Source organism: Sinomonas susongensis, assembly GCF_005877005.1.
GTDB lineage: Bacteria > Actinomycetota > Actinomycetes > Actinomycetales > Micrococcaceae > Sinomonas > Sinomonas susongensis.
The window spans coordinates 56,955-287,640 of sequence record NZ_SSNH01000002.1; the positions used below are offsets into that span (position 1 = coordinate 56,955).

The window sequence follows — 230,686 nt, forward strand, 5'->3', positions numbered from 1 at the left end:
CTCGCCCGTCGATAGGGTCACGGTAGGGAGAGTCGGGACCTCGGGGGTCAATGAGACATGGAGAGCACAAGGAAACTTCGCGTGGGCGTCGGCGGCGCGGCGTGGCGCGGACAGTACTTCGTCCGACTCATCGCGCAGCTCCCCAGCCTGATGGAGTGCGTAGGGGTCGTCGCGCGCAGGGAGTCCGTGCGGCAGGAGCTGGCCGAAAAATGGAACGTTGCCGGCTTCGAGACGACCGAGCAGCTCCTCCGAGAAGGCCAGCCCGATTTCGTCGTCACGAGCGTCAGCTGGGGGGCCAACCCCGACATCGTGGAGGAACTCGTTGGACGCGGAGTGCCTGTGCTCTCCGAGACGCCCCCGGCACCGGACCTCGCGGGGCTTCGGGAGCTGTGGAGAAGAGTCGGCGGATCAGGACTTGTGCAGGTGGCCGAGCAGTATGCCCGCATGCCCACGCACGCCGCGAGACTCGCCGCGGTGCGGCAAGGCCTCCTCGGCGAGATCAGCTCGGTGCAGATCTCCTCGACGCATCTCTACCACAGCGCCAGCCTCATCAGGCAGTACCTCGATGTCGGCTTTGAAGCCGCTACGGTGAGCGCGCGTCGATTCACAGGGCCGCTCGTGAATCCGAGTGACCGCTCGGGCTGGACTCACGATCCGGTTCCCCGGATGGCCACCACGACGATCGCGACGCTCGAATTCGAGAGCGGACTCAGCGCGGTCTATGACTTCACGGACAACCAGTCACGGAACCATCTGAGGTCGCGGCGCCTCCTGGTCCGAGGCAGCACAGGCGAGATCAACGACGATCGCCTCGTGAGGCTCGTCGACTCGGAGACGATCCTCGAATCACGAATCTCCCGCCGCCAGACCGGCTACGAACTGGACCACGAGGGCTTCGACACCGCGCACCTGAGCCTCGACGGAAAGGTCCTTTGGCGCAACCCGTTCTTCGGCCAGAGATTCAACGACGAGGACATCGCGATGTCGTCGATGCTCGTCGCGATGGCCGAATGGGTTGGAGGCACGGGGCCCGCTCCGTACCCTCTCGCAGAGGCGGCCCAGGACCATCTGCTCGGACTTGCGATCGAGCAGTCGGCGGACGAGGAGCGCCTCGTGCGGACGTCAGTCGAGGCATGGACGCCACTCCCCCGCTGAGCAGCCCCTCGGGGGCTGCCCAGCGGCCCATGGCCCCGCTCTCCTAGCTGTTGACGACCGACGACGTCGCGAGGACCTTGCCCTGCGCGTCGAGCGCCTGCGCCGCCAAGTGCGGCGCCGCGGCGACAGCGACGGAGGTCTCGAAGCCCGTCTTCTTCACGACCGCGGCCTCCTTGAGCGATGACGCATCGCTCCCCGTCAGGAACCGCCAGCTTGCAATCTCGGTGGCGCCGTTCCAGCTCGCGTAGGCCTGCATCGTCGAGCCGTTGCCCTGGACGACGACGACGTCGGGCACGGTCGTGGGCGTCGCGGTCCACACCGAGCGGTACACGCGGTACGACCCCGAGCCGATGTTCGTGGCCTCGAACACTGGGGTCCCGTCCGCGGCGAACTCCGTGGCGGCCGGGTCCGAGCCCCAGCCGACCATGTAATGGCCATTGTCGAGGAACTGGACGTTGCCCATCGCATTGCCTCGGTGGCCGCCGCGGGCGAGTTCCAGCTTGACGGAGGCGGTGCGCTTCTGCTCATCCACGCTCAGGATCAGCCCGCGGGAGGTGCCCGTCGTGCCGTCCTTGTAGTGGTTGTCGAACATGCTGATGACGCCGCCCGCGCGCTGGCGGACGTCGTGCTGCCACGCGAAGACGGCGTTGGCAGGAAGCGTGAAGTCGCTCCTCTTCCCGCCCATGCGCCACTGAATCGATCCCGTGCGATCGACGAGGTAGATCGTGTGCGTGTGCCTGAATGAAACGAGGTACCCATCGGGGCGGAGGGAGACGGCGTTGACGTGATAGGGGTCGAAGGCCTTTGCGGCTGTCGTGCCGTCGGCCGTCGGGTCGTCCGAGGTCCTCAGGTAGGACTCGTCCAGCCCGACGTAGTCGGAGGCCTTCCAGTCGAACAGCAGATTGCCCGTGGCGATGTCCACTTCCTGCACGTGGCAGTCGAACATGTAGCCGTTGGTCTGGCCCCCGGCCGGCGTGAGATCGAACTGGATCGTCGGGTACGACGTCAGGAGAGCCGTGCCATTGGGCGTGATCGTGAACTCGTGGAGGTCGGCTTTGAGACCGTCTCCGGCGCTCACCTGGGCGATCGTCCGGTACGAGGTGTCCTTGATGATGCCGGATCCTTCGCCGTGGCCGCCCATACCCTGACCGCTCCAGTACGTCAGGACCGGCTTGCCCTGGTAGGTCTGGACACGCAGATCCGTGACGCCTGCACCCGTGGGCTCCATCCACACGGGGCGCCCCTGATTGTCCATGATGAGGCCGTTCGAGCCGTGGCCCATCGGTCCCGCAAAGACGAGTCCGGGCGCCGTGGTGCCAGAGGACCAGACGTTGATGTGGGGGGTCGTGAGCTTCGTGCTCACGAAGGTGCGGTCCGGGGGTGCTGTCGCCCCTGCCGTCCCTGACGCCGATGGAGCCGGAGTCGCCGCTGACGCGCTGGGCGGCAAGGGGAAGATGCTCGAGCGGGCGACGGTTGCTCCGGCGGCGGCGCCGAATACCGCCAGGCCCGCTCCCTGAATGAAATGACGACGACTAACCCTGACCATGGCGACCATCGTATGAACGGACCCTGTGGCAGCGGGAGCCCTAACCTGTAGTTTTACTGAGAGGGCGCCGGGAGCAGCCCTACGGCCTGCTCCCGGCGCCCTCTCTACAGTGAATGCAATCAGAAGCCGGAGACGGCTCCGGGTACAGATGGGCCGCTTCCAAGAGACACGCCGCCGACGTCCGTGGCACTCCCCTGATAGCTCGGGGCACCGGCTGTGGTAGAAGTCGTGGGAGGAGTCCCCTTGAACAGAGAGCCGAGTCGAATAGTCAAGGTGGTTTGGTCGCTGCTCAGCGAGACCGTTGACTGGTTGACTCCGCTTCCCTTGAACTGGAGCGATCCGTCGGCTCCCGCGGTGGTGTAGTTCGCCCCGAGGAACACCGTCCCAAAGTTGGCAGTGGTACAACCCGTAGACGAGAGCGTTAGCGTGTCATTGGAGCCGTTGTGAGTGATCTGAACGTTGAGACCGCTACTCCCGGTCCAAGTGCTCGACGCTCCAGTCCAGGTGCTGCAGAGGCTGGTCGGCGATATGGGCTCATTGAACACGATGGTGACCACATCACCCGGGGCCACCTTCCCGGTGGCACCAGTCGGGTTCGACAGTTTGACATAGGACACCTTGGGACCGATCCGGCCGGTGGCCGTCGCGACACCGCTCACGTTGCCGTAGGTGTCCGTGGCTTGGGCCGTGTAGGTGAACGATCCGGAGGCTAGGCTCGACAGGTTCAGCGTCGTCGCCCACACTCCCGTGGAGGTGTTAGCGGTCACCGTGGACGGGACGCTGCTGCCTCCCGCGTTGCTGGCCGACACGGCAACCGAAGCGCCAGGCTCCGCGGTGCCCGAGACCTGGACGGTGCCGACTGCATCGCTCGTGATCTTGGCAGGTGCGGCGGTGAATGTCGGCAGCACCGTACTTGTCTTCTTGGTGTCGGTCTGCGTGACCGAGGGTCCCGTGTTGCCGGCGGCGTCGGTTGCGGTTGCGGTATAGGTGAGCTGGCCGTCGGTGAGGCCTGTGAAATTCAGCCCGGTCAATGACCAGCTGCCGTCCGATTTGGCCGTCACACTCAAGGGAATGCTGTGCACTGCGCCCGCATCACTCACGGTGAGGGCGACGGAGGCCCCGGGCTCAGCTGTGCCTGACACCGTCTCGGATGCCACATCCTTCGACGAGACCGACGTGGGGACGACGAGCGAGGGCGCGCCGGGTGCCACGGTGTCCTTCGTCAGGGTCGCGGTCGTGGCGGGGCTTGTGTTCCCTGCAGCATCCGTCGCCGTTGCCGTCACGGTGATCGGACCGTCGACGAACCCCGAGAGGTTGAGCGTCGGAAGCGACCAGGACCCGTTCGAGCTCGCGGTTACGGTCGGGCTCGTGGTGTGGCCGGCGGCGTCGGCCACCACCACCTTGACCGTGCTCAAGGCCTCGGCACTTCCGCTGACCGGGACGGCGGAGACGTTGGACAGGTTGACGAAGGTGGGCACTACCAGCGCTGGTGCACCCGGCGCCTTGGTGTCGATCCGCACCGTCACCTGCTGGGCCGCCGAGACGTTGCCTGCCACGTCCGTGGCCGAATACGCGACGGTGTGCGTTCCATCGCCGGCCACGCTCACGTTTGCCGTGCCGCCCGGGACGGTGACCGACTGCCCGCCGTCGACCGTGTACGAGATGGACGCAACGCCGCTGCCGCCCGCCTGGTCCTGTGCGGCGAGGCTGACAGAGACGGGGCTGCTGTTGTTGTAGCCCGCGCTGTTCGGTGTCGGGGTGATGCCCGCGACCGAGACGCTGGGGGCAATTCCGTCGGCGATGGCGCCCGCACCCCGAGATCCCTCCGTGCCTGCCCAATTCCCGAGAACGGGCGTCACGGTGTAGTACCAAGTACCGTTCGGCACCGCGGATTCGATGCACGAGAGGTTGGTGACGACACCGGAACATGCGCCGGTCGCCGGCACAGCGGTGCCTCCCGAGGCTGTGCTGTAGCGCTGCACGGTGTAGCCCGAGACGGCCCGGCCTCCCGCCGTCGTGCTCGCGGCCCAGGAGACGGTGAGATCCTGCTTCGCTGCGCTCACCGTGGGGCGCGCTCCGGCCTGCACGGTGTCGGCGACGGCGATGCCGTCGGGGCTTGTCGACGTCGCCTGCCAGTAGGCGTAGGCGGCGGCACCTGTTCCTCCCACGAGGAGGACGGCCGCGAGAGCGGCAGTGCCGCGTCGGCCGGCTCGGACGGCGCGGCGCCTGCGGGGTTGGCGGATCTGGTCGTCGCTCACTTGCGCACCTCGAGGGTCAGGGGAACGTTGAAGAACGCGCCTTGGCATCCCGCGTCCGAGGCCATGGACATCGAGACGCTGCCCGGCAGCGTGACGGTCTGCGTGCCGTTCGCTGGAATGGTGACGGCGGGGGCCAGGGGCGCGGACGGATTCTGGAAGGTCACGCCGGTCGTCACGCACCTCGAGTGCGCCGCGTCGGGCACTGCACCGCCCGCCGAGCTGACGCTGTAGAGCTGCACTGGATACCCATTCGGGTTGGTGACCTTGAGTACGACGTCGGCCGTCCCGCCTGGCGAGAGGGGCGCCTGTCCGGGGGCGGCCTGGACGAGGGCTTGGGTCGTGAGGGTCTGGAGTTGGCCCGCGGCTGCGGAACCCGGGCCGCTGCCCGTCGTGCTCCAGTAGGCGATCGCCGCGCCCGCTCCCCCAAGGACGAGCGCCGCGCTTGCGGCGACTGCGATCGCCGAGCGGCGGGTCCTCCGGGGGAGGCTTCCCTTGATGGTGGCCATGTCAGTTCCCCTGTCCGGATCCGGAGTAGGACAGGGCGATGGTCGCGCCCTTGCACCCGTCCTGGTTTGCAGGCCTGTCCAGCATCGTCAGCTTGGGCCACTGGCTGCCTGGCACCGCGAGTGAACTCAGCGAGCTGTTCCCCGAGGGAATGGACACGGGATAGGGGCCCGAGTATTGGACCACCGCGAAATCAGCTGTTGTGCAGGGCAGGTTGCCCGCGATGGCCGCCGCTGACCTCGTGATCCCCATGACCGTAACCGAGAGATTGGTGATCGAGATCCCCTGGTTGTTCGGGTTCGAGAAGCTCAATCCCAGAGGCTGGGAGACGCCCGGAGCGAGGGGTGAGGCCGCGCTCCCCGAAATGGTGAAGGCCTTGCCATTGCTGAGCACTTGCAGCTGGACGTTCGCGTACCCGTACTGGGTCTTGCCGGAGGCGTCCTGGCCCGAGCCGACGATGCTGAGCGTGTTCGTGCCTGCCGCCGCACTCGGGGACGCCGTGACCTGGAGCGTGGACGTGTTGCCCGTCGCTGGGTTGGGAGAGAAGGTGGCCGTCACCCCGGTCGGCAGACCCACGACGCTCAGGGAAATCGGCCCGTCGAGGTTGGTGCGCGAGAGCGTGAGACTGTACACCCCGCTCGAGCCGGGGGCGATGCTGACCGTGCTCGGGCTGCTCGAGAGCGAGATGGACCCGGAGAGCGGATAGTTGACGGTAAGGCCCGCGGTGGTCGACGCCGCTGTCTTCCCCGACGTGCCTTGGATCTCCACAGTGGAAGCCCCCGCAGGAGTCGACGACGTTGTCGACAGCGTGAGGGCCGTCGTGGCAGAAGCCCCTGACGCAACGTTGACAGTCGCCGGGGAGAAGCTTGCGCTGGTGGCAGCTGGAAGCGATGACGCCGTCATGGCGACCGCTCCCGCAAACCCGTTCTGCGAGGTGATGGTGACGGTGTATGCCGCCGCGGAGCCGCGCGCGATGGACTGGCTTGCGGGCGAGATCTGGACGGTGAATCCCGGCTTCGCCGTCTGTGCCGCGGCGAACAGGGCGCCGGCCGGCAGCATCACCGCCAGGAAGCTGATCACCGCGATTCTGATGATTCTGCCGCTGGCCCGGGGGCCGTTCTTCAGGAGTTTCCCCAACACGCTCACGCTGTGTCCCCTCTGTGGTTGCTCATGGGGGTGCGGTCATGGATGCGCGTCGGGTGGGGCGGATCGCCCGCCCCACCCGACGGCGGACTAGTTGCTCGCGACGGTGATCGTGATGGTCGCGCCCTTGCAGGCGTCCTGGTTGTCAACCGTGTCGGCGAACGTGAGGGTCCCGGTGCCGACCTGGGTCCCGGAGGCGTTCGCAGCGACCCGGACGTTCGCCGTGTTCGCCGTGGCGGTGAACCAGGCCGGGAGGCACTGGGCGTTGCTCGTGGTCACGGTCGGCGTGAGGGTGCCCACGACCGTGCTCGATGCGTTCCCGTTGTCTGCCGTGTACGTGACGTCCTTGGACGTGCCGGGGGCGATGCCCTGGTCGAAGTTCGCGTGAATCGTGACGGTGCCGCCGCCTGCGGATGCGGCAGCATTGCCGCCACCAGTGCCAGTCGTGGTCCAGTAGGCGAAGGCGGCTGCGCCGCCGACGCTCAGCATGCCCGCGGTCGCAACGGCGAGTGTGGCCTTGGCCTTCTTGGTCATCTTCTGCATGGGAGTGCTCCTTCTAGGGTGTGGACGAGCGCGATACGAGCGGCGCCGAATGCCCCACTCTTGAGACGCCTGCGGACTACGGATCGGCTAATCCCTGGAGCCCGATGCGCAAAACTTTGGCAGCCCAGTCAGGCCCCCGCCTACACTTGCGCCTACTCGTTTACGCGGGCTTCGGAGGCTCTCACGAGTACTCGCTTTCACTCGGGCGGGTACGTGGAACTGCCCCCGCTGGGCGCCGGAGGGACGCCCACGGGGCCTTCGGCTCGCACCGGTCTGCGGCTCTGGGCTACCGGGTGTACTCGGTGCCAGGATTCACGCCCCCGCGAGGGCCGGCCTGGCCGGCGGGACCGCATGCGCTCAAATATTTCTCGCCCCAGCAGCAATGCGACGAGACGCGATCTAGGCACGTCGCTTTTCTACCCGCCAGCCCTCATATGCTGGAGATATGGCCGTCCGCGATTGGGAACTACGACATTTCCGTCTCATCGCGGCCCTCGCGGCGCAGGGAAGCATCGGCGCCGCGGCCCGCGAAACCGGGATGGCGCAGCCGAACGCCTCGCGGCTGCTGGAGCAGATGGAGCGGTCGGCGGGGTTCGCCCTCGCCCGACGCACGCCGCGCGGTACCGAACTGACCGACCGTGGACGCGTCGTCGCCGGGCTCGCTGCGGACGTCCTCGAGGCCGCTGACAGTGTGGTGCGCGCCGTCGACGCCCTCGAGCGCGCCCGGGGCGCCCTGCACGTGTGCGCGAGCATGACCGTCGCGGAGCACCTGATGCCCCAATGGCTCGCTGCCGCACAGCAGCGCCTCCCCGACGTGAGTGTCACCCTCGACGTGGGCAACTCGGACGAGGTATTCCAACGCCTTCGAGCTGGCGCCGCGGAGCTCGGATTCGTCGAGGGGCCCACCGTCCAGACGGGCTTCCGGTATCTCGACGTTGCCCCGGACGAACTCGTGGTCGTCGTCCGTCCGGATCATCCATGGGCGCGGACGGGTCCGGTCTCGCCGCACGATGTCGCGACTGCCGGGCTCGTCGTGCGGGAGCCGGGTTCGGGAACACGCCAGACCGCGGACAGGGCCCTCGCTCCCTACGGCACCGGGCCGCGTTTCGAAGTAGGGAGCAACGCCGCGCTTGCCGCGAGCGTCGCGGCGGGTCTTGGACCGGGCGTCGTGAGTCGCCTCGCCGTCCAGTTTCCGCTCCGGAGCGGGAGGCTCATAGAAGTTCCGACGCCGGCCCTCAAGCTGCGGCGCATGCTGAGGGCCGTATGGTCGGCGGCGGTGCCGCTGCCGCGCTCCGCCGAGGAATTCCTGGGGCTTGTCGGCGCCTAGGCTAGGCACCATGAGCCCCGCACCCGTGAGCCGGTGGACCGCTGCGCGCCTGGCCGAGAAGGCCGCCGAGATCGTGTCCGACCAAGAGCTTCCGCCGATCGTCCAAGCCGGCCACCCGGTGCTCCGAACGCAGGCCATCCCGTTCGACGGGCAACTCGACGATGCGCTCCTGACGGCGCTCATCGAGGTGATGCGGCGCACCATGCACGCCGCCCCGGGCGTCGGGCTCGCCGCTCCCCAGATCGGCCTCCCCCTCCGTCTCGCGGTCGTGGAGGACATGTGGGCCCCGGACGAGGACGTGGTCCGAATGCGCAACCGCACTCCCCTGCCGTTCTTCGCCGTCCTGAACCCCGCGTACGCGCCGCTGGGAAACGAGCGCGCGGCGTTCTACGAGGGATGCCTCTCAGTACGGGGCTACACCGCCGTCGTGCGGCGCCCGGCGCGCATCGAGGCGCGCTGGACGACGCCCGGCGGAGCCACCCGCCGAGCGGAATTCGCCGGGTGGCAGGCCCGGATCCTGCAGCACGAGACCGACCACCTCGCCGGGACGCTGTACCTCGACAAGGCCGAGGTCCGATCCCTCTGCACGAACGAGGAGTACTCGGCCCGCTGGGCCCACCCGACCCCGGAGGCAGCCGCGCGCGAGCTCGGCTTCTAGCGCGGTTCGGGCTTCTACGAGACGGGGGCCGACAGCGCCTTCGACTCCTCGGCATCCAGGCCCGGGTTGGCCGCCGTCGGAAGGTAGCGCGACCACCACCGGAGGATGTGCTCGAAACGCTGCTTGCGGTGGTGCGGCGTCCCGGACCGCGAGAGCTCATGGTTCTCCCCGGGGAAGAGGAGCAGCTCCGTCTCGACGCCGCGGAGCTTGAGCGCGGCGTAGTAGCGCTGCGCCTGCTCGATCGGGCAGCGCCAGTCCTCCTCCGAATGGATCACGAGGCACGGCGTCTCGACCTGCCCGACGCATGCCATGGGGCTCTGGGCGGCCATCTGCTGTGGGTCCCAGCCCGTGTATTCACCGGGGAAGAACCAGCCGATGTCGGACGAGCCGACGAAGCTGACGGGGTCCAGGAACCCCCGCTCGACGATGGCGGCGCGGAAGCGGTGGTCGTGGGCAATTGTCCACGCAGTGAGATACCCACCGTAGGATCCGCCGAGGATCCCGAGTCGGTCGGCGTCGAGGGCTGGGTACGCCTCGAGGGCAGAGTCGAGGAAACCGAGGACATCCTCGAAGTCGACGGTGCCCATGCGGCCCTTGATGGCCCGGCCGTGGGCCTCGCCGTATCCTGCCGAACCCCGAGGGTTGCACATGACGACGGCGTAGCCGGCCGAAGCGTAGACCTGGGCCTCGTCGAACCATGCGCCCGTGTACTGCGCGAATGGACCTCCGTGGATCATGAGCAGCACCGGGTGGGGACCGTCTCCCTCGGGCTCGACGACCCATCCGTGCACCGGGCTGCCGTCGGCGCTCTGGCCGCTGAACTCGCTGGGAAGGAGCGGCTGGGTCTCATCCCGGAGGCGGGATGCGAAGTCGGTGAGCCGCTCGAGGTGCCCGTCCCGGACGGCCGCCACTTCGCCAGGCGTCGTCGCATCCGCGAAGGTGACGACGACGGCGTCGCCCGCCGCGTCGACCCCCGTGATGACCGCGTCAACGTCCGCGAGGATGGCACGCTCGCCGTTCGCCTCGAACGCGACGAGGCGCACGGCGCCCCGGTGCCTTCCGAGCACCAGCGCCTGGCCGTCTGGGCGAACGCGGAGGGCACCCGGCGCCTCGCCGAAGTCGTCTTCGCTGGGATTGCTCAGGCGCACAGTTCCGCCGTCGTCGAAGGCGTGCCAGAACAGGTGGGTGCTCCGTCCTACGAAGTCCATGCCGGAATCGCCGAGGGAGGATGCCAGCACGAACAGCCCCGACCCGTCAGGGGCTTCGCGGAGTGCTTGCACGGACGCCGCCTCAGGGCTCCCGAGCTCCACGACCTTGCTCTCGCCGCCGCCCGCGGGGGTCCGCACTACGAGGGCACCCAGCGCGTCGACCGCTGCGGGGTCCCACTGCGACACGGTGTAGATGTATCCGCCGTCAGCACTGAACACGGGCAGGTCGTGATCGAGCCCCCCTGACGTGAGCTGACGCGCCTCTGGCAGGCCGCTACCGCCTTCCCCCTCGGATTCGGCGGCCTTCGCGCGGCCCCGCGCCGCGACGAAGGGCTCTTCCCCTGCAGGCGGGACATCCAGGATGAAGAGCTGCGTGCGCTGGTCTCCCGTATAGCCCCGGCCATTCAGCCGGTAGTTGAGGTCGGTGACGAGGCGCGGGTCCTCGGCGCCGGGTCCCACGCCATCCACGGTCCCATAGCGGCCCGCCTCGGGCTCCCTCGAGAGGAACGCAATGCGCTGGGAATCCGGCGACCAGGCAAAGTGCTCCACGCCGAGCAGCCGGTCCGTGAGGGCGCGGGGCTCGCCGCCCTGGGCTTCGACGACGAAGAGCTGCGGCGGTCCCGCCGGGACTGCCCGCAGGAACGCGAGGAATCGGCCGTCGGGCGAATACTGGGGCGCGGTGTCCCGAAATCCCCGGGTGAGGCGCCGGGCGGAGCCGCCGCCGTCGAGCGGGACCTCCCAGAGCTGGCCGACGGCCGCGTCGGCTCTGTAGTCGGCCCGGGTCGCACTGACGGCGCAGCGCGTGCCCGAGGGATGGACGGTGGGGGCTGAGAGGGTCAGGATGGCATCGAGCTGGCTGGGCTTCACGCCGTGAAGCCTAGTCCCGACCGCCGCGACTAGCATGGAACCCGTGCCTCTCGCCGCCCAGGAGCTCCTCCGCTGCCCGATCTGCACCGGTGGCTGGCAGGCGTCCGAGACGTCTGGGCGATCGCTCGTGTGCACTGCCGGGCACCGCTTCGACGCGGCGCGCCAGGGCTACGTCAATTTCCTCACGGGGCGTGGAACCCGCTTCCTCCCGGACACCGCCGAGATGGTCGCGGCCCGCGAGCGGTTTCTCGCGGCGGGCCACTACGCGCCGATCGCCGCAGCGGTCGCCGGCGCCGCTGCCCCGGCCCTTGCGCACGACGACGGCGCGACCGGGGCCGCGCTCGACGCCGGGGCGGGCACGGGGTACTACCTTGCCGCGCTGCTCTCCCGCGTCCGAGGTTCGCGCGCCGTCGCCCTCGATCTCTCCCGCCACGCGCTCGGACGGGCGGCGAAGCTGCCCGGGACCGCGGCGGTCGTGTGGGATCTCTGGCGGCCGCTGCCGCTGCCCGACGGCGCCGTCGACGCGGTCCTCGACGTTTTCGCGCCCAGAAACTTCCCTGAGTTCGCGAGGGTCCTGAGGGCGGGAGGCCTCGTGTGCGTCGTGACCCCGCAGGCCGACCACCTCGCCGCGCTGCGCGAGGTATTGCCGATGCTCGATGTTCCGTCCGGGAAGACGGACGACGTCGAGCGGGCGGCGGGCCCGGACTTCGAGCGGATCGACGTGCGGGGCCTGCGCTTTGGCCTCGAACTCGACCCGGAGACCGCGGCCGATCTCGCCCTCATGGGTCCGGCCGGTCATCACGCAACGCGCTCAGAGCTGCTTCCCCGCCTCCGGAACCGATCACTTCACGCCGAGGGTGCCGTCGACGTCACCGTCCTGCGCCGCCGCTGAGCGGCAGTTCTTCCGCGGCTGATCGGGCAACTGGGGGCGTCGCGAGGTCCACGGCGAGCAGCCGCAGGGCGAGCTGGATGAGCGGGCCGATGGTCAGCGCGAAGACCGCCGTGCCGATCCCCACGGTTCCTCCGAGGAGCCAGCCGCAGCCGGTGGCCGAGAGCTCGATCCCACTCCGCACGGCCCATACCGGCCAGCCGGTGCGCGCGACGAGGCCCGTCATGAGCCCATCGCGGGGGCCCGGGCCGAGGCCCGCCCCGATGTACAGGGCGGACGCGAGCGCGAGAAGGGCCAGCCCCACGGCCAGGAACAGCCCTTCCGCGAGTGGCCACCAGACGGGGAGGACGGTCGCGGCGGGGATCCACGCGAGTCCGAGGTCGGCGAAGACTCCGACGAGCGCGGCGTTGGAGACGGTCCCCCATCCGGGCCGCTGGCGGAGCGGGATCCAGAGGACGAGGACGGCGAGGCTGATGACGATCGTGGCCGTTCCGAAGGAGACGCCGAGGGCACGGGCCACGCCCTGTCCCAATACGTCCCACGGCGAGGCGCCCAGACCGGCACGGAGGATGAACGCGATCGCGATCCCGTAGGCGAAGAGGCCGCTGAAGAGGCGGACCAAGCGGACGGGCAGACGTTGTGAGCGGAGGAACCGGTGAAGCTGCATACCGATATTCCAACTTCAATTGGCCTTCGAAGACAGGGCCAATTCTGGGACACTGGCCTGATGAGCTCGATCACAGCGGCAAGATTGGCAGCATTGCTCGGTTCTTGGCGGGTCGAAGGGCCCGCCTACGCAGCCCTTGCGGATCGCATCCGGCTCGTCGCACTCGACGGGAGGCTGGCCGCCTCGACGCGGCTCCCCGCCGAGCGGGAGCTTGCGGTGGCCCTCGGGGTCAGCCGGACGACTGTGTCGGCGGCGTACTCACGGCTTCGCGAGCTCGGTGCCCTCGAGAGTCGCCGCGGAGCCGGCAGCTACATGTCCCGTGGCTCACGCCCGACTGCCGAGCGGGAGGGACCCGGAATCATCTGGGACTTCACCAAGGCGGCAATGCCCGCTGCGGGACCCGTCGAGGCGTGCATCAAGGCAGCCGCCGCGGCCATAGGCCCCGAGCTGTACCGCTCAGGCTACGAGATCGAGGGGCTCCCGCAGCTGCGTGAGGCTGTCGCCGATCACTTCGGCCGCCGCGGCTTGCCAACCGACCCAGAACAGGTCCTCGTGACGTCCGGCGCCCAGCATGCCATTGCCCTTCTGGCGCGCTCGCTGATCACGCCCGGCGACCGGGCTCTCGTCGAGCAGCCTACGTACCCGCACGCCATCGACGCTCTCTCGGCAGTCGGCGCGAGGCTCGTTCCGATAGCGGTCGACCCTCGAGAGGGCTGGGACCTGGATGAGGCGGCGGCAGCGTTCAGGGACTCCGCGCCGACCCTCGCGTATGTCATCCCCGACTTCCAGAACCCCACAGGCGCAAGCCTCTCAGAGGACGACCGCCGGCACCTCGCCAGGACCGCGGACCGGCACGGCACGGTGCTTGTCTCCGACGAGACCACGATGTGGCTCGACATCCGGCGCGGCCCGCTTCCACCCCTCGCCGCATCGTCGCCCTCGGTCGTCACGGTCGGCGGTCTCAGCAAGCTCGCGTGGGGCGGCCTCCGTGTCGGGTGGATCAGGGCGAACAGGTCGCTTGTCGCACGCCTCGCGCAGACCCGTGCCAACCTCGACCTCGGAACTCCGGTCCTCGAGCAGCTGGCAGCCGTCGAACTCCTCGCCTGCGAGGACGAACTCGTGGCCGAACGCCGCGCACGCCTGCGCACTGGACTCCACGCGATGCGTTCGGCCATCGCGGACCGATTCCCAGAATGGTCAGCACCGGATCCCGACGGCGGGATGGCCCTGTGGCTCGCCTGTTCCCCGTGGTCGTCCTCGGAGCTCGTGCTCCGCGCAAGGGAGGAAGGCCTCGCTCTGACGGCCGGCCCTCGCTTCGGCCTGCACGGCGCCTTCGAGGCACGTCTCCGGCTGCCCTTCACGGACGATCCGGAAACCATCGTGGACGCCGTCGCGGCCCTGCGCCGCTCCGCCGAAAGACAGGTCAGAGGCCGCCTGCACGAGCCGCTAGTCGCCGTGTGAAACTGCTTGGATTCCCGTGGCGAATATGTTATCTGCGCGGGCAGTCTCCGTGCCCTCCTGCTGGGCTAGGGTAGTGGAAGGAGCGGGGGGACGGAGGGTTCGGTGGACTGGATCGCGCACAACGCTTGGATGCTCTGGCTCGTCCTGGCCCTCGTTCTGGGCGGGATCGAGATGATCAGCCTCAGCCTCGTCTTCGCGATGCTCGGCGGGGGTGCACTCGCGGCCTTCGTGGCCGCCATCTTGGGCGGCCCCACCTGGCTTCAGGGGCTCGTCTTCGCTGCCGTTTCGGTCGGCATGATTGCCTTCGTCCGACCAGTGGCCATGCGCCACATGAGGCCTGGGATCGAAGACCTGCGTACCAACGTCGATCGGCTCGTCGGCTCCCGCGCGACCGTGATGGAAGCCGTGGGCAGCAGCAATGGCCTCGTCAAGATCGGCGGTGACGTGTGGACGGCCCGCGCCGAGCGGGGCGAGTTCCTGCCCGGCGACGTCGTGCAGGTCGTAGCGATTGAAGGGGCCACCGCAGTCGTCGCGCCGGGCGGCGAGACCTCACCGTACAGAAGCTGACGGCCTCGCCGAGCCGCGGCCGACCACTCAAAAGGGGAAACTATGGATGTCGGAGGAATTCTTCTTCTCGTCGTCGTCATCGCGCTCATCCTGTTCGTCGCAACCGTCATAGGCCGCTCGGTACGGATCATCCCGCAGGCGCGAGCCGGCGTCGTGGAGCGTCTCGGCAAGTACCAGCGCACGCTGAATCCCGGGCTGACGCTCCTCATTCCCTTCGTCGACCGGCTGCTGCCGCTCCTCGACCTCCGCGAGCAGGTCGTCTCGTTCCCGCCCCAGCCAGTGATCACGTCGGACAACCTCGTCGTCTCGATCGATACCGTGGTCTACTTCCAGGTCACGGATCCTCGTGCAGCGACCTATGAAATCGCCAACTACATCCAGGCTGTCGAGCAGCTCACCATCACGACGCTCCGCAACGTCGTCGGCGGCCTCAACCTCGAAGAAGCCCTGACCTCGCGCGACCAGATCAACGGCCAGCTCCGTGGGGTGCTGGACGAGGCGACCGGTCGCTGGGGCCTCCGGGTCTCGCGTGTCGAGCTCAAGGCAATCGAGCCCCCGCACTCCATCCAGGACTCGATGGAGAAGCAGATGCGTGCCGAGCGCGACCGGCGAGCCCTCATCCTGACCGCCGAGGGCACGAAGCAGTCGGCGATCCTCACGGCCGAGGGCGAGCGGCAGGCACAGATCCTCAAGGCCGAAGGCCAGGCGAAGGCGGCGGTCCTCAAGGCGGACGGCGAGTCCCAAGCCATCCAGAAGGTCTTCGAAGCCATTCACCTCGGTGACCCGGACCCCAAGCTCCTGGCCTACCAGTATCTCCAGACGCTGCCCAAGATCGCCGACGGCAACTCGAACAAGCTCTGGATCATCCCGAGCGAAGTCGGCGACGCGCTCAAGGGTATCGGCGGCGTCCTCGGCAACATGGGGCAGACGTCGCCCGACACTCAGGCGACGACGTCGGGTGAGCCGGACGGCAGCAGCGCCACGCCGCGGAAGACCCAGATCGCCAAGAGCCGCGGGCTCGAGGAGGATGCCCGGGCTTTCGAGGAAGAGGCAGCACGCCGCTCGGAGCTGGACGCCGAGGCAGAGCGCATCCTCCAGCACCATGCGGGAGTGGCCGGCCTGGACGTCCCGGACGCCGAGATCCCGGAACCCGAGATCCCCGAGGCGGGCGCGCCGAAGCCAGGGGTCCCCGACGGCGGCATCGCGGATCAGAAGGGCGCAGGCCGCGACCCTTACCGGCCCTGAAGAAAGCACCGCGCCGGCCTCGACCCTATAATGGAAAGTCTGCCCGGGAACACGTGAAGGTCTGCGGGCGTTGAGATGTGAGTCGGTTCGACGGTCCGAACCGAAGAACGCGAGGGAGAACATATGAGCGACCGCAGTCTGCGCGGCATGCGTCTGGGTGCACAATCCATGGAAAGCGAAGCTGGCGTCGAGCCCGCCCCTCGCCAGCGCGTCGAGTACCGCTGCGAGGATGGTGAGCAGGTGTTCGTCACCTTCTCCTCCGAGGCGGAGATTCCTCCCGTCTGGACGTCCAAGACGGGCAAGGAGGCCTATCTCGTCGACGGCGAGCGCCCCTCTGAGAACTCAGAGAAGGCTGTGCGCACGCACTGGGACATGCTCCTTGAGCGCCGCAGCATCCCCGAGCTCGAGCAGATCCTCGATGACCGCCTTGCACTCCTCCGCGAGAAGCGCGGCGAGCGGGTCTGACCCCGGACGTACGCAAAAAAGCACGAAGACAGGAAGGGCGGGAACCGCACGGTTCCCGCCCTTCCTGTCTTCGTGCTTCTGCGTCCTCTAGACGCTCGTCACCGGTTCTGCCGCTGACGGCCACGGCTGAGCTGCTTCCACCGGTCCGTGAGGCCCCACTTGGTGACGTTGAGCATGGCCTCGACCACGATGTTGCCACTCATCTTCGAGGAGCCGAGCTCGCGCTCGACGAACGTCACGGGCACCTCGGCGACCTTGAGGCCCATGCGGGCGACGCGCCATGCAAGGTCGACCTGGAATCCGTAGCCGACCGACTCGACCCGGTCGAGGTCGAGCTTCTCCAGAGTCGTGCGGCGGAAGGCGCGGTAGCCCGCCGTCATGTCCTTGATCTTGAGGCCGAGCATCAGCCGGGCGTAGGTGCTCCCGGTGCGGGAGATGAGCTGCCGGTAGACAGGCCAGTTGACGACAGTTCCGCCCTGCACCCAGCGCGAGCCGATCACGAGGTCCGCGCCCTGTTCGACTGCCTCGAGGAGGCGCGGGAGCTGCTCGGGCTGGTGTGACCCGTCCGCGTCCATCTCGACCACGACGTCATAGTCCCGCTCGAGCGCCCACTCGAATCCCGCAATGTAGGCCGCGCCGAGCCCCTCCTTGCCCTTGCGGTGCATGACGTGGACCTGCGGGTCTTCGGCCGCGATGCGGTCTGCGAGCTCACCGGTTCCGTCAGGGCTGTTGTCGTCTGCCACCAGGACGTCGGACGCCGGCACCGCCGAGCGGAGGCGGCCCAGTGTCTTGGGGAGGGACTCGAGCTCGTTGTACGTCGGGATGATCGTCAGAATGCGCACGCAGGAGTCCCTTTCGAGGCTGGTTCACGGGTCGCGCCCCCGCGCGAGGGCACAGTCGCCCATTATATCCAGCTCGTCGGGAGGCCCACGCGCCTTCGGGCCAGTCTCGGGGCTGGCAGCTGGTCAGTCCCCCGACTGTTTTCTGCTGACGCGTGGGCCTGCCCCGAGGGCAGTGCCGCCGCCCGTGGTGGGCAGCGACTGGGCCTTCCGCGAACGGCGGCCCGATGTCAACCGATCCTACGTGGCCCCTCCGGTGTGTCAACCGTCCGTCCACCTGCGGAGACGGGCGTTTCTGCTGCTCAGGAGCAGTTCCGGCAGGGGAAAAACAGCCGCGCATTTCAGGATCCGAGAAAGATGACGCGTGTCGACGACCGCAGCCGTCCGCAGGGCCCCCCTTGTCAGGCCTCGAAACCGTCGGAGTGGTAGAGTTCACGTCCGCGGTGCACGGTTGCGAGGCACCGGGGGGCATTCTCGGTGTCGAGGGCGGGCAGGAGGGGCGTCCTCGCACGGGGGTCGGTGCTCCAGGCCTGGACCCGCTCGTCGGCGACTTGGACCATAAGCTCGTCGACCTCCCAGACGGCGAAGCTGGCCGTCGCTCCGGGAACAAGCTGACCCATGAGGGGATCGTGATACCTGATGGCCCGCCACCCGGCTCGTGTGTGGCCGATGAAGGCCGCCCGTGCCGAGATGCGTTCCGACGGGGTCGAATGGCCAAGGCACGCAGCGATGCTCGCCCAGGGATCGAGCCCGCACACGGGGCTGTCACTTCCAAAGCACAGCGGGACACCGGCCGATGCGAAGCGTGCGAAGGGGTTCATTCCCACGCTCCGCTCGCCGAGCCGACGCTGATAGAGACGCCCCTCGCCGCCCCAGGAAGCATCGAAGAGCGGCTGGGCGCTCACGGTCACGGCATAGCCGGCAAGCGCCGAGATGGCCTCGGGAGAGGCCATCTCGACGTGCTCGAGCCGGTGTCCTGCCGCCCGGACCGCTGACGGTCCGGCGAGTTCGGTCGCGAGGGCCAGACCGTCGAGGGCTATCTGCAGCGCGGCGTCACCGATCACGTGGAAGCCGCCCTGGATGCCTACCTCGGAGCAGGCGGCGAGGTGCCGCCCCACCTGTTCGGGGCTGAGGTAGGCGGTTCCGCGGTGCCCGGCTGCGTCGTCGTAGTCAGCAGAGAGCAGCGCGGTGTGAGACCCGAGCGAACCGTCGATATTCAGGTCACCCGCGAGTCCGAGCACAGGCGCCCCAAGCGAGCCGAGGATCTCCCGCGCTTCCTCGGCCGACTGCGCGAGCTGGCCCCAATAGGCGAAGACCTCGGGGAGGTCTGGCTCCTCGGGCGAGCCGAGGAGCAGGCGGAGGTCATCGACACCGCTGATCTGCGGGGCCGCCTGCTCCACGAGGGCAACATAGCCGCGGCTCGCCGCGTGCTCGCGGGCTGCGCGGTGCAGCGACCGGATCTCGGCGTGGTCCGTTGGCCGCGCCACGGAACGCACGGCGCTCAGGGCGGCACGGGATGCGAGCGCGCCGTTCCACCCGTCCGCACGGCCTTCGTCGGCCCCATCGAGGCCTGCAGCCGCGGCCAGAGCTGGCGAGACGAGCGCGGAGTGGGCGTCCACACGGGTCAGGAGCGCCTTGCGACCGCGCGCCGCCCGCTCCAGTTCCCCAGCCGTGGGCAAAGTGGAATCCTCCCACGTCGACTCGTCCCAGCCGTGTCCCTGGAGCGTGCCGCTGCCCTCCGAGGCGCCCTGCTCGAGGGCCCGGAGCAGCTCGGCTGCAGAACGGACGCCGGAAAGATCGAGCGACCGCAGCGCCGAGCCCGTGTCCGAAAGGTGGACGTGCGAGTCGACAAATCCCGGCGTCACGACCGCCCCGTCGAGGTCGATGATCCGCAATCTGGAATCGGCGATCGAGGACGCGGCCTGCTCGGAGCCCACCCAGGCCACGGTGCCGTCGTCTACGAGCATCGCCGAGGCGAGGGGGTCTGCCGTCGAGTACACGGAGCCATTGCGGTAGAGGGTGAGCTCAGGCTCGGAGGACATGGAAATGCCTTTCAATCGGTCGGGCAGGGGTTGCGGCGGTGAGGATGAAGCTAGTCGGAGACGCCCGAGTAGGCGACCACGCCGCGCTTGATGCTGTCGATGGCCGCACGGGCGAGACGCCGGAGCCGGGGCTCGATGCCGGGAACCTCCGCGAGCTGGTCGAGGAGGTCGACGACCTGCTTGACCCAGCGCACGAAGTCGCCGGCGGCGAGCTCCGTCCCGGAGAGCACGTTCTGGAGGTCGCGTCCGCGGGCCCACTTGTAGAGCGGCCAGACGAGGCCGAAATCGGGTTCGGCGGTACGGGGAAGGCGGTGCTGTTCCTCGACGTCCTCGAGCCGCGACCACTCCCGGACCAGCATGTCCACGGCGACGTCGAGCGAAACGCTCGGCATCTTCGGCGGCAGACCTGGCTCGTCGCGCTTCGCGTGGTACACGAGGGTGCTCGCGAGAGCCGCCATCTCGGCCTCGTCGACATCGTCGAACGCGCCTGCTCGCAGTGCGAGCGCCGTGAGGAGGTCCTTGTCGCCGTAGATGCGCCGCAGCTTCTGGCCCTCGTCGGTGACCCGCACGTCACCGTCCGCCTGCTCGAGGCAGCCATAGGACTCGAGCACATCGCACACCCGGTCGAAGGTCTTCGCGATCGTGTTCGTCCGACCCCTGATCTGCTCGCCCAGGCGGTCAGTCTCCCGGCGGAGCTTCGTCCAGCGGTCCGCCCACCGGGCGTGGTCCTCGCGCTCCGCGCAGCCGTGACACGGATGGGCGCGGAGCTGCCGCCGGAGTTCGACGATCCGGCGCTCCGTGTCCTCGTAGCCCTCCGCGAAGGCGAAGTCGCGGCGTGAGCGGCGCTTCCTGCTGCTGTCCGGTCCTTCCAAGCGGGAGCGGTCGACGGCGTGGCGCATCGACGCTGCGAGGTCGCGCCGGTCCTTCGGGCGCTTGGGGTCGAAGTGCTTGGGGATCCGGACCCGGGCGATGGGCTCGACCGGCCCGGTCAGGTCCTGGAAGCCGATGCGTCGCAGGTTGTGGTCGAACGTCAGCACGTGCGGGCGCGGCTCGCGCGCATTCGTGTCGGAGGAGAGGACGACGGCGGACCCGCCCAGACGCCCGTCGGCGATCTCGACGACGTCGCCCGGCTGGAGGCGGGCGAGGGAATCCACGACCATGTTCCGCCGCGCCCGCCCTGCCTCGCGCGATGCGTACTTCTCCGCGGCGGCGAGCTCCTCGCGGATCCGCTGGTACTCCCTGAAATCGCCGAGGTGGCAGGTCATCGCCTTCTCATAGCCCGCGAGCGACTCCTCCCGCTCGCGCACCTGCCGGGCCAGCCCGACCACCGAGCGGTCCGCCTGGAACTGGGCGAATGAGCTCTCGAGGATCTCCCGTGTGCGCTTCCGACCGAACTGGGCCACAAGGTTGATGCTCATGTTGTACGTCGGGCGGAAGCTCGAATTGAGCGGGTAGGTGCGCCGTGAGGCGAGGCCCGCGAGAGCAGCGGGATCGAGTCCCGGGCGCCACTGCACGACAGCATGCCCCTCGACGTCGATCCCGCGGCGGCCCGCTCGTCCTGTGAGCTGGGTGTACTCCCCCGCAGTGATGTCGACGTGGGCTTCGCCGTTGAACTTCTCGAGCTTCTCGATGAGGACGCTCCGGGCCGGCATGTTGATGCCGAGGGCGAGGGTCTCGGTTGCGAAGACGGCTTTGACGAGGCCTGCCGCGAACAGCTTCTCGACGACCTCCTTGAACGTGGGAAGCAGTCCCGCGTGGTGCGCCGCGAGGCCCCTGAGGAGCCCTTCGCGCCACGACCAGAAGTTGAGGACTCCGAGGTCCGCGGGGGGCAGGTCCTTGGCTGCCTCCTCGATGACGGCGGAGATCTCCGCCCGCTCGTCCGGCGAGGTGAGATCGAGACCTGCGTCGACGCACTGCTGGACGGCGGCGTCGCAGCCGGCGCGGGAGAAGATGAAGTCGATGGCGGGGAGGAGCCCTTGGCGTTCGAGGGACTGGATCATCTGCGGTCGGCTCGCGCGGGTTCCCGCTGCCTGGGTGCCGCTGCCGCGGCCCGCCCCGGCCTTGACGCCGCGCTGCCGCTCGTCCCGCCGGTTGGCCCGCCCCCCGTGGGAGAATCGGGCGCGGTGCTGCGCGTGCACCTCGCGGCGCGCAATCTCGGCCAGCTCTGGATTGACGGCTGTGAGCTCGCGTGGATCCTCCGAGGAGGCAGTGCCCACAGCGGACTCTTCCGCCTCCGCCGCGTCGCCCACGTGGTCGTGGACGTCGGCGAGATCCTCGAAGGACTGCCGCGTCGCGAAGAGGTCGACGAGCCGACGGCCGACCATGACGTGCTGCCAGAGCGGGACGGGGCGATGCTCGGAGACGATGATGTCCGTCTCGCCGCGGACGGTGTCGAGCCACGCCCCGAATTCCTCGGCGTTGGAGACGGTTGCACTGAGCGACACGAGGCGCACGTCCCGAGGGAGGTGGATGATGACTTCCTCCCAGACCGCACCCCTGAACCGGTCCGCGAGGTAGTGCACCTCGTCCATCACCACGTAGCCGAGGCCGGCCAGCGTCGACGACCCCGCGTAGAGCATGTTGCGCAGGACCTCAGTCGTCATGACGACGACGGGAGCCTCGCCGTTGACGGTCACGTCGCCCGTCAGCAGTCCAACGCGGTCCTGCCCGTAGGCCTCGGCGAGCTCGCTGTACTTCTGGTTCGAGAGAGCCTTGATCGGGGTCGTATAGAAAGCCTTGAGGCCCTTCCGCAGCGCGAGGTGGACCGCGAACTCCCCCACGACCGTCTTGCCCGCGCCGGTCGGCGCAGCCACGAGCACGCCACGACCAGCCTCGAGGGCCCGGCACGCCTCGCGCTGAAAGGGGTCGAGCGGGAAGGGAAGTTCGGCAGAAAATGCCCCTAGCTCTGTCTTTGCGAAGGCCCGGCGTTCTGCATCGAGGGCGAAGCGCTCAGCCGGGGTCAGGTTCTCGGGGGCGGTGGACATAGGTCCAGCCTAGAACTTGTCGAGGTCCTCGCGTGACGTCGGGGTGTCGGCGATGGCCTCGGTCTCCTCCATTGCCCTGACCTGCCGACGGGCTTTCCTCTTGTCCTGAAGGAGGCAGAGGCCGATCGCTGCGAAGAACAGCACGAGCAGCGGGACTGCCAGCATGAACATCGAGACCGCGTCCGCGCCCGGGGCGGCGACTGCCGCCAGCACGAACACGAGCAGTACCGTGATGCGCCACGCTTTGAGGATCATCCGCCCCGGCAGGACGCCCGCCGCATTGAGGCCGACGAGAACAACCGGCACCAGGAATGCCAGGCCCAGGAAGAGGACCATATGGGTGACGAAGTCGATGTACTCGCGTCCGTCGATGAGGTTGGAGAACCCGGATGGGGTGAACTGGGTGAGCGCCCGCACCACATTCGGCGTCACGATCCAACCGATCCAGACGCCGGCGAGGAACAGCGGAACAGCCGCCGCCATGTAGGCGAGGGTGTAGCGCTTCTCCCTCTTGGTCAGCCCGGGCATGATGAACGCCCAGATCTGGTAGATCCAGACGGGACTCGAGACGACGAGCCCGATCTGTATCGCAAGCTGCAGCTTGAAGTCGAACGGCGAACCGACGGTGGAGAAGTTGACTCCGGAGATTCCGCCGGTCCGCTGGGCGATGTCGCGGACCGGCTTCTGGAGCGCCTCGAGGATCGGGTCGTACAGGAACCAGCCGACGACGGCCCCCACGAGCACACCGGCGGCTGACTTGATGAGGCGGTTCTTGAGCTCCCGAAGGTGCTCCATGAGGGGCATCCGGCCTTCGGGATTGGCCTTCCGCCCCTTGGGCGTGGCCACGGTCAGGCGCGCTGGGACGGCCCGGCTGTACCGCCGTCGCCCTCTTCAGCGCCCTTGGGCGGAATGACCTTGCCCTCGACCGGCGATTCGGCGGTCTCGGAGGCCGAAGACGAAGACGTCGACGACGAGGAGTCGGACTTGCCGTCGTTCCTCATCTCCTTGACCTCCGAGCGGAGGATCCGCATGGACTGGCCAAGGCTTCGCGCCATGCCCGGAAGCTTGGGCCCCGCGAACAGCAGCAGCGCCACAACGATGATGATGACGATAGGCCATGGGCTATCGAAGAGTCGTCCCACAAGAAGTCCTTTCCTTCTTTACCAGTCTAGATGAGTCCTAGGTCACGGGGGGACTGCGCTTGCCCGCGCTGCGCCCGCCGTGAGATTCGCCGTTCCCGCCGTGCCGCACGGCGCGCGGCCTTGCCTTGGTCGTAAGCGCGCCGCACCTCGTCCGGGCGGTCGAAGACCGCGCTGCCGGGCAGTGGCCGGGCAAGGTCGCCGACGCTCTCGGCCTCGTCGCTTCCGGCCTCCGCCACTGGGCGAGCAGCGAACAGTTCGCTGAACGAGGAACCGGCATCCCGAAGGAAGCGGAGGGCCTTGCGGACGAGCCACACCCCCGCACAGGCTGCTCCCGCAGCACTGCCGAGAAGCAGTGCCGCCCAGAGCAGGAACCAGAACCACCACGGCATGTGACGAGCCTATCTTCTGCGCGCCGTATGAAGCGCACGAGACAGCCAGGCCCGGCTGGCTGCAACCGCGCCCTCCGGCCCCTCGAGCGCGACAGAACCCCCGAACTGGGCTAGGAAACGGGGAAGCCAGTCGAGGCCGAAGACCCGCATCCGCACGCGTCGGCTGCCGTCCTCGAGGTCCACCCCGTCCTCTGCCGCGTATTCGTGCTCGACCCAGAGTGCCTCGGGAGCGAGGCGGAGCACGGCCACGATGTCGGTCTCCCTGGGCTCGACCGCACCTTGGGCCGGAAGCGGCGCGACGTCCGCTGGCACCGGAACGGGATCAGCGGGCTCGAGGTTGACAATGCGGTCCACCCGGAAGACTCTGAGCTGCTCGACGCGGTGGCAGTACGCATCGACGTACCACCGGTCCCCGTCCGAGCGGAGGCCCATCGGATTCACGAGGCGCTGTGTGCGCTCGTCTTTCGTCGGGTTCAAGTAGTCGAGCCGCAAGGTCCGGCCTTCGGCGACGGCCGTGCGGAGCACGGGAAGGAGTTCGGCGTTGCGCTGAGGCTCGGACCTGAGGTCGATTTCCGGGATCGAACCCACGCCCTTCAACGTGGCCGCGCTCACCTTGGCCGCGAGGGAGCTGATCGCCGGCTGCTCGTCCTCCGAGGCCATCGGCAGGAGCGCCTGGAGCCCGAGCTGGAGCGACAGGGCCTCCTCGATGCTGAGCCGGCGGGGCCGTGCCAGGTCGGGCGCGTTCGCAAGGCTCACGACGCCGTCGTTCACCTGGACCTCGATGAAGTCCTGCCATCCCCCGAGATCCGTCGGACCGGAGAATTCGAGCACGTTCAGCTCTTGGACGAGCTCGCGGGGGGTGAGGCTGTAGCGGGCCGCGGCATCCTCCACGCGGACCGGACCCTGAATGAGGAATGGCACGAGGTCGACGATCCGGCCGAGCCGTTCGTCGGATGCCGTAATGCGTCTCCCCGCCGGAGCCGCCACAACCGGTGCGGCTCCGGGAGTTCCGAGGACGCCGAGGGCGCCCTCGAGGCGCTGGACGACGGCGTCTGCAAGCTCCTCGGGCGCTTCGACGACCAGCGCGTCGCCGAAGCCCGCGAGGTAGTCTGCCGCGACGCTCACGTCCTGGTACGGGTACTGTCCGACGTCCCACCCTTCCGGAGCGTCTTCGTCCGGGAGCTGGGTCCACACCATCCTGAGTTCGAGCGCGCGGCCCTCGGCGATGCGGAGACGAGCGCTCTCGGCCGGGATCGCCACGAGCTCCTCGAGCTGCTCGTGGACGGCTCCGGCAGGGGCCGGGCCGAAGGAGTGCTCGGCGCCGACGGCGATGCGCCCACGGATCCTTGAGAGCCGGAAGACGCGGGGGTCGCCGCGCGCCACGTCGTGGCCCACGAGATACCACTGTCCGTAGCGCTGCCCGAGGCCCCAGGGCTGGACCCGCCGCTCTTCCTCCCGCCCAGTGCTCGTGGCGTAGTAGTGGAACCTGATCTCGGCGCGGCGCGCGGCGGCGTCGGCAAGCACTGCGTAGCGCGGATCGCCGATCCGGACGCGCGGCTGCACAAGCGACGGCGGCGAGTCGGGAAGCGCCCCGGCCGCCTCGAGCCGTCGCAGTGCCGCACGCGCTGGCGCGGCCGCAAGGGCCCCTTGGCACGCGAGGCCCGCGAGGGCGAGGAGGGACTGCTCCTGAGGCGTGAACTCGAGCTCGGGAAGGCGGAAGAGCCGCGGGTCGATCCGGTAGAGCGAAGTGGGGGCCGAACTGTCCTCGCGCTCATAGCCCTGGCGCTCGGAGACCTCAGCACCAAGAGCCCGCAGATCGGCCTTGTCGCGTTCGAATTGTCGCTCGACAGCCGCCCTGTCGCGCTCTGCGCCCTGAGCCCAGCCATAGACGTCCCGCAGCAGCCTCTCGCGGGAGATCCCCCTCTCCGTGTGGAGCAGGGCGATCAGGAGGTTCAGGAGACGTTCGGTCTTCTTCTGGGACACAGGTGCAGGCTACCCGCAAGAAGCAGCTGGCCGCGGACGGTTGCCGTCCGCGGCCAGCTGAGAGGAGAGCTTCAGCGGATCCCCACGAGGTCCACTACGAAGATGAGCGCTTCGTTCGGCCCGATCGCCCCGCCCGCGCCGCGCGAGCCGTATGCCAGCTCGGAAGGGATCTCGAGCCGACGGCGGCCGCCGAGCTTCATGCCGAGGAGGCCCTGGTCCCAGCCTTGGATGACCTGGCCGACACCCACCCGGAAGTCGAGCGGTGCCCCACGGTTCCAGCTGGCGTCGAACTCCTCGCCCGTCGACCAGGCAACCCCGACGTAGTGGGCGGAGACAGTGTCGCCCGGCTCGACCTCGCGTCCGTCGCCCTCGATCAGGTCGACGATATTGAGCTCGGCCGGAACCGGGCTGTCAGGAAAGTCGATCTCCGGCTTCTGCCGGTCGTAGCTGCGCTGTCCGAAGGACATGGCTGTTCCTCTCTCTGGGCGGATGGGGCTCGGTCCGGAATCCTACTGGACGCCGAGGATGTCGACGACGAAGACGAGGTCGCCCTTCGCCCCGCCCTGGCCTTGGTCGCCGTAGGCCTGCGCGGAGGGGATGACCAGGAGCACCCGGGATCCGACGGTCTTGCCCGTCAGTCCGTCCGTCCACCCCTGGATCACCTGGCTCAGCGCAAAGGTCGCCGGCGTGCCGCGGTCGTAGCTCGAGTCGAACTTGGTCCCGTCGGAGAGGTTGACGCCCACGTAGTTGGCCACGATCGTGTCACTCGACTGGACCACGGCCCCCTTGCCCTTGATGAGGTCCTGGGAGATGAGCTTGGTGGGCTTCGCGACGCCCTTGACGTCGATCTGCGGGACACCCTTGGAGTCGGTCGTTACCTTGGGGAGCCCGGGCGGGGGCGTAACCGTGTCGCCCTGCGGTCCCGAGAGCGGCGCCGGAATGTCCTTGGCGTCGGCGATCTTGAGGATCAGCAGCGTGGTCGTGCCGTCGCCGCCCTGCTCTGCGCTCACGGGCGGCGTCGCGTACGCGAGGTAGGAGCCGATCTTGGCGCCGACGAGGGCGTTGTAAAGGGTGGCGTTCTGCTGTTGGAGGCTGCTGTCCACCGGAACCTTCTCCGGCTGGCCGGACGAGAAGGTGTCACCGAGGACGCTGCCGTCCGTGCCCTTGAGGGCGACGACGTTGACGACCGCGGACTGGCCCGCCTTCACGGCTGCCCCGCTTCCCTCTTGGACCATCTTCACGGTGAGGGAGGAGACCGTCAGGGGCTTCTTGAAGTCCACGGTCGGAGCCTTGTCGGTGGTGGTCACCTTGAGGGAGCTCAGGGCGTTGAGGTCGCCCGCGTTCTGGCTCGACGGCGAGGGCTGGCTCGACGAGCTTCCGGAGCTACACCCGGCGAGGAGCAGGGCAAGGGGCAGCAAGAGCGCAAAGAGTCGGCGCACTGATCAACTTCCTGTGGGGGTGTCCGCCACGTCCGTGGCGGCGGTCGGGGCCCTCCGGCCCCCTCTAGGGTAGCGGTTCCGCCTGTGAGGGGCCTCTCCCACTACCCCGCGAAGGGACGGAGGGTGTCGAGGAGCTCGTCGACCCGCGGATCCTCGTTCGCGAACGGGTCCTTGCACAGGATGGTGTGGTGGGCCCGGTCGTTGAGCTTGAGGTGCACCCAGTCGACCGTGTAGTCGGCGCCCGCGGCCTGGGCCGCCTGCACGAACCTTCCGCGAAGCCTCGCCCGCGTCGTCTGGGGCGGCGTGTCCACGGCTTCCTTGATGGCGGCGTCGTCGACCAGGCGCGCTGCGCCCCCGTGCCGCTGGAGGAGGAAGAACAGCCCGCGCTCAGGGCTGATGTCATGGTAGGTCAGGTCGAGCTGGGCGACGCGCGCGGAATCGAGGTCGACGTCGTGGCGGGAGCAGTACGAGTCGATGAGCTTCTTCTTGATCGCCCAGTCGACCTCGGTGTCGATCGTCGACGTGTCGCCTGTCTCGATCGCCGTGAGCGTACGCTCCCACAGGTCGAGGATGCGGGGCACGTGCGGGGTGTGTGCGCCGTACTCCTGCACGAACTGCTTGGCCTTCTCGAGGTAGATGCGCTGCATGTCGACCGCGGTGAGTTCGGAGCCGTTGGCGAGGCGGACGATGGCGCGCCCCGAGAGGTCGTGCGAGATCTCGCGGATGCTCCGGATGGGGTTCTCCATCCGAAGGTCCCGCATGATGACCCCCGACTCGATCATGCGCAGCACGAGGTCGACGGTGCCGACCTTCATCATCGTCGTCGTCTCCGCCATGGTCGAATCGCCGACGATGACGTGGAGCCTGCGGTAATGCTCCGCGTCGGCGTGGGGCTCGTCCCGTGTATTGATGATGGGGCGCGAGCGGGTGGTGGCGGAGGAGAGCCCTTCCCAGATGTGGTCGGCACGCTGGGAGAAGGCATAGACCGGGCCGTGCGGAGTCCGCAGGACCTTTCCCGCGCCGCACAGGAGCTGGCGGGTGACGAGGAACGGGATGAGGATCTCGGCGAGGCGGGAGAACTCGGTCCGTCGCGGGATGAGGTAGTTCTCGTGGCTCCCGTACGAGTTGCCCGCCGTGTCCGTGTTGTTCTTGAACAGGTAGACGCTCCCGTCGAAGCCTTCCTCGCGGAGGCGCTTCTGGGCCTCGTCGATCAGGTCGACGAGGATCCGCTCCCCAGCCCGGTCGTGGGCCACGAGCTGGGCGATGTCGTCGCACTCCGCCGTCGCGTACTCCGGGTGGGAGCCCACGTCGAGATAGAGCCGCGATCCGTTCCCAAGGAACACGTTCGACGAGCGTCCCCAGCTGACGACCTTGCGGAACAGGTACCGTGCGACCTCTTCCGGCGCAAGCGGCCGCCCCTGAGGGCTCGAGTAGGCGATGCCGAACTCAGTCTCGACACCGAAGATGCGTCGGTCCACGCCGCTCCTTAGGACTAGTTGCTGACCCGGGGGACGAGCAGCCTCAGATGGGTACGGCCAGAAGTTCGTCGAGTTCCTCGCCGGCAATCCGCCTGAACGCCCTGCGGACGCCGCGCTCGGTCTCGGAGTGGCGGTCCAAGACGGCGACCTCGAGGCTCAGGGGTGTCTCGGTGCGATCCTCGCGCAGGGCCTTCGCTGCGAGCTGGATCGCCTCCGTGAACGAGGCCTCGGAGCTCCAGCCCGAGATGACCGACTCCGCAACGCGCTCCGCGGCGCCGCCCATGACGACGAACCGGCGCTCGTCCGCGATGGAGCCGTCGAAGGTGAGCCGGAAGAGATGGTCGGAGCCGACGTCGTGCCCCACCTCCGCGACGGTGAGCTCGACCTCGAGAGGCTTCTGCTCAGCGGTGAAGACAGCACCGAGGCTCTGGGCATACACGCTCGCGAGGCCGCGGCCCGTCACGTCGACCCGGTCGTACGAATAGCCCCGCACGTCCGCGTACCGGACGCCTGCCTGGCGGAGGCTCTCGAACTCGTTGTACTTGCCGACTGCAGCGAACGCGATCTTGTCGTAGATCTCGCCGATCTTGTGGAGGGACGGCGAGGGATTCTCCGCGACGAGGGCGATCCCCTCCCTGCAGCTGAGCACGACGACCGAACGACCGCGGGCAATTCCCTTTCGGGCGAAGTCCGCGCGGTCCTTCATCACCTGCTCGGGCGAGACATAGAACGGCTGGGTCATCTCAGGCCTCCCGTCCGGCGATGCTGCGCTGCTCGAAGATGTCCCCGGCGATCTGGCTGAGCTCGTGCTCCGCCGCCCGCCGGTACCCCGCGCGGGTGACCGTGTAGACGACAGGCCACAGCTGGCGGAGGGGGTCCGGGCCGCCCGTGGCGGAATCGTCGTCCGCCGCGTCGAAGAGCGACTCGACGGCGACGCGCACCGCGTCTGCCTCCGAGAGGCCGGGACGCCAGAGCTTCTTGAGGGCTCCGCGCGCGAAGACGGATCCCGAGCCCACCGAATGATGCTCTGGTTCTTCGTAGCGGCCGCCGGTGACGTCGTACGAGAAGAGCCGCCCGACGCCCTGGTCCAGGTCGAAGCCCGCGAACAGCGGGACGACGGCGAGCCCCTGAAGGGCAAGCCCGAGGTTCGCCCGGATCATCGCGCCGAGCCTCGTGGCCTTCCCCTCGAGGCTCAGGCGCGTCCCCTCGATCTTCTCGTAGTGCTCGAGCTCGACCTGGAAGAGCCGGACGATGTCGATCGCGAGCCCGGCAGTTCCGGCTATGCCGAGCACAGAGTACCGATCGGCCGGGAAGACCTTCTCGATATGGCGGCTCGCGATCATGCTGCCCATCGTTGCCCGGCGGTCCCCCGCCATGACGACACCGCCGGCGAAGGCGATGGCGACGACCGTGGTGCCATGCGGCGCGAGGTGGGACGCGTCGATGGGAATGACTCTATTGGAGGGAAGCAGGTCGGGACGGGCTGCGGCGAGGTGCTCGGTGAAGGACGACGTCGACTGGGCGGCGACGCGTTCTGCGAGGAAGTCGTTCATCCTGGGCCTACTGGCCGCCCTTCTGGACGAACCCGCGCACGAACTCCTCGGCGTTGCTCTCCAGCACGCCGTCGATCTCGTCGAGCAGGTCGTCGACTCCCTCAGTCGCCTCGGACGCCTGGGGGGCGGCGGGCGCGGGCGCTGGCGTGCCCGGGTCGACGTCCTCGTTCTCGTCCCGTGACTGGCTGCTCTTCTGCTCCTGACCGGCCATGGCCGCCTCCTTGCGTCGAGCCCGGCGCCCCTGCGGCGGGCTGTGGAACCTATACTGTCACTCTTTCACGGTCGCGACGCGGCCCGTGGAACCTCACGTGTGGCGCTCGCCGAGCAAGGCGTCGAGGAAGCCCTGGATGTCCTTGTGCCCCTCGAAGAGGGGCTCGGTGAGGGCGCGCGTTCCGCGGAGCGGCTCGCGCGTCGGAACGCGCTGCAGGCGGTAGCTCCCCGGGGGTGAGAACACCACGGAGTCCCAGCTTGCGCTCGCGACGTTCGCCGGGAACCGCTGGATGCTCTTGCCGCGGAACCAGGCCCTTGTGTCCGACGGCGGGTCGATCGCCGCACGGGCGATGTCGCGGTCCTCCACGAGGCGCTCGAGGCTCCCCTTCGCGATGAGCCGGGACGCGAGTCCCCGCTCCGGCCGGACGTCGGACCACTGGATGTCGATGAGCCCCAGCCGCGCATCGTTCCAGTCCAGGCCGTCCCGCGCGCGGTAGCCCTCGAGCACCCTCCGCTTCGCGGCCCACTCGACATATCCGGCGGCGGCGTCCAGGTCCGCGTCGAGGTCGGTGAGCGCACGCTCCCAGAGCCGCAGCACCATGGCCGTGTGCCCGTCGCCACCGTGCTCCGCGGCAACGCCGGCATCCGCTGCGAGCTTCGCGGCCGCCTCCAGGTACATCCACTGGACCTCGAGGCCGGTGAGGCGTCGTCCGTCGAGCAGACGGACCGTTTCGCGGAGATCCGTGTCGTGGCTCAGGCGGTGCATCGCGCCGACCGGTTCGTGGACCTCGATCTCAGGGGCTGCGCCCGCCTCGATCAGGCTCAGGACGAGGGCCGTCGTGCCGAACTTCAAGTAGTTTGCGACGTGGCTGCAGTTCGCGTCTCCCACGATCACGTGCAGGCGGCGGTACTTGTCCGCCAGCGCATGAGGCTCGTCCCGGGTGTTGATGATCGGGCGGCGCATCGTCGTCTCGAGCCCGACCTCGGCCTCGAAGAAGTCAGCCCGCTGGCTCACCTGGTATCCCGGCGTCCGCCCATCCTGACCGATCCCGACGCGCCCCGCGCCGCACACGAGCTGGCGTGTGACGAAGAACGGCGTGAGCCCGCGGACGAGGTCCGTGAACGGCACCGCGCGCGGCACGAGGTAGTTCTCGTGCGAGCCGTACGACGCGCCTTTGCCGTCGGTGTTGTTCTTGTAGAGGTTGATCGGCCCGCGTTCGGAGTCCGAGCTCAGGGCACGGACCGCGGTCAGGACGACCGCGTCCCCCGCCGAGTCCCACAGCACGGCGTCGAGCGGATTCGTCACCTCCGGACTCGAGTACTCCGGGTGGGCGTGGTCGACGTAGAGCCGCGCCCCATTGCCGAGCACGAGGTTCATGAGCGCAGGCTCCTGGTCTCCGTCGAGTTCGAGCTCGGAGGGGCCGTGGGCGAGGGCCACCCCCTCGGCGGTGAGGACGGGCTCAAGGTCGGTCAGAAGGTCCGGATGGGCCTGGTTGCGCCGTACCGACCAGCCTCTGGCATCCCGCAGAGGCGTCTCGTCGGTGTAGTCCCACCCCGCTCCTGGTGATGCGTGGAGCCGCTCGCGGGTGAGCTTGGCATACGCCGCGATGACCTGGGATGAGAGGTAGGTCGCGTTGGCCCCCGGCGTCGCCGGGGCGTGGATCCCGTATTCGGTCTCGGAGCCCATGACGCGCAGGGCACCGCCCACGGGAAGGCCCTCGGATCCGCGCTCGGAGCTCGGCATGTCGCTCCCCTTCCCAGCTGGGGTCACAGGTATTGGCCCGTGCTCTGGGTCGTCTCGATCGAGCGTCCGGGCTCACTTCCACCCTTGCCCTGGATGATCGTGCGGATGTATGTGATCCTCTCGCCCTTCTTGCCGGAGATCCGCGCCCAGTCGTCCGGATTGGTCGTGTTGGGCATGTCCTCGTGCTCGCGGAACTCGTCGGCGACTGCACGCAGGAGATGCTCAACCCGGATGCCCTTGGACCCGGTCGTGAGGAGGTCCTTGATAGCCGACTTCTTGGCCCGGTCTACGACGTTCTGGATCACCGCTCCCGAGTTGAAGTCCTTGAAGTAGAGGATCTCCGTCTCCCCGTTCGCGTAGGTGACCTCCAGGTACTCGTTGACCTTGTCGGTCGAGTACATCGCCTCCACCGTGCGCTGGATCATCATGTTCACGGTGGCCGTCCGGTCGCCGCCGTGCTCGGCAAGGTCCGCAGGATGGATCGGCAGGTCGCTCGTGAGGTACTTCGAGAAGATGTCTGCGGCGGCCTCAGCGTCGGGCCGCTGGATCTTGATCTTCACGTCGAGGCGTCCAGGGCGGAGGATCGCAGGATCGATCATGTCCTCGCGGTTCGATGCACCGATCACGATCACGTTGTCGAGCCGCTCGACCCCGTCGATCTCGCTCAGTAGCTGCGGGACGATCGTCGTCTCGACGTCCGAGGACACCCCGGTGCCGCGTGTCCGGAAGAGCGAGTCCATCTCGTCGAAGAAAACCACCACGGGGCTTCCGTCCGAGGCCTTCTCACGCGCCCGCGAGAAGATGAGGCGGATGTGGCGCTCGGTCTCGCCGACGTACTTGTCGAGGAGCTCGGGGCCCTTGATGTTCAGGAAGTAGCTCTTGATGTCCTGGCCGCCCGCGCGCTCCATTGCCCGGGCCGCGAGGGAGTTCGCGACGGCCTTCGCAATGAGCGTCTTGCCGCAGCCTGGAGGGCCGTACAGCAGGATGCCCTTCGGGGCCTTGAGCCCGTGCTCGCGGTAGAGGCCGGGGTGCAGGAACGGCAGTTCCACCGCATCCCGGATCTGCTCGATCTGCGACGCGAGCCCACCGATGTCGTCGTAGCTGATGTCCGGGACCTCTTCGAGCACGAGGTTCTCGACCTCGGACCGCGGCACCTTCTCGAGGGCGGTCTGCGTGCGGTTGTCGACCGAGATCGCGTCGCCGACGCGCAGCTGTTCGAGCTGGAGCGGCCCGGAGAGGCGGACGACGCGCTCTTCGTCGCCGCGTCCGACGACCAGGACGCGGTCCGCGCCGAGCAGCTCCTTGATCGTGACGAGCTCACCCGAGCGCTCGTAGCCGAGCCCCGCGACCACCTCGAACGCCTCATTGAGGAGGACTTCCTGCCCGACGCTCAGTTCCGAGATGGAGACGAGAGGGCTCAGGCCCACCCTGATCTTCCGCCCAGCCGTTACGACGTCGGCGCTTTCGTCGGTCACGGCGGCGGCGGAGCCCCCGGCTGGGCGACGGCGGTTGAGCTGGACGATCGTTCCATAGCTGTAGGGCGGCTGGCCCTCATGCTCGAGGGCGGACTTCAGGCGGAGGATCTCCCCCTTGGCCGTCTGCAGCATCTCCGCCATGCGGGTGTTGTTCGAAGTGGCCGCCGAGAGCTGCCGGTCCACCGTCCGGAGCTTGTCCCGGAGGACATTCACCTGACGCTCGAGGACGCTCTGCTGCTCCGCGTGTGCTCGTGCGGTGGCGTCTTCACGACCCGATCCGGTGCCGTTGCGCTCTTCCATCACTCTCACACCCTCCCTACCTCGGAAAATTCCGATGTATCGACACTAGCCCTCCTTGGCCCTGTGCAAACCGCTTTGAGCACCAGAGACGCTAAGCGTTACATTCACGCAATGCACGGGGCGAGGAAAAGGTTCCGTCGGAAGGAATTCAGGTGTGCAGGCCGGTCAGGATTCCTCGGCCCTTCCAGCCCGCGCGTCACGGGCCGCACGACGGAGCTTGCGATCAGACACCGGGCGCTCCCCCACTGATTCGGGAGTCCACGCGTTGAGGTCCTCCTGCGCGAATTCGCCCTTGGCACGCTTCCTCCGGACGAGGGGCGCGACGCCACCGGCGAGGCGACGGGCCACGAGCAGGAATCCCGTGTGGCCCACCATGCGGTGCTCCGGCCGCACCGCAAGGCCCTCGAGATGCCAGCCGCGCACCATCGACTCCCACGCGTCTGGCTCGGTGAAGCGCCCGTCCGCACGGATCGCCTCGGCTGTGCGGGAGAGCTGCGTCGCCGTGGCCACGTAGTTGATCCAGACGCCGCCGGGAGCGAGCACAGTGGCAACGGCGTCGAGGCACTCCCAGGGCGCGAGCATGTCGAGCACGACGCGGTCGACGCTGCCCGCCTCCTCGGCCTTGACCACCTCGTCCTGAAAGTCGCCGAGCGAAATGCGCCAGGCCGGGTGCGGGCCGCCGAAAATGGTCTCGACATTTCCGCGGGCGATATCCGCGAATTCCTGGCGACGCTCGAACGAGTGGAGGTAGCCGGCGTCCCCCACGGCCCGCAGGAGGGAAATGGACAGCGCGCCCGAGCCGACGCCGGCCTCGACGACCCGAGCGCCGGGGAAGATGTCGGCCATCGTGATGATCTGGCCGGCGTCCTTCGGATAGACCACCGCGGCGCCCCGCGGCATGGACAGCACGAAGTCCGAGAGGAGCGGACGGAGCGCCTGGTACTGGTGGCCCGCGGTATTGGTGACGACAGAGCCGTCCGGCTGGCCGATGATCACGTCGTGGTTGAGGAATCCCTTGTGGGTATGGAACGCCCCTCCGTCCTCGAGGGTGATCGTGTTCATGCGCCCCCGCTCGTCGGTGAGCTGGACGCGCTCCCCTACCCGGAACGGGCCGCGCCGGTTGGCGGCGCCCGTGGGCTCGGGCAGGAGCTCGGGCGGGGTGGGGGTGCTGCTCTCGGTCATGGATCCCTTCTTCGGTGTGGTGACGTGTGCCTGGACCTGCGCCGCGGCGTAGTTCCGAGCGCCGCCGGGGCTAGCGGGCCGAGCGGCCCGAGATGGCGGAGACCACCGCGCTCTGGCTGAGCAGGCCGACGACCCGGCCGGCAGCATCGATGACGGCGTACTCGGTGCCCTGGAGCTGCGCGAGGTACTGGACGAGCTCCTGGCCGGCCGCGCTTTCGGGCACGTAGGCACCGGCCGCGAGCGCGTATCCAACGGCAGTCACGGGTGTGTTCCCCCGGGCTTCGTCGGGCACCCTGGCGATGGCGGCGGGGTCGACGACGCCCTGTGGCTTGCCGTCGGGCGCGCAGAGGACGACGACGACGCCCTGGCCGGCGCCCGCCTGCAGTGCCTCGTCCACGGACGCGAAGTTCGGCACGCCGACTGCCGGGACGGCCAGACGGCCCGCGACGATGTTCGGAAGACGGCTCCGAAAGCCGGCGCTCCGGATCGAGGCGGACGCGCCCTGCCAGAGGAAGACGGCCACAAGGAGCATGACGAGCGTGAAGGAGATGTCGGGCGACCCGCCTCGGAGCCAAGGCAGGACGAGGCCGAAGAAGACGATGCCCGCGACGACGACTCTCCCCGCCCAGCCCGCGGCGATGGTGCCCTTCTCCTGCGAGCCGGTCGCCTTCCAGACAATGCTCTCGACCAGTCGCCCCCCATCGAGGGGGAGGCCGGGGAGCACGTTGAAGAGCCCGATGAGCAGGTTGGCCCACATGAAGATGTTCGCCAGGATGTCGGGCACGCCCGTCAGCTCGACCGAGGTGACGAGCAGCCAGGCTCCGCCCGCGAGAACCAGATTGGCGATGGGGCCGGCGAAGGCGACGACGACGGAGCGCCCCGGGGAGGCCGTGAAGGCCTCGAACTGGGTGTGGCCTCCCCAGAGGTTGAGCACGATCTTCTGGCTCGGCCAGCCGAATGCCCTCGCGCTGAGCGCGTGCGCCAGCTCATGGACGAGCACTGACAGCAGCAGGAGGACGGCATACGCGAGCGCCACCAGGTAGGCGGCATTCCCGAGCTGCGGCTCCCGCAGGGCCAGTGTCGGCCCGTAGACCACGACGGTGAACCCTGCGATGAGGAACCACGAGTACGCGAGGTAGACGGGGACACCGGCGATCCGCCCGAGCCTGATCCCGTCGCGGGCACGGCTTTCGGATGCGTGGGCGTGTCCGCCCCCGTCCTGCGGGGGCTGCTGGTCCGCGGAGCTCATGCGCTGCCCTGAGGGGCGAAGCCGACCGACGCCCGAGCGAGCACGGCCGAGAGGTCGGCTGGGGTGTGCCCTTCGAGGGATTCCCACTGCTCCGCGCCGAGGTCTCCCGGGACTGCGACTGCGCTCGGGACGACGATCGTGGTGAGCCCGGCGGCCACGGCCGAGGCCGCCCCAGGGGCCGAATCCTCGATTGCGACGCATTCGCTGAGGGCCAGTGCCGCGCCGTCGAGCACGTGCTCCAACCGGGCGAGGCCCTTGAGGTAGGGCTCGGGGTGAGGCTTGCCGTGCGTCACCGCGTCGCCGGTCACGACGGCCCGGAACGTGCCGCCGGGGAGATGCTCGAGGATCTTCTCGACCATCGGCCTCTCGGACATCGTGACGAGTGCGCAGGCGATTCCGGCGTCGACGAGGGATCCGAGAAGGTCCTGGGCACCCGGCCGCCACGGCACCGCGTGGCCGAGCTGCTCGATGACGCGCCCGGTGAGGCGATCAATGATCTCCCGCTTCCCGAGGGCCACCCCGGCCTCCTGGAGGATTCCAGCAGACGTGGGGAGGGCCTGCCCGACGAGCCGCATCGCCTGTTCGTGGCTCCACGTCCCGCCGTAAGCCTCGACCAGCTCTCCCTCGGCCACGATCCAGTACGGCTCGGTGTCCACGAGCGTCCCATCCATGTCCCATAGGACGGCACGCAGGGGTGCGAGGTCGGTTTCAGCGGGAAGGCGCATATGGACCAGTCTACGGGGAGCGCCCGGCTGTCCTCCCTCCGCGAAACTCGCCTGTGACTGCGGGACAGGCCCTGCGAAGCGGGCCGCTTGGTCATAGTCTGGAGCGATGAACGAGTTCGACGCCGACGCTCCGGCCCCCCACCCTGGCCTCTTCCCGACGCCTGAAGACGGCGAGCGGGTTACGGTCATGCTCGCGGCCTTCGAGGGCTGGAACGACGCCGGTGAGGCAGCGACCGAGGCGATCAGGGCCATCAAGCGTCAGTTCGGTGCGCAGAAGGTCGGGGCCATCGACGCCGACGACTACTACGACTTCCAGTTCACGAGGCCTACGGTGCGGCGCTCGGGCTCTGGCCGGCGCAGGATCCGCTGGCCTTCGACCCGCGTGTCCACGGCACGGCTCGAGGGGTTCCCGATCAATCTCGTCTTCGTCCAGGGCACTGAGCCGTCCTACCGCTGGCGCGGGTTCACGGAAGAGCTCATGGAGTACGTCGAGGACCTCGACGTGGACTACCTGATCGTGGTCGGCGCGCTCCTCGCAGACGTCCCGCACAGCCGGCCGATTCCCGTCACCGCCACGAGCGAGGCAGGCGACCTGAGGGAGAGGCTCAATCTCGAGGCGTCCCAGTACGAGGGACCGACCGGCATCGTCGGGGTGTTCGCCGACGCAGCGGACCACCACGGCATTCCGACTGTCTCCCTCTGGGCCGCCGTCCCCCACTATGTCGCGCAGGCCCCGTCACCGAAGGCCCAGCTTGCCCTCATGCACCGGATCGAGGAGCTCATCCAGGTACCGCTCGAGACGAACGAGCTCGCCGAGGACGCCGAGGCGTGGGAGCGCGGCGTCAACGAACTCGCCACCGAGGATCCTGAGATCGCCGCCTACATCCAGCAGCTCGAGGAGGCGAAGGACACGGCCGACCTGCCCGAAGCCACCGGCGAGTCCATCGCGCGCGAGTTCGAGCGCTACCTCAAGCGCCGCGGCAAGGACGGCGGGGCGTCCAACTGACGGGGCAGCCCCGTCAGAGGCGGACGCCCAGGAGGGCGTCGACCGCGGCGGCGACGAGCTCGCCGTCGGACGCTTCCCCTTCGCCGTCCGCGAGTGCGTCGTCCGCCCACTTGTCGACGGCCGCGAGGGCGCGGGGCGCGTCGAGGTCGTCGGCGAGGGCGCCGCGGATCTCTGCGACGAGGAGCTCCGCCGACCCGTGGGCCGCTCGGGGGACGGCCTCCCGCCAGCGGTTCAGCCGGGCCTTTGCGGCCTCGAAGAGTTCCGCCGTCCACTCCCAGTCGGAGCGGTAGTGGTTGGCGAGGATCGCGAGGCGGATCGCCTCGGGCGCCTCGCCTGCCGCGCGGAGCTTCGAGACGAGCACGAGGTTGCCGAGCGACTTGCTCATCTTCTGCCCGTCGAGGCCGACCATGCCGGTGTGGGCGAAGTGGCGCGCGAGCGGAACCTTGTGCAGGGACCAGGCGTGCCCTGCCCCCATCTCGTGGTGCGGGAACTGGAGGTCTGAGCCTCCGCCTTGGACGGTGAAGGGAGCGGGCAGGAAGCGCTGGGCGATGACGGTGCACTCGATGTGCCACCCGGGGCGCCCGCTGCCCAGGCTTCCGCCGTCCCACCGCGGCTCGCCGAGGCGCGCCTCGCGCCACAGGATCGGGTCGAGGGGGCTGTGCTTGCCCGGGCGCTCGGGATCGCCCCCGCGTGCCCCGAACACCTCGATCATCTCGGCCACGGTCAGGTGGGAGACCTGCCCGAGGCGCCACGCCTCGGGCGAGTCGGCGCGCCGCGTCGCCTCCGTGACGTCGTAGTAGACATCGCCGTCCGGCTCGCCTTCCGCGCCCGCGAGCTGGTAGGCCAGCCCCTCCGCGAGGAGCCGCTCGACCTCGGGCACGATCCAGGGAATCGACTCGACGGCGCCCACGTAATGATCCGGCGGCAGGACGTTGAGGGCTTCCATGTCGCCCTGGAAGAGTGCGATCTGCTCCTTCGCGAGCGTCCGCCAGTCCACACCCGTGGCGTCGGCCCGCTCCAGGAGCGGATCATCCACGTCGGTCGTGTTCTGGACGTAGGCCACCGTGCTCCCGGCGTCGCGCCACACGCGGTGGAGGAGGTCGAACGCGACATAGGTGGCCGCGTGGCCGAGATGCGTGGCGTCGTAGGGGGTGATGCCGCAGACGTACATGGACTGCTCGGCGGCCACAGGGATCTCGGCCATCTCATTCCGCGCTGAGTCCCAGAGTCGAATAGCCCCGCTCTGGCCTGGAAGGGACGGAACGGCAGTCTGACGCCAAGTCTTCACCCCACAAGCCTAGTGCCCCGCGCGGACCGCTCCGCGCAGCCGCCCGCGATGCCGGCCGCCTCCTAGCCCTCCTCGCCGTCGTCGAGGAGGTCGATCGGCAGGTCCTCGCCGTAGGCGTCGTAGAGGGCGTCCGCATAGGCCTCGAACGCATCGGCGATGGCGAAGTAGGCGGCCTCGACGGCCGGGTCGTCGTCGCCGCGCCGGGAGGCCGCGGCCACGAGGTGCTCCTCGAGTGCCGCCGTCAGCGAACCGAGGGCCACGCGCGGGTCGATGCTCATGGCCCCACGGTAATCTGAATGCGGGGGACCTGCCTAGACGGGTACAGGCCGGTCTGGGCGTCGGAGAAGCACGTCAGAAAGCGAGGGCCATGAAGGAACGGATCCTCAGCTCGGGCCCGGCCCGCAGCACAGCGCAGGGGAAGTACGAGTACCTCGTCCTGTCCGTGAATCCAGGGGAATCGATCGCGGCGGCGCGTCAGCGCGTACGCGAGCACTCCGAATACGGCAAGTGGGAGCTCGAGCGGAGTCGGCTCTACATGGGTGGGGTCCGACGTTACTGGCTGCGCCGCAAGGTGATGGTGGTCGAAAGGACGGCCTAGCTCCCCGCCTCATCCTCGAGGGGACCGAGGAGGGCGTTCGCGACGGTTGCGTGCGCCGATTCGGGATCCGAGGGGTGGTAGAGGCCTGCAAGCACGTCGCGGTAGAGGCGCTGGAGCTCGCTCGAGCGGAAGTAGCCGCCACCGCCGCCGACCCGCATCGCGATGTCGACGACCCGACGGGCCGTCTCAGTGGACCTGTGCTTGAGCCCGCTGAGGGCGGGGAACCAGGCACCGCCGCGGTCCTCGATGCCGTCGACGTCGCCCGCGATGCGCTCGAGCTGCGGCAGGACGCCATCGAGCGCGATCGCGGCGTCGGCGAGCTGCCAGCGGATGTCCGGATCCTGCGAGTAGGGCCTGCCCCCGTTCCGGAGGGACTTCCGACGGTGCGCCGCCTGGACCCCCAGGTCGAGCGCGCGCTCCGCTATCCCTGTGTAGACCGCAGCGAGCAGCGTCTCGAAGACCGCGAAGACCCCGAAGATCAGGAGATCGGGATTCGGGCCCACGGGGAGCCTCCGGACGATCCGGTCCGCCGTCGCCACGGCACCCTCGAGGACTGTCGTGCACGACTGGCTCGCGCGCATGCCCAACGTGTCCCAGTCGTCGAGATGGCGCCAGCCCGGCTGGTCCCGGCGGATGAAGCCGTAGACGAGGCGTGGCTCGGGCCCGGTTTCGTCCTTGCCGAACGTGCCCATCCGGGTCCAGACGGGCGCGAGGCTCGTGAACACCTTCACGCCGGTGTAGGCGTAGGCGCCGTCCGGGAGCGGGGTCGCAGTCGTGACGGAGTCGAAGAGCACCGAGTCGTTGCCGGCTTCGGAGATGCCGAAGGCGAAGACTTCCCCTGCCGCCGCCTCCTCGAGGACGAAGTCGAGCGAGGAATCGCCGCGTGCCTGGAAGACGCGGGCGACGCCGGTCCACACCAGGTGCATGTTGATGCCCAGGGCGGTCGCGGGCGCCGCGGAGGCGAGCCGCCGCTGGAGGCGGACGACGTCGGCAAGGCTGGCTCCCAGCCCGCCGTCGCCCTCGGGAACGAACGCCTTGAGATACCCCGCGGTCGTCAGCTCCTCGATGTCCTCCCGGAAGAACTCGTTGCGTTCGTCGTAGCCGGCCGCCCGCGAACGGATGCGCTCGAGGAGCTGGTCGGGAAGCACAGTGGACGGATCGAGATCCAAGCCGCCTCCTCTCATCGCGGGACCCGTCCGGGCCCCAGCCGCTGCCGGGTGCGGATCCCAGCCGTCAGTAGGTGGTGAGCAGCCGCCGAAGGACCCTCGTGCCGAAGCGGAGCGATTCGGCGGGAACGCGTTCGTCGACCCCGTGGAACATCCCCGCGAAGTCGAGCTCGGCAGGAAGCCGGAGGGGGGCGAAGCCGTACCCCGTGATGCCGAGCCGGCTCAGGGACTTGTTGTCGGTGCCCCCCGAGAGCGTGTACGGCAGGACCCGCGCCCCCGGGTCCTCGGCCTCGAGCGCGCCGACCATCGACTCGACGAGGGCGCCCTCGAAAGGCGTCTCGAGCGAGACGTCGTGGTGCACGTAGGCGAAATCGATGCCCTCGCCGGCAAGCTCCTTGATCTTCTCCAGCACGAGCTCGTCCTGGCCCGGGAGGGTCCGGACATCGATGCGTGCCTCCGCGCTCCCCGGGATGACGTTGTCCTTGTAGCCGGCCTTGAGAACCGTCGGGTTCGAGGTGTTCTGGAGAGTGGCTCCGACGAAGCGCGCGAACGTTCCGAGCTCCTTGAGGAGGATCTCGGGGTTCTCCTGGTCGAACGCGACGCCGGTGAGCTCCGTGACACCGTCGAGGAAGCGGCGCGTGGTGTCCGTGAGCTCGATCGGCCACTCATGGGACCCGATGCGGCTCACGGCTCGGGCGAGCCGGGTCACGGCGTTGTCCGTGTTCGTCTGGGAACCATGCCCCGCGCGCCCGCTCGCCGTGAGCTTGAGCCATGAAAGGCCCTTCTCGGCAGTCTGCAGCATGTAGGTCCGCTGGCCGCCGATCTCGGCGGAGAAGCCCCCGACCTCGCTGATGGCCTCCTTGGCCCCCTCGAAGAGCTCTGGGCGGTTGTCCACGGCCCAGCGGGCCCCGTAGGTGCCGCCGGCCTCCTCGTCGGCGAACATCGCGATCACGAGATCGCGTCTGGGACGAATGCCGGTCCGCTGCAGTTCACGGACCACCGAGAGGACCATGGCGTCCATGTCCTTCATGTCGACCGCCCCGCGGCCCCAGATGAGGCCCTCGCGGAGTTCGGCAGCGAACGGATCGACGCTCCAGTCCTCCTTCTGCGCCGGAACGACGTCGAGGTGGCCGTGGACGACGAGTGCGCTCGCGCTCGGGTCGGTCCCCTCGATGCGCGCCACCACGGACGCTCGGCCAGGGGCGGATTCGAAGACCTCCGCCTCGAGCCCCACCTCCTCGAGCAGCTCCGCCGTGTATTCCGCCGCTGCCCGCTCCCCTGGGCCCGAACCGTCTCCGTAATTGCTCGTGTCGTAGCGGATGAGGTTCTGGCAGATGTCGACCACTTCGTCCTCGGCGCGAAGCGACGTCTCGAGCGGGCGGTCAGGCATAGGAATTCCTCCTCGGCTGCGACGGATCGGTGAGGCCAGCCTATCCCTCGCCCTCGCTCCTCCCCCGCCCCGATCCGATTTCTCCAGAGGCGGCAGATCGTGTACAGTCTTACTCGCTGCCCGGACGGATCGCACTGCGCGAACCTTCCGGCGATCACCTGCGCGGGTGGCGGAATGGCAGACGCGCTAGCTTGAGGTGCTAGTGCCCGTTTAGGGCGTGGGGGTTCAAGTCCCCCTCCGCGCACAGTGAAATGCCCCGGTCTTCCGACCGGGGCATTTGCGTTTTCCGGCCCTCGCCGGGCGCCCCGGCTCAAGGGCGTGGCAGGCCAGGGAGTGGCGGAGAAGTGGTCCCGATGGTGTAGAGTATTTACTCGTTGCCACGGAGGAAAACAGCGGTATCAGGCCTCCGGCGACCGCCTGCGCGGGTGGCGGAATGGCAGACGCGCTAGCTTGAGGTGCTAGTGCCCGTTTAGGGCGTGGGGGTTCAAGTCCCCCTCCGCGCACAGGGAGAACGCCCCCGGTCTTCGGACCGGGGGCGTTCCTGCATGGTCGGGCGTTCTTGCGGTGGAGCGTGCTGGCCTGGCCGCTTCAGAGCCGGGCGATGGTGCCCCTGAAGTGCCTCCGCCCCGACGAGGCGTTCCACCCCACGAATTCGGACCTCGCCCACGTTCCGTCGTCGTCCGCGATATCCGTGATGCTGAGGCACACGCGCGCGGGAAGGAAGACAGGCGCCTCGAACGCGACGTCCCAGGTGAACGTGTCCCCCTTCTGGGGCCCGACTTCGGCAAGGGCGCGCGATGCCGTGTACATGCCGTGGGCGATCGACCGCCGCATTCCGAGTGCCCTCGCTGAGATCGAGCTCAGGTGGATCGGGTTGAAGTCGCCCGAGACGGCCGCATATTCGCGGCCCGTCTCCGACGCGAGACGCCACAGCGCCGTCGGGGCCGGCGGGCTGAACTCGTCCCGCTGGCCGTTCAGGCCGGGCTTGTCGACGCCCGGAAGGTAAACGCCCTTGGCAAGGTAGGTGGACGTCCCCCGCCACGCTACGTCGTCATTGCCCGCGTGACGCACCTCCACGACAAGCTCGACCTGGGTGCCGGCGCGGTGACCCGCCAGGTTCTCGGCCCAGGCCCACACTTCGAGGAGGTCGTCGTAGCGGATCGGCAACAGGTATTCGACGGAATTCCGCAGATGCACCATGCCGAGCAGCGGGAGTGGGAAGTCCTCCCGGCCCATCACCGACATCGCCGCCGGAAAGGCGAGAGTGTGCACGTAGCCGGCGGGGGCGACGTCCCGCTTCGTCTCGCCGAGGAGGGTCTGGTACTCCGTCATCTTCACCAGGTCCGGCCGGACCCCGGCAACGTGATGCCGCGCTCTGGGGAGGGAGACCCTTGCGCTCGCCCTGCCGACGAGCTTCCTCGCCGCGTCCCGCGCTGCGGCCACATAGAGCCGCGAGAGGGACGGCATCTCCGGGAGCTCGACGGTCTCGAGGCCGCTCACCGGCGCGGTCACTGCCCCACCAGATTCTGACCGCATACCCGCAGGATGTTCCCCGTGATTCCAGCTGCTGCGTCCGAGGCGAGGAACGCGATGGCCTCGGCGACGTCCTGCGGCTGGCCGCCCTGCTGGAGCGAATTGAGGCGGCGCGCCACCTCGCGGGTCGCGAAAGGAATCCTCGCGGTCATCTCGGTCTCGATGAAGCCGGGCGCGACGGCGTTCGCGGTTCCCCCGCGCGCTGCCAGCCGGGCCGCCGTCGAACGCACCATCCCCACGACGCCCGCCTTCGACGCCGCATAGTTCGTCTGGCCCCGGTTTCCCGCCAGCCCGCTCGTCGAGGACACCGAAACGATGTGGAGGCCCTCTCCCAAGCCGTCAGACCCCAGCAACGCCTCGTTGATCCGGAGCTGTGCTGCGAGATTGACCGCGATCACGGAGTCCCATCTCGCGGCGTCCATATTGGCGAGCAGCTTGTCCCGGGTGATTCCCGCATTGTGCACCACGACGTCGAGCCGCCCGTAGCGCCCGACAGCGTGGGCCAGGATGCGTTCCCCCGCATCCTGACGCGTGATGTCGAGTTGGAGCGCGGTCCCACGGACCTCGTTCGCGACTTTCGCGAGGGACTCCCCCGCGGCCGGGACATCGACGAGGACCACCTTCGCGCCGTCGCGGGCGAGGGTGCGCGCGATCGCGGCTCCGATCCCCCGAGCGGCGCCCGTCACCACCGCGATCTTTCCCTCGAGCGGGCGCTCTGGGTCCGAGGGCAGTTCGCCTGCGCTGGACCCCACCGTGAGGAACTGGCCGTCGACGAACGCAGAACGGCCCGAGAGCAGGAAGCGCAGAGCCCCGATCACGCTCGGGGCGTCGGCGGTGACATCCTCGGCGAGGAGGATTCCGTTGCCGGTGGCTCCGGCGCGCAGCTCCTTGGCGAGCGAGCGGAGGATGCCCTCGACCCCCTGTCGCGCGGCCGCAACAGCCGGCTCGTCCTGGGTCGAAGCCCGGCGCGAGAGTGTGACGACCCGTCCAGACGGAGCAAGGGACCGGACGGCCTGGCCTGCAGCCAGCACGGGGGCACTCAGGTCTTCGGGGCGCTCGATCCCTTCGAGCATGAGGATGATGGCCCCGAGCTTGGGCGCCTTCGCGCCGTCGTCCGGCCGGGAGGCCCCGCCGTCGGGCGCGCCCTCACGCCGGACCTCGACGCCCCACTCCGTCAGTGCCGAGGCAACCGCCTCGGCCGAGGGCCCCGAGCCGACAAGGAGCGCCGGCCCGGGCAGCAGGGGTGCGCCGGGGCGGTAGCGGCGAAGCTCGACAGGCTGCGGGAGCCCGAGACGCTTGGCGATGTCGCGGCCCCAGCCGCGGCTCACGAAGGCCGTGTACGTGTCTGTCACTCCGCTCCCCCTCAGCGCGCCTCTAGCACGGCGGCGACGCCGAGCCCGCCCGCTGCGCAGACCGAAATGAGGCCGCGCGCCGGACGGCCCCCGACGGACCCGCGCTCGTGGAGCTGCTTCGCGAGCGTGGCGACGATGCGGCCGCCCGTCGCTGCGAAGGGGTGGCCCGCCGCAAGCGAGGACCCGTTCACGTTGAGCTTGGCGCGGTCGACCTTGCCGAAGGCACCGTCGAGGCCGAGCCGCTCGCGGCAGAACTCTTCGTCCTCCCACGCGGCGAGGTGGCAGAGCACTGTCCCGGCGAATGCCTCGTGGATCTCGAAGTAGTCGATGTCCTCGAACGTGAGGCCCAGCCGGCCGAGGAGGCGCGGCACCGCGAAGACAGGTGCCATGAGGAGCCCGTCCTTGCCGTGCACGAAGTCGACGGCCGCAGCCTCTCCGTCCACGACGTCTGCAAGGATCGGCAGATCGCGCGACTCGGCCCACTCCTCCGACGCCAGCAGGACGCTCGAGGCGCCGTCGGTCAGCGGAGTCGAATTGCCCGCCGTCATCGTCGCCTTGTCGCCGAGCTGCCGCCCGAAGACGGTCTTGAGGGACCCGAGCTTGTCCATCGAGGTATCGGGCCGCAGGTTGCTGTCACGGGCGAGCCCCCTGTAGGGCGTGATGAGGTCGTCGAAAAAGCCTCGGCCGTAGGCGTCGGCGAGGTTGCGGTGGCTCGCGAGGGCGAGTTCGTCCTGCGCCTCGCGGCTGATGTCCCACTGCGCCGTCGTGAGTGCCTGATGCTCCCCCATCGAGAGGCCGGTGCGGGGCTCGTTCGTGCCGGGCGCAACCGGTGTGACGTCCTTCGGACGGAGCCTGGACAGCGCCTTGAGCTTCTGCTGGACCGTCTTCGCCCCGTTGAGCTCGAGGACGGCGTGCCGCAGCCCCTCGCTGACCACGATCGGAGCGTCCGAGGCGCTGTCGACGCCGCCCGCCACGGCCGACTCGATGCGGCCGAGCTTGATCTTGTCCGCGAGGCCGAGCACGGTCTCGAGACCGGTGGCACAGGCCTGCTGGACGTCGTAGGCAGGCGTCTCGGGCGAGAGCGCCGATCCGAGGACGGCCTCGCGGGTGAGGTTGAAGTCGCGCGAATGCTTGAGGACGGCGCCCGCCGCCGCCTCTCCGATGCGCTCGTCCTGCAGCCCGAAGCGCGCGACGAGGCCATCGAGGGCAGCGGTCAGCATGTCCTGGTTGGAGGTCATGGCATAGGCGCCATTGGCCCTCGCGAAGGGGATCCGATTGCCGCCGACGACGACGGCCTTGCGCAGCGTGGACATCATGCCTCCCTGGAGGGGACCGCCCAGCAGGGGTCCCGGATGTGAGCTGAGTTACCGATACCAAGCGTACCTGATACGCTGGGTATCGTGAACCTCCCCCACCCCGACGCGGATTTCGAGCGGGCCACGACACTGGAAGCGCGCGACGGCGCCTCCGCGCCCGCCGTCGACGGCCGCACCGCGCGCTGGGCGAACCACCGGGAGGAGCGTCGCCGCGACCTCATCCGAGCCGCACGCCGCGCGGTCCACCGGCTCGGGCCAGAGGTCCCGATGGAGGAGATCGCGGCGACTGCGGGAACCTCCAAATCGGTCTTCTACCGCTATTTCGGGGACAAGGCGGGGCTCCAGGCCGCGATGGGCGAGGTGGTCCTCGCCCGGATGCAGGAGCGCATCGCCGCGGCGGCCCGAGCCGCCGAGTCCCCCTACGAGGGGCTCCGAGCGATGGTGACGGCCTATCTCGGCATGGCGGCGGGCTCGCCGAACGTCTACGAGTTCGTGACGCGCGTCCCTCCCGGGAGCCCGGCCGACGCCGAAGCGGGGGCGGCGTTCGGGAACTTCTTCGGCGCCGTCGGCGGCATGATCGAGGAGCCCATGCGCCGCGTCCTCCTGCCCGGACGCCAGGCCACCCTCGCGTTCTGGCCGACCGCCGCGATGGGCCTAGTCCGCGCAGCAGGCGAACGCTGGCTCGAGACACCCGAGAGTCCCACCAAGCCAACGCTCGACACTATGGCCGGACTGATTGCCGACTGGCTCTTCGCCGGAATAGCAGCCGAGGCAGAGGAAACCACGACGGTGCCAGAGGCGGCGGCAGCCGACCCCTCAGGCCTATCACGCAGCCCGGCGGCAGCCGGCTCATCACGCAGTACAGCAAGCAAGGAGAAGCCATGACAGAACTCGCTTCCGAACTCCCCGAGGCCGTGCAGCCGGCAGACCTCAGCGATGAGGCCGAGGAGGCCCTGCGCATCGACGTCGCAGGCCTCGCCGAACAGCTCCTGGGTGCGTGGGCCAGCACGCGGCACGAGGCACGCGAACTCGCCGGTCGCCCCGAGCTCCACAAGATCGAGGGCCTCAGTCATCACGAACACCGCGAACGGGTCTTCGCCCAGCTCAAGTTCCTCGTCGACCACAAGGCCGTGCACCGCGCCTACCCGAAGGAGCACGGGGGCTACGACGACCACGGCGCGAACATCGCGGGATTCGAGGAACTCGTCGCGGCCGACCCCTCGCTCCAGATCAAGGCAGGGGTCCAGTGGGGCCTCTTCGGCGCCGCCGTACTGCACCTTGGCACGGAGGAGCACCACGCGAAGTGGCTCCCCGGGATCATGTCCCTCGAGATCCCGGGCTGCTTTGCGATGACCGAGATCGGGCACGGTTCCGATGTGGCCAGCATCGCGACGACCGCCACGTACGATCCCGAGGCGGAAGAATTCGTCATCCACACCCCGTTCAAGGCCGCGTGGAAGGACTACATCGGGAACGCCGCCAAGGACGGCCTGGCCGCCGTCGTCTTCGCCCAACTCATCACGAAGGGCGTCAACCACGGCGTCCATGCCCTCTTCGTTCCGCTCCGCGACCCCGAGACGCACGAGTTCCTCCCCGGGGTCGGCGGCGAGGACGACGGCATCAAGGGCGGGCTCAACGGCATCGACAACGGTCGGCTCCACTTCGACCACGTCCGGGTGCCCCGCAGCAATCTGCTCAACCGCTACGGCTCAGTCGCGCCCGACGGCACCTATTCGTCGCCGATCGCCAGCCCGGGCCGGCGCTTCTTCACGATGCTCGGCACGCTCGTCCAAGGCCGCGTCTCGCTCGACGGCGCCGCCGCGGCGGCGTCGAAGCTCGCCCTCACGGCGGCCATCCGCTACTCGACCGAGCGCCGCCAGTTCAACGCATCCTCCGACACGGCCGAGGAGGTCCTGCTCGACTACCAGCGGCACCAGCGCCGCCTCCTCCCCCGCCTCGCGACCACCTACGCCATGAGCTTCGCCCACGAACAGCTCCTCGAGAAGTTCGACGGAGTCTTCTCCGGCCGCAGCGACACCGACAAGGACCGGCAGGACCTGGAGACGCTCGCCGCCGCACTCAAGCCGCTTTCGACGTGGAACGCCCTCGACATCCTGCAAGAGTGCCGGGAGGCCTGTGGCGGTTCCGGCTTCCTCATCGAGAACCGGTTCGCCTCCCTCCGCGCGGACCTCGACGTCTACGCCACGTTCGAGGGCGACAACAATGTGCTGCTCCAGCTCGTCGCCAAGCGCCTCCTCAACGACTATGCGAAGGAGTTCCGCACGGTGGGCGTCGGAGCACTCGCGAAGTTCGCGCTCGGGCAGGCGGCCGGAGTCGCCTACAAGACCGGGCTGGGTGCAGTCGCCCAGTTCGTCCGGGACAGCGGCCGAGCCCAGCGCGCCGCGCTCGCGCTCCGCGACGAGGACACGCAGCGCCTCCTGCTCGCCGACCGGGTCCAGACGATGGTCGCCGAGGTCGCCCAGGCCCTCCACGGAGCAAATCGGCTCCCCCAGGCGGACGCAGCAGCCCGCTTCAATGCCCACCAGGACGAGCTCATCGAAGCCGCACGCGCCCACGCCGAGCTGCTCCAGTGGGAGGCCTTCACGGAGGCGCTCGCGCAGGTCGCCGACCCCGCGACGAAGACGGTCCTCACGTGGCTGCGCGACCTGTTCGGCCTCTCGCTCATCGAGAAGCACCTCGCGTGGTACCTCATGAACGGTCGGCTGAGCATGCAGCGCGGCCGCACCGTCGGGGAGTACATCAACCGACTGCTCACCAAGCTCCGGCCGCACGCCCTCGACCTCGTCGCGGCCTTCGGGTACGGTCCCGAGCACTTGCGGGCGAACATCGCCACGGGCGTCGAGGCCGAGCGTCAGGCTGAGGCTGCAGCCTACTTCCAGGCGCAGCGGGAGTCCGGGACAGCGCCCAAGCTCGAGAAGCACTCGAAGTCGTCGGCTGGCCCGAAGTCCTCCGCCGGCCCGAAGCCAGCGGCCGGCCCGAAGTCCTCGGCCCGTTCGAAAACGCCGGGACAGGAGTCCTGACCGCCGCGGCACTTGTTCGCTCTGAGCGGGTTTCCCGCACCTTCCCCGCCCCGATTGGCCGGGTCTAGCCTGAGGGCAAGGCCCGGCCAGAGGACCGGGCGAACCCTCGAGGAGGTTTGCCATGGGTGATGGATGGTCCCGTCGCGGAGGGTGGGACATGCCGGTCCCGCCGCCGTTCCGCAGGTTCGGGTTCCCCGATCAGGTGCGGCGCTTCATGGAGGGCGAGTGGGACACGGGATCTCTTCGCGTCGAGGAATACCGCGAGGGTGACACGCTCATCGTGCGTGCCGAACTCCCGGGGATCGACCCAGAGAAGGACGTGGACGTCAGCGTCCGCGACGGAGAGCTCAACATCCGCGCAGAGCGGCAGGAGAACGCTGAGAACACCACCAAGGACGGCTACCACTCGGAGTTCCGCTACGGCTCGTTCTCGCGGACGGTGCAGCTGCCTCGCGGCGCCCGCCAGGAGGACATCAAGGCGAGCTACAGGGACGGTGTGCTCGAGATCCGCGTCCCGGCGGCCGCTGAGGGCGGCCCGGGTCCCACGAAGATCAACGTGAGCCGGGACTGAGGCGCCGGCTCACGCCAGTGGGGGATTCTGACGACGGCGGCGAGCGACCCGCGGGGGCCGCTCGCCGCCGTCGTCCATTCTCCGTGCCGAAGCCGAGTCAGGCCTGGCCGAGCACGGAACGGTAGACCTCGAGCGTCTCCTCGCCGATGCTGTCCCACGAGAAATTGCGTTCGGCGCGGAGGCGGCCGGCCTCGCCCATGCTGCGGGCCCGGGCCGGATCGGAGACGACCTCCGTGAGGGCGGCCGCGAAGTCGGCCACGAACTTCTCCGGGTCGAGCGGAGTGCCCGTCCCGTCTGTGACCTGCTCGATCGGCACGAGCAACCCAGTGGTTCCGTGGGCGACGACCTCGGGGATGCCGCCGGTCGCCGTCGCGACCACCGCCGCACCGCAGGCCATGGCCTCGAGGTTCACGATGCCGAGGGGCTCATAGATGCTGGGGCACGCGAACGCCGTCGCGTGGCTCAGGACCTGGATCAGCTCGGCGCGGGGCAGCATGCGCTCGATCACGATGACGCCCTCGCGCTCGGCCTTAAGGCTGTCGATGAGCGCACCGGTCTCCTTGGCGAGTTCGGGAGTGTCGGCCGCACCGAGGCACAGCACGAGCTGGACGTCGGCGGGCAGCTTCGCCGCAGCCCGGAGCAGGTACGGCACCCCCTTCTGCCGGGTGTTGCGGCCGACGAACACGACCGACGGCTTCTCGGGATCGATTCCGAGGGCTCGGACGTGGTCGGTGCCCTCGTCCCTGCCCCAGAGCGAGACGTCGATGCCGTTGTGGACAACCCGCACCCTGCCCGGATCAACCTCGGGGTAGCAGCGGAGGATGTCGTCCCGCATGCCGTGGGAGACCGCGATGATCGCCGAGGCCGCCTCGTACGCGGTCTTCTCGACCCACGACGAGAGGCGGTAGCCGCCGCCGAGCTGCTCGGCCTTCCACGGCCGCAGCGGCTCGAGGCTGTGGGCGCTGAGGACGTGCGGGATGCCGTACAGGATCGACGCGATGTGCCCCGCCATGTTGGCGTACCACGTGTGCGAGTGCACGACATCCGCTCCCGAGACCTCCGGGACGATGTCCACGTCGATGCCGAGGGTCTGCAGGGCGGCGTTCGCTCCCGCGAGCTGGGGAGGGACCTGGTGCGACGTGACCATCGCCCCTCCGACCTCCGGATCGCGGGGCGCACCGAACGCGTGGACACGCAGATCAACCTCCCGTGCGAGCACTTTGCTCAGCTCCGAGACGTGCACCCCTGCCCCGCCGTAGATCTCCGGTGGAAACTCTTTGGTCACAATGTCAATTCGCACGGCACCAACGTAGTCGCTGCCGGGTACGTGTTCTAGTGTGAACCGGGAGGCCTCTCCTGCTCCTGAGGGGCCCAGAGGGCATCACGAATAGACGGGGGTGCGTCATGGCGCCGAAACGGGTATTGGCAATCGTCTTGGCCGGCGGAGAGGGAAAGCGGCTCATGCCGCTCACAGCGGACCGGGCCAAACCGGCTGTACCCTTCGGCGGAACCTACCGGCTCATCGACTTCGCCCTGTCCAACCTGGTGAACTCCGGCTACCGGCGCATCGTGGTCCTGACCCAGTACAAGTCCCACAGCCTCGACCGGCACATCTCCGAGACGTGGCGCCTCACGCCGCTCCTGCAGAACTACGTCGCATCCGTCCCGGCACAGCAGCGCGTGGGCAAGAGCTGGTTCCTCGGCAGCGCCAACGCCATCTACCAGTCGCTCAATCTGATCCACGACGACCAGCCCGACATCGTCGTCGTGGTCGGAGCGGACCACGTGTACCGCATGGACTTCGACCAGATGGTGCAGTCGCATATCCAGTCGGGAGCGAAGGCTACCGTCGCGGCAGTGCGGCAGCCGCTCGGCATGGCCAACCAATTCGGGGTGATCGAGACCGATCCCGCGAACCCGGACCGCATCTCGGCCTTCATCGAGAAGCCGCCGACGACGCCGGGGCTCCCCGACGACCCCGACCAGTTCCTGGCCTCGATGGGGAACTACGTGTTCGACTCGGACGCGCTCGTGGAGGCCCTCAAGCGCGACGCCGAGCGGCTCGACACCAAGCACGACATGGGCGGGGACATCGTGCCCTACTTCGTCGAGCGCGGCGAGGCCGGGGTCTACGACTTCACGAAGAACGAGATCGCCGGCTCTACGGAGCGCGACCGGACGTATTGGCGCGACGTAGGCACCATCGACTCGTTCTACGACGCCCACATGGACCTCATCTCGCCGCTTCCGGTCTTCAACCTCTACAACGAGAAGTGGCCCATCTACACCCGGCAGTTCGTCTCCCCGCCCGCCAAGTTCGTCCGCGGGGTCGGCGGCACGGTCGGATCTGCGCTCGACTCGATCGTCGCGAGCGGCGTCGTGGTGACGGGGGGATCGGCCCAGGGCTCGGTGCTCTTCCACGACGTCCGGGTCAACGCCCGCGCGCGGGTGCTCGACTCGGTCGTGATGGACGGCTGCGTCATCGGCGAAGGTGCCGTCCTCAACCGGGTGATCCTGGACAAGAACGTGATCGTCCCGCCCGGGGCGACGATCGGCCTCGACGCGAAGCTCGACAAGCGGCGGGGCTTCCAGGTCACGGATTCAGGCATCACGGTGCTCTCCAAGGGGCAAGAGGTGCCGGAACCGGACGAGGACGAGCGCAAGCTTGCCTCGGCCTGGGTCTCGAAGCATCCCGCCGACTTCGAGGACCGCGCCGAGAGCGAGGAGGCGAGCCAGGGTGCGCCCTCCGCCACGCCGGCCGGCGACGGGCGGCCGGCGAGTGCCCGCCCGGCGTCGTCGGCGCAATCCGCGGAGGCGACGCGCCGGTAGACTTGGAGGCCATGAGCTCCACCGATCCTGTGCCCTCCGGGGGCTTGAGCCCCGAGGAAATCCAAGCCTGCCTCAAAGTACTCGGGATGATCCACGAGTACGACGAGGAGCACCCGGACTTCGTCGCGGTCCGTCGGGCCACCGGAAAGATGTTCAAGGCGCACCGCCGGTTCACCCGCAACCAGAAGCGGGACGCCATCGCCGCGGCCGACAAGGCGGTCATCGAGCAGACGGCCACGGCCGCCCCCGACCGCATCGACGACGAGACGAAGGGCAACAAGCTCACGCCCTCCGCTACGGGAGCCGTCGCCGGTCACCTCATCAAGGCGCGGGCCTGCTACATGTGCAAGCAGCCGTACACGCAGGTGGACGCCTTCTACCACCAGCTCTGCCCGGAGTGCGCGGCGTTCAGCCACGGGAAGCGGGACGCGCGGGCGGACCTCACGGGCCGCCGGGCCCTGCTGACCGGCGGCCGGGCCAAGATCGGCATGTACATTGCGCTGCGGCTCCTCCGCGATGGCGCTCACACGACCATCACGACCCGCTTCCCGAAGGACGCTGCCCGGCGCTTCGCGGCCATGGAGGACAGCGGGGAGTGGCTGCACCGCCTCCGGATCGTCGGTATCGACCTTCGCGACCCCTCGCAGGTCATCTCCCTCGCGGACTCCATGGACGCCGCGGGGCCGCTCGACATCATCATCAACAATGCGGCCCAGACGGTGCGCCGCTCCCCCAACGCCTATCGGCCGCTCGCCGAGGCTGAGGACGAGCCGCTGCCCGCCGAGCTCCTTGCCTCCAACGGGGGCCCAGAACTGCTCACGTTCGGGCACGCCCACGACCGGCACCCGCTCTCGATCGCCGGAAGCGTGAGCGGGCATCCCGTCCTCGCGGCGGACGCGGTGACGGCGCTCGCGCTCTCGACGGGCTCGGCTTCGCTCGAGCGCATCGAGGCGGGCACGGCCATCGACGCCGGAGGCCTCGTGCCGGACCTCGCCAAGATCAACTCCTGGACGCAGGTCGTAGACCAGGTGGATCCGCTCGAGATGCTCGAGGTCCAGCTCTGCAACGTGACGGCACCGTTCCTGCTCATCAGCCGGCTCCGCGAGGCGATGCGGCGTTCGACGGCGCGCCGGAAGTACGTCGTCAACGTCTCCGCCATGGAGGGGCAGTTCGGGCGCAAGTACAAGGGTCCGGGCCATCCGCACACGAACATGGCCAAGGCGTCGCTCAACATGCTCACCCGCACGAGCGCGGGCGAGATGTTCACGTCAGACCGGATCCTCATGACGGCTGTCGACACGGGATGGATCACGGACGAGCGCCCGCACTACACCAAGGTGCGGCTCGCGGACGAAGGGTTCCATGCCCCGCTCGACCTCGTGGACGGCGCCGCCCGGGTCTACGACCCCATCGTCATGGGCGAAGAGGGAACGGACCTGTACGGCGTGTTCCTCAAGGACTACAAGCCGTCCCCCTGGTGACTCCGGCCCGGCCCCGCGGGCTCACGCGAGGCGCGTGATCTCGACCGACACGTCGAGGTGCGACCCGCCGCCCCCCGAGAGGATTCCCTTGAGCGGGGGCACGTCCCGGTAGTCCCGGCCCCGGGCCACCGTCACGTGGAAGTCCCCTGCAGGCTTGTGGTTGGTCGGATCCCAGCTGCGCCAGTCGCCGTCCCACCACTCGAGCCAGGCGTGCGACTGGCCCGCGACGACCTCGCCGACGTCGGCCGACGAGCGCGGATGCAGATAGCCCGAGATGTAGCGGGCCGGGATGCCCAGACTGCGCAGGGAGCCGATCGCGAGATGCGCGAGATCCTGGCACACGCCCTGCCGCTGGCTCCACGCCTGCTCGGCGTCCGTCGTGACGCCGGTCGAGCCGGGCATGTAGCGCATCTCGCCCCGCAGCCACTCGAACACGGCGTGGGCAGCGGCGTTCGGGTCGAGCCCGCGAGCGGCGTCGGCCACAAGGCCCAGCACCTCCGAGCCCGGGCTGGACAGGCGCGACTGAGGGAGCCAGTCGCTGAACTGGTCCTGGATCTCGGGGCTCCGCAGCCGTTCCCACGGCACAATCGATCGCTCGGCCGGCACGCGCTCGACACGGTGCACTTCGACCGTCGTCGTGGACGTGACCTCGAGGTACTCGTGCGGCAGCTGCATGTCGAACGCTGTCACACGCGTCCCCCAGTAGTCGCGGTAGGTGCTCACGGCGGCCTGCGTGGGCACGACCCGCACCTGCGACTCGAGCACCACCTGCTGCGGCTCTGTGAGCGGCGTCATGCGTGCCTCGTTGTAGCTGAGCGTCACGCGCTGGTTGTACCGGTAGGCGGTCCGATGGAGGATGCTCAGCCTGGTCATGAAACCTCTCCCACCCATGCCTGCTCGTCAGCCCGGTTGAAGTACTTGCGCGAGATCGCATCCGAGGCCTGGGCCACCGCCCGCTGGACGCGCTCCATGTGCTCCGGCAGTTCGACCATCAGGTCGTCCGTGCGGTGGAACTCGAGGAAGGTCCGGGCCTGCCCCACTATCCGGCGGGCGTCGTTGATGTGCCCGAGGCGGGTGTCGGAGGGATCGAGCTTCGCGAGCGCCTCGTCGGCGTCCCGCAGCGCATACACGATCGACCGTGGGAAGAGCCGGTCCATGAGGAGGAACTCCGCCGCGTGCCGGTCGTCGAAGGCCGCGCGCCGGGTCCGGAGGAACGACTCGTAGGCGCCCGCACAGCGGAGCATGTTGACCCAGGACATCCCCGCCGTGTGCACCTCACGCGTCGAGAGCATCCGCGCCGTCATGTCGGCTCGTTCGAGGGAACGTCCGAGGACGAGGAAGAGCCAGCTTTCGTCGTGGCTCATCGTCGTGTCGGTCAGGCCGCCGACCATGGCGGTGCGCTCGAGCACCCAATGGCAGAAGCGGTACGTCCCGACGACGTCCTTGCGGTGCTGGCTCAGGCCGTAGTAGGTCGTGTTGAGGCATTCCCAGAGGCTTGAGGAGACCGTCTCGCGCGCGCGACGCGCATTCTCGCGAGCGGCACCGAGGGAGCCTGCGATCGACGTCGCGTGGCTCCGGTCGAAGGCGATGGAATGGAGGAGCTCGGCGAGCCCGAACTCGTCGTGGTCGGGCCGGGAGCCCATGACGCCGAGCAGGTCCTGGGCGACGCTGCGCTGGTCCTCCGGAGGAAGGTGGTTGAGACGCTCGAGATGGACGTCGAGGATACGCGCGGTCCCGTCGGCGCGCTCGACGTAGCGCCCGATCCAGAACAGGGATTCAGCGATGCGGCTGAGCAAGGAGGCCTCCTCGGGCGGTGAGGGCGGTGGCGGCGGCTCGCCCGGTACGGGCGGCACGCGGACGACGACGGCGCGGGATCACTGCTGCTGCTCCGCCTGACGATCCCGCCAACTGCTCTCGACCGGCCAGACGCTCGTGCGCTCCCGGATGCTGATCGAGTGGCGGGGCTCCGCCTCGATGGGCATGTTGCGCGACTCGGCGAGCACCCACGTGTCCTTCGACCCGCCGCCCTGGCTCGAGTTGACGATGAGGCTGCCCTCCCTGAGCGCGACCCGCGTGAGGCCCCCCGGCAGGACCCACACGTCGTCGCCGTCGTTGACGGCGAAGGGACGCAGGTCGACGTGGCGCGGACCGAACCTGTTCCCGCTCAGCGTGGGGACGGTGCTGAGCTGGAGCACCGGCTGCGCGATCCACCCTCGGGGATCCTCGACGAGCCGCTGCCGCAGGGCGTCGAGCTCCTCAGGGCTCGCATCCGGGCCGATCACGAGGCCCTTCCCGCCCGAGCCGTCGACAGGCTTCACGACGAGTTCGTCGAGGCGGTCGAGCACCTCCTCGCGCGCCCCGTCCTCCTCGAGCCGGAAGGTGTCGACGTTCGCGATGATCGGCTCCTCCCCGAGGTAGTAGCGGATGATGTCGGGCACGTACGAGTAGACGAGCTTGTCGTCCGCGACCCCGTTGCCCACCGCGTTCGCGATCGTCACGCCGCCCGCGCGGGCGGCGTTCACGAGGCCCGGGCAGCCGAGCATCGAGTCGGACCGGAACTGCAGGGGGTCCAGGAAGTCATCGTCGATGCGCTTGTAGATCACGTCGACACGCTGCTCGCCCGCCGTCGTCCGCATGTAGACCCGGTTCCCGCGGCAGATCAGGTCACGGCCCTCGACCAGTTCGACGCCCATGAGGCCGGCCAGCAGTGTGTGCTCGAAGTAGGCCGAGTTGAAGACGCCCGGCGTGAGGACCACGACGGTGGGCTCGTCGACGCCGGCCGGCGCCGTGCGGCGCAGCGCAGAGAGCAGCCGGCGTGGATACTCCTCGACCGGCCGGATGGGCTGCTGGCTGAACGCCTCGGGAAGGCCCTTCGCCATGGCACGCCGGTTCTCGAGCACGTAGCTCACCCCCGAGGGCACCCGGACGTTGTCCTCGAGCACGCGGAAGGTACCCTCGCCGTCGCGCACGACGTCGATGCCCGAGATGTGCACGCGCACGCCCCCCGCGGGCTCGAAGCCGTGGACCTGCCGGTGGAAGTGCTTGCTCGACGTGATGATGCGGCGGGGCACGACGCCGTCGGCCGCTACCGACATCCTGCCGTAGACGTCGTTGAGGAACGCCTCGAGGGCACGCACCCGCTGGGCCACGCCGCGCTCCAGGACGTTCCATTCCGGGGCCGAGATGACGCGGGGGACGATGTCGAGCGGAAAGGGACGTTCCTCCCCCGCGTAATCGAACGTGACCCCTCGGTCGAGGAACGTCCTGGCCATGGAATCGGCCCGCGAGCTGACGTCGGCGAGGTCGAGGCTCGCGAGCGCTTCCTCGAGCTGGCGGTACGTGGGACGCGCCACCTGATCGGGGGCGAACATCTCGTCGTACGCGCCTGTCCGGGCGGCGGCGACGGCGTAGTCCTCGAAGAGATCCGACATAGGGGACAGCCTTTCATCAATTGGCGGCGCATGCATATCGGCTCCTCGGCGTGCCGGAGGGGCGTGATTGAATGGCCGCGTGTCGAACCAGAACCTGAGCCGTGACGAGGCAGCCGAACGAGCTCGGCTCATCAAGGTCGAGTCGTACCATGTGACCCTCGACCTGCGGGCGGCCGAGGACCCGGCGAGCCTTGCGTTCGGAACGACCAGCGTGATCGACTTCAGCGCAGCGCCCGGAGCGTCCACGTTCGCAGACTTCGTGGGCGAAGCGGTGACGAGCGTTGTGCTCAACGGGCGGCTGCTCGACGAGACTGCTGTCTACGACGGCGCGCGGGTCCGCCTGGAGGGACTCGAAGGCCGCAACCGTCTCGAGGTGACGGCGCTTGCGCTGTACAGCCGGAGCGGCGAGGGGCTGCACCGTTTCGTCGACCCCGTGGACGGACGCACGTACCTCTACACGCAGTGCGAACCTGCCGACGCCCGCCGCTACTTCGCGAACTTCGAGCAGCCCGACCTCAAGGCGAGCATCGCCTTCACGGTCCTTGCCCCGGCGCCGTGGGTGGTCAGCGCGAACGGCCCCGCCGTCACGCGGGCCGAACTGCACGCCGAAGGCGGGGACCCCGCCGTCGCACGCTGGGATTTCGGCCCGACGCCGCCGATGCCGACCTACGTCGCCGCCGTCCTCGCGGGACCGTACCACCGGGCCGAGGACGTCTGGACGCGGCCAGCGCCCGCTCACGCCGAGCCCAGCGATGCCTTGGCAGCCTCCGCCCCCGCCGGACCACTCACCGTTCCCCTCGCCGCCTACTGCCGCGCCTCGCTCGCGGAGCACTTCGATGCGGACAGGATCTTCGCACTCACGAAGCAGGGCCTGGACTTCTACCATTCGGTCTTCTCGCCGGCATACCCCTGGGGCAAGTACGAACAGGCCTTCGTTCCCGAGTACAACCTCGGCGCGATGGAGAATCCGGGTCTGGTGACGTTCACGGAGCAGTACGTGTTCGCCTCGCGCGCAGCGGACTCGCAGTACGAGGGCCGCGCCAACACACTCCTCCACGAGATGGCCCACATGTGGTTCGGCGACCTCGTGACGATGCGCTGGTGGGACGATCTGTGGCTCAAGGAATCGTTCGCCGAGTACATGGGAACCCTCGGCGTCGAGAAGGCGACCGACTGGGACACCTCATGGGTGAACTTCGCCAACCGGCGCAAGGCGTGGGCCTACGTCCAGGACCAGCTTCCCACGACGCACCCCATCGTCGCGGACGTGCCGGACCTCGAGGCGGCGGAGCAGAACTTCGACGGAATAACGTATGCGAAGGGTGCGTCGGTGCTCAAGCAGCTCGTCGCCTACGTGGGCGAGGAGGCGTTCTTCGCAGCGGCCCGTGAGTACTTCGGGAAGCACGCCTATGGGAACACCTCCCTGGCCGACCTCCTCGACGCGCTCGGCGGGGCCTCCGGCAAGCCCATGGACGAATGGGCCGCTGCGTGGCTCCAGACCGCAGGACTCCCGCTGCTCGAGCCCGAGGTGGAATACGACGGCGACCGGCTAACCCACTTTGCGGTGCGGCAGACGGCGGTGGACCCTGTGACTGGGACGTCGGCTCCCCGCCCCCACAGACTGTGCATCGGCCTGTATTCGCGGGGGTCGGGCAGCAGGATCGAGCGCACCCACAGTGTCGAGGTGGCGATCGCGGGCGGCCTGGCCGGCGGGCGTACGGAGGTCCCGGAACTCTCGGGGCTTCCGTCCCCCGACCTCATCCTCGTCAACGACGAGGACCTCACGTACGCAAAGGTCCGCCTCGACCCCAGGTCGGCGCGGACGGTCCACGCGTCCCTCGGAGACATTGCCGACCCGCTTGCGCGGGCCCTGTGCTGGACGGCCCTGTGGCACGAGGTGCGCGACGGCGAATCGCCCGTCCGCGACTACGTGCGGGCGGTCGCGGGCTTCGGGCCGTCCGAGACGACGATCGGGGTCCTCCTCACCGTGCTGGACAACGCCCGCCTGGGGATCGAGCGGTATGCCTCCACCGAGGAACGCGACTCGCTCCGCGCCGAGTATCTTGCGGCCGTCGCGCAGCACCTGAAGGAGGCCGATCCGGGCTCGGACCAACAGCTCGCGTGGGCCAGGGCCCTCGCGAGGGGCAGCCGTTTCGGGGGCGGGCAGCTAGCGCTCGTGCGCTCGCTGCTCGAGGACGACGGCGTTGTCCCGGGGGTCACCGCGGACGCCGAGCTGCGCTGGTCGCTGTGGCAGGCTCTGGCCGCCCAGGGCGCAGCAGACGAGTCGGACCTCGACGCTGAACTCACGCGTGACGCAACGGCGCGAGGACGGGTCGGCCGCGCCGTCGCGCTCGCGGCCCGCCCAACACGGGAAGCGAAGGCGGAGGCGTGGAGCGCCGCCGTCGAGCGGGACGACCTCTCCAACGATCTCCTCAAGGCGACCATCGAGGGGTTCGCGCTCGGCCCGGAAGCGCTGCAGCGTCCCCACGTGGACCCCTACTTCTCGTGCCTCGACAGGGTGTGGGAAGAGAAGTCGAACGAGATGGCAAGCCGGATCGTCGCCGGGCTCTACCCGGGCAGCGATCTCGAGCAGGGTGCCGATCCCGAGGAAGATGCCGTGCTGGCGCGCACGGACGCGTGGCTCGACCAGCATGCGGGAGCCCCGCGAGCCCTGAGGCGCATCGTCATCGAGCAGCGCGACCATCTGCGCCGGGCACTCGTGGCCCAGTCCCGCTCCCAACGGGACTGACCCCCATGCGGCTACGGAACGCGGTGCAGCCACTCCTCGGTGCCGAACTTGGATGCCGCCAGTCGGCGGGCGGCCTCGCGCGAGTCCCGCGAGAGCTCCGTTCGCCGCGCTCCATACCGCCGCTCGAAGGTGCCCATCATGGCATCGAGAAGGGCGGCCCGGTCCAGCCCCGTCTGGCGCTTGAGCGGATCGACGCGCTTCTTCGCGCTGGAGATCCCCTTGTCCGAGATCTTCTCGCGCCCGATGCGCAGGACCTCGGTCATCTTCGCGGCGTCGATGTCGTAGCTCATGGTGACGTGGTGGAGCATCGCGCCGTCGCCGAACCTCTTCTGGGCGGCGCCGCCGATCTTGCCCTCGCCGGTCGCTATGTCGTTGAGGGGCTTGTAGAAGGCCTTGACTCCGACTGATGCCAGCGCCTCCATGACCCACGCGTCGAGGAACGGATAGGAGTCGGCGAACGAGAGGCCGTCCACGAGCGATGTCGGCAGGTAGAGCGAATAGGTGATGCAGTTGCCGGCCTCCATGAACATGGCCCCACCTCCGCTCACGCGCCGCACGACGGTGATGCCGTAGCGCGCCACCCCTTCGGGGTCGACCTCGTTCCGGTAGGACTGGAACGTCCCGATGACCACGGAGGGCTCGTCCCAGTCCCAGAAGCGCAGGGTCGGCTTGCGCAGCCCCTCCCCCACCTCCCGGGTGAGAACCTCGTCGAGCGCCACCTGCTCGGTGATCGGGAGGGCCGTGGGCGGGATCACCTCCCAGTCGTGGTCTCCCCAGGTCGTCGCGTGCCCGAGGGCACGGCGCACGGCGACGGCGACGGCTGCGGGGTCGAAGCCGAACATGACGGTCGACGCGCCTACCGACTCGGCAACGGCCGTGGCAATCGCCGCATTGGGCGCCTCGGTCGACAGGCCGACGAGCGCTGCGTTGATGTCGCCGAGAGCCTCGTCCGGCTCGACGAAGAAGTCTCCGTTGATGCTCGCCCGGGTGATGACGCCGCCGTCGGCCGCGAGGTCAGCGACCACGAGCTTGCCGCCAGGCACCTTGTATTCACCGTGATATTCAGCCACCCGACAAGCCTAGTCCCGCGGGGAACGACGGAAGGCGCCGCCCCGAGGGCGGCGCCTTCCGTATGGCAGGACTTGCGTCCGACGTGGCGAGGACCTGCGTCAGGCCTTCTTGCCGAAGCTCTTGAAGCGCGCGTTGAAGCGCTCGACGCGGCCGGCAGAGTCCATGATGCGCTGCTTGCCCGTGTAGAACGGGTGCGACTCGGACGAGATTTCGACGTCGATGACCGGGTAGGTGTTGCCGTCCTCCCACTCGATCGTCTTGTCAGAGGTGACCGTGGAGCGGGTCAGGAACTTGGTGCCGGAGGCGAGGTCGTTGAAGACGACCGGCGCGTACTTCGGATGGATATCAGACTTCACAATGGGACCTTTGCTAGGGCTCTGGATTTTGCCAGAGGCCAGGTGTGAACGCCCTCGCGATTGGAGGGCCAGCCATGAATTCTAGCATGGGCGCGCCCCAGCAGCAGGAGCTCCGGCTCAGCGCGGCCGGAGCTCCCAGAAGACGACTGCGCTCGCGGCGGCGACGTTGAGCGAGTCGACGCCGGGACGCATCGGGATCCTGACGGCGAGGTCGACGGCGTCGAGCGTCTCGGGGAGGATCCCCGCGCCTTCCGTGCCGAGCACGAGCGCAAGGCGGTCCAGACGGCGTGCGCCGAGGGCGTCGAGGTCGAGGGCGTCGTCGGTGAGCTCCATCGCAGCGATCGTGAAGCCTAGGTCCCGCAGCTGCTCGATGCCCCCGGGCCAGGATTCGAGGCGCGCCCAGGGGACTTGGAACACAGTGCCCATGCTGACCCGAATGCTCCGGCGGTACAACGGGTCACCGCACCTCGGGGTGACCAGGACGGCGTCGATGCCGAGCGCGGCTGCCGAGCGGAAGATCGCGCCGACATTCGTGTGGTCGACGATGTCCTCGAGCACGGCGACGCGGTGGGCGCCCGTGAGGAGCTCCGCGACGGGGATCGGCGCGGGCCGGTGCATCGCTGCCATGGCCCCCCGATGGAGGTGGAAGCCGGTGATCTCCTCGAGCAGCTCCGGTGGTCCGACGAAGGCGGGGGCGTCGGGAAAGGCTTCCAACACGTCGCTGAGCCCCTCGAGCCACTTCTCAGCCAGGAAGAACGAACGGGGGCGGTGGCCGGCCGCGAGTGCGCGGCGCAGCACCCGGGAAGATTCAGCGATGTACAGCCCCTCGGCCGGCTCGCGGACTTTCCGGAGGTGCACATCGGTGAGGCTCGTGTAGTCGGCGACCCTCGGATCGTCCGCGCCGTCGATGCGGAAGACGCTCACGCCACGAGCTTCCCGACAAGGTTGACAAGCGCCACCACGCCGAGGACGACGATCACCACGCGGAGCACGGTCGGAGACATCCGCCGCCCGATGCCGGCGCCGAGGAAGCCGCCCAGGAGCGAACCGACCGCGATGAGCAGGACGACGAGCCAGTTGATCCGGTCGAAGGCGAGCAGCAGATACGAGACGGCAGCGATCAGGTTCACGACAAGGCTCAGGACGACCTTGATCGCATTGGACTGCTGGAGCGTGCCGTGGAAGAAGATTCCGAGCACGGCCATGAGCAGTACGCCCTGCGCGGCCGTGAAGTACCCGCCGTACACGCCGATGATGAAGACGAGCACGTAGAGGATCAGAGGCAGCTTCTGGTGGTCCGCCTGCTCGGGGGTCACATAGGCCAGGGCCTGGCGCCGCCTCGCCCACGCCGCGAGGCGCGGCTGGAAGATGACCAGAAGGATGGCGATGACGACAAGCGCGGGAGCGACGTAGCCGAACACGCTCTCGGGCAGGTGCAGCAGGAGGATCGCCCCGATGAGGCCGCCGACGAAGGAGACCGGCAGCAGCCGCAGCAGCGTGCGCCGCGCGCTCGCGGCCTCGCGCCGATAGCCCCACGCACCCGAGAACCCTCCGGCCACGAGGCCCATGGCGTTCGAGATGATGGCGTTGACAGGGGCATAGCCCAACGCCACCAGAACAGGGAACGTCACGAGCGAGCCGGAGCCGACGATCGTGTTGATCGTTCCGGCCCACAGGCCCGCGACGAAGACGAGCAGGTCGCCCCAGATGTTCACAGTCAGACGCGGGCGCCGGCGGCAGCCCGCCGGACAGCGGTGTAGCGACCGCCATTCGCGGTGACCTCGAGTGGCAGCCCGAAGGTCTCGCTCAGGCGCTCCTCGGTCAGGACGCTGTCGATCTCCCCCTCGGCGACGACGCGGCCGTCGCGCAGCAGCAGCGCGTGCGTGAACCCAGGAGGGACCTCTTCGAGGTGGTGCGTCACGAGCACGAGCGCGGGGGCCGATTCGTCCTCGGCGAGCTCGCTGAGCTTGTAGACGAGCTCCTCGCGGCCGCCCAGGTCCAGCCCTGCGCCCGGCTCGTCGAGCAGGAGCAGTTCTGGATCCGTCATGAGGGCGCGGGCGATCTGGACGCGCTTCCGCTCGCCCTCGCTGAGCGTCGAGAAGACCCGGCCGAGGAGGGGGCCCATGCCCCACTCGTTCAGGAGACGGAAGGCGCGGCGCTCATCGTCCTTCTCATAGGCTTCCCGCCAGCGTCCTGTCACGCCGTACGCGGCGGTGACGACGACATTGAGCACCTTCTCGTGCTCGGGGATCTGGTTCGCAAGGGCCGCGGAGGCCAGGCCGATCCGCGGCCTGAGGTCGAAGACATCGACCCGGCCGAGGGTCTCGTCGAGGATCTGCACGGTGCCTCGGGTCGGATGCATCCGCGCGGCGGCGAGTTGGAGAAGGGTTGTCTTGCCCGCACCGTTGGGGCCCAGGACGACCCAGCGCTCCCCCTCGCGAACCTTCCAGTCAACGCCGTCGAGCAGCGTCTTGGCGCCGCGGACCACGCTCACGCCCGATAGCTGGAGAACATCGCTCATGGAACTAGACCCTATTCCAGACTTCCGCCGTCGGCGAAACGCAGTGCCAGTCGATAGAATCCCGCCTATGCCCTCCAGCTTCGCCTTGGTCCTGTCTGCCCGCACGCTGCTGCCGCAGGCCGGGCGCGCCGCCGTCGAGCTCCTGCAACCCTTCGGCGCGACGGTCGGGGCGTTCGCAGCCCCCTCCGGCGATGGTCGCTACGAGGTCCTGACGGCCGCCGTCGAACTGGACGATGCCCGTCTGGCCGAGGCGCGCGAGTCCCTCGCTGGCCTTGCCGGGGCCGAGGCCGCTCTCGTCCCGGCCGAAGTCCGCGACGCCGAGCGCAAGTTCCTCATCATGGACGTGGACTCCACGCTCATCCAGCAGGAGGTCATCGAGCTCCTCGCGGAGCATGCGGGCAAGCGGGCCGAGGTCGCCGCGGTCACGGAGGCGGCAATGCGGGGGGAGCTCGACTTCGCCCAGAGCCTCCACGCCAGGGTGCGGACCCTGGAGGGGCTCCCGGTCGAGGTCATCGACCGGGTCCGCGAGGCCGTTCTGCTGACGCCCGGCGCGGAGGAACTCATCGGGGCTTACCATGCCGCCGGGCACCCCGTGGCCGTGGTGTCCGGGGGCTTCAACCAGATCCTCGCTCCGCTCGCGACGCGGCTCGAACTCGACTTCTGGCGGGCGAACGAACTCGAGATCCTCGATGGACGGCTCACGGGCCGGGTCGTGGGCGAGGTCGTCGACAGGGCCGTGAAGGAGCACAGCCTGCGTGTCTGGGCGGCCGAACGCGGCGTTTCCCTCGAAGGGTGCATCGCCGTGGGCGACGGCGCCAACGACCTCGACATGCTCGCGGCGGCGGGCCTCGGAGTGGCCTTCCACGCGAAGCCTGCTGTGCGCGCCGCCGCGGACGCCGCCGTCGACCTCCCCTACCTCGACGTCGTGCGGCACTTCGCCGGGCTCTGAAGCACGGAGGGGACCCTGCGACGCCTCAAGGGTCGAGAGTCCCCTCGCGGAGTTGGCCGGGCCCGCCCGATACGGCTGCCTGCCCGGTGTCCCGGCCTCAGCCGGCGAAGTGCTCGGCCCCGCCGACCAGCTCGGTGTGGCCGCTCGGCACGTCGGCTGTGACCATCTTCGCCACCTCCGCGGCGAACTCGTCCACCGAGTACAGCCTGCCCGCGGCCTCGCGGCGCGACTCGATGGCACCGGGGGCCGCCCGCTCGAGCAGCGTGGCCGTGATCGTGCCCTCGATCATGTCGCCTGAAACCACGACGAACGAGATTCCCTTCTCCTCGAGCCACGGGATGAGCTCGCGCAGCGCGAGTTCCCCCGCGTGCTTCGACCGCGCGACGGGCTCGTAGGCGTCCATGGTCGGGACCGAGTCGATGAAGTGGGCCTGATGGCTCGTGACGAACACAACTCGCGAGCCGGGCTTCATCCGCTCCGCCGAGGCCTTGAGCATCGCGACCTGCGCGTCCCGGTTGAGCCGCAGGGCGTAGTCCTCGCCGAGCCCGCTCTCCATCCCGCCGGAGGCATTGAGCACGAGGATGTCGAGCGAGCCGAACTCGTCGATCGCGGACTGGGCGAGCCGCTCGACGTCGTCCTGTTGGGTGAGATCGCCGCCGACGGCGACCGCACGCCCCCCTGCTGCCTCGATCTCCGCCACGATCTTGTTGGCGCGCGGTGCCTTCTGGCGGTAGTTGATGACGACGGCGGCCCCCTCGCCCGCGAGGATCTTCGCCGTGGACGCCCCGATGCCCCGCGACGATCCTGTCACGATCGCCGTCTTGCCAGCCAGCTGCGCTCCCTGCGCAGCGCCCTGCTCTGTCATGTCGTTCCTTCCTGCGTGGAGTTGTCAGTCCCTCAGTGGCCCATGCCCAGGCCGCCGTCGACCGGGATCACGGCGCCGGAGATGTAGGCGGCCTCGTTGCTCGCGATCCAGCGGACCACGTTCGCGACCTCGTCGGCGCTCGCGAACCGGGCCGCCGGCACGCGCGAGAGGTACTCCTTCTGCATCTCCTCGGGGAGCTCCGCCGTCATGTCCGTCCTGATGAAGCCGGGCGCGACGACGTTTGCCGTGATCCCCCGGGAACCCAGCTCACGGGTGAACGAACGCGCGAGGCCCACGAGACCGGCCTTCGACGCCGAGTAGTTGATCTGTCCCGGTGCGCCGTACAGGCCGGAGACGGAAGAGATCAGGACCACGCGGCCCCGGCGCAGCCGGATCATGCCCTTCGACGCCCGCTTGACCACGCGGAAGGCGCCGGTCAGGTTGGTGTCGAGGACGGACGTGAAGTCTTCCTCGCTCATCCGCAGAAGCAGGGTGTCCTTGGTGATGCCGGCATTCGCCACGAGCACCTCGACCGGCCCGTGGGCCGCCTCGACCTCCGTGAACGCACGGTCGATCGAGGTCTCGTCGGTCACGTCCGCCTGGACGCCGAGGATACCCTCGGGGAGTTCGGTCGGCGTGCGGTAGGTGACGGCGACCTTGTCGCCGATGGCGGCGAACGCCTCCGCAATGGCCAGGCCGATGCCGCGGTTTCCTCCAGTCACGAGGACGCTGCGCGGGGTGTGGGCTTCCGTGCTCACGGTGCTCCTTCGAGGGGTTGGTGATCCGGCAGCGTTTGCGGACGAAAGCTGCCGGTGCCCGGCGTCCGACTGCCGTTGTCTGTCGAGCATCCTAGCCGCCACGGGGCCTCCCTGCCGCCTCCCGAGGGTCTGCCGCCCCGTCGCCCACCGCTTGGATTAGCCCCGTCGGTAGCCCAGTGGGACAATGGATCGACTGGGAGAATGATGAAGCGATTGACTGACGGGACCGGTGAAGGCCCGGAGGACGAGCGGTCCTCCGAGGATCCTGAGGTCCACAGCATCACGACGGCGGCGGAGGCCCACAGCGTCGACATGCACCGGCGCATGGTCCGCTACGCCACCGCCATGGGCATCCGTGTCGTGTGCATCGCCTTGCTCTTCTTCCTCGACGGCTGGCTCAAGCTTGTCGCGATCGCGGGGGCGGTATTCCTCCCCTGGATCGCTGTCGTCATCGCGAACTCGCAGGACAGGGCCGACACCTCGAGCGATGGACTTCTCGACGCGCCGCCGGCGGCCGAACTCGCGGGCGGCTACGGACAGGTCGGGGAGGACGACGTCGTCCTCCAGGGCGAGGTGGTCACAGGAAGCGATGACGACGGCGGAACGGACGACGACGAGGCGCCGGACTCTCAGGTCGAGAGCCCCGGCAAGGAGGAGAAGAAGGCGTGAACCTGCTGGGAATGCTGCCGGGCGACGAGCAGCAATTGGCTGTGTGCTCACGCAAGGGGTGCCATGCGGCCGCCGGCTGGGAGCTGCACTGGAACAATCCCCGCATCCACACGCCGGACCGCCGCAAGGTCTGGCTCGCGTGCGACGAGCATCGCGACTGGCTCGAGGACTACCTCCGGACGCGGTCGCTGTGGATCGAAACGGTGCGGCACACGGAGGCCGGCGTGACGAGCCAGGACGGAGGCCGCTGACGTGTACCGCTTCCTCTTCTCCCGCCAGTGGCTCACCTACCTGGGCCTCGCAATCCTGTTCGCCGTCGCCTGCGTCTTCCTGAGCCGCTGGCAGATGTCCCGCCTCGCGGACACGCAGGCGGTCATCGACCTCGTCAACCGGAACTACAACGCGACGCCCGTGCCGTTCAGCCAGGTGTCGGGACAGTTCGCGCAGCTCTCGTCCGATCACGAATGGCAGCAGGTCAGCCTGCACGGGACGTACGACGTCGCGGACACGCGCGTCGTGCGGAACCGCCCGCTCAACGGGCAGCCCGGGTACGAGGTGGTCGTCCCGCTGCGTCTCGACTCGGGCCAGACCGTCATCGTGGACCGCGGCTGGCTCCCGATCGGCAACAAGGAACAGGGCAAGCCGGACTCCGTCCCCGCGCCCCCGCCCGGCGACGTGACCGTCGTAGTGCGCCTCCTGCCGAGCGAGGCGAGCCTCAACCGCGGAGCCCCCGGGGGCCAGCTTGCGGAGATCAACCTGCCGACCTACGCGAGCCAGCTCCCCTACCCCATCCTGGCTGGGGCGTACGGCCTCATGGCGAGCGAGTCACCCGCCGCCGCCACGACTCCGACAGCCCTCCCCATGCCGCAGCCCGATGACGGAACGCACCTTTCCTACGCGCTGCAGTGGCTCGCGTTCGGAGTCCTCATGTTCATCGGGTTCGGCTACGCCGCCCGGCAGCACGCACGCAACAGGGCGATAGACGCGGCTGCCGAGGCCGCAGAGGCGGCTGCAACCGCCCACGAAACAGGTGTGGACCACGTCGAGGCCCAGCGCATCGCGGACAAGGCCGCGGCGAAAGCGGCGCGGTTCACCCCGAAGAAGCGCAGGCGTCCCACCGCCGAGGAGGAAGAGGACGCGATCCTCGACGCCCAAGGCTACCGGTGACTCTGAGCGGCCAGGGCGCCGTCCTCGGAGCCTAGGGCGGCTGCTCGTTCCGTCACGTCGGCGGGAGCCGGTCCTCGGGAGTCCTCGTCGGGCACGGGGGCGACGGCGACCCGCATGAGCGGAATGTGGCCGCCCCACACGCCCGCAGCGATGTCCTCGGGCTCGTCGACCGGCCCCCCGGAGCGCTCCTTCATCGACGCCTCGGCCAGGGGAACGGCCAGCACGGCCGTCGCCGCGAGCTCTTTGCGCGTGCTGGGCCGGAGGGTGGCCCACCGGCCCGGGATCATGTGATCGATGATCGCCGCGAGCCCGCGCTCGCGTTCGGCTGGATCGTCGACGGGGCGGGCGCGGCCGATGATCACGGCGCTCCGGTAGTTCATCGAGTGGTGGAATGCGCTCCGCCCGGCCACGAGCCCGTCCAGCTCGGTGATGGTCACGCAGACTTCCTGTTCGCGGGCCTTCGCGAGCCACCCGGCGGCAACGGACCCGTGGAGGTACAGGGTTCCCCCGCTGTCGGGACCGTCGACGTCGACGCCGAAGGCGGTCGGCAGCACCACTGGATGATCGCCGGCGACGACGCCGAGGTGGGCGAGCAGCGCGTCCTGCAGGAAGGCGTGGAGGCGGGTCCGCTCGGAGACGGCGCGATTCCGCCCCCTCGTGATCGTCGTCCGCGGGGTCGGTGAGAGTGAGTCCATGGGTCTATCCTCGAACCCGAGTGGCTCGCAGGCACGGGCCACTTCTCGTCCAGTTCAACAGGCCACTTCCGGAAGGATCCGGGTGCAAGCCCTTCCCATCTCCCTCGATCGATCGTCGCAGGGCCCACTCCCGTCCCAGATCGCGGCACAGGTCCGCGAGCTCGTCCTCGCGGGCACGCTCCGCCCTGGAAATCGGCTCCCCTCGAGCCGGGCGCTGGCCAGCGAGCTCGCCGTGTCCCGCTCGGTGGTGGACAGGGCCTACGAGCAGCTGATCGCTGAAGGCTGGGCCGAGTCGCGACACGGATCGGGGACGTTCGTCTCGGACGTCCGCGGCGGCACAGCCCGCAGCAGGGCTGCCCCCGCCGGACCGGCACCCGAGCAGCGGCTGGTCCGGCTCGACGCCGGGACGCCTTGGGGCTTTCCGAGGCAGGACGCGGGCTGGCGCCGGGCGTGGCGCGAGGTCTCCGTGGCCGAGCCGCCGAGGGGCTATGACGATCCGAGGGGGCTCCGGGAGCTCCGCGAAGCCCTCGCGGACCGGCTCGCACGGACCCGCGGGCTCGCCGTGAGCGCCGACGAGATCATCGTCACCGCCGGTACGACCGACGCGCTGCGCCAAGTCCTCCCAGAGCTCAGGCCCGGGGCGATCGGGGTCGAGGACCCCGGCTATCGGGCGGCAGTCGAGACGGTCCGCAGCTCGGGCAGGGACGTCGTCGACCTGCCCGCCACGCTCCCCATCTCCGCCTTGGGGGGAGCCGTCGCGGCGTACGTGACTCCGGCGCACCAGCATCCGCTCGGCCGGGTGATGCCTGCCGCCGACCGCCTCACGCTCCTCGAGACCGCACGGCGCGAAGACGCGCTCGTGATCGAGGACGACTACGACTCGGAGTTCCGCTACGACGTCGCTCCCGTGCCTGCCCTCGCGGCGCTCGACCGCGACCGCGTCGCATACGTGGGCACCGCAGCGAAATCAGTCGTGCCGACCCTCCGCGTCGGCTGGCTCGTTCCCCCGCCCAGCCTGCTCGACGCCGTCGTACGACGGCGCGACGTCACCCACAGCGGGGCGGCCTGGCCCTCCCAGCGGGCGCTGCTCACGCTCCTGCGGGACGGCTGGATCGACCGCACGGTCAGGGCCGCGAGACGCGTGTACGCCGAGCGGGCCGCCCGGGTCGTGGCCGCCCTCTCGCCGCACGCCGAGCTCGCAGCCCCCATCGCCGGGATGTACTCGGCGTGGCTCCTGCCCGAGCCCGAGGCGGTGCGGGCCCGGGACGCAGCCCGCGCCGAGGGCTTCGAGCTCAACCTCCTGAGCACGTATGCGCGGACGAACAAGGTGTCCGGGCTGCTCGTCAGCTTCGGCGGGACGACGGACGTCGAGCTGGACCGCGCACTCGGCGTCCTCGGCGCCGCGCTCAGGCGAGGGTGATGAGGTCGAGGTAGTCCGCGTTCCAGAGGTCCTCGACGCCGTCCGGCAGGAGCACGACCCGCTCCGGGTTGAGGGCCTCGACGGCCCCCTCGTCGTGGCTCACCATGACGACCGCGCCCTTGTACGTCCTGAGGGCACCGAGGATCTCCCGGCGGCTCGCGGGGTCGAGGTTGTTCGTCGGCTCGTCGAGGAGGAGGACGTTGGCACTCGACGCGACGATCGTGGCGAGCGCGAGCCTCGTCTTCTCTCCGCCGGACAGGACGCCCGCCGGCTTGTCCACGTCGTCGCCGGTGAACAGGAACGAGCCGAGGATCCCCCGCACGTCGGCGTCGCCGAGGTGGTCGGGAGCCGCTCGGCGCATGTTCTCGAGCACGGTGCGTTCGGGGTCGAGCGTCTCGTGCTCCTGGGCGTAGTAGCCGACCTTGAGGCCGTGGCCCTTGTGGATCTCGCCCGTGTCCGGAGAGTCGACGCCCGCGAGCATGCGCAGGAGGGTCGTCTTCCCGGCGCCGTTGAGGCCCAGGATCACGACGCGCGAACCGCGGTCCACGGCGAGGTCGACATCCGTGAAGATCTCGAGGGACCCGTACGACTTGGAGAGCCCCTCCGCCTGGAGGGGGGTCTTCCCGCAGGGCGCGGGCTCCGGGAAGCGGAGCGCGGCCACGCGGTCCGCGACCCGCTCGTCGGCCACGCCGGCGAGCAGGCGCTCGGCGCGCTTCGCCATGTTCTGCGCGGCGACCGCCTTGGTCGCCTTGGCCCGCATCTTGTTCGCCTGGTCGATGAGGACCTGTGCCTTCTTCTCCGCGTTGGCCCGCTCGCGCCGTCGCGCGCGCTCGTCGGTCTCGCGCTGCGTGAGGTAGCGCTTCCAGCCCATGTTGTAGATATCGATGACGGCGCGGTTCGCGTCGAGGTGGAACACCTTGTTGACGGTTGCCTCAAGCAGCTCGACATCGTGCGAGATGACGATGAGGCCGCCCTGGTGCGATTTGAGGAAGTCACGGAGCCAAGCGATCGAGTCGGCGTCCAGGTGGTTGGTGGGCTCGTCGAGCAGCAGCGTATCCGCCGCGGAGTAAAGGATCCGCGCGAGCTCCACCCGACGCCGCTGGCCGCCCGAGAGCGTGCGGAGCGGCTGGTTGAGGATGCGGTCGGGGAGCGCGAGGTTTGCCGAGATCGCGGCGGCCTCGGCCTCGGCCGCATAGCCGCCGCCCGCGAGGAACTCCGATTCGAGCCGGTCGTAGCCGGCCATCGCCTTCCGCTGGACCGCGGCGTCTCCGCTCGCCATCGCGGTCTGCGCGTCGCGGAGCTTTCGGACGACGACGTCGAGCCCCCGCGCCGAAAGGATGCGGTCGCGAGCGAGCTGCTCCATGTCGGGGGTCCGCGGGTCCTGGGGGAGATAGCCGATCTCACCACTGCGGGTCACGGTGCCCGCGGCCGGGAGGCCGTCCCCTGCGAGCACGCGGGTGAGCGTCGTCTTGCCCGCGCCGTTCCGCCCGACAAGGCCGATCTTGTCTCCCTTGTCGATCCGGAAGGTCACCCCGTCCATGAGCAGGCGCGCGCCAGCGCGGAGTTCGAGGTCTTGGACAGTGATCACGTGGGAGCGGCCTTTCGCATGGGAGGCCCGGACTGGGCCACCACCCATGCTAATGACCACAGGCGGCTGAGACACATTCGCTCGGCCCGCCCGTGGTAGCCCCTCGGGCTCAGGCCGGCTGCGCCTCCCCCGCGTGGGTGGTGTTGGCCTCGGCGGCGTGGCCCGCCGTCGTCGTCCCCGTCGCCTTCCCGGCCCCCGCGTCGACTGCCGCCCGTTCCTTGCCGGCCTCGGCACTCGCCGGCCGGCCCGCCGCGAGCCGCTCGCGCTGTGGCACGACGACGTACTTCGGGTCCAGCGTCGAGGCCCGGCCCGCCTCGAACACGCCGAAGCGCAGGAGCGCGGACCCCGCCGCGACCGCCAGGCCGCCCAACGTGCTCACGACGCGCGAGGACCGGCCGCCGAGGGCAAGCCCGACGGCTCCGCCGACGGTGAAGGCCTTCGAGAGCCGCAGGAGCCTGCCCGCCTTCCCGCGGAGGAACGTCTCGGCCGAGAGGTGGCCGCTGCGCTCCATCGCGACGCTCAGGGCGGTCTCCACCGCGGCCCCCACCACCGCCATCCGGCGTGCGGGGGCGCCTTCGTCGAGCGGGGCCAGCGCGGCAGCCACCCCTCCCGCAGAGGCGGCGGCCGAGCTCGCGAACACGAACGGAAGCCGCCCATGGGCGTCGTGCCAGGTGGGGACGGCCGTGTCGCCGATCAGCACGGCCGTGTAGGTCGCGATTGCCGAGCCGGTGATCCCGGCGCCGATTCCCGCGGCCTTGCCCGCGCGCGGGAAGATGCCGAGCACGTTGGCCGCTGCACTGGCCCCCGCGAGCGGACCGTACGCCGAGAGGATCCACGAGCCGACGCTCATGGGAGACGTCGGCTTCGCCACGCGCAGCATGTTCACGAAGCGCTCGGGTCGGCCCAGGTCATGGACGAGGGCGACGACGGACGCGGAGATCGCGGTCAACGCGGTCAGCTTCGCCGTCCGCTCGAGTCCGGGACGGCCGCTGTGCTGCGCGCCGGCCGCGAGGATCGACGAGGCGCCCGCAAGGCCGCCCGCGAAGATGTAGCCCGCAATGTCGAGCGCCTCCCACGTAGGCTCCTTCAGGATCGGCCTGCCGTAGTACGACGTGAACTCCTCCCGGCGTTCGCGCCGGGGGCTCACTTCTTGGCTCCCCAGAACACGAGCGCAGCCCCGGCGAGGAGGCCGGCCGCGGCCCCGCCGGCCCGCTTCCACATCGCCGGGAGGTCGCGGGTCGTCACCACGGGGTCCGGCGGAAGGCCGTAGGTCTCCGGCTCGTCGAGCAGCAGGAAGAACGCCCCGTCGCCGCCGACGCCGTTGTCCGGATCACGCCCGTACAGCTGGGCGCCCTCCTCGCCACGCTCCTTCAGCTCGGCGAGACGCGCGTCCGCCCGTTCGCGGAGCTCGTCGAGCTCGCCGTACTGGATCGACTTCGTAGGACACGCCTTCGCACATGCGGGCTCCTCCCCCGCCTCGAGCCGGTCGTAGCACATCGTGCACTTGAACGCGCGGCCGTCGCCCTTGCGCTGGTCGATGACGCCGTACGGGCACGCCGACACGCAGTAGCCGCAGCCGTTGCAGACGTCCTGCTGGACGACGACGGTCCCGTGCTCAGTGCGGAACAGGGCGCCCGTGGGGCAGACGTCGAGGCACGCGGCGTTGGTGCAGTGCTTGCACACGTCCGAGGACATGAGCCACTTGACGCCGTCGTGCGCCGAGGGGTCTTGCGCGGGGACCTGCTTCTCGATGAACGCCACGTGGCGCCACGTGTTCGCACCGAGGGCGGACGTGTTGTCGAACGACTCGCCCGTGATCTCGAGGTTGGTGTCCGCGGGGACCGAGTTCCACTCCTTGCACGCGACCTCGCAGGCCTTGCAGCCGATGCAGAGGCTCGTGTCCGTGAAGAACCCCTTGCGTGGAACGCCCAGGCTGGGCATGCCGAGTTGGGTGACGCTCATGCCGTGACTCCCTCCATGCCGGTGTGCTCGTCGATGCCGGCGCGCCGGCGGTACTCGTCAACGAAGGACACGAGATCTGCGCCCCTCGGCCGTCGGCCCGGGCGGATGTCGACCGTCAGGGCCTTGACCTCCTGGATGTGGACGTTCGGATCCATGGAGATGGACGACAGCTCGTTCATCGCGTCGCCGCGGCTGAGGCCGTTGGGGCCCCAGTGATAGGGCATGCCGATCTGGTGGACGGTCCGGCCCTGCACGGAGAGCGGCTTCATCCGGTCCGTGACGATCACGCGTGCCTCGATCGCTCCACGGGCCGAGACCAGCGTGGCCCACCCGCGGTGGGTGAGGCCGCGTTCGGCGGCGAGCTGGGGCGAGACCTCGCAGAAGGATTCCGGCTGCAGCTCAGCCAGGTACGGGAGCCAACGGGTCATCGCGCCGGCCGTGAAGTGCTCGGTCAGGCGGTACGTCGTGAGGACATACGGGTAGATCTCCGCCCCGGGCTGCTTCCCGCTCGGATGGTACCGATTGCCCTCGCGCGGCAGGAGCTTGCGCAGCGGATTGCGCTGCTGGCCGTAGAGCGCGTTCTCGAACGGCGACTCCTGCGGTTCGTAGTGGGTCGGCATCGGACCGTCGACGAGACCGGCGGGAGCGTAGAGCCAGCCCTTGCCGTCGGCCTGCATGATGAACGGATCGGTCCCGGCAAGGGCCGCCGCCCCCCTCGCATCCTCGGAAGGCCGGTAGGACGGCGGCTTGGTCGGCTCGCAGTCGGGCACGTCGTCGCCCGTCCACTTGCCCTCGGCCTCATCCCACCAGATGAGCTTCTTGCGCTCGCTCCACGGCCGTCCCTCCGGGTCCGCCGACGCGCGGTTGTAGAGCTCCCGGCGGTTCGCGGGCCAGGCCCAGCCCCACTCCCGGCTCGAGATGGTCTGCTCAGTGTGCGGCTTCCGGCGCGCGGCCTGATTGACGCCGTCGGCCCGGCAGCCGCAGTAGATCCAGCACCCGCACGACGTGGAGCCGTCGTCCTTCAGCTCCGTGTACGCGGAGAGCGGGGAGCCGTCCGCGCCCTTCCCGTTGATCTCCGCGAGGACGGCCTCAGCGTCGGGCTCGTCCTGGCTCCCGATCGTCGGGTAGTCCCACGTGAGGTCCAGGACCGGACGGTCCACGGGGTCCTGCGAATCCCCGAGCATCTTCCGGATCCGGTTGCCGAGGTGCCAGATGAACCAGAGGTCGCTCCGACGGTCCGCCTCCGGCTCCACGGCCTGGTCGCGCCACTGGAGCAGCCGGTTCGTGTTCGTGAAGCTGCCGGCCTTCTCGGTGTGTGCCGCGGCCGGGAAGAAGAACACCTCGGTGGCAATGTCCTCGGTGCGCAGCTCCCCGGTGGCGATCTCCGGCCCGTCCTTCCACCACGTCGCGCTCTCGATGAGGGAGAAGTCGCGGACGACAAGCCAGTCCAGCTTGGCCATCGCCGTGCGCTGCAGGTGTGCGTTGGCGGAACCCACCGCCGGATTCTCGCCCATGAGGAAGTAGCCCTTGCACGTTCCCTCGAGCTGCGCGTTCACGGTGTCGTAGGTGCTGTGGCTGCCCGTGATGCGCGGCAGGTAGTCGAAGCAGAAGTCGTTCTCCGCGGTGGCCGCGTCACCCCACCAGGCCTTCAGGAGGCTCACCGTGTAGGCGCGCATGTTGGCCCAGAATCCGCCCTTCGCGGAGTCCGCCTCGATGTAGCTGTCGAGGTCGAGGTGCAGCTCCGCGTGCGGGCTCGGCAGGTAGCCGGGCAGCAGGTCGTAGAGCGTCGGAATGTCGCTCGAGCCCTGGATGCTCGCGTGGCCGCGGAGCGCCATGATCCCGCCGCCGGGGCGGCCGATGTTGCCCAACAGGAGCTGGAGGACCGACGCGGTGCGGATGTACTGGGTGCCCGTCGTGTGCTGAGTCCAGCCGACGGCGTAGGCGAACGCCGTCGTCCGGTCCCTGCCCGAGTTGGACGTGAGGGCCTCGGCGACCTCCGTGAACAGGTCCTGCGGAACCCCGCAGATCTGCTCGACCATCTCCGGCGTGTAGCGCGCGTAGTGGCGCTTGAGGACCTGGAACACGCACCGGGGATTCTGCAGCGTCTCGTCCCGCTCCCAGTGGCCATGGACCCCGGCACCGCCGGAGCCGTGCGACTGCGGGTGGGAGGATCCGCCGAGCGTGCTGCCCGACTCCTGGAGGTGCGAGTCCCGCTCCCCCGAGGAAGCCGCGGCGTAGCCGCCCTGGTACTGCCACGTCTCGGTGTCGTACGCCTGCTTCTCCCGGTCGAAGCCGGAGAACACGCCGTCGAGTTCCTCGGTGTCCTGGAAGTCCTCCCGCAGGATCGTCGCGGCGTTGGTGTAGTTGACGACGTACTCGTGGAAGTACGCGTCGTGGGTGATGACCCAGTTGATGAGACCGCCGAGGAACGCGATGTCGGTTCCGGCCCGAATGGGCACGAACGTGTCGGCGAGCGCGCTCGTCCGGGAGAAGCGGGGGTCGACGTGGATGATCTTCGCTCCGCGTTCCTTCGCCTCCATGACCCACTGGAAGCCGACCGGGTGTGCTTCCGCGAAGTTCGATCCCTGGATCAGGATGCAGTCGGCGCGCTGGAGGTCCTGGAGGTAGGTTGTCGAGCCGCCGCGGCCGAAGCTCGTGCCGAGACCGGAGACCGTCGAGCTGTGGCAGACGCGGGCCTGATTCTCGACCTGCACGATCCCGAGCGAGGTGAAGAGCTTCTTGATGAGGTAGTTCTCTTCGTTGTCGAGGGTCGCGCCGCCCAGGCTCGCGACACCGAGCGTGCGGCGCGTCCGCACGCCGTCGATGTCCCACTCCCAGGTGTCGCGCCGCGTCTCGACGACGCGTTGGGCCACCATGTCCATGGCGGTCTCGAGGTCGAGGCGCTCCCACTCGGTGCCGTGGGGCCGTCGGTACAGGACGTACTTCTCCCGCGATTCCCCTGTCGTGAGCTGGAGTGACGCGGAGCCTTTGGGGCACAGCCGTCCTCGGCTGATGGGCGAGTCGGGGTTGCCTTCGATCTGGATGACCTGCTCATCCTTCACGTAGACCTTCTGGGCACACCCCACCGCGCAGTACGGGCAGACCGAGTGGACTACCCGGTCGGCCGTTTCAATGCGCGCCTTGTGCTCCTCCGTGGCGCGCGACTTCGCCGCGTGGTGTCGGCCTGTCGGATCGTGCTCGAGAAACTGCCGCAGAACCGGCCACTGCAGCGGACTTGCCATAGGACACTCCTCCAGCCTCGTACCGCCGCTGCGTGATCTCCGTCACGCAGCGCACGGGAGCCATACTAGCCCTGACGTCTTGGTGCCCCGCCAGTCCTCGAATCAATCAGACCGCCTCTCCCTGACCAGGAGATCGTCGTTGCTGTCGATGGCCGCGAGCGCGAGCTCCTTGTAGCCGACCGACTCGAACAGGACCGTGATGCGGTCGGGTTCGACGGACATGACAAGGCCCGGCCCCCACTCCCTGTGGCGCACCGGCGTCTGGATCGACCAGTCGTCCGGGGTGGCTGCCTCGCGCTCCTCGGCCTCCTCGGCGCTTCCCTCCTGGAGGCAGTTGTCGCAGTTGCCGCACCACGGGTCTGCCTCCTCGCCGAAGTAGTTGAGGAGCCACTGGCGCCGGCACGCGTCGGTCTCGGCGTAGCCGCGCGCCATCTCGACGCGGGACTGGTCGATTCGTTGACGTGACTCGTCCTCAGCCTGGGCGAGTCCAACCGCCCGCTCGGAGGACATCCCGGGCGCGGCCCGATAGCCGCGGCTTCCGGCGAGGACGGTTCCGCTGTGTTCGAGCAGGCTGAGTGCGCGGGAGAGCGCACGCGGACCCAGCTCGGTCTCGCGCTTCAGGCCAGCGGCGCGGAGGGGACCGCTGTCCCGCACGACGCGGAACACAGCCTCCACATCCTCGGCGCTGAACGAACGCCCTGCGAAGAACCGCTGGAGCCCGAGGTCCTCGGACCGGTAGTGGAGGACGGCGAGCGCGGGTTCGGCGTCACGGCCCGCGCGGCCGATCTCCTGGTAGTAGCTGTCGAGCGAGTCCGGGATGTCGGCGTGGACGACGAAGCGGACGTCGGGTTTGTCGATGCCCATCCCGAAGGCCGTCGTGGCGACCACGACGTCGAGCTCGTTGCGGAGGAAGCGTTCGTGCACCGCGGTGCGCTCCGCCGCGCGCCGGCCCGCGTGGTAGGCCTCGGCGCGGAGCCCTCGCCGGGAGAACTCGTCTGCGTACTCTTCGGCGCTCCGGCGGGTCGCGACGTACAGGAGCCCCGGGCCCTGAAGCCCAGCGACTTCGTCGAGGACCGCCTGCCGCTTGTCGAGGTCGCCGGTGTGCCGGACGACCCGCAGCTCGATGTTGGGCCGGTCGAAGCTCTGCACGAGCTCGAGCGGGTCCCTGAGCCGGAGGCGCTCGACGATCTCCGCGCGGGTGTGGGGCGAGGCAGTCGCGGTGAGCGCGATGACGGGCGGCGCGCCAAGGCGTTGGGCGACGTCGCCGAGGAAGAGATAGTCGGGGCGGAAGTCGTGGCCCCACGAGGAAATGCAGTGCGCCTCGTCCACGGCGAACAGTCCGATGCCGAGCTGTGCGAGGCGCTCGACCGTCTCCTCCCGGGCCAGCTGCTCGGGGGCGAGGAACACGAAGCGCGGGCCCCCGTCGTCGAGCGCTGCCCACGCCTCACGGAGCGCACGCGCCCCGAGGGACGAGTTGAGGGCGACGGCGCGTCCTTCCCCGAGGCTTTCGTTGATCGATTCGGCCTGCTCCCGCTGGAGGGCGATGAGGGGGCTCACGACGAGGGTCACCCCGGTGATCGCCGTCCCCGGGATCTGGTAGATGAGGGACTTTCCATGCCCGGTGGGCATCACCGCGAGAACGTCCCGTCCTTCGGCGGCCGCCACCAAGGCTTCGAACTGGCCTTCGCGCCAGGAGTCGATCCCGAACTTCTCGGTGGCGATGCGCCCGAGTCTCTCCGCCCATGGCGCAGTGGAGCCGTCGGCAGAAGGCTGAGCCTCCGACGCCGACGGCTCGGATGGGCGGTAGACCGCCTGGTGTGGTTCTGATGGCTTCATCCAGCGGGCCGTGTCAGAACGAGATGAGCTTGACGAGCTCGCCGACCTGATCCTCCGGCAGACTCCTCGCGATGTCGGCCTGGGCCACCATGCCGACGAGGTCGTGCCCGTCGATGACGGGAAGCCGGCGGACCTTGTGGGCCTGCATCGTCTTGATTGCCTCCTCGACGCTGTCGTCGGCGCCGATGGTCACGGGCTTGCCCTCAGCGAGGCTGCCGGCCTTGGTGTTCCGCGGATCGCCTCCTTCCGCGAGGCACCTCACCACGATGTCCCGATCGGTGATGAGCCCTTTGAGGCGCTTGTCCTCGCCGCAGATGGGCAGCACCCCGACGTCGAGGTCCCGCATCTTCTGTGCGGCGACCTCGAGGGTCTCGTTCTCCCCGACGCACTCGGCGCCTGGAGTCATGATGTCGCGCGCGGTAGTCATCCGATCCCTCCTGTGGACGGACGGGCCGCGGTACCGCGGCCCGGTTTGTTGCGGTGGCGGTAGCGAAGCCGCAGCCCCGGCGAAGCGGGACCGCTCTCGGATTACCCGCAGCGCGGAGCAGAAAACTCCGCACGGCAGAAAGCGCGTCACCCTGAGGGCGGAACGCTTGTAGACCACCGCCAACCGCGGGGCAGGCTGGGTCGTCGGCTCCTCACAAAATGGAGCACGACGGCGGTGCGTAGCCTTCTGGATCAGAGCCCCGGCACGGTGCCGGGCGACCTAGGAGGACCGATGAGCCAGAAGACAGAGCCCACCGCTCCCGGAACATCCGAGAAGCGCCGGACGTGGGACGCGCAGTCCCTCGCACTCGTCGCGGTGTTCGCGGCGCTCATCGCGGCGTCCGCCCTCGCGCCGGGCATCCCGGTGGGGAGCTTCGGCGTCCCCATCACCCTCCAGACGCTCGCCGTGGCGCTCACCGCGCTGGTCCTCGGCGCGTCGAGGGCCGCGGCCGCCGTCGGACTCTACCTCGTGCTCGGTTTCGCTGGCCTGCCGATCTTCTCCGGGGGCCGAGCGGGCCTGCAGATCCTGGCGGGCGGTTCGGCCGGCTACATCGTGGCCTTCTTCGTCGGTGCCCTGGTTCTCGGCGCGCTCGCCCAGCTCGTCGTCCGCCGCGCCTCCACTCGCCGTCGCACCCTGTGGTTCTTCCTCGCCGCGACGGCCGTGTCCGTCGTCATCGTGCACGCGTTCGGCGTCCTCGGCATGATGGTCAACCTCAAGCTCTCGTGGCAGGCTGCCTTCGTCGCGGATCTCGCGTACTATCCGGGCGACATCCTCAAGAATGTTGTCGCGGCCCTCGCCGCGACGGCCGTCCACCGGGCGTTCCCCGACGTGCTGGTCCGGCGGGTCCGCCGCGCGTGAGCCGAATCGAACTGGCCGGAGTGCGCGTCACGGTGCCCGTCGACGCGGATTCAGGTCCGAGGGAGAAGGTTGTGCTCGACGGGGTGGACGCGGTGCTCGCCGAGCGCCGCGTCGCCGTCGTCGGGGCCAACGGTTCCGGGAAGTCGACGCTGCTCAGGCTCCTCAACGGGCTTGTCGAGCCGACCTCGGGGACGGTCCGCGTGGACGGCCTGGATACGCGTCGGGAAACCCGGGCGGTCCGCCAGCGCGTCGGATTCGTCTTCACGGACCCCCTGTCGCAGCTCGTCATGCCGACGGGGCGGGAGGACGTCGAGCTCTCCCTGCGCCGCCGTCACCGGGACCGGGCAGCGCGGGCCGCGGCAGCCCAGGAGGTGCTCGACCGCTTCGGGCTCGCACGGCTCGCCGATCAGAGCGTCTACGAGCTCTCGGGCGGCGAACGGCAGCTCATGGCGCTGGCTGCGGTGCTCGCCGTCGAGCCCGCCGTCCTGGTCCTCGACGAGCCCTCGACCCTGCTCGACCTCCGCAACCGGGAGCTCCTGCGGCGCACCCTCGCGGCGCTCCCCCAGCAGGTGGTCCTCTCGACCCACGACCTCGAGCTCGCCCTCGATGCGGAGCGCGTCATCGTGGTGGAGGCCGGACGCATCGCGTTCGACGGCGAGCCCACGGAAGCGGTCCGGTTCTACCGCGACCTGTGCGGCGCGGGATCCGGGCCCCTCTGATGCGCACCCAGAGGTCTGGCGGGATCCTCGCCGGTTACGTCGCCGGGAACTCCTGGCTGCACCGCACGCCCTTGGCATGGAAATTCCTCGCGGTGCTCGTGGCGGGCACGGCGAGCTTCCTGCTGCTCGACTGGCGTGCCTCTGCGGCGGCGCTGTCCGCCGTCGTGGCGGCGTGGCTCACTGCAGGCCTCGGGTTGCGGCGCCTTGCGGCCTCGTCGCGGGTCGTGGCGCCGTTGTTCGCGGTCCTCTTCGCGTTCCAGTGGTGGCAGCAGGGGCCGGCCACCGCAGCCCGCATCGTCCTGAACCTCCTGCTGTGCTTCGTGGCCGCGGGAATCCTGACCGCGACCGTGCCGCTGCAGGACCTGCTCGACTCCGTCGCCCGGCTCGCGTCCCCGTTCCGCCGCTTCGGCGCCGATCCGGAGCGTTTCGCGCTCGCGATCGCGATCATGGTCCGCAGCATTCCCGTCCTCGCGAGCGCCTTCGACGAGGTGGGGGACGCAGCGAGGGCGCGCGGGCTCGAGCGCAGCGTGCGCGCGCGGACGCTGCCCGTCGTGCTCTCGGCCGTCGACTACGCGCGGCGCACCGGGGACGCGCTGGCGGCCAGGGGACTCGGCGAGGCCGACGACGACACGCCCTCCGCCTAGCGCGCGTCCGGACCCGCCAGCAGAGGTCAGACGGGCAGGCGGCGGGTCTCGAAGAGGGCGGCCGTGCCCAGGCCGCCCGCCGAACTGATCATCGCCAGGCACAGCGACCCTTCCGGGAGCGCCTGGGCCCGGGCGAGGAGCCGCACGACGGAGACCGCGCCCGAAGCCGCGTAGGCGTGGCCGAGGGCCAGCGAGCCGCCGTCGGTGTTGAGGACACTGTCCACCTGCGCGTCGTCGAGGCCGAGCCGATCCATGCAGGCGAGCACCTGGCCTGCGAAGGCCTCGTTGAACTCGACGGCGGCCAGGTCACGGGCAGCGAGGCCGTGCCGCTCGAGCAGGGCCTCGACGGCGGCCGCGCCGCCCAGCCCTAGTCTGCGCGGATCGACCCCTGCCGTCGCCGCGCCGAGGAAGGCGAGCGCCGTCTCCCGTGGACGGCCGAGGTCGGTAGCATGTCCCGGCCTCGCGACGAGGACGGCCGCGGCACCGTCGGCGTCGCTGCACGAGTTCCCGGCCGTGACTGTGCCCCCGGGCACGAACGCCGCCGGGAAGCGGGCGAGCAGCGGCGCGTCGAGCCGGGCCCGGGGCCCGTTGTCGGCCGTCACGAGAGCTGCGCCTGCCCACACCGGGACGAGCTCGGCGTCGTACGCCCCGTGCGACGCCGCCGCGAGCGCGCGTCGATGGCTGCGCAGGGCGAAGCGGTCCTGGCGCTCCCGGGAGACGCCGGCTTCGCGGGCGACAGTCTCGGCAGCCACCCCCATGTCCGGGTCGCCGTCCCCGTCGTCGCCGGTCGGAGCGTGCTGGGCCCGCGAATAGAACTCGATCGCGCCGCCCGGAGCACGCCGTCCCCGAACGGGAGCCGTGCTGGCCGACTCCGCGCCGCCGGCCAGGAACAGGCCACCCGCGTCCGCCTGGGCGAGCCGGCACGCCAGGACAATCGCATCGAGGCCCGAACCGCACTGGCGGTCGACCGTGAGCCCCGGAACCGACTCCGGCAGGCCTGCCTCGAGCGCGGCCAGGCGCGCGAGATTGCCGCCACCACCGGCCGCATTTCCGACCACGACCTCCGCAACGGACTCGGGCGAGACCCCCGTCATCTCCACGAGCTCGCGCAGGACCGGCGCGAGCAGGTGCTGCACCTCGACGCCGGCGAGCGAGGTTCCGGCACGGGCGAGCGGGGTCCGCAGGCCTGCCACGATGAGCGGGGCCGCCGTCGCGTCAGGCAAGCTGCCGCGCACGGCTGTCGCCCTCCAGGATCCACCGCTGGAACTCCGCACGGCTGAGCTTCCCGCGCTCCGTGACAGGCAGCTCGTCCAGTTCGAGGTACTGGTTCGGCCGCTTGGCGGGGGCGAGCCGCCCTTCGAGCCCAGCGCGGAGCTGGAGCTGGCAGAGCCCGGCGTGGGCCGGCACTATCCCGGCGACGATGCGTTGGCCGCGGACGTCGTCCGGCACGCCGGCGACGACGACTTCGGCGACGCCGGGGAGCATCGCGAGCGCAGCCTCCACCTCATGCGGGTACACGTTGTGGCCGCCGGTGTTGATCATGTCCTGCGTCCGGCCCAGAACGTGCAGCTCGCCATCGCGTACGAAGCCCTGGTCGCGCACAGTGCACCAGTCGCCCAGACGCGTGAAGGCGCGGCCGTCGTCGCCCCACACGTAGCCCTGGCTCACCATCGCGCTCCGCACCGCGATATTTCCGGTCTCGCCGGGCGGGAGGGGAAGGCCCTCGTCGTCGAGGACTGCGAGTTCGACGCCGGGGAACGCCCGTCCGACGGCGGTGCCCACCTCTGCGGGCCCCTCACCCGGACGATGGGATGCCGCGGCCACGAAGCTCAGTTCGGAGGCGCCGTAGTACTCCCACACGACCGCGTGGGGCGCCCAGCGTCGGGCTGCCTCGAGGGTGCGCCGGTCGAGCTTCTGGCCGGAGCAGACCATGGCGGAGATGCCGCTTGCGTCGACGTCGCCAGCGAGGCCCCGCTCAGCAATCACGCGGAGCATCGTCGGGACGAGCACGAGCCGTGTGATGCCGCGGCCCAGGATTTCGGCGTGCGAGTCCGCGACGTCGAAGTGCGGCAGCGTGTGGAAGGTGGCGCCAGCGTAGAGGCACTCGGAGAGCGTGTACAGGTTGAGGCTGGCCGAGAGCGGACCCGGGGCCAGGACGCGGTCCTCAGGCGTCAGCTCGAAGAGCCGGATCGAGGCGTCGAAGGATCGCCGCCACGACGCCCTCGTACGGGAGAAGGCCTTGGGCACCGACGTCGTTCCGGACGTCAGGCCGACGAGGAAGCTCGCGTCGTCGTCGCCGTCCTCGAGGGGCGCCGGGCCGAGGGCAGCGTCGCGCCAGCGCTCGGCGAGGAGGCCTCCCACGCGCTCCGCGAGGGGTTCGGGCCACGTCGGGTCGAGCACGGCGCACTCCCGGCTGGCCGCGACCCCCGCCGCCCACCGCACGGCGAAGCCCACACCGTTGGGTTCGCGGAGCACGCGCACGTCCTGGCCCGAGCCCGCGAGGCTTCGGGCCTCGTCCGCAAGCTCCGCCCACGAGAGGTGCTCATGTCCGCACACGACAGCGGGTTCGTCCGGCTTCTCGGCCGCCCACGCGGCGAGACGGTCGAGGAAGGGCATCCCACGATTTTATCGGGCGACCACCCGGGAGCGCGGTTCTATGCGCTTCGATGACGGTGCTTGACTCGACCGCGCTGGTCCTAGTGCCGGCGCCCAAGGCCCCCGCGGACGCCATCTGCGCCGGGGACGGCGACGGCCGGCGGCCCCTCCGCGAGGAGGAACCGCCGGCCGTCGGCCGACTGGACGCCGAAGGGACCCCGCACGGCCCTCTGCAGGGGGCGCGAGAGTCGGATGGGCGGTCAGATGTTGAAGCCGAGCGCCCTCATCTGATCGCGCCCGTCCTCGGTGATGCGCTCCGGGCCCCACGGCGGCATCCACACCCAGTTCAGGCGCCAATCGTCAACGACGCCGTCGAGGACCTGGCCCACCTGCTCCTCGAGCATGTCGGTGAGGGGGCAGGCTGCGGTGGTCAGGGTCATGCTGATGAGCAGCGTCCCGTCCTCACCGTATTCGAGCCCGTAGACCAGCCCCAGATCCACGACGTTGACGCCCAGCTCGGGGTCGATCACGTCCTTGAGCCGCTCCTCGACATCCTCGAGGGCGGTCTGTGCTGGCTGGATCCCAGCAGCTTGGGGATCAGACATGGCTCTCCTTTTTTGGGCCGGTTCTTGGGCTAGGCCTGTGCCGTCGAGGCGGACCCGGCGAGGTAGCGGTCGTAGCCCTCTTCCTCGAGGCGGTCTGCGAGCTCGGGGCCGCCCTGCTCGGCGATCTTGCCGTCCACGAAGACGTGGACGAACTCGGGCTTGATGTAGCGCAGGATGCGCGTGTAGTGGGTGATGAGCAGCGTGCCCATGTTGCCCTCCGCGTGGGCGCGGTTGACTCCCTCGGAGACGATCTTGAGCGCGTCGACGTCGAGTCCCGAGTCGGTCTCGTCGAGGATCGCGAACTTGGGCTTGAAGAGCTCGAGCTGGAGGATCTCGACGCGCTTCTTCTCACCGCCCGAGAAGCCCTCGTTGACGTTGCGCTGGGCGAAGTCGGCGTCGATGCGCAGCTGCGCCATCGCGTCCCTGACGTCCTTGGTCCAAGTGCGGATGGCCGGGGCCTTCCCGTCGATCGCGGTCTTCGCGGTGCGGAGGAAGTTCGTCATCGTGACGCCAGGCACCTCGACGGGGTACTGCATCGCGAGGAACAGGCCCGCCCGGGCGCGCTCGTCGACGCTCATCGCGAGGACGTCCTCGCCGTCGAGCGTGATGGAGCCCGAGGTGACGGTGTACCGCGGGTGGCCCGCGATCGTCGAGGCGAGGGTGGACTTGCCCGAGCCGTTGGGTCCCATGATGGCGTGAGTCTCGCCGGTCTTCACGGTGAGGGTCACACCCTTGAGGATCTCCTTGACGCCCTGCTCGGTCTCGATTGAGACGTGCAGGTCCTTGATCTCCAGAGTCGACATGTGGTTTCTCCTTGCGCCGGCGCCGCCGGACTGTGCTCAAACGGTGCCCGGCTCACGCCGGGCCCAATCCTGTGGGTCAGTATTCTCCGGCTTCGAGCTCGCGCTCGACTGCCTGGGTGAGGTGCTCTTCGATGGAGGGAACGCCGATCTTCTGGATGATCTCGTTCAGGAAGCCGCGCACGACGAGCCGGCGGGCGACGTCCTCCGGGATGCCGCGCGCCATGAGGTAGAACAGGTGCTCGTCGTCGAAGCGGCCGGTCGCGCTCGCGTGCCCGGCGCCCTTGATGAGGCCGGTCTCGATCTCGAGGTTCGGCACGGAGTCCGCGCGCCCGCCGTCGGTGAGGACGAGGTTCTGGTTCTTCTCGTAGCTGTCCGTGCCCTCGGCCTGCTTCTGGATCAGCACATCGCCGACCCAGACCGTGTGCGCGTCCTTGCCCTGGAGAGCGCCCTTGTACAGGACGTTGGAGACGCAGTTCGGCTGAGCGTGGTCCACGAACGTGCGGTGCTCGAGATGCTGGCCAGCGTCGGCGAAATACAGGCCGAAGAGCTGGGCCTCGCCGCCCGGGTGCGCGAACCGCACGGTCGGGGTGAGGCGCACGAGCGAGCCGCCGAGCGACACCGCGACGTGCTTGATCTTCGCGTCCTGGCCCACCTTGACCTGCTGCGACGAGGCGTGGACGGACCCGTCCTGCCACTCCTGCAGCGAGACGAGGGTCAGATCGGCGCGGTCGCCCACGACAATCTCGACGTTCTCCGCGACGATCGCCTCACCGCTGTGGTTGAGGACGACGACGGCGCGTGCGCCCTCCTCGGCGACGATCACGACGTGCTGGGCGGCGGGCGCGGGACCCGCGCCCGTCAGGGTCACGAGGACGCGGTCCTCGAGCTGGGCACCGGCCGGGACGGTGATGACCGTCGCCGCGCCGAAGTGCTCCCAGGCATTCGCGGACACGCGGTCCTCGGGGATCCCGGCCGAACCGATCCGGGCATCTTCGCGGCCCACGGTCTCGACGCGGACCTGCTCAGGCGCCTCGACAGCGACGGCGGGTGCCGCGCCGTCGAGCGCGCTCTTGTGCAGGCCGCCGAGGCGGCGCAGCGGCGTGAAGCGCCACTCCTCCTCGGTTCCCTTGAGCTCCGGGAAGTCCGCCAGCCGGTAAGAAGTGAGACGCCCCGCACGCGAACTGTCGGGGATCCCGTAGCCGCCCCCGTGCGAGTGGCTCTTGGCTGCGTCTCCGCCGAGCGGTCCCGTGGCCACCGGCGCCGGCGAGAGCCTCTCGCCCTCTTCGGTGAAGCCGTCGATCGACGGCGCTCCGAGGCGGGCTGCGTTCTCAGCGGCCTTTTCCTTGACTTCAGTCATTAACCGACGGACCCTTCCATCTGCAGTTCAATGAGGCGGTTCAGCTCGAGGGCGTACTCCATCGGCAGCTCGCGCGCGATCGGCTCGATGAAGCCGCGCACGATCATGGCCATGGCCTCGTCCTCCGGGAGCCCGCGGGACATGAGGTAGAAAAGCTGCTCCTCGCTCACCCGCGAGACCGTCGCCTCGTGGCCGAGCACCACATCGTCCTCACGGATGTCGATGTACGGGTAGGTGTCGGAGCGGGAGATCGTGTCGACGAGCAGGGCGTCGCAGCGGACCGTGTTGGCCGAGTGCTTCGCGCCCTCGCGGACCTGGACGAGGCCGCGGTAGGCGGCACGCCCGCCGCCTCGGGCGACCGACTTCGAGACAATCGAAGACTTCGTGTTCGGCGCGATGTGGACCATCTTGGAGCCGGTGTCCTGATGCTGGCCCTCGCCCGCGAACGCGATCGAGAGCGTCTCGCCCTTGGCGTGCTCGCCCACGAGGTACACGGCCGGGTACTTCATGGTGACCTTCGAGCCGATGTTGCCGTCGATCCACTCCATCGTCGCGCCCTCGTGGCAGATGGCGCGCTTCGTCACGAGGTTGTAGACGTTGTTCGACCAGTTCTGGATCGTCGTGTAGCGGACGCGGGCGCCCTTCTTCACGACGATCTCGACCACGGCCGAGTGCAGTGAGTCCGACGTGTAGATCGGTGCAGTGCAGCCCTCGATGTAGTGGACGTAGGAATCCTCGTCGGCGATGATCAGCGTCCGCTCGAACTGGCCCATGTTCTCCGTGTTGATGCGGAAGTAGGCCTGGAGCGGGATCTCGACGTGGACGCCCTTCGGGACGTAGACGAACGAGCCGCCCGACCACACCGCCGTGTTGAGGGACGCGAACTTGTTGTCGCCGACCGGGATGACCGTGCCGAAGTACTCCTGGAAGAACTCAGGGTGCTCCTTGAGCGCAGTGTCCGTGTCGAGGAAGATCACGCCCTGCTTCTCAAGGTCCTCCCGGATCTGGTGGTAGACGACCTCGGACTCGTACTGCGCGGCGACGCCGGCGACGAGACGGCTGCGCTCAGCCTCGGGGATGCCGAGCTTCTCGTAGGTGTTGCGGATATCCTCGGGCAGGTCCTCCCAGGACGCGGCCTGCTTCTCGGTGGAGCGCACGAAGTACTTGATGTTGTCGAAGTCGATGCCGGAGAGGTCGGCCCCCCAGAGCGGCATCGGCTTGCGGTCGAAGTACTTGAGGCCCTTGAGCCGCAGGTCGAGCATCCAGTCGGGCTCGCCCTTCTTCGAGGAGATGTCACGGACCACGTCCTCGTTGAGTCCGCGGCGGGCATTGGCACCGGCAACGTCCGTGTCGGCCCAGCCGTACTCGTAGGTGCCGATCCCGTGGAGCTCGGGGTTCTTCTCCAGAATCTCCGAGATCACAGTGGGCTCGACGTCCACGTTGTGCTTCTCGGCCAGTTGATCCGTCATCACGGCCTCTCGTTCGTATGGAGTTCTTCTGCGTCCGTATGGAGTTCTTCGGCTGTGCTGCCTGCCACGCCGGGGACGGCGGCCAAGTGGGCCCCCCGCCCCGTGGGGATGTGGGTCGTGCACACGTGGCCGCCCGACGCGAGGGTCGAGAGGCGACGCACGTCGACACCGAGCAGGCGCGAGAATACGGCGGTCTCGGTGTCACAGAAGACAGGGAATTCGGCGGCGAGCTGCTGCACGGGGCAGTGGCCCTGGCACAGCTGGACGCTCGCGAGGTGGTCGGGGATCCGCTTGCCCCCGCGGCTCGTGACCTGGGCCGAGGACGCCACGAATCCATCGTTCGTGAGGGCTTCGGCGAGGGCACGGGAACGCGCGGCGATATCGTCCCCGGCGGCGTCGACGAGCGGCTGGTACCGCTGTTCCATAGCGGCGAGGCGCTCCTCGGCGAAATCCTCGACGGCGCCGGGACCGGCGACGTCGGAGAGCCGGTGGAGGGCTGTGCGGGCGATGTCGAGGTAGTCGTCGCCGATGGACGACTGGCCGCGCGAGGTCAGTACGTAGCGGCGTGCCGGCCGGCCGGCACCCGTCCCTGAGGTCGCAACGCGCTTGACCTCGACGACGCCCGAGCGTGTGAGGGCGTCGAGGTGGCGCCGGACCGCGGCGGGTGTCACGCTGAGCAGCTCGCCGAGCTCCGCCGCGCTCACGGGACCATGCTCGAGCACCGCACTGAGGACGCGATCGCGCGTGCGGTCCTCGGCGTCGCGAGGCACACTTCCGCCCCGCGCCTGTGGCATCGTCATGGAATACACAACACAATCTTCACCTAATCTGTTCCTCACCTCCAGTAAGGACGGGCTTAGTTGGAAGAGAGGTGCGTCACATCGGCCGCGCCCAAGCCCCCTGAGCCGACGTCGGGCGGCTGCTACTACATTGCGTAGAATGGGTTGGTGCTCAGAACCGGTTCCCCGTGCCTCGAGATCGAGGGGCTGATCCACGACGTCGGGCCCATCGCCGCCGAGGGCGGCCGCATGAAGCGCGTGCTCGCCGGGGTCGACCTCACGGCCCACGCCGGCCAGGTCACCGTCCTCCTCGGCGTCAACGGGGCAGGCAAGACGACGACCCTCGAGTGTGCGCAGGGCCTGCGCCGTCGCACGGGCGGCACGATCCGCCTTCTCGGCCATGACCCGCAGACCGCCGGTGCCGACCTTCGGGCACGTGTCGGCGTCATGCTCCAGGACGGCGGCCTTCCGCCTTCCGCGCGCCCCATCGCACTCCTCAAGCACGTTGCCGGCATGTATCGCAATCCCCTGCCCGTCGACGAGCTGGCCGATCGGCTCGGGCTCAACGAGTTCGCGGGCACGAACATCCGCCGGCTCTCGGGCGGCCAGAAGCAGCGCGTCGCCCTCGCGGCGGCGCTCGTGGGCCGTCCCGAAGTCGTCTTCCTCGACGAACCGAGCGCCGGGCTCGACCCCCAGTCCCGACAGGTGGTCTTCGAGCTCATCCGCGAGCTCCGCTCCCAAGGCCTCGGGATCATCCTCACGACCCACCTTTTGGACGACGCCGAACGGCTCGCGGACTGGGTGGCGATCCTCGACCGCGGGCGCATCGTGGCGGAGGGGACCGTCGCCGAGCTCCTGGGCGGCGCGAGCCAGGCCGCGCGTCGTCTGACTGTCCGCGGACCAGCGGGGCTCGACCTCGCGCTGGCCTTCGCCGGTACGCGCCCGCTCGTCCAGGTCCACGAGTCCCCCGCCGGCCACTACACGGCTGAAGGCGAGCTGACCACCGCGCACCTCGCCGCCCTCGCCCAGTGGCTCGATGCCCGGGGAATCATGCCGAGCTCCCTCGAGCTCGGCAGCCGGAGCCTCGAAGACGTGTTCCTCGGCATCGCCGAGGCATCGGCCGCGGAGGACTCCCTGCGCGCCGGGCGAGAGAAGGAGACCGAAACAGCATGAGCACCGCCACCCCTCTCTCGGGACGTGTCTGGCAGCAGGGTCGCTACGAGACCCTCGCGATGCTGCGCAACGGCGAGCAGCTCGTGCTGATGGTCGTCCTTCCCCTCATGGCCCTCATCGGCCTCACGGTGACGCCCTTCCTCGACGGGCTCGGCCCGAACCGCGTCGACGTCGCCGCACCGGGCGTCCTCGCCCTCTGCACGATGTCGACCGGCTTCACTGGCCAGGGCATCGCGACGGGCTTCGACCGCCGCTACGGGGTGCTTCGCTTCCTCTCGACCACGCCCCTCGGCCGTGCCGGGCTCATCGCAGGCAAGACCATCGCGGTGCTCGTCGTCCTCGCCATCCAGGTCGTCGTGATCGGCGGCATCGCTTGGCTCATCGGGTGGCGGCCGTCCTTCCCCGGCGCGATCCTCGGACTCGTCCTTCTCGCGATCGGTGCCGGCGTGTTCACCGCGCTCGGGCTCCTCGTGGCCGGAACCGCCCGGCCGGAGGCCACGCTCGCCGTGACGAATCTCGTGTGGATCCTCTTCGGAGTCTTCGGCGGCATCGTCATGCCCAGCACGAAGCTCCCGTCGCAGATCTCCGGCATTGTCGGCTTCCTGCCCTCGGGAGCCCTCGGAGACGCCTCCCGGGCCGCGTTCCTGCACGGGTCCCTCGACGTGCAGGCGGCCGTCGTCCTCGTCGTCTGGGGCGCCGCAGCCGGCCTCGCCGCTTCCCGCTGGTTCAAGTGGAACTGACCGTCACACCCCTCCCCACCCCCGATCCCGGAGAGAATCAGACCATGTCCCAGACCGCCGTCCGCCGCATCGCCGGCTGGCTGCCCACCGCTGTCGACGCTCGCGTGCGCGCACTCGCCGTCGCTTCGCTTGTCGGGCAGATAGTGCTCATCGTGACGGGCGGCGCCGTACGCCTCACCTCGTCCGGCCTCGGCTGCCCGACCTGGCCCCGGTGCACCGCGAACTCGCTCACGACCACCCCCGAGATGGGCTACCACGGCGTGGTCGAGTTCGGGAACCGGCTCCTCACCTTCGCCCTCAGCGCCGTCGCCGTCGCGTTGCTCGTCGCCGTCTGGAACCTGCGGAAGGAGCGCAAGGACCTCTTCTGGCTCGCCGTCGCGCTCCTCGCGAGCATCCCGGCACAGGCGATCATCGGCGGCATCTCCGTCCTGACGCAGCTGAACCCGTGGGTTGTCGCCCTGCACTTCCTCGTGTCGATGGCACTGGTCGTGTTCGCGACGCTCCTCGTGAACCGGGCGTATGGGCGAGCAGGCCGGCTCATGACCCACTCGCTTCCTGCCCTCCCAGGCTCGATGCGCCCGGTGACGGCCGTGACGGCGGCCGCCGTGGCACTCGCCGTCGTCCTCGGCGTCGTCGTCACGGGCGCGGGGCCCCACGCCGGCGACGCCAACGCCCCGCGCAACGGGCTCGACTGGGACCTCGTCGCGCATCTGCACGCCGCGCCGGCCTACCTCGTCACGTTCGGCGCGCTGTTCGCGCTCGTGGTCGTGCTGGCCCGGCGCGTCGTGGGACCGTTCCGGACGGCCGTCCTCGGACTCCTGGGCCTCACGCTGCTGCAGGCGGCCGTCGGCATCACGCAGTACTACACCGGCATCCCGGCCCTGCTCGTGGGACTGCACATGTTCGTCGGCGCCCTCCTCATGGCCGAGGCGACCAACGCCGCCGACCTTGCCCGCTGGAGCCCCCGGGCCTGAAGAGTCAGTCACGAAGCAGGAAGGGCCGCGGCGATAACGCCGCGGCCCTCCCTGCTTGGAGCTCTTCGTGAATCAGTGGACGAGCGGCAACCCGACGAAGGGGTCGACCGCGAGAGCGAGGAAGAGGATCGTGAGGTAGCTGATCGATCCGTGGAAGACCTTCATGGCCTTCTTGTCCTCGATCTCCTCGCGCTGAGCCCTCGAGTACAGGCCGTGCGATTCCCGCAGGAACCAGGCGCCGGCGACCGCGGCTGCGATCGTGTAGACCCAGCCGGCGTGCCCGAGCGGGATGAGGAGCAGCGAGCAGATCACCATCGCCCACGCGTACAGCACGACCTGGACCGACACGATCTTCGCGCCCGCGACAGCACCGAGCATCGGCACGTGCGCGTTGCGGTAGTCCTCGCCGTATCGCATCGACAGCGGCCAGTAGTGGGGCGGGGTCCAGAGGAAGATGACCATGAAGAGGACGACGGCGGGCCAGCCCACTGTGCCCGTCACCGCTGCCCAGGCGATGAGCACCGGGAAACAGCCGGCCGCCCCTCCCCACACGATGTTCTGCGCCGTGCGGCGCTTGAGGACGAGCGTGTAGACGACCACGTAGAAGAAGATCGCGCCCGCGCCGAGCACCGAGGACAGCGGGTTCGCCCCGAACCACAGGATCGCGAGCGACGCGATCCCGAGGATCCAGGCGAACGCGAGGGCCTCGCGAGGCGTCACCTCGCCGGTGACCAGGGGGCGGTTGACCGTGCGCCGCATCAGGCGGTCGATGTCGCGGTCGATGTAGCAGTTGAACGCCCCGGCGCTCCCGGCGGCAAACGCGCCGCCGATGAGCGTAGCGGCGATGAGCCCGATCGACGGGAATCCGCGCTGGGCGTAAATCATCGTCGGGAGCGTGCTGACCAGGAGCAGTTCGATGACGCGAGGCTTCGTGAGCGCCACGTAGGCCTTCAGCTTGCGGGCTACCCGCGACCCCTCTGGGCGGGCGGGTGCATGGGCATCGGTACTCACGGGTGCGCGACTCTTTTCTTCTTCTCTCGGAGCCTCCATCATACCCGCGCGCGTACCACCGCCGCTTCCGCCGACCCGTCCGACGGCGGCCCTGCAGGATTCACAAACCGCGCAATTTGAGGCAAACCCTGACCTCGGAGGAGGCGCGTGCGTAGTATGTGAGCTGGTTGTCCCGATACCGCAATGTGCGGGTTACGTGCCGGGACGCACAAGAAGACGTTTCAATGGTGAACGGCCGGCCGGCTGCCGAGGGCCCACCATGACGGGTTCCTGAGGCAGCGGTCCGCCGTCAGCGATGGAGAGGGGCTCGTTTACGTGCCTGCTGTGGATGTTGAAGAACTGACGTGGACTGACGTTGACCGCAAAGCGGTGGACACGATCCGTGTGCTGGCGGCCGATGCGGTGCAGAAGGTCGGCAACGGACACCCGGGCACGGCGATGAGCCTTGCTCCCGCCGCGTACCTGCTGTTCCAGAAGCTCATGCGCCACGATCCGGCGGACCCGCAGTGGATCGGCCGCGACCGGTTCGTCCTCTCCCCCGGCCACTCCTCGCTGACCCTTTACATCCAGCTGTTCCTGGCCGGGTACGGCCTCGAGCTGGAGGATCTCCAGGCGCTCCGCACGTGGGGCTCGCTCACCCCGGGCCACCCGGAGTACGGGCACACCAAGGGCGTCGAGATCACGACGGGCCCCCTGGGCCAGGGCCTCGCCTCCTCGGTCGGCTTCGCTTACTCGCAGCGGCGCGAGCGGGGCCTGTACGATCCGCAGGCGCCCGAAGGCCAGTCGCCCTTCGACCACACCGTGTGGGTCATCGCCTCCGACGGCGACCTGCAGGAGGGCGTGACCTCCGAGGCGTCCTCGCTCGCCGGCCACCAGGAGCTCGGCAACCTCGTGGTGATCTACGACGAGAACCACATCTCGATCGAGGACGACACCGACGTCGCCTTCACCGAGGACGTCCTGAAGCGCTACGAGGCGTACGGCTGGCACACCCAGCGCGTGGACTGGACTGCCTCGGGCGAATACGTCGAAGACGTGCAGCAGCTCTATCAGGCCCTGCTCGCGGCCAAGGCCGAGACGGGCCGCCCCTCGATCATCTCGCTGCGCACGATCATCGGCTGGCCTTCGCCGACGAAGAAGAACACGGGCAAGATCCACGGCTCCGCGCTCGGCGCGGACGAGGTCGCGGCCCTCAAGGAACTCCTCGGCTTCGATCCGGAGAAGTCCTTCGACGTCGACCCGGAGGTGCTCGCCCACACCCGCGGCGCCCTCGAGCGGGGCCGTGAGGCCCGCGCCGCGTGGCAGGAGACGTTCGACGCGTGGGCGTCGGCCAACCCCGAGGCCGCGAAGCTGCACGAGCGGATCGAGGCCCGCCGCCTCCCCGAGGGCTGGGAGGAGTCCCTCCCCGAGTTCCCGGCCGGCAAGGACGTCTCCACCCGCGCCGCCTCCGGCAAGGTCCTCAACGCCATCGGCCCGGTGCTGCCCGAGCTCTGGGGCGGCTCGGCCGACCTCGCGGAGTCGAACAACACGACGATCGAGGGATCGCCCTCCTTCATCCCGGCCTCGCGCTCCACGGCCGCCTGGAAGGGCAACCCCTACGGGCGCGTGCTTCACTTCGGCATCCGCGAGCACGCCGCGGCGTCGATCGTGAACGGCATCACCCTCGGCGGGAAGACCCGGGCGTTCTCGGGCACCTTCCTGATCTTCTCCGACTACCAGCGGCCGGCGATCCGCCTCTCGGCGCTCATGGGCATCCCGTCGACCTACGTGTGGACGCACGACTCGATCGGGCTCGGCGAAGACGGACCGACCCACCAGCCGGTCGAGCAGCTCGCCTCGCTCCGCGCGATCCCGAACCTCGACGTCGTCCGCCCCGGCGACGCGAACGAGGTCGCCTGGGCGTGGAAGACGATCCTCGAGCGTCACCACAATCCTGCCGGCATTGTCCTGACCAGGCAGAACCTGCCGACCTGGGACCGCGGCGAGGGTGGCTTCGGCTCCGCTGCCGGCGTCGCCAAGGGCGGCTACGTGCTCGCCGAGGCCCAGCGCGACGGCCAGGACGTGACCCCCGACGTGATCCTCATCGGCACCGGTTCCGAGGTCCAGCTCGCTGTGGCGGCCCGCGAGGCGCTCGCCGCCGAGGGCATCGCGGCCCGCGTGGTCTCGATGCCCTGCGTCGAGTGGTTCAAGACCCAGGACCCGGCCTACCGCGAGTCGGTCCTGCCCGCCGAGGTGAAGGCGCGCGTCTCCGTCGAAGCCGGCCTCGCGCTCGGCTGGGCAGAGTTCGTCGGCGACGCCGGCCGCAGCATCAGCCTCGAGCACTACGGCGCCTCGGCCGACTACAAGACCCTGTTCACCGAATTCGGAATCACCTCGGAGGCAGTCGCCCTCGCCGCCAAGGATTCAATCGCGGCTGCTCAGCGTTAACAGAAGAGAGAGTGCGGCTACCCCGCCATCCGGGGCACTGACCATCCCCTTGCAAGGAGGAACCGAAATGACTACCCCCACTCAGGCCCTCTCCGACGCCGGCGTTTCGATCTGGCTCGATGACCTCTCCCGCCAGCGCCTCACCGACGGCTCGCTCAAGGCCCTCATCGACGAGAAGAACGTCGTGGGCGTGACCACGAACCCGACGATCTTCCAGGGCGCGATCACCAAGGGCCACGGCTACGACGCCCAGCTGCGCGAGCTCGTCGCGGAGGGCGCCGACGTCGAGCGCACGGTCTTCGAGCTCACGACCCGGGACGTCGCCGACGCGTGCGACCTCTTCGCGCCTCTCGCCGAGGCGACGAAGGGCGTCGACGGCCGCGTCTCGATCGAAGTCGACCCCCGCCTCGCGTGGGATACGGCCGGGACGATCGCCGAGGCCAAGAAGCTGCGCGACAAGGTCAACAAGGGCAACGTCTACATCAAGATCCCCGCAACGCTCGAGGGCCTCGAGGCCATCGCCGAGACCCTCGCGAACGGGATCAGCGTCAACGTGACCCTGATCTTCTCCCTCGAGCGCTACCGCGCGGTCATCAATGCATACATGACCGGGCTCGAGAAGGCCAAGGAGAACGGCCAGGACCTCTCGAAGATCCACTCGGTCGCCTCCTTCTTCGTCTCCCGCGTGGACTCCGAGGTCGACAAGCGCCTTGAGGCCATCGGCACCGACGAGGCCAAGGCCCTCAAGAGCAAGGCCGGCCTCGCGAACGCGCGTCTCGCCTACCAGGTGTTCGAGCAGGAGTTCGGGTCGGAGCGGTGGAAGCTGCTCGCCGACGCCGGCGCCCTTCCGCAGCGCCCGCTGTGGGCCTCGACCGGCGTCAAGGACCCGAACCTCCCCGACACGCTCTACGTGACCGGTCTCGTTGCGCCCGGCGTCGTGAACACCATGCCGGAGAAGACCCTCGACGCGACCTTCGACCACGCCGAGGTCATCGGAGACACGATCCACGGCAGCTATGAAGAGTCGAACGCGCACCTCGACGCACTCGAGAAGATCGGGGTCTCCTACAACGACGTCGTCGCCGTGCTCGAATCCGAGGGCCTGGACAAGTTCGTGGCCTCGTGGAACGAGCTGCTCGCCGACGTCGAGCGCACCCTCTCGGAGACGGCACAGGGAGCCCGCGCGTGAGTGCTCTGACGTTCGACGCGACCGGCGCAGCCCGGGAAGCTGTCGAGTCCCAGGTCCCGCAGCTTGCCGCTGACAACGTCGCGAGCCGCATCTTCGCGAAGGACCACACGCTGTGGGGCAAGGACGCGGAGGAGGAATCGGCCAAGCGCCTCGGCTGGATCGAGGCCGCAAGCGTCTCCCAGCCGCTCGTCGCCGACATCGTGGCGCTCCGGGAGGAATTCCGTGCCGAGGGCGTCGACCGGATCGTGCTCTGCGGCATGGGCGGCTCCTCGCTGGCCCCCGAGGTCATCACGGCGACCGCGGGCGTCCCGCTCGTCGTCCTGGACTCGACCGACCCCGAGCAGGTCTCGGCGGCGCTCTCCGAGCGCATCGAGGCCACTGCGATCGTCGTGTCCTCGAAGTCCGGCTCGACCGTCGAGACCGACTCGCAGCGCCGTGCCTTCGAGGCCGCCTTCACGGCTGCCGGAATCGACGCGAAGCGACGCATCGTCGTCGTGACCGACCCGGGCTCGCCCCTCGAGACGGCGAGCCGCGAGGCGGGGTACCGTGCGGTGTTCAACGCCGACCCGAACGTCGGCGGGCGCTACTCGGCGCTCACGGCCTTCGGGCTCGTGCCTTCGGGCCTCGCAGGGGTCGACATCCAGGCCCTGCTCGACGAGGCCGAGGAAGCTGCGGAGCTTCTGCGGGAGGACTCCGAGGACAACATCGGGCTCCAGCTCGGTGCGGCCCTGGGCGGCACCTCTCCGCTGCGCGACAAGATCGTGATCGTCGAGGACGGCTCCGGCATCAACGGCTTCGCGGACTGGGCCGAACAGCTCATCGCGGAGTCGACGGGAAAGATCGGCAGGGGCCTCCTGCCGGTCGTCGCGTCCGTCACCTCTCCCGAGGTGACGGAGGACATCGACGATGTCCTGGTCGTCCGGCTCGTCTCGGCCGAAGGCGAGCCGGTCCTCGGCCCCAACGAGGCGGCAGTGGGCGGGTCGCTCGCAACCCAGATGCTCGTGTGGGAGTTCGCGACCGCGGTCGCCGGACGCCTGCTCGGCATCAATCCGTTCGACCAGCCGGACGTCGAAGCCGCCAAGGTCGCGGCCCGCGGGCTGCTCGACGCGCGTCCGGAGGCGACGCCGGCCAACTTCACCGAAGGTGCCATCGAGGTCCGCGGCGGAGAATGGCTCGGCGGTGCGTCCTCGGTCGAGGAGGCCGTGAAGGCGCTCCTCGCCCAGCTCGGCCCGACGGGCTACCTGAGCGTCCAGGCCTACCTCGATCGGCTCGCATACCCCCAGCTCGAAGGGGTCCGCGACCTCTTCGCGAAGGCGACGGGGCGTCCGACCACGTTCGGCTGGGGGCCCCGCTTCCTCCATTCGACGGGGCAGTACCACAAGGGCGGCCCGGCCGTCGGCGTGTTCCTTCAGGTGTCGGCTGCCGCGTCCAAGGACGTGGAGATCCCCGGCCGGCCCTTCACGTTCGCGCAGCTCATCGAGGCCCAGGCCGCGGGTGACGCGCAGGTTCTCGCCGAGCACGGCAGGCCCGTGCTCCGCCTGCACCTCACGGACCGCGACGCAGGCGTCCAGCAGCTGACGGATCTGGTCTCGGCTCTGGCCCGCTGAGGCTCCGAGCCGCCGGCCCGGCCCCTGCGGCCGGGCCGGCGGCTTTTGCTTCGGTTCCGCTTCGCGGACCGCACGGAAGGAAGAGAAAGGCATCATGCCAGAGAACGACAACGGCGCGGCCGGGTCGAAGCGGCGCGGAAATCCGCTCCGCGACCCCAGGGACCGGCGCCTGAACCGGATCGCAGGTCCGTCATCGCTAGTGCTCTTCGGAGTGACGGGCGACCTCGCGCGCAAGAAGCTCATGCCAGCCGTGTACGACCTCGCGAACCGCGGGCTCCTGCCCCCCAGCTTCGCGCTCGTCGGGTTCGCCCGGCGCGAGTGGGAGAGGGAGGATTTCGCCGAAGAGGTCAAGGCGTCCGTCAAGCAGTACGCGCGAACGCCCTTCGACGAGGCCGTGTGGGCTCAGCTCAACGAGGGCGTCCGCTTCGTCCAGGGCTCCTTCGACGACGACGAGGCGTTCGAGCGCCTCAAGGCCACGCTCGAGGAACTCGACGAGCAGCGCGGTACGCGGGGCAACCATGCCTTCTACCTCTCCATCCCGCCCAAGGCCTTCGAGCAGGTCTGCCGCCAGCTCTCCGCGCACGGGCTCGCCCAGGCCGAAGAGGGCAAGTGGCGGCGGGTGGTCATCGAGAAGCCGTTCGGCCACAACCTCGAATCGGCCCGCCAGCTCAACGACATCGTCGAGTCGGTCTTCCCCCCGGACGCCGTGTTCCGGATCGACCACTACCTCGGCAAGGAGACGGTCCAGAACATCCTGGCCCTCCGGTTCGCGAACCAGCTCTTCGAGCCGATCTGGAACGGCAACTACGTCGACCACGTCCAGATCACGATGGCCGAGGACATCGGCACGGGCGGCCGCGCCGGCTACTACGACGGCGTGGGTGCCGCCCGCGACGTCATCCAGAACCACCTGCTCCAGCTCCTCGCCCTCACTGCGATGGAGGAGCCCATCTCCTTCGACGCCGATGACCTGCGCGCGGAGAAGGAGAAGGTGCTCGCCGCGGTGCGTCTCCCCGAGGACCTCTCGCAGCATTCGGCCCGCGGCCAGTTCACGGGCGGGTGGCAGGGAGGCGAGCTCGTCAAGGGCTACCTCGAGGAGGAAGGCATCCCGGCCGATTCGACGACCGAGACCTACGCGGCCATCCGGGTGGACATCAACACCCGCCGCTGGGCCAGCGTGCCGTTCTATCTCCGCGCCGGAAAGCGCCTCGGACGGCGTGTCACCGAGATCGCGGTCGTCTTCAAGAAGGCCCCGAACCTCCTGTTCCGCGACCAGGGAACGGCCGAGTTCGGCCAGAACGCCGTGGTGATCCGCGTGCAGCCCGACGAGGGCGCAACCATCCGCTTCGGTTCCAAGGTTCCCGGGACGCAGATGGAAGTCCGCGATGTCAGCATGGACTTCGGCTATGGGAACTCCTTCACGGAGTCCTCGCCGGAAGCGTACGAACGGCTCATCCTCGACGTCCTCCTCGGAGAGCCGCCGCTCTTCCCGCGGCACGAGGAGGTCGAGCTCTCGTGGAAGATCCTCGACCCGTTCGAAGAGTACTGGGCAGCTACGGGCGACAAGCCCGAGCCCTACGCACCTGGCAGCTGGGGGCCGGCGTCGGCTGACGCGCTCATGGCCCGCGACGGACGCACTTGGAGGCGGCCTTGATCATCGACCTTCCCCACACGACGACTTCGAAGGTCTCGAAGGAGCTCATGAACCTCCGCCATCAGGGCGGGGTCGTGGCCCTCGGCCGGGTGCTCACCCTCGTCGTCATCACGAGGCACGGCTACGAGGAAGAGGCCATCGAGGCCGCCAATCAGGCGAGCCGCGAGCATCCCTGCCGGATCATTGTGCTCGTCGACTCCGGCCGTGACGCGGCCGACAGGATCGACGGCCAGATCCGCGTGGGCGGCGACGCCGGCGCCTCAGAGGTCGTCGTGCTGCGCGGCTACGGACGGCTCGCCGAGGAGAGCGAGTCCCTGGTGGCAGCGCTGCTCCTGCCCGACGCGCCGATCGTCGCGTGGTGGCCCCACGGCGCTCCGACCGACGCGGCGGCAACGTCCGTCGGCTGCATCGCCCACCGCCGGATCACGGACTCGGGGAATGAGCCGGACCCGACCGAGGCCCTCTACCGGATCCGGGATACGTACCGCGCCGGCGACACCGACCTCGCGTGGACGCGCGTCACGAACTGGCGGATCCAGCTCGCGGCGGCCCTCGACCAGGCCGACGACTCCCCCATCACCGGAGTGACGGTCGAGGGTGCGTCCGACTCGCCCAGCACGGCCTTGCTCGCGGCGTGGCTGACCCTCGAGCTCGATGTGCCCGTGACGATCGTGGCCGGCCCGGCGGGCACCGGCATCAGGCGGGTCCGGCTGAACCGTCCCTCGGGCGACATCCAGCTCTACCGGCCGGGGCTCACCGTGGCCGAGCTGACGCAGCCGGGGCAGCCCCCGCAGCGCATCGCGCTCCCGCGGAGGACGCTCGAGGACTGCCTCGCGGAGGAGCTCCGCCGTCTCGACCCGGACCAGGTGTTCGGCGAGGTGCTCGCCGAAGGCCTGCCACGGACCAACCTGAGGAGCGTGACGCCCAGTGAGCGCTGATCCGCGTGTCAGCATCCACCCCGATTCGTCGGTGCTGCTCGCGGCCATCGCTGCCCGACTCATCACGAAACTCGTCGACACCCAGGATCGCTACGGCGATGCCACGATCGTCCTGACGGGCGGCACGATGGGAATCGGCACCCTCCGCGCGGTCGCCGAGTCTCCGGCGTGCCGGGCTGTGGACTGGTCCAAGGTCAACGTGTGGTGGGGCGACGAGCGCTTCGTTGCCGCGGATTCTCCCGACCGGAACGTCGTCCAGGCGCGCGAGGCGCTGCTGGACCAGCTCCCGCTCGATCCGGCGCGCGTGCACATCCCCGGAGACTCGGACCACTTCAGGACGCCCGACGACGCCGCACAGGACTACGCGCAGCAGCTCGCTGAGGCAGCGGCCCGGGAACACGAGGCGGACCTGTCCGACGACCGCCCGGATGCGCCCGGACTCCTTCCCCGCTTCGACGTCCTCCTGCTGGGCGTCGGCCCCGACGCGCACGTCGCGTCGCTCTTCCCCGAGATGGCGGGCATCCGGGAGACGAAGCTCCCCGTGGTCGGCGTGACCAATTCGCCGAAGCCCCCGCCGGAGCGGATCTCCCTGACACTCCCCGCGATCAAGTCGGCCGGCGAAGTCTGGATGCTCGTGGCGGGCGAGGACAAGGCAGGTGCGGTCGGTCTCGCCCTTGCCGGCGCGGGACCCGTGCAGGTGCCGGCGGCAGGCGCGCGAGGGCGCAGCCGCACCCTGTGGCTCATCGATGCCGACGCCGCCGCGCAGGTGCCCGAGAACCTCCTCCGCAAGGAGCCGGCCTCCGCCTAGGCCGCGACCGCCGTCGTCCCCTCGAAGACGAGGAAGGGGCGGGAACAGCGTCTGCTGTTCCCGCCCCTTCCGCGTTGCAGGGCAATTGTCAGGAGGTCGGGGTCCCTGAGAAGCGCATGATGAGTCCGAGCGCGACGATCACGACGCCCCACGTGATGCCCAGGATGATGGTGAAGCGATTGAGGTTCCGCTCAGCGACACCGGACGAGGAGAGGCCCGAAGACATCCCGCCCCCGAACATGTCCGACAGTCCGCCGCCACGGCCCTTGTGCATCAGGATGAGCAGGGTCAGCAGCAGGCTCGTGATGCCGAGCACGATCTGCAGGATGATCTGGAGTACTTGCACCGTTGTGCCTCGTGGCCTTCCTCGAGTGGTGGAAACTACGCGCCCGCGTGGCTCTCGAACCTGACAATGCTAGCAAACTCGGCCGGGTCGAGGCTCGCGCCGCCCACGAGGACGCCGTCGACGTCCGGCTGGCCGAGGATCGCAGCCGCGTTGGCCGCCTTGACCGAGCCTCCGTAGAGGAGGCGGGCACCGCGGGCCGCTTCGCCGCCGAAGATCGAGGCCAGCTCGGCGCGGATAGCGGCGCACATCTCCTGGGCGTCCTCGGGACCTGCGACCTCGCCGGTCCCGATGGCCCACACGGGCTCGTATGCTACGACGAGGTTCGACGCCTGCTCGACCGTCAGGCCCTCGACGTCGGCGCGCAGCTGCGCGAGAGTGTGCTCGACGTGCTGGCCCGCCTGCCGGATCTCGAGGCCCTCACCCACGCACAGGACGGGCACGAGGCCGTGGCGGTAGGCCGCCTTCGTCTTGGCGTTGAGCTCCTCGTCGGTCTCGCCGTGCAGGGTACGCCGCTCGCTGTGGCCGACCAGGGCGTAGGTGCAGCCGAGCTTCGCAAGGAAGGCCCCGCTGATGTCCCCGGTGTAGGCGCCCGCATCGAACGGCGAGAGGTCCTGGCCGCCGTAGACGATCTTGAGGTCATCCCCCTGAATGAGGGTCTGGACTCCCCGGAGGTCCGTGAACGGCGGGAAGATGGCCACCTCGACGCGGCCGAAGTCGTGGCGCTTGTCCTCGAGGGTCCAGGCCAGCTTCTGGAGGAGGGTGATCGCCTGGACGTGGTCCATGTTCATCTTCCAGTTGCCGGCGATGAGCGGAATGCGGTCGAACGAGCCGTTCGAGGAAGTGGTCACGGTGTCTCCTGTGGGTGGTCCTGCAAGCGAACAGAGCGCCAGGCGCGCCGCCCAGAGGGCCAGCGCGCCCGGCGCAGGTTGGGACTCTAGGCGCCGAGGGCGGTGAGGCCCGGCAGCTCCTTGCCCTCAAGGTATTCGAGGCTTGCGCCGCCGCCGGTCGAGATGTGCCCGAACTGCGAGTCTGCGAAGCCGAGGGTGCGCACAGCCGCGGCGGAATCGCCGCCGCCGACGACGGTGAGCGCGCCCGTCTCCGTTGCATCGGCGAGGGCCTGCGCGACGGCCTTCGTGCCCGCCGCGAATGCGGGGAACTCGAAGACGCCCATGGGCCCGTTCCAGAACACCGTCCGGGCGTCTGCGATCTCCTTTGCGAACGCCTGCGCCGTCTCGGGACCGATGTCCAGGCCGATGCCGGCTTCGCCGAACGCCGTCTCCTCGATGGCGTCCGCCGCGGCGACCTCGTGCTCGGCGTCTGCCGCGAACTTCGAGGCGACCACGACGTCGGTCGGCAGCACGAACTCGGTGCCCGCCGCCGCCGCCCGCTCGAGGTACGCGTGGACCGTGGGGATCTGGTCTCGCTCGAGCAGGCTGGAGCCGACCTTGTGCCCCTGGGCCGCGAGGAACGTGAACAGCATCCCGCCGCCGACCAGGAGGCGGTCAGCCTTGCCGATGAGGTTGTCGATCACGGCAAGCTTGTCGGACACCTTCGAGCCGCCGAGGACGACCACATAGGGCCTCTCGGCCCCGTCCGTGAGCCGCTTGAGCACTTCGACCTCGGCGCGCACGAGCTCGCCGAGATAGGCAGGCAGGATGGACGCGATGTCGTAGACGCTCGCGTGCTTGCGGTGCACGGCGCCGAAGGCATCGTCGACGTAGGCGCCCGACTCGCCCGTGAGCGCCGCGAGGTCGCGCGCGAACTCCTCGCGCTCGGCGTCGATCTTGCTCGTCTCACGGGCGTCGAAGCGCACGTTCTCGAGCACGAGGACCTCGCCGTCGGCGAGGCCGGCGGAGAGCTCCTGGGCGCTCGGGCCGACGACGTCCGACGCGAGCCGCACCGGGAACGAGGCAAGCTCGGCCAGGCGGTCGACGGCGGGACGCAGCGAGTACTTCTCTTCCGGCATCCCCTTGGGGCGGCCGAGATGGGCCAGGACAATGACCCTTGCGCCGGCCTCGGCCAGCTTGGAGATGACGGGAAGGGACGCGCGGACGCGGCCGTCGTCGGTCACGGTGGAACCGTCGAGCGGCACGTTCAGGTCCGACCGGACCAGAACGTGCCGCCCACGGACACCATCGGCGAGCAGCTCGTCGAGAGTGTGTGCAGTCATGGACTCAGGCTATCCGAGTTCCGAGAACGTTACGGCGCTCTCAGAGCTTGGAAGCGACGAGCTCCGTGAGGTCGACGAGGCGGTTCGAGTAGCCCCACTCGTTGTCGTACCAGGAGACGACCTTGACCTGGTTGCCGATGACCTTCGTGAGTCCCGCGTCGAAGATCGACGAAGCGGGGTCCGACACGATGTCGGAGGAGACGATGGGGTCCTCGGTGTAGGAGAGGTAGCCCGCCAGGGGGCCGGACTCGGAGGCAGCCTTGACCGCCGCGTTGACCTCGTCCTTGGTGACCTCGCGGGAGACCGTGACCGTGAGGTCCGTGGCCGAGCCGGTGGGGACGGGAACGCGGATCGCGTAGCCGTCGAGCTTGCCCTTGAGCTCGGGAAGCACGAGGCCGATGGCCTTCGCAGCACCCGTCGAGGTGGGAACCATGTTGATCGCGGCGGCGCGCGCACGGCGGAGGTCGCGGTGCGGGCCGTCCTGGAGGTTCTGGTCGGCCGTGTACGCGTGGACCGTCGTCATGAGGCCGCGCTCGATGCCGAAGGCGTCGTTGATGGCCTTGGCCAGCGGGCCGAGGCAGTTCGTGGTGCACGACGCGTTGGAGATGATGCTGTGGTTCTCCGGGTCGTAGACCTCGTCGTTGACGCCCATGACGATCGTGACGTCCTCATCCGTGGCCGGAGCCGAGATGATCACCTTCCGGGCGCCTGCCGCGATGTGCTTCTTGGCGTCCGCGGCCTTCGTGAAGAAGCCGGTGGACTCGATGACGACGTCCACGCCGAGGTCGCCCCACGGGAGGTTCGCGGGGTCGCGCTCTGCGAGGACCTTGATCTCCTTGCCGCCGACGACGATGTTGCCGTCACGGGCCTCGACCTTCTCGGCAAGGCGCCCCGTGATGGAGTCGTACTTGAGCAGGTGGGCCAGAGTCTCTGGGCTCGTGAGGTCATTGACGGCCACGATCTCGAGATCGGCTCCCTGGGCGAGTGCCGCGCGGAAGAAGTTGCGGCCGATCCGGCCGAAGCCGTTGATGCCGATGCGGGTAGTCACTCTGGTTGCTCTCCTAGATGCTCAGCCGAGCATCCCACCTAGGTGACTGCTCGGACTGTCTGAACGGTCTCGCACATCATTGGGCAGAGAATTTGCACAAGGAAAGGCCTGCAGCCCGAGTCTCCATTGTCATGGCTGAAAGGCTGGTGGCCTTTCCGCACCCCATCCTACGGAAAAAGGGCCCGTCCGTGAACAGACAGGCCCTCTTTCCGGGGATCGCGGGTGAATTCCCCGCAATGTGACAGAAATCTCAGCTCAGAGAGACCTCTTCAGCCACGGGCCCTCGGTCTCAGACCGGGGTGACGAGTGCCTTGGCACCCGAACGGGCGGCGTCGAAGCGCTGCGCGACATCCGCCCAGTTGACGATGTTCCAGAACGCCTTGACGTAGTCGGCCTTGACGTTAACGTAGTCGAGGTAGAACGCGTGCTCCCACATGTCCAGCATGAGCAGCGGGATCGTGCCGACAGGGATGTTGCCCTGCTGGTCGTAGAGCTGCTCGATGACGACGTTCCCGCCGAGGGGCTCGTACGCGAGGATCGCCCAGCCGGATCCCTGGAGGCTCGTCGCGGCGGCGCTGAAGTGTGCGACGAACTTGTCGAAGGAACCGAACGCCTCGTCGATCGCCGCGGCGAGCTCGCCCTCCGGGCGGTCGCCGCCCTCGGGCGAGAGGTTCTTCCAGAAGATCGAGTGGTTGGTGTGGCCGCCGAGATGGAAGGCCAGGTCCTTGCTGAGGCGGGTGACATCGGCGAAGTTGCCGGATTCGCGGGCCTCCGCAAGCTTCTCGAGCGCAGTGTTCGCGCCGGCCACGTAGGTTGCGTGGTGCTTGTCGTGGTGGAGTTCCATGATCCGCGCCGAGATATGGGGCTCGAGGGCCGCGTAGTCATAAGGAAGCTCTGGCAGTACGTAGGTCACAACATCCTCCATCGGTCGGTTTCCCGCCGCACAGTGCATCGCGCGGCGAGCTGGTGACGGCTCCATCCTATGCAGATGGCCCGATCGTCTGCAGATTGCCAGCTCACATTGCGGAATGCCCTACGGCGGTCAGCCGTCGAGCATCTCCGGGGTGACATTCGCGTCAGTGCCCGGAATGCCGGTTTCCACCGCCTTCTTGTCCGCCATCGCGAGGAGACGGCGGATCCGGCCCGCGATGGCGTCCTTCGTCAGGGGCGGGTCGGCGAGGCGGCCGAGCTCGTCGAGGCTCGCCTGCTTGTGCGCCACGCGCAGCTCGCCCGCGTAGCGGAGGTGGTCCGGGACGTCGTCGCCGAGGATCTCGAGCGCCCGTTCGACCCGGGCGCCCGCGGCAACGGCGGCCTGCGCCGAGCGGCGCAGATTCGCGTCGTCGAAATTCGCGAGCCGATTCGCGGTGGCGCGCACTTCCTTGCGCATCCGGCGCTCCTCCCACGCCATGAGGGCGTCGTGCGCCCCCATCCGCGTCAGGAGAGCCGCGATCGTGTCGCCGTCGCGCACGACGACGCGGTCCACCCCGCGCACTTCGCGCGCCTTCGCCGCGATGCCGAGACGCCGCGCGGCGCCGACGAGCGCAAGGGCGGCCTCCGGGCCCGGGCACGTGACCTCGAGGGACGAGGAGCGGCCGGGCTCGGTGAGCGAGCCATGGGCGAGGAATGCACCGCGCCAGACGGCCTCCGCGTCGGCGGCAGAGCCATTCACGACCGCCGAGGGCAGTCCACGCACGGGACGGCCGCGGTTGTCCAGGAGCCCGGTCTGCCGCGCAAGCGCCTCGCCCTCCCGGACGACGCGGATCACGTAGCGGCTCCCGCGCCGCAGGCCGCCGCCCGACACCACGATGATCTCGGCCGTGTGCCCGTAGACCTCCGCGATCGCGGTCTTGAGCCGGCGGGCAGTCGAAGCGAGGTCGACCTCGGCTTCGATGACGATGCGGCCCGAGATGATGTGGAGGCCGCCCGCGAACCGCAGCATCGCCGAGACCTCGGCCTTGCGCTCGGACGACTTCTTCACTGCAAGGTGCGAGAGCTCTTCCTTGACGCTCTGGGTCAGAGCCATGCCGCCGCCTTCCCGCGCTGTCCCGCCGCAGATTGCGATGCCATGCCCATGCTCCTCATTCCTCGTCCGGGCGTCATGCGGCGCCACCGGAGAACACCTCGTGATAGGCCGCCGCAAGGCGGAGCGGATCGTGCACCGCCCGGTGGCCCGAAGCTCCCACTCTACCGAAGTGGACCTCCGCGCCGAGCTCCGCGGCCGCCCGCTCGAACTCGGCCGGATCCCCAATCGACCCGGCCTGCGCGATGACGGCGTCGAGCGTGAATTCCGGGGCGGCGCGCTGGAGGACGCGCAGGTGGTCCGCACCGGACATCCCGCTCGTCTCCTTCGTGTCCGTCGTGAGGTTCATCGCGAGGCATCGCCGCGCGGGAGTGTCCGAGAGGGCCTGCCGGAGTTCCGGCAGCAGGAGATGGGGCAGCACCGAGGTGTACCAGGAGCCGGGGCCGAGCACCACCCAGTCGGCGAACTCGATGGCACTGAGCGCCTCCGGGCACGCGGGAGCGTCCTCGGGCAGGAGCCGGACGCCCTCGAGCCGCCCTGCGATCGCGCACGCGGCCTGGCCGCGGATGAGCTCCCCTGGGCTTCCGTCCGGAGAGGCGACCGTCCCCTCGATCATGAGCGGGATCTGCGACATGGGCAGCACCTGGCCGCGGGCGCCGAGCAGCGCGCCGGCCCAGCGCAGCCCGTCGACCACGTCGCCGAGGAGCTCGCAGAGCGTCATGATGAGCAGATTCCCCATCGCATGGTTCTCGAGCCCGCTGGTCCCCGCGGGTGACTTGAAGCGATGCTGCATGACGTCGCGCCAGGTCCTCCCCCAGTCTGTGTCGTCGCACAGCGCCGCAAGAGCCATCCGCAGGTCTCCCGGGGGGATGACGCCGAAGTCCTTGCGGAGGCGTCCGGAGGACCCGCCGTCGTCCGCGACGGTCACGACCGCCGTGAGGTCCGCCGTGAGGAGGCGCAGCGCGGAGAGGGAGGCCGAGAGGCCATGACCGCCGCCCAGGGCCACGACGGACGGTCCCTTGGGCACTCCCCCGGAGGTGCCCGCTCCGGGCGGAATGAGGGGAAGCTGCCCCGTGAACATGCTCATCACTCGCGCCCGAGGTCCCGGTGCGAGGTCGTCACCGTGACGCGGGGCTGCTGCGAGAGCCTCTTGGCGAGCTCCTCGACGATCGCGACCGAGCGGTGCTTGCCCCCCGTGCAGCCCACGGCAATGGTCGCGTAGTGCTTGTTCTCCTTGCGGTATCCGGTGAGGACAGGCTCGAGTGCGTGGACATAGCGCGTCACGAACTCTTCGGCCCCGTTCGCGACGAGGACGTAGTCCCGGACGTCGGGATCAAGCCCCGTGTGCGGCCTCAGCTGAGGGATCCAGTGCGGATTCGGCAGGAAGCGGACGTCGGCGACGTAGTTCGCGTCGGCCGGCAGCCCGTACTTGAATCCGAAGCTCATGACGTTGATCCGCAGCGTCACCGGACCCTTCTCGGAGAAGAGCTCCGTGATCGCGGTCGCGAGGCCGTGGACGTTGTAGTCCGAGGTGTCGAGCACAAGAGTGGACTGCTCGCGGAGCTCGGCGAGGATCTGGCGCTCCGCCGTGATCCCGTCGAGGATGCGGCCGCCGCCCTGGAGGGGGTGGGGGCGCCGCCCCTGCTCGAAGCGGCGGATCAGGACGTCGTCGGTCGCGTCGAGGAAGAGCACCCGGTAGTCGACGCCGCGGGAGTCGAGGGCGTGGAGCGCCTCGCGGATGTCGGCGAACAGCGCCTTGCTGCGGACGTCCATGACGACGGCCAGCTTCGGGATGCGGTCTGACGCGTGGGAGACGAGTTCGGACAGCGTCCCCAGCAGCTGGGGCGGCAGATTCTCGACGACGTACCAGCCGTGGTCCTCGAGCGCGTTCGCGGCAGTGCTCCGCCCAGCACCTGACATGCCGGTGACGATGAGCAGCTCGGCGCCTTGGGGCTTCACGGGGGTCAGCTCAGTGGGCTCGTGCGGGTCCGCCGCGCTGGTCTGGGTCATGGGGCCAGCCTAGCTAAGACTCCAGGATTTCGCCGGTGGCATAGTTCACTGCCGGCGCCGTCTCCTCTGCCTCGGACCCGTGGAAGGCCGCGTAGACAGAGGCCGCGAGGGACGGTCCGACGCCTGCAACCCCCGCGAGGTCGTCGGGCGTCGCGGCCCGCAGCTTCTTGACCGAGCCGAAGTGGCTCAGCAGGGCCTTCTTGCGCGCCGGGCCGAGGCCGGGGACGTCGTCGAGCAGCGACGCCGTCATGGCCTTGCCGCGCTTCTGCCGGTGGAAGGTGATGGCGAAGCGGTGCGCCTCGTCGCGGATGCGCTGCAGGAGGTAGAGCCCCTGCGAGGCGCGCGGGAGGATCACCGGGAAGTCCCCTTCCGGGAGCCACACCTCCTCGAGCCGCTTGGCGAGGCCGACGACGCGGATCTCGTCCTCGCCGATCCCCAGTTCGGCGAGGGCCTTCATGGCAGCTGCGACCTGCGGCTGGCCGCCGTCCACGACGACGAGGTTCGGCGGGTAGGCGAACTTGCTGTTCCGGTCGCGCTCCTCGATCGGAAGCTCCTTCTCGGCGAGGTAGCTCCGGAAGCGGCGGGTCAGGACGTCGTGCATCGCGGTCGTGTCGTCGCGGGCCGCGTCGCCCGTGACCGAGAACTTGCGGTATTCGGACTTCTTCACCAGCCCGTCCTCGACGACAACCATCGAGCCGACGACGTTCGTGCCCTGGACGTGCGAGATGTCGAAGCTCTCGATGCGCAGCGGGGGCTCGGGGAGCTCGAGTGCCTCCTGCAGCTCTTGGAGGGCGAGGGAGCGCGTCGTGATGTCGCCCGCCCTCCGGACTTTGTGGAGCTTGAGCGCCTGCACCGCGTTCTCGTGCACCGTCTTGGCGAGTGCGGCCTTGTCCCCCCGCCGCGGCACGCGCAGATCCACCTTCGCGCCACGGAGGCCCGAGAGCCAGACCGTGAGCTGCTCGGCGTCGTCGGGCAGGACGGGAACGAGCACTTCCCTCGGGATCCTCGCATCCGTTTCGGCCTGCGCGCCGTAAACCTGCTGGAGGAGGTGCTCGACAAGCGCCGCGCCGGTCGTCTCCTCGACCTTCTCCACGACCCACCCGCGCTGGCCCCGGATCCGGCCCCCGCGGACGTGGAAGACCTGGACGGCCGCCTCGAGCTCGTCCTCCTCGACGGCGAAGACGTCTGCGTCGGTGTCCTCCGAAAGCACGACGGCGTTCCGCTCGAAGACCTTGCGCATCGCGACGATGTCATCGCGGAGCGAGGCGGCCGTCTCATAGTCCAGCTCCGCGACCGCCGCGGCCATCCTCTTCTCGAGCTGGGAGATGAAGCGCTTGGCCTCCCCTCCCATGAACGCGCAGAAGTCCTCGGCCAGTAGCCGGTGCTCCTCGGCGCTCACCCGGCCCACACAGGGCGCGGAGCACTTGTCGATGTAGCCCAGGAGGCACGGGCGCCCGCTCTGCTCGGCGCGCTTGAACACGCCCGCACTGCAGCTTCGGACCGGGAAGACCTTGAGCAGGGTGTCCATCGTCTCGCGGATCGCGCCCGCCGTGTATGGCCCGAAGTAGCGGGTGCCCTTGCGCCGGTCGCCCCGCATGACCTGAACGCGCGGGTACTTCTCGCCCATCGTCACAGCCAGATACGGATAGGTCTTGTCATCGCGGAACGCGAGGTTGTACCGGGGAGCGAATTCCTTGATCCAGGTGTATTCGAGCTGGAGGGCCTCGAGCTCGCTTCCGACGACCGTCCACTCCACGCTCGCGGCGGCGTGCACCATGGCGTAGGTCTTGGGCAGAAGCGTCGCCGGGTTTGCGAAGTACGAGGTCAGCCGCTGCCGGAGGTTCTTCGCCTTGCCGACGTAGATGACCCGGCCGTGGGGATCCCGGAAGCGGTAGACGCCTGGATCGTTCGGAATCTCACCGGTCTTCGGCCGGTAGCTAGCTGGATCTGCCACTGCTCCATTCTAGTGAGAGCGGGCGGGAGGGCTTACTTCTCCGCGGGGGGCTTGTTGTACCCGGCCGCGCGCGGCTGGCCGCTCAGGGCGGCGATGGCGTCCATGATCCGGTCCGTCGCCTCGCGGCGCACGGGAAGCGAGTGGTCGGGTCCGAGCTTGTCGAAGTAAAGGGGTTCGCCGACCCGCATGCTGAAGTGCTGGGGCCGGACCGCATTCGTCCCGGCCGGCTGGAGGCGGTCGGTGTCCGCGAGCCCGACGGGGACGACGGGTGCGCCCGTAGTGAGCGTCAGCCAGCCGACGCCCGTGCGGCCGCGGTACAGGAGGCCGTCGCGGGAGCGCGTCCCCTCAGGGTAGATCCCCACCCCTTCCCCGCGTTCGAGGACGTCGAGAAGCGTCTTGAGCGCGGCCACGCTCGCGGCCTGCTCGCCGCGCTCGACCGGGATCGAGCCCACGCCTTCGAAGAAGGACTTCATGATCCTGCCCTTGATGCCCTTGCCCGTGAAGTACTCAGCCTTCGCGAAGAAGCCCACCGTCCTGGGCATGAGCGCCTGGATGATGACCGAATCCAGGAAGGAAAGGTGGTTCGAGGCCACGATGAACGGCCCTTCGTCGGGCACGTTCTCGAATCCGGTGAGGGTCGGCCGGCACAGCGTGGCGATGAGGGCCCGGATGCCCGTGCGCGTGGCCTGGTACATCAGCGGCACTGGCTGGCCTCCGCCTCGATCGGTCCGGCGTGAGCGGCGGATGCGGAGGGCGCTTCCAGCGGGATGAGCCGCTCGACGGCGTCGCCCGCCTCGCCCGCATCGGCTGCGTAGGCCGCCAGGTTCTGCGCCTCGAGCTCGCCCGGCTCGGCGAAGCCCCAGGCTACGCCGATGCAGGCAATCCCGTTGCCCGCGGCACCGGCGGCGTCATGCCGGCGGTCCCCGATCATGACGGCGCGGTCGCGTGAGGCGTGGTTCACCTCGAGGGCCGCGGCGACAATGCTCACCTTGCCGTCCGGGAGCGGTGGGAGCGTCTCGTCGTCGGACGCTCCGTGGATGCTGTGGAAATAGGCGTCGAGCCCCTGCAGCCTGAGGAGCTTCTTCGCAAGCCCCTCGGGCTTCTGCGTCGCGACAGCGAGGTGGTATCCGTCTGAACGGAGCCTGGCCAGGAGCTCGGGGATCCCCGGATACGGCCGGCTCTGTGCCATGCCCTCGGAAATGTAGCGCTCCCGGTAGGACCGGACGACGAGGGGCATCGTGCTCTCCGGCACGGCCGCGAAGCGGCGCAGCGATTCGATGAGCGGCGGCCCGACCATCGCGTCGAGGGAGGACTGCTCCGGGACCGGAAGGCCGTGGGCCTCGAGGGCCGCGGCGATCCCGCCCGTGATGCTCCCGGCAGGGTCGACGAGGGTGCCATCCAGATCGAAGATCACGAGGGCCGGCGCGTCAGTCACCGGGCAAGTCTCCCATACGGGAGTCAGTAGCCGAAACTCGTATACCGGCCGGGGAATATTCGCCACGTCCAAGCTCTACGGCCCATGCCGAGAGATTCATGGCAAGGCCGCCAGGGTCAGGCGGGGGCCGTCAGAGGATCTCGGCCAAGAACCGTCCGGTATGGCTCTGCTCGGACTTCGCCACGTCCTCGGGGATGCCGGTGGCAATCACCTGGCCTCCGCCCGAGCCTCCGTCCGGACCCAGGTCGATGATCCAGTCCGCACTCTTGATGACGTCGAGATTGTGCTCGATGGTGATCACCGTGTTGCCCTTCTCGACCAAGCCCTGGAGGACGAGGAGCAGCTTGCGGATGTCCTCGAAGTGGAGGCCCGTCGTCGGCTCGTCGAGCACGTAGACGCTCCGACCGTTCGACCGGCGCTGCAGCTCGGAAGCAAGCTTCACCCTCTGCGCCTCGCCGCCGGAGAGTGTTGTCGCGGGCTGCCCGAGCCTGACGTATCCGAGGCCGACGTCGACGAGGGTGTTGAGATGGCGCGAGATCGGGCCGAACGCCGAGAAGAATTCCGCGGCCTCGTCGATCGGCATGTCGAGCACGTCGGCGATCGTCTTTCCCTTGTAGTGCACCTCGAGGGTCTCGCGGTTGTAGCGAGCGCCGTGGCACACCTCGCACGGGACGTACACGTCCGGGAGGAAGTTCATCTCGATCTTGATCGTCCCGTCGCCCGAGCACGCCTCGCAGCGGCCACCCTTGACGTTGAACGAGAACCTCCCGGGCTGGTAGCCGCGGACCTTGGCCTCGGTCGTCTCCGCGAAGAGCCTGCGGATGTGGTCGAACACGCCGGTGTAGGTCGCGGGGTTCGAGCGCGGCGTCCTGCCGATCGGGCTCTGATCGACGTGGATGACCTTGTCGAGGTGCTCGAGTCCCTCGATGCGCGTATGCCGTCCCGCCACCTGCTTTGCGCCGTTCAGACGGTTCGCGAGGACCTTGTAGAGGATCTCGTTGACGAGGGTCGACTTCCCGGAGCCGCTCACTCCGGTCACGGCGGTGAGGACGCCGAGGGGGAAAGTCACGTCGACGTTCTGGAGGTTGTGCTCGCGCGCGCCGACGACCTTGAGTTGCCGCTTGCGGTCGATCGGGCGGCGCTTCTTCGGCACTTCGATGGACCGGCGCCCCGAAAGGTAGTCGCCCGTGAGCGATTCGCGGTTCTCGAGGAGCTCCGCGAGGGGACCCGAGTGGACCACGTTGCCGCCGTGCTCGCCTGCCCCGGGCCCGATGTCCACGATCCAGTCGGCCTCGTGGATGGTGTCCTCGTCGTGTTCGACGACGATGAGCGTGTTCCCGAGGTCGCGGAGCCGGGTGAGCGTCTCGATGAGACGGCGGTTGTCGCGCTGGTGCAGGCCGATGCTCGGTTCGTCGAGGACGTAGAGGACGCCGACGAGGCCGGAACCGATCTGCGTCGCAAGGCGGATGCGCTGCGCCTCACCGCCCGAGAGGGTTCCGGCCGCGCGCTCGAGGTTGAGGTACTCGAGGCCCACGTCGAGCAGGAATGTGAGGCGCGCGTCGATCTCCTTGAGGACCTGATGCGCGATCTGGCGTTCGCGGTTGCTCAGCTCCAGCGTTCCGAGGAATTCGCTCGCTTCACGCAGCGGCAGCGCGGACACGGCTGCGATCGACTTCCCGCCTACGAGCACCGAGAGCGACGCCGGGTTGAGCCGAGCTCCCCCGCACTCGGGGCACGGGATCTCGCGCATGTACTCCGCGTAGCGGTCGCGCGCGGAGTCGGACTCGGTCTCTGCATGCTTGCGCTGGATATAGGAGACGGCACCCTCGAAGCCGGTGCTGTACTTGCGTTCCCGGCCGAACCGGTTCCGGTACTGCACGACGACCTTGTGGTCCTTGCCGTGCAGCACTGCATCGCGCGCGTACTGGGGAAGGCTGTGCCACGGGGTGCTCATGGAGAACCCGAGCTCGTCGGAGAGTCCCTCGAGCAGGCGGGTCCAGTACTCCTGGGTGGCATGGCCCAGGGACCAAGGCGCGATGGCGCCTTCGGAGAGGCTCAGCTCGGGGTCGGGGACCACAAGGTCCTCGTCCACCTCGAGCTTCGTGCCGATGCCCGTGCACGCGGGGCACGCGCCGAACGGGTTGTTGAACGAGAACGAGCGAGGTTCGATCTCGTCGATCGCGAGCGGGTGCTCGTTGGGGCACGCGAGGTGCTCCGAGAAGGCACGGATGCGGTGATCGTCGTCGGGCGCTACGTCGACGAAATCGGCGAGGACGCGGCCCTCGGCGAGCCCCAAAGCGGTCTCGACCGAGTCGGCGAGGCGCTGTCGGATGCCTTCCTTCACCACGAGGCGGTCGACGACGACCTCGATCGTGTGCTTGAACTGCTTGCCGAGCTTGGGCGCCTCCGCGAGCTGGACGAGGTCGCCGTCCACCCGGGCACGGGCATAGCCCTTGGCCGCGAGGTCCTTGAAGAGGTCGACGAATTCGCCCTTGCGCCCCCGCACGACCGGCGCGAGCACCTGGAACCGTGTGCCGTCCGGGAGGTCGAGGAGCTGGTCGACGATCTGCTGTGGGGTCTGCCGCGTGACGGGCTCATGGCAGATCGGGCAGTGGGGCCGGCCGACACGGGCCCACAGGAGGCGCATGTAGTCGTAGATCTCGGTGATCGTGCCCACCGTCGACCGCGGGTTCTTGCTCGTCGACTTCTGGTCGATCGAGACCGCGGGCGAGAGCCCCTCGATGAAGTCGACGTCAGGCTTGTCCACCTGGCCCAGGAACTGGCGGGCGTAGGCCGAGAGCGACTCGACGTAGCGCCGCTGGCCCTCCGCGAAGATCGTGTCGAACGCGAGCGAGGACTTCCCCGATCCCGAGAGGCCCGTGAAGACGATCATCGCGTCGCGCGGGAGGTCGAGGTCGATGTTGCGCAGGTTGTGCTCCCGCGCGCCCTTCACGACGAGCCGCGACAGGTCGGCCCGGAGCGCGCTCACCGGGCTGCTCACGTCCTCGGACATGTCCTCGGACATGTCGTCGGACAATTCCTCGGACAGGGAGGACAAGGAAGGGGGAGTTTGCACCAGATCATGGTAGTCGAAGACGTCTTCGAGCTTCCAACCGCTCCGCTCAGGGCTGACAGCCGCTCGGTCAGAGCCGCGAATAAGCCTGCTCGAGCAGCTTGGCAGCCTCCTCGAAGCTGCAGCCTCGCGCACTCGCCGCGGATGCGAAGGCTGCGGCAGCGGTGGTCAATTCCTCCTCGCGTTCGTCACGCGGGGCAACGACCGTTCCAGCGCGCCCGCGCGTCACGACGACTTTGGCCTCCTCGAGCTCCCGGTAGGCCCTGGCAACGGTGTGCGGCGCGACCCCGAGGTCGGCGGCGAGTGAGCGGACGGGCGGAAGACGCCGCCCCGCGGGCAGAGAGCCATCGGCGACGAGGTCGGCGACCCGGCGCCGCAGCTGCTCGAAGAGGGGCGTCGCGTGGTCCTGGTCCGGGCGCCACATGCCCGGAAAGTCCGCTTCTTCCATGAGCACCAGAGTAAGGCGCACGAGCCCCGTCCACACGATGCCGGGCGAGCCTAGACTGGCGCAATGACGAGCCTCATCCATGACCTTGACCACGTCACCGTCCGGAGCGTCTCTGTCGGCGACATGGACAACAATGTGTACCTCATCACGGGGAAGGAGTCGGGGCAGCAGCTCCTCATCGATGCGGCCGACGACCTCCCCGCGCTGAGACGCCTCCTCGATGAAGGGGCACAGGACGCCGCCCAGCCGGCGCGGCTCGCACTCGTCGCGACGACGCACCAGCATTGGGACCATGTGCGCGCCCTCGAAGGACTCGTCGCCGAGACGCGCGCCCGGACTGCCGCGGGAAGGCAGGACGTTTCCGGCATCCCCGTTCCCGTCGACGTCGTCCTCGACCACGGCGACGTCGTGAACTTCGACGGCTTCGACGTCACGGCGGTGCACCTGCGGGGCCATACGCCCGGCTCCATCGCGTACGTCCTCAAGGACGGCGACGCCCCCCACCTCATCTTCTCGGGCGACTCCCTGTTTCCGGGCGGCGTCGGCAACACGCAGAAGGACCCCGATCGCTTCGCCCTCCTGTTCGGCGACGTCGTCGAGCGGCTCTTCGACGTGTATCCGGACGATGCTGTCGTGCTTCCCGGCCACGGCCGCTCCACGACCCTCGGAGCGGAACGCCCCCAGCTCGACGCGTGGCGGGCCCGCGGCTGGTAGGCGCACGGCCCACAGGCCTCAGCAGGTCGGCTGGCTCAGAGCAGGTCGGCAGGCTCAGAGCAGGTCGGCAGGCTCAGAAGATCCCATCAGCGAACGGCTTCCTTCCGACGCAGAAGATCCGCCGGAAGGGGAAGACCGTGCCGTACTCGTGGGCCGGGTAGGCGTCCAGGAGCAGCTGGTTGTACTGCTCCTCGAACTGGGCCCCTTCCTCGGGGCTGAGTGCATCGAGGACGGGGCGGAGCGCCGTGCCGCGGACCCAGTTGAGCACGGGGTCCTCCCCCGGGAGGACTTGGCAGTACGTCGTCTCCCACACGTCGGCCTCCCACCCCGCGGTGCGCATGAGGTCGAGATAGTCCGTGGGCTCCCCCACCGCGTCGGTGTGGCGCAGGACGCCGCGCAGGCGCCGCTCCCACTGCGAGGACTGGGCGAGCTCGCGCAGGAGCGTGTGCGACGGCGCCCCGAAGTTCCCCGGCACCTGGACCGCGAGCCACGCTCCCGGGGCAAGCTGCTCGAGCCAACGCTCCATGAGGGCCTGGTGCCCTGGCACCCACTGCAGTACGGCGTTCGAGACGACGACGTCGACGTCGTCGTCGGGGGCCCAGGCGACGATGTCGCCGAGCTGGAAGCTCAGGCCTGGCCGCCCCGGCGTGGTCCGTTCCGCAGCCGCGATCATCTCGGGAGAGCTGTCGATGCCCTCGACGACCGCGTCGGGCCAGCGGTCCGCGAGCGCGGCTGTGAGAGTCCCCGGCCCGCAGCCGAGGTCGACGACGTGCCGGGGCGCGTCTGCCCCGACCCTCGAGGTGAGGTCGAAGAACGGGCGCCCCCGATGGTCGCCGAAGCGGACGTAGAGGGCCGGATCCCAGGTGGGCGAAGCACTCATGGCTCCAACGCTAGTGCGGATAGGATGGAGGCGCCATGAGACTTGACCAGCTCCTCCCTGACCTCGGCCGCGCCGACGACGCCGGCACCCTCCCTGACGGGCTGCCCGACGCCGTCTACGAGCGGTTTGTCGAGTGGGCCGAGGGCCGGGGCCTCTCCCTCTACCCAGCCCAGGACGAGGCCGTCATGGAGCTCGCCCAGGGGAACAACGTGATTCTCGCGACGCCCACCGGGTCGGGCAAGTCCCTCGTCGCGATCGCCGCGCACTTCTACGGCCTCGCGACCGGCCAGCGCAGCTACTACACAGCGCCGATCAAGGCCCTCGTCTCGGAGAAGTTCTTCGCCCTGTGCGACATCTTCGGCGCCGAGAACGTCGGGATGGTCACGGGCGATTCGTCGGTCAACGGCCACGCGCCGATCATCTGCTGCACGGCGGAGATCCTCGCGAACCACGCCTTGCGCGAGGGTGCCGCGGCCGACCTCGGGCCGGTCGTCATGGACGAATTCCACTTCTACTCCGATCCCCAGCGGGGTTGGGCGTGGCAGGTTCCGATCCTCGAACTCCCCCAGGCGCAGTTCCTGCTCATGAGCGCAACCCTCGGCGACGTGAGCCGGTTCGAGCGCGAGCTCACCGAGCGCACGGGGCGCACGACGACGACGGTAGCCGGCGCGGAGCGTCCCATCCCCCTGCACTACTACTACGAGGAAAAGCCAGTCCACGAGACGCTCGAGGAGCTCCTCGCGACCAAGCAGGCGCCGGTCTACGTAGTGCATTTCAGCCAGCTCGAGGCGATCGAGCGAGCGCAGCAGCTCATGAGCGTCAACGTGTGCACGCGCGAGGAGAAGGACCGCATCGCGGAGCTCATCGCTGGCTTCCGCTTTGCGGCCGGCTTCGGGAAGACGCTCAACCGCCTCGTCCGGCACGGGATCGGGGTCCACCACGCCGGAATGCTGCCCAAGTACCGGCGCCTCGTCGAGCAGCTCGCCCAGGCGGGGCTCCTGAAGGTCATCTGCGGAACCGACACGCTCGGGGTCGGGATCAACGTCCCGATCCGCACGGTCCTGCTGACGGCCCTCAGCAAGTTCGACGGCCAGCGCACGCGGCATCTCAACGCCCGCGAGTTCCACCAGATCGCGGGACGCGCGGGCCGGGCCGGGTTCGACACGGCCGGGACCGTCGTCGTCCAGGCCCCCGAGCACGTCGTCGAGAACAATCGCGCGCTCGAGAAGGCGCGCTCGAAGTTCGGCGACGACGCGCGGAAGCTGCGGCAGGTCGTCAAGAAGAAGCCGCCCGAGGGCTTCGTCTCGTGGGGGCGCCCCACGTTCGAGCGCCTCGTCGAAGCCTCGCCCGAGCCGCTCAGCTCGAGCTTCACCGTGACGCACGCGATGCTGCTCAACCTCGTGGCACGGCCCGGCAATCCCGTCGCCGCCGCGCGCCGCCTCCTCGAGGAGAACCACGAACCGCGGGTCATCCAGCTCCGCCTCATGCGGCGTGCCCTGGGGATCCTCCGCGAACTCCTCGCAGCCGGGGTCGTCGAGAGGATCCCGGACGACGAGCGGAGCTCGGAAGACCGCGCGACGGGGCGCACCCTGCGCCTCACGGTCGACCTCCAGGAGAACTTCGCCCTCAACCAGCCGCTCTCGCCGTTCGCCCTTGCGGCCCTGGACCTCCTCGACCCGGAGTCGCCGTCGTACGCCCTCGACGTCGTCTCCGTCATCGAGGCCACCCTCGAGAAGCCGCGGCAGATCCTCTCGGCCCAGCTCAAGCGGGCCCGCGCGGACGCAGTGGCCGCGATGAAGGCCGACGGGCTCGAGTACAGCGAGCGGATGGCGATCCTCGACACCGTCACGTATGCAGAGCCCCTCAAGGAGCTCCTCGACGCGGCCTTCGACGAGTACAGGAAGCACGCACCGTGGGTCGGAGACTTCGAACTCGCGCCGAAGTCGGTCGTGCGGGACATGTACGAGCGCGCCATGGACTTCGGCGAGTTCGTCCAGTTCTATTCGCTCGCGCGCAGCGAGGGCATCGTCCTGCGCTACCTGACCGACGCGTACAAGGCGCTGAGCCAGACGGTCCCGCAGGATGCGCTCCGAGAGGACCTCGAGGACCTCATAGCGTGGCTCGGCGAACTCGTGCGGCAGGTGGACTCGAGCCTGCTCGACGAGTGGGAGGAGCTCACGAGCGGGCACGAACTGCACCCGCACGACGGGCCCCCTCCCCCGCCTCCGGCCCTCACCTCGAACCGGCGCGCCTTCCGTGTCATGGTCCGCAACGAGCTGTTCCGGCGGGTCGAGCTCTTCGCCGACGAGGATTCCGCCGGTCTCGCCCAGCTCGACGGCGACTCGGGGCTCGAGGGCGGGGCTGCGTTCGGCGCCGACGCGTGGGAGGACGCGCTGGACGCGTACTTCGACGAACACGAGGACATCGGGACGGGACCGGATGCGCGGGGCCCGCAGCTGCTCATCATCGACGAGCAGCCGCGTGTGTGGCACGTCCGCCAGATCTTCGACGATCCTGCTGGCAACCACGACTGGGGCTTCTCGGCCGACGTCGATCTGGAGGCTAGCGACGAGGCGGGTGCAGCCGTCATCCGGGTGACCCAGATTGGAAGGCTCGGCGGATAGGTTAGGGGCATGGCGAATCAATCCGTAGCCGCGCGCCTCCGGCGCGCTACCCCTGAGGACGTCCCCGTCATCCTCGAGCTCATCCACGAGCTTGCGGTGTACGAGCGCGAGCCGGACGCGGTCAAGAACACGGTGCCCGTCCTGACCGAGCAGCTCTTCGGCCAGAGTCCGGCGATCTTCGCGCACGTGGTCGAGGAGGAGGACGGCGCGGAGCCCACCCAGATCGCCGGCTTCGCCCTCTGGTTCCTCAACTACTCGACCTGGGAAGGCACTCACGGGATCTACCTCGAGGACCTCTACGTGCGGCCCGCGGCCAGAGGGCGCGGCTATGGGAAGACCCTGCTCAAGGAGCTCGCGAACATTGCTGTGCAGCGAGGGTACGCGAGGGTCGAGTGGAGTGTCCTCAAGTGGAACGAGCCCTCGATCGGCTTCTACCGGAGCATCGGAGCGCAGCCGATGGACGAGTGGGACACCTTCAGGCTCACGGGCCCCAGCCTCGTCGATTTCGGGGCCTCTGCGTGAGACGAGAGGCTGCCGCCCAGCACCGTGTCCTCGGGTCGCACGCGTTCCGAGGCCTGCGGGCCACTGAGCATCTCTTCCACGTGCCGCTCGACCACGCCGACCCGGAGGGCGAGCACATCGAGGTCTTCGCCCGCGAGTACGCTTCGGCGGCCCATCCTGTGGAGTCGATCGACCGTCTCCCGTGGCTCGTATTCCTCCAGGGCGGTCCCGGGGGGCGCGGGGTCCGGGTCACGTCCCTCTCCGGGTGGATGAAGGAGGCGGCGAAGGACTTCCGCATCCTCATGCTGGACCAGCGTGGGACCGGGCTCTCGAGCCCGGCGGACCGCCTCAGCCTCCCGCTACGGGGCAAGCCCAGGGACCAGGTCGAATACCTCGCCCATTTCCGCGCGGACTCGATTGTCCTCGACTGCGAGTCGATCCGGCGCGCTCTCGGTTCAGCGCCGTGGACCGTCTATGGCCAGAGCTACGGCGGCTTCTGCACGCTCACCTACCTGTCCATCGCTCCACAGGGAGTCAGGCAGGCCCTCATCACGGGCGGCCTGGCGCCGCTCGAGGGGCCGGCCGACCGGGTCTACCGTGCGACGTACGCTCGGCTCGCGGCCCGCAACAGCGAGTATTTCTCGTGGTATCCCGAGGACCGTGGGCATCTGGCAGAGATCGCACACCACGTCCGCAGGGTGTGCGAGCGGCTTCCCGACGGGAGCCGGCTCACTCCCGAGCGCCTCCAGCTCGTCGGCAGCTTCCTCGGCGGGAACACGCGCGTCGATTCGCTGCACTACCTCCTCGAGGACGCGTTCACGCGCTCGGTGGAGGGGAGGCGCCTCTCCGATGCCTTCCTCCATCAGGTGCACTCCGCCGTCACCCGCGCGCCGAACCCGCTCTACGCCGTCATGCACGAGTCGATCTACGCCCAGGCCCAGTCCACCGACTGGGCCGCGTGGCGCCTCCTCGCGGAGTACCCGGAGTTCCGCGCCGACGCCGAGGAGCCACTCCTGCTCGGGGAGATGGTCTGCCCGTGGCTCTTCGAGCAGGATCCGGCGCTGACGCCGCTCGCCGAGACAGCCGCCCTCCTCGCCGAGAAGGCCGACTGGGGCATGCTCTACGACCCGCCCCGGCTCGCCGAGAACGAGGTCCCCGTCGCCGCGGCCGTCTACCGCGACGACATCTACGTGGACCGGACGCTGTCGCTCGAGACCGCGGCCAGCATCCGAGGGCTCAAGGTGTGGGAGACAGCGGACTTCCACCACGATGGGATCTCGGACGACGGCGAGGGCATCTTCGCGCGTCTCCTCGGCCTCGTCCGCGAAGACTGACGACGGGGCTCGCCTCAGGCCGGCACGGGGTCACGCGTGCCCGGCGGCCTGCATCTGCCGGAGCTCCTTCTTGAGGTCGCCCACCTCGTCGCGAAGCCGCGCGGCGAGCTCGAATTGGAGCTCCGCCGCCGCCCCGTGCATCTGCTCCGTGAGCTGCTCGATGAGTCCCACGAGATCCTCCGCGGGCGCAGCAGCGACCCGGTCGCGCCGCAGTTCGGCCTCCGCCTTCTCCGGACCGGCCGCCGCCCCCTTGCGCCTGCCGCCCTTCCCGGCGCGTTGGCTCTCGAGCAGGGCGCGAGTGTCCTGATCCTCGCGGAGGAGCTGGTCCGTGATGTCCGCGATCCGCTTGCGCAGAGGCTGGGGATCAATCCCGTGCTCGCGGTTGAACGCGAGCTGGATCTCCCGGCGGCGGTTCGTCTCGTCGATCGCCTGCGCCATCGAATCCGTGATCTTGTCCGCGTACATGTGGACCTGGCCGGACACATTCCGGGCCGCACGACCGATCGTCTGGATGAGCGACGTCGACGACCGCAGGAAGCCCTCCTTGTCCGCGTCGAGGATGCTCACGAGCGAGACCTCGGGGAGGTCGAGGCCCTCCCTGAGGAGGTTGATGCCCACGAGGACGTCGAAGACACCCAGCCTGAGCTCGCGGAGCAGTTCGACGCGGCGCAGCGTGTCGACATCGGAGTGCAGGTACTGGACCTTCACCCCATGGCCCATGAGGTAGTCCGTGAGGTCCTCGGCCATGCGCTTCGTGAGGGTCGTGACCAGGACGCGCTCGTTCCGCTCGACGCGGTCGCGGATCTCGCCCAGGAGATCGTCGATCTGGCCCTTGGTGGGCTTGACCACGACCTCCGGGTCGACGAGGCCGGTCGGGCGGATGATCTGCTGCACGACGCCGTCGGACTTGCCGAGCTCGTACTTTCCGGGAGTCGCAGAGAGGTAGATCGTCTGGCCGATCCGCTCGAGGAACTCGTCCCACTTGAGCGGGCGGTTGTCCATCGCGGAGGGCAGCCGGAAGCCGTGGTCCACGAGCGTGCGCTTCCTCGACATGTCGCCTTCGTACATCGAGCCGATCTGGGGCACGGTGACGTGCGACTCGTCGATGACGAGCAGGAAGTCATCGGGGAAGTAGTCCAGGAGGCAGTGCGGGGCCGAGCCCGCCTCGCGTCCGTCGATGTGGCGCGAGTAGTTCTCGATGCCGGAGCAGAACCCCATCTGCTGCATCATCTCGAGGTCGTACGTCGTCCGCATGCGGAGGCGCTGTGCCTCGACCAGCTTGTTCTGGGACTCGAGCGTCTTGAGCCGCTCGGCGAGCTCGTCCTCGATGGCAGCGATGGCACGGTTCATCCGCTCGGGGCCGGCGACGTAGTGCGAGGCCGGGAAGACGTACATCTCCTGTTCCTCGCGGATCACCTCGCCGGTTACCGGGTGCAGCGTATGGATGCTCTCGACCTCGTCCCCGAAGAACTCGACGCGCAGCGCGAGCTCCTCGTACATCGGGATGATCTCGACCGTGTCCCCTCGGACCCGGAACGTCCCGCGGTGGAAGTCGATGTCGTTGCGCACGTACTGCATCGACACGAACTTCCTCAGGAGGGTGTCGCGATCGAGCTCCATGCCCTTCTGCAGGGTCACCATCCCGGCGACGTACTCTTCCGGGGTGCCGAGGCCGTAGATGCAGGAGACGGTCGCGACGACGATGACGTCCCGCCGGGTCAGCAGCGAGTTCGTGGCCGAGTGGCGGAGCCGCTCGACCTCCTCGTTGATCGAGGAGTCCTTCTCGATATAGGTGTCCGTCTGCGGAACGTACGCCTCAGGCTGGTAGTAGTCGTAGTAGGAGACGAAGTACTCGACCGCGTTGTTGGGCAGGAGCTCGCGGAACTCGTTGGCGAGCTGCGCGGCAAGGGTCTTGTTCTGCACCATCACGAGCGTCGGACGCTGGAGCTTCTCGACGACCCATGCGGTCGTCGCGCTCTTGCCCGTACCCGTCGCGCCGAGCAGCACGACGTCCTTCTCGCCGTTCTGGATCCGCTCCGTGATCTCCGCGATGGCCGTCGGCTGGTCGCCGGCCGGCTGATAGTCGCTGACGACCTCGAAAGGGGCGACGACGCGGTTGATCTCCTGGGCAAGGCTCATGCATCAAATCTACGCCGGGCTGCGGACAGGGCATGTCCGCATTCGCCGCGAGCGGACTCCCCCTCGCGCTCGCGGCTTCCGGCGAGGCGGCTCAGCGAGCCGAGACCGTATCGGTCCCGGCTGCCGGGAGCAGTTCCTCGCGCCAGAGCCGGTCGACGGCGTCGCGCAGCTCCCGAAGGCTGCCGCTGTTCTCGATCACATAGTCGGCCGCCTCGAGGCGCTCCTCCCGCGAGGCCTGGGCTGCCATGCGGGCGCGCGACTGCTCCTCGGTGAGCCCGTTGCGCTCCCCCAACCGGCGGATCCGGAGGTCGTCCGGTGCATCGACCACCACGACGGCGTCGAAATTGGCGGCCTGTCCGGTCTCCACGAGCAGCGGGATGTCCTGGACCACGACGGCGTCCGCGGGCGCTTGGGCGACGATCGCCGCAGCGCGGGCACGGACGCGTGGGTGGACGATCGAGTTCAGGAGTTCACGTCGCGAGGGGTCCGCGAAGACGAGGGCACCGAGTGCTGCCCGGTCCAGCGCGCCGTCGGCCGTGAGGATCTCCGGGCCGAAGGCCTCCGCGATCTCCGCGAGGCCGTCAGTGCCAGGCTCGACCACCTCACGCGCGATGAGGTCGGCGTCGACCAGGACCGCACCCAGCTCGACGAGGCGCCGCGCGACCTCCGACTTCCCCGAGGCGATCCCGCCCGTCAATCCGACTCTCAGCACCCGACCAGCCTATCCGCACCCCCGCGAGGACCACTGCAGGCGGAGCGCCTGGGACGCCGTCGAAGAATGGCGACACCGTCGAACATCGGCGGCCTCTAAACTTGTGCGGTGACCTCGACCGGGAGCCGTGCCCTTCGCTACAGCACGGTCGACGGCGAGCATCGCCACGAGCTCGAGGTCAAGCGCTCCCGTTTCATCACGGTCCTGCGGCGAGCCGAGACCGAGGAGGAAGCACGGTCGCTCGTCGCACAGCTGCGCCGCGAGTTCCACGACGCAAGGCACCATTGCAGCGCGTTCGTCCTCGGACCCGACCGGACCACCCAGCGCAGCAACGACGACGGGGAGCCGTCCGGGACCGCGGGGGTGCCGATGCTCGACGCCCTCCTCAAGGGCAGCGCGGTCGACGGCGAAGCCGACCTGAGCGACACCGTCGCCGTCGTCGTGCGGTACTTCGGGGGGATCCTGCTCGGCGCGGGCGGGCTCGTCCGCGCCTACTCCGAGTCGGTATCGCGGGCTCTGGCCTCCGCGCCGCTCGTGCAGCGCCAGCGGCTGCGGCTCCTGTCCGTAGAGGCCGCGCACGGCGCGGCAGGGCGCCTCGAGAACGACCTCCGGGCCTCCGGCGTCGCAGTCCTCGGAACGGAGTACGGCCCCTCCGCAGCGACGCTCCGCCTTGCCGTCGAGGATGACGACGTCGCGGCCACAGCCTTCTCGGAACGGCTCGCGACCCTCACGGGCGGGAACTCCACCGCCGTAGACCTCGGGACTTCTTGGGTGGACCTCCGCTAGCTGCTTCCGGCCAGCCAGGGTCGGAGGGCCGAGCGCTCCCGGGCGGGGCGGTCGGGCCCTGAGGCGGGCGTGGATACGCGAAGGGCGGGCCCTGCCTGCGCAGGGCCCGCCCTTCGTGCGGAGCCTTCCGGACGGCTGTAGTCAGCCGCGGCGGATCAGTTGCCCGTCAGCTTCTCGCGGAGCGCGGCGAGAGCCTCGTCCGAGGCGAGCGTGCCGCTCTCGGGGGCCGGGGCCTCCGAGGAGTAGCTCGTCGGGACGGACTCGCGGCCCGATGCCGCAGCCGCGTCGTCGGCGAGGTGCTGTGCAACCTGCTTCTTGTGCGCCTCCCAGCGCGTCTGGGCGTCAGCGTACTGCTGCTCCCATGCGGCGCGCTGTGACTCGTAGCCCTCGAGCCACTCGTTCGACTCCGGGTCGAAGCCCTCGGGGTACTTGTAGTTGCCCTCTTCGTCGTACTCGGCGGCCATGCCGTAGAGCGCCGGGTCGAACTCGGTCGAGTCCGGGTCCACGCCCTCGTTGGCCTGCTTGAGCGACAGCGAGATGCGGCGACGCTCGAGGTCGATGTCGATGACCTTGACGAAGATCTCGTCGCCCACCGAGACGACCTGCTCGGCGAGGTCGACGTGACGCTCGGCAAGCTCGGAGATGTGGACGAGGCCCTCGATGCCGTCCTCGACGCGGACGAACGCGCCGAACGGAACGAGCTTCGTGACCTTGCCGGGAACGACCTGGCCGAGCGCGTGGGTCCGCGCGAAGGTCTGCCACGGGTCTTCCTGGGTCGCCTTGAGCGAGAGCGAGACGCGCTCGCGCTCGAGGTCCACCTCGAGAACCTCGACGGTGACCTCCTGGCCGACCTCGACGACCTCGGACGGGTGGTCGATGTGCTTCCAGGAGAGCTCGGAGACGTGGACGAGGCCGTCGACGCCGCCGAGGTCCACGAACGCACCGAAGTTGACGATCGAGGAGACGACGCCCGTGCGGACCTGGCCCTTCTCGAGCTTGTTGAGGAACGTCGAGCGGACCTCGGACTGGGTCTGCTCGAGCCACGCACGGCGGGACAGGACCACATTGTTGCGGTTCTTGTCGAGCTCGATGATCTTCGCCTCGAGCTTCTGGCCGATGTACGGCGCAAGGTCCCGCACGCGGCGCATCTCGACGAGCGAGGCCGGGAGGAAGCCACGGAGACCGATGTCGAGGATGAGGCCACCCTTGACCACCTCGATGACGGTGCCGGTGACGACGCCGTCCTCTTCCTTGATCTTCTCGATGTCGCCCCAAGCGCGCTCGTACTGCGCGCGCTTCTTCGACAGGATCAGACGGCCTTCCTTGTCCTCCTTCGTGAGGACGAGGGCCTCCACCTGATCGCCGACCGCCACGACCTCACCGGGGTCGACGTCGTGCTTGATGGAAAGCTCACGGGAGGGGATGACGCCCTCGGTCTTGTACCCGATGTCGAGGAGGACCTCGTCGCGGTCGACCTTGACGACAGTGCCCTCGACGAGGTCGCCGTCGTTGAAGTACTTGATGGTGGCGTCGACGGCGGCAAGGAAGTCATCGGCAGAGCCAATGTCGTTGATAGCGACCTGCGGGGTGCCGGACTTCTCGGTGGAGGTGATGGTCATGTAGTAGGGGCTCCGATGTGGATCGTTAGTCGGTCAGGCAGTCGGTCCCGTGCCATGGGGCATCGGAGCGACATCCTGAAATTTGGATTGGAACAGCAGCGCACTACGCGCCCGTCCAGTTTAGTGGGCAGCCGCAAGCCGGGTCAAAGCGAGGCGAAGCTGTGGGAGCAACATTTCGCTACGCAGGGCTGCCGGGCACGGCCAGCCCGGACTGGGACAGCGTAGTGAACCGGATTCCGCGGTCGAGAAGCGCCGGGAGGCCGGTCGCATATCCGGGCGCGGTGCCGGATCCCGGCTGGTTCATGTGGCTGATGACGATGTCGCCGGGCCCCACGGTCCGAAGCTGCGCGGCCACCTGCCACGCGGGGAAGGTCGCTCCGGCGTCGGCGTTCACCGAGAAGTTGACGGGCACCAGTCCGGCGGCGGAGGTTGCGGCCGCCGTGATGTCGTCGTAGTAGGCCGTGCCCGGGCGGAACCACGGAACGGGCGCGCCCGCCAGGGCGGACACGCGGTCCTCGTTGCCCAGCACCTCGTCGAGGGCGGCAGCAAGCGACCTCGTGCCCGGGATTCCGTAGGCGCTCTGCCCCGACACCGAGAGCGGGACGTGGGCCGTCCCATGGTTGCCGATCTCGAACAGCGGGTCTCCGGCGAGCTCCGCGCTGAGCGACGGGTTGGCCTGGATCCAGCGGGCGTTGAGGAAGAGCGTCGCGGGCACCTTGTACCGCCGCAGCGTCTGGATGAGGGTGGAGTCGTACCGCGAGCCGCCGGGCCCTCCGCACGCGTCGAACGTGAGCGCAACCGCCGTCGTCGCCGTCTGCGTCACGACGCCCTTGACAGCGAGCCCCCATTGCCTCGGAGTCTGCCCCCGGAACCGGTCCTCGATCGCCAGCCGTTCGGCGGCGCTGAGCACGTGGGGCCGCAGCGGCGTCGGCGTGGGCGTGGCGGACGGCGTGACCGGCGCAGGCGGAGGCGTCGAGGGTGCGGGAGTCCCGATGGCGGGCTGGGCGATCGTCGTCTGGGCGACTTGGGTCGCCCCGCACGCGGTCAGGAGCGCGCCGAGCGAGGCCGAGCCCAGAGTGGTCAGCAGAGTGCGCCGCGAGGCATGCGGCATCAAGGAGGGCATGGGCGCTCCAAGGTCGGTGAGCAGGCCGCTCAGAAGTGGGTGAGACAGTGGGCAGGCCGTTCGACGGCGAACATCCGTTCCGCTTCGAGGGCGGCCCCGGGGTTCTCCTCGCTGATGCGCCCTGCTTCCCTCAGGGTAGTCGGTCGGACGCCGCCCACGTACAACGACGCGAGTTCCGCCGTGTCGAGGACGAGGTCGGGCCGCTCGCCGTCGGCGCGCGAGACGCGCGCCGTCCCACCGTCTACCGCGATCCGGTACCTGCCGGCGGCCAGCCCCAGCCCGTCGACGACGTCGAGCACGAGCGAGCCGTCCGCTCCGTAGCGCCTCGCCTCGAGCGCAGCCGGCACGTCGAGGATGCGCAGCCACAGCATGTCCTGCGCTCCCAGAGCGCGGAGTGCGCGCGCGTCGTCGAGCGCCCACGCCAGCGGGTCCTCGGCTGGGGCCTCGTTCCACACGATCCGGCGCACGAGGTCGAGCGAGCCGAGGAAGTCCCACAGCGCGAGGTACGCTTCCGGCGTCGCGGCGACGAGGTCCCGGACGTCCATCGTGTGCGGCTCATGGTCCCACCCTTGGAACGCGTAGGTCACGTAGCCGTCCGGCGTGCCGTCGGCGTCGAAGTGCAGCGCCGCGCGCAGGGCTCGGTCCTCGCCGCCGCCGTCCCTGTCCCACAGCCCGGCGGCCGCATGGCGGTACCGCTCCTGGCGGTCGATGGATCCCGGCGTCACGCGGTGGGTGCGCTCGAACACCGACGGCGCGAGGTCGAGGAGGACCCCCGGGTCCGCGGCCTCGACCCTGCCGTCCGTGGGGACGGCGAGCTTGAAGCGAGGGCCAGTCGTGACTGTGACCCGGCGTTCCGCCGTCGCGACTCCGAAGCCGAAACGGCGGTAGATGGAGGCCTCGGACGCGGTGAGCGCGGCGATCGGGACGCCGTCGGACTTCGCCCTCGCGAGGTCCTCCGTCATGAGCCGCCGCAGGAGCCCGCGGCGGCGATGGCTCGTGCGGACCGTCACCGCCGTCACGAGGTGGGCCGGGACAAGCACCCCGTAGCCGGCGTTGAGCGTCTTCCGGAACGTTGCGAACGTCGCGACGGGGACCTCGGGGCCGAGCGCCCCGACGGGCACGGGACCCGGCTGATAGGCACCCGTGAGCTCGCGGTCGTCGATCACGAGCGCGGCGGCCGTCTTCGCGACCAGGTCCTCCGAACGGCGCTCCTCGTAGAAGCCCGCCCCCACGGCCCGGATCCAGTCCCGCGTCTGCGCGTAGCCTTCCTCGCCCGGCCGCGAGGGCCGGAACCGCCGCAGCTCGTAGTCGCCCGCGAGCGCCATCAGTGCCCGGCTTCGTTCCAAGTGCGGCCCACCCCGACCTGGACGTCGAGCGGCACCGAGAGCTGCGCCGCGGACCCCATGCGTTCGATGACGACCTCGCGGACGGCGGCCTCCTCCCCCGGCGCGACCTCCACCACGAGCTCGTCGTGGATCTGGAGCAGCAGCCGGGAGGCGAGGCCGCGGGCCTCGAGCTCGTGCTCGACGCCGAGCATCGCCAGTTTGATGATGTCCGCGGCGGATCCCTGGATCGGAGAGTTGAGCGCCACCCGCTCCGCCACCTCCCGCCGGGCGCGGTCCGTGCTGTTGAGGTCCGGGAGGTAACGGCGCCGCCCGAAGATCGTCGACGTGTAGCCGTCCTTGCGGGCCTGCTCGACCACCCCGCGGAGGTAGTCGCGGACACCGCCGAACCGGTCGAAGTAGTCCTTCATGAGGTTGCGCGCCTCGTCCACGGAGATGTCGAGCTGCTTCGAGAGCCCGAACGAGGTGAGCCCGTATGCGAGCCCGTAGGACATGGCCTTGACCTTCGCGCGCATCTCGGAGGTGACCTCGGCTGGCGCCACATGGAAGATGCGCGAGCCCACGAAGCGGTGGAGGTCTTCGCCCTCCCGGTACGCCTGGATCAGGCCAGCGTCGTTCGAGAGGTGCGCCATGATGCGCATCTCGATCTGCGAGTAGTCGGCGGAGAGCAGCGACTCGTAGCCCTCCCCCACGACGAACACGTCACGCACCCGACGTCCCTCCTCGGAACGGATCGGGATGTTCTGGAGGTTCGGGTTGTTCGAGGACAGCCGCCCTGTCGCGGCGATGTTCTGCGCGTAGGTCGTGTGGATGCGGGAATCGGACGTCACGGACTTCTTGAGCGTCTCGACCATCTGGCGGAGCTTGCTCGATTCGCGGTGCGCCATGAGCCCTTCGAGGAACGGGTGCCCGGTCTTGTCGAGCAGTTCCTTGAGCGAGGCCGCGTCCGTGGTGTAGCCGGTCTTGATCTTCTTGGTCTTGGGCAGCTCGAGCTCGTCGAAGAGGACCGTCTGGAGCTGCTTGGGCGAACCGAGGTTGACCTCGTGGCCGATCGCGGCGTAGGCCCTTCCCGCGGCCTCCTCGCTCGCGCGGCCGAGGTCGTCCATGAGCGCGTCGATCTGCTCCTTCGAGACCGCGATTCCGGTCCACTCCATGTCGAGCAGCACGCGGGCGAGTGGGAGCTCCATCTCGGCCAGGAGCGAGGCCGCGCCCACTTCGTCGAGGCGCGGCGCGAAATCCGCGTTGAGTGCCCGTACGACGGCGGCCTCCCGCACGAGCGCTCCGGCGGCCTCGTCGTCCCCTCCGAGGGAGAGGGCGAGCTGCCCGCTCGCGGGAGCCGGGCCGAGCTGGATGTCGAGGTGGTGCTGGGCAAGGTCGGACAGGGCGTAGCTCCGCCGGTCGGGCTCGATGAGGTAGCCGGAGACCGAGACGTCGTCGACAACCCCCTCGAGCTCGACGCCGAGCGCCCGCAGGGCCTTCGCGGACTCCTTGTACTCGTGGATCGCCTTGGGCACGGAGGGATCTGCCAGCCATGAGGCAAGCGGCGCCGGGAACGCGCCGTCGACCGCTACGTAGAGGGCCTGCCCGTGCGAGGCGAGGGCGACGGCGGTCGCCTCCTGCCGCTCCCCCGCCTGCTCGGCGCGTATCGCGACAGCAACGGGTCTGACGCCCGCGTCGCTCGCGAGGCTCGCGAGCGCCGCGGGAAGCTCGTCCGAACCCGGCCGCGTGTACTCGGGCACCTCGAAGACGTCGGTGCCCGAGACCTCGGGCTCGGTTGCGAAGATCTCGTACACGCGGGCCCTGAGGTTCTTGAACTCGAGCTCGTCGAAGAGCGATTCGATGGCGGCGGGATCCGGCTCGGGAGAGGCCAGCTCGTCGAGTGCGACCGGAAGCTCGAGGTCGGTGAGGAGCCGGTTGAGGCGCCGGTTCCGTTCGACGGACTCGATGTTCTCGCGCAGGCTCTCGCCGGCCTTGCCCTTGATCTCGTCCGCGTGCTCGAGGACTCCCTCGAGCCCGTCGTACAGGGCGATCCACTTCGCCGCCGTCTTGGGCCCCACGCCCGGGACTCCGGGGAGGTTGTCTGCGGATTCGCCCACGAGTGCCGCGAGGTCCGGGTAGCGCGCAGGTGGGACGAGGTACTTCTCCTCGATCGCGGCGGCGTCCATGCGCGGAATGTCGCTCACGCCCTTGCGCGGGTACAGGACCGAGACGCGGTCGTTGACGAGCTGGAACGTGTCGCGGTCGCCGGAGACGAGGTAGACCTCCATGCCGGCGTCCGCGCCCTGGGCTGCGAGGGTCGCGAGGATGTCGTCTGCCTCGTACCCGGGGAGCTCGATGGTCCGGATGCCGAGGGCCTGCATGACCCGCTTGATGATGTCGATCTGGCCGCGGAACTCGGACGGCGTCTCGTTGCGCCCGCCCTTGTACTCGCTGTACTCGGCCTTGCGGTAAGTCGTCTCATCGCTCACGTCGAACGCGACCGCGACGTGGGTGGGCTTCTGGTCCCGCATGAGGTTGATGAGCATTGAGGTGAAGCCGTGGACGGCATTCGTGTGCTGGCCTTCGGCGTTCCGGAAGCTCTCGGCGGGCAGGGCGAAGAAGGCACGGAAGGCCATGGAATGCCCGTCGACGACGAGGAGGCGGCGCGGCTCCTCCTGGGGGTCGAGGACGGCGGTCTCGGCTTTGCTCGTTTGGCTCACGGGTGCCAGCCTAGTGGGCATGCATGCGAAAGACACTCGCGCCGGGACGCCGCTCGCGGGCGCACCTGACCTCGGACTGCACGGCCGCTACGAGCAGGAACTCGTCGATGCCGGAGTCCCCGAACATCTCCGTCGGCAGCTCGCTGGGAGCGGCGTCGGGGCGCTCGTGGTGAAGCTGGGAATCGTGTTCGAGGAAATCGGGCCCGAACGAGCTGTCGCGACCATGCCGGTGGAGGGCAACACGCAGGTTGCCGGCATCCTGCACGGCGGTGCGAGCGCGGCCCTCGCCGAGACGCTCGGATCGTTCGCGGCGACTGTCCACGCCGGTCCCGGCCGCATCGCGATGGGCGTCGACCTCAACGCGACGCACCACCGGCCGGCCTCGAGCGGAATCGTCCGAGGGGTCTGCACCGCAATCCATCTCGGGCGGACCATGACCTCGCATGAGATCGTCGTCGAGGACGAGTCGGGGCGCAGGGTCTGTACTGCGAGGATCACGAACCTGCTCCGCGATCTCCCGGGGAAGGACGCGCCTGGCCCCGCCGGGCAGGGCTGATGGGCGTGATGCAAGCGGCCGCTAGTGATGGAAGCGGCCGCTAGTGATGGAAGTACGGCACGATGAGGAACACGCCGTACAGGACCGCGGCACCCGAGAGCGCGTAGCACGCGCTGCTCGCAGCGGCGAGGCCTTTGCGGTTGCTGCGCCTCGGGTCCGCGCTCTCGGCCCGCAGGCGGACACCGAGCGCGAAGAACAGCACGATGCAGCCCGCGCCGACGACCGTGGCGATTGCGACGATGAGGAAGGCTCCCCAGTCGATCACGGCTGACCTCCCTTCCCGGCGCGGCTGCGGGCGGGGAAGCTGACGGCTTCGCTCGCCTCCTCGACCTCGACGACGTTGTGGTGGCCGACGCGCTCGCGCCGGTTGAGCAGGAACATCCACAGGATGGCCGCTGCGCCGACGAGGGCGACGGCGACGACTCCCCCGGGCCCGAGCCCGACCACGATGGCGGCCAGCCCGCCGACGACGGCGGCTGCCGGCAGCGTGAGGACCCAGCCGAGCGCTATCCGACCGGCGGTTCCCCAGCGGATGGAGGTTCCGCGGCGGCCGAGGCCGGAGCCGATCACCGAACCGCTCGTGACCTGGGTGGTCGAGAGCGCGAAGCCGAGGTGGGACGAGGCGAGGATCGCTGCAGCCGTGCTCGCCTCGGAGGAGAACCCCTGGGCGGGACGCACCTCGGTCAGTCCGGTGCCCACCGTACGGATGATGCGCCAGCCGCCGGCATATGTGCCGAGGCCGATCGCGGCGGCGCACGCGGCGATCACCCACCACTGGGGGCCGCTTCCGGGCGTCTGGGCTCCGGCGGAGATGAGGAGGAGGGTGATGATCCCCATGGTCTTCTGCGCATCGTTCGTCCCGTGCGAGAGCGCCACGAGGCTCGAGGTGAAGATCTGGCCGATCCGGAAGCCTGCCCGTCCCTGATGCAGCTTCTGGCCGGTCTCGGGGTCACGCCGAGCCGTCACGGCGTAGGCGATGCGCGTGCACACCCAGGCTGAGAGGCCCGCGATGATCGGGGCAGCGACCGCCGGGAGGATGACCTTCGAGACGATTCCCGAGAAGTTGACCGACGAGACGCCGATGCCCACGACCGCCGCACCGATGAGGCCTCCGAAGAGCGCATGCGAAGAGCTCGACGGGAGTCCGCGGAGCCACGTGAACATGTTCCAGACCACGGCTCCGATGAGCCCCGCGAAGATGAGCTCGGGGGTGATGTGGACGCCCGGCGAACCTTCCCGGATGATGCCGCTCGAGATGGTCTTCGCCACTTCCGTCGAGAGGAACGCCCCCACGAGGTTGAGCCCGGACGCTAGCGCGACGGCGGCGCGGGGCTTGATCGCACCGGTGGCGATCGGGGTCGCCATGGCATTCGCGGTGTCGTGGAAGCCGTTCGTGAAGTCGAAGAAGAGCGCAAGTGCGACGACGAGCGCGATCATGGCGGTGATGTCCACCCGGGTTCCCATCGGAGATCGAGGTTGTCTGGGGGCGCTGTGCCCGTGCCCCGCGAGTTCACCCCAAGTTCACCATCTGGATGCCGCGAATTCACCCTGCGCCGAGAAGCCATCCTATACCGGTGCCCGAGGAGGGACTCGAACCCTCACACCTCTCGATACCGCATTTTGAGTGCGGCGCGTCTGCCGATTCCGCCACTCGGGCCTGCCGCGCAGCTGCCTTTCGGTGCCGCGCGGGACCACTCTACCGCCCCCGAGGCTGGCACGTCGTCCTCAGCCCGTTGAACCGCGCGAGCGACTGCGCCGCCAGGGGGGCCAGCAACTGGGCAGGCGAACTGCGCGGAGGCGACCCTCCCCGGTAGGATCGTCCTAAGCCCACCCCGAATCTGCAGCAAGGAGCCCGAGTGTCCGAGAAGACGTCGGAGAAGACAGCCAAGCCCACGCCGTCGCCCAAGAGCGCGACGCCGTCGGACCAGGCACGTGCCGCGCGCCGCGTGGTAGTCGCGGAGGACGAGACCCTCATCCGCCTCGACATCATCGAGATCCTGCGCGGCGAGGGCTTCGACGTGGTCGGCGAGGCCGACAACGGCGAGAAGGCCGTCGCGCTCGCGGAAGACCTTCGCCCGGACCTCGTGCTGATGGACGTCAAGATGCCCGTCATGGACGGCATCACGGCGGCCGAGAAGATCGTCAAGGCACGCATCGCGCCCGTCGTCCTCCTCACGGCGTTCAGCCAGAAGGAGCTCGTCGAGCGCGCCCGGGACGCCGGTGCCATGGCGTATGTGGTCAAGCCGTTCACACCGAACGACCTGGTGCCGGCGATCGAGATCGCCCTCTCGCGCCACGAGGAAATCCGCGCGCTCGAGGCCGAGGTCACCGACCTCCAGGAGCAGTTCGCCACGCGCAAGCTCGTTGAGCGCGCCAAGAGCCTCCTCATGACCAAGATGGGGCTCAGCGAGCCCGAGGCGTTCCGGTGGATCCAGAAGACGTCCATGGACCGTCGCCTCAGCATGCGAGAGGTCGCCGAGACCATCATCAACCAGGTGAGCTGACGCCGGCCAGGTGAGCTGACGCGGGCCTCGAAAAGGCCCGGCACCGAGACGACGAGGGCGGCACCCCCAGAAGGGGTGCCGCCCTCGTCGTCTGACGGGCGGGAGGATCAGACCTCAGGCCACGGGCCAACGTGCTCGCGCGCAGGCTTCACCGCGCCGTCGAGCAGCTGCCCTGCGTCGGCGAGGTCTCCGACCTTGTGCACGCGCAGCGCGTTCGTCGAGCCGGCAACGCCGGGAGGCGAACCGGCGGCGACTACGACAAGGTCATTCGGCTGGGCCATCCCGGCCCGCAGGAGGTACTCGTCGACCTGGGCGATCATCTGGTCGGTGTGCTCGGCGAACTCCACCATCCGTGGCTGGATGCCCCAGCACAGGCTCAGGATGTTGAGCGTCGAGGTGAGCGGCGTGAACGCGAAGATCGGCTTCTGGGGCCGGAGGCGGCTGAGCCTCCGGGCCGAATCGCCCGACTGCGTGAACGTGCAGATGTACTTCGCGTCCAGCTGGTCTGCGATGGTCACGGCGGCCCGCGTGATCGCGCCGCCTCGCGTCTTCGGCTGCGAGCCGAGGGGAGGAACGCGCTCGAGGCCGTGGTCCTCCGTCGACTCGATGATCTTCGCCATCGTGCGCACCGTCTCGATGGGGTACGCCCCAACGCTCGTCTCGCCCGAGAGCATCACGGCGTCTGCGCCGTCGAGCACCGCGTTGGCGCAGTCGGACGCCTCGGCGCGGGTCGGGCGGGGGTTCTCGATCATCGACTCGAGCACCTGGGTCGCAACGATGACGGGCTTCGCCCAGCGGCGAGCCAGCTCGATCGCCCGCTTCTGCACGAGCGGAACCTCCTCGAGCGGAAGCTCCACGCCGAGGTCGCCACGGGCGACCATGATCGCGTCGAACGCGTCGATGATCTCGTGGAGCTGCTCGACGGCCTGGGGCTTCTCGATCTTGGCGATGACAGGGACGCGGCGGCCCTCCTCGTCCATGATCGTGTGGACGCGCTCAACGTCGGACGCATCGCGGACGAACGAGAGGGCGATGAAGTCCACACCCCGCCGGAGCGCCCAGCGGAGGTCCGCCTCGTCCTTGTCGCTCAGCGCCGGGACGTTCACCGCGACGCCGGGAAGGTTGATTCCCTTGTTGTTCGACACCATGCCGCCGACGACGACCTCGGTGACCACCTTCACGTCGTCGACCGCGGTGGCGCGCAAGGCGACCTTGCCGTCGTCGATCAGGAGCGTGTCTCCGACTGAGACGTCCTCGGTGAGGCTCTTGAGCGTCGTGGAGCAGATCTCCTTCGTGCCCGGGACGTCCTCCGTCGTGATCGTGAAGACGTCGCCGGGAGCAAGCTCGTACGGGCCGTCCACGAAGCGGCCGAGGCGGATCTTCGGGCCTTGGAGGTCGGCCATGATGCCGACTGGCTTGTGGAGCTCGGCCGACGCCTTACGCACGTTCTCGTAGGTCGCGTCGTGCACCGAGTGGTCGCCGTGGCTCATGTTCAGGCGGGCCACGTCGACGCCGGCCTCGATCACTGCGAGGGTCTTCTCGTAGCTCGAGATGGCCGGCCCAAACGTGGCAACGATTTTCGCTCGTCTCATGTACCTCACCCTAGGGGTTGTGTGGTGAACGTGGATGTCTGGGGGATGAACTTCACGGATTCCGCCGGAGCGGAACGTGTCGGATCAGGCAGGGGCCCTTTGCTTCTGTCCGGGACCTCTGCGCACGTCAGAGGACGGAGATCGCGCGATCCGTCGGAGCCACCGGCGCCGGCAGGATCGTGCTGCCCATCAGGAACTTGTCGACCTCCGCCGCGCAGGCCCGCCCTTCCGCGATCGCCCACACGATGAGCGACTGGCCGCGGCCGGCGTCGCCCGCCACGAAGACGCCCGGGGTTGGGGTCATGTACTCGCCGTCGCGGGAGACGTTCCCGCGCTCGTCGAACGGAGCATTGACCTGCTCGGGGAGGCCCGACTCCTCTGCCCCTGTGAATCCGAGGGACAGGAGGACGAGGTCCGCCGGAATGACGCGCTCAGTGCCGGCCTTCGGGATGCGCCTGCCGTCCACGTATTCCGTCTCGGCGACCTTGAGGCCCGTCACCTTCCCGTCCTCGCCGATGTATTCGACCGTCGAGGCAAGGTACGTCCGCTCGCCGCCCTCCTCGTGGGCGCTGGCAACTTCGAAGAGCGTAGGGAACATCGGCCACGGCTGGTGGCCCGGACGCTCCGCGGGAGGCTGCTTGCCGATGGCGAGAGTCGTGACCGAGGCAGCCTGCTGGCGATGCGCGGTGCCGAGGCAGTCGGCACCTGTGTCGCCGCCGCCGAGGATCACAACGTGCTTGCCTCGCGCGTCGATCTGATCCTCGACCACATCGCCGGCGACGACGCGGTTGGCCTGGACGAGGTACTCCATGGCGAAGTGGACGCCGTCGAGCTCGCGGCCCGGGATCTTGAGGTCGCGCGGAACCGTCGCTCCCGTCGCCACGACCACCGCGTCGTACCGGCGGCGCAGCTGGTCCCAGCTCACGTCGCGGCCGACCTCGACGCCGGTGCGGAAGCGCGTGCCCTCGGCCTTCATCTGCGCGAGACGGCGCTCGAGGATCTCCTTCTCCATCTTGAAGTCCGGGATGCCATAGCGCAGGAGGCCGCCGATCCGGTCGTCGCGCTCGTACACGGCGACCGTGTGGCCGACCCGCGTGAGCTGCTGCGCGGCCGCGAGCCCGGCGGGCCCGGAGCCGACGACGGCGACCGTCTTGCCCGTGAGGCGCGCCGGCGGAAGGGGCTCGACATAGCCGCCCTCGAAGGCCTGCTCCGCGATCGAGACCTCGATCTGCTTGATGGTCACGGCGGGCTGGTTGATGCCGAGCACGCACGCGGACTCGCACGGCGCCGGGCACAGCCGGCCCGTGAACTCCGGGAAGTTGTTGGTCGCGTGCAGGCGCTCGCTCGCATCCTGCTCCTTGCCGCGCCACGTGAGGTCGTTCCACTCGGGAATGAGGTTACCGAGCGGGCAGCCGTGGTGGCAGAAGGGGATACCGCAATCCATGCAGCGTGCAGCCTGGCGCTTGAGGACGCCGTTCTCCTGGGCCTCGTAGACCTCCTTCCAGTCCATGATGCGGACGGGGACGGGACGGCGCGGCTGCGTCTCACGCTGCCGAACCTTCAGGAATCCGCGTGGGTCAGCCACCGGTCACCTCCAGGATGCGAGACCAAACTTCTTCCCCGTCCGGGTCCAGGCCCTCTTCGAGGGCCCCCAGACGGGTCTGCTGCACCGCCGCGTAGTCGCGGGGCAGCACCTTCGTCATGCGGGCTGCCGTGTCGTCGAAGTTGTCGAGCAGGCGCTGCCCCAACTGCGAGCCCGTCTCCTCGACGTGCTTGGCGATGAGATTCCGCACGATGTCCCGGTCCTCGTCGTCGAGTTCGAGGAGCGTGAGCTCGCCCGAGCCGAGGGCCTGGGTGTTGACCTTCGCCGCGTCGAGGTCGAGGACGAACGCGGTGCCGCCCGACATCCCTGCGCCGAAGTTGCGGCCCGTGCGCCCGAGGATGACCGCCTGGCCACCCGTCATGTATTCGCAGCCGTGGTCGCCGATGCCTTCGACGACGGCGGTCGCGCCCGAGTTGCGCACGAGGAACCGCTCGCCGACCATTCCGCGGAGGAAGATCTCCCCGCTCGTGGCGCCGTAGCCGATCACGTTGCCCGCGATCACGTTGTCCTCGGCCGGGAACACGTTGCTGCGGTCGGGACGGACGATGACGCGGCCTCCGGACAGGCCCTTCGCGACATAGTCGTTCGAGTCGCCGAACAGCCGCAGCGTGATGCCTGCGGGCAGGAACGCCGCGAGGGACTGCCCGGCAGTACCGGTGAGGGTCACGTCGATCGTGTCCGTCGCGAGCGTGTCGGTGCCGAACGTACGGGTGACCTCGTGGCCCAGCATCGTCCCCACCGAGCGGTCGGTGTTGACGACCGGGAGGCTGATCTTGACCGGGCTGCGGTCCATGAGCGCCTCTTGCGCCATCTCGATGAGCTGGACGTCGAAGTGCTTGTCGAGCTCGTGGTTCTGGCCCGTCGTGTTGCGCAGCGGCGCGTCCTCGTCGAAGTCCATGCCCGCGAGGATCGGCGTGAGGTCGAGCCCCTCGGCCTTCCAGTGGTCGATCGCGTCCTTCGTGTCGAGGAACTCTGAACGACCGATCGCCTCTTCGAGCGAGCGGAAGCCGAGCTGGGCCAGGATCTCGCGGATCTCCTCCGCGATGAACTCGAAGAAGTTCACCACGAACTCGGGCTTGCCCGTGAAGCGCGCCCGCAGCTCAGGATTCTGCGTTGCGACGCCGACGGGGCACGTGTCCAGATGGCACACGCGCATCATGACGCAGCCCGAGACGACGAGCGGTGCCGTGGCAAAACCGAACTCCTCGGCACCCAGCAGCGCAGCGATGACGACGTCGCGGCCCGTCTTCAGCTGGCCGTCGACCTGGACCACCACGCGGTCCCGCAGCCCGTTGAGCATGAGCGTCTGCTGGGTTTCGGCGAGGCCGAGCTCCCACGGGACGCCCGCGTGCTTGAGCGAGTTCAGCGGCGAGGCGCCCGTACCGCCGTCGTGCCCCGACACGAGCACGACGTCGGCCTTCGCCTTCGTCACGCCCGCGGCGACCGTGCCGATCCCCACCTCGGAGACGAGCTTGACGTGGACCCGTGCGCTCGGGTTGGCACGCTTGCAGTCGTAGATGAGCTGCGCGAGGTCCTCGATCGAGTAGATGTCGTGGTGTGGGGGCGGCGAGATGAGGGTCACGCCCGGCGTCGAGTGGCGGGTCCGCGCCACCCACGGGTAGACCTTCTGGGCCATGAGCTGGCCGCCCTCGCCGGGCTTCGCCCCCTGGGCCATCTTGATCTGGATGTCGGTCGCATTGGTCAGGTAGAGGCTGGTCACGCCGAAACGGCCGGACGCGACCTGCTTGATGGCCGAGCGCCGCTCGGGGTCGAGCAGACGGTCGACGTCCTCGCCGCCCTCCCCCGTGTTCGACCGGGCGCCCAGACGGTTCATCGCTATCGCAAGCGTCTCGTGGGCTTCCTTCGAGATGGACCCGTAGCTCATCGCGCCGGTCGAGAACCGCTTCACGATGCTCGCGACGGACTCGACGTCGTCCACGGGGATCGCGGGGCGAAGCCCCTCGCGGAACGCGAGAAGGCCGCGCAGCGTCATGAGGTTCTTGGACTGGTCGTCGACCCCCTTCGTGTACGCCTTGAACACGTCATAGCGGCGCTCGCGCGTCGCGTGCTGCAGGCGGAAGACGGTCTCCGGGTTGAACAGGTGCGGCTCGCCGTCGCGACGCCACTGGTACTCGCCGCCGTTCAGGAGCGCCCGATGCGGCTGCTCGATCCCGGACGCCGGGTACGCCATCTCGTGGCGGGCTGCGACCTCGGCGGCAATGACGTCGAGCCCGACGCCGCCGAGCTGGCTGTGCGTGCCGGCGAAGAATTCGTCGACGAGGTCTTGCGAGAGGCCGAGCGCTTCGAACGTCTGGGCGCCGCAGTAGGAGGCGACAGTCGAGATGCCCATCTTGGACATGATCTTGAGCACGCCCTTGCCGAGGCCCTTGATGAGGTTGTAGACCCCGTCCTCAGGGGTGACGCCCGGCAGGTCGCCCGAGCGGATGAGCTCCTCGACGGACTCCATCGCGAGATAGGGGTTCACCGCGGACGCGCCATAGCCGATGAGCGTGGCGACATGGTGCACCTCACGGACGTCCCCGGCCTCGACGACGAGCGCGGTCTTCGTACGGTTCGCGCTGCGCAGGAGGTGGTGGTGGACGGCGGAGACGAGGAGCAGAGACGGGATCGGGGCCCACTGCGCGTTCGAGTCGCGGTCGGAGAGCACGACGTACTGCACCCCGCGGTTGATGGCTCCCGAGACCTGCTCGCAGATCTCCGTCAGCCGGGCGCGCAGCGCCGCCTCGCCGCCCTCGGGACGGTAGAGGCCGCGTACCTTGATCGCGATCCGGTCGCCGTGGCTGTTCTCGATGTTGGCGATCTTCGCGAGCTGGTCGTTGTTGATCACCGGGAACGGCAGGATGACCTGCCTCTCCTTGACCTGCCCCATGCTGAGGAGGTTCCCGTTGGGTCCGATCGCACCGTTGAGGCTCGTGACGAGCTCCTCGCGGATGGCGTCGAGGGGCGGGTTCGTGACCTGGGCGAACGACTGCACGAAGTAGTCGAAGAGCAGCCGGGGCCGCTTCGAGAGGACCGCCACCGGGGTGTCGGAGCCCATGGCGCCGATCGGCTCGGCGCCGTTCCGGGCCATCGGGCCGACCAGGATGCGGAGCTCCTCCTGCGTGTAGCCGAACGTGCGCTGCCGGACGTTCACCGACTGGGGGGTGTGGATGACGTGCTCGCGTTCGGGGAGGTCGGCGAGGCGGATGACGTTCTGGTCCACCCACTCCTGCCACGGGTTCGCGCCCGCGACCTCGGCCTTGACCTCGGCGTCCTCGATGATCCGGCCGGCCTCGGTGTCCACGACGAACATCTTGCCCGGCGCGACGCGGCCCTTCTTGACGACCTTCGCCGGCTCGACGTCGACGACACCGACCTCCGAGGCGAAGACGACGAGGCCGTCCTCGGTCACCCAGTAGCGGCAGGGGCGCAGGCCGTTGCGGTCCAGTGTGGCACCCACGAGGGAACCGTCGGTGAACGAGACGGCGGCCGGCCCGTCCCAGGGCTCCATGAGGAGCGAGTGGTACTCGTAGAAGGCCCGGCGGGCAGGATCCATCGTCGCGTGGTTCTCCCACGCCTCGGGGATCATCATCATGATCGCGTGCGTGATCGGACGTCCCGAGAGCCACAGCAGCTCGGCGACCTCGTCGAACGAGGCGGAGTCCGAGGCGCCCGGGGTGCAGATCGGGAAGAGCTCCTCGGGAACCTCGCCCAGGAGCGGGCTCGAGAGCTGGGACTGACGCGCCCGCATCCAGTTGCGGTTGCCCTTGACCGTGTTGATCTCGCCGTTGTGGGCGATCGTCCGGAACGGCTGGGCGAGCGGCCACGAAGGGAACGTGTTCGTCGAGAAGCGCGAGTGGACGATCGCGAGCTTGGTCGTGAACCGATCGTCGGAGAGGTCCGGGTAGAACGGCTCGAGCTGGGCCGTCGTCAGCATCCCCTTGTAGACGATGGTGCGCGAGGAGAGTGACGGGAAGTAGACGCCATGCTTGTTCTGCGCGCGCTTGCGGATCCGCCACACCCGCGCGTCGAGGTCGTTGCGGTCCAGCTGCTCCCCCGTGAGCGAGACGAAGAACGGCTGGGCGAAGCGGGGCATGCACGCGCGGGCCATCGCGCCGACGAGCTCGGCGACCACGGGCACCTCGCGCCAGCCGAGGACCTTGAGGCCCTCGGTCTCGGCCAGGGCTTCGATGCCCCCGCGCGCCGCGGCGTCCTCGCGGTCGTCGGCCGGAAGGAATGCGATGCCCACGGCGTATTGGCCGAGAGCGGGCAGCTCGAAGTCGACGGTTGCCCGGAAGAACTCGTCGGGGAGCTGCAGGAGGATGCCCGCGCCGTCGCCCGTGCCCTCGTCGGCACCGACCGCGCCGCGGTGTTCGAGGGCTCGGAGGGCGTGGAGCGCGGCGTCGACAATGTCATGCCCGCCCTCGCCCCGGAGCGTCGCGACGATCGCGAGACCGCACGCGTCCTTCTCCTGCTCCGCCTGGTAGAGCCCTGCGGACGCGGGAAGCGACGAGAACCGCTCGAACGGCGAGACCGCCTCTGCGGGCGGGAACTCGACGGCAGTGCCGTGTGTCGGGTGAGTCATGACGAAACGTCCTTCCTCCTGATCGATTCGCGACAGGGGACAACGCTGGCCCCGGCGTTGCTGGCCGCAAGGGGCCCAGCACGGCGCTGATTACTGGAATTGTAGGGGCGGCTCCGCGCCGCCGAACAGCGTCAGGTGCCTCCTACGTCGGTCCGGGGAAGTGCTCCCACGGCCGGTGGTCCACTTCCTTGTGGAGCGAGCGTCGCTTGCGGGCGGTGGCCCGGGGCGTGGCGAGCGGGGCTGGGCCCTCTTCACCGTCGTCCTCCTCTGAAGGCATCGCGTCCTGAGTGCGGGACACGACTCGTCGGAGACGGCTCGATGTGTCGCAAGACTAGCACGGGCGCCGTATACCGAGACGGTCGCGTCCGGATGCTGGACTGGGATGGCCCTTCCTGCATCCTGTGTTACGCTCGGCGCCCTTCGCCACTCTGTGCGGGACGAAGCAAGGCCCTTCGTCAGGCACCCGCACCGCGTTCAAGGCCGCGACTCAGCTCTGCCGCAAGCTCGCCGACCGCATCAGGCCCGCCGTCGCGGAGAGCACTCACGATGGCGGTGCCGACGATGACTCCGTCGGCGTAGGCGGCGATCTCGCGGACGTGCTCGGCGTTCGAGACGCCGAGGCCGACGCACACGCGCTCAGCACCCGCGGCCCGCGCCTCCGCGACGACCCGTCGGGCGCTCTCGTCCACCGAGGCCCGCGCACCGGTCACGCCCATGAGCGAAACCGCATAGGTGAATCCCCTCGTTGCGGCGACGGTCATCGCCATCCGCTCTGCGGTCGAGGACGGTGCGACAAGGAAGACGCGGTCGAGGCCGTACTTGTCGGAGGCCTGGATCCACTCCGCAGCCTCGTCGGGAATGAGGTCCGGCGTGATGAGCCCCGCTCCCCCCGCCTCGGCGAGGCGCCGCGCAAACTCGTCGACGCCGAGGCGCATGACGGGGTTCCAGTACGTCATCACCAGGACCGCGGCCTCCGTCGCGTCGGTCACCGCCTTGACGACGTCGAAGACGCTCGCCACGTGGAACCCGTTCGCGAGAGCCTCGGTCGTCGCCGCCTGGATGACGCTGCCGTCCATGACGGGATCCGAGTAGGGGATGCCGATCTCGATCACGTCGGCGCCGTTGCGCGCGAGCGCGATGGCGGCGTCGATGCTCTCCTGGACCGTGGGGAACCCGGCGGGAAGATAGCCGACGAGGGCCGCGCGGCCCTCCGCCCTGGCGCGGTCGATGGCAGCGGCGGCCTTGCTCGCCGTCGTCCTGCCTGTGCTCTCGGCGCTTCCGCTCTGCGTGCCCTGCTGCTGCGCGTGCTGATCCGTCGCGCTCATGCCAACTCCTCCACCGCGCCGGTGCCCTCGCCCGGCACGAAGCCCTTGGGCCGGCGCGTCGAGAGCGTCGTCCCCTTCACCTGGCCGTTCTCGTCGAGCATGCCGAACCATTCGGCCGCCGTCTGGACGTCCTTGTCGCCGCGCCCTGAGAGGTTCACGATCACGATGCGGTCGGCGGGGTCGCCGCCTTCGGCCGCTAGACGTCGGCCCACCTTGATGGCCCCGGCGAGCGCATGCGAGGACTCGATGGCGGGGATGATGCCCTCGGTCCGGCACAGGACGCTGAAGGCCTCCATCGCCTCGGTGTCCGTGATCGGCTCGTAGGTCGCGCGGCCGATGTCGTGGAGGTACGCGTGCTCGGGCCCGACGCCCGGGTAGTCCAGGCCAGCCGAGATGGAATGGGACTCGATCGTCTGCCCGTCTTCGTCCTGCATGAGGTACGAGCGCGCGCCATGGAGCACCCCGGGGCGCCCGAGCGTGATGGTCGCCGCGTGGTGCGCCGTCTCGACCCCTTCGCCGCCGGCCTCGAAGCCGTAGAGGCGCACGGACGGGTCGTCGAGGAAGCCGTGGAAGATGCCGATCGCGTTCGAGCCGCCGCCCACGCACGCGCACACGGCATCCGGGAGCCGGCCGGTCTGCTCGAGGACCTGCTCGCGTGCCTCCTCGCCGATGACCTCGTGGAAGAAGCGGACCATGGCCGGGAACGGGTGGGCCCCGGCCGCTGTGCCCAGGAGGTAGTGGGTCGTGCTCACGTTCGCGACCCAGTCGCGGAGGGCGTCGTTGATCGCGTCCTTCAGGGTCTGCGAGCCGTTCGTGACCGGGACGACGGTGGCTCCCAGGAGCTGCATGCGCGCGACGTTCAGGGCCTGCCTGCGGCAGTCCTCCGCGCCCATGTACACGACGCATTCGAGGCCCAGGAAGGCCGCGGCCGTCGCGCTGGCGACGCCGTGCTGCCCCGCGCCGGTCTCGGCGATGATCCGGGTCTTGCCCATGCGCTTCGCGAGGAGCGCCTGCCCGAGGACGTTGTTGATCTTGTGCGAGCCGGTGTGGTTGAGGTCCTCGCGCTTGAGGAAGACCCGGACGCCGCCTGCGTGCTGGGAGAACCGCTTGGCCTCTGTGAGGAGCGAGGGCCGCCCTGAGTAGTTGCGGTTGAGGTCCGCGATCTGGGCGAGGAAGTCCGGATCCTGCTTCGCCTTCTCGAAGGTCTCGTCGAGCTCGTCGAGCGCCGCGATGAGGGACTCGGGCATCCAGCGCCCACCGTAGGCCCCGAAGTACGGGCCTGGGGCGTGCCGCAGGCTGCCCGCGAGGAAGGCGTCCGCCGGGTGGGTCTCTGCCGATGCTTCTGGTGCGTTCTCGGCCACCAGTGTCTCCGTCCTAGTTGAAGTCCGCCGGATGGGGCGTCGGGCGCCCGTCCGGCTCAGTGCGCGCCGAGGCGTTCGGCGATGGCTGCCGCGCCGCTGCGCTGGAATGCTGCGATCCGCTCGCGCGGCGAACCGTGCGTCACGAGGGCCTCGCCCACGAGCACTGCGTTGGCACCCAGGGCCGCGTACTCCGCAACGTCCTCGGGTCCGCGCACGCCGGATTCGGCCACCACGACGGGTCCGGCCGGGATGCGGTCGGCGAGGCGGGCGAACACGGCGCGGTCGACGTCGAGCGTCTTCAGATTGCGCACGTTCACGCCGAGGATACGAGCGCCGGCCGCGAGGCCGCGGTCGATCTCCTCCTCGGTGTGGGTTTCGACGAGCGCGTTCATGCCCAGTTCGTGCGTCAGGTCGAGGAAGCCCTTGAGCTCTGCGTCGTCGAGCGCCGCGACGATGAGCAGGACGAGGTCGGCCCCGTGCGCCCTCGCCTCATGGATCTGGTACTCGTCGACCGTGAAGTCCTTGCGGAGGAGCGGCGTCGCGACCGCTGCACGAACGGCGTCGAAGTCCGCGAGGCTCCCGCCGAACCGGCGCTGCTCGGTCAGCACGCTGATGACGGAGGCACCGCCGTCGGAATACTGCCGCGCGAGGGCCGCCGGGTCGGCGATGTCCGCAAGATCTCCCTTGGAGGGGCTGCGCCGCTTGACCTCGGCAATGACCTTCAGCTCGCCCCGGGGCTCGTCCGCCCCGCCGAGCGCCGCGAACGCGTCGAGGGCGGACGGCCTCGCGGCCGCCGCCTCCCGGACCGCCGTCAGGGGCAGGTCGCGGCGTCGCGCCTCGAGGTCCTCGCGGACCCCCGCGATGATGTCGTCGAGGACGGTCGCCATCAGTGGGTGTTGTTGAGCTTGCTGCCGCCCACGCCGTAGCCGGCGCGACGCATGAACCAGCCGACAATCAGGCCGATAGCGATGATCACGACGCCGGCCCAGAAGATCGGGGCGTTCGCGATGGCAAACGCGATGCTCGAGACGAGCGCGCCGATCAGCATGATGAAAACGCACGTCCACGCGGCTGGGCTGTTCCCATGGCCGAGGTCCTCGCCGTGGAGGGCCACCTTGGTGCTGTCCTGGGAACCGCTCGCGTTGCTCATGTCGTCCTTCTCCTCGCTTGGGTGTCTTGTGCCATTCTGCCATCTCCGGCGCCGCGGTCGGCGCTGCGTGACGTCCCGGCCCCTTCAGTCCGTCGGGTCCTCGCCCCGGGTCAGGCGGTCCCATCCGTCGATCTCGTCGACGCGGGCGCGGGCAGCGGCAGCCCCAGGTTGCGCCGGCTCGCCGTGTGAGCCGCTCGCGCGTCCCCGGCGCCCCGACGCGGCGTCGTACCTCGTGCGGGTGGGCCAATGCCTGGCGGCGATTATCGCGAGGACTCCGCACAGCGCGAGCAGGGCGCCGGCGACCGCGGCGGCGGCGGGGAACCAGGTGAGCACCGTCGTCGCGGGTCCCCCCGAGACGCCCGTGGCCTTGGCGATCGAACTGGCGGCGGCCGCCCTCGGGTCCGCCATCACGGCGATGCAGGAGGCGGCGACGCCGAACCCGGCCAGGACGACCACCACGCTCGCGACGAGGCGACCGATGCGGCCCGCGACGGCCGCTGCCAGGACGCCGGCGAGGCCCACGAGCGCCAGGGCAGTCACGGCGGTCGCCGCGTTGCTCCCCTGGACCATCACGTGGGCCGTGCGCACCGCCGCGCCCTGGACGTCCGCGTCGATCCAGGTCTGCGTGGTCGATGCGAACGCAAGGATCGCCACGAGGACGCTGAGCCCGACGACGGTCGACTTCCGCGCCCACGCGGGCACTCGCGCCGGCTCGTGGCCGGCCGACGGGACGGTGTTCGCAGTTCCGGTCACGCTAGATCCCATCCCCGACGCCCGGCAGCGTCGCCGCAGACCGCAGTGCGGAGGCTGTGTGCACGGCGCGCAGCGGTGCCGCGGCCTTGTTGACGGACTCGAGCGCCTCGGCTACCGGATCCGAGTCGGCGACGATTCCGCCTCCCGACTGCACGTACGCCCGGCCCTCCCGCAGCAGGGCGGTGCGGATCGCGATGGCCATGTCCATGTCGCCCGCGAAGTCGAAATAGCCGACGACGCCACCGTACACGCCGCGGCGCCTCGGCTCGACCTCGTCGAGAAGCCGCAGGGCGCGCGGTTTGGGAGCGCCGGAGAGCGTCCCCGCGGGGAACGTTGCGGCGAGCACGTCGTAGGCCGTCGCGTCCGGCCGAAGACGGCCGTCGACGGTCGAGACGAGGTGCATGATGTGGCTGAACCGCTCGACCGCCATGAACTCGCTGACCTCGACGGTTCCGGGGCGGCACACCTTCGAGAGGTCGTTCCGGGCGAGGTCGACGAGCATGAGGTGCTCGGCGCGCTCCTTGTCGTCCGCGAGGAGCTCCTCGGCGAGGGCCCGATCGGCCTCGACGGTCGGCCCGCGCGGGCGCGAGCCTGCGATCGGGTGGGTGACGACTTGATCTCCCGTGACCGTGACGAGGGCCTCGGGCGAGGAGCCGACGATCGAGTATTCGCGCCCGTCCGCGTCCGCGAGGCTCAGCAGGTACATGTAGGGGCTGGGGTTCATGGCCCGGAGGATCCGGTAGACATCGAGCGGCGGGGCGGCGAAGTCGAGTTCGAAACGGCGCGAGATGACGACCTGGAAGACTTCGCCGTCGACGATGGCCTCCTTGCCGCGGGCAATCGCGGCGAGGTACCCGGATTCCTCCCAGTTCTCGACGACCTTGTCGCGGTAGTCCACCACGGGCCCGAGGACGGAGACCGCAGCGTGCGCGGGCTCCAGGACGCGCTCGACCATGCGGGTCAGGCGTGCCACGGCGTCGCGCCAGGCCTCGTCCACGCGGTCGTTGCTGTTGTCGAAGTTGATCGCATTGGCGACAAGGGTCACCGTCCCGTCCACGTTGTCGTGCACGGCCAGGTCGGTCACGAGGTTCATGGCGAGCTCGGGCAGCTCGAGATCGTCCTCGGGCGGCGAGAGGAGCTTCTCCCAGCGACGCACGGCCTCCCAGCCGACGAAGCCGACCATCCCCGACGTGAGCGGGGGCAGGGAGTCGAACCGCTCGGTGCGCAGCGCGGCGACGGTGTCGCGCAGCGCCTCGAGCGGGTTGCCCTGCGTGGGCACACCGACGGGCGGCTCACCCGTCCAGTATGCCTGGCCGTCCTTGCTCGTGAGGGTAGCCCTGGACTCGGCCCCGATGAACGAATAGCGCGACCACGAGCCGCCGACCGCCGCGGACTCGAACAGGAAGGTCCCCGGATGCCCGTCCGCGAGCTTGCGGTACAGGCTGATGGGGGTCTCGGCGTCGGCCAGCAGCTTCACGCGCACGGGGATGACGCGGCGGTCGGCGGCGAGCTTCCTGAACTCCCCGAGCGTGGGTTCGATGACTCCTAGGTCCAGCATGGCTTGGGTGGGGGGCCTTCCGTAGGCGGGCGGGTAGGGGCGGGTGGCGGGCGGTGTGGTCCGAGAGGCCGGGTGGGCTTCAGGCTTGGCCGACGACGGCGGGAAGGCCTCTGCCATCGAAGCATGTCCTCGTGCCGGTGTGGCAGGCCGCGCCGACCTGGTCCACCTGGACGAGCAGGGCGTCTCCGTCACAGTCGAGGGACACCGACTTGACCCACTGGACGTGCCCGGACGTGTCGCCCTTGCGCCAGTACTCCTGCCTCGAACGCGACCAGAACGTCACGCGGCCGCTCGTGAGCGTGCGCCGCAGCGCCTCGTCGTCCATCCACCCCACCATGAGCACCTCGAGGGTGTCGTACTGCTGGACGACGGCGGCCACGAGCCCCGCCGCGTCTCGCTTGAGGCGCTCGGCGACGTCGGCGGCGAGGCCGGGTAGGCCGACGTCGCCCGCCGCCTCTTCTGGGGCGGTCCGGACGCGCTTGGAGGTGGGCTCATTCTGCTCAGACATCCCCTCAAGTCTAGTGGTCGGCGGGGCCCGGCCCGACCGTGCGCGCAGGCGCCCCCGCGCGTGCTAGTTTCGCTAGTGATGCACTTCGTTCCGCCATCCCGGGAAGTCCTGGCCGAGACCTTGCTCGCGGCCGGACCGAACGCGCCCACCCTGTGCGAGGGGTGGGCCACCAAGGAGCTCGCGGCCCACCTCTACCTCCGCGAGCGGAACGCGCGCGTCGGATTCGGCCTCGCCGTCCGCCGGCTTCGCGGCGTGTCCGACGCCGCGACGGCACGGCTCGCAGCGAAGTCGTCCACGCCGAGTGCCTATGCCCAGCTCGTCGCTTCGTTCCGGGCCGGCCCTCCGAGGACCTCTCCGCTGCGGATCTCCCGGCTGGACGAGGCTGCGAATCTTGCGGAGTTCTTCGTGCACACCGAGGACGTGCGCCGGGCCACCGAGCGCTGGGCCCCACGCGCACTCGACGACGGGTACGCGGACGCCCTGTGGGAGCACCTCGTGCGGCAGGCCGCAATCCTCTACCGCGGCGTCGATCTCGGCATCGTGCTCGTCAGCCCCCACGGCCCCCGTCACGTGGCCAAGCGGGCGGCAGTCTCGGTGGCGATCGTCGGCGAGCCCGGCGAACTCCTCCTGCACGCGACGGGCCGCGGTTCGCACGCGCTCGTGACGTTCGAGGGGCAGCCCGACGCCGTGGCGCTCCTCACCGCCGCCGACGTCGGCTTCTAGCCGCCGGCCCTGCTCCTCCGTTCAGCGGACCTCGTGCCCCGCGGCGCGGATCGCGTCCTTCACCTGACGGATCATGTCGTCGGGGCCGAAGTGGAACATCGACGCCGCGAGCACGGCGTCGGCCCCCGCACTGATGGCGGGCGGGAAGTGCTCGGGAGCTCCCGCTCCCCCTGAGGCGATGAGCGGGACGGCGACCGCCGCACGGATCAGCCGGATCAGCTCGAGGTCGAAACCCTCCTTCGTGCCGTCGGCGTCGATCGAGTTCAGGAGGATCTCCCCCACCCCCCGGTCGGCGGCCTCCTTCGCCCACTGGACGGCGTCGATGCCCGTCCCGCGGCGTCCCCCGTGCGTCGTCACCTCGAAGCCGGAAGGCGTGCTGGCCTCCCCCTGGACACGTCGCGCGTCGACGGAGAGGACCAGGACCTGTGACCCGAAATGCCGCGTGATCTCGTCGATTACGTCGGGTCTCGCGATGGCCGCCGTGTTGATCGAGGCCTTGTCCGCCCCGTCGCGGAGGAGGCGGTCGACCTCCGCGACTCCCCGGACACCTCCGCCCACGGTGAGCGGGATGAAGACCTCCTCGGCAGTGCGGCGGACGACGTCGAACGTCGTCTCGCGCTCCGACGACGACGCGGTGACGTCGAGGAACGTGAGTTCGTCGGCGCCCGCGCGGTCGTAGCGGTGGGCGAGTTCGACCGGGTCGCCGGCGTCGCGGAGACCCTTGAAGTTGACGCCCTTGACGACGCGCCCGGCGTCGACATCGAGGCATGGGATGACGCGGACGGCTACGCCCATGGTTCGCCCCTCCCCTAGATCCGGCAGGCGTGGATGCTGCTCACGAGGATCGCCCGCGCACCCAGGTCGTACAGCTCGTCCATGACCCTGTTGGTGTCCCTCTTCGGGACCATCGAGCGGACGGCGACCCATTCCGAGTCGCGCAGCGGCGAGACGGTGGGCGACTCGAGCCCCGGCGTGAGGGCAGACGCCTGCTCGACGAGCTCCTTGCGGACGTCGTAGTCCATGAGGACGTACTTCCGGGCCACGAGCACGCCCGTGAGCCGGCGGATGAGCACCTCGATCGCGGGCACGGAATGGCCCTGCCGGCCGATGAGCACGGCCTCGGACTCGAGGATCGGATCGCCGAAGACCTCCATGCCCGCGGCCTTGAGGGTGTTGCCCGTCTCGACGACGTCGGCGATCGCATCGGCGACCCCGAGCCGCACCGACGACTCGACCGCCCCGTCGAGGCGGACAATCCGCTCGGGCTTCACGCCCTGCTCGGCGAGGTACGTGCGGACAAGGCCGTCGTAGCTCGTCGCGACGCGGCGGCCGTCGAGCTGGGCAACCGAGACGAATTCGCCGGCGGGGCCCGCGAACCGGAAGGTCGACGCCGCGAAGCCGAGGGGCAGGAGCTCCTCGGCCTCGACCTCGGCGTCGATGAGGAGGTCGCGCCCGGTGATGCCGACGTCGAGGGTCCCCTGGCCGACGTAGACGGCAATGTCGCGGGGGCGCAGGAAGAAGAACTCGACGTCGTTCTCGGGATCGAGCATGACAAGCTCGCGGCCCTCACGGCGCTGGCGATAGCCGGCCTCGGAAAGCATCGACGAGGCCGCCTCGGAGAGGGAGCCCTTGTTGGGAACTGCTACACGGAGCATGGTGGTCTTTCTGGTCTCGAAGGAGTGTGCTCGGCTTCCGCCACGGACGCGCTCGAAGTGATTTCGAGCGCGCACCGCGGCTAGAGATGCGTGTACACGTCCTTGAGCGTGAGGCCCTTCGCGATCATCAGCACCTGCACGTGGTACAGGAGCTGGGAGATCTCCTCGGCGGCCGCGGCATCCGACTCGTACTCGGCCGCCATCCAGACCTCGGCGGCTTCCTCCACGATCTTCTTGCCGATGCCGTGGACCCCCGAGTCCAGTTCGACGACGGTGCGCGAGCCCTCAGGGCGGCTCGTGGCCTTCTCGCTGAGCTCGGCGAACAGCGACTCGAAATCCTTCACGGGGTCAAGACTATCGGAGCGAATCCGGCCTCCCGCATCCCACGCTGCCGTGTGACTGGGCGCATGTGACGAAGCCGACAGGCCCGGAGGGGTTCGCTGGTCCCCTAGGTTTGCCCGGCCCGGGGACCCGCTGCTTCGATCGGAGCGTCCGCAGGGATCAGAGCGTCCGCAGGGTCGCCGCAGTGAGGAGGGCCGCCGTCGTCGCCTCGTGGCCCTTGTCCTCGCTCGAGCCGGGCAGCCCCGCCCGGTCGAGGCCCTGCTGCTCGTCGTCGCACGTGAGCACGCCGAAGCCCACGGGAACGCCCATGCGGACGCTGACGTCGGTGAGGCCGATGGTCGCCGCCTCGCACACGTACTCGAAGTGGGGCGTTCCGCCGCGGATCACGACGCCGAGGGCGACCACAGCGTCATGCGTCTCCGCGAGCTTCCCGGCCGCGACCGGGAGCTCGAAGCTGCCGGGGACGCGCACGACCGTGGGGGCGTCGATGCCGGCCTCCTTGGCCGCGCGCAGGGCGCCGTCGAGCAGCCCGTCCATGATCTGGGTGTGCCAGCTGGCCGCGACGATGGCGAGGCGCAGCTCGGCCAACTGGGGGTCGTCAAGGGCAAGGGTGGGGGCGCCGTGTCCGCTCACGAGGGGAGGATCCTGTCTGTCATGGGCCCGCCGTGCGCGGGCCGGGAAGTGCTTGCTTCAGTCGTTGTCGGGCTGCGTCGTGGGAAGGGCCGCCTGCACGTCGAGCGTGAGCAGGTGCGCCATGCGTTCCTTCTTCGTCTGCAGGTAGCGAAGGTTCTCGACGCGCGACGGAACCTCGGTGGGCACCATCTCGACCACCTGGACGCCTGCCTGCGCGAGCCGGTTCTGCTTGTCCGGGTTGTTGCTCAGGAGCCGTATGTGCGTGAGGCCCATCTCGGAGAGGATCTGCGCGGCTGCGTGGTAGGAGCGGGCGTCGACCGGGAGGCCCAGCTGCTCGTTCGCCTCGACCGTGTCGAAGCCGGCCTCCTGCAGCGAGTAGGCCCGGATCTTGTTGGCGAGCCCGATGCCGCGGCCCTCGTGGCCGCGGAGGTAGAGGAGCGTTCCCCCCTGCTCTCGGATGAGCCCGAGCGCGTAGGCGAGCTGTTCCCCGCAGTCGCAGCGGTAGGAGCCGAAGACGTCGCCGGTCAGGCATTCGGAGTGGAGCCGCACGAGCGGCGCGACGCCGGGCGCGGGCGGCTCGGGCGAGCTCACCGCGAGGTGCTCCGCTCCGGTCTCCTCGTCGATCCACGCTTGCGCGACGAACTCGCCGAAGGCTGTGGGCAGCTTCACCACGGGACCACTCGTCACTGGGTGGCCGGGCCGTCTGGCTCCGTTGGCCGGGACCGTACTGGTCGTCATGTCATTCCTCCCCGGCGCCCCGGCGGGCCGCCACGAACTCTGCGAGGTCCTCGATGGAGATGAGCGGGCATCCATGCTCGTCCGCGAACTCCCGCAGTGCGGGGAGGCGCATCATCTCTCCATCGTCGTGGACCACTTCTGCAATCACTCCTGCCGGAGCCAAGCCTGCCAGACGGCAGAGGTCGACTGCCGCCTCGGTGTGTCCCCTGCGGGCCAGCACACCACCGTCAACCGCACGCAGCGGGAATATATGCCCCGGCCGCGTGAAGTCCGCCGCCGTCGAACGCGCGTCGGCGAGGGCCACCACGGTCTTCGAACGATCGGTCGCGCTGATTCCCGTGGACACACCGCTCCGCAGGTCGCAGGACACCGTGTAGGCGGTGCGCTTGGCGTCCTGGTTGTCCACGACCATGGGCGGGAGCGCGAGCCGGTCCGCCGTCTCGCCAGAGAGCGGGACGCAGACGACGCCGGACGTGTGCCGGATCGTCCAGCCCATGAGGGCAGGGGTGGAGAACTGGGCGGCGAAGACGATGTCGCCTTCGTTCTCACGGTTCTCATCGTCCACGACCACGACGGGGCGCCCTGCGCGGAGGGCGTCGACTGCCGCTTGGACCGGCTCGAGCCGGGTGGTCTGCACCTGCGCGCTCATGCCGACACCTCCTGTCCTGCCGGGTGGTGCCCCTGTCCTGCCGTGCTCGCGCGTCCTGCCTGTTCCGGCGCCCGGCCGTGGGGTTCGAACGAGAGCAGTCGCGCGGTGTACTTCGCGAGGACGTCGACCTCGAGGTTGACGGCTGCGCCGACGGGCTTCGATCCCAGGCCCGTTTCCGCGAGGGTTGCAGGGATGAGCCCCACCTCGAACCACTGGTCCTCGTCTCCGGCCGGGCTCACCCCCGTCACGGTGAGGGACACGCCGTCGACTGCGATCGAGCCCTTCTCGGCGATGTAGGGCGCCAGTGCGTCCGGCACCGAGAACCGGAGGCGATGCCAGTTCTCGAGCGGCTCGCGCTCGGCGAGGAGTCCGACGCCGTCCACGTGGCCCTGGACGACGTGCCCATCCAGACGGCCGCCCGCGGGAACGCAGCGCTCGAGGTTCACGGTGTCCCCGGCTTCGAGCCCGCCGATCGTCGTGCGGGCGAGGGACTCCCCCATGACGTCGACCGTGAACGTGTGGCCGTCGTTGCGGGTCGCCGTGAGGCAGCACCCGTCGACGGCGATCGAGCCGCCGAGGGGAAGGTCGGCGGCGAGGGTTGGGGCCGAGAGGGTGATCACGGCGCTCTCGCCGGTCGAATCGACAGCGACGACCGTGCCGCGTTCGGCGATGATCCCGGTGAACATCAGTTGCTTCCTTCTGAGAGGGGACGGGTCTGGTCAAGGGGCAGCGCCTCGGCGGGGCGGAGGTGGAGCCGGAGGTCGGCGCCGAGGCGGCGGACGGCTCCCCCGCCGCTCTCGTCCCACTCCCAGTGCTGGGCGTCGGAAAGGGTCCGGATGCCGAGGTCGGCCACGGAGGTCTTGCCCGCCCCGAGCAGCATGGGGGCCTGGTAGACGATGAGCTCGTCGACGAGCCCGGCCGCGAGGAAGGCGGCGATGATCCTCGAGCCGCCCTCGACCATCACGTGGCGTACGCCGAGCTCGAAGAGCATGGCGAGTGCCTCGGCGGGGTCTTGCGTGCGGAGGTGGTGGAAGCGTCCGTCGTCGCCTCGGACCGCAGCTTGGTCAGGCACCTCGCGCAGGCCCATGACGGCGCGCAGCGGCTGATGCTCGACGAGGGCACCGTCCTCGCCGCGGGCCGTGAGCCGGGGATCGTCGATGACGACGGTCTGGCTTCCCACGAGGATGGCGTCGATCCGGCTGCGGAGGGCGTGGTTGTCCGCGAGTGACGGGGGGCAGGTGATCCACTGGCTCGTCCCGTCCTCGGCCGCTATGCGGGCGTCGAGGGTCTGGGCGATGTGAAGTGTCACGAACGGGCGCCGGTCCAGGACGGCCGTGAGCCAGCGCTCGTTGAGGCGCGTCGCGTCCTCGGCGAGCAGGCCGGCGTCGACCGGGATCCCGGCGTCGCGCAGGGTCCGGGACCCGCCTGAGGCTACGTCGTGGGGATCGTCGATCGCGTAGACGACGCGCCCGACTCCGGCCCTGATGAGGGCCTGCGCGCACGGACCGGTGCGACCGGTGTGGTTGCAGGGTTCGAGCGTGACGTACATCGTCGCGCCCGCGAGGTCGACGCCGTCGCGCTCGGCGTTCCGGATCGCATCCGCCTCGGCGTGGGCCGTTCCCGCGCCGCGATGGAAGCCGGTGGCGAGGATCCCTCCGTCTGCCCCGACGGCGACAGCACCGACGAGGGGGTTGGCCCCGCGCACGCCCTGCGCTGCGAGTTCGAGGGCCTCGCGCATGTAGGAGATGTCCTCCGCCGTCCAGACGGCGGCTTGGGTGGCGGCGCTCACGCGGCCGCCTCGGGCTGCCCCGAGGGCAGGACCGACCCGTGACCGAAGAGCCACTGCCTGATGTCCATCGCAACCTTCCTTTCCGGACCGCAGCGGCTCCGGGGTTGCGACAGCGGCGGCGCGCCGCAGGGCACACCGCAGACTGCACGTGCTTCTCCCATCCAGACTCTGACTGTCGGTACCGGAATTCCACCGGTTCAACCGAGGGCCCGCCCTTGTCTCGAGCGGACCATCGGGTCGCGGACTTTGACCGCCGGTTCGGACTTTCACCGACCCCGGAGCACGTTCATCTATTTCGGCCGACCGTCTCCCCGCCATGATCACGGCTCAACCGTCGGCCTTTCACATTGTGGCACACGGCGTAGTTGCCTCCGTGACAGGGCGTCACGTTCCGCCGTTCGCCCTGAGCGGAGGCCTCACGTCAGGCGCGGACGCTGGACTCCGCGGCAGCCCGGAGTGCTTCGATCGCCGCGGCCGGATCCTCCGCGCCGTAGACCGCAGATCCGGCGACGAACACGTCCGCTCCAGCCTCGGCGGCACGCTCGATCGTCGACGAGGAGATCCCGCCGTCGACCTGGATCGCGACCTTGGCACCGCTCCCGTCGACGGCCGCGCGCGCCTTTCGGATCTTCGGAAGCGTCAGGTCGAGGAAGGCCTGGCCGCCGAAGCCGGGCTCGACCGTCATCACGAGGAGCATGTCGATCTCGCCGAGCATGTCGAGGTAGGGCTCGACGGCGGTCGTCGGCCGGAGCGCCATGCCCGCCTTGGACCCACGGGCCCTGAGCTCCCGGGCGAGTTTGATCGGTGCGATCGCAGCCTCCGCGTGGAATGTGACGGAGGCGAGGCCGAGATCCGCGTACACGGGGGCCCAGCGGTCGGCGTCGGCGATCATGAGGTGCGCGTCGATCGGGAGGGGGCTCACGGCCTGGAGCCGCTCGACAACGGGCAGCCCCAGAGTGAGATTCGGCACGAAGTGGTTGTCCATGACGTCGACGTGCACGGCGTCCGCCGTCGCGATGCGCGAGAGCTCTGCCTGCAGGTTCGCGAAGTCGGCGGACAGGATGCTCGGGTGGATGCTGCAGCGGCTCACTCAGGACTCCTTGCTGGGTGCGTCGGTCGGCGCGCCGGGCCGCGGCGCTTGCGGAAGAGGGCGAGGAACATGGCGTCCGTTCCGTGGAGGTGGGGCCAGAGCTGCGCAGTCCCCTCATGGCCGGCGCCGAGCGGGCGGAGTGCAACGGCGTCGAGGGCCTCACCGGCGTCGAGCTCCTCGACGTCGGAGCGGCGGCGCAGCGCGTCCTGGACGACGGCAATCGTCTCGGCCGGATGCGGAGAGCAGGTGACGTAGCCGACGACGCCGCCGGGAGCAGCGGCGTCGATCGCCGCGTCGAGAAGCTCGCGCTGGAGCGGCGCGAGTTCGGCGACGTCCCCGGGCGTCCGCCGCCAGCGTGATTCCGGGCGGCGCCGCAGCGCACCGAGCCCGCTGCACGGCACGTCCGCGATGACGCGGGTGAAGGTGCCGTGGAGCTCGGGGGCGAGCGTGCGGCCGTCACCAGTACGCACGGCCCACGCCTCGGCGGGCACCGGCCGCAACGCCTGCCGGACGAGTTCCGCGCGGTGCTCGGCGGGTTCATTGGCGAGCAGGGCCGCGCCGCGCTGGGCCGCGAGGGCGCCGAGGAGCGCGGCCTTGCCTCCCGGTCCGGCGCACAGATCGAGCCAACGCTCGCCCGAGCCGGACGCCAGGGCGCCCTCCTCGACCGGCGCGGCCGCGACGGCACGGGCAACCAGCTGCGAGCCGACGTCCTGTACGCGGATCGTTCCGCTCCTCACCGAGGACCACCGGCCCAGGTCGCCGCCCGCGGAGAGCGCCGAGCCCTCGACGAGGTCACCGGCCGTTGCCCCCTGCTCGAGCGCCTCCTCGAGGTCACCGATCCCGGGGAGGGCCACGAGGTTGACGACCGGGGCGGCGTTGTCGGCCTCGAGCAGCGCACCGATCTCCGAGACGGGGCGTCCGTGGGCCACGAGGGACTGGCGAAGCGCGCGAACGATCCAGACGGGGTGCGCCTGGCGAATCGCTGCTGCCTCGGTGTCGTCTGCCGTGGCCGTCAGCTCGTCGAGCCACTCGTCAAGGCTCCGCTCGCTCGCCCGTCGGAGCACGGCATTCACGAGGGCTCCGGGGCCAGCCCCCACCACAGCACGGGTCAGGGCGACAGTCTGGTTGAGTGCCGCGTGCGGAGGGACGCGCATCGCGAGGAGCTGATGGGCTCCGAGACGCAGGACGTCGAGCACCGCCGGGTCCAGGCGGTCGAGCGGGCGGTCAACACATCGGGCGAGAATCGCGTCGTACATCCCCTGCCCGCGGAGCGCACCATACGCAAGCTCCGTCGCGAAGCCCGCGTCGCGCCGGTCGAGGCGGTGGTGCCGGATGCGCGCGGGCAGGACGAGATTCGCGTAGGCGTCGTCGCGCGAGACCGCGCGGAGCACCTCGAACGCGACGAGCCGGGCAGGGTCTGCCGTGCGGGAGCGCTCACTCGGGGCCTGCTGGCTGAAGCGCCTCGGGGCGGCTCCGCCCCGATTGCGCTCGCGGCCCTGATCATTCCGGCGTCCGTCCCTCGACCCCATGCCCCCCGCAGTCACTCGAACCTCATTCCGCCGGCGTTCCACGCACCGCGGGCCCACTCGGCCGCGGCCATCATCTTCTTCCCGGCGGGCTGGACGCGGACAAGCTCGAGTGCGTGCGTAGCCGTCCCGACGAGGAGCGCCTTGCCGTCCCACGAGAGGACGCCCGACGGGAGTCCTTCGACGTCGGGGCGCAGCCGTGGGGGCTCGAGCTTGAAGCGCTGGCCAGCCAGGACGGTCCATGCCCCGGGCTCCGGAGTCACTCCGCGCGCTCGTCGGTCGAGCGCCCGAGCCGGCTGCCTCCAGTCGAGCCGCCCATCGTCGAGGGAGAGCTTGGGGGCATAGCTCGGCTCCCCTTCCTGCGGGCGCGGCACGAGGCTCTGGTCCTCGATTCCCTCGAGCGTCCGCAGCAGCAGGCCTGCACCCCTCTCCGCGAGTTCGGCGAGCAGCTCCCCCGCCGTCGCATCCGGGCGCGGCGTCATCGCCATGGTTCCGTAGACGGGACCCGTGTCGAGGCCCTCCTCGAGCCGGAAGGTCGAAGCACCGACCACGTCGTCGCCGTGGATGACCGAGTGCTGCACCGGTGCGGCACCGCGCCACGCCGGAAGGAGGGAGAAGTGCAGGTTCACCCAGCCGCGTCTCGGCACCTCGAGTGCTGCGGGGGGAACGAGGCCCCCGAACGCGACGATCGCCGCTACATCCGGGGCGAGCGATGCGAGCTCGGAGGTGACTTCGGCGGTGATCCGCGTGGCCTTGACGATGGGCAGGCCGAGCTCCGCGGCGCGGACCGCGACGGGCGACGGCGTGAGCACCCGCTTTCGGCCGACCGGCGCATCCGGGCGGGTCAGGACCCCGACGAGCTCGAAGCTGCCGTCTGCCACTCCGTCTTCGCCGGCAATGCGGTCAAGGGACGGGACCGCAACAGCCGGCGTCCCTGCGAAGAGGACCCTCACGCGGTCGCTCCCGACGCGGCGCCGCCGAAGGAAGCTCCCCCTCCGAAGGAGGCTCCCCTGCCGAACGCGGAACCGACGTGGCCGGCGCGCCTTGTGACCGTCTCGCTCGCGACGCTCGAGTAGTCGAGGGCCCGGATGGCCCGCTGCGCCGCCCGGCGGTCATCCCCCTCGAGCCGGTCGACGAACAGCACGCCGTCCAAGTGGTCGGTCTCGTGCTGGAAAGCCCTCGCCAGCATCCCTTCCGCCGCGATCTCCACCGGGTTCCCGTGCACGTCATAGCCGCGGGCGCGTGCAGCGCGGCGGCGTCGGACGGGGAACGCCACGCCCGGGATGCTCAGGCATCCCTCGACGACATCCTCCTGGAAGTCGTCGGAGAGCGTGAGGACCGGGTTCACCAGATGCCCCCGCTGTCCGTCGATCTGGTACGTGAACACCCTCTGGCCGACACCGATCTGGGGAGCGGCAAGGCCTGCCCCGTCGACGTCCTCCATCGTCTCCATCATGTCCGCGACGAGACGCTCGAGTTCGGGCCCGAATTCGGTCACAGGGTCCGCGGGCGTGCGCAGCACGGGGTCGCCGATGATCCGGATGGGCAGGATGGCCATGGCGCAGGCAGCCTTTCGGTACGGTGGAGGACCGGGGTCAATACAGGTGGGGGACTCGGGGCAAGTCTAGTCGCCGGCGCCCTGCACCGACGGGGGAGCCGCCGCCGGGGTCGGGTCAGCCGGCAGCTGGACGCGCGGAGGCGGCGGGGGCAGCGGCAGTAGGGTCCGACCGGCGGCGGCGACCTCGACGCGGGCCTCCCAGACGCGCCGGAGTCCGCAGAAGGTGACCCAGTGGTGCCGGCGGACGTCCGGATTGACCCGGACAGCCGCGAACTCCGTCTCGCCTACAGCGACGGCGATGAGCAGCGGGTCCTCCCCGTACTTCCACGGCTCCCACTCTCCCGCCGCGGGGTCGACGACGCTCTCTTCGGCCTTCATGCCGGCAACGAGCTGCATCGCCACCTTCTCGTCCGGCGGCTTCACGCGACCGTCACGGGTCGTGCCCTTCGTCTTGTAGTCGACGAGGCAGATCCTCCCGTTGATGCGCGCCACGAGATCCAGGGTTCCCGCGTAGCCGAGTGACGTGTTCCACACCGTCTGCTCGGCGGCGATCGGCTCCACTCCGAAGCTCTCCCACCATCGTTCGACGCTCAGCGCGAAGCCCTCCTCATCATGGGCGCGGAGGAGTTCGCGTGCCTCGGCCAGCTGATGCGGGCGACCCAGTTCACGGAGGGCAAGCTGCTCCGCGAACGAGTGGACGCGGTCGCCACGCTGGGCGGCCGACCGCGCGTACTCCTCCGAGGCGTCGACCGCCGTTCGCACGAGCTGCCGGATCCGCGCAGGGCTGTCGAGCGCCGTGCGGAGTTCGGGGTGATCGGCGAGGTGCCGCGCCGCCGTATAACTGCGCCAGCCGTCCAGATCGAGCGGCTGCTGGGCGATGACGGTCGTGATGGAGGGGACGCTCGGATCTGCAGTGAGCGAGCGCCGGTACATCCTGCCGAGGCCGTCGGGAGACTGTACGGCAAGGCCGGGAACTGTCATAGGGGCACCCTTTCACACGGGTCCGACAATCACAGGCAGACGAAACAGAAGGACCCCTGGACGGCGTCCAGGGGTCCAAGGGTGGGCGATACTGGGTTCGAACCAGTGACCTCTTCGGTGTGAACGAAGCGCGCTACCACTGCGCCAATCGCCCGTTCGCCCGTCGCCGAGCGCTCTACGACTCTAGCCCAACGGACCGGCCGATCTCAAATCACCAGTGGGGCGCCCCGGGCGCTTGGGCCAGCGCCTCCGCGAAGAATTGCACTGGTGTGGTTCGCACGCTCCGAGCGGCCTCCCTGCCCGCCCCGCGATTTGTGCATTGACCACCGGTCCTATAGAGTCTTTATTCGTTGAAGCGCGGCCTAGTGCCCGGCCAGCAACCCGAAAAGTTCGCCCGCAGAGTTGGGTGAATGGAGCGGGTCAGGACGGCACAGTGGCAGCGCGAAGACCCTGCGGACGTAGCTCAGCTGGTAGAGCACCACCTTGCCAAGGTGGATGTCGCGAGTTCGAATCTCGTCGTCCGCTCGCAGGACACTGTCGGAAGCATCTTCACGGATGCCAACACGGTGGGGTGGCCGAGAGGCGAGGCAGCGGCCTGCAAAGCCGTATACGCGGGTTCGAATCCCGTCCCCACCTCGGTGCAATCCTGATTCCCGGCCTACGGGATTCCGGGCGATTGGCGCAGCGGTAGCGCGCTTCCCTGACACGGAAGAGGTCACTGGTTCGATCCCAGTATCGCCCACGGAGAGGCTTCACGGCCTCCCCTGCGGACGTAGCTCAGCTGGTAGAGCACCACCTTGCCAAGGTGGATGTCGCGAGTTCGAATCTCGTCGTCCGCTCTGTCGCTTCCAGGACGGAAGGTGTCCCTTCGGGACCCGCTCCTGGGGGAAGCACTTGGGCGATTGGCGCAGCGGTAGCGCGCTTCCCTGACACGGAAGAGGTCACTGGTTCGATCCCAGTATCGCCCACTCACACGGCGCCCTGCGGGCGCCGTTTTTGCTTCGGGCGCCGTTCTTGCTTCGAGCGCCGTTCTCGCTTCGGCGCTGTTTTCCGTACGCTCCGTTTTCTGCTGAGTGCGCGTCATGAAGCAGGCGAAGCCCGCTCTCAACTACCACGTAGCCACGTGTCCGCCGCACCCAGCAGCCTCCTTCGGGAAACCCCCGACCTCCGAAGAGAGTTGGATTGGGCGCGACACGTGGCTACCATCATTCGTGGTGGAGCGCAGTAGCTCCCTGAGTGAAAGGAGGTGGCCGTGTCTTCAAGCGACGACATCATGGACGGGGCCGGTATCAGCGTCAGGAAGCTCGACAGCATCGAGATTCTCTCCCGAATGCTCGGGGGCCAGTCCTAGAGACTTAGCCGGCGCAACGCCGGACCGACCCACGATACGTCACAGGGATGCCGGTACCGCTGAGAGGCGGGACCGGCATTTCTGCGTCCACGGACCGGCACTTCTGCGTTCAGGCGCCTCAGGACCGCTCGTGCGCCTGCGCCTCGCGGGCCAGGGCTGTCAGCCTGGACACCGCCCGGAAGTACTTCTTGAGATACCCGCCCGCCATCATCTCCTCCGTGAAGAGCTGGTCGAACGGAACACCTGAGGCCAGAATCGGCACGTCCTTGTCGTAGAGACGGTCCGCGAGCACGACGAAACGCAGGGCGACAGCCTGCTCCTCGATCGTGTGCACGTCCTTCCAGACGATCCCGTCGATCCCGTCGATGAGCTGCCGGTACCGGCTCGGGTGCACCCCGGCGAGGTGCTTCAGAAGGACGCCGAAGTCGTCGACGGCGACGACGCCGCCGTCGAACTCGGCGTTCATCCGCGCGTCGAGCTCGTCATTGCGCAAAGGCACCGGCGGCGCCGGCAGGCCACGGTGCCGGTAATCCTCGCCGTCGATGCGCACGACGTCGAACTGGTCGGCCAGGACCTGGATCTCGCGCTGGAAGTCGACTGCGGCGAACCTGCCTTCGCCCAGCGCGCCCGGAAGCGTGTTCGACGTCGCGGCGAGCTTGACGCCGGCGTCGGCGAGCTCGCGCATGAGCCTCGACATGAGCACCGTGTCGCCCGGGTCATCGAGTTCGAACTCGTCGATGCAGACGAGCCGGTAGGAGCTCAGGGCCTCGACCGTCTTCCGGAACGACAGTGCTCCGACGAGGTTTGTGTACTCGACGAACGTGCCGAAGGCCTTGGGGCCGGGCGAGGTGTGCCAGAGCGAGGCGAGGAGGTGGGTCTTGCCGACTCCGAACCCGCCGTCGAGGTAGATGCCGGCGCGCGCCTTGGGCTTGCTCCCGTTTCCGCCGAAGAGCTTCGAGAAGAGCCCCCCGCCGCTGCGTCCGCCGTCGATGGACGCGCCGAAGTCCTGGAGCGACCTGACGGCCGCCGCCTGCGAGGGCTGCGCGGGGTCGGGCCGGTAGCTCTCGAACGACACCTCACCGAAGCGCGACGATGGATGGAGGCCTGCGAGGAGCTCGTCCACGGACACTCTGGGCGTGCGGGTGGTCAGGTGTGCGACAGTCGCCAAGGAATCCGTCCGTCTCGGGCCCTGAGGGGCATACATCGGCATGTGGGGCAGTGGCAAGGATATCGCGCGGCCGGACGTCATGTTGCGCCCCATGACAACGGGCGACGACGACCCTCACGGTCGCGGCTGCCGCTGACTACGCTGGAAGGGACATTTCAGGGGCGTGCGTCCATGCCGCGCGTCCTTGGCTCAGCCGAGCGAAAGGCCATGCCATGAGCTACCCTCTCGACACGAACGAGAAGTTCGCTGCCTACGCCCACCCCGAGCGCCTCGTCTCGACGGAGTGGCTCGCCGCCCAGCTCGCCGACGGCGCGCTCGAGGGCGGCCAGCTCGCCGTCGTCGAATCCGACGAGGACGTCCTCCTCTACGAGACGGGCCACATCCCCGGTGCCGTGAAGATCGACTGGCACACGGACCTCAACGACGAGGTGGCGCGCGACTACGTCGACGGCCCCGCTTTCGCGAAGCTCCTCGCCTCGAAGGGCATCTCCCGCGACACGACCGTCGTCATCTATGGCGACAAGTCGAACTGGTGGGCGGCCTACGCGCTCTGGGTGTTCACCCTCTTCGGCCACGAGGACGTCCGCCTCCTCGACGGCGGCCGCGACAAGTGGATCGCCGAAGGCCGCGAGCTCACCACCGACGTGCCGACCCCCATCGAGGGCGACTATCCCGTCGTCGAGCGCAACGACGCCCCGATCCGTGCCTTCAAGGACGACGTCCTCGCCCATCTGGGCAAGCCGCTCATCGACGTCCGTTCCGCGGACGAGTACACGGGCCGGCGCACGCACATGCCCGCCTACCCTGAGGAAGGCGCGCTTCGCGGCGGCCACATTCCGACGGCCGCCTCGATCCCGTGGGCCCGGGCGGCCGCGGAGGACGGAACGTACAAGTCGCGTCAGGAGCTCGAGGACCTGTACCTCGGCGAGGCCGGACTGACTGCCGGCGACGAGGTCGTTGCCTACTGCCGCATCGGCGAGCGTTCGAGCCACACCTGGTTCGCCCTCAAGTACCTGCTGGGCTTCGACAACGTCCGCAACTACGACGGCTCGTGGACCGAGTGGGGCAACGCTGTGCGGGTTCCGATCGTGAAGGGCGAGGACCGCGGGACCTGGCCGCTCTCCTAGCCAACGACCTGGCGCGGCGGCCCCGCCAGGGGGCCGCCACGCCCTCCTGTCGCCCGGCGTAGTCTGGTTGGAGCAGCCGAGCCGATGAGCCCAACCAGTCGGATCGGCCAGGCAGAGTCTGGAAGGAACATGACGACGAACACCACCATCCCCGCTCCCCTCGCGGAAATCATCGACGAGTTCCAGGGACTCGAGGAGCGCGAACGGCTTCAGCTGCTGCTCGAGTTCGCCCAGTCGCTCCCCGAGCTGCCAGAGCGCTTCCAGGACCACCCGGAGCGGCTCGAGCAGGTGGTGGAGTGCCAGTCGCCGGTCTTCATCGCCATCGAGACCGAACCTGCCGCGGATGCCGCCTCGCAGGTCGTCCGCCTGTTCCTCACAGCCCCCCGGGAGGCGCCGACGACGCGCGGCTTCGCGAGCATCCTCTTCGAGGGGCTCGACGGCCTGACGGCAGGCGAGATTCTCGCGGTTCCGGACGACGTCGCCCACGAGCTCGGCCTCGACCGCGCCGTCTCACCCCTGCGCCTGCGCGGCATGACAGCGATGCTCGTCCGCATCAAGCGCAAGGTCGCCGGCGAATGCCGGCTCGGGCAGACCGCCTGAGCTTCAGAGGGCAGAGGGAGCTGGGTGGCCAAGGGCAGATCGGCGGCCGGTCCGGGGACGCCGGCGACGGCGGCTCTCGACGCCGCCCGGGTGAGGTACATCGCGCACCCCTACGAGCACGATCCCGCCTCCCCGAGCTATGGGCTCGAGGCCGCTGACGCTCTCGGCATCCCGGCAGAACGGGTCTTCAAGACGCTTGTCATCGACCTCGGCGGGAACGCCTCGGGGAGGTTGTGCGTCGCCGTCGTGCCTGTGAGCGGCAGTCTCGATCTCAAGGCGGCCGCCGCCGCATTCGGCGCGAAGAAGGCGTCGATGGCGGATCCGTCGGCCGCCGAGCGCCGGACCGGCTACGTGCTCGGAGGCATCTCGCCCCTCGGCCAGCGCCACCCCTCCCCGACCGCCGTCGACGAGTCCGCGCTCGACTACGAGACGATCCTCGTCTCAGGGGGTCGTCGTGGCTTCGACATCGAGCTTTCGCCGCCAGACCTCATCCGGCTCACGGGAGCGTCCGTCGCCCGCCTTCGGGGTCATTGAGTCGCCAGCCTCCCGGCTCCGGGCGTGGGCCGCGGTGCCAGAGTCTCCGCTAGCCAGGAGACCACCGTCCCCTCCCACCGTTCCGGGTCGACGTTCCATTCCTTCGTGTGGCGGGCCTTCCGGAAGGTCTCGAGCGTCACCATCTCCGGGTTGCGCCCCGCGAGGAGGGCTGAGGGGCCGAACGGGACGAACTCGTCGTCCGCGCTGTGCAGGATGAGTGTCGGCGTCCGGAGTTCGACGGCGCGCGTGACCCAGTCCATGGCACGGAAGTCCACGGGCGCCGCGAGCCCCGTGATCCGCCTCCCCCACGGGTGTGCGAGGAGCAGCTGGCCGAACCGGCCGACGCCGCGGGGGATCCGGTTCTTCTGGGCCTGATGGGCCAGGACGTCGACCCAGTCGACGACGGGGGCATCGAGCACGAGTGCGCGGATGCACTGGCGGCGCGACGAGAGGTCGGCGGCCGCAAGGCTGATCGCTCCGCCCATGGACCAGCCGAACAGGACGACGTCCGTCGCACCGTGGTCGAGCGCGTAGCCGATCGCCGCCTCGACATCTCGCCACTCGGTCATCCCCAGGCCGTAGCGTCCATCCGCTGTGGCGGGCGCGTCCCCGTCGTTGCGGTAGGAGACGACAAGGCTCGTGAGCCCGAGCCGACGGGCCGGGAGGAGGCCCCGGAGGGACTCCTGCCGGGTCGCCCCGCGCCCGTGCACCATGATGGCCCACGTAGTCGACGGGCCGTTCGGGGCGGGCACAAGCCAGGCCGGCGCGGGCCCGAGCTCCGTCTCGATGAGGACCTCGTCGAAATCGCAGCCGAGGTCTGCGGGGGAACTGAAGACAACACCGCTCCAGCGGCCCCGGACTGCTCGGTCGAGGTCCCCGCTGTACTCCGCGACGACGGGCCTCGTCACCGTGCCTTCGCCCGGGACGTAGTCCTCGAGGCGGCCCAGGCGCGCGTGTCCCGCGCCGCCGTCGAAGAAGAAGCTGTAGTCGCCGTCGACCACCGTCTCCGGCGTCGCCTTGAGGATGACACGCCGATCGGTGCCCGCCCCCTGGACGGCCAGGACCTGCTGATCCTCCGTGCGCACGCGCTCCGGCGTCACGATCCGCCGGGCGAAGTAGGCGGCGAGGGCAGAACTCGAGGCTGCGACGGCGGAGGCGGCCCCCAGGCCGACGCCGGCACCCAGGAGGGCCCAGAAGCTGCGGGGCAGCCCTTCATCGGGCTCGGGCTGCGGTTGCGCCATCCGTGCTGGGGACATACGGCCATTCTTACAGCCCGAAAGGCTCCGTACTGCCCGTGGGACTTCTCGCTGCCCACGGGGCTCTGACAGGCCCACAGGACCCGAAGCGCGCCACCCGCTCGGGAGACTGTGGTGAATCGTGGGGCGACGGCTAGTCTGAACCCATGACGGCGCCGATCCTCATACTGACCGAAGTCGCCCTGGGCCCCGCGGAGCGGACCGCGGTGTCCGAGCTCGTCGAGGGCACTGACGCCCCGCTCGAGGTGCTCGTCCCCACGGGCCGCAAGCGCCGCCTGGTCGTGGACTTCCTTGATCACCTCTCGATGCTCGAATTCGGGAAGGCCATCGAGGAGCTCTCGGCCAAGACGGATCCCGCAGCCCAGCGGGCCGTTGCACAGACGGCGCTCAACGGCTCCCTCGCCGCCCTCGAGGGGCTCGGCGCAGGGACGTCGGGAAGCCTCATCGAAGGCGATCCGGTTGTGGCGCTCGCCAACCGGGCGAGCGCGTCCGGCGCCACCCAGGCCGTCGTCGTGACCCTTCCCCACGCAGTCGAGGACACCTTCCACACAGACTGGGCCAACCAGGCCCAGCGGAAGCTCGGGATCCCCGTCCTCCATCTCTACGCCGGGACGGGATTCATCGGCGACTCCTGAGCGTTGTGATCAGTATGGAAGCTTCATTCGAGCCAGCCGCGGCAACGACCCGGCAGCCCCATCCGAACACCGACGCCGTTCCCGCCACCCGGAGCGAGGCGGAGTGGCGCGAGCGGCTCACCCCAGAGGAATACCACGTGCTGCGGGAAGCAGGCACGGAGCGCGCGTACACGGGCGAGTATTGGGACACCCGCACGAAGGGCAGCTACCGCTGCCGCGCGTGCGGGGCCGAGCTCTTCACCAGCCGTGAGAAGTTCGATTCCCACTGCGGATGGCCGTCCTTCTGGGCGCCGCTCGCCGACGACGCCGTCGTGTACCTGCATGACCGCGCCTTCGGGATGGACCGGGTCGAGGTGCGGTGCGCGCGCTGCAACTCCCACCTCGGCCACGTCTTCGAGGGCGAGGGCTACGGCACGCCCACGGACCAGCGCTACTGCATCAACTCGATCTCGTTGACCCTCGTCCCCGACGAGGACTGAGATCCGGAGAGCGAGCCGCAAGCGGGCGCTGTTCACCAGATCGCGAAAAAGGCCTCTAGCAATAGACTTTCTGTTGCTAGAGGCCTTTCAGCTTTAGCGATCCTTCTCCATGGCTACTCTCGGATCAGTTCCTCCACGTGTTCCCACCGAGAGAAAGCGAGACCCTCGTGACGACTACCGCGCCTGAAACCCGAGGCACCAGCACCTCAACAGCCACCGAAGCGTGGACCGCCGCCGCGGACCCCGCGTGGCTCGCGCTCAAGTCGGCCGCCATCCGCCTCCAGCCCCTGCAGGCCCACGACGGGTCGATCCCCGAGCAGTCGGACCACACGCTCGCGTCCGAGCTCGTCGAGCAGATCGTCGCGGGCATCGAGGGCCTCGCGCCCCGCTTCCCGCACGACTCCGAATACCTCGGCCTCGCCGTCGCCGACTTCCGGAGGTGGGCAGCCGACGGCTTCGGCGTACCCGACTTCCTCGACTCGCTCGTAGCCTTCCAGCCCCAGCAGCATCGCGTGGACGGCCTCCAGCACCTCGTCGTCTTCCCCATGTACACCCAGAACGGGAGCCGCGACCGTCTCGTCGAGGCAGTCCTGGTCGAGGTCGTGTGGCCGGACTTCGTCGCCGAGCTCGAAGCCGGGGCCTACAGCAACAGGCTCTTCGTGCCCATCCGCTTCCTCGACTTCACGCCGGGCTATGCCACGAACTCGGCCGTCCTGTTCCCCGAGACCGTTGCGATGCGCGAGGTGCCCGCGTTCACGTGGGGCGCGATCTTCGCCGACCGCGAGGCGGCCCGATTCCGCCGCGTGCTCGACGCGGCCGCGAAGGTCACGAATCTCGAGCTGCCCGCCGACGCCGCCGAGCTCGTGGCGGACCAGAGGCTCGCGCAGGAGACGTTCGTCATGTGGGACCTCATCCATGACCGGACCCACATGCGCGGCGACCTCCCGTTCGACCCGTTCATGATCAAGCAGCGCATGCCGTTCTTCCTCTACTCCCTCGAGGAGCTCCGCTGTGACCTCACCGCGTTCCGCGAATCCGTCAGGATCGAGCACGACGACGACGCCACGCCGGAGGCGCGCCGGCACGCCCGACTCGTCCAGTTCGCAGTGATCTTCGACCGGATCTTCCGCTTTGCCATCACGGGAAGCCGCGTCCGCAACTACGACGGCCTCGGAGGACAGCTCCTCTTCGCCTGGATGCACCAGCACCGCGTCCTGCACTGGACGGACACGAAGCTCACGATCGACTGGGCGGAGGTCCCCGCGGTGGTCAGCGCCCTCGGCGACGCGATCGACGAGCTGTACTGGCGTTCCATCGATCGTCCCAAGGTGGCACACTGGCTCGCAGCCTACGAGCTCGTCTCCGGGACGGTCACCCCGAACCCGGCCTCGGTGTGGGCAAAGGGCCCCGACGCCCTCCCCCTCACTGGGACGCCCCGAGAACTCACCGACCAGGTGCTCGACGACGAGTTCCCCCTGTCGATGTTCTACGAGGCCTTGGAGAAGAAGATGCGCGCAGTCATCGAGTCGACGGCCGGGATCACGGGCGAGATGCCCCTTCCCGGCGCGACCGCGTGAGTTCCCACGTGCAGGACGCGCGGGGCGCGATCGTCGTTGTCGCGGGAGCCAGCTCGGCCTCCGGGATCGCGGCGGTCCGCGCCCTGCGCGCCGCGGGGGCGACGGCTATCGCCGTCGGAAGCAGCCGAGAGCGGCTTGCGAGCGCGTTCGGCCCGGCGGATTCGGACGACGGCGTGCCGCAGCGGGTATGCGATCTCGGTGACTTCCCGGCAGTGCAGTCACTTGCGGCCGAGGTCCGCACCACGTTCGGAGCGGTCGACGGCGTCGCCCACCTCGTCGGCGGCTGGCGTGGCGGACGTTCGCTCGCGGACCAGTCCGACGAAGACTGGGACTTCCTTGCGCGCAGCGGGATCACGACCCTCCGCAACACGAGCCGGGCCTTCTACGAGGACCTGCTCGCGTCGCGCCGCGGTCGCTTCGCCATGGTGTCCTCGACCCTCATAGAGCACCCGAGGGCCGGCTACGCCAACTACGCCGCAGCCAAAGCCGCAGCCGAGGCGTGGACTCGGGCGATGGCCCGCGGGTTCGCATCCGAACAGTCCGCACGGGAAGGCGACCCTTCCCCCCTGACGAGCGCCGCCGTCGTGCTCGCGGTCAAAGCGCTCCTCGACGACAGCATGCTCGCGAGCCAGCCCGAGCGCCGGTTTCCGGGCTACACCCACGTGGACGCTCTGGCCGACCGCTTCGTCGCCCTCTTCGGGGATGACGCCGGCGCCGTCAACGGCGCACGCCTCGACCTGACCACCTGAGCCCGCCGCGCGCGGGACGACCATCCTGAGGCAGCGCGGCCGCGGCCCGCTCGTCTCGGGGCGACACCTACCTTAGGCAATACTGTGACAGTGACTTCGATCCACCCTGACCATTCCATCGCTTCTGCCGGCACGGTGACAGGCGGCCCCGCCGGATGGCCGCTCCACGACGCGACGGTGCGCGGCTTCGCCTCCGACAACTACTCCGGCGCCCACCCCGAAGTGCTCGCGGCCCTCGTGGCCGCGAACGGCGGCCACCAGACCTCGTACGGCGGCGACGACTACACGGCGCGCCTCCAGGAGGAGATGCGCCGGCTGTTCGGCGACGGTGTCGAGTCCTACCCCGTCTTCAACGGGACCGGCGCCAACGTCCTGTCGCTCCAGTCGCTCATTCCGCGGTGGGGCGCCGTCGTGTGCGCGTCGACCGCCCACATCAACGTGGACGAGAACGGGGCACCCGAGCGGGTCGGCGGCATGAAGCTCCTCGCTGTCCCCACGGAAGACGGCAAGCTCACGCCCGAACTCATCGACCGTGAAGCCTGGGGCTGGGGCGACGAGCACCGCGCCCAGCCGCTCGCCGTCTCGCTCACGCAGACCACCGAGCTGGGGACGCGCTACTCGGTGGACGAGCTCCGCGCGATCACCGACCACGCCCACTCCCTGGGGATGAGGGTCCACATGGACGGGGCGCGCCTCGCGAACGCCGCCGCGGGACTCGGGCTGCCAGTGCGCGCCTTCACGCGCGATGCGGGAATCGACATCCTCTCCTTCGGAGGCACCAAGAACGGGATGCTGTTCGGCGAGTGCGTGGTCGTCCTCGCGCCCGAGGCCACCCACGGCCTCGACTACCTCCGCAAGATGGACATGCAGCTCGCGTCCAAGATGCGTTTCGTCTCGGCCCAGTTCCTCGCGCTCCTCGAGGACGACCTCTGGCTCCGCTCCGCCGAGCACTCGAACGCGATGGCAGCACGGCTGCGCGCGGCTGTCGAGGGACTCGAAGGCGTCGAGCTCACGCAGGAGACGCAGGCGAACGGCGTGTTCGCCATCCTGCCCGAGGGGATCGCCGACCGGCTGCGGCAGCGGTTCCGCTTCTACGACTGGGACGCCTCCCGCCGCGAAGTGCGCTGGATGTGCTCTTTCGACACGACGGAGAGCGACGTGGATGCCTTCGCATCGGCCCTCAGGGAAGAGCTGGCCCGCTAGGTCGGCCGGCCCCGACCTGGGGCCGGACTCGAGAACGACGAGGTTCCGGCGTGCCTTCGGGCTCCCGCCGGGACTCCTCGACGTACCCTGTGAGGGTGACCGCACTAGCTCAACTGCCTGCGGACTTCCTGAGTGCGCTGCGCTCCCTGCGCGCCGCCGTCGGCCGCCCCGAGCTCCGGCTCCAGGAGATCCCGGCACCCGCCCGGCTCGCACCGTATGCGGTGGCGCTCGAGGCCGAGGTCCTCGACCCCTCGGGCGAGGGCGGGAACCCCGGTGGGGGCGGTGACGCCACTGTCTCCCCCGAACTCGCCACTGGCCGCTTCATCCTGCTCCACGACCCGGAGCCGCCTGCGGTCTGGCAGGGGACGTTCCGCGTCGTCACCTACATCCGGGCTCGGCTCGAACCCGAGATGGCGGAGGACGCGCTGCTCGGCTCCATCGCGTGGACCTGGCTGGTCGAGGCGCTGGAGAAGCACTCAGCGGACTACACGGCCGCGGGCGGAACCGCGACTCGCGTCCTCTCCGAGAGCTTCGGAACGCTCGAGGGACGCAGCGAGTCGATCGATATCGAGCTGCGGGCGTCCTGGACCCCGCAGAGCCCGGCCGTCAGGAACCACCTCGAAGCGTGGTCGGACATGGTCTGCACGTTTGCAGGGCTCCCGCCCCTGCCCGAAGGGGTCTCCCTCCTGCCCCGCCGCCGCGACTGAAGACCCGGGCGTAGACTCAGGAAATCATGACCGCACAGTCCCAGGGCTCCACTCAGACCGGTTCGGAACCCGGCCGCATCCCGGCTTCGCCCGCCTCAGCGCCCGCTTCGACCCCCGCTTCAGATGGAACGGACAACGGCTCTGCCCACGTTCACATCGAAGGATTCGCCGACCCGGTACCGACCGTCGTCGAGCTCGACGCGCCGCGCGAGGGCGTTCCCCTCGTCATCGATACGCCGGAGGGCCTCGAACGGGCCGCCCGTGCCATCGCCGCCGGGACCGGTCCCGCCGGGGTCGACGCCGAGCGGGCCTCGGGCTTCCGGTACGGCCAGCGGGCGTTCCTCGTGCAGATCCGCCGCGAGGGGGCGGGCACGTGGCTCATCGACCCGGAGCCGTTCGACGACCTTGCGATCATCGGGGAGGCCCTACGCGGGGTCGAGTGGGTCCTGCACGCGTCGACCCAGGACCTCCCCTGCCTCGCCGAAGTGGGAATGTGGCCGGATCGGCTCTTCGACACCGAGCTGGCCGCGCGCCTCGCGGGGCTTCCACGCGTGGGCCTGGCCGCCGTCGTCGAACAGCTTCTCGGCTTCGGGCTCGCCAAGGAGCACTCCGCCGCCGACTGGTCGACCCGTCCTCTCCCAGAGCCCTGGCTGCGCTACGCGGCGCTCGACGTCGAGGTGCTCGTCGAGCTCCGGGACGAGCTGGCCGAGCTCCTCGCCGCTCAGGGAAAGCTCGGCTTCGCCGAAGAGGAGTTCGAGGCGATCCTCAAGGCGGGGCTCCCCGAACCGAAGCCCGACCCCTGGCGCCGGACGTCCGGCGTCCACCAGATCCGAGATCGCCGGCAGCTGGCCGCCGTGCGCGAACTGTGGCTCGAACGGGATGCGCTCGCACGCAAGCGGGACATCGCTCCGGGCAAGCTCATCCCCGACGCGGCGATTGTCGCCGTCGCCCGCGCGATGCCGACCACCGTCCCGCAGCTGCTCGCGACGAAGGGCTTCCACGGTCGCGCGGCCCAGCGGGAGGCGCCGCGCTGGCTGCGAGCCGTCTCCACCGCCCGGAGCCTGCCCGCCGAGATGCTCCCACCCCTGCACCTGGCCACGAGTGCGCCGCCGCCGCCGCGTGTGTGGGAGGACCGCGACCCCGAGGCGGCCGCGAGGCTGCAGACCGTCCGTCCCCGCGTCGCCGCCGTCGCCGAGTCGCTCGGCATGCCTACCGAGAACCTCCTGACACCAGACCACCTTCGGCGCATCGCCTGGCGGCCGCCGGCGCCGCTCACGGCAGGGGCGCTCGCGGACGGGCTGCGCGAACTCGGCGCACGCAGCTGGCAGATCGACCGGGTGCTGGCCACTGTCCTCGAGGCGTTCGAGCATCCGGAGCCGCTCAGCGCACGGAGGAAGGCGCAAGGCGCAGCCGAGTAGAGCCTCAGCCCGAGAGCACCCGTTGAGGGCCTCGCCCGAGGGTGATGGGAGGGCATTGCGCCCTAAGTTACCGACCAGTAACATGGGGGCTCGGGGCGGACGTCCGCCCGACGGAATCACCCCTACTCGCAGGAGCGGCCCATGTCATCGAGCAGGCACATCCGGGACGTCGTCTTTGTCGACGGCGTCCGAACACCCTTCGGCAGAGCTGGCGAAAAGGGCATGTACCACGGGACGCGCTCCGACGACCTCGTCGTCAAGGCGATCCGCGAACTGCTGCGCCGGAACCCCTCTCTTCCCGCCGACCGCGTCGACGAGGTCTCGATTGCCGCAACGACGCAGACGGGCGACCAAGGACTCACCATCGGGCGCAGCGCGGCGCTCCTCGCAGGCCTCCCCCGCTCGGTCCCCGGCTTCGCCGTCGACCGCATGTGCGCCGGTGCCATGACCGCCGTGACGACGACGGCGAGCGGCATCGCCTTCGGTGCGTACGACGTCGTCGTTGCCGGAGGCGTCGAACACATGGGGAACCACCCGATGGGGCAGGGAACGGACCCCAACCCGCGGTTCATGGCTGAACGCATCGTGGATCCGAGCGCCCTCACAATGGGGAGCACCGCGGAGAACCTCCACGATCGGTTCCCCGCCATCACGAGGGAGCGCGCGGATCGCTACGCCGTCGCCTCCCAGGCGAAGCTCGCGGCCGCGTACGAGAACGGCAGCATCCAGCAGGACCTCGTTCCCGTCGCGACCCACCGGCCCGGCGAGGGCTTCGGCCTCGCCACCGCCGACGAGCCACCGCGACCCGGGACGACCCTCGAGGACCTCGCAGCCCTCAGGACCCCGTTCCGCCCGCACGGGAGGGTCACCGCGGGCAACGCAGCTGGCCTCAATGACGGGGCGACGGCATGCCTGCTCGCCTCGGCCGAGGCCGCGGAGGAGCTCGGGCTCACGCCGCGGATGCGGCTCGTCTCGTTCGCCTTCGCCGGGGTCGCTCCCGAGGTCATGGGCATCGGACCAGTTCCGGCGACCGAGAAGGCGCTTGCGAAGGCCGGGCTCAGCATCGAGGACATCGGCCTCTTCGAGATCAACGAGGCGTTCGCCGTCCAGGTCCTGAGCTTCCTCGACCACTTCGGGATCCCTGACGACGACCGACGCGTCAACCGCTATGGCGGCGCGATCGCCGTCGGCCACCCCCTCGCGTCCTCGGGCGTCCGCCTCATGACCCAGCTCGCGCGGCAGTTCGCCGAATCCCCCGAGGTCCGCTACGGCATGACGACCATGTGCATCGGGCTCGGCATGGGCGGCACCGTGATCTGGGAGAACCCGAATCACCCCGACTACCGGAAGGGCGAGTGAATGACCGCCTCAGTCTTCGACCAGTTCGAACCCCTCGCCTCCAGCGTTCCTGACGAACTCGTCACGCACTCCCTCGTCAAGGAGGCCGTCCTGCCGGGGACGGCGGACGCCCGGAGCCTCAGGATCGCGCTCATCACCCTCGACAACGGGCTCGACCACACCAAGCCGACAACGCTCGGGCCGAACACGCTCGTCGAGCTCGGGCGTACCCTCGAGGCGCTCCGCGACCGGGCGGCCGCAGGCGAGATCGACGCCGTCGCCGTCGCCGGGAAGCCCTACTTCCTCGTCGCGGGCGCGGATCTCACGACCGTCAAGCAGCTCCGCGACCCCGAACAGGGGGCGCAGATGGCCCGGCTCGGCCACGCCGCCTACGACCTGCTCGCAGACCTGGGCGTGCCCACCTTCGCGTTCATCAACGGCGTCGCACTCGGTGGAGGGCTCGAGATCGCCCTTGCCTGCACGTACCGGACTGTCTCCTCCGCAGCGAACGGGATCGGGCTGCCCGAGGCCTTCATCGGACTCGTGCCCGGGTGGGGCGGCGTGTACCGCCTTCCACGCCTCACGGGCCCGGAGGCCGCGCTCAAGGTCATGATCGAGAATCCGCTCAGCAACAACCGCACGATCGGCGGGCGCGAGGCGTTCGAGCTCGGCGTCGCCGACGCGCTCTTCGAGCCGGCCGACTTCCTCGAACGCTCGCTCGAATGGGCGGGGGCAGTTCTCTCCGGCGAGCAGGCGGTGCAGCGGCCGGACGCCGTCGACCCCTCTGCCGACCCGTCGGTCGCCGACCGGTGGGACGCCGCGGCGAAGGCCGCGCGGGCGTTCGTCTCGAGCCGCACGGGCGACGCCGCCCCTGCTCCTGGCAAGGTCCTCGACGTGTTCGAGGCGGGCAAGCTCGCGAGCCAGAAGGAATCCGCAGCGCTCGAGGTCCAGGCTCTGACGGAACTCATGCAGACCCCCCAGTTCCGGGACACGGTCTATGCGTTCCTGGACCTGGTCCAGCGCCGGGGGAAGCGTCCGGCTGGGGCGCCCGACGCGAAGCTCGCGCGGCCGATCACCAAAGTGGGTGTCGTGGGCGCGGGCCTCATGGCCAGCCAGCTCGCCATCCTGTTCGCGCGCCAGCTCAAGGTCCCCGTCGTGATGACCGACATCGACCAGTCGAGGGTCGACAAGGGTGTGGCCTACGTCCAGGGCGAAGTCGAGAAGCTGCTCGCCAAAGGCCGGGTCTCCCCCGATGCGGCGAATCGGACCAAGGCGCTCGTCTCGGGATCCGTCTCGAAGGAAGCCTTCGCCGACGCCGACTTCGTCATCGAGGCGGTATTCGAGGAACTCGCCGTCAAGCAGCAGGTGTTCGCCGAGGTCGAGGCCGTGGTCTCCCCCGACTGCATCCTCGCGACCAACACGTCGTCCCTCTCGGTGACGGCGATGGCGGAGGGTCTCGAGCACCCCGAACGGGTCGTGGGCTTCCACTTCTTCAATCCGGTTGCCGTGATGCCGCTTGTGGAGGTCGTACGCGCGCCGCGCACCGACGACGCCGTCCTTGCGACTGCCTTCGTCCTCGCGAAGTCCCTCAAGAAGACGGCCGTCCTTGTCAAGGACGCTCCCGCCTTCGTGGTGAACCGGGTCCTCCTGCGCCTCATGGGCGAGGTGACGGCCGCCTTCGATGAGGGCACTCCCGCAGAGGTGGCCGACTCGGCGCTCAAGCCCCTGGGGCTGCCGATGTCCCCGTTCACGCTCGCCGCGATGGTCGGGCTGCCCGTCGCGCAGCACGTCGCGGAGTCGCTGCACGACGCGTTCGGCGACCGCTTCCCCGTCTCAGCCAACCAACAGGCACTGATCGACGCGGGGATCAAGGGCCTATGGGCCCCGACGGCGGACGGCGGCCAGGAGATCCCGGAATCGACGCGGGCGCTCCTTCGGCTCGGAAGCAAGCCCTCGAGTGGCGAGGAGGTGCTGAGACGGTGCCAGGACGCCTTGGCTGAGGAGATCGGGCTGCTGCTTGACGAGGGAGTGGTGGCCGGCCCCGAGGACGTGGACCTCTGCATGATTCTCGGTGCGGGCTGGCCAATGCACCTCGGCGGCATCACGCCGTACCTCGATCGGGTCGGAGCATCCGAGCGGGTCAACGGCAGAAGGTTCCACGCGGACAGCTGACCGGGACGGGTCTCAGTCCGCCCCGAATCCGCGGTGCAGGAAGGAGCGCAGCGGCTCTGCGAGCCCGTCGAGAGCCGCTGCCTCTGTGAATGCGAACGTGAGCGCGCCGCCCGCGGCCCCCCGGACGAGCCTGCCGTCGTGCGACCACCAGGTGGCCACCCGCAGCCCGCCGGCCACGACCTCCCACCGCTCCGCCCGAAGGCTCCGGCCCTCGGGCAGGTCGATCGTCTCTACGGCGCGCCGGTGCACCTCGGCAGGCGCCGCGGGGGCGGCGGGATCGGCCTCGTCCACGCGGCGGAAGGCGGCCGTTGCCAGGTTGCTCGGGGCCAGGCGCGCGACCAGAAGGTACTCACCGCTCGACGGGAGGCTGTCAGGCCCGTGCCCCGAGCCGTCCCGCCACGCCCCGGAGCGCAGGCCGCCGGGCTCCTGCCGATACAGGAACCCGCTCCACGTCTCCCCGCTGGAGCTCAGCCGCAGGAGGGATTCGCCCAGGAAGGGCGAGCCGGCGCCGTCGTCGAACGCGGTCCGCGTGACAAGGAGTCCGGCGTCGAACTCGCGGAAGACGGCGCCGCGGCGGGTGCCGCCGACCCAGAAGCTGTCCCACCGCTCCCACGCCGACCCCAAGCTGCCTCCTCCGGCCGTCCGCGCCACAGCCTTCGACACTACCGGACGCGCCCCCAGCCGCTCACGCGGCCTCGAAGCGGCCGCGCGTGAGCACGAGGCCGCGATGCGCCTGGCGTCGCGCCCATGCGAGGGCATGGGTCGAGAGGACGACGGCGGCGCCGCTCTCTGCTGCGCGCCTCACCGCGGCTTCGAGGCGGGCCAGCCCGAAACGGTCGAGGCCCACCGTGGGCTCGTCGAGGAGCAGGACTCGCGGCTGCCGGGCGAGCACCGTTGCGAGGGCGAGCAGCCGCTGTTCGGACACTGGGAGCTCGTAGGGGTGCGTGTCGGCACGCCCGGGGAGGCCCACTGCCTCGAGCGCCTCGGACGCCCGACGCCGGGCTTCGTCACGGGAAAGCCGCAGCGAGCCGGGGCTCCGCCCGCTCAGCCCGAACGCGACCTCACGCAGGGCGGTGCGCTCGAACAGCTGGTCCTTCGGCTCCTGGAAGAGGGTGCCGACAGTCCCGGCAACACGGCCGGCCGGGTCGTCCAGGATGTCGCGGCCGTCGATCCGGACCTGGCCCCGATCGGGGCGCAGGAGGCCTGCGAGATGTCGCAGCGACGTGGACTTGCCGGCTCCGTTCGGTCCCGTGAGGGCGACGACCTCGCCGGGGAAGACGGCGAGGCTGGCCTCGTCGAGGACGGGGCGCCCCGAGTTCACGGTTCCTCCGCGCGTGGCCCGCGCCCCGTCATAGGCGAACGTGACGCGGTCGAGTTCGGCGAGCGGCGCTGGGCCTTCGGGTGCCCTGACGGGCCCTGGCCTCCACGCCGCGACTGCGGCCTCCTCGCGCAGCACCCCGGAGGCGGCGAACGCGGCGCTTGCCTCGGCCTCGGCAGGGGTCCCGTCCACCGCGGCGGTCCCGCCCTCGAGCAGCAGCCAGCGGGAGGCACCCCTCGCGAGCGCATCGGCAGTAGCCGTGAACACCACGACGGCGGTTCCGGCTGCCCGCAGGGCGCCGACGAGCCGCGACAGGGATGCGGCGCCCTCGGCATCGAGCGAAGCAGTGGGCTCGTCGAGCAGGACGACGGCGGGGCGGCCGACGATCGCGCACGCTATCGCGGTACGGCGCTGTTCGCCTCCCGAGAGCTGGCCGGGTTCCCGTTCGAGGAGCCCGCCGAGCCCCATGACGCGGGCCGCGGAGTCCACCTGGGCGAGCATCTCGGCGCGGGGGGTGCCCCGCTGCTCGAGCCCGAAGGCGAGTTCCTCCCCGACTGTCGCGGCCGCGCCGGTCAGAAGGTCGGCGGCCCGCTGCGGCACGTAGGCGACGTGCTGCCCCCAGGCTCCGAGCCGCAGCCGCGGATCGTCCGGGGAGCCCCGGAAATCGAGGTGTTCGCGGCGGCCGTCCCGCGCGAGCTCGAGCGTGCCCTGGAGCCTGCCGTGCCCTCCCGCCACAGCCCAGCCTGCGAGCACTTTCGCAAGCATCGATTTGCCGCTCCCCGACGCTCCGAGGACCGCCGTGAGCGAACCGGGGACGATCTCGAGGCGGATGTCGTGCAGGAGGGGCGCGGCGCCGTCGTCGTACGCGAAGCGGCGGACGTGGGCGGCCAGCACTGGCGCGCTCACCGCGCTGCCCCCGCGAGGACACCCGCGACGGCGGGAACGACGACCGACGCGACGACGACGGCGCACACGCAGGCCAAGGTCCAGCGCAGGACGCGCTGCAGCTGGGAGTCTGGTTCGTCGACGTATGAACTGCGGCGACCGGGCAGCGCGTTGCCGCGGGCCTCGAGCGCCGCGGCGCGCTCGCCGGCTTCGTCGACGAGCTGGAGGACGAGCGGCACGACCTGCAGCCGCGCCGCCAGGATGCGGCCGCCCGGCCCCTTCCGGACGACGAGGCCGCGCGCTTCCTGGGCTTCCCGGATGCGCCGGAGCCGCTCGCCCACTGCAGCCGCAAGTCCGAGCGCCGAGGCAAGGACGTACCCGAGCTGCGCGGGCACGCCCCTCCGGACGAGGGCCGCGCGCAGCGTGGGCACGCGGACCCACAGCGAGAAGGCCAGCATGACGACGACGAGCGAAGCCGTGCGGAGGATGATGGCCCCCGCGTACGCGAGCCCCTCCGAGGTCACACGCGCCGGCCCGACGACGACGAGCACTGTGCGGCCCTCGGGGAAGAACAGTCCGTGGATCACGAGCGCCCAGACGGCGAACGGGACGACGACGACCGAGGCAGCCGCAACGACGCGCCTGAGGATGCGGGCCTTCGCTGCGACCACAAGGGCCGCCGCAAGGACGGCGGCCCAAGTGCCCCACGAGGCCCAGGCGAGGCATGCGACAGCGCCCGACCCAGCGAGCACGAGCCCGGTGAGGGGGTTCAGCCGGCCAGAGGCCGTGCGCCCGGAGGATGCGAGGGCCGCCGGGCCCGCTTCGGGGCGAGTCACCTCATGCAGCCGGCGCGGCCTCGCCGTCCGGACGTCCGGCAGCAGCCTGCTTCGGTCCGGCGAGCACGCGATGACGGCGGACGAATTCGAACCGCTGCGTGCTGCGGCGCGGCAGGGCGTACGCGAGAGCGGCCGCGACGGAGAACGTCACGAGCTTGTCCGGGAGGTCGGACGTGAAAGCGCCCGTCGTGACCGATTGGACGAGGTTCTGGCCCGCCGCTCGGAAGAGTGCGATGACGGCCCCCGTGGCGCCTGTGGCTGTGCCGCCGAAGACGATGACCGCGATGGGCGCCGAGATGGCCGCCGCGACGAAGCCCGTGACGACCCCCGCAATGGGGACAAGGTAGAACCGGCGGACGACGCCGAACCGCGCCGCGAGGCCGGCCAGTGCGCCGATCGCCGCAGCGCCGGCCGCGAACGGAAGCACGGTCGGATTGAAGAACGACCAGACGAGAGTGCTCAGCAGCCCCGTCGCGGCCCCCGCCGCGGACCCCGCGAGGAAGCCCACGAGCACTGTCCCGATCGAATCGAGGTAGATAGGAACGAGAGTGCTGCCGACGAACTGGCCGAGGACGATGTTGAGCACGAGTGCGACCGGGATGAGGGCGAGCGTCGTCGTCGGGAGCGTGGGGAGGATGCCCGCAAAGAGGAGCACCATCGCGATGCCGAAGCCGGTGAGCGCTACGAGGGCGCTGGCGGCCGTCGGCCCGTTCGCGACATCAGCGGGCTGGGAGACGATGAGGAAGGCGTAGGTCGCCACGACGGCCACGGCACCGAGAGCGGTGAGCGTGGTCCTCAGGGGCGAGCGGCGGGGCGCCTCGACCGTCAGGGAATGCGACATGAGGGCGCGGTCCTTCGGTTGTGGGTTGCTGAATGATGGATTCGCCTATGTCACCTCGGCGGCCCCGCTTGCACGGGAACGGTCAGAAGTCTAGCCCAGCGCGCTGCAAAGCCTTCAGGCGGGGCGGCTACCGATCTGCCGCGCGAGCGCCCCGACCGACCGCACGAGCTCGTCGAACGCTTCCTCCGGCCGATTGCTCCACACGATCCGAGCGTTGGGCGGTTCGCCCCACAGGCCGCGATAGTCGGCGATGGTCGTGCCGAGGAGCCGTGGCGCGGTCGTCTCGACGTGGACGGTGGCGGTCCGGGTCGAGTACGCGGCCGTGCCCGCGGCGACGCTCGCGGCGAAGTAGTCGTGGACGTGGGCCACGTAGCCCTGGTCGTAGTCCCGGTGGAACTCGAAGTAGAACCGGAGCATGTCGCTCAGGTGGCGGACGAGCGGGTTCGATGCACGGCTGCGCAGCCCCCGCTCGTGTTCCGGGTCGACCAATTCGGGCTCCACGCACCCGGCGGCGCGGGCGAGGGCCGCGACGTGCTCCGGCCGCAGCTCTATGCGCTCAGTCGTCTCGAGGGCGCACACGATCGGCAGCCGTTCCGCGGGCTGGCCGGCGAAGGCCCGGAACACCTCCGCCGCCGCGTGGGGATCGACGTGCGTGTTCCACTCGGCGGTGGGCGTCGTGTTGCCCTGGTAGTAGTAGGAGCCTCCCATGATGACGACGCCGCGCAGCAGCTCCGGCAGCCGGGGCTCGGCGCGGAGGGCGAGGGCGAAGTTCGTCAGCGGCGCCGTCAGGAGCGCGGTGAGCTCCCCCGGGCGTGCGCGCGCTGCCTCGACCCAGAGCTCGACGGCGTCCCGCCTGTCCGGATGCTGACCGGGCGCCGGGAGCTCGGCGTAGCCGATCCCCTGCGGCCCGTGGGTCTCGGGGGTGGTCACGAGCGGGATGCCCAGAGGACCCCTCGCCCCGATCGCAACCGGCACGTCCGGGCGCCCGCACAGCTCGAGGAGTGCGAGGTTGTTTCGCGCCACCTGCTCTGCATCGACGTTCCCCGGCGTGCTCGTGACGGCAACGAGCTCGACGTGCGGCTGGCTGCAGAGGTAGACGAGCGCGAGGGCGTCGTCGATGCCCGTGTCGCAGTCCATGAGGACGGACACGGGCTCTCGTCGCGCCTCGTGCGCTACGGGACGGGAACTCTCGTGCACGCCGCGCCTAGAAGAGGGCGACCTTCGGTGTGCGCGGGAAGATCTCGTCGAGCTCGGCGAGGTCCTCGGCGCTCGGCTGCCAGGAAGCGGCCTCGGCATTCTCACGGATCTGCTCGGGCTTCGTCGCGCCCGCGATGACGCTCGCGACCGACGGCTGCGCCGCGAGCCACGAGAATGCGACCTGGAGCTCGGTCAGGCCTCGCTCCTCCGCGAAGGCGGAGAAGCGGTCGAGCTGGTCCCAGTCGGCGTCGTGCACAAGGTTCCTGCGCGTATGCGAGAGCCGGGAGCCCTCGGGTGCGACGCCGCGCGAGTACTTGCCCGTGAGCAGCCCGTTCGCGAGCGGGAAGTACGGCAGGACCCCGAGGCCGTACGCCTCGGCTGCCTGGGTCACCTCGAGCTCGGCGCGGCGGTCCAGGAGGTTGTAGTGGTTCTGGCTCGAGACGAACGGCGTGTAGCCGCCGATCCGCGCCGCGAACTCCGCCTCGGCAACCTGCCAGCCGGCCCGGTTCGAGTGCCCGATGTAGCGGACCTTGCCCTCATGGATGAGGTCGTCGAGCGCCGAGAGCGTCTCCTCGATCGGCGTCTCGGGGTCCGGGGTGTGGAACTGGTAGAGGTCGATCCAGTCCGTGTCCAGCCGGCGCAGCGACGCCTCGACGGCCTGCTTGATGTAGCGGCGCGAGCCGCGTGCACCGAAGTCCCGGCCGTTCGCGCCGTGCATGTCCATGCCGAACTTCGTGGCGACCACGACGTCGTCGCGCCGCCCCTTGAGGGCACGGCCGAGCATCTCCTCGCTCAGCCCCGGCGTCTTGCCGTACACGTCCGCCACATCGAACAGGGTGATCCCGGCGTCGATGGCCGCGTGGACGACGGCGTCGGTGCCCTCCTGTGTCTCGGTCGGGGTGTTGGCGCGGCCCAGGTTGTTGCACCCCAGGCCAACGGTGGACACGGTCAGGCCAGAACGGCCCAGACGGCGATAGTCAGTCATAGCGCCAGCCTACTCGCGCCCGGCGGCGCAGCTGGCAGCCCGCCTCCGGCCTCCCTTGCGCTCAGAGCGAGAAGCTGTGGATCCCGGCGGGGCCGTGCTTGAGCCTGAAGTCCTCGGGCGCATCCGCCTTGGCGACGGCAATTGAGAGCTTCGTGAAGTCGCTCGTGTTCTCGCGCAGGCACGTCTTGACGGCAGCGACGGCCTTGGAGGAATCGACCGTGCGCATGAGGATCGTAAGGCGCCCGGCACCGATGGCGCTCTCCTCGACCGTCCCGAGGCCCCGCCACGCGAGGTGTGCCGTGAGCGCGCGCACGGCCTGGCGCTCGAGGAAGCGGTCCCGTTCGGTCCCGGTCTGGCTCTTGAGCGCGAACTGGGCCGCGACGCGGTCCTGCTCCGCCTCGGGGATCTCGGCGAATCCATCGTCCTCGCACTGGGACGCGAAGGCGGCGAGCAGACTCTCGGCCGCGTCGGCGTCGACGTTGTCCGTCTCCTTTGTGGTCGAGACGTGCCCGACGATCCCGCGGTTGACGACGAACTGCGCGGTGTCCTCGTCGTGCCAGGCCTCGCGGAATTGGAGGGTGCCGTCGTCCTGTTTGCGGTAGAGGCGCAGAAAACTCATGTGAAGTCCTTCCTTCCTTGGGCGAGCCACGCATCGGCGATGCCGTCGAACGGGCCAGTCCCCTCACGTACAAGACCGAGAATGCGCTCGCATTCGGCCTTCACAGCCCGTACAAGCTCATCGGGATATGCCATGCTCGCGCTGTGCTCTTCGAATTCGTCCTCGTCGTCGACGAACACGCCGCGGCCGGCCGCACGGATCACGTCGAGGTCCATGTCGATCATGTGGAACTCGACCGTCCCGTCGGGTTCTTCCCGGATCCGCCGCCACGAGAGGTCCCACGCGAGGTCCACGTAGACGCGGAACTCGCCGGGATTCGCGTCGTCGTAGAACGTCGCCGCATAGTTGCCCTCGCGGGGCACGAGCAGCACGGCGTCGGTGAGCGTGTAGAGCGCCATGCCGGGCCGCGAGATGAACTCGCCCCGCCCCTGGTACGTCCACCAGCCGTGCTCGTCCTCGCCAAGGTGGATCCCGGGCACGACCCAGTGCGCTCCGCCGTCCCACTTGCGGTTCCGCGCGACGACGAGATCGCCCGGGCGCGGAAAGTCAGCAGGGCTGTGGCCGGCGAAGGGGATGGCGGAACCTTGGGTCACAGCTGCGGGAGGCTCCCGGTTCGCGGCGCCGTCTGCCCGGGGAGGGGACGGGCGAAGGGGACCTTCATGCCGAGCACCTGGGCGACGACGTCGTGCGTGATCTGCTGCGCGGTGAGGCCCACTCTGGCGAGGACCTCGGATCGCGTCCCGTGGTCGAGGAACTCGGCGGGGAGCCCGACCTCGTTGAGCGCGGTGTCGACGCCGACCGCCCTCATCTCCTGCCGGATCCGCGAACCCACCCCGCCCGCACGGACGCCGTCCTCAAGGCACACGACGATCCGGTGTTCGGCGGCCAGCCGGAGGACGCTCTTCGGAACGGGCAGGACCCACCGCGGGTCCACCACCGTGGAGCTGATGCCCTGGCGGTCGAGCCGCTCGGCGACGTCCAACGCGAGATCGCTCATCGCTCCGACGGCGACGAGGAGCACGTCCCCGCCCTTGCCTGCCTCGGTTCCGGTGCGGCGCAGCACGTCGACGCCGTCGGCGAGGCGCTCGAGGGCCTCCGTCTCCGGACCGACACTCCCCTTCGAGAACCTCACGACGGTTGGCGCGTCCGAGACGGCGACGGCTTCCCGCAGCTCCTCGCGGAGCCTCGTGGCGTCACGCGGGGCCGCAAGATGCAGGCCGGGAACACTCTGCACGAGGGCCATGTCCCACTGGCCGTGATGGCTCGCGCCGTCGGGTCCCGTCACGCCCGCTCGGTCGAGCACGATCGTGACTCCGGCTTTGTGCAGGGCCACGTCCATGAGGAGCTGGTCGTATGCGCGGTTGAGGAACGTCGAGTAGACGGCCACGACGGGGTGGAGACCACCGAAGGCCATGCCTGCCGCGCTCGTCATGGCGTGCTGCTCGGCGATGCCGACGTCGAAGACGCGATCGGGGTGGCGGGCGGCGAACTTGTGCAGGCCCACAGGGATGAGCATGGCGCCGGTGATCCCGACGACGTCCGGCCGCTCGTCGGCGATCGCAGCGATCTCGTCGGCGAAGACGCTCGTCCAGGACGCGGGGCCCCCCACGGTCAGGGGTTCGCCCGTAAGGGGGTCGATGATGCCGACGGCGTGGAACTGGTCCGCCTCGTTCGCACGCGCCGGGGCATAGCCACGGCCCTTCTCGGTCATCGCGTGCACGATCACGGGTCCGGCGAAGTGCTTCGCGGCGGTGAGGGCGTTCTCGATGGCCCGTTCATCGTGCCCGTCGACAGGTCCGAGGTACTTGAGGCCCAGGTCCTCGAACATGCCCTGCGGTGCCCACCAGTCCTTGACGCCCTTCTTTGCGGCGTGAAGGCCCTTGTAGGTGAACCGGCCCACAGGTCCGCCCTCTTGGAGGCGCTTCTTCCAGAACGCGAGCGTGCCCTCGTAGGCGGGCGCTACGCGCACGGCGTCGATCGCGGGACGGAGGGACGCGAGGTAGTCGGCGAAGCCGCCGACCGTCGGGGCGTACGAGCGGCCGTTGTCGTTGACGACGATCACAATCCGGCGGTCCTTATCGGCCGCGATGTTGTTGAGCGCCTCCCAGGCCATGCCTCCCGTGAGTGCCCCGTCGCCTATGACGACGACGGTGTGGCGGTCGCCTTGGCCGGTCAGCTTGTGGGCCTTGGAGATGCCGTCCGCCCACGAGAGGGACGACGACGCGTGCGAGGACTCGACGATGTCGTGTTCGCTCTCGGCACGGGAGGGGTAGCCCGAGAGGCCCCCCTGCTGCCGGAGGGAGGAGAAGTCCTGCCGGCCGGTGATGAGCTTGTGGACGTAGGACTGGTGGCCCGTGTCGAAGATGATGCTGTCTCTCGGCGAATCGAAGACCCTGTGGATCGCGAGGGTGAGTTCGACGACGCCGAGGTTCGGGCCCAGATGGCCTCCGGTCTGCGCGACGTTGCGGATGAGGAAGCGACGGATCTCGTCGGCCAAATCCGTCAGTTCCTGGGAGGTGAGGCGGTCGAGGTCCTTCGGTCCGCGGATGCTCTCCAGAATGCCCAAGGGCTTCTCCTTGCTCGAAATCTGCTCAACCCACTGTAGCCCCTTCGGTGAGGGGCGCCCGGGTCCAGCCGAAACGGCCGAGGGCCCCCACCGCGGTGGAAGCCCTCGGACGTAGGGAGGCAACAGCCTCGTCAGCGATGCGCGCTGCGCATCACTTCGCGGAGATCTGGCGCAGCACGTACTGCAGGATCCCGCCGTTGCGGTAGTAGTCGGCCTCGCCGGGCGTGTCGATGCGCACGACGGCGTCGAAGGACTTCGTGCCGCCGCCTTCCGTCGCCGCGGTGACCTTGACCGTCCGCGGGGTGGAACCCTCGTTGAGCTGCGTGATGCCCTCGATCGAGAACACCTCGTTGCCCGTGAGACCGATCGTCTCGGCGGACTCGCCCTCGGGGAACTGCAGCGGCAGGACGCCCATGCCGATGAGGTTCGAGCGGTGGATGCGCTCGTAGCTCTCGGCGATGACGGCCTTGACTCCGAGGAGCGCGGTGCCCTTGGCCGCCCAGTCGCGCGAGGAGCCGGAACCGTACTCCTTGCCCGCGAGGACGACGAGCGGGGTGCCCGCCTCCTGGTAGTTCATCGCCGCGTCGTACACGTAGGCCTGCGGGGCGCCTTCCTGCGTGAAGTCCTTCGTGAAGCCGCCCTCGACACCGTCGAGGAGCTGGTTCTTGATGCGGATGTTCGCGAAGGTGCCGCGGATCATGACCTCGTGGTTGCCGCGACGCGAGCCGTAGGAGTTGAAGTCCTTGCGGTCCACGCCGTGCGCGAGGAGGTACTGGCCGGCCGGGGTGTCCGACTTGAACGAGCCGGCCGGGGAGATGTGGTCGGTCGTGACGGAGTCGCCGAGCTTGAGGAGCACGCGGGCGCCCTCGATGTCGGAGACGGGTTCCGGCTGCGCCTTCATGCCCTCGAAGTACGGGGGCTTCCGCACGTACGTCGAGTCGTCGCTCCACTCGAACGTCGATCCGGTCGGCGTCGGCAGCGAACGCCACCGCTCGTCGCCGTCGAAGATCGTCGCGTAGGACTTCGTGAACATGTCCTGGTCGATCGAGGCATCCATGACCTGCTGGACCTCGGTCGGGTTCGGCCAGATGTCCTTGAGGAACACGTCATTGCCGTCCTCGTCCTGGCCGAGGGGCTCCGCCTCGAAGTCGAAGTCCATCGTGCCGGCGAGGGCGTAGGCGATGACGAGCGGCGGGGACGCGAGGTAGTTCATCTTCACGTCGGGGTTGATGCGGCCCTCGAAGTTGCGGTTGCCCGAGAGGACCGACGTGACCGAGAGGTCGTTGGCCTGGATCGCCTCGGAGATCTCCGGCTCGAGCGGACCCGAGTTGCCGATGCACGTGGTGCAGCCGTAGCCGACCGTGAAGAAGCCGAGCTTCTCGAGGTAGGGAACGAGCCCTGACTTCTCGTAGTAGTCGGTGACGACCTTCGAGCCCGGGGCCAGGGAGGTCTTCACCCACGGCTTGGACGAGAGGCCCTTCTCGACGGCGTTCCGCGCGAGGATTGCCGCGGCCAGCATGACCGAGGGGTTCGAGGTGTTGGTGCAGGACGTGATCGAGGAGATCGTGACGGCGCCGTGGTCGAGCTCGAACTCGCGGCCGTCCGCCATCTTCACGTGGACGGGCTGCGAGGGGCGGCCGAAGGCGCCGCTCGCTGCCGACTCCACCGGGTTGGCGAGACGCGCGGTGTCCTGGGCGTGGCTGTCGGCCTGCGTCGTCGACGGGGAGTCCGACGCCGGGAACGACTCGTCGATCGTCTCGTCGACCGTGCCTGCAGCGGGATGGCCGTTCCGGACGTCGACGTAGTTGTGCAGGTCCTTGCGGAACTGCTCCTTCGACTCCGTGAGCTCGATGCGGTCCTGGGGCCGCTTCGGCCCGGAGATCGACGGAACCACCGTCGAGAGGTCGAGCTCGAGGTACTCGGAGAAGCGAGGCTCGCGGCTCGCGTCGTGCCAGAGGCCCTGCTCCTTCGCGTATGCCTCGACGAGAGCGATGTTCTCGTCCGGCCGGCCCGTGAGGCGCAGGTAGTCGAGCGTCACCTGGTCGATGGGGAAGATGGCAGCGGTCGAGCCGAACTCGGGGCTCATGTTGCCGATCGTCGCGCGGTTTGCGAGGGGAACCTCGGCCACGCCGTCGCCGTAGAACTCGACGAACTTGCCGACGACGCCATGCTTCCGGAGCATTTCGGTGATCGTGAGCACGACGTCGGTCGCGGTCGCGCCCGCAGGGATGGAGCCCGAGAGCTTGAAGCCGACGACGCGCGGGATGAGCATCGAAACGGGCTGGCCGAGCATGGCCGCCTCGGCCTCGATGCCGCCGACGCCCCAGCCGAGGACACCGAGGCCGTTGACCATCGTGGTGTGCGAGTCCGTGCCGACCAAGGTGTCGGGGTACGCGCGGAGGACCTTGCCCTCGGGCGTGTCGACCTCGCGCGTCATGATGGTGCGCGCGAGGTACTCGATGTTGACCTGGTGCACGATGCCCATGCCCGGCGGGACGACCTTGAAGTCCTCGAACGCGGTCTGGCCCCAGCGGAGGAACTGGTACCGCTCGCCGTTGCGCTGGTACTCGATCTCCATGTTCCGCTCGATCGCGCCCGCGTTGCCGAAGACGTCGATCTGGACGGAGTGGTCGATGACGAGCTCGGCCGGAGCGAGCGGGTTGACGCGCTCCGGGTCGCCGCCCAGATCCTTGACCGCCTCGCGCATCGTGGCGAGGTCGACGACGCACGGCACGCCCGTGAAGTCCTGCATGATCACGCGCGCGGGGGTGAACTGGATCTCCGTGCTGGGCTGGGAGTTCTGGTCCCACCCGGCCAGGGCGCGGACGTGGTCCGCGGTGATGTTGGCTCCGTCCTCGGTGCGGAGAAGGTTCTCGAGCAGAACCTTGAGGCTGAACGGGAGGGACTCCGAGCCCTCGACGGCGCTCAGCCGGAAAATTTCGTAATCAGTGCCATTGACGTTCAGTACGCCCTTGGATCCGAAGCTGTCCACAGTGCTCAATGCACCACTCCTCTCGCAACACTGCCATCTTTGCCGCGCACAGTGACCGTTGCTAGTTAGGCAAGCCTTAGCTAGCTTGCGTCCGACGCGGACGGGCTTTCAGCGCCAAGGCCATCCTAGTTCGGGGCCCGTGCGGGAGCGATGGGCAAGAGATGTCTCCCCCACCCTGGTCCCGCTGCCCTACGAGCCGGGCTTCAGCAGTGCCACTGTCCGCACTCTCCCCCACCCTGGTCCCGCTGCCCTACGAGCCGGGCTTCAGCAGTGCCACCGTCTCTACGTGGTGCGTCTGCGGGTACAGATCCAGCGCCCGCAGCCACTCCAGGCTCCAGCCCGCCTCGAGGAACCAGCCAAGGTCGCGTGCGAAGGATGCGGGGTCGCACGCGACGTAGGCGACGGCGCGGGGGGCCGCCGCAACGAGCTGCCGGACCACCTCGCGTCCCGCCCCCGCGCGGGGCGGATCCAGGACGACCGCGTCGAGCCGTTCCCCGGCGCGCTGCCGCAGCACCCGCTCGACGCGCCCCTGGACGACGTCGACCTGCGCCTGCCGTTTGAACGTGCGGCGCGCGTCGCGGCTCGTCCCGGGCGATCCCTCGACGGAGAGCACCGAACCCGACGGCCCGACACGGGCCGCAAGCGGCGCCGTGAACAGTCCCGCACCGGCGTAGAGGTCGGCGACCGAAGCTCCCTCGTCGATTTCAGGTCCTACCGCATCGAGCACCGCGGCCATGAGCGTCTCCGGGGCCCTGTGGTGGATCTGCCAGAAGCCCTCGCCTGTGACCGTGTAGTGATGGCCGCCGGCCTGCTCGGAGACCGAGCCCCGGCCGCGGAGGGTGAGCGGGGCCCCGCCTCGCGGCGAGATGACGCTCACCGACGCGTCTGTCGCCACGGCCCCGGCGAGTGCGCTGAGCCTTGCGGACCCCAAGTCCTCGGCCAGCGTGAAGATGACGAGCGGTGTGTCTCCGGATGCCGGCGCCGCGACCTCGACCCGCTCGACACCCGAGAGATCCGCATCCCACAGGCCAAGGCGCTCGATCTCCTCGACGGCGAGGGGCATGTCGCGGACGGGAATCACCGTCTCGGACCGGTGGGCATGCATGGCCAGCCGGCCGTCGTCGTCGACCGCGAAGCTGCAGCGGGTTCGCCAGTGCAGCCCATCGGCGCCCGGCGACCCGCCCTCCGGGCCCACCGCCTCGACGTCGACCTCGAGGTCGAGGTGCGCGAGACGGGCCAGCTGCTCGCGGATGACGACGCCCTTGAGCCTCCGCTGCTCCGCGAGGGCGATGTGGCCGAACTCCGCGCCACCGACGGGGAGGCTCCCGGACGCGTAGGCCTCGAGCGAATCGGCAGGCGCCCATACGTGGGGGCGCCGCTCGGGCGAGCCCTCGAGGACCTCGACGACGTCCCCGCGCCAGAACCTCCGCTCGGGCTCCGTGTCGGTGAGGCGGACGCGGACGAGCTCCCCGGGGAGCCCGTGGCGCACGAAGACGACCCGTCCCTCGTGCCGCGCTACTGTGTGGCCGCCGTGCGCGACCGGGCCGAGGCGCAGTTCGACGTCGTTCACAGTTCCTGCAGCCTCCGCGCCGCCTCGGAGGATTTGAGCTGCCATGGGACGCTCGCCACCATGACACCCGGTTCGAAGTGCAGCCGCGCCTTGATGCGCAGTGCGGTCTGATTGTGCACGAGCTGCTCCCACCACTTCCCCACGACGTATTCCGGAATGTAGACGACGATGAGGTCCCGCGGCGACTCGCGCCGCATGCTCTCGATGTATTCGAGCAGCGGGGTCACAGTCTCGCGGTACGGGCTCGCGAGCACGGTGAGCGGCACAGGAATGTCGAGCTTCTCCCAGTCCGCGACGGTCTGGGCGGTCTCCTCGGGGCTGATGTCCACGGTCACGGCGTCGAGCCGCGAGGGCCGCGACGCCCGGGCGTAGGCGAGGGCGCGCAGTACGGGCTTCCGCACGTGCGAGACGAGCAGGACGGCGTGGACGCGGCTCGGCAGTGCCCGCGCGGACGCGTCGTCGTCGACTGCGAGCTCTCGGGCCACCCTGTCGTAGTGGGCGTGGATGCTCCACATGACGAGGAACAGGACGATCATCGCCAGGATCGCGATCCACGCGCGGTGCTCGAACTTTGTGATCAGCACGATGACGAGGACCGTCGCCGTCATGCCGAAGCCGATCGAGTTGACGACGCGCGAACGCCGCATGCGCTGCCGCACGGTGTGGTCCTTCACGCGCTGGAGCTCACGCGTCCAGTGGCGGATCATTCCGAACTGGCTCGCGGTGAACGATACGAAGACGCCGACGATATAGAGCTGGATGAGCTTCGTGACGTCCGCGTTGAACGAGACAATGAGGATGAGCGCGCCCGCGGCCAGCAGGATCACGCCGTTGCTGAAGGCGAGCCGGTCGCCGCGCGTGCGCAGCTGGCGTGGGAGATAGCCGTCCTGGGCGAGGATCGACGCGAGGATCGGGAAGCCGTTGAAGGCCGTGTTCGAGGCGAACACGAGGATGACGCCCGTCGCCGCGACCACGACGTAGAACGCGATGCTCCCATTGCCGAACACTGCGTCGGCGATCTGCCCGATGACCGGCGTCTGCACGTAGTCGGACGGCAGCGGCTGCCCGTTGAGGGTGAGCCCGGTGGTCGGGTCCTGCGCGAGGTGGACTTGGGTCGCGTTCGCGAGGAAGAGGATGCCGGCCAGCATGGCGGCGGCCACGACGCCGAGGAGGAGGAGCGTGCGGGCGGCGTTCGCGCTCTTGGGCGGCCTGAAGTTGGGGACCCCATTGCTGATTGCCTCGACGCCGGTGAGCGCCGCCGCCCCCGAGGAGAACGCCCGGAGCAGGAGGAAGCCCCCCGCGAGGCCGACGAGGCCCTGGCTGAACTCGGCGGAGGGAACGACGTGGAATCCGGCACTCACGGCCGGCCGGAGGGTCCCCGTGAGGAACTGGAAGAGGCCGACGAGCGTCATGCCGATGATCGACAGCATGAAGATGTAGGTCGGAGCGGCGAAGACCGTCCCAGCCTCCTTGACGCCACGCAGGTTGACGAGCGCGAGGACGAGGACGCCGACGACGGCGACCAGGGCCTGCTGCCCCTGCAGGGACGGAACGGCGGTGGTGAGGTAGTTCGCGGCCGAGGAAATCGAGACGGCGACAGTGAGCACGTAGTCGACGAGCAGGGCGGACGCGACAGTCAGCCCGGCAAAGCGGCCGAGGTTCGTCGTCGCGATCTCGTAGTCGCCCCCGCCGGAGGGGTAGGCGTGCACGTTCTGGCGGTAGGACGCCACGACCGTGAGCAGCACGAGCATGACTGCAAGACCCACCCATGGCGAGAGCGCAACCGCACCGACGCCGGCAAGCGCCAAGGTGAGGAGGATCTCGTCGGGAGCGTACGCGACGGAGGACAGGGCGTCCGAGGCGAAGATCGGCAGGGCGATCCGCTTGGGCAGGAGCGTGTGGCTCATCCTGTCGTTGCGGAACGGCCGCCCCACCAGCACCCGTTTCACCGCGTTGAGTATCTGCAGCACGAAGACACGGTATGCGCTGAGCGCGGCAAGTCATAGTCCGCGGTGCCGCAGGAGCAGGCGGATTCGATACATTGGGAGTCGGGCCTCCCGTCGGCGGAGGCGGGGTCGGCTCTCTTCCGGCCAGAGCGAGCAAGGAGCGCGGGTGGCGCATTACGTGATCATGGGTTGCGGGCGTGTGGGCGTCACCCTCGCGCACACCCTCGAGGACTCGGGCCATTCGGTGGCGGTCATCGATCAGGACGACCGCGCGTTCCGCCGGCTGCGCCGCACGTTCGGCGGCCGGAAGGTCACGGGCATCGGCTTCGACCGCGACACGATGCGCCAGGCGGGAATCGAAGAGGCGTACGCCTTCGCCGCCGTCTCGAGCGGCGACAACTCCAACATCCTCGCGACCCGCGTCGCGCGCGAGACGTTCCACGTGCCGCACGTCGTTGCACGGATCTACGATCCGGGCCGCGCCGAGATCTACCAGCGGCTCGGCATCCCCACCGTCGCCGCGGTGCGGTGGAGCGCGGACCAGGTGCTGCGCCGCATCCTGCCGGAGGCCGGCATCGCCGGCGACTTCCGCGATGCCTCCGGGAAGCTCGTGCTCACGGAGGTCGGGCTCAGTCCCGAATGGCTCGGCCAGCCGCTCTCTGCCATCGAAAGGGCGGTACCCGTCCGCGTCGCCTATGTGACGCGGTTCGGCGAAGGGCTGCTCCCGAACGCGAGCACGAGCTATCAGGAGGGGGACACGGTCCACGTCATGATGAGCCTCGAGGACTCGGACGAGGTCTCCCGCGTTCTCGCGGCAGCGCCCGGCAAGGAGGGACTGTGAAGGTCATCATCGCCGGCGCGGGAAGCGTCGGATCGTCCATCGCCCGGGAGCTCCTCGCCCACCGGCACGATGTGCTGCTCGTCGACCCCAAGCCCGAGGTCATCGGCCGCAGCGGCCTGCGCGGGGCCAAATGGCTCGTGGGGGACGCCTGCGAGATCTCGACGCTCAAGGAGGCCCGCGTCGAGGAGGCAGACGTCGTCGTCGCCGCAACGGGAGACGACAAGGTCAATCTCGTCGTCTCCCTGCTCGCGAAGACCGAATTCGGTGTGGGCCGGACGGTCGGCCGCGTCAACAACCCCAAGAACGACTGGATGTTCGACGGCTCATGGGGTGTCGACGTCGCCGTCAACACCCCCCGCCTCATGACGGCGCTGGTCGAAGAGGCCGTCGAGATCGGCGATGTCGTGCGCCTCCTGACCCTTCAGACCGGTGTCGCCTCGCTCGTCGAATTCACCGTGCCCGCGAACTCGGTCCTCATCGGGCGCACCGTCGGCCAGGTCGAATGGCCCGCCGATGCGACGCTCGTCGCGATCCTCCGGGACCAGTCCCCCATCACTCCGAGCGTCGACGACGTCATCGACCATCGGGACGAGCTGTTCTTCGTCACGACGATCGCCGCCGAGGACGAGCTCCGTGCGCTGCTCTCGCCCGCGAACGGCGAGGAGGCGGAGGAACTGCCGACCGAGGAGGGCGAGGACGACCTCTTCGACGGGTGACGGGCGCTACTCGTCAGCCGCGGTCTCGGAAGGGGCTGCCGCGGGACGCGTGACGAGCCACGCGAGCCAGATGCCGAGGGCGTAGAGCGGAACACCGAGGATGAGGCGCATCGCCCCGAGGGCCACGAGGCCTGCATCCCCGAGAAGGTACAGCGGCACCTCGACGACGAGCCGCAGTCCCAGCACCGCGACCATGATCCACGTGCCGAGCCGGTACTGCCGAGCCCGCTGCTGGTCGTCGCGCCAGTGGACGCCCTCGTTGCGCAGGAAGCCGAAGACGACGCCCATGAGCGGCCATTTCACGAATACGGAGATGGCGAGCGCGAGGATGTAGGCGGCGTTGGTCACGAAGCCGGAGACGTAGAAGTTCTCGGCCTTGCCCGTGAAGAGGGCGAGGGCGGCGGAGACCACTATGCCCACGATGCCGGCGAAGGCCTGGGTGAGCGACGTGCGCGTGAGGAGGCGCACGACGACGAACACGGCCGCGACGGCGAGCGAGAGGACTGCCGAGAGCACGAGGTCGCGGACGGCCGTGAAGGCCACGAGGAACACAAGGCCGGGAACGATGCTCTCGAGCACGCCGCGCACTCCGCCCGCGCTGCGGAGGACGTCGATGCGCCCGTCCGCGTGCCGGTGAAGCCCGGCTTTGGCTGCGTAGGCCGCCGCGAGCTCGGCGGCTCCTGGTTCCTTCGAGGGCTGGCGCTCGGATTCCATCTCAATCCTCCTTCGCGAGGATCTCGTAGCGGGGGTTGTAGATGGTGGGTTCTCCATCCACCGTCGAGAGCATTCCGGAGAAGCGGACGGGCGTTCCGGCGTCGATCCCCCGGATGCGACGGCGGCCGAGCCACAGCAGACGGATGGCGGGGCCCCTTCCGGGCCGCTCGGCCTGGCCGTCCTCGATCATTGCGGTGAAGCGCGGCGTCTCCGAGGGGGCCACGAACGTCACGGAGCGGATGGTGCCCTCGCCTGCGACCTGGCCGCGCTCGGGGAGACGGGAGAAGTCGAGCGGGGCCGGGGCGGAACGCTCAGCCAAGATGCGTGATCTCCGGGCCGCGCTCTGGCGCCACGAGCCCGGAAGCGTCGGCCTGCTCCTGCTGGGGCTGGTCGACGGGGAGACGCAGAGGGAGGAGCTCGCTCGGCGGCAGGGGTGACTCGCCGCGGTCGACGACGACGGAGCGGAACAGCTCCTCGAGCTCCTGCGCCGCGGCCGGGTCCATGACCGCGTTGCCGGACATGACTCCGCGCAGGAACCAGCGAGGTCCGTCGACCCCCATGAAGTGCGCCACCCGGTAGCCGCGACGGCCGTCAGCCGTCGAGGTGGGGAGCTTGGCGATGAGCTCCGGCCCGAAGCTTCCCTCGATCTCCTCGACCGTGCCGCCCTGGCTCGCCACGGACTCGGCAATCTGGGCCCGGATCTCGCCCCACAGTCCCGCGGAACGCGGGGCTGCGAAGGCCTGGAGCTGCAGGCTCGAGCCGTTGAGGTCAAGGGTCACCGCGACCACTCGGCGGGTGGCCTCCTCGACTTCGAGGCGGATCTGGAGCCCCTCGACAGGACGGATGAGGATCGCGCCGAGGTCGACGTAGCCGACGGCGGTGTCCTTCTCGCTCGCATCGAACGGGCCCTTGGCGGGGCGCCCGAACCCGCTCTTGTCGGGCTCGGCCTCTCGCGGGGGCGTGCCGAGCACCGAGGGGTCCTCGGCGGTCAACTTCGCGTTCTTGCCACGTCCGAACAGCACGTCAACAACTCCTTCAGTAAGCCGTCCACAAAGCCGCCCTCGCGCCTCGCGTCCGTGCAGGCGCTAACGCGCCGAGAATCCCCCGGTGGAGCCGAAGCCGCCGGTCCCCCGCGCCGACTCGGAAAGCGAGGCGACGGGGACGAAGCGCGCGTACTCGACGCGCTGGATCACCATCTGGGCAATTCTATCGCCGCGACGCAGGCTCAGGGTTTCACGCGCGTCCGTGTTCAGGAGCGTCACCGCGATCTCTCCCCGGTAGCCCGCGTCCACAGTGCCCGGAGCATTAACGACCGTGAGGCCGTGCCGCGTCGCGAGGCCCGATCGCGGGTGGATGAGGGCAACGTAGCCGAACGGAAGCGCGATGCTGACCCCGGTGGGGACCAGGCGCCGCTCCCCAGGCTCGAGAGTGAAGTCGACCCGTGAGCAGAGGTCGGCGCCGGCGTCGCCGGGATGTGCATAGGAAGGGGTGGGCAGCCCGTCGTCGAGCATGACCACCTCTATGTCGAGGGTGGGCTCCCACTGCGGAATGGTGCGGTCAGTGTCGTCAGTCGTCTCGGCTGCGGTCACCACACCACTGTATCTGTTGAGTTTGGTGCTTCGCGCAGACCGGCTTGCGTGCTGAGCGCAGACCGGCTCGGGTGCTCAGCGCAGACCTGCTTTGGTGCTCCGCGCGTGAGGTGGAAAGCTGGACCCATGCCTGAATCGCCCTCCTCTTCCCCGCTGCCGCGCGAATCCGCCGCGACGATCTACAGCGAAAAGCTCTGGCCCTCGTGGTGGGTCTGGGTCGTCGTCGTCGGCATCTCGGGGGCCTGCATCCTCGTGCTCGCGCCGATCAGCATTGCGGCAGGCTACACGGGAGCCGTCCTCGTGTTCCTCGTCCTGTGCGGGATCCTCATCGCGACGACGCCCGCGGTCGTCGTGACTCCGCGCGAGCTGCGCGCGGGCCGCGCCGTCCTCCCCCGCGAGTTCGTCGCCTCGGCTGAGGCCTTCCTGGGCGATGAGGCCACCGCCGAGCGGGGGACGCGCCTCAACGGCCGCGCCTACCTCTGCATGCGCGGCTGGATCTCCCCCGTGGTGCGGGTCGAGCTCGACGACCCCGAGGACCCGACCCCCTACTGGCTCGTCTCGACCCGGCGCCCCGCGAAGCTCGTCGAAGCGCTGGCCCCCCGGGGCTGAGCGCCCCGGAAAGAGGCAAAAGGAAACGCGTGAGGGGCCGAGCATGCTCGGCCCCTCACGCGTTTCCGTTCCGTGCTGGGCTCAGCCCTCGCACTCCTTGCAGTAGTAGAGCCCGTTCTTCTCACGGGCGATCTGGGACCGGTGGCGCACCAAGAAGCAGGACGCACACGTGAATTCGTCCGCCTGAGCAGGCAGGACGCGCACGAGCAGCTCCTCGCCGGAGAGATCCGCGCCGGGCAGCTCGTAGCTGTCCGCGGCCTCGGCCTCATCTTCGTCCACCGAGGCGGACTGCTTGTCCGTGCGTCGCGTCTTCAGCTCTTCGATTGAGTCCTCGTTGAGCTCTTCTTCATTCTTGCGCGGCGCATCGTAGTCGGTCGCCATAGTTATTCGTTCACGCTCCGGTTACTCGCATCAGTCACGTGGCCACTCCACGTAGTCCACTCTCTAACGCACTCGGCCCCCATTTTGTGCCCAGTGACGGGGAGATTGTTCCCGATCGCCGCCAGTTTCGCCACTCGGCGTGAGATTGTGGCCGCAGAAGTAGCGGCACACCGAGCGATGAGGCTGAAATCCGGCCCGGACAATGGCAGAGTTTCGGTCAAGACTAGGCAAGGCTGGAGGCTTCAATGCGGGAGCAACCGCAGGACAATCTGCAGGAACTTCGCCTCGTCGGCGTTCACGACGACGGTCAGCACCTTCTGCTGAGCGCTGCCTCGGGCGAGCTCTTCCGCCTCCGCGTCGACGAGGCGCTGCGTCGTGCCGTCGCGAGGCCAGCCCCGCAGCGACCCGCACCCCCCGGCGACACCAACCTCTCGCCCCGCCAGATCCAGGCCGAGATCCGCGCCGGCGCGACGGCGGAGAGCATCTCCGAGTCCTCTGGCATCCCGATCGACCGCATCCGCCGGTACGAGAGCCCGGTGCTCGCTGAGCGGGAGCACATCTCGATACTCGCCCAGAGCACCGAGGTAGGCCCGCAGCCCCCCGCTCACTCCGCGTTCGCGGCAGAATTCGGCAACGGCCCCGCCCGGCTCGGCGACGTCGTCTCTCATCGCCTGGGCGTCCACGGCGTTAACCCGTCCTCAGTCGAGTGGGATTCCTGGCGTCGGCGCGACGGCCTGTGGACTGTCGTCGCCCGCTTCACGCTGCCCGAGGGCGCGCCGGCAGCAATCGGCGAGGAGCCACCGGCGATGTGGACCTTCAATCCCGCGCGCCGCACGGTCGCCAACGCGAACCGCTGGGCTCAGCAGCTGAGCGAACTCGAGCCGCTCGACGGGCCCACGTCGCCCCGGCGGCTCTCCGTCGTCGACCGGCCCTTCGACGTCGAAGCACCCGAGGCTCCCCTTCCCGAGTCCCCACGCCCTGAATCGCCGGTTCCCGAGCCACGCGACGCCGAGGCCGACCTCCTCGATATGCTCCGCGCCCGCCGCGGCCAGCGCCTCGGGCTCGACGAGGACGCCGAAGACGCCCTCGCACTCCTGCTCACCCAAGGGATTCCGGCGGCGCATCCACGGCCCGGTGAGTCGAACGAGCGCAGCCAGCCGGAGCGTTCCCCAGCCGACCGAGGCGTCGGCGACCGCGGCCAGCGAGACCGCCGGGGCCGCGGTGACGAGCGGGACAACGAGCAGCGGCCACGCCGGCTCGAGCCCGTCCGCGACACCGTGGCCCCGTTCTTCCAGCCCCTGCGGGACGAGGACCCTGCCCGACCGCAGACGGATCAGCACCTGCGCCTGGCGCCGGGGCTGAGCGCCTCCACGCATGAGGTCACGATCGTCCCCGCGCCCGTGCCCGCAGTCGCTCCCCCGCCGGCAACCGACGACGCCGAGGACGGGCACCGCGAGCACGGCGAAGTCCGGCCCGTCCAAGACCGGCCGGGCGAAGACCGACCCAGCGAGGACCGACCCAGCGAGGCCCCGCACGACGAGGCCACGAGCGGCGACCGCGCGAGGACTGAATCCTCGAACACCGAGTCAGCCAACACCAAGTCAGCGAAGGGCCCGGAAGCCCCGGCGGGCGAGACGGAGACCATCCCGGAGCCGGCCCGCCGCGCGTCGCGCACGAAGCGGTCCTCCATCCCGAGCTGGGACGAAATCGTGTTCGGCACGAAGAGCGACTAGCTCAGGCTTCCACTCCCGCTTCGACAGCAAGGGGCGTCCGGGGAAGACCGTCGAGATGGCGGTCGGCGAGGCGCGTGAGGACGGGGAGCGCCGCAGCGAGCGCGGCCCGTTCCTGCGGCGACAGCAGTGCGACGTCGGCGGCGAGCTGGCTCGTCCCCTCGCGGCGGACGTCGTTGATCGTCACCGTCCCCGCATCGGTCAGGGCCAGGAGGAAGGCTCTGCGGTCGGCTGCGTCGGGGGTCCTCCTGACCCACCCCCCGGTTTCGAGGACCTCGGTGAGCCTGGACATGCTCGCAGCGCTGATGCCGAGGCGTGCCGCAAGGTCGCCGGGCCGCTGAGGGCCTCCCCGCTCGAGGGCCGCGAGGGCCGCGAGCCGCGAGGGGGTCAGGTCTCGCTTCCCGGCATCCCGCCTCAGGTAGAACGCGAGCCGGTTGACTGCGGTCCGCAGCCCCGCTGCGAGCGATGCTGTCGCGGCGTCGTCGGTGGCGTCGTCACGGGCTGTTGTGCCGCCGTCGACCGGGGCGTCGCCGCGAGTGGGGCCCCCGGTCATCCCCGCCTCCCGCCTTCGGGCGCGGGCGCTCCTGCCTCGTCCGATGCGTTCGGGGCCCGGTCAGCCGCCGCGACCTGCGATGCTGTCTCTGTCTCGCCCCCGACCGCTCCCGTTCCCGGGTCGACGTACCTATCCCCGCGGAGGGCGGACGCAATGGCGGCGATGACGCACGCCGCGACCGCGAACGCGAAGGCGACCTCGAGCCCTGAGGCAAACGGACCAGAGATGAGGGACGGGAAGAAGCCTCGGCCTGTCAGGTACTGGGCGTTGGCCGGCGGAAGCGACCCGAGCACCTGCGGCCCGAGCAGCGTCTGCACCGGGTTGTAGCCGAGGAGCGAGGCGAACAGCACCCCGACTGGCGGCAGCGCCGCGATCCGATCGGCGGCGGCTGCGGGCACCCCCTGAGCCATGAGCCCGGCGCTCAGGGTGTGCGGTAGGGATCCCGCCAGCCCAGCGATCATGAGCGAGAAGAAGATGCCGATCGAGAGCACCATCGCGGAGTTCTGGAAGGTCGTGCTCATTCCTGCGCCGACGCCCCTCTGTCCGGGAGGCAGGCTGTTCATGATGCCGGCCCGGTTGGGCGCGGCGAAGAGTCCCATGCCGATGCCGTTGGCGAGCAGCGCGAGGGCGAAGACCCAGTAGTCGAAGTCCACCGGGAGGACGAGCAGCCAGAGGAAGCTCGCGGCCGCGACGAGCATCCCGCCCGTCGCAAGGAACCGTGCCCCGAAGCGATCCGAGAGCCAGCCGGAAGTCGGCCCAGCGATGAGGAAGCCGATCGTCAGCGGGAGCATGTAGATGCCCGCCCAGAGCGGGGTCGATTCGAAGCTGTAGCCGTGCCGTGGGAGCCAGATGCCCTGCAGCCAGATGATGAGGATGAACATGAGGCCGCCACGACCGAGCCCCGAGAGGAGGCTCGCCAGGTTCCCCGCCGAGAACGCGCGGATACGGAAGAGCTCCAGCCGGAACATGGGGTCCGGCGTCCGGAGCTCGATGACGCAGAACACGACGAGGACGGCGGCGCCCCCGAGGATCGAGACGAGCACCCACGGATTGGTCCAGCCCATGGGGCTGTCACCGTACGGCTGGATGCCGTACGTGATGCCGACGAGCACCGCGATGAGGCCGACGGCGAACGTGAGGTTGCCCCACCAGTCCATCTGGGAGCGGGGGCGCGTGCCCGCCTCGTGCAGTCGTAGCGACGCCCAGACGGTCCCGAACAGGCCCACGGGGACTGAGACGAGGAAGACGAAGTGCCACTCGAGCGGGCCGAGGACTCCGCCGAGGATCAGGCCGAGGAACGAGCCCGCGATGCCGGCGACCTGGTTGAGGCCCAGACCCAGTCCGCGCTGGTTGACAGGGAACGCGTCCGTGATGATCGCGCTCGAATTGGCCATGAGGAGCGCTCCCCCGACGCCTTGGAGGATGCGCATCGCGATGAGCCAGACGGCGGCCGCGGTGCCCTGGAGCCACGTGATCGAGAGCAGGATCGAGAAGAGCGTGAAGATGGCGAAGCCAGCGTTGTACATCCGCACGCGGCCGTACATGTCGCCGAGCCGGCCGAAGCTGACGACGAGCACCGCGGTCACCACGAGGTAGCCCATGATGAGCCAGAGCAGCAGGCTCGTGTTGCTTGGCTCGAGCGGGTTGATGCCGATCCCGCGGAAGATGTCCGGCAGGGCGATGAGCAGGATCGAGGAGTTGATCGTGGCCATCAGGACGCCCAGCGTCGTGTTGGACAGGACGATCCACTTGTAGTGGGGGCTCGCGAGGTCGCGCTCTGCGTGCGCGGCCCTGCGGGCCCGGTAGGCAGTCAAGGCATTCGAGCTCATGGAAGCCTCCCAGTCGACGAGTAGCCGGTGTCGGGAAAACTGAGTTAGTTGACTTGTACTAACTACCTTAGCCGGGACGGCTGGAAGCAGGTAGGTCCGTGCGGGGCCGGACGCGGAAGGCCGCGCTCTCAGCGCCGACGCTTGGACTGGGCCGGTCCTGAGGCTCGGAACGCGATGAGCGGGACGAGGCGCTCGGCCTTCGTCAGCGAGCCGTGCTGCCCGACCATCGTGAAGGCGGAGGCGCGGACGCGGCGCCCGTCGTACAGGGCGAGTTCGCCGTGCGGGGCGACGATGACGTCCCCGATGCGCTGCTCGACCTCGGGCCGGACCTCGCCGAAGAGCCCCTGCGCGATCGCCTGCGCCTTGGTCATGATCCAGGCCTGCTTGCCGAAGCGCTCCTGCCACCTCTCGACAACACCCCGCAGCGCGCCGTCGTCCGCCGGGTCCTCGAGATGGAGGTGGACCATCCGCGGCTCTCCCGCCGTGAACCTGATGCCCTCGACGAGCTCGGGATCCGCGCCGAAGTCGATCCGGTGCTCCTCCGCGACGTCGACCATGCCGTGGTCCCCCGTGACGAGGACGAGCGTGTTGGCGGGGAGCTGCGCGTCGAGCCGACGGATGCAGGCGTCGACCTCCTCGAGCGCTTCCTCCCACGCCCGGGATCCGCAGCCGGCGACGTGGCCGGCCTTGTCGAGCTCATTGAGGTAGAAGTACAGGAGCATGCGCGGCGCGGCTGCGAGCGTCGCCGCGGCCGCCGTCGTCCGTGCGTGCAGCGTCTCGGCGCCGATGAAGCGGCCTCCGCGCAGGGCGGCACGGGTCATGGGCGATCCCTCGAACTGCGGAAGGCTCACGGTCGCCACCGGGATCTCGGGATGGATGCGCTCGAACACGGTGGGGAACGGCTGCCACTTGTCGGGATCGACGCCGGCGTCCCACCCGTTGAGCTGGTTGACCACGCGCCCGAGGTGGGGTGCGAGGACGTCATACCCGACCATGCCGTGCTGGCCCGGCGGAAGCCCAGTGCCGAAGCTCGCGAGCGAGGCCGCCGTCGTGCTCGGGAACGCGGCGTCGAGCGTCGTCGGGATACTCCCCTGGCCGTCCTGCAGCTTCCCGCGGAGAAAGGGCGTGTGGGCGGTCCGCCCGGCGAGCAGCGAACGGCCGAGCCCGTCGACCATGACGACGCACACCCGCGGAGCATGCGGCAGCCCGAGCGGGTTCTCGAAGCCCACGGCCCCCAAGGCCGACGCGCAGCTCGGGAGGACTTCGGCGATGCTCCGGTGCCCATAGGCGGGTGCGGCAGGAAGGGATTCGACGGCCGCCGGAAAGGGCGATCCTGTCATTCGCGGCCACCGTGCCCGCGCGCCGGACGCCCGCCGAGGCCGGCGAGCCGGGGACGGGAGGCAGCGGGTACGGGCGCCGAGGGGCTCTGCACCACGCGGGTGGGGCTCGCGACGTTCGCGGCCCGGAGCAGCCGCGCGAAGTGCTTGGCGGTGTTCACGGCCTCGGGCCCGTCTGCTTCGGAGCTGATCCGCAGGACGATGTCCTCCTGCGCAATGCTGCCCGTGTAGCCATGGTCCGCCTCACAGTTCGGGTCCCCGCACGAGGCCGGCAGGAGGTCGAGGCGCTGACCGCCCGACCACGCGATGGAGAGCGTGACCTCGCGCACCGGATCCCCCGGCTGGTACGCCGCGGGCTCCGTGAAGACGTAGGTCAGCACGACCGTCCTGACCTGGGAGAGCGGGACCGACTCGGTCGAGACCTGGGCCGTCGTGCGCTGCGGGTCTGCCTCGAGCGGCGCCTCGTCGACGTGCGTGATGACAAGGAGATCCTCGGTGAGCGCGAGGACGGTGATGTGGCGCCGGACCTCGGCACGCTCGAAGTGCGTCTCCACGTGGACGAGGTGCGCTAGCGGCGATGCGCCGTCGAGGGCATCGTGGACGACGTCGGCAACAAGCTGCGGGTAGAAGCCGGTGCGCTCGAGGTCCGTGCTCAGGGACCGCACGGCAGGCTCACGGCCCGGCACATGGGAGGACGGCGTGTGGCTCATAGAACCCATTCTCCCAGACAGCTCCGCCGGCCCGGGAAATGCCTTCTTCCTACTGGTCCGGATCCTGTTCCTACTGCTCCGAATCCCGTCCTACTGGTCCGACATCGCGCGCCGAGCGCTGTCCGTGCGGTGCGCCGCGTTCCCGAGCCACACGTCGGCGTGCAGGACCGTGAGCCCCTGCTCGCTCACGACGACGGGCTTGAGCTCGAGGACGGCAACCTCCGGATGCCGGTCCTTGAGGAGGGAGACCCGGCCGACGAGGCTCTCGAGGGCGGCGACGTCGAGGGGCGGAAGCCCCTCGTACCCGAACAGCTTCTCCGACGCGCGCGGCCCGCGCACGAGGTCGCGGACGTCCACGGTCGTGAGCGGCGGGACGCGGTGGGCCCAGTCGTCGAGCAGTGCGACGGCGTCGCCGGCGAGGCCGAAGGAGATGACCGGACCGAGCAGCGGGTCCTCGATCGCGCGCACGACGCACGCCTGCCCGAGCGGGGCCATGCTCTGGACCTCGAGCCGGGGCTCTCCGTCCGGGCCCGCGGCAAGCTCACCGTAGCCGAGGAGCGACTGCTCCATGAATCGGAAGGCCGAGCGGAGCGACGGCTCGTCGCGGATGTCCAGGCGGACTGTGCCGAGGTCCAGCCGGTGCCTGAGGATCGACGAAGTCGACTTGAGCGCGACCGGCCAGCCGAGGGCCTCGGCCGCCCCCACGGCCTCTTCCTCTGAGACGGCGGCCCGCGAAGGAAGGACCGTGATGCCGTAGCAGGAAAGGAGGTCGGCTGACTGGCCCTGTCCGAGCCGCACGAGGTCGGGACCGGCAACCCCTGCGAGCGCCCTGTCGATGAGCTCCTCGGCGCCGTCGTCGTCGTATGTGGCCTCGAAGGGCTCGCCAGCCTCACGCGAGAGCCATTCGCCGTAGCGCACAGCGGCGGCGAGGGCGGCGACGGCGTCGCCGGCGCTCGTGAAGGCGGGAACCGTGGGCGAGCCCAGGCCGTCCGGACCTGGGTCGGGGATCAGCCCCTCCGCCTGTTCGGGATGCCCGAGGATGCCGGTGAACGCTGCCACGATGGTCGTCGACCGTGCCTCGGCGCACTCGGCCAGGATCTCCGCTGCGGCGTTCGGCTTGACCCCCGCCGTCGGAACGAGGGCGACGACGATGGAGTCGGCCGCCCCCGAGTCGATGAGACCGAGGACGCGTGACCGGAGCGCGGGAAGTGCGACGGAGCGCCCCGTGAGGTCGAGGTCGGTCATGGTCTCCGTCACCGTGAGTCCCAGCCCCTCCGCCCCGTCGGCGACGACGCGCCCGAGCGAGGCGGCGTTCGAGAGGACTGCGACCCGGGGCCCGCGGGGCCGTGGGCCCGAGAGGACCTGCGCGACGTCGACGAGTTCCTCGAGCGTGGAGACCCGGATGACGCCGGCCTGCCGCAGCATTGCGTCGAGCGCCTCGGGCGGCGCCTGCGACGTCCGGACGGCGTGGCCTGCCGGGAGCCGGAGCCCGAGGATGTCGCTCTTGGCGACGATGACCGGCTTGCTGCGCGCGAGCCGACGGGCGATCCGGGAGAACTTGCGGGGATTGCCGAAGGACTCGAGGTAGAGCCCGACGGCACTCGTGGCGACGTCGTCCTCCCAGTACTGCATGACGTCGTTCCCGGACACGTCTGCGCGATTGCCCGCCGAGAAGAGCGACGAGAAGCCGAGCTTCCGCCGGTCCGCCGCCGCATAGAGGGCAATGCCGATCGCGGCGGACTGGCTGAAGAGCCCGAGGCTGCCCTGCCGCGGCATCGAGGGAGCCAGCGAGGCGTTGAGCCGGACGTCGGGGTCCGTGTTCGCGATGCCCAGCGAGCCGGGCCCCACAAGGCGCATCCCGTGGGAACGCGCGTGGCGGACCAGCTCCCGCTGGAGGGCGAGGCCGCGCTCGCCGTCCTCGGCGAATCCGGAGGAGGCGACGACGACGCCGCGGACGCCGGCCGCAGCACACTCGGCGACGACTGCTGCGACGTCGTCGTACGGCACCGCGACGAGCGCGAGGTCGACCCTCCCGGGCACGTCGCCGATGCGGGCGTAGGTGAGCATTCCGCCGAGCTCGAGCGCCTCGGGATTGACCGCGCAGACGCTGCCCGTGAACCCCCCGTCGACGACGTGCGCGAGGAGCTGCTGCCCGATGGACCCCCAGCGGCGGCTCGCGCCGATCACGGCGACGGAGCGCGGCGCGAGCAGCCCTTGGACGGAGAGCGCCTCGGCGCGGTGCTCGCGCGACTCCATGACGGCGCGGGACTTCTCCGTGGGGTCGATCTCGAACTCGACGCTCACCACGCCGTCGTCGAAGCGGCGGTCGAGCACGTACCCGGCCTCGGCGAAGACGGCGAGCATCTTCCGGTTCTCCGGGAGGACCTCCGCCGTGAAGCGGCGGATGCCGCGCTCCCGTGCGGCGGCCGCGAGGTGCTCGAGCAGGATCGAGCCGATCCCGCGCCCCTGATGCCGGTCGGAGATGTTGAACGCCACCTCGGCTTCGGTCGGGTCCGCGAGGCGGTCGTAGCGGCCGACGCCGATGAGCTCGCCGCCGACGGTGATGATGAGTGCCACGCGGTCCCTGTAGTCGACCTGCGTGAAGCGCTTGAGCTCCGCATCCGTGAGACGGGCCTTGTAGCTGAAGAATCGGAGGTAGATCGAACTCTCCGACTGGCCGGTATGGAATGCCTGGAGCGCCGCGGCGTCGCTCGGACGGATAGGGCGGAGGTGGGCGGTTGCTCCGTCGCGGAGTACGACATCGGCTTCCCAGTGCTGGGGATATGCGCTGACCGTGCCCTCATCCGCCATAGGCTTAGCCTAGTTCAGGCCCATTTCTCCCACGCGTAAGGATTCAACCAGCGTTGGCACGTCGATCCACCCCGTCCGGGAAGCCCTCCGATCTGCTCCCCCTCGGCGAGGCTCCCGCCGAGAACATCACGGACATCGACGTCGCGTCGGAGATGGAGACGTCCTTCCTCGAGTACGCGTACTCGGTCATCTACTCGCGCGCGCTTCCGGACGCGAGGGACGGCCTCAAGCCCGTCCAGCGGCGCATCCTCTACATGATGAGCGACATGGGGCTCCGCCCCGACCGCGGGCACGTGAAGAGTGCACGGGTCGTCGGCGAGGTCATGGGCAAGCTCCACCCGCACGGCGATGCCGCAATCTACGATGCGATGGTCCGCATGGCGCAGGACTTCGCGCTCCGCCTCCCGCTCATCGACGGGCACGGAAACTTCGGATCCCTCGACGACGGACCTGCGGCGCCGCGGTACACCGAGGCGCGCATGGCCGCAGCGGCCCTCGCGCTCACCGACGACCTCGACGAAGACGTCGTCGACTTCGTGCCGAACTACGACAACCAGATCATGCAGCCGGAGGTCCTCCCGGCCGCGTTCCCCAACCTCCTCGTCAATGGGGCGTCGGGCATCGCCGTCGGCATGGCGACCAACATGGCCCCGCACAACCTCGCCGAGGTGGTCTCCGCGGCGCAGCTCGTCATCTCGAATCCCGAGGCAACGCTCGAGGACGTCATGGAGCTCGTCCCGGGCCCGGACCTGCCCTCGGGCGGCCGCATCGTCGGGCTCGACGGAATCCGGGACGCCTACCGCACGGGCCGCGGCTCCTTCCGGACGCGCGCGACGGTCGCCGTCGAGCAGCTGTCCGCCCGCCGCACCGGGCTCGTGGTGACGGAGCTGCCCTACATGGTCGGCCCCGAGAAGGTGATCGAGAAGATCAAGGACGCCGTCGGCTCGAAGAAGCTCCAGGGCATCAGCGACGTCATCGACCTCACGGACCGCAACCACGGCCTGCGCCTCGTCATCGAGCTCAAGAACGGCTTCAACCCGCACGCCGTCCTGGAGCAGCTCTACCGGTACACGCCGCTCGAGGACTCGTTCGGCATCAACAACGTCGCGCTCGTGGACGGCCAGCCGCAGACCCTCGGCCTCCTCGACCTGCTGCGGGTCTACGCGGACCACCGGATCTCGGTGGTCCGGCGCAGGACTGCGTTCCGGCTCGGCAAGCGCAAGGACAGGCTCCACCTCGTCGAGGGCCTCCTCGTCGCGATCATGGACATCGACGAGGTCATCCAGATCATCCGGACCTCCGACGAGGCAGCCGCCGCCAGGCAGCGCCTCATGGCGGTGTACGACCTCTCGGAGATTCAGGCCAACTACATCCTCGAGCTCCGGCTCCGCCAGCTCACGAAGTACTCCCGGATCGAGCTCGAGAAGGAGCAGGACGAGCTGCGGCGCGAGATCGAGGAGCTCGAGGCGATCCTCGGCTCCGAGACGCTCCTGCGCGAGCTTGTGTCGCGGGAGCTTGACGAGATCACCGCCAAGTACGGCACTCCCCGGCGCACCCTGCTCCTCGATGCGGAGGAGCAGGGGGCTGCGGCGGCGAGGGCCCTCGCCGCCGAGAACGCGAAGAAGGCCACGGGGAAGGCACCGACGCTTCCCCTCGAGATCGCCGACGACCCCTGCTGGGCGATCCTGACGGCGTCGGGCAACGTGGCACGCACCGCCAACGCCGAGCCGCTGACCGACGGTGGGCCGCGCGTGCGGCACGACGTCTTCCGGTCGGTCGTCCGGACGACGGCGCGCGGCGAGCTGGGTGCCTTGACCTCAGCGGGGCGCATGGTGAGGCTGCAGGCCGTCGACCTCCCTGTCGTCGCACCCGCGGCCGGACTGCCGAACCTCGCAGGCGGCGTTCCAGCGAAGGACTTCGTCTCCCTGGCCAAGGGAGAGACCCTTGTAGCGCTCGTTCCGCTCGACACCGTCGTAGCGCTCGGCACCGAGCAGGGCATCGTGAAGCGGGTGAGCCCTGACTATCCGCTCAACCGCGAGGACTGGGAGGCGATCACGCTCAAGCCGGGCGACCGCGTGATCGGCGCCGCTCCCGCGGGCGACGAGGACGCCCTCGTGTTCATCTCAGAACAGGCACAGCTCCTGCAGTATCCCGCCTCCGCGGTCCGGCCCCAGGGGCGCACGGCCGGCGGAATGGCCGGGATCCGCCTCGTGGACGGGGACAGGGCACTGCATTTCGGGGTTGTCGCAGCTGGTGACGACGCCGCCGTCGTCGTGACGATCGCGGGAAGCCGGGACGCCCTCCCCGGTACCGCGCCGGGAACGGCGAAGATCACGCCGTTCTCCGAGTACCCGGCCAAGGGCCGCGCGACAGGTGGCGTGCGCGCCCACCGCTACCTCAAGGGCGAGGACGTCCTCCTCGTCGCCTGGGCGGGGCACGGCCCGGCCAAGGCGTCCTCGAGCGCGGGCGTTGCACGCTCCCTCCCGACGGAGCCCGGCCGCAGGGACGGCTCCGGGGTCCCCCTGTCGCAGGCAGTGGAAGAGGTCGGCCCGAGCTTCGGGTGATTCTCCCCGATCCCGGGGCCGGCCTCCGGCGTTCATGCCTCGGCCTACGCCGAGGTGCTCGACGCCACAGGATCCTCGCCGGTGGCCTCCGCCTCGAGCGCGGTGGCCCCGAGGTCGACGCCCTCCTGCTCGGCGGCCGCGACCGCCGCAGGATGGTCGAGTGGGAGCTGGACGGCCTCGCCGCTTGCCGCGATGGCGACCGGCACCTCGGTGAGGGGCATGTGGGCGAGGTCGATGAGGGGGTCCTCGTCCTGGTGCCTGACGACGTCGCGCGCCTCGGCGGGCGACTCGACGCTCGGCATCGACCCTGGGAGCGGACGGCGTGCCGACTCCTGGAGGAAGAACACGGCGACGGCTCCGACGACAGAAGTGCCCATGAGGTAGTACGCCGGCATCATGTCGTCGCCCGTCGCCTTGATGAGGGCATCGACGATGAACGGCGTCGTTCCCCCGAAGATCGCGACCGCGAAGTTGTACGCGATGCCCATCGCGCCGTAGCGGCTCGCGGTGGGGAACTGCGCCGGCAGTGCCGAGGCGAGGTTGGCGACGTAGAAGGTCACGGGGAAGGCCACGAGGGCGAGGCCCGCGAGCGTCGCGGGAACGCTGCCGACGCCGATGAGCAGGAATGCCGGGATCGACAGGACGATCGTGCTCACGGCGCCGATCCACAGCACGGGGCGCCGACCGATGCGGTCGGAGAGCTTGCCCGTGAGCGGGATGCAGAGGCTCATGACGACGAGGACCGGGATCGTCAGCAGGGTCCCGTGGAGTTCGTCGTAGCCCTTCGACTCGGTGAGGTACGTCGGCATGTACGAGGTCAGCGCGTAGCCGACGGTGTTCGCAGCGGCGACGACGACCATCGCGACGAGAATGGGGCGCCAGTAGGAGCGGACGATTCCGATGGGGCCCTTGGTGGCGGTCTCATCGTTCGCGGCCGTCTCGTGCGCCGAGCGCTCCTGGGCCTCGAGCGCGGCCTGGAAGGTCGGGCTCTCCTCGATGCGGAGGCGGAAGTAGATGGCGATCGCGCCGAGCGGGCCGGCAGCGAGGAAGGGGATCCTCCAGCCGTACTCGCCCATGGCTGCGGAGCCCAGCGTCATCTGCAGGACGGACACGAGCGCGGCGCCGGCTGCGAAGCCGAGGTAGCTGCCCATGTCGAGGAAGCTCGCGAAGAAGCCGCGCCGGCGGTCTGCGGCGTACTCGCTCACGAACGTCGTCGCCCCGCCGTACTCTCCGCCGGTCGAGAAGCCCTGGACGAGCTTCACGAGCACGAGCAGGACGGCCGCCCATACGCCGATCAGGTCGTAGCCGGGGAGCACACCGAGGGCGAACGTCGACGCGGCCATCATGATGAGCGTCGCGGCGAGGACGCGTTGGCGCCCGACCTTGTCGCCGAGCCATCCGAAGAAGACCCCGCCGGCCGGACGGGCAATGAAGGTCGCGGCAAAGGTGCCGAGCAGGAAGAGCGTCTGGACCGATGCGTCGGCTTCGGGGAGGAAGACGGGCCCCATGGTCGTGATGAGGTAACCGAATACGCCGACGTCGTACCACTCCATGGTGTTGCCGACGATCGTTCCGCTGATTGCGCGGCGGAGCATCGAGCGGTCCACGACGTTGACGTCGTCGACGCGAAGCCGTCGCTTCCGGAACGTGACGCGACGCCGTGGAGTGTTCCGGGGCGCCCGCACGTGTGGCGCCGTCCCATGCGCTGCGGCTTCATGCGCTGCGGCTTCGTGGGCTGCTTCCTGGGCTGCTGGCTCAGAGGCGGTTTGGCCTAGGTCTCTCGGCATTCTCTCTTCTCTCGAACGTCTCGATGAGGTGGTCCTGCTGTGGAGGTTCAGGTACCCCGCTTTCGGGCAGTCATCCAGTCTAGTGAGCCGAAGAGAGAACACACCCTCGAATCGGGGCAACGCCGCATGAGCGGGATCACAGGGCAGCGTGGCGCCCCTGACGTTCCGCCTCGACCGGCGCGGACAACGGAAAGCCTTGGGATCGGCGCGCCTGCAGGGATCCGCCGCCGAGGGCCAGCCGTCCGGCAAGCGCGCGACCGAGTCGGCCCAATCCGACCATGACCGTTATCGTTTTGTAATCAAATGAGTCGGCCTTGGGCCCGCGAAACCGCCCATCGTGATCCAGCGCACGCGCCCACGCGGAAGGCTAGACTCCGGGCATGGCGATCATTCCCGACACCAAGGACTGGACTTGGATCCTGGACCGAGTGTGCCCAGAGTGCGGCTTCGACGCGGATAGCCTCACGCCTCAGGACGTCGCGCGCAGGCTCGACACCGCACTGCCGCGCTGGGATGCAGCGCTCGGCCGCGACGACGTCCTCGAACGCCCGGATCCGTCAACGTGGTCGCCCCTCGAGTACGCGTGTCACGTGCGGGACCTCTTCGAGGTGTTCCGCCACCGCCTCGAGCTCATGCTCGTCGAGGACGGCGCGCGCTTCGGGAACTGGGACCAGGACGCGACCGCCGTCGAGAAGGAGTACGCCAACGCCGACCCGGCGATCGTGCGTGGGGAGCTGGCCGAGCAGGGCGCGCTGACCCGGGACGCCTTCGCGGTGGTCCCCGAGGACGCCTACGGGCGCCGCGGGCTGCGGAGCAACGGTTCGGAGTTCACCGTCCTGACGCTCTCCCGGTACTTCCTTCACGACGTCGAACATCACCTGCACGACGTGCGGGCCTAGCCCGCGAGTGCGAGCCTCCGCACGCCGTCCCCGAGCGCGTCGAGCCGCACGAGCAGGTCGCCGTCACGCAGCTCGGACGCCCGGTGGGTCACCATGACGACGCTGCGGTCCGCGAGCGCCGCATGCAGGGCCGAGACGAGTTCCTCGGCCGCAGCAGGATCGAGGTGCGCCGTGGGCTCGTCGAGGAGCACGACGGCGGCGTCCGCCACGAGCGTCCGGGCGACGGCCAGCCTCTGCCGTTGACCGCCCGAGAGCTCCGCACCTCGGCTTCCGACGCGGGAGTCGAGACCGCCGGGCAGCGACCGCACGTGATCCGCCAAACCCACGCGTTCGAGTGCCTCCCACAGCTCCGCGTCGCCCGGTGCCTCGCTGCGGTCGCGCGCGATCGAAAGGTTGCCCCGCACCGTCGAGTCGAAGAGGTGCGACTCCTGAGGACACCACGCGATCCTGCCACCGGCCCTGACGCTCCCGGTGCGCGGGCGCAGGAAGCCGAGGAGGACCGCCAGGAGCGTCGTCTTGCCACTTCCCGACGGGCCCGCGACGACGAGCCACTCCCCCGGCGCGGCCGTCGCCGAAAGTGCCGCGAAGACGTCCGGCTGGCCCGGCCACCCGGCGGAGAGGCCGTCTATGGAAAGGCCCTCTGTACAAGACACCTCTGTGGATGGGCCCGAAATCGTCGGACCGGACCGTTGTGCGCCCGCTCCGGAGCCCTCCGGCGCTCCCGCCTCCACGTCGGCGGCCTCCGCGGCAATGCCAGCGAGGGCTGAGCGCAAGGCCGGGATCCGCTGGACGGCGGTGCTCGCCGCCGCGAAGGGTTCGGCCAGGGCGAGCTGCAGGAGCACCACCGCGGCTGCCGTGCTCACGGGGACACCCGAAGTGGCAGGAGCCGCAAGGGCCGAAGCGGCGGCAAGGCCGGTCGCGAGGATCACGATGGCCCTCCCCAGCCCTTCGGCGGCGACTCCCCGCCGCTCGAGCGCTGTGAGCCGGCGGTCGTCCGCGCGCAGCCTCGCCAGCACCCGTTCGATGAGGCGGTTTGCGGCAAGGTCGGGGGCCGCCGCGAGTGCCTGCCCGATCGCCTCGAGCAGCTGTGCCTTGCCCCGCTGGACAGCGCGGGCGGCACGCCGGTCCGCCCACGCCGTAGCGAGAGGCGCGACGACGACAGAGACGACGACGGCGATCGCGAGAACGGGAAGCTGCGCCGGCAGCAGGATCCAGACCGCAACGAGGGCGCCGATGCCGAGCAGCACCGCCGTCGCGAGCGGCTGGAGGATCCGCGGCAGCTCGTCGCGGACGGACTCGGCGTCCCCCACGAGGCTCTCGAGTGCTGCGCCGGGGACGAGCAGCCGTCGCGCGCTCAGGCCCTGGCTCGTGAGCGCACTCCACAGCCGGTCCCGGAGCCGGATGAGGGTTGAGAATACGGCCGAGTGGGTGCTCAGGCGCTCGGCGTACCGCAGGACGGCCCGGGTGATGCCGAAGAACCGGACGCCGACCATCGCGGCGAGCAGATAGAGGATCGGCGGCTGCTCCGCGGCGCGGACGATGAGCCAGCCGGAGAGGCCCGCGAGCGCGCTGGCGGCTGCGGCAGCGCCGAGGCCTGCGAGCGCCGCGACGGCGTAGCGCGGGAGATCGGGACGGACGAGCTGCCACAGGCTCGCGAGCCAGGGGCCGCCGCCCGACGGCGCGGGGACGCGGCGGACCCCTGCCGCAGCGCCCTGGTCCACGTCGGCGACAGCGAACCTGCTCGAGGTCTCGGGCTCGGGGAGGCCCCCGGCCCCCGCGGCCCCCTCGTTCGGTGCGAGGTCGACGCGGTTCCGGGCGAGGGCGGCGGTCTGCGGGTCGTGTGCGACGAGCAGCACGGTCGCACGGCCCCGGAGCCCAGCGATGGCCGCTTCCACGGCGGCGGCCGAGCGTGCATCGAGGTGCGCAGTCGGCTCGTCGAGGATGACGAGCGTCGCTCCAGCGTCGACCCGCAGGAGTCCGCGGGCGACGGCGATGCGCCTCTGCTGCCCCGGGCTCAGCTCGGCGGGGTTCGCCTGGGCGAGCTCGGCGCACACCACGGCCTCGAGGGCGCGCCGCACCGCTGCCGGGACGCGCTCGGCGGGGAGCCCGTCCGCTGCGAGCTCGAGTTCTGCTGCGACGGTCGGCTCGGTGAACTGGGGATGCTGCGGTACATAGGCGATGCGGGCCGGCTCGGCCCCGGTCGCCCGGCCGCTGACGGTGGCCCCGGCCCCGTCGCGCACCAGGCCGGCGAGGGCCAGGAGGACGCTCGTCTTGCCCGCGCCGCTCGGGCCGGCGAGCAGCGTGGCTTCCCCGGCCGGCGCCACGAACGAGAGCCGGTCGACGGCTGCGCGTTCACGCCCGTCGTAGCGCACCGTCAGCCGGTCCACTTCGAGCCCGACGGGCCCTCCTTGCACGCGGTCAGCGGCGTCAGCGGGGTCAGCGGCCACTGGGAGGCGGGTTCCTGCAGGAGCGGCGATCGCCGACTCCGCGCGCCGGAGCGCCTCGGCCCCGTCCTCGCTCGCGTGATGGGCCGCGCCGAGGTCGCGCACCGGCTGGAAGCACTCGGGGGCGAGCACGAGGGCGAGCAGCCCGGCCTCGAGGGGCATCTCGCCGTTGACGAGCCGGATGCCGATGAACACTGCGACGACCGCGACGGAGATGGTCGAGAGCAGTTCGAGGGCGAGGGACGACATGAACGCGACCCTCAGGGTACCCATGGTCCGGCGGGAGAAGTCCTCCGACAGCTCGCGCAGGGCCTTGCGCTGCTCGGCTGCGCGGCCGAGGCCGACGAGGACGGGCAGGCCCTGGGCGAGTTCCACGAGGTGCGATCCGAGGCGGGCGAGCGCCTGCTGCGCCGCGGAGACACGGTCCTCCGTGTGCTTGCCGATGAGGATCATGAAGACCGGGACCAGCGGGAGGGTGAGGGCAATGATGAGTGCGCTCACCCAGTCGGCTCCGAGGATCCGCAGGCCCACGAGCAGCGGAACGGCGGCGCACTGGACGAGGGCCGGGAGGTACGCGGTGTAGAAGGAATCGAGGGCGTCGAGGCCGCGGACGGCGAGGACCGCGGTTGCGGCGGCCGACGACGCGACGCGGCGGTCGGCGTCGTCCGTCCCCTCGGCGAGCCGCCCTCCCCGTTCGAGTGCGGCCGCGACGAGCCGCGAGCGCAGCTCCTCCCGGACCCCTGCCGACGCCCAACGGCCCGCTTGCAGGGACCCCCACTCCGCGAGGGCGCGCAGCAGCACGCCGGCCGCCGCGATGAGGGCGGCAACCCGCCAGTCTGCCTGCCCGGCGAACGCACCGGCGAGCCCCGACGCGACCCCCTGCGCGACGAGGATGAGCGCCGCGGCCTTCGCGACGGCCAGGACGCTCAGCAGCGCGACCGCTGACTTCGTCGCCCGGCCGCTGGGAATGCTGGGACGCACGGTCAGGCTCCCGTCTGCGGCTCGGGAGCCTCGCGCCCCGTCACGAGACGGGTGAGGAACGCAGGGACGACATTGTGCGCGGCCGGGATGCTCCCCAGCGCGACGCGCTTGCGGAACACCCAGTACGTCCAGCTTTGATACGCCAGGACGAGCGGGAGCCCGATGAGGGCCACGACCGACATCACACCCAGGGTGTAGGCGGAGGACGACGCCGTCGCGACGGTCAGGCTGTTCGCCGGGTCCAGAGTGGACGGCAGCACGACCGGGTAGACGGCGCCGAAGATTCCGGCCGCGCCCGCGGTGAGGAAGATGGCCATGAGAAGGAACGCGCGCCCCTCGGAGCCACGCTGGGCGAGGGCCCACGCGGCGGTGGCGGCCACGGCGGCCACGGCAGTGAGGGTCCAGGTCCACCAGTTTCCGCTCCGGAGCTGGATCGCGACCACCCATGCCACGAGCGGGAGGATGCCGAGCGGCATCCACCGACGGAACGCGAGATGTGCGCGCGTGCGGATCTCGCCGTCGGTCTTGAGGGCGAGGAAGGCGAGGGCGTGGACGAGTGCGAAGCCGACGACGGCGGCACCCCCCAGCACGGCGTAGCCGCTGAACCATGCGAAGGGGCCGCCGACGCGGTCGCCGTTGGCGTCGAGCGGCAGGCCCGTCGTGGTGAGGGCAAGGAGCGCGCCGACACAGAACGCGGCGAAGAACGAACCGAGGGCGATCGCCCAGTCCCATGCCGCGGTCCAGCGCGGGGAGGCGATCTTGCCGCGGTACTCGAACGCCACGGCGCGGAAGATCAGCGCGACGAGGGTGAGCGTCAGGGGAAGGTACAGCCCCGAGAACAGCGACGCGTACCAGCGGGGGAACGCTGCGAACGTCGCGCCCGCGGCGGTGATGAGCCACACCTCGTTGCCGTCCCATACGGGGCCGACGGTGTTGAGCAGCACGCGGCGTTCGCCGTCGTTGCGGGCGAAGAGCTTCATGAGCATGCCCACGCCGAGGTCGAAGCCCTCGAGGAAGAGGTAGCCGATCCAGAGGAGGGCGACGGCGCAGAACCAGACAGTGGGAAGGGTCTCCATCGGTGAACTCCTAGTAGGCGAAGGCCAGGACGTCGTCGGACTGCTTGTGCTCGCCGTCGTCGTGCTTCTCAGCGAGCTCGGGCATCGCGGAGGCGACGCCGCCGCGCGTGTAGCGCCACAGCAGCCGCACCTCGACGACCATGAGCGACGCGTAGACGACGCAGAAGACGATGAGCGAGGTGAGCAGTTCCCCAGCGCTCACTCCGGGCGAGACTGCGGCCGCGGTGAACATGAAGACCTGGTCGAAGCTTCCCGCCATCGAGGGATTGGGGGCGACGACGAAGGGCTGGCGGCCCATCTCGGTGAAGATCCAGCCTGCCGCGTTCGCACCGAAGGGGGCGAGGATGCCCAGGACGGCGAGCCGCATGAGCCACCGCGCCCGGGGAACTGTGCCCTTGCGCGTGAGGTAGAGGGCGACGGCGGCCGCGAGCGCCGCGACTCCCCCGAAGCCGATCATCATCCGGAAGCCCCAGTAGGTGACCTCCATGACGGGGACGTCCTGGATGGCCTCGCCGGCTCGGTCGCCGTAGATCGGGTTGTCCGGCAGGTTCGTCCCGTACTGCGCCTGGTACTGGGGGATGAGGCTGTTGACGCCTTTGACGTTGGTCGTGAAGTCGCCGTGGGCCAGGAACGAGAGGAGTCCGGGGATTTCGATGACGGCGCTGACGTTCGAGCAGTCCTTCGACCCGACGTCGCCCACGGAGAGCACCGAGAAGCTCGTGCCGTCGTGGCATGCGGCCTCGGCGGCGGCCATCTTCATGGGCTGCTGGACGAACATGAGCTTGCCCTGGATGTCGCCGGTGACGGCAGTCCCCGCGAAGGAGAGCATCGCGACGACGGCACCGATCCGGAGGCTGCGCAGCCACACGCGATGGTCGGTGCGGTCTCGCCCCGGCAGCTCGGGGTTCTCCCCCGGCACGACGCGGCCGTCCGGCCCCACTGTGTCGATGCCGTCCCTGCGGCGCTGCCACAGGTGGTACCACGAGATCCCGAGCAGGAACGCGCCGGCGACGCCGAGGGAGCCCAGCAGCGTGTGCGGCACGGCGACGAGCGCGGTGTTGTTCGTGAACACGGCCCATGCGTCCGTCATGACCGGGTGCCCGTTGACGACTGTGACGCCGACCGGGTGCTGCATCCAGCTGTTGGCGACGATGATGAAGTAGGCCGAGATGGCGGAGCCGACGACGGCGCACCAGAGAGCGGTGAGGTGGAGCCCCGGGCGGAGGAGCTTCCAGCCGAAGATCCAGAGGCCGAGGAAGGTCGACTCGACGAAGAAGGCGAGCAGCGCCTCCATGGCAAGGGGGGCGCCGAAGACGTCACCCACGAAGCGGCTGTACTCGCTCCAGGCCATGCCGAACTGGAACTCCTGGACCAGGCCTGTCGCGACGCCCATGATGAAGTTGATGAGGAAGAGCTTCCCCCAGAACTTCGTCATGCGGAGGTACTCGGGCCTGCGCGTGCGGAACCAGATGGTCTGCATCACCGCGACCACAAGGCCGAGGCCGATCGTGAGCGGGACCATCATGAAGTGGTAGACGGTGGTGATGCCGAACTGCCAGCGGGCGATTTCCAAGGCGTCCATGTGCGCTCCTGTCGAGGGCGGAACCCCGATCTTCTACAGATCGTAGAAGATCTGACTTCTACATAGTGTAGAACAACTGGAGGGCTCGGACGCACCCTCCCTGGACCGCTTCTCAGTGGCGCCGACTCGACGCGCGTGCTTTTGACCACTTTTTCTTCTACCTCGCGTAGAATGGATAGTGGACTCACGGACACCAGCGGCGGACCGCCGATACGGACACCGCGCGCGACGTCACCCAGCTGAGACCCGATCTGAACACGGAAGGACACAAAGATGGCAAGCCTCGGCGAGCTCGAACGCTCGGTGATGGACCAGCTGTGGTCGACAGCCGAAGCGGCCACGGCTAACGAACTCCGGGACCGTCTCGCGCAGAGCGTAGTCCAGAGCAAGGACCTCGCCGTCACGACAGTCCTCACTGTCCTCTCGCGCCTCGAGAAGAAGGGCCTCGTGGAGCGCGAGCGCGGTACGCGCCCGCACCGCTACAGGGCCATCTCCACCCGCGAGGACCACACCGCCCGGCTCATGCACGAGGCGCTCGGCACAGCCCCGGACCGCGAGGCAGTCCTCGCGCGCTTCATCGGGAGTGTGTCCGAGGCGGAAGCCGCCACCCTCCGCAAACTCCTGGCCCGGGGCTGAAGCACCAGCCCACTCGTCGCCGAGGACGGCCGTGCTCGTAGCCTCGTATCTCCTCGCACTGCTGGCAATCCTGCTCGCGTGGCCGGTGCCGGTGGCACTCTCGCGCGCCCACTGGACCTCCCGCTCGCCTTTCGCGGCAATGGTCCTCTGGCAGTCGATCGCCCTCGCCGGCGGCCTCTCGATGATCGGGGCGATGCTCGTCTACGGACTGCAGCCGTTGGGGGACAACCTGCTCCAGGCCATCGCGAGTGCCGCCTCCCTCGTCGTGGAGAACCGGTCCTCGGAGCATCTGCAGTTCTGGCACCTCTTCGCCCTCTGCGCGGCCGCCCTGCTCGGGACACATCTCGTCTTCACCCTGGGCCTCACATATGCCCGGATCACAGGGCAGCGGCGGAGGCACCGCGAGCTCCTCGAAGTGCTCAGCCTGCCCTCCGGCGCGATCGAGCGCACCCTCGTCATCAATCACCCGGCCCCGGTCGCCTACTGCCTGCCCGGCGGCTCGCGGTCCGTCACGGTCCTCTCGGACGGCCTCGTGGAGGCCCTCTCCCCCGGCGAGCTCGCCGCCGTCGTCGAGCATGAGCGCGCACACCTCACCCAGCGGCACCATCTCCTGCTGTGGGCCTTCGAGGCCTGGCGCCAGGCGCTCCCGTGGCTTCCGACCTCACGGCTGTCCCGGGAAGCCGTCTCCTCGCTCGTCGAGATGCTGGCCGACGACGTGGCGCGCAGGACCGCGCCCGACGACGTGCTCGTCCGGGCGATTGCCCTTGTAGCCGTGGGCTCCGCCGCGTCCGGCCCGGGGGCCGCGGAACCGACGCTCGGAAGCCCGCGGGCCCCCGAGACTCCCCGCACTCCCGGAACTCCCGACGAGGGCGAGGCCTCGCTCGCCGCGCGCCTGAGCCGACTCCTCACGCCCCAGCCCCAGCTCACCCCGGCACAGATGACGGCGGTGCTCGCGGCGTCCGGGCTCATGCTGGCGGTGCCCACTGCGCTCCTGCTCGCCCCCGGGATCGTCACGTGAGGCAGACGGCCCGGAGGGCCTGAATCGCCAAGGCCCCGAGCCGTCAGGCGTCGATGCGCTCGCGGTCGAGGTTCGCGCTGCCGGACACGATGAAGTCCTTCCGTGGCGCGACCTCCGAGCCCATGAGCAGCTCGAAGACCTCCTCGGCCCGCTGAGCACTCTCGATGGTCACTCGCCGGAGGCTGCGGTGGCGGGGATCCATGGTCGTCTCCGCGAGCTGGTCGGCGTCCATCTCGCCGAGACCCTTGTAGCGCTGGATCGGTTCCTTGTAGCGCCGGCCCTCGCCCTCGAGCTTCTTGAGGAGTGCATGGAGCTGGCCCTCGGAGTACGTGTAGACCATCTCGTTCGGCTTGCTCCCCGGATTGATGACCTCGACGCGGTGCAGCGGGGGCACAGCGGCGAACACGCGGCCCTCCTCGATCATGGGGCGCATGTACCGGAAGAACAGCGTGAGGAGAAGCGTGCGGATGTGGGCGCCGTCGACGTCCGCGTCGGTCATGAGGATGACGCGCCCGTAACGGGCCGCCTCGATGTCGAAGCTGCGCCCCGATCCGGCCCCCACGACCTGGATGAGCGCCGCGCACTCCGCGTTGGAGAGCATGTCGCCGACCGAGGCCTTCTGGACGTTGAGGATCTTGCCCCGGATCGGCAGGAGCGCTTGGAATTCGGACGAGCGCGCGTGCCGTGCGGTACCGAGCGCCGAGTCGCCCTCGACGATGAAGAGCTCCGATCGGCTCACGTCATCAGTCCGGCAGTCGATGAGCTTTGCGGGCAGGGTCGAGGACTCGAGGGCCGTCTTGCGCCGCTGCGTCTCCTTGTGCAGCCGCGCCGTCACGCGCGACTTCATCTCGTTGACGACCTTCTCGAGCAGAACCGAGGTCTGGTTGCGGTCCGCGCGCGCCGTCGAGGCGAGTTTCGCCCCGAGCTCCTTCTCCATGACGCGGGAGACGATCTGCCGGACCGCCGGGGTGCCGAGGATCTCCTTCGTCTGGCCCTCGAACTGCGGCTCGGCCAGGCGGACGGTCAGGACGGCCGTCAGGCCGGCAAGCACGTCGTCCTTCTCGATCTTGTCGTTGCCCGCCTTGAGCTTGCGGGCATTGGCCTCGATCGCCTTGCGGAACACCTTGAGCAGCGCAGCCTCGAAGCCCGCCTGGTGCGTGCCGCCCTTGGGAGTGGCGATGATGTTGACGAAGGTCCGCACCGCGGTGTCGTAGCCGACCCCCCACCGCAGCGCCACGTCGACATCGCAGTCCCGCTCGACCTCGGCGATCTGGCTGTGTCCGCGCTCGTCGAGCACCGGCACCGTCTCCTTGAACGTCCCGGAGCCGTGGAGGCGCCACGTCTCGGTGACGGGGGCGTCGATCGCGAGGAAGTCGACGAACTCGGAGATGCCGCCGTCGTGGTGGAACACCTCCTCGTGGGGGCCGGACTCCCCCGGCGTCCCCGGCAGCCGCCGTTCGTCGCGCACCGTGATCCGGAGGCCCGGGACCAGGAACGAGGTCTGGCGGGCACGGCCCACGAGCTCGTCGTAGGAGAACTTCGCGTCCGGGGTGAAGATCTGCCGGTCGGCCCAGTATCGGATGCGCGTTCCGGTCACGCCACGCTTGGCCTTGCCCACGACGTCGAGCACGGAGTCATCGACGAATGGCTGGAACGGCGCGTCCGGGCTCGGGCGAGAGCCGCTGTCCACGAACCGGCCCGGCTCGCCGCGGCGGAACGACATCTGGTAGGTCTTCCCACCGCGGTCCACCTGGACGTCGAGGCGCGCCGACAGTGCGTTGACCACCGATGCGCCTACGCCATGGAGGCCGCCGGAGGCCGTGTAGGAGCCGCCGCCGAATTTGCCGCCCGCGTGCAGCTTCGTGAACACGACCTCCACGCCGGTCAGGCCGGTCTTCGGCTCGACGTCGACGGGGATGCCACGGCCGTCGTCGTGCACCTCGACGGAGCCGTCAGGGTGCAGGATGACCTTGATGTCGCGCCCGAAGCCGGCGAGCGCCTCGTCCACCGAGTTGTCGATGATCTCCCACAGGCAGTGCATGAGGCCCCGGGAGTCGGTCGAACCGATGTACATGCCCGGCCGCTTGCGGACGGCCTCGAGCCCTTCGAGGACAGACAGATGCCTGGCGGTGTATTCAGAGCTCGGGGTCACGCTCGGGGGGCTCCTTCATAGGGCAGGGAGAGGCGGGCCGACAGGGCACACGCTACCGTTACAGGGTAGTCGCACCGGCACCGGTTCCCGCTTCCGCCACCCCGCGGGACCGCCGATCAGGGCCCGAGCGACTCGTTGCGGCCCTTCCCGTTATGGAACATTGATACGCCGCGAGCGAAAAGCAACCGTTTTGTGGAAGGCCAAGCGGCGCCCGGGGTGTTAGATGGGTAAGACCACCGTGGAACCGCCCGGTATCTTGTGAAGGAGGCCAAGATGACTTCAGCCCTTGCGGACCGCACCCTGACCGCCGTCGACCGCTGCGACCGCTGCGGCGCCCAGGCCTACGTCCGAGTGGTTCTCGAGACGTCCGGCGGGGAACTCCTGTTCTGCGCCCACCACGCGCGCGCAGTCCAGGGGCGTCTCCGCCCTCTCGCGTCGCACTGGCACGATGAGACGGATCGACTGACCGAGCGCACAGCAGTCCCAGAGGACTGACGCTCGCGGTCGCAGAGACCATGAGGGCCCGGACACCGACAAGGTGTCCGGGCCCTCAGCTTTGGCGGCACGCCCCGAGGTTAATCTGTCCCCCATGACGTTGGAGCGTTGGCAGAAGCTGTCCGAGTGGCCCATGATCGGGGCCGCACTGCTGTTCTTGGTCGCCTATTCCGTTCAGGTTATAGCCGACCTGCCCGACTCTGCCGGAGTCTGGGCCGACGACCTGGTGTGGACCACCTGGGCGATGTTCCTGCTCGACTACGCCGTCCGGCTCTGGCTGGCACCGGACAGGCGACGATGGTTCGTCCGGAACCTCTACGAGCTGTTGATCCTCGCTCTCCCAGCTCTGAGGCCATTGCGCCTTCTCCGCCTCGTGACGCTGCTCAAGGTGGTCCATAGTCGAGCCGGCAACGCGCTGAGGGGACGGCTTCTGACCTACGTGCTCGGCTCCGCGGCGATGCTGGTCTACTGCGGTGCCCTGGCTGCGCTGGACGCCGAGCAGAACGAGCCTGGGGCGAACATCAAGTCCATCGGCGACGCCCTCTGGTGGGCGTTGACGACCATCACGACTGTCGGTTACGGGGACCGCTACCCGGTCACCGGGATCGGCAGGTTCGCCGCCGCAGGTCTCATGGTCGCGGGGATAGCCGTCCTCGGCGTGGTGACGGCATCCATCGCGTCGTGGCTTGTCGAGAATGTCTCTGTCGAGACGGCGGCGCGGACCGCCGCGCGAACCGTGGCTGCCGTGGAGGCAATCGACGAGCCTCTCGAGGAACGGATTCAGGCCCTCACCGAGGAGATCGCCAGGCTCACAGCCGCGGTCCAGGCACGGACGTCTACGGAACCCGGAACTGGCGGCCGTTCGGGGCAGGCTTCCCAGCCCAAGCCGCTGCCCGACTAGGAGCGGGCTGCCCGACTAGGAGCGGTCGTCCAGACTAGGAGCGGGCTGCCCGACTAGGAGCGCCGTGCGATGTCACGCGCCGGAGGCAGGCCGATCAGACGGCCCGTCGCCCGCACGAACACCGCACAGCGGCTTCTGTTCTCAGTCGAGGTAGTCGCGCAGTACCTGCGACCGCGAGGGGTGGCGCAGCTTCGACATGGTCTTCGACTCGATCTGGCGGATACGCTCGCGCGTTACGCCGTAGACCTTGCCGATCTCGTCCAGCGTCTTAGGCTGCCCGTCAGTCAGGCCGAAACGCATCGCGACCACACCGGCCTCGCGCTCGGAGAGCGTGTCGAGGACGGAGTGCAGCTGCTCCTGCAGGAGCGTGAAGCTCACCGCGTCCGCCGGAACGACTGCCTCGGAGTCCTCGATGAGGTCGCCGAACTCCGAGTCGCCGTCCTCGCCGAGCGGGGTGTGCAGCGAGATCGGCTCCCGGCCGTACTTCTGCACCTCCACGACCTTCTCCGGGGTCATGTCGAGCTCCTTGGCGAGCTCTTCCGGGGTGGGTTCGCGGCCAAGGTCCTGCAGCATCTGCCGCTGCACACGGGCGAGCTTGTTGATGACCTCGACCATGTGCACGGGAATACGGATGGTTCGGGCTTGGTCTGCCATGGCACGCGTGATGGCCTGGCGGATCCACCAGGTTGCGTACGTGGAGAACTTGAAGCCCTTCGTGTAGTCGAACTTCTCGACGGCACGGATAAGACCGAGATTGCCTTCCTGGATGAGGTCCAGGAAGAGCATGCCGCGGCCCGTGTACCGCTTCGCAAGCGAGACGACCAGTCGGAGGTTCGCCTCGAGGAGGTGGTTCTTGGCCCGCTCGCCGTCGTGCACGATGCGCTCGAGGTCGTGACGGTACTGGGCGTCGTAGGCCGCGCCCTCTTCCTCGAGCTTGTGCTTGGCGAAGAGCCCGGCCTCGATGCGCAGTGCGAGGTCCACCTCCTGCTCTGCGTTAAGCAGTGCAACCTTGCCGATCTGCTTGAGGTAGTCCTTGACGGGATCCGCCGTCGCGCCAGCAGAGGTCACCTGCTGGACTGGCGCGTCGTCCTCGTCCGCGTCGGAGATGACCAGGGCGGCGGAGGTCCCGGGGGCCGCTGCCTTCCCGTCGCCTTCCTCCTCGACGTCGGTCTCGGACGCGATCTCGTCCTCGCCGGGCGTCACCGCGTCGAGATCGGCAGCTTCCGACTCGAGCTCCTCAGGCTCGGCTGCATCCGCGGGGGCGTCGCCCTTCGGGGATGTCTTGGTGGCCGCGGGATCGCTGCTGGCGGACTTCCGCGCAGTCGCCTTGGACTTAGTTGCGGTCGTGCTCTTGGAGCGCGAGCCCGTCGAAGCGCGCCTGCTGGATGCAGCCTTGCGTGCCTCGGTCTCCACCGTGGCCTTCTCAGCTGTTTCCTTCTCCGTGGGGGGCGTCACGATCACCTTCCTGCCGCTGTCCTGGCGCCGCCATGAGGGCAACACCACTATGACCCTGTCAAGTCCGTGCTTCGCGCAGAACGCGTCCCGGACCGAAGGGTCTTATGTATCAACCCCTCGTCAGCCAAATTCGTTCCCGAGAGTTCCAACTAACGGGGAGATTCTGGCTTCCGGTGCTCGGACCCGACCGGGTCTGCCGTCCATTGTCGCATGACGGCGCCTCCACCGTCGCATCCACACGCGTAACCACTGGTGCGAATCTGCGTGACGGCCTACGCGGCCTCGCCGATTCGACGCCAAGCCGTCTCAGGGCTGCGCGCCCACCCGGCGACTTCTCCCCCGTCCACCACCCGTGAGAGGAGGTCCGCGAAACGATAGCCCGGTGCCGTGGAGAGGGCGCGGCGAAGGAATCCCGATGCCTTCGACCCGCGGCCTCGGGCCCAGAAGATCCAGCCGAGCACCGCCAGCGCGGGCGCCCGGATCTCCGGTTCCTCCCTTTCGACCAGCACCCGCATGATGCGCTCCAGTCGATCGATCCGTTCCCACTGCGGGCGATTCCTTGCACGGCCGAGGATGACTGCGCCGAATTCGAGCGCGGCGTCGACGTCTCCCCCGGGCTCCGGCCGCTCCTCCCATCCCCGGACGCGCTGACCGGCCTCGGCAGCGCCGAGGCCTCCCGCGAGCGCCGGCAGGTTCCCGCACGAGCCCGCGGGCCAGGGATCGAGCACTCCGATGGCCCGGCTCCCCTGCCAGGCCGACGCCCCGCCGAGTGCCGCCGCCACGACGGCAGCGTCGCGGAGCGCAGGCCTGAGAAGCGACGCGGCGAGCAGGCGCAGCCGCTCATGATGAGGCATGCGTCCCGTCGAGAGCGTCTCATCCCAGGCCGCGAGCGCTGCCGAGAACGTGCACGGATCCCACCAGGCATCCGGGCAGTCTTCGAGACGCCCCCAACGGGACGGCGACTCCAATCCTTCCGGTGAGGCGCCCAGTCGTTCCGATGGGGCACCCGGCCCGAAGGAGCTTCCGCGGTAGACGAGCTCGGCACCTACGCGGCTCGCCGTGATGCTCTCGATCGGCTGTCCGGGCCATGGGCAGCACTCTGCCCGCTCGCACAGCATGCTCCGCCACGTGCGCTCACCCACGAGCCATGCGTCCAGGACCGGAATCCCCAAATCCCCGAGCGCCAGCTGCAGCGCGGTGACGGTCTCGCCGTGCGGCGGGTCGTCGAGTTTGCGCCATTCGGCCGCCGAATACACGGCGAGCACGGCGCTGTCCGCCAAAGGGTCGCTCGCGAGATGGCTGCACACAGTTTCCGCGAACCGCGCGAGGGCAGCCTGTTCCAGGGGACCGGGGAGGTCCACTCGCACCGAGACCCCGACCGAGCCCGCGCCCACTGTCACCGCGACGAGGCTCTCCTCGGGCCATTCCCCCAGGGCATGCGGAATGTAGCCGAGCAGGTCATCCGGCTCACGCACGCAGAGTGAGTCGCTCGGGTCGCGGAAGAGTCGAGGAAGTGGTCGGTGCTCTCGTCCATAGGCCCAGTCTCGAGGCGCCCGGACAGTCCGCGCCCCCGGGCCCGCCCGTATGTGGAGAATCCGAGGAAGCACAGGCAGAGAGCCGGGCTGTGGAGGAGCAGTCGCGGTGACGCCCGACCCGGGCCTAGCCCTCGACTTCGGCGGCGCGCCGGGAGCGGTAGTCCGCCCACGCGGTCCGGACGGCCACCAGCAACGGAGCCACATGGACGCCGCCGGCGGCGAGCTGGCGGCGCACCTTGCGGCGGACCCTAAGGATCATGAACGACCCGAAGGCCATGACGAGCAGCTGCACTGCGAGTGCCACCCGGAACGCGCTGAGCGAGTACAGGCCGGCGGGCGAGAGCCCCATCGCGTGCTGGACGTCGAGGAGCCATCCGACGAGGAACATCGTGACGAGCGCCGCGACGAACCCGCCCGAGTTGACGATGCCTGTCGCCGTGCCGAGACGGTGCGAGGGGTTGAAAGTCCTCGCGAAGTCGAACCCGATCATCGACGACGGGCCGCCTACGGCGAGCGCGGCGACGAGGATCACGAGGAGCCAGAGGGGCGCCTGGCCTGGATACACGAGGACGACGGCCCAGACGAAGGCGGTGAGCGCCGTGATGAAGAGGACGAGCGTCGACCGGCGAAGTGGGTGCCTCGAGACAAAGCGCCCGACGGGCGGCCCGGCGAAGAGGGCAACGACGACGAAGAAGGACATGAGTCCGGCTGCAGTCGCCGAGTCGTAGCCCTCCCCCGCGACAAGGAAGGGGAAGCCCCAGGCCAGCGCGAACACGTTGCCGCTGAACTGGACCGTGAAGTGGCTCCACAGGCCGAGACGCGTGCCCGGCTGGCGCCACGCGGCCGCGAGGACGGCCCGCGTCCCCTCGGGCTGCGCCTGCTCGGGGGCCGCCGAGCCCTCGGGCGCGTTGCGCAGCAGGGACAGGACGAGCACGACGACGAGGGCCGACATCGAGGCCAACGACAGGAAGCCGGTCGTCCAGCCGCGCGCGTGCAGGAGGGCAAGGAACGGGATGACGCTCACGAGCTGGCCCAGCATTCCGAGCATGCCGGTGAGCTGGGTGAGGAGAGGGGACCGTCTCGAGTTGAACCACAGCGGAACGAGCCGCAGGACCGAGACGAACGTCATGGCATCGCCCATGCCCACGAGCATGCGTCCGATGATCCCGGTCACCGTCGACTCTGCTACGGCGATCTGGAGCTGCCCGAGGCCCATGAAGACCGCGCCGATCGCGACCATGATCCGTGATCCGAACCGGTCCACGAGCATGCCCACGGGAATCTGGAGCGACGCGTAGACGACGAGCTGGAGCACCGTGAAGGTCGAGAGCACGGCGCCGCCGACGTGGAAGCGGGCGGAAGCCTCGAGGCCGACGACGCCGAACGACGTCCGCTGCATGACTGCAACGAGGTACGCGAAGACCCCGATCCCCCACACCATCCACGCGCGCCAGCTGTTCACTCCCCCGATCCTAGTCGGCGGGGGCAGCGCCTCCCCGGTGGCCGTCGTCCGCGTCGCCGTCCTTCGTCTCCTCCTGGGAGGCGAGGTAGGCCTCGACCGCGGCGCCCAGCACCTCGGCGTCGGGCAGCTCGCCGCTCATGGCGGCCAGCAGCGAACGCTGCGGTGCGTCGGCGGAACGCTCGTCGAAGCGCTCTTCGAGCCCCTCCACGAGCTCGCGGACGTCGTCCGAGCCCGCGACCTGGTCCGCGATCTGCCGCTCGATCTCGCGGTTGGCCTCGCGCAGCCTGTCGGTGGGGAGCATGAGAGAGGCGGCGGCGCCGAGATGTTCGAGGGCGGTCACGGCGGAAGCAGGGTATTCGGCCTCGGAAAGGTAGTGCGGAGTGTGCACCACGAATCCGACGACCCCACGCCCGGCGCCGGAGAGGCGCAGTTCGAGGAGGTGGCCGATCGCGGCCGGAACGCTCACGATCGGCTTCCACCGGGAGATCCCGTCGACGAGGTCGGGCCTGTTTCCATGGACGGTCACCCCGAGCGGGCGCGTGTGCGGCACCGGCATCGGGATCGAGTGGGTCCAGAGCACAAGGCGCACGTCGAGCTTCTCGACGAGGTCGACGACGGCGCGCGCGAACCGCTCCCACTGGAAGTCGGGCTCGGGCCCAGCGAGGAGGAGGTACTGCTGGCCGAGTCCGTCGACGAGCGCATAGAGCGCGAGCCGAGGGGGGCTGTAGT

201 protein-coding genes, 9 tRNA genes and 1 riboswitch (1 of these 211 running past the window's edge) are annotated in these 230,686 nt (G+C 69.6%); of the genes, 71 read left to right on the forward strand and 139 right to left on the reverse strand.

Annotated elements, in window-relative coordinates:
• Positions 1-81: 81 nt before the first annotated feature.
• Positions 82-1,155, forward strand: a complete 1,074-nt coding sequence (locus tag E6A21_RS03450) for a Gfo/Idh/MocA family protein (protein ID WP_246036174.1) — start codon at positions 82-84, stop codon at positions 1,153-1,155.
• Between the two features lie 43 nt (positions 1,156-1,198).
• On the opposite strand, the gene E6A21_RS03455 is transcribed toward E6A21_RS03450, so the two are convergent.
• Positions 1,199-2,518, reverse strand: coding sequence for an arylsulfotransferase family protein (locus E6A21_RS03455; RefSeq protein WP_171041253.1), 1,320 nt, complete (start codon positions 2,516-2,518; stop codon positions 1,199-1,201).
• Here E6A21_RS03455 and E6A21_RS17740 point away from each other — a divergent pair.
• Positions 2,502-2,672, forward strand: a complete 171-nt coding sequence (locus E6A21_RS17740) for a hypothetical protein (RefSeq protein ID WP_171041254.1) — start codon at positions 2,502-2,504, stop codon at positions 2,670-2,672. The genes E6A21_RS03455 and E6A21_RS17740 overlap by 17 nt on opposite strands.
• Positions 2,673-2,820: 148 nt before the next feature.
• Here the strand turns inward: E6A21_RS17740 and E6A21_RS03460 are convergent, their stop codons facing one another.
• From E6A21_RS03460 to E6A21_RS03475, 4 genes are all read right to left on the reverse strand, one after another.
• Positions 2,821-4,959 (reverse strand): beta strand repeat-containing protein, encoded by a 2,139-nt coding sequence (locus E6A21_RS03460; RefSeq protein ID WP_171041255.1) that lies wholly within the window; start codon positions 4,957-4,959, stop codon positions 2,821-2,823.
• Complete coding sequence (locus E6A21_RS03465; RefSeq protein WP_138442760.1) at positions 4,956-5,465, reverse strand: LEA/WHy family protein; 510 nt, start codon at positions 5,463-5,465, stop codon at positions 4,956-4,958. The genes E6A21_RS03460 and E6A21_RS03465 overlap by 4 nt, the downstream gene beginning before the upstream one ends.
• Before the next feature lies 1 nt (position 5,466).
• Positions 5,467-6,543: a COG1470 family protein gene (locus E6A21_RS03470; RefSeq protein WP_246036175.1), complete on the reverse strand. Its 1,077-nt coding sequence runs from the start codon at positions 6,541-6,543 to the stop codon at positions 5,467-5,469.
• Between the two features lie 153 nt (positions 6,544-6,696).
• Positions 6,697-7,149: a hypothetical protein gene (locus tag E6A21_RS03475; RefSeq protein WP_138442761.1), complete on the reverse strand. Its 453-nt coding sequence runs from the start codon at positions 7,147-7,149 to the stop codon at positions 6,697-6,699.
• Positions 7,150-7,594: 445 nt separating this feature from the next.
• Between E6A21_RS03475 and E6A21_RS03480 the strand changes: the two genes are divergently transcribed.
• Together E6A21_RS03480 and E6A21_RS03485 are read left to right on the forward strand one after the other, a co-directional pair.
• Positions 7,595-8,476, forward strand: coding sequence for a LysR family transcriptional regulator (locus tag E6A21_RS03480; protein ID WP_138442762.1), 882 nt, complete (start codon positions 7,595-7,597; stop codon positions 8,474-8,476).
• 10 nt (positions 8,477-8,486) lie between these two features.
• The gene (locus tag E6A21_RS03485) at positions 8,487-9,134 is read left to right on the forward strand and encodes a peptide deformylase (protein ID WP_138442763.1); all 648 of its coding nucleotides are present in this window, start codon (positions 8,487-8,489) and stop codon (positions 9,132-9,134) included.
• 14 nt (positions 9,135-9,148) lie between these two features.
• Here E6A21_RS03485 and E6A21_RS03490 read toward each other — a convergent pair whose 3' ends face one another.
• Positions 9,149-11,209 carry a S9 family peptidase gene (locus E6A21_RS03490; RefSeq protein WP_138442764.1) on the reverse strand — a complete coding sequence of 687 codons (2,061 nt, stop codon included), beginning with the start codon at positions 11,207-11,209 and terminating at the stop codon, positions 9,149-9,151.
• Between the two features lie 43 nt (positions 11,210-11,252).
• Here E6A21_RS03490 and E6A21_RS03495 point away from each other — a divergent pair, with 43 nt between their 5' ends.
• On the forward strand, positions 11,253-12,101 hold the full coding sequence (locus E6A21_RS03495) for a putative RNA methyltransferase (protein ID WP_171041256.1): 849 nt from the start codon (positions 11,253-11,255) through the stop codon (positions 12,099-12,101).
• On the opposite strand, the gene yczE is transcribed toward E6A21_RS03495, so the two are convergent.
• A complete protein-coding gene (gene yczE / locus E6A21_RS03500; protein ID WP_212745864.1) occupies positions 12,079-12,765 on the reverse strand; it encodes a membrane protein YczE in 687 nt (228 codons plus the stop codon). The two genes, E6A21_RS03495 and yczE, sit on opposite strands and share 23 nt — an antisense overlap.
• 60 nt (positions 12,766-12,825) lie before the next feature.
• Here yczE and yczR point away from each other — a divergent pair, with 60 nt between their 5' ends.
• From yczR to E6A21_RS03520, 4 genes are all read left to right on the forward strand, one after another.
• The gene (gene yczR, locus E6A21_RS03505) at positions 12,826-14,226 is read left to right on the forward strand and encodes a MocR-like transcription factor YczR (RefSeq protein ID WP_246036176.1); all 1,401 of its coding nucleotides are present in this window, start codon (positions 12,826-12,828) and stop codon (positions 14,224-14,226) included.
• Between the two features lie 102 nt (positions 14,227-14,328).
• Complete coding sequence (locus tag E6A21_RS03510) at positions 14,329-14,793, forward strand: NfeD family protein (RefSeq protein ID WP_246036177.1); 465 nt, start codon at positions 14,329-14,331, stop codon at positions 14,791-14,793.
• Between the two features lie 42 nt (positions 14,794-14,835).
• Positions 14,836-16,038, forward strand: a complete 1,203-nt coding sequence (locus E6A21_RS03515; protein WP_138442766.1) for an SPFH domain-containing protein — start codon at positions 14,836-14,838, stop codon at positions 16,036-16,038.
• 123 nt (positions 16,039-16,161) lie between these two features.
• Positions 16,162-16,503, forward strand: a complete 342-nt coding sequence (locus tag E6A21_RS03520) for an RNA polymerase-binding protein RbpA (RefSeq protein ID WP_138442767.1) — start codon at positions 16,162-16,164, stop codon at positions 16,501-16,503.
• Between the two features lie 98 nt (positions 16,504-16,601).
• On the opposite strand, the gene E6A21_RS03525 is transcribed toward E6A21_RS03520, so the two are convergent.
• The 18 genes from E6A21_RS03525 to E6A21_RS03610 all read right to left on the reverse strand — a co-directional run bounded on the left by E6A21_RS03525 (position 16,602) and on the right by E6A21_RS03610 (position 37,237).
• Positions 16,602-17,345 carry a polyprenol monophosphomannose synthase gene (locus E6A21_RS03525; RefSeq protein WP_138442768.1) on the reverse strand — a complete coding sequence of 248 codons (744 nt, stop codon included), beginning with the start codon at positions 17,343-17,345 and terminating at the stop codon, positions 16,602-16,604.
• A 398-nt stretch (positions 17,346-17,743) separates the two neighbouring features.
• Positions 17,744-19,384: an amidohydrolase gene (locus E6A21_RS03530; protein ID WP_138442769.1), complete on the reverse strand. Its 1,641-nt coding sequence runs from the start codon at positions 19,382-19,384 to the stop codon at positions 17,744-17,746.
• A gap of 50 nt (positions 19,385-19,434) precedes the next feature.
• Positions 19,435-22,368, reverse strand: a complete 2,934-nt coding sequence (locus E6A21_RS03535; protein ID WP_138442770.1) for a DEAD/DEAH box helicase — start codon at positions 22,366-22,368, stop codon at positions 19,435-19,437.
• Between the two features lie 9 nt (positions 22,369-22,377).
• Positions 22,378-23,172, reverse strand: coding sequence for a twin-arginine translocase subunit TatC (gene tatC, locus E6A21_RS03540; RefSeq protein ID WP_138443082.1), 795 nt, complete (start codon positions 23,170-23,172; stop codon positions 22,378-22,380).
• A gap of 44 nt (positions 23,173-23,216) precedes the next feature.
• Positions 23,217-23,510: a Sec-independent protein translocase subunit TatA gene (gene tatA, locus E6A21_RS03545; RefSeq protein ID WP_138442771.1), complete on the reverse strand. Its 294-nt coding sequence runs from the start codon at positions 23,508-23,510 to the stop codon at positions 23,217-23,219.
• A gap of 26 nt (positions 23,511-23,536) precedes the next feature.
• Entirely contained in the window at positions 23,537-23,899 is a 363-nt protein-coding gene (locus tag E6A21_RS03550) for a hypothetical protein (protein WP_138442772.1), read from the reverse strand.
• Between the two features lie 9 nt (positions 23,900-23,908).
• Entirely contained in the window at positions 23,909-25,882 is a 1,974-nt protein-coding gene (locus E6A21_RS03555; RefSeq protein ID WP_138442773.1) for a helix-turn-helix transcriptional regulator, read from the reverse strand.
• 71 nt (positions 25,883-25,953) lie between these two features.
• A complete protein-coding gene (locus E6A21_RS03560) occupies positions 25,954-26,349 on the reverse strand; it encodes an FKBP-type peptidyl-prolyl cis-trans isomerase (RefSeq protein ID WP_138442774.1) in 396 nt (131 codons plus the stop codon).
• Positions 26,350-26,391: 42 nt separating this feature from the next.
• Positions 26,392-27,321, reverse strand: a complete 930-nt coding sequence (locus tag E6A21_RS03565) for an FKBP-type peptidyl-prolyl cis-trans isomerase (protein ID WP_138442775.1) — start codon at positions 27,319-27,321, stop codon at positions 26,392-26,394.
• Positions 27,322-27,422: 101 nt separating this feature from the next.
• Complete coding sequence (gene pafA / locus E6A21_RS03570; protein ID WP_138442776.1) at positions 27,423-28,799, reverse strand: Pup--protein ligase; 1,377 nt, start codon at positions 28,797-28,799, stop codon at positions 27,423-27,425.
• A 43-nt stretch (positions 28,800-28,842) separates the two neighbouring features.
• Entirely contained in the window at positions 28,843-29,541 is a 699-nt protein-coding gene (gene prcA / locus E6A21_RS03575; RefSeq protein WP_138442777.1) for a proteasome subunit alpha, read from the reverse strand.
• 1 nt (position 29,542) lies between these two features.
• On the reverse strand, positions 29,543-30,352 hold the full coding sequence (gene prcB / locus E6A21_RS03580) for a proteasome subunit beta (RefSeq protein ID WP_138442778.1): 810 nt from the start codon (positions 30,350-30,352) through the stop codon (positions 29,543-29,545).
• 7 nt (positions 30,353-30,359) lie between these two features.
• Positions 30,360-30,563 carry a ubiquitin-like protein Pup gene (locus E6A21_RS03585; protein WP_043128138.1) on the reverse strand — a complete coding sequence of 68 codons (204 nt, stop codon included), beginning with the start codon at positions 30,561-30,563 and terminating at the stop codon, positions 30,360-30,362.
• Between the two features lie 93 nt (positions 30,564-30,656).
• Positions 30,657-32,306, reverse strand: coding sequence for a depupylase/deamidase Dop (gene dop, locus E6A21_RS03590; protein WP_246036178.1), 1,650 nt, complete (start codon positions 32,304-32,306; stop codon positions 30,657-30,659).
• Between the two features lie 23 nt (positions 32,307-32,329).
• Entirely contained in the window at positions 32,330-34,081 is a 1,752-nt protein-coding gene (gene arc, locus E6A21_RS03595; protein WP_138443084.1) for a proteasome ATPase, read from the reverse strand.
• A 165-nt stretch (positions 34,082-34,246) separates the two neighbouring features.
• Positions 34,247-35,263 (reverse strand): tRNA (adenine-N1)-methyltransferase, encoded by a 1,017-nt coding sequence (locus E6A21_RS03600; RefSeq protein WP_138442779.1) that lies wholly within the window; start codon positions 35,261-35,263, stop codon positions 34,247-34,249.
• 70 nt (positions 35,264-35,333) lie between these two features.
• Positions 35,334-36,512, reverse strand: coding sequence for a site-2 protease family protein (locus E6A21_RS03605; RefSeq protein ID WP_138442780.1), 1,179 nt, complete (start codon positions 36,510-36,512; stop codon positions 35,334-35,336).
• Positions 36,509-37,237 carry an HAD family hydrolase gene (locus tag E6A21_RS03610; protein WP_138442781.1) on the reverse strand — a complete coding sequence of 243 codons (729 nt, stop codon included), beginning with the start codon at positions 37,235-37,237 and terminating at the stop codon, positions 36,509-36,511. Before E6A21_RS03610 ends, E6A21_RS03605 begins: the two co-directional genes overlap by 4 nt.
• A 106-nt stretch (positions 37,238-37,343) precedes the next feature.
• On the opposite strand from E6A21_RS03610, the gene E6A21_RS03615 reads away from it, so the two are divergent.
• Positions 37,344-38,243: a proteasome assembly chaperone family protein gene (locus E6A21_RS03615; RefSeq protein ID WP_138442782.1), complete on the forward strand. Its 900-nt coding sequence runs from the start codon at positions 37,344-37,346 to the stop codon at positions 38,241-38,243.
• A 13-nt stretch (positions 38,244-38,256) separates the two neighbouring features.
• Here E6A21_RS03615 and mshC read toward each other — a convergent pair whose 3' ends face one another.
• Positions 38,257-39,531, reverse strand: a complete 1,275-nt coding sequence (mshC, locus tag E6A21_RS03620) for a cysteine--1-D-myo-inosityl 2-amino-2-deoxy-alpha-D-glucopyranoside ligase (RefSeq protein WP_138442783.1) — start codon at positions 39,529-39,531, stop codon at positions 38,257-38,259.
• Positions 39,532-39,593: 62 nt separating this feature from the next.
• Entirely contained in the window at positions 39,594-39,809 is a 216-nt protein-coding gene (locus E6A21_RS03625; protein ID WP_138442784.1) for a hypothetical protein, read from the reverse strand.
• Between the two features lie 89 nt (positions 39,810-39,898).
• Between E6A21_RS03625 and E6A21_RS03630 the strand changes: the two genes are divergently transcribed.
• A complete protein-coding gene (locus E6A21_RS03630) occupies positions 39,899-40,129 on the forward strand; it encodes a DUF5703 family protein (protein WP_138442785.1) in 231 nt (76 codons plus the stop codon).
• On the opposite strand, the gene E6A21_RS03635 is transcribed toward E6A21_RS03630, so the two are convergent.
• Together E6A21_RS03635 and E6A21_RS03640 are read right to left on the reverse strand one after the other, a co-directional pair.
• Positions 40,126-41,313, reverse strand: coding sequence for an acyl-CoA dehydrogenase family protein (locus tag E6A21_RS03635; RefSeq protein ID WP_138442786.1), 1,188 nt, complete (start codon positions 41,311-41,313; stop codon positions 40,126-40,128). The genes E6A21_RS03630 and E6A21_RS03635 overlap by 4 nt on opposite strands.
• A 49-nt stretch (positions 41,314-41,362) precedes the next feature.
• Positions 41,363-42,685, reverse strand: a complete 1,323-nt coding sequence (locus E6A21_RS03640; RefSeq protein WP_138442787.1) for a M20/M25/M40 family metallo-hydrolase — start codon at positions 42,683-42,685, stop codon at positions 41,363-41,365.
• A 160-nt stretch (positions 42,686-42,845) separates the two neighbouring features.
• Here E6A21_RS03640 and E6A21_RS03645 point away from each other — a divergent pair.
• Both E6A21_RS03645 and E6A21_RS03650 read left to right on the forward strand, forming a co-directional pair.
• Positions 42,846-42,929 (forward strand) — tRNA-Leu (locus E6A21_RS03645).
• Positions 42,930-43,104: 175 nt separating this feature from the next.
• Positions 43,105-43,188: transfer RNA gene (locus tag E6A21_RS03650), tRNA-Leu, on the forward strand.
• Positions 43,189-43,273: 85 nt separating this feature from the next.
• On the opposite strand, the gene E6A21_RS03655 is transcribed toward E6A21_RS03650, so the two are convergent.
• Genes E6A21_RS03655 through E6A21_RS03665 form a run of 3 tightly spaced genes read right to left on the reverse strand, consistent with a single transcriptional unit; the run spans position 43,274 to position 46,886 of the window.
• Positions 43,274-44,221: a MaoC/PaaZ C-terminal domain-containing protein gene (locus E6A21_RS03655; RefSeq protein WP_425471511.1), complete on the reverse strand. Its 948-nt coding sequence runs from the start codon at positions 44,219-44,221 to the stop codon at positions 43,274-43,276.
• Positions 44,194-45,570 (reverse strand): 3-oxoacyl-ACP reductase, encoded by a 1,377-nt coding sequence (locus E6A21_RS03660; protein WP_138442788.1) that lies wholly within the window; start codon positions 45,568-45,570, stop codon positions 44,194-44,196. Before E6A21_RS03660 ends, E6A21_RS03655 begins: the two co-directional genes overlap by 28 nt.
• A gap of 11 nt (positions 45,571-45,581) precedes the next feature.
• Positions 45,582-46,886: an acetyl-CoA C-acetyltransferase gene (locus tag E6A21_RS03665; protein WP_138442789.1), complete on the reverse strand. Its 1,305-nt coding sequence runs from the start codon at positions 46,884-46,886 to the stop codon at positions 45,582-45,584.
• A gap of 84 nt (positions 46,887-46,970) precedes the next feature.
• Here E6A21_RS03665 and E6A21_RS03670 point away from each other — a divergent pair, with 84 nt between their 5' ends.
• The 3 genes from E6A21_RS03670 (at position 46,971) to E6A21_RS03680 (ending at position 50,498) form a co-directional block, all read left to right on the forward strand.
• On the forward strand, positions 46,971-47,771 hold the full coding sequence (locus tag E6A21_RS03670) for a TetR/AcrR family transcriptional regulator (protein WP_246036180.1): 801 nt from the start codon (positions 46,971-46,973) through the stop codon (positions 47,769-47,771).
• Positions 47,768-49,927: an acyl-CoA dehydrogenase family protein gene (locus E6A21_RS03675; protein ID WP_138442790.1), complete on the forward strand. Its 2,160-nt coding sequence runs from the start codon at positions 47,768-47,770 to the stop codon at positions 49,925-49,927. Before E6A21_RS03670 ends, E6A21_RS03675 begins: the two co-directional genes overlap by 4 nt.
• Before the next feature lie 121 nt (positions 49,928-50,048).
• Complete coding sequence (locus E6A21_RS03680) at positions 50,049-50,498, forward strand: Hsp20/alpha crystallin family protein (protein WP_425471512.1); 450 nt, start codon at positions 50,049-50,051, stop codon at positions 50,496-50,498.
• 97 nt (positions 50,499-50,595) lie between these two features.
• On the opposite strand, the gene glgA is transcribed toward E6A21_RS03680, so the two are convergent.
• The gene (glgA, locus tag E6A21_RS03685) at positions 50,596-51,798 is read right to left on the reverse strand and encodes a glycogen synthase (protein ID WP_138442791.1); all 1,203 of its coding nucleotides are present in this window, start codon (positions 51,796-51,798) and stop codon (positions 50,596-50,598) included.
• 104 nt (positions 51,799-51,902) lie between these two features.
• Between glgA and glgC the strand changes: the two genes are divergently transcribed.
• Together glgC and E6A21_RS03695 are read left to right on the forward strand one after the other, a co-directional pair.
• Complete coding sequence (glgC, locus tag E6A21_RS03690) at positions 51,903-53,327, forward strand: glucose-1-phosphate adenylyltransferase (RefSeq protein WP_138442792.1); 1,425 nt, start codon at positions 51,903-51,905, stop codon at positions 53,325-53,327.
• 11 nt (positions 53,328-53,338) lie between these two features.
• Positions 53,339-54,808, forward strand: coding sequence for an SDR family NAD(P)-dependent oxidoreductase (locus E6A21_RS03695; RefSeq protein ID WP_138442793.1), 1,470 nt, complete (start codon positions 53,339-53,341; stop codon positions 54,806-54,808).
• 21 nt (positions 54,809-54,829) lie between these two features.
• Here the strand turns inward: E6A21_RS03695 and E6A21_RS03700 are convergent, their stop codons facing one another.
• From E6A21_RS03700 to E6A21_RS03710, 3 genes are all read right to left on the reverse strand, one after another.
• Positions 54,830-55,681: a transglutaminase family protein gene (locus E6A21_RS03700; RefSeq protein ID WP_138442794.1), complete on the reverse strand. Its 852-nt coding sequence runs from the start codon at positions 55,679-55,681 to the stop codon at positions 54,830-54,832.
• Positions 55,678-56,604 (reverse strand): alpha-E domain-containing protein, encoded by a 927-nt coding sequence (locus tag E6A21_RS03705; protein ID WP_138442795.1) that lies wholly within the window; start codon positions 56,602-56,604, stop codon positions 55,678-55,680. The genes E6A21_RS03700 and E6A21_RS03705 overlap by 4 nt, the downstream gene beginning before the upstream one ends.
• Positions 56,605-56,682: 78 nt before the next feature.
• Positions 56,683-58,239 carry a circularly permuted type 2 ATP-grasp protein gene (locus E6A21_RS03710; RefSeq protein WP_138442796.1) on the reverse strand — a complete coding sequence of 519 codons (1,557 nt, stop codon included), beginning with the start codon at positions 58,237-58,239 and terminating at the stop codon, positions 56,683-56,685.
• 79 nt (positions 58,240-58,318) lie between these two features.
• On the opposite strand from E6A21_RS03710, the gene pepN reads away from it, so the two are divergent.
• Positions 58,319-60,988 carry an aminopeptidase N gene (gene pepN / locus E6A21_RS03715; RefSeq protein ID WP_138442797.1) on the forward strand — a complete coding sequence of 890 codons (2,670 nt, stop codon included), beginning with the start codon at positions 58,319-58,321 and terminating at the stop codon, positions 60,986-60,988.
• Between the two features lie 11 nt (positions 60,989-60,999).
• Here the strand turns inward: pepN and lplAB are convergent, their stop codons facing one another.
• From lplAB to E6A21_RS03740, 5 genes are all read right to left on the reverse strand, one after another.
• Positions 61,000-62,058 (reverse strand): lipoate-protein ligase LplAB, encoded by a 1,059-nt coding sequence (lplAB, locus tag E6A21_RS03720; protein WP_138442798.1) that lies wholly within the window; start codon positions 62,056-62,058, stop codon positions 61,000-61,002.
• Between the two features lie 99 nt (positions 62,059-62,157).
• The gene (locus E6A21_RS03725; protein ID WP_138442799.1) at positions 62,158-62,415 is read right to left on the reverse strand and encodes a type B 50S ribosomal protein L31; all 258 of its coding nucleotides are present in this window, start codon (positions 62,413-62,415) and stop codon (positions 62,158-62,160) included.
• A 117-nt stretch (positions 62,416-62,532) separates the two neighbouring features.
• Positions 62,533-63,339 carry a TrmH family RNA methyltransferase gene (locus E6A21_RS03730; RefSeq protein ID WP_138442800.1) on the reverse strand — a complete coding sequence of 269 codons (807 nt, stop codon included), beginning with the start codon at positions 63,337-63,339 and terminating at the stop codon, positions 62,533-62,535.
• On the reverse strand, positions 63,336-64,130 hold the full coding sequence (locus tag E6A21_RS03735) for a sulfite exporter TauE/SafE family protein (RefSeq protein ID WP_138442801.1): 795 nt from the start codon (positions 64,128-64,130) through the stop codon (positions 63,336-63,338). Before E6A21_RS03735 ends, E6A21_RS03730 begins: the two co-directional genes overlap by 4 nt.
• A 2-nt stretch (positions 64,131-64,132) precedes the next feature.
• Positions 64,133-64,936, reverse strand: coding sequence for an ABC transporter ATP-binding protein (locus tag E6A21_RS03740; RefSeq protein ID WP_138442802.1), 804 nt, complete (start codon positions 64,934-64,936; stop codon positions 64,133-64,135).
• A gap of 67 nt (positions 64,937-65,003) precedes the next feature.
• On the opposite strand from E6A21_RS03740, the gene serB reads away from it, so the two are divergent.
• Positions 65,004-65,885, forward strand: coding sequence for a phosphoserine phosphatase SerB (serB, locus tag E6A21_RS03745; RefSeq protein WP_138442803.1), 882 nt, complete (start codon positions 65,004-65,006; stop codon positions 65,883-65,885).
• Between the two features lie 97 nt (positions 65,886-65,982).
• Here serB and E6A21_RS03750 read toward each other — a convergent pair whose 3' ends face one another.
• Together E6A21_RS03750 and E6A21_RS03755 are read right to left on the reverse strand one after the other, a co-directional pair.
• Positions 65,983-66,750: an SDR family oxidoreductase gene (locus E6A21_RS03750; protein WP_138442804.1), complete on the reverse strand. Its 768-nt coding sequence runs from the start codon at positions 66,748-66,750 to the stop codon at positions 65,983-65,985.
• Between the two features lie 32 nt (positions 66,751-66,782).
• A complete protein-coding gene (locus E6A21_RS03755) occupies positions 66,783-67,508 on the reverse strand; it encodes a beta-ketoacyl-ACP reductase (RefSeq protein WP_138442805.1) in 726 nt (241 codons plus the stop codon).
• A gap of 201 nt (positions 67,509-67,709) precedes the next feature.
• Here E6A21_RS03755 and E6A21_RS03760 point away from each other — a divergent pair, with 201 nt between their 5' ends.
• The 3 genes from E6A21_RS03760 to E6A21_RS03770 are packed head-to-tail and all read left to right on the forward strand — an operon-like array spanning position 67,710 to position 69,344.
• Positions 67,710-68,177, forward strand: a complete 468-nt coding sequence (locus E6A21_RS03760; protein WP_138442806.1) for a DUF3099 domain-containing protein — start codon at positions 67,710-67,712, stop codon at positions 68,175-68,177.
• Positions 68,178-68,188: 11 nt separating this feature from the next.
• Positions 68,189-68,428 carry a hypothetical protein gene (locus E6A21_RS03765; RefSeq protein WP_138443088.1) on the forward strand — a complete coding sequence of 80 codons (240 nt, stop codon included), beginning with the start codon at positions 68,189-68,191 and terminating at the stop codon, positions 68,426-68,428.
• 1 nt (position 68,429) lies between these two features.
• Entirely contained in the window at positions 68,430-69,344 is a 915-nt protein-coding gene (locus E6A21_RS03770; protein ID WP_138442807.1) for an SURF1 family cytochrome oxidase biogenesis protein, read from the forward strand.
• Here E6A21_RS03770 and E6A21_RS03775 read toward each other — a convergent pair.
• The gene (locus E6A21_RS03775; RefSeq protein ID WP_138442808.1) at positions 69,335-70,039 is read right to left on the reverse strand and encodes a pyridoxamine 5'-phosphate oxidase family protein; all 705 of its coding nucleotides are present in this window, start codon (positions 70,037-70,039) and stop codon (positions 69,335-69,337) included. The two genes, E6A21_RS03770 and E6A21_RS03775, sit on opposite strands and share 10 nt — an antisense overlap.
• A gap of 82 nt (positions 70,040-70,121) precedes the next feature.
• Between E6A21_RS03775 and pdxR the strand changes: the two genes are divergently transcribed.
• Entirely contained in the window at positions 70,122-71,459 is a 1,338-nt protein-coding gene (gene pdxR / locus E6A21_RS03780) for a MocR-like pyridoxine biosynthesis transcription factor PdxR (RefSeq protein WP_138442809.1), read from the forward strand.
• Here pdxR and E6A21_RS03785 read toward each other — a convergent pair.
• The 6 genes from E6A21_RS03785 to E6A21_RS03810 all read right to left on the reverse strand — a co-directional run bounded on the left by E6A21_RS03785 (position 71,446) and on the right by E6A21_RS03810 (position 80,514).
• Positions 71,446-73,047, reverse strand: coding sequence for an ABC-F family ATP-binding cassette domain-containing protein (locus E6A21_RS03785; protein WP_138442810.1), 1,602 nt, complete (start codon positions 73,045-73,047; stop codon positions 71,446-71,448). The two genes, pdxR and E6A21_RS03785, sit on opposite strands and share 14 nt — an antisense overlap.
• A 109-nt stretch (positions 73,048-73,156) precedes the next feature.
• Complete coding sequence (gene nrfD, locus E6A21_RS03790) at positions 73,157-74,194, reverse strand: NrfD/PsrC family molybdoenzyme membrane anchor subunit (protein WP_212745866.1); 1,038 nt, start codon at positions 74,192-74,194, stop codon at positions 73,157-73,159.
• A complete protein-coding gene (locus tag E6A21_RS03795) occupies positions 74,191-75,009 on the reverse strand; it encodes a 4Fe-4S dicluster domain-containing protein (RefSeq protein WP_138442812.1) in 819 nt (272 codons plus the stop codon). The genes nrfD and E6A21_RS03795 overlap by 4 nt, the downstream gene beginning before the upstream one ends.
• On the reverse strand, positions 75,006-78,251 hold the full coding sequence (gene fdh, locus E6A21_RS03800; RefSeq protein ID WP_138442813.1) for a formate dehydrogenase: 3,246 nt from the start codon (positions 78,249-78,251) through the stop codon (positions 75,006-75,008). The genes E6A21_RS03795 and fdh overlap by 4 nt, the downstream gene beginning before the upstream one ends.
• A gap of 102 nt (positions 78,252-78,353) precedes the next feature.
• Positions 78,354-80,087: a RecQ family ATP-dependent DNA helicase gene (locus E6A21_RS03805; RefSeq protein WP_138442814.1), complete on the reverse strand. Its 1,734-nt coding sequence runs from the start codon at positions 80,085-80,087 to the stop codon at positions 78,354-78,356.
• A 13-nt stretch (positions 80,088-80,100) separates the two neighbouring features.
• Positions 80,101-80,514, reverse strand: a complete 414-nt coding sequence (locus E6A21_RS03810; protein WP_138442815.1) for a CBS domain-containing protein — start codon at positions 80,512-80,514, stop codon at positions 80,101-80,103.
• A gap of 291 nt (positions 80,515-80,805) precedes the next feature.
• Here E6A21_RS03810 and E6A21_RS03815 point away from each other — a divergent pair, with 291 nt between their 5' ends.
• From E6A21_RS03815 to E6A21_RS03825, 3 genes are read left to right on the forward strand one after another with little or no spacing between them, the layout of a single operon-like run.
• Positions 80,806-81,432, forward strand: a complete 627-nt coding sequence (locus tag E6A21_RS03815; RefSeq protein ID WP_138442816.1) for a biotin transporter BioY — start codon at positions 80,806-80,808, stop codon at positions 81,430-81,432.
• Entirely contained in the window at positions 81,429-82,151 is a 723-nt protein-coding gene (locus E6A21_RS03820) for an energy-coupling factor ABC transporter ATP-binding protein (protein WP_138442817.1), read from the forward strand. The genes E6A21_RS03815 and E6A21_RS03820 overlap by 4 nt, the downstream gene beginning before the upstream one ends.
• Positions 82,151-82,795 carry an energy-coupling factor transporter transmembrane component T family protein gene (locus tag E6A21_RS03825; RefSeq protein WP_138442818.1) on the forward strand — a complete coding sequence of 215 codons (645 nt, stop codon included), beginning with the start codon at positions 82,151-82,153 and terminating at the stop codon, positions 82,793-82,795. Before E6A21_RS03820 ends, E6A21_RS03825 begins: the two co-directional genes overlap by 1 nt.
• Positions 82,796-82,821: 26 nt before the next feature.
• Here the strand turns inward: E6A21_RS03825 and E6A21_RS03830 are convergent, their stop codons facing one another.
• From E6A21_RS03830 to E6A21_RS03860, 7 genes are all read right to left on the reverse strand, one after another.
• A complete protein-coding gene (locus E6A21_RS03830; RefSeq protein WP_246036181.1) occupies positions 82,822-84,030 on the reverse strand; it encodes a thiolase family protein in 1,209 nt (402 codons plus the stop codon).
• A complete protein-coding gene (locus E6A21_RS03835; protein WP_138442819.1) occupies positions 84,011-85,411 on the reverse strand; it encodes a class I adenylate-forming enzyme family protein in 1,401 nt (466 codons plus the stop codon). The genes E6A21_RS03830 and E6A21_RS03835 overlap by 20 nt, the downstream gene beginning before the upstream one ends.
• Positions 85,412-85,650: 239 nt before the next feature.
• A complete protein-coding gene (locus E6A21_RS03840) occupies positions 85,651-85,995 on the reverse strand; it encodes a metal-sulfur cluster assembly factor (protein WP_138442820.1) in 345 nt (114 codons plus the stop codon).
• 29 nt (positions 85,996-86,024) lie between these two features.
• Positions 86,025-86,798, reverse strand: a complete 774-nt coding sequence (gene sufC, locus E6A21_RS03845; protein WP_138442821.1) for a Fe-S cluster assembly ATPase SufC — start codon at positions 86,796-86,798, stop codon at positions 86,025-86,027.
• A 76-nt stretch (positions 86,799-86,874) separates the two neighbouring features.
• On the reverse strand, positions 86,875-88,155 hold the full coding sequence (gene sufD, locus E6A21_RS03850; RefSeq protein ID WP_138442822.1) for a Fe-S cluster assembly protein SufD: 1,281 nt from the start codon (positions 88,153-88,155) through the stop codon (positions 86,875-86,877).
• The gene (gene sufB, locus E6A21_RS03855; protein WP_138442823.1) at positions 88,155-89,624 is read right to left on the reverse strand and encodes a Fe-S cluster assembly protein SufB; all 1,470 of its coding nucleotides are present in this window, start codon (positions 89,622-89,624) and stop codon (positions 88,155-88,157) included. The genes sufD and sufB overlap by 1 nt, the downstream gene beginning before the upstream one ends.
• Positions 89,624-90,424 carry a helix-turn-helix transcriptional regulator gene (locus E6A21_RS03860; RefSeq protein ID WP_138442824.1) on the reverse strand — a complete coding sequence of 267 codons (801 nt, stop codon included), beginning with the start codon at positions 90,422-90,424 and terminating at the stop codon, positions 89,624-89,626. The genes sufB and E6A21_RS03860 overlap by 1 nt, the downstream gene beginning before the upstream one ends.
• A gap of 144 nt (positions 90,425-90,568) precedes the next feature.
• Between E6A21_RS03860 and E6A21_RS03865 the strand changes: the two genes are divergently transcribed.
• Genes E6A21_RS03865 through E6A21_RS03875 form a run of 3 tightly spaced genes read left to right on the forward strand, consistent with a single transcriptional unit; the run spans position 90,569 to position 93,290 of the window.
• Positions 90,569-91,576: an ABC transporter ATP-binding protein gene (locus E6A21_RS03865; protein ID WP_425471513.1), complete on the forward strand. Its 1,008-nt coding sequence runs from the start codon at positions 90,569-90,571 to the stop codon at positions 91,574-91,576.
• Positions 91,573-92,316: an ABC transporter permease gene (locus E6A21_RS03870; RefSeq protein ID WP_138442825.1), complete on the forward strand. Its 744-nt coding sequence runs from the start codon at positions 91,573-91,575 to the stop codon at positions 92,314-92,316. The genes E6A21_RS03865 and E6A21_RS03870 overlap by 4 nt, the downstream gene beginning before the upstream one ends.
• A gap of 44 nt (positions 92,317-92,360) precedes the next feature.
• Positions 92,361-93,290, forward strand: a complete 930-nt coding sequence (locus E6A21_RS03875) for a COX15/CtaA family protein (protein ID WP_138442826.1) — start codon at positions 92,361-92,363, stop codon at positions 93,288-93,290.
• A gap of 72 nt (positions 93,291-93,362) precedes the next feature.
• Here the strand turns inward: E6A21_RS03875 and E6A21_RS03880 are convergent, their stop codons facing one another.
• Entirely contained in the window at positions 93,363-94,340 is a 978-nt protein-coding gene (locus tag E6A21_RS03880) for a heme o synthase (protein WP_138443091.1), read from the reverse strand.
• Positions 94,341-94,625: 285 nt separating this feature from the next.
• Between E6A21_RS03880 and tkt the strand changes: the two genes are divergently transcribed.
• The 6 genes from tkt to pgl all read left to right on the forward strand — a co-directional run bounded on the left by tkt (position 94,626) and on the right by pgl (position 102,924).
• Positions 94,626-96,728, forward strand: coding sequence for a transketolase (tkt, locus tag E6A21_RS03885; RefSeq protein WP_138443092.1), 2,103 nt, complete (start codon positions 94,626-94,628; stop codon positions 96,726-96,728).
• Positions 96,729-96,795: 67 nt separating this feature from the next.
• On the forward strand, positions 96,796-97,917 hold the full coding sequence (tal, locus tag E6A21_RS03890) for a transaldolase (RefSeq protein WP_138442827.1): 1,122 nt from the start codon (positions 96,796-96,798) through the stop codon (positions 97,915-97,917).
• A complete protein-coding gene (locus tag E6A21_RS03895) occupies positions 97,914-99,524 on the forward strand; it encodes a glucose-6-phosphate isomerase (RefSeq protein WP_138442828.1) in 1,611 nt (536 codons plus the stop codon). The genes tal and E6A21_RS03895 overlap by 4 nt, the downstream gene beginning before the upstream one ends.
• A gap of 94 nt (positions 99,525-99,618) precedes the next feature.
• Positions 99,619-101,178 carry a glucose-6-phosphate dehydrogenase gene (gene zwf, locus E6A21_RS03900; RefSeq protein WP_138442829.1) on the forward strand — a complete coding sequence of 520 codons (1,560 nt, stop codon included), beginning with the start codon at positions 99,619-99,621 and terminating at the stop codon, positions 101,176-101,178.
• Positions 101,175-102,116, forward strand: a complete 942-nt coding sequence (locus E6A21_RS03905; RefSeq protein WP_138442830.1) for a glucose-6-phosphate dehydrogenase assembly protein OpcA — start codon at positions 101,175-101,177, stop codon at positions 102,114-102,116. The genes zwf and E6A21_RS03905 overlap by 4 nt, the downstream gene beginning before the upstream one ends.
• Complete coding sequence (pgl, locus tag E6A21_RS03910; RefSeq protein ID WP_138442831.1) at positions 102,106-102,924, forward strand: 6-phosphogluconolactonase; 819 nt, start codon at positions 102,106-102,108, stop codon at positions 102,922-102,924. Before E6A21_RS03905 ends, pgl begins: the two co-directional genes overlap by 11 nt.
• Positions 102,925-103,012: 88 nt before the next feature.
• Here the strand turns inward: pgl and secG are convergent, their stop codons facing one another.
• The 13 genes from secG to E6A21_RS03975 all read right to left on the reverse strand — a co-directional run bounded on the left by secG (position 103,013) and on the right by E6A21_RS03975 (position 117,428).
• Positions 103,013-103,270, reverse strand: coding sequence for a preprotein translocase subunit SecG (secG, locus tag E6A21_RS03915; protein ID WP_138442832.1), 258 nt, complete (start codon positions 103,268-103,270; stop codon positions 103,013-103,015).
• A 35-nt stretch (positions 103,271-103,305) separates the two neighbouring features.
• Positions 103,306-104,118 carry a triose-phosphate isomerase gene (gene tpiA / locus E6A21_RS03920; RefSeq protein ID WP_138442833.1) on the reverse strand — a complete coding sequence of 271 codons (813 nt, stop codon included), beginning with the start codon at positions 104,116-104,118 and terminating at the stop codon, positions 103,306-103,308.
• A gap of 86 nt (positions 104,119-104,204) precedes the next feature.
• Entirely contained in the window at positions 104,205-105,440 is a 1,236-nt protein-coding gene (locus tag E6A21_RS03925; RefSeq protein WP_138442834.1) for a phosphoglycerate kinase, read from the reverse strand.
• Positions 105,441-105,480: 40 nt separating this feature from the next.
• Positions 105,481-106,488, reverse strand: coding sequence for a type I glyceraldehyde-3-phosphate dehydrogenase (gene gap / locus E6A21_RS03930; RefSeq protein ID WP_138442835.1), 1,008 nt, complete (start codon positions 106,486-106,488; stop codon positions 105,481-105,483).
• A 289-nt stretch (positions 106,489-106,777) separates the two neighbouring features.
• Positions 106,778-107,413: a superoxide dismutase gene (locus E6A21_RS03935; RefSeq protein ID WP_138442836.1), complete on the reverse strand. Its 636-nt coding sequence runs from the start codon at positions 107,411-107,413 to the stop codon at positions 106,778-106,780.
• A gap of 117 nt (positions 107,414-107,530) precedes the next feature.
• Positions 107,531-108,511, reverse strand: a complete 981-nt coding sequence (gene whiA, locus E6A21_RS03940) for a DNA-binding protein WhiA (protein WP_138442837.1) — start codon at positions 108,509-108,511, stop codon at positions 107,531-107,533.
• A 73-nt stretch (positions 108,512-108,584) separates the two neighbouring features.
• Positions 108,585-109,595 (reverse strand): gluconeogenesis factor YvcK family protein, encoded by a 1,011-nt coding sequence (locus E6A21_RS03945; protein WP_138442838.1) that lies wholly within the window; start codon positions 109,593-109,595, stop codon positions 108,585-108,587.
• Positions 109,595-110,518, reverse strand: coding sequence for an RNase adapter RapZ (gene rapZ / locus E6A21_RS03950; protein WP_138442839.1), 924 nt, complete (start codon positions 110,516-110,518; stop codon positions 109,595-109,597). The genes E6A21_RS03945 and rapZ overlap by 1 nt, the downstream gene beginning before the upstream one ends.
• 13 nt (positions 110,519-110,531) lie before the next feature.
• Complete coding sequence (uvrC, locus tag E6A21_RS03955; protein ID WP_138442840.1) at positions 110,532-112,472, reverse strand: excinuclease ABC subunit UvrC; 1,941 nt, start codon at positions 112,470-112,472, stop codon at positions 110,532-110,534.
• A gap of 32 nt (positions 112,473-112,504) precedes the next feature.
• Complete coding sequence (locus E6A21_RS03960; RefSeq protein ID WP_138442841.1) at positions 112,505-113,167, reverse strand: lysophospholipid acyltransferase family protein; 663 nt, start codon at positions 113,165-113,167, stop codon at positions 112,505-112,507.
• Positions 113,167-113,907 carry an HAD hydrolase-like protein gene (locus E6A21_RS03965; RefSeq protein WP_138442842.1) on the reverse strand — a complete coding sequence of 247 codons (741 nt, stop codon included), beginning with the start codon at positions 113,905-113,907 and terminating at the stop codon, positions 113,167-113,169. Before E6A21_RS03965 ends, E6A21_RS03960 begins: the two co-directional genes overlap by 1 nt.
• A 130-nt stretch (positions 113,908-114,037) precedes the next feature.
• Positions 114,038-116,932: an excinuclease ABC subunit UvrA gene (uvrA, locus tag E6A21_RS03970; RefSeq protein ID WP_171041257.1), complete on the reverse strand. Its 2,895-nt coding sequence runs from the start codon at positions 116,930-116,932 to the stop codon at positions 114,038-114,040.
• 118 nt (positions 116,933-117,050) lie between these two features.
• Entirely contained in the window at positions 117,051-117,428 is a 378-nt protein-coding gene (locus E6A21_RS03975; RefSeq protein ID WP_138442843.1) for a GntR family transcriptional regulator, read from the reverse strand.
• A gap of 63 nt (positions 117,429-117,491) precedes the next feature.
• Between E6A21_RS03975 and E6A21_RS03980 the strand changes: the two genes are divergently transcribed.
• Complete coding sequence (locus E6A21_RS03980; protein WP_138442844.1) at positions 117,492-118,142, forward strand: MBL fold metallo-hydrolase; 651 nt, start codon at positions 117,492-117,494, stop codon at positions 118,140-118,142.
• A gap of 73 nt (positions 118,143-118,215) precedes the next feature.
• Here E6A21_RS03980 and E6A21_RS03985 read toward each other — a convergent pair whose 3' ends face one another.
• The gene (locus E6A21_RS03985; protein ID WP_138442845.1) at positions 118,216-119,022 is read right to left on the reverse strand and encodes a trans-aconitate 2-methyltransferase; all 807 of its coding nucleotides are present in this window, start codon (positions 119,020-119,022) and stop codon (positions 118,216-118,218) included.
• Positions 119,023-119,057: 35 nt separating this feature from the next.
• On the opposite strand from E6A21_RS03985, the gene E6A21_RS03990 reads away from it, so the two are divergent.
• Genes E6A21_RS03990 through E6A21_RS04000 form a run of 3 tightly spaced genes read left to right on the forward strand, consistent with a single transcriptional unit; the run spans position 119,058 to position 123,481 of the window.
• Entirely contained in the window at positions 119,058-121,646 is a 2,589-nt protein-coding gene (locus tag E6A21_RS03990; RefSeq protein ID WP_138442846.1) for a DEAD/DEAH box helicase, read from the forward strand.
• 9 nt (positions 121,647-121,655) lie between these two features.
• Entirely contained in the window at positions 121,656-122,168 is a 513-nt protein-coding gene (locus E6A21_RS03995; protein ID WP_138442847.1) for a GNAT family N-acetyltransferase, read from the forward strand.
• Positions 122,165-123,481 (forward strand): alpha/beta fold hydrolase, encoded by a 1,317-nt coding sequence (locus E6A21_RS04000; protein ID WP_138442848.1) that lies wholly within the window; start codon positions 122,165-122,167, stop codon positions 123,479-123,481. Before E6A21_RS03995 ends, E6A21_RS04000 begins: the two co-directional genes overlap by 4 nt.
• A 30-nt stretch (positions 123,482-123,511) precedes the next feature.
• Here the strand turns inward: E6A21_RS04000 and uvrB are convergent, their stop codons facing one another.
• Both uvrB and coaE read right to left on the reverse strand, forming a co-directional pair.
• Entirely contained in the window at positions 123,512-125,620 is a 2,109-nt protein-coding gene (gene uvrB / locus E6A21_RS04005) for an excinuclease ABC subunit UvrB (RefSeq protein ID WP_138442849.1), read from the reverse strand.
• A 91-nt stretch (positions 125,621-125,711) separates the two neighbouring features.
• Positions 125,712-126,332 (reverse strand): dephospho-CoA kinase, encoded by a 621-nt coding sequence (gene coaE, locus E6A21_RS04010; RefSeq protein ID WP_138442850.1) that lies wholly within the window; start codon positions 126,330-126,332, stop codon positions 125,712-125,714.
• Between the two features lie 108 nt (positions 126,333-126,440).
• On the opposite strand from coaE, the gene E6A21_RS04015 reads away from it, so the two are divergent.
• Positions 126,441-127,118 carry an IMPACT family protein gene (locus E6A21_RS04015; RefSeq protein ID WP_138442851.1) on the forward strand — a complete coding sequence of 226 codons (678 nt, stop codon included), beginning with the start codon at positions 126,441-126,443 and terminating at the stop codon, positions 127,116-127,118.
• Positions 127,119-127,273: 155 nt separating this feature from the next.
• Here E6A21_RS04015 and rpsA read toward each other — a convergent pair whose 3' ends face one another.
• From rpsA to polA, 4 genes are all read right to left on the reverse strand, one after another.
• On the reverse strand, positions 127,274-128,737 hold the full coding sequence (gene rpsA, locus E6A21_RS04020) for a 30S ribosomal protein S1 (protein ID WP_138442852.1): 1,464 nt from the start codon (positions 128,735-128,737) through the stop codon (positions 127,274-127,276).
• 178 nt (positions 128,738-128,915) lie between these two features.
• Positions 128,916-129,860 carry a polysaccharide deacetylase family protein gene (locus E6A21_RS04025; protein ID WP_212745867.1) on the reverse strand — a complete coding sequence of 315 codons (945 nt, stop codon included), beginning with the start codon at positions 129,858-129,860 and terminating at the stop codon, positions 128,916-128,918.
• Between the two features lie 29 nt (positions 129,861-129,889).
• The gene (locus E6A21_RS04030; RefSeq protein ID WP_138442853.1) at positions 129,890-131,185 is read right to left on the reverse strand and encodes a GNAT family N-acetyltransferase; all 1,296 of its coding nucleotides are present in this window, start codon (positions 131,183-131,185) and stop codon (positions 129,890-129,892) included.
• The gene (gene polA, locus E6A21_RS04035) at positions 131,185-133,818 is read right to left on the reverse strand and encodes a DNA polymerase I (protein ID WP_246036208.1); all 2,634 of its coding nucleotides are present in this window, start codon (positions 133,816-133,818) and stop codon (positions 131,185-131,187) included. The genes E6A21_RS04030 and polA overlap by 1 nt, the downstream gene beginning before the upstream one ends.
• 103 nt (positions 133,819-133,921) lie before the next feature.
• On the opposite strand from polA, the gene E6A21_RS04040 reads away from it, so the two are divergent.
• Entirely contained in the window at positions 133,922-134,458 is a 537-nt protein-coding gene (locus tag E6A21_RS04040; protein WP_171041258.1) for a hotdog fold thioesterase, read from the forward strand.
• Between the two features lie 40 nt (positions 134,459-134,498).
• On the opposite strand, the gene E6A21_RS04045 is transcribed toward E6A21_RS04040, so the two are convergent.
• The 3 genes from E6A21_RS04045 to E6A21_RS04055 all read right to left on the reverse strand — a co-directional run bounded on the left by E6A21_RS04045 (position 134,499) and on the right by E6A21_RS04055 (position 136,115).
• The gene (locus E6A21_RS04045) at positions 134,499-134,723 is read right to left on the reverse strand and encodes a hypothetical protein (RefSeq protein WP_138442856.1); all 225 of its coding nucleotides are present in this window, start codon (positions 134,721-134,723) and stop codon (positions 134,499-134,501) included.
• Entirely contained in the window at positions 134,720-135,910 is a 1,191-nt protein-coding gene (locus tag E6A21_RS04050) for an inorganic phosphate transporter (RefSeq protein WP_138442857.1), read from the reverse strand. Before E6A21_RS04050 ends, E6A21_RS04045 begins: the two co-directional genes overlap by 4 nt.
• Positions 135,911-136,033: 123 nt before the next feature.
• Positions 136,034-136,115 (reverse strand) — tRNA-Leu (locus tag E6A21_RS04055).
• A gap of 289 nt (positions 136,116-136,404) precedes the next feature.
• Between E6A21_RS04055 and E6A21_RS04060 the strand changes: the two genes are divergently transcribed.
• Positions 136,405-136,962, forward strand: a complete 558-nt coding sequence (locus E6A21_RS04060; RefSeq protein ID WP_138443095.1) for an ANTAR domain-containing response regulator — start codon at positions 136,405-136,407, stop codon at positions 136,960-136,962.
• 107 nt (positions 136,963-137,069) lie between these two features.
• On the opposite strand, the gene pyk is transcribed toward E6A21_RS04060, so the two are convergent.
• From pyk to hisI, 11 genes are all read right to left on the reverse strand, one after another.
• Complete coding sequence (gene pyk, locus E6A21_RS04065) at positions 137,070-138,554, reverse strand: pyruvate kinase (RefSeq protein ID WP_138442858.1); 1,485 nt, start codon at positions 138,552-138,554, stop codon at positions 137,070-137,072.
• Between the two features lie 127 nt (positions 138,555-138,681).
• Positions 138,682-140,139: a glutamate synthase subunit beta gene (locus E6A21_RS04070; protein ID WP_138442859.1), complete on the reverse strand. Its 1,458-nt coding sequence runs from the start codon at positions 140,137-140,139 to the stop codon at positions 138,682-138,684.
• Positions 140,132-144,742 carry a glutamate synthase large subunit gene (gltB, locus tag E6A21_RS04075; protein ID WP_138442860.1) on the reverse strand — a complete coding sequence of 1,537 codons (4,611 nt, stop codon included), beginning with the start codon at positions 144,740-144,742 and terminating at the stop codon, positions 140,132-140,134. Before gltB ends, E6A21_RS04070 begins: the two co-directional genes overlap by 8 nt.
• A gap of 142 nt (positions 144,743-144,884) precedes the next feature.
• Positions 144,885-145,040, reverse strand: coding sequence for a hypothetical protein (locus E6A21_RS17745; RefSeq protein WP_171041259.1), 156 nt, complete (start codon positions 145,038-145,040; stop codon positions 144,885-144,887).
• Positions 145,041-145,197: 157 nt separating this feature from the next.
• The gene (gene trpA, locus E6A21_RS04080; protein WP_138442861.1) at positions 145,198-146,067 is read right to left on the reverse strand and encodes a tryptophan synthase subunit alpha; all 870 of its coding nucleotides are present in this window, start codon (positions 146,065-146,067) and stop codon (positions 145,198-145,200) included.
• A complete protein-coding gene (gene trpB / locus E6A21_RS04085; protein ID WP_425471517.1) occupies positions 146,064-147,431 on the reverse strand; it encodes a tryptophan synthase subunit beta in 1,368 nt (455 codons plus the stop codon). Before trpB ends, trpA begins: the two co-directional genes overlap by 4 nt.
• Positions 147,432-147,484: 53 nt before the next feature.
• Positions 147,485-148,315, reverse strand: a complete 831-nt coding sequence (trpC, locus tag E6A21_RS04090; protein ID WP_138442863.1) for an indole-3-glycerol phosphate synthase TrpC — start codon at positions 148,313-148,315, stop codon at positions 147,485-147,487.
• Complete coding sequence (locus tag E6A21_RS04095) at positions 148,315-148,578, reverse strand: HGxxPAAW family protein (protein ID WP_138442864.1); 264 nt, start codon at positions 148,576-148,578, stop codon at positions 148,315-148,317. The genes trpC and E6A21_RS04095 overlap by 1 nt, the downstream gene beginning before the upstream one ends.
• An 84-nt stretch (positions 148,579-148,662) precedes the next feature.
• Entirely contained in the window at positions 148,663-149,331 is a 669-nt protein-coding gene (locus tag E6A21_RS04100) for a Trp biosynthesis-associated membrane protein (RefSeq protein WP_246036184.1), read from the reverse strand.
• A gap of 1 nt (position 149,332) precedes the next feature.
• A complete protein-coding gene (locus E6A21_RS04105) occupies positions 149,333-150,889 on the reverse strand; it encodes an anthranilate synthase component I (RefSeq protein WP_138442866.1) in 1,557 nt (518 codons plus the stop codon).
• 79 nt (positions 150,890-150,968) lie between these two features.
• On the reverse strand, positions 150,969-151,397 hold the full coding sequence (gene hisI / locus E6A21_RS04110; RefSeq protein ID WP_138442867.1) for a phosphoribosyl-AMP cyclohydrolase: 429 nt from the start codon (positions 151,395-151,397) through the stop codon (positions 150,969-150,971).
• A 78-nt stretch (positions 151,398-151,475) separates the two neighbouring features.
• Between hisI and E6A21_RS04115 the strand changes: the two genes are divergently transcribed.
• Positions 151,476-152,120: a TIGR03085 family metal-binding protein gene (locus tag E6A21_RS04115; RefSeq protein WP_138442868.1), complete on the forward strand. Its 645-nt coding sequence runs from the start codon at positions 151,476-151,478 to the stop codon at positions 152,118-152,120.
• Positions 152,121-152,141: 21 nt separating this feature from the next.
• Here E6A21_RS04115 and hisF read toward each other — a convergent pair whose 3' ends face one another.
• The 14 genes from hisF to E6A21_RS04185 all read right to left on the reverse strand — a co-directional run bounded on the left by hisF (position 152,142) and on the right by E6A21_RS04185 (position 163,235).
• Positions 152,142-152,915: an imidazole glycerol phosphate synthase subunit HisF gene (gene hisF, locus E6A21_RS04120; protein WP_138442869.1), complete on the reverse strand. Its 774-nt coding sequence runs from the start codon at positions 152,913-152,915 to the stop codon at positions 152,142-152,144.
• A gap of 14 nt (positions 152,916-152,929) precedes the next feature.
• Entirely contained in the window at positions 152,930-153,775 is an 846-nt protein-coding gene (hisG, locus tag E6A21_RS04125) for an ATP phosphoribosyltransferase (protein WP_138442870.1), read from the reverse strand.
• Positions 153,776-153,855: 80 nt separating this feature from the next.
• Positions 153,856-154,119, reverse strand: coding sequence for a phosphoribosyl-ATP diphosphatase (locus tag E6A21_RS04130; RefSeq protein ID WP_138442871.1), 264 nt, complete (start codon positions 154,117-154,119; stop codon positions 153,856-153,858).
• A gap of 157 nt (positions 154,120-154,276) precedes the next feature.
• Positions 154,277-154,750, reverse strand: coding sequence for a 6,7-dimethyl-8-ribityllumazine synthase (gene ribH / locus E6A21_RS04135; protein WP_138442872.1), 474 nt, complete (start codon positions 154,748-154,750; stop codon positions 154,277-154,279).
• A gap of 57 nt (positions 154,751-154,807) precedes the next feature.
• A complete protein-coding gene (ribA, locus tag E6A21_RS04140; RefSeq protein WP_138442873.1) occupies positions 154,808-155,488 on the reverse strand; it encodes a GTP cyclohydrolase II in 681 nt (226 codons plus the stop codon).
• Position 155,489: 1 nt separating this feature from the next.
• Positions 155,490-156,137 (reverse strand): 3,4-dihydroxy-2-butanone-4-phosphate synthase, encoded by a 648-nt coding sequence (gene ribB / locus E6A21_RS04145; RefSeq protein WP_138442874.1) that lies wholly within the window; start codon positions 156,135-156,137, stop codon positions 155,490-155,492.
• Complete coding sequence (locus tag E6A21_RS04150) at positions 156,134-156,823, reverse strand: riboflavin synthase (RefSeq protein WP_138442875.1); 690 nt, start codon at positions 156,821-156,823, stop codon at positions 156,134-156,136. The genes ribB and E6A21_RS04150 overlap by 4 nt, the downstream gene beginning before the upstream one ends.
• A complete protein-coding gene (gene ribD, locus E6A21_RS04155) occupies positions 156,823-157,926 on the reverse strand; it encodes a bifunctional diaminohydroxyphosphoribosylaminopyrimidine deaminase/5-amino-6-(5-phosphoribosylamino)uracil reductase RibD (RefSeq protein WP_342777842.1) in 1,104 nt (367 codons plus the stop codon). Before ribD ends, E6A21_RS04150 begins: the two co-directional genes overlap by 1 nt.
• A gap of 145 nt (positions 157,927-158,071) precedes the next feature.
• Positions 158,072-158,213, reverse strand: a riboswitch (FMN riboswitch).
• A 134-nt stretch (positions 158,214-158,347) separates the two neighbouring features.
• On the reverse strand, positions 158,348-159,016 hold the full coding sequence (gene rpe / locus E6A21_RS04160) for a ribulose-phosphate 3-epimerase (RefSeq protein ID WP_138442876.1): 669 nt from the start codon (positions 159,014-159,016) through the stop codon (positions 158,348-158,350).
• Positions 159,013-160,545, reverse strand: coding sequence for an RsmB/NOP family class I SAM-dependent RNA methyltransferase (locus E6A21_RS04165; RefSeq protein ID WP_138443097.1), 1,533 nt, complete (start codon positions 160,543-160,545; stop codon positions 159,013-159,015). The genes rpe and E6A21_RS04165 overlap by 4 nt, the downstream gene beginning before the upstream one ends.
• An 11-nt stretch (positions 160,546-160,556) precedes the next feature.
• Positions 160,557-161,495, reverse strand: a complete 939-nt coding sequence (locus E6A21_RS04170) for a methionyl-tRNA formyltransferase (RefSeq protein WP_138442877.1) — start codon at positions 161,493-161,495, stop codon at positions 160,557-160,559.
• The gene (def, locus tag E6A21_RS04175; protein WP_138442878.1) at positions 161,492-162,100 is read right to left on the reverse strand and encodes a peptide deformylase; all 609 of its coding nucleotides are present in this window, start codon (positions 162,098-162,100) and stop codon (positions 161,492-161,494) included. Before def ends, E6A21_RS04170 begins: the two co-directional genes overlap by 4 nt.
• 66 nt (positions 162,101-162,166) lie before the next feature.
• Positions 162,167-163,081, reverse strand: coding sequence for a PDDEXK family nuclease (locus E6A21_RS04180; RefSeq protein ID WP_246036185.1), 915 nt, complete (start codon positions 163,079-163,081; stop codon positions 162,167-162,169).
• A gap of 82 nt (positions 163,082-163,163) precedes the next feature.
• A tRNA-Val gene (locus E6A21_RS04185) sits at positions 163,164-163,235 on the reverse strand.
• Between the two features lie 298 nt (positions 163,236-163,533).
• Between E6A21_RS04185 and E6A21_RS04190 the strand changes: the two genes are divergently transcribed.
• The 5 genes from E6A21_RS04190 to E6A21_RS04210 all read left to right on the forward strand — a co-directional run bounded on the left by E6A21_RS04190 (position 163,534) and on the right by E6A21_RS04210 (position 164,049).
• Positions 163,534-163,606: transfer RNA gene (locus E6A21_RS04190), tRNA-Gly, on the forward strand.
• Positions 163,607-163,646: 40 nt separating this feature from the next.
• Positions 163,647-163,717, forward strand: a tRNA-Cys gene (locus E6A21_RS04195).
• Between the two features lie 34 nt (positions 163,718-163,751).
• A tRNA-Val gene (locus tag E6A21_RS04200) sits at positions 163,752-163,823 on the forward strand.
• A gap of 24 nt (positions 163,824-163,847) precedes the next feature.
• Positions 163,848-163,920, forward strand: a tRNA-Gly gene (locus E6A21_RS04205).
• Between the two features lie 57 nt (positions 163,921-163,977).
• Positions 163,978-164,049, forward strand: a tRNA-Val gene (locus tag E6A21_RS04210).
• Between the two features lie 501 nt (positions 164,050-164,550).
• Here the strand turns inward: E6A21_RS04210 and zapE are convergent.
• The gene (zapE, locus tag E6A21_RS04215; protein ID WP_138443098.1) at positions 164,551-165,636 is read right to left on the reverse strand and encodes a cell division protein ZapE; all 1,086 of its coding nucleotides are present in this window, start codon (positions 165,634-165,636) and stop codon (positions 164,551-164,553) included.
• Positions 165,637-165,812: 176 nt separating this feature from the next.
• Between zapE and E6A21_RS04220 the strand changes: the two genes are divergently transcribed.
• The 3 genes from E6A21_RS04220 to ybaK all read left to right on the forward strand — a co-directional run bounded on the left by E6A21_RS04220 (position 165,813) and on the right by ybaK (position 167,861).
• A complete protein-coding gene (locus E6A21_RS04220) occupies positions 165,813-166,727 on the forward strand; it encodes a sulfurtransferase (RefSeq protein WP_138442879.1) in 915 nt (304 codons plus the stop codon).
• Positions 166,728-166,856: 129 nt separating this feature from the next.
• Positions 166,857-167,327, forward strand: a complete 471-nt coding sequence (locus E6A21_RS04225; RefSeq protein ID WP_138442880.1) for a SufE family protein — start codon at positions 166,857-166,859, stop codon at positions 167,325-167,327.
• Positions 167,328-167,351: 24 nt separating this feature from the next.
• Complete coding sequence (gene ybaK, locus E6A21_RS04230; RefSeq protein WP_138442881.1) at positions 167,352-167,861, forward strand: Cys-tRNA(Pro) deacylase; 510 nt, start codon at positions 167,352-167,354, stop codon at positions 167,859-167,861.
• On the opposite strand, the gene E6A21_RS04235 is transcribed toward ybaK, so the two are convergent.
• A complete protein-coding gene (locus E6A21_RS04235) occupies positions 167,855-169,117 on the reverse strand; it encodes an alpha/beta hydrolase family protein (RefSeq protein WP_138442882.1) in 1,263 nt (420 codons plus the stop codon). The genes ybaK and E6A21_RS04235 overlap by 7 nt on opposite strands.
• A gap of 146 nt (positions 169,118-169,263) precedes the next feature.
• Between E6A21_RS04235 and E6A21_RS04240 the strand changes: the two genes are divergently transcribed.
• The 9 genes from E6A21_RS04240 (at position 169,264) to E6A21_RS04280 (ending at position 179,395) form a co-directional block, all read left to right on the forward strand.
• Entirely contained in the window at positions 169,264-169,752 is a 489-nt protein-coding gene (locus E6A21_RS04240; RefSeq protein ID WP_138442883.1) for a hypothetical protein, read from the forward strand.
• A 14-nt stretch (positions 169,753-169,766) separates the two neighbouring features.
• Positions 169,767-170,231, forward strand: coding sequence for a peptide-methionine (R)-S-oxide reductase MsrB (msrB, locus tag E6A21_RS04245; protein ID WP_138442884.1), 465 nt, complete (start codon positions 169,767-169,769; stop codon positions 170,229-170,231).
• A gap of 167 nt (positions 170,232-170,398) precedes the next feature.
• Complete coding sequence (locus E6A21_RS04250; protein ID WP_246036187.1) at positions 170,399-171,808, forward strand: DUF6421 family protein; 1,410 nt, start codon at positions 170,399-170,401, stop codon at positions 171,806-171,808.
• A gap of 8 nt (positions 171,809-171,816) precedes the next feature.
• Positions 171,817-172,557, forward strand: coding sequence for an SDR family NAD(P)-dependent oxidoreductase (locus E6A21_RS04255; protein ID WP_138443099.1), 741 nt, complete (start codon positions 171,817-171,819; stop codon positions 172,555-172,557).
• A 117-nt stretch (positions 172,558-172,674) separates the two neighbouring features.
• Positions 172,675-173,760, forward strand: a complete 1,086-nt coding sequence (locus E6A21_RS04260; protein WP_425471518.1) for a threonine aldolase family protein — start codon at positions 172,675-172,677, stop codon at positions 173,758-173,760.
• Between the two features lie 95 nt (positions 173,761-173,855).
• The gene (locus tag E6A21_RS04265) at positions 173,856-174,467 is read left to right on the forward strand and encodes a DUF3000 domain-containing protein (RefSeq protein WP_138442885.1); all 612 of its coding nucleotides are present in this window, start codon (positions 173,856-173,858) and stop codon (positions 174,465-174,467) included.
• A 26-nt stretch (positions 174,468-174,493) separates the two neighbouring features.
• Positions 174,494-175,885, forward strand: a complete 1,392-nt coding sequence (locus tag E6A21_RS04270) for a ribonuclease D (RefSeq protein WP_138442886.1) — start codon at positions 174,494-174,496, stop codon at positions 175,883-175,885.
• Positions 175,886-176,026: 141 nt separating this feature from the next.
• On the forward strand, positions 176,027-177,244 hold the full coding sequence (locus E6A21_RS04275) for a thiolase family protein (RefSeq protein ID WP_138442887.1): 1,218 nt from the start codon (positions 176,027-176,029) through the stop codon (positions 177,242-177,244).
• Positions 177,245-179,395, forward strand: a complete 2,151-nt coding sequence (locus E6A21_RS04280; protein WP_138442888.1) for a 3-hydroxyacyl-CoA dehydrogenase NAD-binding domain-containing protein — start codon at positions 177,245-177,247, stop codon at positions 179,393-179,395. It abuts the gene before it with no gap.
• Positions 179,396-179,407: 12 nt separating this feature from the next.
• Here E6A21_RS04280 and E6A21_RS04285 read toward each other — a convergent pair whose 3' ends face one another.
• The 12 genes from E6A21_RS04285 to E6A21_RS04340 form a co-directional block, all read right to left on the reverse strand.
• A complete protein-coding gene (locus E6A21_RS04285) occupies positions 179,408-180,019 on the reverse strand; it encodes a hypothetical protein (RefSeq protein ID WP_138442889.1) in 612 nt (203 codons plus the stop codon).
• Between the two features lie 61 nt (positions 180,020-180,080).
• Entirely contained in the window at positions 180,081-181,619 is a 1,539-nt protein-coding gene (locus E6A21_RS04290) for an ABC transporter ATP-binding protein (protein WP_138442890.1), read from the reverse strand.
• Entirely contained in the window at positions 181,616-182,434 is an 819-nt protein-coding gene (locus tag E6A21_RS04295; RefSeq protein ID WP_171041260.1) for an energy-coupling factor transporter transmembrane component T family protein, read from the reverse strand. Before E6A21_RS04295 ends, E6A21_RS04290 begins: the two co-directional genes overlap by 4 nt.
• A 1-nt stretch (position 182,435) precedes the next feature.
• Complete coding sequence (locus E6A21_RS04300) at positions 182,436-183,275, reverse strand: ECF transporter S component (RefSeq protein ID WP_138442892.1); 840 nt, start codon at positions 183,273-183,275, stop codon at positions 182,436-182,438.
• Positions 183,276-183,389: 114 nt separating this feature from the next.
• The gene (locus E6A21_RS04305) at positions 183,390-184,412 is read right to left on the reverse strand and encodes a nucleoside hydrolase (RefSeq protein WP_138443101.1); all 1,023 of its coding nucleotides are present in this window, start codon (positions 184,410-184,412) and stop codon (positions 183,390-183,392) included.
• A gap of 67 nt (positions 184,413-184,479) precedes the next feature.
• A complete protein-coding gene (locus E6A21_RS04310; RefSeq protein WP_138442893.1) occupies positions 184,480-185,457 on the reverse strand; it encodes an aldo/keto reductase in 978 nt (325 codons plus the stop codon).
• A 61-nt stretch (positions 185,458-185,518) separates the two neighbouring features.
• A complete protein-coding gene (locus E6A21_RS04315; RefSeq protein WP_138442894.1) occupies positions 185,519-186,076 on the reverse strand; it encodes a hypothetical protein in 558 nt (185 codons plus the stop codon).
• Positions 186,073-186,669 (reverse strand): DUF402 domain-containing protein, encoded by a 597-nt coding sequence (locus tag E6A21_RS04320; RefSeq protein WP_246036188.1) that lies wholly within the window; start codon positions 186,667-186,669, stop codon positions 186,073-186,075. Before E6A21_RS04320 ends, E6A21_RS04315 begins: the two co-directional genes overlap by 4 nt.
• Positions 186,666-188,642 carry a 1-deoxy-D-xylulose-5-phosphate synthase gene (gene dxs / locus E6A21_RS04325; protein ID WP_138442895.1) on the reverse strand — a complete coding sequence of 659 codons (1,977 nt, stop codon included), beginning with the start codon at positions 188,640-188,642 and terminating at the stop codon, positions 186,666-186,668. Before dxs ends, E6A21_RS04320 begins: the two co-directional genes overlap by 4 nt.
• Positions 188,643-188,793: 151 nt before the next feature.
• Positions 188,794-191,643: an aconitate hydratase gene (locus E6A21_RS04330; protein ID WP_138442896.1), complete on the reverse strand. Its 2,850-nt coding sequence runs from the start codon at positions 191,641-191,643 to the stop codon at positions 188,794-188,796.
• A gap of 241 nt (positions 191,644-191,884) precedes the next feature.
• On the reverse strand, positions 191,885-193,249 hold the full coding sequence (locus tag E6A21_RS04335) for a class I SAM-dependent RNA methyltransferase (RefSeq protein WP_138442897.1): 1,365 nt from the start codon (positions 193,247-193,249) through the stop codon (positions 191,885-191,887).
• Positions 193,201-195,174, reverse strand: coding sequence for an APC family permease (locus E6A21_RS04340; protein ID WP_246036189.1), 1,974 nt, complete (start codon positions 195,172-195,174; stop codon positions 193,201-193,203). The genes E6A21_RS04335 and E6A21_RS04340 overlap by 49 nt, the downstream gene beginning before the upstream one ends.
• A gap of 142 nt (positions 195,175-195,316) precedes the next feature.
• Between E6A21_RS04340 and E6A21_RS04345 the strand changes: the two genes are divergently transcribed.
• On the forward strand, positions 195,317-195,991 hold the full coding sequence (locus tag E6A21_RS04345) for a potassium channel family protein (RefSeq protein WP_138442898.1): 675 nt from the start codon (positions 195,317-195,319) through the stop codon (positions 195,989-195,991).
• Positions 195,988-196,707, forward strand: a complete 720-nt coding sequence (locus tag E6A21_RS04350; RefSeq protein WP_138442899.1) for a potassium channel family protein — start codon at positions 195,988-195,990, stop codon at positions 196,705-196,707. The genes E6A21_RS04345 and E6A21_RS04350 overlap by 4 nt, the downstream gene beginning before the upstream one ends.
• A 6-nt stretch (positions 196,708-196,713) precedes the next feature.
• Here E6A21_RS04350 and E6A21_RS04355 read toward each other — a convergent pair whose 3' ends face one another.
• The 4 genes from E6A21_RS04355 to dut all read right to left on the reverse strand — a co-directional run bounded on the left by E6A21_RS04355 (position 196,714) and on the right by dut (position 198,971).
• Complete coding sequence (locus E6A21_RS04355; RefSeq protein ID WP_246036190.1) at positions 196,714-197,421, reverse strand: DUF3159 domain-containing protein; 708 nt, start codon at positions 197,419-197,421, stop codon at positions 196,714-196,716.
• Between the two features lies 1 nt (position 197,422).
• Complete coding sequence (locus tag E6A21_RS04360) at positions 197,423-197,740, reverse strand: OB-fold nucleic acid binding domain-containing protein (RefSeq protein ID WP_246036191.1); 318 nt, start codon at positions 197,738-197,740, stop codon at positions 197,423-197,425.
• A complete protein-coding gene (locus tag E6A21_RS04365) occupies positions 197,733-198,443 on the reverse strand; it encodes a DUF3710 domain-containing protein (RefSeq protein WP_138442901.1) in 711 nt (236 codons plus the stop codon). Before E6A21_RS04365 ends, E6A21_RS04360 begins: the two co-directional genes overlap by 8 nt.
• A 63-nt stretch (positions 198,444-198,506) precedes the next feature.
• Positions 198,507-198,971, reverse strand: coding sequence for a dUTP diphosphatase (gene dut, locus E6A21_RS04370; RefSeq protein WP_425471519.1), 465 nt, complete (start codon positions 198,969-198,971; stop codon positions 198,507-198,509).
• Positions 198,972-199,136: 165 nt separating this feature from the next.
• On the opposite strand from dut, the gene E6A21_RS04375 reads away from it, so the two are divergent.
• The gene (locus E6A21_RS04375; protein WP_138442903.1) at positions 199,137-199,619 is read left to right on the forward strand and encodes a DUF3093 domain-containing protein; all 483 of its coding nucleotides are present in this window, start codon (positions 199,137-199,139) and stop codon (positions 199,617-199,619) included.
• Positions 199,620-199,700: 81 nt separating this feature from the next.
• Here E6A21_RS04375 and E6A21_RS04380 read toward each other — a convergent pair whose 3' ends face one another.
• Complete coding sequence (locus E6A21_RS04380) at positions 199,701-200,000, reverse strand: DUF4193 domain-containing protein (RefSeq protein WP_043122976.1); 300 nt, start codon at positions 199,998-200,000, stop codon at positions 199,701-199,703.
• A gap of 245 nt (positions 200,001-200,245) precedes the next feature.
• Here E6A21_RS04380 and sepH point away from each other — a divergent pair, with 245 nt between their 5' ends.
• Positions 200,246-201,733, forward strand: coding sequence for a septation protein SepH (gene sepH, locus E6A21_RS04385; protein WP_246036193.1), 1,488 nt, complete (start codon positions 200,246-200,248; stop codon positions 201,731-201,733).
• 1 nt (position 201,734) lies between these two features.
• On the opposite strand, the gene E6A21_RS04390 is transcribed toward sepH, so the two are convergent.
• The 5 genes from E6A21_RS04390 to E6A21_RS04410 all read right to left on the reverse strand — a co-directional run bounded on the left by E6A21_RS04390 (position 201,735) and on the right by E6A21_RS04410 (position 208,970).
• Complete coding sequence (locus E6A21_RS04390) at positions 201,735-202,283, reverse strand: MarR family winged helix-turn-helix transcriptional regulator (protein WP_138442904.1); 549 nt, start codon at positions 202,281-202,283, stop codon at positions 201,735-201,737.
• Positions 202,280-204,112, reverse strand: coding sequence for an MFS transporter (locus E6A21_RS04395; RefSeq protein WP_138442905.1), 1,833 nt, complete (start codon positions 204,110-204,112; stop codon positions 202,280-202,282). The genes E6A21_RS04390 and E6A21_RS04395 overlap by 4 nt, the downstream gene beginning before the upstream one ends.
• A gap of 128 nt (positions 204,113-204,240) precedes the next feature.
• Complete coding sequence (locus E6A21_RS04400; protein WP_138442906.1) at positions 204,241-205,452, reverse strand: alkaline phosphatase family protein; 1,212 nt, start codon at positions 205,450-205,452, stop codon at positions 204,241-204,243.
• Positions 205,449-206,168 carry a DUF5998 family protein gene (locus E6A21_RS04405; protein WP_138442907.1) on the reverse strand — a complete coding sequence of 240 codons (720 nt, stop codon included), beginning with the start codon at positions 206,166-206,168 and terminating at the stop codon, positions 205,449-205,451. The genes E6A21_RS04400 and E6A21_RS04405 overlap by 4 nt, the downstream gene beginning before the upstream one ends.
• Before the next feature lie 81 nt (positions 206,169-206,249).
• Entirely contained in the window at positions 206,250-208,970 is a 2,721-nt protein-coding gene (locus tag E6A21_RS04410) for a bifunctional acetate--CoA ligase family protein/GNAT family N-acetyltransferase (protein ID WP_138442908.1), read from the reverse strand.
• Between the two features lie 53 nt (positions 208,971-209,023).
• Between E6A21_RS04410 and E6A21_RS04415 the strand changes: the two genes are divergently transcribed.
• Positions 209,024-211,534, forward strand: coding sequence for a DNA gyrase/topoisomerase IV subunit A (locus E6A21_RS04415; protein WP_425471514.1), 2,511 nt, complete (start codon positions 209,024-209,026; stop codon positions 211,532-211,534).
• Positions 211,535-211,578: 44 nt separating this feature from the next.
• Here the strand turns inward: E6A21_RS04415 and E6A21_RS04420 are convergent, their stop codons facing one another.
• Positions 211,579-213,321 carry an MFS transporter gene (locus tag E6A21_RS04420; RefSeq protein WP_138442909.1) on the reverse strand — a complete coding sequence of 581 codons (1,743 nt, stop codon included), beginning with the start codon at positions 213,319-213,321 and terminating at the stop codon, positions 211,579-211,581.
• 380 nt (positions 213,322-213,701) lie between these two features.
• Here E6A21_RS04420 and E6A21_RS04425 point away from each other — a divergent pair, with 380 nt between their 5' ends.
• Positions 213,702-214,220: a DinB family protein gene (locus E6A21_RS04425; protein ID WP_138442910.1), complete on the forward strand. Its 519-nt coding sequence runs from the start codon at positions 213,702-213,704 to the stop codon at positions 214,218-214,220.
• Here E6A21_RS04425 and cydD read toward each other — a convergent pair.
• From cydD to E6A21_RS04440, 3 genes are read right to left on the reverse strand one after another with little or no spacing between them, the layout of a single operon-like run.
• The gene (gene cydD / locus E6A21_RS04430; protein WP_138442911.1) at positions 214,217-217,645 is read right to left on the reverse strand and encodes a thiol reductant ABC exporter subunit CydD; all 3,429 of its coding nucleotides are present in this window, start codon (positions 217,643-217,645) and stop codon (positions 214,217-214,219) included. The two genes, E6A21_RS04425 and cydD, sit on opposite strands and share 4 nt — an antisense overlap.
• Before the next feature lie 2 nt (positions 217,646-217,647).
• A complete protein-coding gene (gene cydB / locus E6A21_RS04435; protein ID WP_138442912.1) occupies positions 217,648-218,721 on the reverse strand; it encodes a cytochrome d ubiquinol oxidase subunit II in 1,074 nt (357 codons plus the stop codon).
• A 10-nt stretch (positions 218,722-218,731) separates the two neighbouring features.
• Positions 218,732-220,303, reverse strand: a complete 1,572-nt coding sequence (locus E6A21_RS04440; RefSeq protein WP_138442913.1) for a cytochrome ubiquinol oxidase subunit I — start codon at positions 220,301-220,303, stop codon at positions 218,732-218,734.
• 273 nt (positions 220,304-220,576) lie between these two features.
• Between E6A21_RS04440 and E6A21_RS04445 the strand changes: the two genes are divergently transcribed.
• Entirely contained in the window at positions 220,577-220,939 is a 363-nt protein-coding gene (locus E6A21_RS04445; RefSeq protein ID WP_138442914.1) for a BlaI/MecI/CopY family transcriptional regulator, read from the forward strand.
• Between the two features lie 31 nt (positions 220,940-220,970).
• Positions 220,971-221,957, forward strand: a complete 987-nt coding sequence (locus E6A21_RS04450) for a M56 family metallopeptidase (protein WP_138442915.1) — start codon at positions 220,971-220,973, stop codon at positions 221,955-221,957.
• Positions 221,958-222,000: 43 nt separating this feature from the next.
• On the opposite strand, the gene E6A21_RS04455 is transcribed toward E6A21_RS04450, so the two are convergent.
• Complete coding sequence (locus E6A21_RS04455; RefSeq protein ID WP_138442916.1) at positions 222,001-224,109, reverse strand: DNA gyrase/topoisomerase IV subunit B; 2,109 nt, start codon at positions 224,107-224,109, stop codon at positions 222,001-222,003.
• Between the two features lie 273 nt (positions 224,110-224,382).
• Here E6A21_RS04455 and E6A21_RS04460 point away from each other — a divergent pair, with 273 nt between their 5' ends.
• Positions 224,383-224,604: a DUF7455 domain-containing protein gene (locus E6A21_RS04460; protein WP_138442917.1), complete on the forward strand. Its 222-nt coding sequence runs from the start codon at positions 224,383-224,385 to the stop codon at positions 224,602-224,604.
• A gap of 94 nt (positions 224,605-224,698) precedes the next feature.
• A complete protein-coding gene (locus E6A21_RS04465; protein WP_138442918.1) occupies positions 224,699-225,505 on the forward strand; it encodes a potassium channel family protein in 807 nt (268 codons plus the stop codon).
• Between the two features lie 141 nt (positions 225,506-225,646).
• Here the strand turns inward: E6A21_RS04465 and E6A21_RS04470 are convergent, their stop codons facing one another.
• The 4 genes from E6A21_RS04470 to E6A21_RS04485 form a co-directional block, all read right to left on the reverse strand.
• A complete protein-coding gene (locus tag E6A21_RS04470; RefSeq protein ID WP_171041261.1) occupies positions 225,647-226,960 on the reverse strand; it encodes an RNA polymerase sigma factor in 1,314 nt (437 codons plus the stop codon).
• Between the two features lie 272 nt (positions 226,961-227,232).
• The gene (locus E6A21_RS04475; protein WP_171041262.1) at positions 227,233-228,435 is read right to left on the reverse strand and encodes a DUF4192 family protein; all 1,203 of its coding nucleotides are present in this window, start codon (positions 228,433-228,435) and stop codon (positions 227,233-227,235) included.
• A gap of 184 nt (positions 228,436-228,619) precedes the next feature.
• Positions 228,620-229,957 carry an MFS transporter gene (locus E6A21_RS04480; protein WP_138442921.1) on the reverse strand — a complete coding sequence of 446 codons (1,338 nt, stop codon included), beginning with the start codon at positions 229,955-229,957 and terminating at the stop codon, positions 228,620-228,622.
• 10 nt (positions 229,958-229,967) lie between these two features.
• Positions 229,968-230,686: the 3' portion of a proteasome assembly chaperone family protein gene (locus E6A21_RS04485; RefSeq protein WP_138442922.1), read on the reverse strand. Its footprint extends 268 nt past the window's final position; 719 of the gene's 987 nt are visible here — the last part of the coding sequence; the start codon falls outside the window, past its right edge — the gene reads right to left on this strand; the stop codon is at positions 229,968-229,970.

Bases quoted from the DNA above. Each gene is read 5' to 3' on its own strand.
- E6A21_RS04300 (WP_138442892.1), bottom strand. From the start codon at position 183,275: ATGTCGCATTCCCTGACGGTCGAGGCGCCCCGCCGCTCGCCCCTGAGG.
- sufC (WP_138442821.1), bottom strand. From the start codon at position 86,798: ATGTCGACTCTGGAGATCAAGGACCTGCACGTCTCAATCGAGACCGAG.
- E6A21_RS04410 (WP_138442908.1), bottom strand. From the start codon at position 208,970: ATGGCGGATGAGGGCACGGTCAGCGCATATCCCCAGCACTGGGAAGCC.
- pyk (WP_138442858.1), bottom strand. From the start codon at position 138,554: ATGAGACGAGCGAAAATCGTTGCCACGTTTGGGCCGGCCATCTCGAGC.
- E6A21_RS04420 (WP_138442909.1), bottom strand. From the start codon at position 213,321: ATGCCGAGAGACCTAGGCCAAACCGCCTCTGAGCCAGCAGCCCAGGAA.
- E6A21_RS04465 (WP_138442918.1), top strand. From the start codon at position 224,699: ATGACGTTGGAGCGTTGGCAGAAGCTGTCCGAGTGGCCCATGATCGGG.
- E6A21_RS03600 (WP_138442779.1), bottom strand. From the start codon at position 35,263: ATGACCGAGAGCAGCACCCCCACCCCGCCCGAGCTCCTGCCCGAGCCC.
- E6A21_RS03775 (WP_138442808.1), bottom strand. From the start codon at position 70,039: ATGGACTCACTCTCACCGACCCCGCGGACGACGATCACGAGGGGGCGG.
- E6A21_RS03655 (WP_425471511.1), bottom strand. From the start codon at position 44,221: ATGCGGTCAGAATCTGGTGGGGCAGTGACCGCGCCGGTGAGCGGCCTC.
- E6A21_RS03480 (WP_138442762.1), top strand. From the start codon at position 7,595: ATGGCCGTCCGCGATTGGGAACTACGACATTTCCGTCTCATCGCGGCC.
- E6A21_RS04395 (WP_138442905.1), bottom strand. From the start codon at position 204,112: ATGAGCTCGAATGCCTTGACTGCCTACCGGGCCCGCAGGGCCGCGCAC.
- E6A21_RS04270 (WP_138442886.1), top strand. From the start codon at position 174,494: ATGACCGCACAGTCCCAGGGCTCCACTCAGACCGGTTCGGAACCCGGC.
- E6A21_RS03610 (WP_138442781.1), bottom strand. From the start codon at position 37,237: ATGCGCCTTCCCGCTGAAACCGACCTCGCACCCCTGCGTGCCGTCCTA.
- E6A21_RS03665 (WP_138442789.1), bottom strand. From the start codon at position 46,886: ATGATGTCCACGCTGCGCAAGGCCGTCGTCGTCGGCGGCAATCGGATC.
- E6A21_RS03680 (WP_425471512.1), top strand. From the start codon at position 50,049: ATGGGTGATGGATGGTCCCGTCGCGGAGGGTGGGACATGCCGGTCCCG.
- E6A21_RS04460 (WP_138442917.1), top strand. From the start codon at position 224,383: ATGACTTCAGCCCTTGCGGACCGCACCCTGACCGCCGTCGACCGCTGC.
- ribA (WP_138442873.1), bottom strand. From the start codon at position 155,488: ATGACGACCAGTACGGTCCCGGCCAACGGAGCCAGACGGCCCGGCCAC.
- E6A21_RS03985 (WP_138442845.1), bottom strand. From the start codon at position 119,022: ATGAGTGCTTCGCCCACCTGGGATCCGGCCCTCTACGTCCGCTTCGGC.
- sufD (WP_138442822.1), bottom strand. From the start codon at position 88,155: ATGACTGAAGTCAAGGAAAAGGCCGCTGAGAACGCAGCCCGCCTCGGA.
- E6A21_RS04180 (WP_246036185.1), bottom strand. From the start codon at position 163,081: ATGACAGTTCCCGGCCTTGCCGTACAGTCTCCCGACGGCCTCGGCAGG.
- E6A21_RS03465 (WP_138442760.1), bottom strand. From the start codon at position 5,465: ATGGCCACCATCAAGGGAAGCCTCCCCCGGAGGACCCGCCGCTCGGCG.
- E6A21_RS03535 (WP_138442770.1), bottom strand. From the start codon at position 22,368: ATGTCCACCGCCCCCGAGAACCTGACCCCGGCTGAGCGCTTCGCCCTC.
- uvrB (WP_138442849.1), bottom strand. From the start codon at position 125,620: ATGAGCCTTGCCCAGGAGATCAACCGCGTCGTCGCCCCTTTCGAGGTC.
- E6A21_RS04335 (WP_138442897.1), bottom strand. From the start codon at position 193,249: ATGGCAGCTCAAATCCTCCGAGGCGGCGCGGAGGCTGCAGGAACTGTG.
- E6A21_RS03740 (WP_138442802.1), bottom strand. From the start codon at position 64,936: ATGAGCGATGTTCTCCAGCTATCGGGCGTGAGCGTGGTCCGCGGCGCC.
- E6A21_RS04305 (WP_138443101.1), bottom strand. From the start codon at position 184,412: ATGGACTGCGACACGGGCATCGACGACGCCCTCGCGCTCGTCTACCTC.
- E6A21_RS03875 (WP_138442826.1), top strand. From the start codon at position 92,361: ATGTCCCAGACCGCCGTCCGCCGCATCGCCGGCTGGCTGCCCACCGCT.
- E6A21_RS04280 (WP_138442888.1), top strand. From the start codon at position 177,245: ATGACCGCCTCAGTCTTCGACCAGTTCGAACCCCTCGCCTCCAGCGTT.
- E6A21_RS04390 (WP_138442904.1), bottom strand. From the start codon at position 202,283: ATGACCGGGGGCCCCACTCGCGGCGACGCCCCGGTCGACGGCGGCACA.
- E6A21_RS03615 (WP_138442782.1), top strand. From the start codon at position 37,344: ATGAACGAGTTCGACGCCGACGCTCCGGCCCCCCACCCTGGCCTCTTC.
- E6A21_RS04105 (WP_138442866.1), bottom strand. From the start codon at position 150,889: ATGCTGGACCTAGGAGTCATCGAACCCACGCTCGGGGAGTTCAGGAAG.
- E6A21_RS03520 (WP_138442767.1), top strand. From the start codon at position 16,162: ATGAGCGACCGCAGTCTGCGCGGCATGCGTCTGGGTGCACAATCCATG.
- E6A21_RS03975 (WP_138442843.1), bottom strand. From the start codon at position 117,428: ATGGAAGAAGCGGACTTTCCGGGCATGTGGCGCCCGGACCAGGACCAC.
- E6A21_RS03995 (WP_138442847.1), top strand. From the start codon at position 121,656: ATGGCGAATCAATCCGTAGCCGCGCGCCTCCGGCGCGCTACCCCTGAG.
- yczE (WP_212745864.1), bottom strand. From the start codon at position 12,765: ATGCAGCTTCACCGGTTCCTCCGCTCACAACGTCTGCCCGTCCGCTTG.
- E6A21_RS03550 (WP_138442772.1), bottom strand. From the start codon at position 23,899: ATGCCGTGGTGGTTCTGGTTCCTGCTCTGGGCGGCACTGCTTCTCGGC.
- E6A21_RS03630 (WP_138442785.1), top strand. From the start codon at position 39,899: ATGAAGGAACGGATCCTCAGCTCGGGCCCGGCCCGCAGCACAGCGCAG.
- rpsA (WP_138442852.1), bottom strand. From the start codon at position 128,737: ATGACCATCACCTCCACCGAGAAGTCCGGCACCCCGCAGGTCGCTATC.
- E6A21_RS03675 (WP_138442790.1), top strand. From the start codon at position 47,768: ATGACAGAACTCGCTTCCGAACTCCCCGAGGCCGTGCAGCCGGCAGAC.
- zapE (WP_138443098.1), bottom strand. From the start codon at position 165,636: ATGTATGCCCCTCAGGGCCCGAGACGGACGGATTCCTTGGCGACTGTC.
- cydB (WP_138442912.1), bottom strand. From the start codon at position 218,721: ATGGAGACCCTTCCCACTGTCTGGTTCTGCGCCGTCGCCCTCCTCTGG.
- serB (WP_138442803.1), top strand. From the start codon at position 65,004: ATGCCCTCCAGCTTCGCCTTGGTCCTGTCTGCCCGCACGCTGCTGCCG.
- prcB (WP_138442778.1), bottom strand. From the start codon at position 30,352: ATGAACGACTTCCTCGCAGAACGCGTCGCCGCCCAGTCGACGTCGTCC.
- E6A21_RS03750 (WP_138442804.1), bottom strand. From the start codon at position 66,750: ATGACAGAGCAGGGCGCTGCGCAGGGAGCGCAGCTGGCTGGCAAGACG.
- E6A21_RS03515 (WP_138442766.1), top strand. From the start codon at position 14,836: ATGGATGTCGGAGGAATTCTTCTTCTCGTCGTCGTCATCGCGCTCATC.
- E6A21_RS03860 (WP_138442824.1), bottom strand. From the start codon at position 90,424: ATGACGATGCCACAGGCGCGGGGCGGAAGTGTGCCTCGCGACGCCGAG.
- tal (WP_138442827.1), top strand. From the start codon at position 96,796: ATGACTACCCCCACTCAGGCCCTCTCCGACGCCGGCGTTTCGATCTGG.
- E6A21_RS03585 (WP_043128138.1), bottom strand. From the start codon at position 30,563: ATGGCCGGTCAGGAGCAGAAGAGCAGCCAGTCACGGGACGAGAACGAG.
- E6A21_RS04165 (WP_138443097.1), bottom strand. From the start codon at position 160,545: ATGGGGTCGAGGGACGGACGCCGGAATGATCAGGGCCGCGAGCGCAAT.
- E6A21_RS03880 (WP_138443091.1), bottom strand. From the start codon at position 94,340: ATGGAGGCTCCGAGAGAAGAAGAAAAGAGTCGCGCACCCGTGAGTACC.
- E6A21_RS03605 (WP_138442780.1), bottom strand. From the start codon at position 36,512: ATGAGCTCCGCGGACCAGCAGCCCCCGCAGGACGGGGGCGGACACGCC.
- E6A21_RS04235 (WP_138442882.1), bottom strand. From the start codon at position 169,117: ATGTCCCCAGCACGGATGGCGCAACCGCAGCCCGAGCCCGATGAAGGG.
- dop (WP_246036178.1), bottom strand. From the start codon at position 32,306: ATGCCGAGCTCCGAGCGCGGATCCGAGGGCCTTCCCGTGGGCGGTGCC.
- E6A21_RS04275 (WP_138442887.1), top strand. From the start codon at position 176,027: ATGTCATCGAGCAGGCACATCCGGGACGTCGTCTTTGTCGACGGCGTC.
- sepH (WP_246036193.1), top strand. From the start codon at position 200,246: ATGCGGGAGCAACCGCAGGACAATCTGCAGGAACTTCGCCTCGTCGGC.
- E6A21_RS03945 (WP_138442838.1), bottom strand. From the start codon at position 109,595: ATGAGCATGTTCACGGGGCAGCTTCCCCTCATTCCGCCCGGAGCGGGC.
- polA (WP_246036208.1), bottom strand. From the start codon at position 133,818: ATGGCCTTCCGTGCCTTCTTCGCCCTGCCCGCCGAGAGCTTCCGGAAC.
- E6A21_RS04095 (WP_138442864.1), bottom strand. From the start codon at position 148,578: ATGAGCAACGCGAGCGGTTCCCAGGACAGCACCAAGGTGGCCCTCCAC.
- E6A21_RS04425 (WP_138442910.1), top strand. From the start codon at position 213,702: ATGGCGATCATTCCCGACACCAAGGACTGGACTTGGATCCTGGACCGA.
- yczR (WP_246036176.1), top strand. From the start codon at position 12,826: ATGAGCTCGATCACAGCGGCAAGATTGGCAGCATTGCTCGGTTCTTGG.
- fdh (WP_138442813.1), bottom strand. From the start codon at position 78,251: ATGGCAAGTCCGCTGCAGTGGCCGGTTCTGCGGCAGTTTCTCGAGCAC.
- E6A21_RS03635 (WP_138442786.1), bottom strand. From the start codon at position 41,313: ATGAGAGGAGGCGGCTTGGATCTCGATCCGTCCACTGTGCTTCCCGAC.
- E6A21_RS04030 (WP_138442853.1), bottom strand. From the start codon at position 131,185: ATGGCGCTCGCGGGCGACTACGAGCTGCGGCGGTTCCGGCCCTCGCGG.
- E6A21_RS04150 (WP_138442875.1), bottom strand. From the start codon at position 156,823: ATGTTCACCGGGATCATCGCCGAACGCGGCACGGTCGTCGCTGTCGAT.
- E6A21_RS04220 (WP_138442879.1), top strand. From the start codon at position 165,813: ATGAGCTACCCTCTCGACACGAACGAGAAGTTCGCTGCCTACGCCCAC.
- E6A21_RS03840 (WP_138442820.1), bottom strand. From the start codon at position 85,995: ATGTCTGATCCCCAAGCTGCTGGGATCCAGCCAGCACAGACCGCCCTC.
- E6A21_RS03695 (WP_138442793.1), top strand. From the start codon at position 53,339: ATGAGCTCCACCGATCCTGTGCCCTCCGGGGGCTTGAGCCCCGAGGAA.
- E6A21_RS03485 (WP_138442763.1), top strand. From the start codon at position 8,487: ATGAGCCCCGCACCCGTGAGCCGGTGGACCGCTGCGCGCCTGGCCGAG.
- E6A21_RS03805 (WP_138442814.1), bottom strand. From the start codon at position 80,087: ATGAAGCCATCAGAACCACACCAGGCGGTCTACCGCCCATCCGAGCCG.
- E6A21_RS04445 (WP_138442914.1), top strand. From the start codon at position 220,577: ATGGCAAGCCTCGGCGAGCTCGAACGCTCGGTGATGGACCAGCTGTGG.
- prcA (WP_138442777.1), bottom strand. From the start codon at position 29,541: ATGACCCAGCCGTTCTATGTCTCGCCCGAGCAGGTGATGAAGGACCGC.
- glgC (WP_138442792.1), top strand. From the start codon at position 51,903: ATGGCGCCGAAACGGGTATTGGCAATCGTCTTGGCCGGCGGAGAGGGA.
- E6A21_RS04225 (WP_138442880.1), top strand. From the start codon at position 166,857: ATGACGACGAACACCACCATCCCCGCTCCCCTCGCGGAAATCATCGAC.
- arc (WP_138443084.1), bottom strand. From the start codon at position 34,081: ATGGAAGAGCGCAACGGCACCGGATCGGGTCGTGAAGACGCCACCGCA.
- E6A21_RS04310 (WP_138442893.1), bottom strand. From the start codon at position 185,457: ATGACTGACTATCGCCGTCTGGGCCGTTCTGGCCTGACCGTGTCCACC.
- E6A21_RS04400 (WP_138442906.1), bottom strand. From the start codon at position 205,452: ATGACAGGATCGCCCTTTCCGGCGGCCGTCGAATCCCTTCCTGCCGCA.
- hisI (WP_138442867.1), bottom strand. From the start codon at position 151,397: ATGTCTGAGCAGAATGAGCCCACCTCCAAGCGCGTCCGGACCGCCCCA.
- E6A21_RS03760 (WP_138442806.1), top strand. From the start codon at position 67,710: ATGATGAAGCGATTGACTGACGGGACCGGTGAAGGCCCGGAGGACGAG.
- E6A21_RS03960 (WP_138442841.1), bottom strand. From the start codon at position 113,167: ATGTACCAGGCCACGCGCACGGGCATCCGGGCCCTCATCGCCACGCTG.
- E6A21_RS04440 (WP_138442913.1), bottom strand. From the start codon at position 220,303: ATGGACGCCTTGGAAATCGCCCGCTGGCAGTTCGGCATCACCACCGTC.
- E6A21_RS03815 (WP_138442816.1), top strand. From the start codon at position 80,806: ATGAGCCAGAAGACAGAGCCCACCGCTCCCGGAACATCCGAGAAGCGC.
- E6A21_RS03625 (WP_138442784.1), bottom strand. From the start codon at position 39,809: ATGAGCATCGACCCGCGCGTGGCCCTCGGTTCGCTGACGGCGGCACTC.
- E6A21_RS03640 (WP_138442787.1), bottom strand. From the start codon at position 42,685: ATGCCTGACCGCCCGCTCGAGACGTCGCTTCGCGCCGAGGACGAAGTG.
- msrB (WP_138442884.1), top strand. From the start codon at position 169,767: ATGGAAGCTTCATTCGAGCCAGCCGCGGCAACGACCCGGCAGCCCCAT.
- E6A21_RS03935 (WP_138442836.1), bottom strand. From the start codon at position 107,413: ATGGAGGATGTTGTGACCTACGTACTGCCAGAGCTTCCTTATGACTAC.
- E6A21_RS04355 (WP_246036190.1), bottom strand. From the start codon at position 197,421: ATGGAATCCGAGCGCCAGCCCTCGAAGGAACCAGGAGCCGCCGAGCTC.
- gltB (WP_138442860.1), bottom strand. From the start codon at position 144,742: ATGACTCACCCGACACACGGCACTGCCGTCGAGTTCCCGCCCGCAGAG.
- E6A21_RS03710 (WP_138442796.1), bottom strand. From the start codon at position 58,239: ATGTCGGATCTCTTCGAGGACTACGCCGTCGCCGCCGCCCGGACAGGC.
- E6A21_RS03835 (WP_138442819.1), bottom strand. From the start codon at position 85,411: ATGCCCTTCCTCGACCGTCTCGCCGCGTGGGCGGCCGAGAAGCCGGAC.
- E6A21_RS03765 (WP_138443088.1), top strand. From the start codon at position 68,189: ATGCTGCCGGGCGACGAGCAGCAATTGGCTGTGTGCTCACGCAAGGGG.
- E6A21_RS04115 (WP_138442868.1), top strand. From the start codon at position 151,476: ATGCACTTCGTTCCGCCATCCCGGGAAGTCCTGGCCGAGACCTTGCTC.
- whiA (WP_138442837.1), bottom strand. From the start codon at position 108,511: ATGGCTCTGACCCAGAGCGTCAAGGAAGAGCTCTCGCACCTTGCAGTG.
- E6A21_RS04315 (WP_138442894.1), bottom strand. From the start codon at position 186,076: ATGAGTTTTCTGCGCCTCTACCGCAAACAGGACGACGGCACCCTCCAA.
- E6A21_RS04375 (WP_138442903.1), top strand. From the start codon at position 199,137: ATGCCTGAATCGCCCTCCTCTTCCCCGCTGCCGCGCGAATCCGCCGCG.
- E6A21_RS03560 (WP_138442774.1), bottom strand. From the start codon at position 26,349: ATGTCCTTCGGACAGCGCAGCTACGACCGGCAGAAGCCGGAGATCGAC.
- hisG (WP_138442870.1), bottom strand. From the start codon at position 153,775: ATGCTCCGTGTAGCAGTTCCCAACAAGGGCTCCCTCTCCGAGGCGGCC.
- E6A21_RS03925 (WP_138442834.1), bottom strand. From the start codon at position 105,440: ATGACTGCACACACTCTCGACGAGCTGCTCGCCGATGGTGTCCGTGGG.
- E6A21_RS04380 (WP_043122976.1), bottom strand. From the start codon at position 200,000: ATGGCGACCGACTACGATGCGCCGCGCAAGAATGAAGAAGAGCTCAAC.
- zwf (WP_138442829.1), top strand. From the start codon at position 99,619: ATGCCAGAGAACGACAACGGCGCGGCCGGGTCGAAGCGGCGCGGAAAT.
- E6A21_RS03475 (WP_138442761.1), bottom strand. From the start codon at position 7,149: ATGCAGAAGATGACCAAGAAGGCCAAGGCCACACTCGCCGTTGCGACC.
- E6A21_RS04240 (WP_138442883.1), top strand. From the start codon at position 169,264: ATGACGGCGCCGATCCTCATACTGACCGAAGTCGCCCTGGGCCCCGCG.
- rapZ (WP_138442839.1), bottom strand. From the start codon at position 110,518: ATGACCCAGACCAGCGCGGCGGACCCGCACGAGCCCACTGAGCTGACC.
- sufB (WP_138442823.1), bottom strand. From the start codon at position 89,624: ATGACGGATCAACTGGCCGAGAAGCACAACGTGGACGTCGAGCCCACT.
- E6A21_RS04040 (WP_171041258.1), top strand. From the start codon at position 133,922: ATGCATGCGAAAGACACTCGCGCCGGGACGCCGCTCGCGGGCGCACCT.
- E6A21_RS03795 (WP_138442812.1), bottom strand. From the start codon at position 75,009: ATGAGCGTCACCCAACTCGGCATGCCCAGCCTGGGCGTTCCACGCAAG.
- E6A21_RS03825 (WP_138442818.1), top strand. From the start codon at position 82,151: ATGCGCACCCAGAGGTCTGGCGGGATCCTCGCCGGTTACGTCGCCGGG.
- E6A21_RS04405 (WP_138442907.1), bottom strand. From the start codon at position 206,168: ATGGGTTCTATGAGCCACACGCCGTCCTCCCATGTGCCGGGCCGTGAG.
- uvrA (WP_171041257.1), bottom strand. From the start codon at position 116,932: ATGTCCGAGGACATGTCCGAGGACGTGAGCAGCCCGGTGAGCGCGCTC.
- E6A21_RS03700 (WP_138442794.1), bottom strand. From the start codon at position 55,681: ATGACCAGGCTGAGCATCCTCCATCGGACCGCCTACCGGTACAACCAG.
- E6A21_RS03870 (WP_138442825.1), top strand. From the start codon at position 91,573: ATGAGCACCGCCACCCCTCTCTCGGGACGTGTCTGGCAGCAGGGTCGC.
- tatC (WP_138443082.1), bottom strand. From the start codon at position 23,172: ATGCCCCTCATGGAGCACCTTCGGGAGCTCAAGAACCGCCTCATCAAG.
- def (WP_138442878.1), bottom strand. From the start codon at position 162,100: ATGGCCATCCTGCCCATCCGGATCATCGGCGACCCCGTGCTGCGCACG.
- ribB (WP_138442874.1), bottom strand. From the start codon at position 156,137: ATGAGCGCGCAGGTGCAGACCACCCGGCTCGAGCCGGTCCAAGCGGCA.
- hisF (WP_138442869.1), bottom strand. From the start codon at position 152,915: ATGGGCGTAGCCGTCCGCGTCATCCCATGCCTCGATGTCGACGCCGGG.
- trpC (WP_138442863.1), bottom strand. From the start codon at position 148,315: ATGGCGACCGTCCTCGACGACATCATCGCGGGGGTCCGCGAGGACCTC.
- E6A21_RS03980 (WP_138442844.1), top strand. From the start codon at position 117,492: ATGACGAGCCTCATCCATGACCTTGACCACGTCACCGTCCGGAGCGTC.
- E6A21_RS03990 (WP_138442846.1), top strand. From the start codon at position 119,058: ATGAGACTTGACCAGCTCCTCCCTGACCTCGGCCGCGCCGACGACGCC.
- E6A21_RS03530 (WP_138442769.1), bottom strand. From the start codon at position 19,384: ATGTCCTCCGAGCCTGAGCTCACCCTCTACCGCAATGGCTCCGTGTAC.
- E6A21_RS04025 (WP_212745867.1), bottom strand. From the start codon at position 129,860: ATGCCCTCCTTGATGCCGCATGCCTCGCGGCGCACTCTGCTGACCACT.
- trpA (WP_138442861.1), bottom strand. From the start codon at position 146,067: ATGAGCGCGACGGATCAGCACGCGCAGCAGCAGGGCACGCAGAGCGGA.
- E6A21_RS03810 (WP_138442815.1), bottom strand. From the start codon at position 80,514: ATGACTACCGCGCGCGACATCATGACTCCAGGCGCCGAGTGCGTCGGG.